The 225000-nt window shown below is 29.8% G+C and carries 182 protein-coding genes, 1 tRNA gene, 1 rRNA gene, 1 other RNA gene, 1 pseudogene, 2 riboswitches and 2 other annotated features (2 of these 190 cut by a window edge); of the genes and pseudogenes, 147 read left to right on the forward strand and 39 right to left on the reverse strand.

The genetic code is table 11. From position 1 onward, the window contains the following. From DR024_RS06075 to DR024_RS06105, 7 genes are all read left to right on the forward strand, one after another. Positions 1-1309: ribosomal RNA gene (locus tag DR024_RS06075) — 23S ribosomal RNA — on the forward strand; it begins 1599 nt to the left of the window's first position. A gap of 56 nt (positions 1310-1365) precedes the next feature. Continuing rightward, positions 1366-1440, forward strand: a tRNA-Asn gene (locus DR024_RS06080). 258 nt (positions 1441-1698) lie between these two features. Next, positions 1699-2391 (forward strand): response regulator transcription factor, encoded by a 693-nt coding sequence (locus DR024_RS06085; RefSeq protein ID WP_027099820.1) that lies wholly within the window; start codon positions 1699-1701, stop codon positions 2389-2391. Between the two features lie 3 nt (positions 2392-2394). Next, complete coding sequence (locus DR024_RS06090; protein ID WP_027099819.1) at positions 2395-3807, forward strand: sensor histidine kinase; 1413 nt, start codon at positions 2395-2397, stop codon at positions 3805-3807. Further along, positions 3791-5281, forward strand: a complete 1491-nt coding sequence (locus tag DR024_RS06095; RefSeq protein WP_027099818.1) for a hypothetical protein — start codon at positions 3791-3793, stop codon at positions 5279-5281. Before DR024_RS06090 ends, DR024_RS06095 begins: the two co-directional genes overlap by 17 nt. A gap of 10 nt (positions 5282-5291) precedes the next feature. Next, positions 5292-6674, forward strand: a complete 1383-nt coding sequence (locus tag DR024_RS06100; RefSeq protein WP_027099817.1) for a TldD/PmbA family protein — start codon at positions 5292-5294, stop codon at positions 6672-6674. A 9-nt stretch (positions 6675-6683) separates the two neighbouring features. Then, positions 6684-8027: a TldD/PmbA family protein gene (locus DR024_RS06105; protein ID WP_055184034.1), complete on the forward strand. Its 1344-nt coding sequence runs from the start codon at positions 6684-6686 to the stop codon at positions 8025-8027. A 41-nt stretch (positions 8028-8068) separates the two neighbouring features. Here the strand turns inward: DR024_RS06105 and DR024_RS06110 are convergent, their stop codons facing one another. Beyond that, positions 8069-9934, reverse strand: coding sequence for an LTA synthase family protein (locus DR024_RS06110; RefSeq protein WP_111918328.1), 1866 nt, complete (start codon positions 9932-9934; stop codon positions 8069-8071). A 159-nt stretch (positions 9935-10093) separates the two neighbouring features. Here DR024_RS06110 and yedF point away from each other — a divergent pair, with 159 nt between their 5' ends. Continuing rightward, positions 10094-10666 (forward strand): sulfurtransferase-like selenium metabolism protein YedF, encoded by a 573-nt coding sequence (gene yedF, locus DR024_RS06115; RefSeq protein ID WP_027099814.1) that lies wholly within the window; start codon positions 10094-10096, stop codon positions 10664-10666. Positions 10667-10678: 12 nt separating this feature from the next. On the opposite strand, the gene DR024_RS06120 is transcribed toward yedF, so the two are convergent. Next, positions 10679-11479 (reverse strand): hypothetical protein, encoded by an 801-nt coding sequence (locus tag DR024_RS06120; RefSeq protein WP_111918330.1) that lies wholly within the window; start codon positions 11477-11479, stop codon positions 10679-10681. Between the two features lie 112 nt (positions 11480-11591). On the opposite strand from DR024_RS06120, the gene DR024_RS06125 reads away from it, so the two are divergent. Next, entirely contained in the window at positions 11592-12551 is a 960-nt protein-coding gene (locus tag DR024_RS06125; RefSeq protein ID WP_027099812.1) for an NAD(P)/FAD-dependent oxidoreductase, read from the forward strand. On the opposite strand, the gene DR024_RS06130 is transcribed toward DR024_RS06125, so the two are convergent. After that, positions 12532-13110: a GDSL-type esterase/lipase family protein gene (locus tag DR024_RS06130; protein WP_111918332.1), complete on the reverse strand. Its 579-nt coding sequence runs from the start codon at positions 13108-13110 to the stop codon at positions 12532-12534. The genes DR024_RS06125 and DR024_RS06130 overlap by 20 nt on opposite strands. Before the next feature lie 16 nt (positions 13111-13126). Next, complete coding sequence (locus tag DR024_RS06135) at positions 13127-13747, reverse strand: RusA family crossover junction endodeoxyribonuclease (protein ID WP_027099810.1); 621 nt, start codon at positions 13745-13747, stop codon at positions 13127-13129. A 219-nt stretch (positions 13748-13966) separates the two neighbouring features. On the opposite strand from DR024_RS06135, the gene tsaD reads away from it, so the two are divergent. The 12 genes and pseudogenes from tsaD to DR024_RS06195 all read left to right on the forward strand — a co-directional run bounded on the left by tsaD (position 13967) and on the right by DR024_RS06195 (position 28063). Then, entirely contained in the window at positions 13967-14986 is a 1020-nt protein-coding gene (gene tsaD, locus DR024_RS06140) for a tRNA (adenosine(37)-N6)-threonylcarbamoyltransferase complex transferase subunit TsaD (RefSeq protein ID WP_055184033.1), read from the forward strand. 9 nt (positions 14987-14995) lie between these two features. Then, a complete protein-coding gene (locus tag DR024_RS06145; RefSeq protein WP_111918334.1) occupies positions 14996-16015 on the forward strand; it encodes an alpha/beta fold hydrolase in 1020 nt (339 codons plus the stop codon). Positions 16016-16324: 309 nt separating this feature from the next. Then, a complete protein-coding gene (locus DR024_RS06150) occupies positions 16325-17524 on the forward strand; it encodes a S1C family serine protease (protein WP_027099807.1) in 1200 nt (399 codons plus the stop codon). Between the two features lie 66 nt (positions 17525-17590). Further along, the gene (locus DR024_RS06155; RefSeq protein ID WP_027099806.1) at positions 17591-20320 is read left to right on the forward strand and encodes a sigma-54-dependent transcriptional regulator; all 2730 of its coding nucleotides are present in this window, start codon (positions 17591-17593) and stop codon (positions 20318-20320) included. A 234-nt stretch (positions 20321-20554) separates the two neighbouring features. Continuing rightward, a complete protein-coding gene (locus DR024_RS06160) occupies positions 20555-20863 on the forward strand; it encodes a PTS sugar transporter subunit IIB (RefSeq protein WP_027099805.1) in 309 nt (102 codons plus the stop codon). 82 nt (positions 20864-20945) lie between these two features. Continuing rightward, positions 20946-21242 (forward strand): PTS sugar transporter subunit IIA, encoded by a 297-nt coding sequence (locus DR024_RS06165; protein ID WP_027099804.1) that lies wholly within the window; start codon positions 20946-20948, stop codon positions 21240-21242. Between the two features lie 130 nt (positions 21243-21372). Beyond that, the gene (locus tag DR024_RS06170; RefSeq protein ID WP_111918336.1) at positions 21373-22266 is read left to right on the forward strand and encodes an N-acetylglucosamine kinase; all 894 of its coding nucleotides are present in this window, start codon (positions 21373-21375) and stop codon (positions 22264-22266) included. A 19-nt stretch (positions 22267-22285) separates the two neighbouring features. Then, a complete protein-coding gene (locus DR024_RS06175) occupies positions 22286-23374 on the forward strand; it encodes a DUF871 domain-containing protein (protein ID WP_027099802.1) in 1089 nt (362 codons plus the stop codon). Positions 23375-23635: 261 nt separating this feature from the next. Beyond that, entirely contained in the window at positions 23636-24994 is a 1359-nt protein-coding gene (locus tag DR024_RS06180; RefSeq protein ID WP_055184029.1) for an MATE family efflux transporter, read from the forward strand. 85 nt (positions 24995-25079) lie between these two features. Next, positions 25080-25481: a carboxypeptidase-like regulatory domain-containing protein gene (locus tag DR024_RS06185; protein WP_051196090.1), complete on the forward strand. Its 402-nt coding sequence runs from the start codon at positions 25080-25082 to the stop codon at positions 25479-25481. 113 nt (positions 25482-25594) lie between these two features. Then, positions 25595-26601: pseudogene (gene eutH / locus DR024_RS06190) on the forward strand (ethanolamine utilization protein EutH). A gap of 94 nt (positions 26602-26695) precedes the next feature. Next, positions 26696-28063, forward strand: coding sequence for an MATE family efflux transporter (locus tag DR024_RS06195; protein WP_111918338.1), 1368 nt, complete (start codon positions 26696-26698; stop codon positions 28061-28063). A 46-nt stretch (positions 28064-28109) separates the two neighbouring features. On the opposite strand, the gene DR024_RS06200 is transcribed toward DR024_RS06195, so the two are convergent. From DR024_RS06200 to DR024_RS06240, 9 genes are all read right to left on the reverse strand, one after another. Then, entirely contained in the window at positions 28110-28583 is a 474-nt protein-coding gene (locus DR024_RS06200; RefSeq protein ID WP_055184026.1) for a DUF2628 domain-containing protein, read from the reverse strand. 130 nt (positions 28584-28713) lie between these two features. Next, a complete protein-coding gene (gene fba, locus DR024_RS06205) occupies positions 28714-29577 on the reverse strand; it encodes a class II fructose-1,6-bisphosphate aldolase (protein WP_027099797.1) in 864 nt (287 codons plus the stop codon). A gap of 161 nt (positions 29578-29738) precedes the next feature. Further along, positions 29739-30662 (reverse strand): ornithine carbamoyltransferase, encoded by a 924-nt coding sequence (gene argF, locus DR024_RS06210; RefSeq protein ID WP_027099796.1) that lies wholly within the window; start codon positions 30660-30662, stop codon positions 29739-29741. A 52-nt stretch (positions 30663-30714) separates the two neighbouring features. Next, complete coding sequence (locus DR024_RS06215; protein WP_034867266.1) at positions 30715-31863, reverse strand: aspartate aminotransferase family protein; 1149 nt, start codon at positions 31861-31863, stop codon at positions 30715-30717. Between the two features lie 11 nt (positions 31864-31874). Continuing rightward, positions 31875-32729 (reverse strand): acetylglutamate kinase, encoded by an 855-nt coding sequence (gene argB, locus DR024_RS06220; RefSeq protein ID WP_027099794.1) that lies wholly within the window; start codon positions 32727-32729, stop codon positions 31875-31877. Between the two features lie 19 nt (positions 32730-32748). Then, positions 32749-33972 carry a bifunctional ornithine acetyltransferase/N-acetylglutamate synthase gene (gene argJ / locus DR024_RS06225; protein WP_111918340.1) on the reverse strand — a complete coding sequence of 408 codons (1224 nt, stop codon included), beginning with the start codon at positions 33970-33972 and terminating at the stop codon, positions 32749-32751. Between the two features lie 25 nt (positions 33973-33997). Then, positions 33998-35032 (reverse strand): N-acetyl-gamma-glutamyl-phosphate reductase, encoded by a 1035-nt coding sequence (gene argC, locus DR024_RS06230; protein WP_055184024.1) that lies wholly within the window; start codon positions 35030-35032, stop codon positions 33998-34000. Between the two features lies 1 nt (position 35033). Continuing rightward, on the reverse strand, positions 35034-36422 hold the full coding sequence (gene argH / locus DR024_RS06235) for an argininosuccinate lyase (RefSeq protein WP_099328638.1): 1389 nt from the start codon (positions 36420-36422) through the stop codon (positions 35034-35036). Next, the gene (locus DR024_RS06240; protein WP_027099790.1) at positions 36423-37649 is read right to left on the reverse strand and encodes an argininosuccinate synthase; all 1227 of its coding nucleotides are present in this window, start codon (positions 37647-37649) and stop codon (positions 36423-36425) included. A gap of 256 nt (positions 37650-37905) precedes the next feature. Between DR024_RS06240 and DR024_RS06245 the strand changes: the two genes are divergently transcribed. From DR024_RS06245 to DR024_RS06255, 3 genes are all read left to right on the forward strand, one after another. Continuing rightward, on the forward strand, positions 37906-38334 hold the full coding sequence (locus DR024_RS06245; protein WP_111918342.1) for a UDP-N-acetylglucosamine pyrophosphorylase: 429 nt from the start codon (positions 37906-37908) through the stop codon (positions 38332-38334). Positions 38335-38420: 86 nt separating this feature from the next. Then, positions 38421-38945, forward strand: coding sequence for a signal peptidase I (lepB, locus tag DR024_RS06250; RefSeq protein ID WP_034867264.1), 525 nt, complete (start codon positions 38421-38423; stop codon positions 38943-38945). Positions 38946-39015: 70 nt separating this feature from the next. Then, positions 39016-39327, forward strand: coding sequence for a DUF1540 domain-containing protein (locus DR024_RS06255; RefSeq protein WP_027099787.1), 312 nt, complete (start codon positions 39016-39018; stop codon positions 39325-39327). A 180-nt stretch (positions 39328-39507) separates the two neighbouring features. On the opposite strand, the gene DR024_RS06260 is transcribed toward DR024_RS06255, so the two are convergent. Together DR024_RS06260 and DR024_RS06265 are read right to left on the reverse strand one after the other, a co-directional pair. Next, positions 39508-39888 (reverse strand): DUF4363 family protein, encoded by a 381-nt coding sequence (locus DR024_RS06260; protein WP_027099786.1) that lies wholly within the window; start codon positions 39886-39888, stop codon positions 39508-39510. Next, positions 39873-40631: a YetF domain-containing protein gene (locus DR024_RS06265; RefSeq protein ID WP_055254204.1), complete on the reverse strand. Its 759-nt coding sequence runs from the start codon at positions 40629-40631 to the stop codon at positions 39873-39875. The genes DR024_RS06260 and DR024_RS06265 overlap by 16 nt, the downstream gene beginning before the upstream one ends. A 142-nt stretch (positions 40632-40773) precedes the next feature. Between DR024_RS06265 and DR024_RS06270 the strand changes: the two genes are divergently transcribed. Further along, complete coding sequence (locus tag DR024_RS06270; RefSeq protein WP_111918344.1) at positions 40774-42423, forward strand: nucleoside kinase; 1650 nt, start codon at positions 40774-40776, stop codon at positions 42421-42423. 195 nt (positions 42424-42618) lie between these two features. On the opposite strand, the gene DR024_RS06275 is transcribed toward DR024_RS06270, so the two are convergent. Then, positions 42619-43098, reverse strand: a complete 480-nt coding sequence (locus DR024_RS06275; protein ID WP_055254202.1) for a hypothetical protein — start codon at positions 43096-43098, stop codon at positions 42619-42621. A gap of 129 nt (positions 43099-43227) precedes the next feature. On the opposite strand from DR024_RS06275, the gene sdaAB reads away from it, so the two are divergent. The 4 genes from sdaAB (at position 43228) to recQ (ending at position 47485) form a co-directional block, all read left to right on the forward strand. Next, positions 43228-43908 (forward strand): L-serine ammonia-lyase, iron-sulfur-dependent subunit beta, encoded by a 681-nt coding sequence (gene sdaAB, locus DR024_RS06280; RefSeq protein WP_027098783.1) that lies wholly within the window; start codon positions 43228-43230, stop codon positions 43906-43908. Then, positions 43908-44789: an L-serine ammonia-lyase, iron-sulfur-dependent, subunit alpha gene (gene sdaAA, locus DR024_RS06285; RefSeq protein WP_027098782.1), complete on the forward strand. Its 882-nt coding sequence runs from the start codon at positions 43908-43910 to the stop codon at positions 44787-44789. The genes sdaAB and sdaAA overlap by 1 nt, the downstream gene beginning before the upstream one ends. Before the next feature lie 28 nt (positions 44790-44817). Then, positions 44818-44925, forward strand: a riboswitch (TPP riboswitch). A gap of 246 nt (positions 44926-45171) precedes the next feature. Then, a complete protein-coding gene (gene thiW / locus DR024_RS06290; RefSeq protein WP_111918346.1) occupies positions 45172-45675 on the forward strand; it encodes an energy coupling factor transporter S component ThiW in 504 nt (167 codons plus the stop codon). A gap of 49 nt (positions 45676-45724) precedes the next feature. Further along, on the forward strand, positions 45725-47485 hold the full coding sequence (gene recQ, locus DR024_RS06295) for a DNA helicase RecQ (RefSeq protein WP_027098780.1): 1761 nt from the start codon (positions 45725-45727) through the stop codon (positions 47483-47485). 133 nt (positions 47486-47618) lie between these two features. Here recQ and DR024_RS06300 read toward each other — a convergent pair whose 3' ends face one another. Next, positions 47619-47825: an alpha/beta-type small acid-soluble spore protein gene (locus DR024_RS06300; protein ID WP_027098779.1), complete on the reverse strand. Its 207-nt coding sequence runs from the start codon at positions 47823-47825 to the stop codon at positions 47619-47621. Between the two features lie 301 nt (positions 47826-48126). On the opposite strand from DR024_RS06300, the gene DR024_RS06305 reads away from it, so the two are divergent. The 6 genes from DR024_RS06305 (at position 48127) to DR024_RS06330 (ending at position 54109) form a co-directional block, all read left to right on the forward strand. After that, complete coding sequence (locus tag DR024_RS06305) at positions 48127-50049, forward strand: PrkA family serine protein kinase (RefSeq protein WP_111918348.1); 1923 nt, start codon at positions 48127-48129, stop codon at positions 50047-50049. Positions 50050-50055: 6 nt separating this feature from the next. Then, a complete protein-coding gene (gene yhbH / locus DR024_RS06310) occupies positions 50056-51228 on the forward strand; it encodes a sporulation protein YhbH (RefSeq protein WP_027098777.1) in 1173 nt (390 codons plus the stop codon). Positions 51229-51230: 2 nt separating this feature from the next. Further along, a complete protein-coding gene (locus tag DR024_RS06315) occupies positions 51231-52613 on the forward strand; it encodes a SpoVR family protein (RefSeq protein WP_111918350.1) in 1383 nt (460 codons plus the stop codon). A gap of 51 nt (positions 52614-52664) precedes the next feature. Then, positions 52665-53201, forward strand: coding sequence for a rubrerythrin family protein (locus DR024_RS06320; RefSeq protein ID WP_065254842.1), 537 nt, complete (start codon positions 52665-52667; stop codon positions 53199-53201). A gap of 17 nt (positions 53202-53218) precedes the next feature. Further along, positions 53219-53665, forward strand: coding sequence for a hypothetical protein (locus DR024_RS06325; RefSeq protein ID WP_065254841.1), 447 nt, complete (start codon positions 53219-53221; stop codon positions 53663-53665). A 114-nt stretch (positions 53666-53779) separates the two neighbouring features. Beyond that, positions 53780-54109, forward strand: coding sequence for a hypothetical protein (locus DR024_RS06330; RefSeq protein WP_027098773.1), 330 nt, complete (start codon positions 53780-53782; stop codon positions 54107-54109). A gap of 59 nt (positions 54110-54168) precedes the next feature. Here DR024_RS06330 and pssA read toward each other — a convergent pair whose 3' ends face one another. Then, positions 54169-54690 (reverse strand): CDP-diacylglycerol--serine O-phosphatidyltransferase, encoded by a 522-nt coding sequence (gene pssA, locus DR024_RS06335; protein ID WP_027098772.1) that lies wholly within the window; start codon positions 54688-54690, stop codon positions 54169-54171. A gap of 204 nt (positions 54691-54894) precedes the next feature. Between pssA and DR024_RS06340 the strand changes: the two genes are divergently transcribed. Together DR024_RS06340 and DR024_RS06345 are read left to right on the forward strand one after the other, a co-directional pair. Further along, on the forward strand, positions 54895-55773 hold the full coding sequence (locus DR024_RS06340; RefSeq protein WP_027098771.1) for a YegS/Rv2252/BmrU family lipid kinase: 879 nt from the start codon (positions 54895-54897) through the stop codon (positions 55771-55773). Positions 55774-55825: 52 nt separating this feature from the next. Then, positions 55826-56470, forward strand: a complete 645-nt coding sequence (locus tag DR024_RS06345) for a hypothetical protein (RefSeq protein ID WP_027098770.1) — start codon at positions 55826-55828, stop codon at positions 56468-56470. 103 nt (positions 56471-56573) lie between these two features. On the opposite strand, the gene DR024_RS06350 is transcribed toward DR024_RS06345, so the two are convergent. Then, positions 56574-58508 (reverse strand): YgiQ family radical SAM protein, encoded by a 1935-nt coding sequence (locus tag DR024_RS06350; RefSeq protein WP_111918352.1) that lies wholly within the window; start codon positions 58506-58508, stop codon positions 56574-56576. 343 nt (positions 58509-58851) lie between these two features. Here DR024_RS06350 and DR024_RS06355 point away from each other — a divergent pair, with 343 nt between their 5' ends. The 12 genes from DR024_RS06355 to DR024_RS06415 all read left to right on the forward strand — a co-directional run bounded on the left by DR024_RS06355 (position 58852) and on the right by DR024_RS06415 (position 70988). Further along, positions 58852-60114, forward strand: a complete 1263-nt coding sequence (locus tag DR024_RS06355; protein WP_027098768.1) for a magnesium transporter MgtE N-terminal domain-containing protein — start codon at positions 58852-58854, stop codon at positions 60112-60114. 129 nt (positions 60115-60243) lie between these two features. Continuing rightward, positions 60244-60479 (forward strand) — a binding site (T-box leader). A gap of 130 nt (positions 60480-60609) precedes the next feature. After that, positions 60610-61518 carry a cysteine synthase A gene (gene cysK, locus DR024_RS06360; RefSeq protein ID WP_027098767.1) on the forward strand — a complete coding sequence of 303 codons (909 nt, stop codon included), beginning with the start codon at positions 60610-60612 and terminating at the stop codon, positions 61516-61518. A 26-nt stretch (positions 61519-61544) separates the two neighbouring features. Continuing rightward, a complete protein-coding gene (gene epsC, locus DR024_RS06365) occupies positions 61545-62129 on the forward strand; it encodes a serine O-acetyltransferase EpsC (protein WP_027098766.1) in 585 nt (194 codons plus the stop codon). Between the two features lie 3 nt (positions 62130-62132). After that, positions 62133-63122 (forward strand): tRNA epoxyqueuosine(34) reductase QueG, encoded by a 990-nt coding sequence (gene queG / locus DR024_RS06370; RefSeq protein WP_111918354.1) that lies wholly within the window; start codon positions 62133-62135, stop codon positions 63120-63122. 569 nt (positions 63123-63691) lie between these two features. Beyond that, positions 63692-64708 (forward strand): oxidoreductase, encoded by a 1017-nt coding sequence (locus DR024_RS06380; RefSeq protein WP_055184003.1) that lies wholly within the window; start codon positions 63692-63694, stop codon positions 64706-64708. Positions 64709-64733: 25 nt separating this feature from the next. After that, positions 64734-65438: a lysophospholipid acyltransferase family protein gene (locus tag DR024_RS06385; protein ID WP_111918356.1), complete on the forward strand. Its 705-nt coding sequence runs from the start codon at positions 64734-64736 to the stop codon at positions 65436-65438. Then, complete coding sequence (nth, locus tag DR024_RS06390; protein ID WP_055184002.1) at positions 65439-66098, forward strand: endonuclease III; 660 nt, start codon at positions 65439-65441, stop codon at positions 66096-66098. A 152-nt stretch (positions 66099-66250) separates the two neighbouring features. Further along, positions 66251-67540 carry a PTS sugar transporter subunit IIC gene (locus tag DR024_RS06395; protein ID WP_027098761.1) on the forward strand — a complete coding sequence of 430 codons (1290 nt, stop codon included), beginning with the start codon at positions 66251-66253 and terminating at the stop codon, positions 67538-67540. A gap of 30 nt (positions 67541-67570) precedes the next feature. Next, positions 67571-68329 (forward strand): MurR/RpiR family transcriptional regulator, encoded by a 759-nt coding sequence (locus DR024_RS06400; protein WP_055184001.1) that lies wholly within the window; start codon positions 67571-67573, stop codon positions 68327-68329. Then, positions 68329-69501: a MalY/PatB family protein gene (locus DR024_RS06405; protein ID WP_055184000.1), complete on the forward strand. Its 1173-nt coding sequence runs from the start codon at positions 68329-68331 to the stop codon at positions 69499-69501. Before DR024_RS06400 ends, DR024_RS06405 begins: the two co-directional genes overlap by 1 nt. 17 nt (positions 69502-69518) lie before the next feature. Then, positions 69519-69896 (forward strand): RidA family protein, encoded by a 378-nt coding sequence (locus tag DR024_RS06410; protein WP_027098758.1) that lies wholly within the window; start codon positions 69519-69521, stop codon positions 69894-69896. 186 nt (positions 69897-70082) lie between these two features. Beyond that, positions 70083-70988 carry a D-alanine--D-alanine ligase gene (locus DR024_RS06415; RefSeq protein ID WP_055183999.1) on the forward strand — a complete coding sequence of 302 codons (906 nt, stop codon included), beginning with the start codon at positions 70083-70085 and terminating at the stop codon, positions 70986-70988. Positions 70989-71023: 35 nt separating this feature from the next. On the opposite strand, the gene DR024_RS06420 is transcribed toward DR024_RS06415, so the two are convergent. Then, positions 71024-71203 carry a hypothetical protein gene (locus DR024_RS06420; RefSeq protein WP_055183998.1) on the reverse strand — a complete coding sequence of 60 codons (180 nt, stop codon included), beginning with the start codon at positions 71201-71203 and terminating at the stop codon, positions 71024-71026. Positions 71204-71328: 125 nt separating this feature from the next. Between DR024_RS06420 and DR024_RS06425 the strand changes: the two genes are divergently transcribed. The 19 genes from DR024_RS06425 (at position 71329) to DR024_RS06515 (ending at position 93959) form a co-directional block, all read left to right on the forward strand. Then, complete coding sequence (locus DR024_RS06425) at positions 71329-71934, forward strand: NUDIX hydrolase (protein ID WP_027098755.1); 606 nt, start codon at positions 71329-71331, stop codon at positions 71932-71934. Positions 71935-72056: 122 nt separating this feature from the next. Next, a complete protein-coding gene (locus DR024_RS06430) occupies positions 72057-72764 on the forward strand; it encodes a response regulator transcription factor (RefSeq protein WP_027098754.1) in 708 nt (235 codons plus the stop codon). Further along, on the forward strand, positions 72754-74253 hold the full coding sequence (locus tag DR024_RS06435) for a sensor histidine kinase (RefSeq protein WP_027098753.1): 1500 nt from the start codon (positions 72754-72756) through the stop codon (positions 74251-74253). The genes DR024_RS06430 and DR024_RS06435 overlap by 11 nt, the downstream gene beginning before the upstream one ends. Before the next feature lie 66 nt (positions 74254-74319). Beyond that, positions 74320-75261, forward strand: coding sequence for a glycoside hydrolase family 25 protein (locus DR024_RS06440; protein WP_027098752.1), 942 nt, complete (start codon positions 74320-74322; stop codon positions 75259-75261). Positions 75262-75450: 189 nt separating this feature from the next. Then, complete coding sequence (locus DR024_RS06445; RefSeq protein ID WP_099314086.1) at positions 75451-76890, forward strand: VanW family protein; 1440 nt, start codon at positions 75451-75453, stop codon at positions 76888-76890. Positions 76891-76909: 19 nt separating this feature from the next. After that, entirely contained in the window at positions 76910-77752 is an 843-nt protein-coding gene (locus DR024_RS06450) for a Cof-type HAD-IIB family hydrolase (protein WP_055183997.1), read from the forward strand. Positions 77753-77813: 61 nt separating this feature from the next. Then, the gene (gene splB, locus DR024_RS06455; RefSeq protein ID WP_055183996.1) at positions 77814-78821 is read left to right on the forward strand and encodes a spore photoproduct lyase; all 1008 of its coding nucleotides are present in this window, start codon (positions 77814-77816) and stop codon (positions 78819-78821) included. A gap of 107 nt (positions 78822-78928) precedes the next feature. Further along, positions 78929-79390 carry a tRNA (uridine(34)/cytosine(34)/5-carboxymethylaminomethyluridine(34)-2'-O)-methyltransferase TrmL gene (gene trmL, locus DR024_RS06460; RefSeq protein ID WP_027098749.1) on the forward strand — a complete coding sequence of 154 codons (462 nt, stop codon included), beginning with the start codon at positions 78929-78931 and terminating at the stop codon, positions 79388-79390. A gap of 20 nt (positions 79391-79410) precedes the next feature. Next, positions 79411-80259 (forward strand): DegV family protein, encoded by an 849-nt coding sequence (locus tag DR024_RS06465; RefSeq protein ID WP_111918358.1) that lies wholly within the window; start codon positions 79411-79413, stop codon positions 80257-80259. Between the two features lie 138 nt (positions 80260-80397). After that, a complete protein-coding gene (gene rpoN, locus DR024_RS06470; RefSeq protein ID WP_027098747.1) occupies positions 80398-81780 on the forward strand; it encodes an RNA polymerase factor sigma-54 in 1383 nt (460 codons plus the stop codon). Positions 81781-82105: 325 nt separating this feature from the next. Then, positions 82106-83143 (forward strand): sugar-binding transcriptional regulator, encoded by a 1038-nt coding sequence (locus tag DR024_RS06475; protein ID WP_027098746.1) that lies wholly within the window; start codon positions 82106-82108, stop codon positions 83141-83143. A 63-nt stretch (positions 83144-83206) separates the two neighbouring features. Next, entirely contained in the window at positions 83207-84217 is a 1011-nt protein-coding gene (gene gap, locus DR024_RS06480; RefSeq protein ID WP_027098745.1) for a type I glyceraldehyde-3-phosphate dehydrogenase, read from the forward strand. A 109-nt stretch (positions 84218-84326) separates the two neighbouring features. Further along, positions 84327-85505 (forward strand): phosphoglycerate kinase, encoded by a 1179-nt coding sequence (locus DR024_RS06485; RefSeq protein ID WP_027098744.1) that lies wholly within the window; start codon positions 84327-84329, stop codon positions 85503-85505. 233 nt (positions 85506-85738) lie between these two features. After that, positions 85739-86485: a triose-phosphate isomerase gene (gene tpiA / locus DR024_RS06490; RefSeq protein ID WP_027098743.1), complete on the forward strand. Its 747-nt coding sequence runs from the start codon at positions 85739-85741 to the stop codon at positions 86483-86485. Between the two features lie 211 nt (positions 86486-86696). Beyond that, positions 86697-88232 carry a 2,3-bisphosphoglycerate-independent phosphoglycerate mutase gene (gpmI, locus tag DR024_RS06495; protein WP_049178914.1) on the forward strand — a complete coding sequence of 512 codons (1536 nt, stop codon included), beginning with the start codon at positions 86697-86699 and terminating at the stop codon, positions 88230-88232. A gap of 149 nt (positions 88233-88381) precedes the next feature. After that, positions 88382-89047 carry an ABC transporter ATP-binding protein gene (locus tag DR024_RS06500; protein WP_099328976.1) on the forward strand — a complete coding sequence of 222 codons (666 nt, stop codon included), beginning with the start codon at positions 88382-88384 and terminating at the stop codon, positions 89045-89047. Positions 89048-89058: 11 nt separating this feature from the next. After that, positions 89059-91587, forward strand: coding sequence for an ABC transporter permease (locus DR024_RS06505; RefSeq protein WP_099328977.1), 2529 nt, complete (start codon positions 89059-89061; stop codon positions 91585-91587). A 438-nt stretch (positions 91588-92025) separates the two neighbouring features. Continuing rightward, positions 92026-92712, forward strand: a complete 687-nt coding sequence (locus tag DR024_RS06510) for a response regulator transcription factor (RefSeq protein ID WP_049178911.1) — start codon at positions 92026-92028, stop codon at positions 92710-92712. Next, positions 92712-93959, forward strand: coding sequence for a sensor histidine kinase (locus tag DR024_RS06515; RefSeq protein WP_111918360.1), 1248 nt, complete (start codon positions 92712-92714; stop codon positions 93957-93959). The genes DR024_RS06510 and DR024_RS06515 overlap by 1 nt, the downstream gene beginning before the upstream one ends. On the opposite strand, the gene DR024_RS06520 is transcribed toward DR024_RS06515, so the two are convergent. Further along, the gene (locus DR024_RS06520; protein ID WP_049178909.1) at positions 93943-94161 is read right to left on the reverse strand and encodes a hypothetical protein; all 219 of its coding nucleotides are present in this window, start codon (positions 94159-94161) and stop codon (positions 93943-93945) included. The genes DR024_RS06515 and DR024_RS06520 overlap by 17 nt on opposite strands. Positions 94162-94337: 176 nt before the next feature. Here DR024_RS06520 and DR024_RS06525 point away from each other — a divergent pair, with 176 nt between their 5' ends. The 4 genes from DR024_RS06525 (at position 94338) to DR024_RS06540 (ending at position 98988) form a co-directional block, all read left to right on the forward strand. Beyond that, positions 94338-94964, forward strand: a complete 627-nt coding sequence (locus tag DR024_RS06525) for a hypothetical protein (protein ID WP_049178908.1) — start codon at positions 94338-94340, stop codon at positions 94962-94964. A gap of 151 nt (positions 94965-95115) precedes the next feature. After that, the gene (eno, locus tag DR024_RS06530; RefSeq protein ID WP_099328980.1) at positions 95116-96408 is read left to right on the forward strand and encodes a phosphopyruvate hydratase; all 1293 of its coding nucleotides are present in this window, start codon (positions 95116-95118) and stop codon (positions 96406-96408) included. A 173-nt stretch (positions 96409-96581) separates the two neighbouring features. Next, positions 96582-96812: a preprotein translocase subunit SecG gene (gene secG / locus DR024_RS06535; protein WP_049178285.1), complete on the forward strand. Its 231-nt coding sequence runs from the start codon at positions 96582-96584 to the stop codon at positions 96810-96812. 151 nt (positions 96813-96963) lie between these two features. Continuing rightward, entirely contained in the window at positions 96964-98988 is a 2025-nt protein-coding gene (locus tag DR024_RS06540; RefSeq protein WP_111918362.1) for a sodium-translocating pyrophosphatase, read from the forward strand. A gap of 97 nt (positions 98989-99085) precedes the next feature. Here DR024_RS06540 and DR024_RS06545 read toward each other — a convergent pair whose 3' ends face one another. Continuing rightward, positions 99086-100909 (reverse strand): COG1361 family protein, encoded by a 1824-nt coding sequence (locus tag DR024_RS06545; RefSeq protein ID WP_111918364.1) that lies wholly within the window; start codon positions 100907-100909, stop codon positions 99086-99088. 298 nt (positions 100910-101207) lie between these two features. Between DR024_RS06545 and rnr the strand changes: the two genes are divergently transcribed. Then, positions 101208-103436, forward strand: a complete 2229-nt coding sequence (gene rnr / locus DR024_RS06550) for a ribonuclease R (RefSeq protein WP_111918366.1) — start codon at positions 101208-101210, stop codon at positions 103434-103436. 36 nt (positions 103437-103472) lie between these two features. Then, positions 103473-103943, forward strand: coding sequence for an SsrA-binding protein SmpB (smpB, locus tag DR024_RS06555; protein WP_027098730.1), 471 nt, complete (start codon positions 103473-103475; stop codon positions 103941-103943). A gap of 1909 nt (positions 103944-105852) precedes the next feature. Here the strand turns inward: smpB and DR024_RS06560 are convergent. Beyond that, entirely contained in the window at positions 105853-106032 is a 180-nt protein-coding gene (locus tag DR024_RS06560; RefSeq protein ID WP_027098729.1) for a hypothetical protein, read from the reverse strand. A gap of 205 nt (positions 106033-106237) precedes the next feature. On the opposite strand from DR024_RS06560, the gene ssrA reads away from it, so the two are divergent. Continuing rightward, positions 106238-106590, forward strand: a transfer-messenger RNA (tmRNA) gene (ssrA, locus tag DR024_RS06565). An 87-nt stretch (positions 106591-106677) separates the two neighbouring features. Here ssrA and DR024_RS06570 read toward each other — a convergent pair. Next, entirely contained in the window at positions 106678-107478 is an 801-nt protein-coding gene (locus tag DR024_RS06570; RefSeq protein ID WP_049179292.1) for a MerR family transcriptional regulator, read from the reverse strand. A gap of 107 nt (positions 107479-107585) precedes the next feature. On the opposite strand from DR024_RS06570, the gene DR024_RS06575 reads away from it, so the two are divergent. From DR024_RS06575 to DR024_RS06615, 9 genes are all read left to right on the forward strand, one after another. Continuing rightward, the gene (locus DR024_RS06575; protein WP_049179293.1) at positions 107586-109313 is read left to right on the forward strand and encodes an ABC transporter ATP-binding protein; all 1728 of its coding nucleotides are present in this window, start codon (positions 107586-107588) and stop codon (positions 109311-109313) included. 4 nt (positions 109314-109317) lie between these two features. Further along, positions 109318-111153 carry an ABC transporter ATP-binding protein gene (locus DR024_RS06580; RefSeq protein WP_049179294.1) on the forward strand — a complete coding sequence of 612 codons (1836 nt, stop codon included), beginning with the start codon at positions 109318-109320 and terminating at the stop codon, positions 111151-111153. Positions 111154-111379: 226 nt separating this feature from the next. Then, the gene (bsh, locus tag DR024_RS06585) at positions 111380-112366 is read left to right on the forward strand and encodes a choloylglycine hydrolase (RefSeq protein ID WP_049179295.1); all 987 of its coding nucleotides are present in this window, start codon (positions 111380-111382) and stop codon (positions 112364-112366) included. 119 nt (positions 112367-112485) lie between these two features. Further along, positions 112486-113214: a MurR/RpiR family transcriptional regulator gene (locus tag DR024_RS06590; RefSeq protein WP_049179296.1), complete on the forward strand. Its 729-nt coding sequence runs from the start codon at positions 112486-112488 to the stop codon at positions 113212-113214. 187 nt (positions 113215-113401) lie between these two features. Further along, a complete protein-coding gene (gtfA, locus tag DR024_RS06595; protein WP_099328982.1) occupies positions 113402-114823 on the forward strand; it encodes a sucrose phosphorylase in 1422 nt (473 codons plus the stop codon). Between the two features lie 17 nt (positions 114824-114840). Next, positions 114841-116145: a PTS sugar transporter subunit IIC gene (locus tag DR024_RS06600; RefSeq protein ID WP_049179298.1), complete on the forward strand. Its 1305-nt coding sequence runs from the start codon at positions 114841-114843 to the stop codon at positions 116143-116145. An 11-nt stretch (positions 116146-116156) separates the two neighbouring features. Continuing rightward, positions 116157-117569: a glycoside hydrolase family 1 protein gene (locus DR024_RS06605; RefSeq protein ID WP_049179299.1), complete on the forward strand. Its 1413-nt coding sequence runs from the start codon at positions 116157-116159 to the stop codon at positions 117567-117569. Between the two features lie 115 nt (positions 117570-117684). Beyond that, positions 117685-118641, forward strand: coding sequence for a carbohydrate kinase family protein (locus tag DR024_RS06610; protein ID WP_049179300.1), 957 nt, complete (start codon positions 117685-117687; stop codon positions 118639-118641). 82 nt (positions 118642-118723) lie between these two features. Continuing rightward, entirely contained in the window at positions 118724-119254 is a 531-nt protein-coding gene (locus DR024_RS06615; RefSeq protein ID WP_027098721.1) for a 2'-5' RNA ligase family protein, read from the forward strand. Positions 119255-119295: 41 nt separating this feature from the next. Here the strand turns inward: DR024_RS06615 and DR024_RS06620 are convergent, their stop codons facing one another. Then, positions 119296-119973, reverse strand: a complete 678-nt coding sequence (locus DR024_RS06620) for a Crp/Fnr family transcriptional regulator (RefSeq protein WP_027098720.1) — start codon at positions 119971-119973, stop codon at positions 119296-119298. Between the two features lie 116 nt (positions 119974-120089). Between DR024_RS06620 and DR024_RS06625 the strand changes: the two genes are divergently transcribed. From DR024_RS06625 to DR024_RS06635, 3 genes are all read left to right on the forward strand, one after another. After that, on the forward strand, positions 120090-121274 hold the full coding sequence (locus tag DR024_RS06625; protein WP_111918368.1) for an MFS transporter: 1185 nt from the start codon (positions 120090-120092) through the stop codon (positions 121272-121274). A 129-nt stretch (positions 121275-121403) separates the two neighbouring features. Continuing rightward, a complete protein-coding gene (locus DR024_RS06630; RefSeq protein WP_027098718.1) occupies positions 121404-122120 on the forward strand; it encodes a YczE/YyaS/YitT family protein in 717 nt (238 codons plus the stop codon). Positions 122121-122201: 81 nt separating this feature from the next. Beyond that, entirely contained in the window at positions 122202-122915 is a 714-nt protein-coding gene (locus tag DR024_RS06635) for a DUF434 domain-containing protein (protein WP_111918370.1), read from the forward strand. 34 nt (positions 122916-122949) lie between these two features. Here DR024_RS06635 and DR024_RS06640 read toward each other — a convergent pair whose 3' ends face one another. Next, positions 122950-123690 carry a 3'-5' exonuclease gene (locus DR024_RS06640; RefSeq protein WP_049179302.1) on the reverse strand — a complete coding sequence of 247 codons (741 nt, stop codon included), beginning with the start codon at positions 123688-123690 and terminating at the stop codon, positions 122950-122952. A 128-nt stretch (positions 123691-123818) separates the two neighbouring features. Between DR024_RS06640 and trhA the strand changes: the two genes are divergently transcribed. The 8 genes from trhA to DR024_RS06685 all read left to right on the forward strand — a co-directional run bounded on the left by trhA (position 123819) and on the right by DR024_RS06685 (position 131991). Further along, positions 123819-124499 carry a PAQR family membrane homeostasis protein TrhA gene (trhA, locus tag DR024_RS06645; RefSeq protein WP_051195991.1) on the forward strand — a complete coding sequence of 227 codons (681 nt, stop codon included), beginning with the start codon at positions 123819-123821 and terminating at the stop codon, positions 124497-124499. A 103-nt stretch (positions 124500-124602) separates the two neighbouring features. Further along, the gene (locus DR024_RS06650) at positions 124603-126090 is read left to right on the forward strand and encodes an aryl-sulfate sulfotransferase (protein WP_049179304.1); all 1488 of its coding nucleotides are present in this window, start codon (positions 124603-124605) and stop codon (positions 126088-126090) included. A 12-nt stretch (positions 126091-126102) separates the two neighbouring features. Further along, a complete protein-coding gene (locus DR024_RS06655) occupies positions 126103-127023 on the forward strand; it encodes an ABC transporter substrate-binding protein (protein WP_027098713.1) in 921 nt (306 codons plus the stop codon). Beyond that, entirely contained in the window at positions 127023-127742 is a 720-nt protein-coding gene (locus tag DR024_RS06660) for an ABC transporter ATP-binding protein (protein WP_049179306.1), read from the forward strand. Before DR024_RS06655 ends, DR024_RS06660 begins: the two co-directional genes overlap by 1 nt. Beyond that, a complete protein-coding gene (locus tag DR024_RS06665; protein ID WP_027098711.1) occupies positions 127729-128475 on the forward strand; it encodes an ABC transporter permease in 747 nt (248 codons plus the stop codon). The genes DR024_RS06660 and DR024_RS06665 overlap by 14 nt, the downstream gene beginning before the upstream one ends. Before the next feature lie 92 nt (positions 128476-128567). Continuing rightward, positions 128568-129473 carry a helix-turn-helix transcriptional regulator gene (locus DR024_RS06670; protein WP_111918372.1) on the forward strand — a complete coding sequence of 302 codons (906 nt, stop codon included), beginning with the start codon at positions 128568-128570 and terminating at the stop codon, positions 129471-129473. 72 nt (positions 129474-129545) lie between these two features. Then, positions 129546-130157 carry a GyrI-like domain-containing protein gene (locus DR024_RS06675; RefSeq protein ID WP_034866524.1) on the forward strand — a complete coding sequence of 204 codons (612 nt, stop codon included), beginning with the start codon at positions 129546-129548 and terminating at the stop codon, positions 130155-130157. Positions 130158-131382: 1225 nt separating this feature from the next. Continuing rightward, positions 131383-131991 (forward strand): hypothetical protein, encoded by a 609-nt coding sequence (locus DR024_RS06685; protein WP_027098707.1) that lies wholly within the window; start codon positions 131383-131385, stop codon positions 131989-131991. A gap of 56 nt (positions 131992-132047) precedes the next feature. On the opposite strand, the gene DR024_RS06690 is transcribed toward DR024_RS06685, so the two are convergent. Further along, positions 132048-132284 (reverse strand): hypothetical protein, encoded by a 237-nt coding sequence (locus DR024_RS06690; protein ID WP_027098706.1) that lies wholly within the window; start codon positions 132282-132284, stop codon positions 132048-132050. Between the two features lie 144 nt (positions 132285-132428). Between DR024_RS06690 and DR024_RS06695 the strand changes: the two genes are divergently transcribed. Beyond that, positions 132429-133034, forward strand: a complete 606-nt coding sequence (locus tag DR024_RS06695; protein WP_055183993.1) for a hypothetical protein — start codon at positions 132429-132431, stop codon at positions 133032-133034. Between the two features lie 452 nt (positions 133035-133486). On the opposite strand, the gene DR024_RS06705 is transcribed toward DR024_RS06695, so the two are convergent. After that, positions 133487-134221 carry a hypothetical protein gene (locus DR024_RS06705; protein WP_111918378.1) on the reverse strand — a complete coding sequence of 245 codons (735 nt, stop codon included), beginning with the start codon at positions 134219-134221 and terminating at the stop codon, positions 133487-133489. 110 nt (positions 134222-134331) lie between these two features. On the opposite strand from DR024_RS06705, the gene DR024_RS06710 reads away from it, so the two are divergent. From DR024_RS06710 to DR024_RS06785, 16 genes are all read left to right on the forward strand, one after another. Then, positions 134332-134610, forward strand: coding sequence for a hypothetical protein (locus DR024_RS06710; RefSeq protein WP_051195990.1), 279 nt, complete (start codon positions 134332-134334; stop codon positions 134608-134610). 158 nt (positions 134611-134768) lie between these two features. Further along, entirely contained in the window at positions 134769-135641 is an 873-nt protein-coding gene (locus tag DR024_RS06715; RefSeq protein ID WP_027098702.1) for a class I SAM-dependent DNA methyltransferase, read from the forward strand. A gap of 11 nt (positions 135642-135652) precedes the next feature. Further along, positions 135653-136864, forward strand: coding sequence for a BaiN/RdsA family NAD(P)/FAD-dependent oxidoreductase (locus DR024_RS06720; protein WP_027098701.1), 1212 nt, complete (start codon positions 135653-135655; stop codon positions 136862-136864). Positions 136865-136945: 81 nt separating this feature from the next. Continuing rightward, on the forward strand, positions 136946-137536 hold the full coding sequence (locus tag DR024_RS06725) for an ECF transporter S component (protein ID WP_027098700.1): 591 nt from the start codon (positions 136946-136948) through the stop codon (positions 137534-137536). Between the two features lie 475 nt (positions 137537-138011). Continuing rightward, entirely contained in the window at positions 138012-142643 is a 4632-nt protein-coding gene (locus DR024_RS06730; RefSeq protein ID WP_111918826.1) for a discoidin domain-containing protein, read from the forward strand. Between the two features lie 138 nt (positions 142644-142781). Next, positions 142782-143411 carry an OB-fold-containig protein gene (locus DR024_RS06735; protein ID WP_027098699.1) on the forward strand — a complete coding sequence of 210 codons (630 nt, stop codon included), beginning with the start codon at positions 142782-142784 and terminating at the stop codon, positions 143409-143411. A gap of 5 nt (positions 143412-143416) precedes the next feature. Beyond that, on the forward strand, positions 143417-145471 hold the full coding sequence (locus tag DR024_RS06740) for a flotillin family protein (protein WP_034866520.1): 2055 nt from the start codon (positions 143417-143419) through the stop codon (positions 145469-145471). Between the two features lie 11 nt (positions 145472-145482). Beyond that, complete coding sequence (locus tag DR024_RS06745) at positions 145483-150441, forward strand: DNA repair ATPase (RefSeq protein ID WP_055254178.1); 4959 nt, start codon at positions 145483-145485, stop codon at positions 150439-150441. Between the two features lie 141 nt (positions 150442-150582). Beyond that, positions 150583-151548, forward strand: coding sequence for a tRNA dihydrouridine synthase (locus DR024_RS06750; protein ID WP_055254176.1), 966 nt, complete (start codon positions 150583-150585; stop codon positions 151546-151548). Positions 151549-151804: 256 nt separating this feature from the next. Continuing rightward, a complete protein-coding gene (locus tag DR024_RS06755; RefSeq protein ID WP_051195986.1) occupies positions 151805-153856 on the forward strand; it encodes a glycosyl hydrolase family 18 protein in 2052 nt (683 codons plus the stop codon). A 162-nt stretch (positions 153857-154018) separates the two neighbouring features. Then, positions 154019-155773: a 1-deoxy-D-xylulose-5-phosphate synthase gene (locus DR024_RS06760; RefSeq protein ID WP_055254175.1), complete on the forward strand. Its 1755-nt coding sequence runs from the start codon at positions 154019-154021 to the stop codon at positions 155771-155773. A 51-nt stretch (positions 155774-155824) separates the two neighbouring features. Beyond that, positions 155825-156148, forward strand: a complete 324-nt coding sequence (locus DR024_RS06765; RefSeq protein ID WP_055254173.1) for a GNAT family N-acetyltransferase — start codon at positions 155825-155827, stop codon at positions 156146-156148. Between the two features lie 169 nt (positions 156149-156317). Then, complete coding sequence (locus tag DR024_RS06770) at positions 156318-158288, forward strand: fructose-specific PTS transporter subunit EIIC (RefSeq protein WP_055254171.1); 1971 nt, start codon at positions 156318-156320, stop codon at positions 158286-158288. An 82-nt stretch (positions 158289-158370) separates the two neighbouring features. Beyond that, complete coding sequence (locus tag DR024_RS06775; RefSeq protein WP_207657404.1) at positions 158371-160992, forward strand: glycoside hydrolase family 38 N-terminal domain-containing protein; 2622 nt, start codon at positions 158371-158373, stop codon at positions 160990-160992. A 62-nt stretch (positions 160993-161054) separates the two neighbouring features. Beyond that, entirely contained in the window at positions 161055-161852 is a 798-nt protein-coding gene (locus tag DR024_RS06780) for a MurR/RpiR family transcriptional regulator (RefSeq protein ID WP_049178201.1), read from the forward strand. 3 nt (positions 161853-161855) lie between these two features. After that, positions 161856-162758 carry an ROK family protein gene (locus tag DR024_RS06785; RefSeq protein ID WP_242983090.1) on the forward strand — a complete coding sequence of 301 codons (903 nt, stop codon included), beginning with the start codon at positions 161856-161858 and terminating at the stop codon, positions 162756-162758. Positions 162759-162799: 41 nt separating this feature from the next. On the opposite strand, the gene DR024_RS06790 is transcribed toward DR024_RS06785, so the two are convergent. Continuing rightward, positions 162800-163267 (reverse strand): GreA/GreB family elongation factor, encoded by a 468-nt coding sequence (locus DR024_RS06790; protein ID WP_027098689.1) that lies wholly within the window; start codon positions 163265-163267, stop codon positions 162800-162802. A gap of 229 nt (positions 163268-163496) precedes the next feature. On the opposite strand from DR024_RS06790, the gene DR024_RS06795 reads away from it, so the two are divergent. From DR024_RS06795 to ade (DR024_RS06805), 3 genes are all read left to right on the forward strand, one after another. Next, positions 163497-164102 (forward strand): hypothetical protein, encoded by a 606-nt coding sequence (locus DR024_RS06795; protein ID WP_055254167.1) that lies wholly within the window; start codon positions 163497-163499, stop codon positions 164100-164102. Positions 164103-164207: 105 nt separating this feature from the next. Continuing rightward, positions 164208-165539: an MATE family efflux transporter gene (locus tag DR024_RS06800; RefSeq protein ID WP_111918382.1), complete on the forward strand. Its 1332-nt coding sequence runs from the start codon at positions 164208-164210 to the stop codon at positions 165537-165539. A 106-nt stretch (positions 165540-165645) separates the two neighbouring features. Continuing rightward, positions 165646-167445 (forward strand): adenine deaminase, encoded by a 1800-nt coding sequence (gene ade, locus DR024_RS06805; RefSeq protein WP_027098686.1) that lies wholly within the window; start codon positions 165646-165648, stop codon positions 167443-167445. Between the two features lie 242 nt (positions 167446-167687). Here the strand turns inward: ade (DR024_RS06805) and DR024_RS06810 are convergent, their stop codons facing one another. Continuing rightward, on the reverse strand, positions 167688-168920 hold the full coding sequence (locus DR024_RS06810) for a helix-turn-helix transcriptional regulator (protein ID WP_027098685.1): 1233 nt from the start codon (positions 168918-168920) through the stop codon (positions 167688-167690). 280 nt (positions 168921-169200) lie between these two features. Here DR024_RS06810 and DR024_RS06815 point away from each other — a divergent pair, with 280 nt between their 5' ends. Both DR024_RS06815 and pulA read left to right on the forward strand, forming a co-directional pair. After that, positions 169201-171351 carry a TIM-barrel domain-containing protein gene (locus DR024_RS06815; protein WP_111918384.1) on the forward strand — a complete coding sequence of 717 codons (2151 nt, stop codon included), beginning with the start codon at positions 169201-169203 and terminating at the stop codon, positions 171349-171351. 19 nt (positions 171352-171370) lie between these two features. Then, a complete protein-coding gene (pulA, locus tag DR024_RS06820; RefSeq protein WP_172458924.1) occupies positions 171371-173263 on the forward strand; it encodes a type I pullulanase in 1893 nt (630 codons plus the stop codon). 148 nt (positions 173264-173411) lie between these two features. Here the strand turns inward: pulA and DR024_RS06825 are convergent, their stop codons facing one another. Continuing rightward, positions 173412-175361: an amylo-alpha-1,6-glucosidase gene (locus DR024_RS06825; protein WP_111918388.1), complete on the reverse strand. Its 1950-nt coding sequence runs from the start codon at positions 175359-175361 to the stop codon at positions 173412-173414. Between the two features lie 426 nt (positions 175362-175787). On the opposite strand from DR024_RS06825, the gene malQ reads away from it, so the two are divergent. From malQ to DR024_RS06860, 7 genes are all read left to right on the forward strand, one after another. Beyond that, positions 175788-177260 (forward strand): 4-alpha-glucanotransferase, encoded by a 1473-nt coding sequence (gene malQ, locus DR024_RS06830; RefSeq protein ID WP_027098682.1) that lies wholly within the window; start codon positions 175788-175790, stop codon positions 177258-177260. A gap of 17 nt (positions 177261-177277) precedes the next feature. Beyond that, positions 177278-179653 (forward strand): glycogen/starch/alpha-glucan phosphorylase, encoded by a 2376-nt coding sequence (locus DR024_RS06835; RefSeq protein ID WP_027098681.1) that lies wholly within the window; start codon positions 177278-177280, stop codon positions 179651-179653. Between the two features lie 60 nt (positions 179654-179713). Continuing rightward, positions 179714-181009 carry a sugar ABC transporter substrate-binding protein gene (locus tag DR024_RS17975; RefSeq protein ID WP_111918390.1) on the forward strand — a complete coding sequence of 432 codons (1296 nt, stop codon included), beginning with the start codon at positions 179714-179716 and terminating at the stop codon, positions 181007-181009. A 63-nt stretch (positions 181010-181072) separates the two neighbouring features. Continuing rightward, positions 181073-181558 carry a hypothetical protein gene (locus DR024_RS06845; protein ID WP_027098679.1) on the forward strand — a complete coding sequence of 162 codons (486 nt, stop codon included), beginning with the start codon at positions 181073-181075 and terminating at the stop codon, positions 181556-181558. 15 nt (positions 181559-181573) lie between these two features. Continuing rightward, complete coding sequence (locus tag DR024_RS06850; protein WP_027098678.1) at positions 181574-183661, forward strand: ABC transporter permease subunit; 2088 nt, start codon at positions 181574-181576, stop codon at positions 183659-183661. A gap of 2 nt (positions 183662-183663) precedes the next feature. Next, positions 183664-184560, forward strand: coding sequence for a sugar ABC transporter permease (locus tag DR024_RS06855; protein ID WP_172458925.1), 897 nt, complete (start codon positions 183664-183666; stop codon positions 184558-184560). Positions 184561-184572: 12 nt separating this feature from the next. Continuing rightward, positions 184573-185655 (forward strand): ABC transporter ATP-binding protein, encoded by a 1083-nt coding sequence (locus DR024_RS06860; RefSeq protein WP_027098676.1) that lies wholly within the window; start codon positions 184573-184575, stop codon positions 185653-185655. Between the two features lie 31 nt (positions 185656-185686). Here the strand turns inward: DR024_RS06860 and DR024_RS17980 are convergent, their stop codons facing one another. Both DR024_RS17980 and DR024_RS17985 read right to left on the reverse strand, forming a co-directional pair. After that, on the reverse strand, positions 185687-186172 hold the full coding sequence (locus tag DR024_RS17980) for a putative ABC transporter permease (RefSeq protein ID WP_341456884.1): 486 nt from the start codon (positions 186170-186172) through the stop codon (positions 185687-185689). Further along, a complete protein-coding gene (locus DR024_RS17985; RefSeq protein WP_242983091.1) occupies positions 186133-186354 on the reverse strand; it encodes a putative ABC transporter permease in 222 nt (73 codons plus the stop codon). Before DR024_RS17985 ends, DR024_RS17980 begins: the two co-directional genes overlap by 40 nt. A gap of 185 nt (positions 186355-186539) precedes the next feature. Next, positions 186540-186804: a binding site (T-box leader), on the forward strand. Between the two features lie 129 nt (positions 186805-186933). Between DR024_RS17985 and tyrS the strand changes: the two genes are divergently transcribed. Then, positions 186934-188139: a tyrosine--tRNA ligase gene (gene tyrS / locus DR024_RS06870; RefSeq protein ID WP_027098674.1), complete on the forward strand. Its 1206-nt coding sequence runs from the start codon at positions 186934-186936 to the stop codon at positions 188137-188139. Positions 188140-188164: 25 nt separating this feature from the next. Here tyrS and DR024_RS06875 read toward each other — a convergent pair whose 3' ends face one another. Next, positions 188165-188674 carry a superoxide dismutase family protein gene (locus DR024_RS06875; protein ID WP_207734688.1) on the reverse strand — a complete coding sequence of 170 codons (510 nt, stop codon included), beginning with the start codon at positions 188672-188674 and terminating at the stop codon, positions 188165-188167. Between the two features lie 95 nt (positions 188675-188769). Here DR024_RS06875 and DR024_RS06880 point away from each other — a divergent pair, with 95 nt between their 5' ends. From DR024_RS06880 to DR024_RS06905, 6 genes are all read left to right on the forward strand, one after another. Next, the gene (locus DR024_RS06880) at positions 188770-189234 is read left to right on the forward strand and encodes a YdeI/OmpD-associated family protein (protein WP_027098672.1); all 465 of its coding nucleotides are present in this window, start codon (positions 188770-188772) and stop codon (positions 189232-189234) included. 11 nt (positions 189235-189245) lie between these two features. After that, positions 189246-189569: a thioredoxin family protein gene (locus DR024_RS06885; protein ID WP_099328438.1), complete on the forward strand. Its 324-nt coding sequence runs from the start codon at positions 189246-189248 to the stop codon at positions 189567-189569. A gap of 341 nt (positions 189570-189910) precedes the next feature. Continuing rightward, positions 189911-191470, forward strand: coding sequence for a helix-turn-helix domain-containing protein (locus tag DR024_RS06890; RefSeq protein WP_055254161.1), 1560 nt, complete (start codon positions 189911-189913; stop codon positions 191468-191470). A gap of 27 nt (positions 191471-191497) precedes the next feature. Further along, on the forward strand, positions 191498-192568 hold the full coding sequence (locus DR024_RS06895; protein WP_055183984.1) for a metalloregulator ArsR/SmtB family transcription factor: 1071 nt from the start codon (positions 191498-191500) through the stop codon (positions 192566-192568). 510 nt (positions 192569-193078) lie between these two features. Continuing rightward, complete coding sequence (locus DR024_RS06900; RefSeq protein WP_081663688.1) at positions 193079-193897, forward strand: ABC transporter ATP-binding protein; 819 nt, start codon at positions 193079-193081, stop codon at positions 193895-193897. Between the two features lie 9 nt (positions 193898-193906). Further along, a complete protein-coding gene (locus DR024_RS06905; RefSeq protein ID WP_111918392.1) occupies positions 193907-195193 on the forward strand; it encodes an FtsX-like permease family protein in 1287 nt (428 codons plus the stop codon). A 35-nt stretch (positions 195194-195228) separates the two neighbouring features. Here the strand turns inward: DR024_RS06905 and DR024_RS06910 are convergent, their stop codons facing one another. Together DR024_RS06910 and DR024_RS06915 are read right to left on the reverse strand one after the other, a co-directional pair. Next, a complete protein-coding gene (locus tag DR024_RS06910; protein ID WP_027098667.1) occupies positions 195229-196320 on the reverse strand; it encodes an amidase domain-containing protein in 1092 nt (363 codons plus the stop codon). Continuing rightward, entirely contained in the window at positions 196317-197240 is a 924-nt protein-coding gene (locus DR024_RS06915) for a M15 family metallopeptidase (RefSeq protein ID WP_111918394.1), read from the reverse strand. Before DR024_RS06915 ends, DR024_RS06910 begins: the two co-directional genes overlap by 4 nt. A 186-nt stretch (positions 197241-197426) precedes the next feature. Between DR024_RS06915 and DR024_RS06920 the strand changes: the two genes are divergently transcribed. The 9 genes from DR024_RS06920 (at position 197427) to DR024_RS06960 (ending at position 208085) form a co-directional block, all read left to right on the forward strand. Continuing rightward, entirely contained in the window at positions 197427-198824 is a 1398-nt protein-coding gene (locus DR024_RS06920; RefSeq protein WP_111918396.1) for a L,D-transpeptidase family protein, read from the forward strand. Between the two features lie 140 nt (positions 198825-198964). Beyond that, positions 198965-199492 carry a DUF5662 family protein gene (locus tag DR024_RS06925; protein WP_027098664.1) on the forward strand — a complete coding sequence of 176 codons (528 nt, stop codon included), beginning with the start codon at positions 198965-198967 and terminating at the stop codon, positions 199490-199492. Positions 199493-199568: 76 nt separating this feature from the next. After that, on the forward strand, positions 199569-200801 hold the full coding sequence (locus DR024_RS06930; RefSeq protein WP_083072839.1) for a peptidase U32 family protein: 1233 nt from the start codon (positions 199569-199571) through the stop codon (positions 200799-200801). Positions 200802-200997: 196 nt separating this feature from the next. Beyond that, positions 200998-201552 (forward strand): DUF5317 family protein, encoded by a 555-nt coding sequence (locus tag DR024_RS06935; protein ID WP_055183982.1) that lies wholly within the window; start codon positions 200998-201000, stop codon positions 201550-201552. Next, entirely contained in the window at positions 201552-202019 is a 468-nt protein-coding gene (locus DR024_RS06940) for a hypothetical protein (RefSeq protein ID WP_027098661.1), read from the forward strand. Before DR024_RS06935 ends, DR024_RS06940 begins: the two co-directional genes overlap by 1 nt. Next, positions 202007-202624, forward strand: a complete 618-nt coding sequence (locus tag DR024_RS06945; RefSeq protein ID WP_065254477.1) for an accessory gene regulator ArgB-like protein — start codon at positions 202007-202009, stop codon at positions 202622-202624. Before DR024_RS06940 ends, DR024_RS06945 begins: the two co-directional genes overlap by 13 nt. Positions 202625-202657: 33 nt before the next feature. Continuing rightward, positions 202658-202783 carry a cyclic lactone autoinducer peptide gene (locus DR024_RS06950; protein ID WP_034866511.1) on the forward strand — a complete coding sequence of 42 codons (126 nt, stop codon included), beginning with the start codon at positions 202658-202660 and terminating at the stop codon, positions 202781-202783. Between the two features lie 59 nt (positions 202784-202842). Then, positions 202843-204525 (forward strand): bifunctional diguanylate cyclase/phosphohydrolase, encoded by a 1683-nt coding sequence (locus DR024_RS06955; RefSeq protein ID WP_027098659.1) that lies wholly within the window; start codon positions 202843-202845, stop codon positions 204523-204525. 113 nt (positions 204526-204638) lie between these two features. Next, positions 204639-208085 (forward strand): pyruvate carboxylase, encoded by a 3447-nt coding sequence (locus tag DR024_RS06960; RefSeq protein WP_065254478.1) that lies wholly within the window; start codon positions 204639-204641, stop codon positions 208083-208085. Between the two features lie 38 nt (positions 208086-208123). Here the strand turns inward: DR024_RS06960 and DR024_RS06965 are convergent, their stop codons facing one another. Further along, positions 208124-211216, reverse strand: a complete 3093-nt coding sequence (locus tag DR024_RS06965) for a hypothetical protein (RefSeq protein ID WP_111918398.1) — start codon at positions 211214-211216, stop codon at positions 208124-208126. Positions 211217-211379: 163 nt separating this feature from the next. Here DR024_RS06965 and DR024_RS06970 point away from each other — a divergent pair, with 163 nt between their 5' ends. Further along, entirely contained in the window at positions 211380-211796 is a 417-nt protein-coding gene (locus tag DR024_RS06970; RefSeq protein ID WP_027098656.1) for a hypothetical protein, read from the forward strand. A gap of 43 nt (positions 211797-211839) precedes the next feature. Here DR024_RS06970 and DR024_RS06975 read toward each other — a convergent pair whose 3' ends face one another. Then, complete coding sequence (locus DR024_RS06975; RefSeq protein ID WP_027098655.1) at positions 211840-212850, reverse strand: PLP-dependent cysteine synthase family protein; 1011 nt, start codon at positions 212848-212850, stop codon at positions 211840-211842. 328 nt (positions 212851-213178) lie between these two features. Here DR024_RS06975 and DR024_RS06980 point away from each other — a divergent pair, with 328 nt between their 5' ends. The 3 genes from DR024_RS06980 to adhE all read left to right on the forward strand — a co-directional run bounded on the left by DR024_RS06980 (position 213179) and on the right by adhE (position 218607). After that, complete coding sequence (locus DR024_RS06980; protein ID WP_055183976.1) at positions 213179-214342, forward strand: AI-2E family transporter; 1164 nt, start codon at positions 213179-213181, stop codon at positions 214340-214342. A gap of 21 nt (positions 214343-214363) precedes the next feature. Beyond that, the gene (gene pepT / locus DR024_RS06985; protein WP_055183975.1) at positions 214364-215575 is read left to right on the forward strand and encodes a peptidase T; all 1212 of its coding nucleotides are present in this window, start codon (positions 214364-214366) and stop codon (positions 215573-215575) included. Positions 215576-215979: 404 nt separating this feature from the next. Then, positions 215980-218607 carry a bifunctional acetaldehyde-CoA/alcohol dehydrogenase gene (gene adhE / locus DR024_RS06990; protein ID WP_027098652.1) on the forward strand — a complete coding sequence of 876 codons (2628 nt, stop codon included), beginning with the start codon at positions 215980-215982 and terminating at the stop codon, positions 218605-218607. A 107-nt stretch (positions 218608-218714) separates the two neighbouring features. On the opposite strand, the gene DR024_RS06995 is transcribed toward adhE, so the two are convergent. Further along, on the reverse strand, positions 218715-220064 hold the full coding sequence (locus tag DR024_RS06995) for an aminotransferase-like domain-containing protein (RefSeq protein ID WP_051195983.1): 1350 nt from the start codon (positions 220062-220064) through the stop codon (positions 218715-218717). A 237-nt stretch (positions 220065-220301) separates the two neighbouring features. Here DR024_RS06995 and DR024_RS07000 point away from each other — a divergent pair, with 237 nt between their 5' ends. The 3 genes from DR024_RS07000 to ade (DR024_RS07010) all read left to right on the forward strand — a co-directional run bounded on the left by DR024_RS07000 (position 220302) and on the right by ade (DR024_RS07010) (position 224885). Next, positions 220302-221534 carry a M20 family metallo-hydrolase gene (locus DR024_RS07000; protein ID WP_027098650.1) on the forward strand — a complete coding sequence of 411 codons (1233 nt, stop codon included), beginning with the start codon at positions 220302-220304 and terminating at the stop codon, positions 221532-221534. 16 nt (positions 221535-221550) lie between these two features. Then, a complete protein-coding gene (locus DR024_RS07005) occupies positions 221551-222834 on the forward strand; it encodes an NCS2 family permease (RefSeq protein ID WP_111918400.1) in 1284 nt (427 codons plus the stop codon). Between the two features lie 269 nt (positions 222835-223103). Beyond that, positions 223104-224885 (forward strand): adenine deaminase, encoded by a 1782-nt coding sequence (ade, locus tag DR024_RS07010; RefSeq protein ID WP_027098648.1) that lies wholly within the window; start codon positions 223104-223106, stop codon positions 224883-224885. Positions 224886-224935: 50 nt separating this feature from the next. Next, a riboswitch (TPP riboswitch) is annotated at positions 224936-225000 on the forward strand (it continues 32 nt past the right edge of the window).

The following is a 225000-nucleotide window of genomic DNA, read 5'->3' on the forward strand; positions in this document are numbered from 1 at the left end:
GCTTCCAAGAAAAGCATCTAGAGAGAGATGTAGTGCCCGTACCGCAAACCGACACAGGTAGATGAGGAGAGAATCCTAAGGCCGGCGGAAGAATCACAGTTAAGGAACTAGGCAAATTGACCCCGTAACTTAGGGAGAAGGGGTGCCTGTGAGAGCAGGCCGCAGAGAATAGGCCCAAGCAACTGTTTAGCAAAAACACAGGTCTCTGCTAAAGCGAAAGCTGATGTATAGGGGCTGACGCCTGCCCGGTGCTGGAAGGTTAAGGGGAACACTTAGCGCAAGCGAAGGTGTGAACTTAAGCCCCAGTAAACGGCGGCCGTAACTATAACGGTCCTAAGGTAGCGAAATTCCTTGTCAGGTAAGTTCTGACCCGCACGAATGGCGTAATGACTTGGGCACTGTCTCAACTGTGAATCCGGCGAAGTTGTAGTGCGAGTGAAGATGCTCGCTACCCGCGATTGGACGGAAAGACCCCGTAGAGCTTTACTGTAGCTTAGCATTGAATTTCGGTATTGTCTGTACAGGATAGGTGGGAGACTGGGAAATCAGGGCGTCAGCCTTGATGGAGTCGTCCTTGGGATACCACCCTGACAGTACTGAGGTTCTAACTGGATGCCATGAATCTGGTGACAGGACATTGTTAGGTGGGCAGTTTGACTGGGGCGGTCGCCTCCTAAAAAGTAACGGAGGCGCCCAAAGGTTCCCTCAGAACGGTCGGAAATCGTTCGAAGAGTGCAAAGGCAGAAGGGAGCCTGACTGCGACACCCACAAGTGGAGCAGGGACGAAAGTCGGGCTTAGTGATCCGGTGGTACCTCGTGGGAGGGCCATCGCTCAACGGATAAAAGCTACCTCGGGGATAACAGGCTGATCTCCCCCAAGAGTCCACATCGACGGGGAGGTTTGGCACCTCGATGTCGGCTCGTCGCATCCTGGGGCTGAAGTAGGTCCCAAGGGTTGGGCTGTTCGCCCATTAAAGCGGCACGCGAGCTGGGTTCAGAACGTCGTGAGACAGTTCGGTCCCTATCCGTCGCGGGCGTAGGAAATTTGAGAGGAGCTGTCCTTAGTACGAGAGGACCGGGATGGACTGACCTCTGGTGCACCAGTTGTTCCGCCAGGAGCACAGCTGGGTAGCTAAGTCGGGAAGGGATAAACGCTGAAAGCATCTAAGCGTGAAGCCCACCTCAAGATGAGATTTCCCATAGCATAAGCTAGTAAGACCCCTTGAAGAACACGAGGTTGATAGGTCAGAGGTGTAAGTGCAGTAATGTATGTAGCTGACTGATACTAATAGGTCGAGGGCTTGACCAAGTTAAAGATATTTCAATGATTATGTGCAATTTTCAGAGAACAGCTCTGATTAATATTCCGCGGTAGCTCAATGGTGGAGCACTCGGCTGTTAACCGATAGGTTGGAGGTTCGAGCCCTCTCCGCGGAGCCATTTAGAATTTTAAGCGATGGATTACCATCGCTTTTTTTGACGTGTAAAAAAATATAAAATTTTAATTTATTATAAATAATTGGAGCTTTGTGACGGAACAAGCAAAATAAATATCCCCACCCATTTTTGCACATATAAATATGTTAATTAAATTGTAACTACCTTGAATAATATTTATATTATAATAAAAATTAATAGTATGATATAAAATGAGGTAATTATTAATAATATAAGAGAAAATAGTATTGAGGTGTTATTATGACAAAGATTTTATTAGTAGAAGATGAAGAAAGTATAAGAGGGTTTTTAAAGATAAATTTAGAACGAAACTCATTTGAAGTTATAGAGGCGGAAACTGGAGAAGAAGGAATTGAAAAAGCTTTAAGGGAAAAACCCGAAATAATAATCTTAGATGTTATGCTTCCTGGAATTGATGGATTCCAAGTTTGCAGTAGACTAAGAAAAGAGTTCCCTAATGTAGGTATAATTATGCTAACAGCAAAAGGGCAAGATATGGATAAAATTATGGGATTAGAGTTTGGTGCTGATGATTATATAATAAAGCCATTCAATCCTTTAGAAGTTGTGCTAAGGGTAAAAGCTATTTTAAGACGTATAGGGATAAGTGAAGATGAAAGTAGTAATAATAAAAATAAGTTAATGGGTGGTCCATTTATAATTGATTTGTACTCTCAAAAATTATTAAAGAATAATAAAGAGATTGATGTAACTCCTAAGGAATACATGTTAATGAAGCTATTCATTGAAAATCCTAATAAAGCATTTACTAGAGATGAATTATTAAATTTAATATGGGGATATAACTTTTTTGGAGACCCTAAAATAATAGATGTTAATATAAGAAGGTTAAGATCAAAGATAGAGGATGATTCATCAAATCCACAGTATATAGAAACTGTATGGGGAATAGGTTATAGATGGAAGGGATAAATTATGAGAACAATAAAAAGTAGGTTAGTTAAGAGTTTCTCTATAGTAATATTTATAACTATTTTAGTACTAGATATATTGCTTATTACTTTTGTAAGAAAGTACTATTATGATAATATGAATGATTTATTAAAAAATCAGTTACAAGTAACAACTAACTTTTATAAAAAATACTTTAATTTATATTCTTTAGAGGAAAACATTTATGATAGTTTAGATTCATTTTGGGAACAAACTGATGCACAAATACAGATATATGATAATACTGGTTCAATGTTAATGGATTCTATAGGAGTGGTAGAAGATAATGTTAAATATATAGATGTGCAAAAGTCACTACAAGGAGAAAAAAATAATAGGTGGATTGGAAATGTAAGTTATTATGACTATAAAGTAATGGCATTATCAACACCAATAGAGTCTGATGGAAAAGTTATAGGAGTAATGAGATTAGTTGTTTCTCTTGAAGCTGTAGATAAAGGAATAAGTAATATAATAGTATTTTTCTTAATTATATCTATAACTGTTCTGATTTTTTCAATTTTAGTTAGTACAATTTTAGCAAAAAATATAGTAGTGCCAATAAAGAAACTTACTATAGTAGCAGAGGAAATGGCTGGGGGAGATTTAGGAGTAAGAAGTGATACTAATTCAAGGGATGAGATAGGTAAATTAGCTAAAACCTTGGATTACATGGCAGAAGAAATACAAAAGAGAGAACAATTAAAAAATGAATTTATTTCATCCATTTCACATGAATTAAGAACTCCATTAACTGCTATAAAGGGATGGGTAATAACATTAGATGATTCGCAAACAGATAAAGATACTTTAAAAATGGGATTGAATATAATTGAAAAAGAAACTGATAGATTAGTTAATATGGTAGAGGAACTTTTGGATTTTTCTAGATTATCAAGTGGTAAAATGACTTTAAATAAGAAAGAAGTCTCAATAAAAGCTATATCTGATTATATTGATGTATATATGTCAGCTAGAGCTAGGCGTGAAAATAAAAGGCTTAATATAAATTTAGATTCTGAGAATAAAAAAATATATGTAGATATTGATAGAATAAAGCAAGTATTAATAAATCTTTTAGATAATGCTTTCAAGTTTACAGAAGCAGAAGGTACTATAAGCATAAGTTTTACCGCTGTTGAAGGTTCTTTAAAAATAGTTGTCCAGGATGATGGGTCTGGAATAACAAAGGAAGATTTGCCAAGGGTAAAAGAAAAATTTTATAAGGGTAAGAATGCAAAATCTAAAAATGGTATAGGTTTGTCTATATGTGATGAAATAGTTAAATTACATAATGGAGAGATTTTTATTGAAAGTGAAGAGGGCAAAGGGACATCAGTAACCGTAATTTTGCCAGTAATTAAGGAGGAAGAAGCTAATGAAAAGACTTTTTAGTAGTGTTATATGTATTTTTTTATGTATCTTTCTTCTAATGGGGTGTTCTTTTGTTCAACAAGAAAGTAGCTCAGTAATAGTACCTCCACGTAATATGAACTTAAAAATAAAAGGAGGATGGAATGCAGAGGTATATAAGATATTAGAACCTAATGTACTATCTGATGAGGATATAAAAAATATAACCTCAAATCCTATAAAAATAAGAAGCAATGGAATTAGCCTATCTGGAGAAGATATTAAGAAAATAAAATATACAGTAAAGGTTGTAAAGCCTAATTATACAATTTCTTATGAGAATAAATATAAAATGTCAAACTTATTAGGAAATGAGATAGAGAGTATAGATGTATATTCTATAATATATCAGAACAAAGTATTAGCAGAATTTTTTTATAATACAGAAGAGGAATCCTATTTATATTACCAAGGTATAATTTTTAAACTTAAGTTAAATAAAGATATAGATATAAGTGAAGAGCAAAAGTATGCTGATTATGAAGGTTCAGTTGTTAAAGATGAATCAGGGATTTCAGAAGGACTATATATAACTTTGAAGAAGCCTTCTGAAGCAGAAGGAATGCCAGAAACATATAGAACCTTATGGATTAGTACAAAAGATGGAAGCCTTCAAGATGTTAAAGAAAGAGAGAACATTATATTTCCAAGACTTAAAGGTATATGGTACTTAGAGCCAAAGTTGTATGAGGATAAGGAAAGAAAGATAAGGTACGAGTATTTTGAATCAGCTCCAATTGATATAGCTACAGTTGAGTATAATAACAAGTTGGTTGAAGAAATAAAAGGTAATATTGAAGATGGAACAACCTTATTAAGGAATATAAATTTTATAAGTAATGATTATATAGCAACAGAAGTAGTAAGTAATAATAGCAAATATGAATCTGATTATTATGAAGTACTACCAATAGATAATATGAATACATCAACTGGAATATCTATAAGCGATTTATATACAACTAAAGATTCCTATACTGATTATACGGATGCCTATAATGAAACTTATAATACACTTAATAATGAAATTAAATCATCATTATCACAATATATAGATTATAGTAATTTTACTTTAGTAAGGGATAATGGAAAATGGGTTATTCAGGGGAGGATGTCGTCTTTAAAAAATGATAAATATATTAACTTTCCAACAAGATTAAAGCCTATTAAAAAGTTATTAAATTATGATACACTATTAATATCATGGAAACTTTTAAAAGGAGTTAACCCATATATGATAGATGCGTATACATCGCCATATAAATCTCTAGCAGTTATAATTCTTAAGGATGAGATGCTTATTTACAGAATTGTAGATGGTACCTTATCAGACGAACCTCTAAAAAGGATACAGCTTGAAGAGGGAGAAACTGTTATAATGGCTGAATGGTGTAGTTCAAATTATATTGACAAGTGGGCAAGTGCTTTTAAAGAAAACAGTAGAACAATAAAATAGGAGGATTGAAATGATTTCAAGAGAGGTAGCATCAAAGGTTTTATCTAAGTGTCTAATTACCGGTGGTGATTTTGCAGAAATATTTGAAGAAGATAGTATAAATAATTCTATTGGTATTTTAGACAATAAAGTTGAAAACGCCTTAGGGGGTAGAAGTTATGGCGTTGGTATTCGAATCTTTAAAGGATTAAAAAGCGTTTATGCATATACAAATGATAGCAGTAAGGAAGGTCTTTTAGATACTGCATATAAAGCAGCCTTAGCCTTAGGGGATTTAAGGGAAGAAAGAACTATTGTAATAAATAATAGAACTATAATAAATGATAGACATAACATTGAAGTATTTCCTAATGTTGTTGATTATAATAAAAAAGTTGGTGTAATGAAAATAGCATATAAAAGTGCCAAGGAATATCATTCAGATATAGCTCAAGTAAGTGTATCATATATAGATAAAGATCAAAAAGTACTTATAGCAAATACAGAAGGGCTTTACGTTGAAGATAGAAGAATTAGAACAAGATTAGCAATAAATGCTGTAGCATCTAAGGATGGTGAAAATCAAACAGGATTTGAGGGGCCAGGAAGATATAAAGGCTTTGAAATGTTTAATGAGATTGATCCAGAATATTACGGTAAGGAAGCAGCACGTTCTGCATATGTAATGTTAAATGCACGCAACTGTCCAGCAGGTAGAATGATGGCTGCTATTGACAACGGATTTGGAGGAGTTATATTCCATGAAGCTTGTGGACATTCATTAGAAGCTACATCAGTAGCAAAGGGTAACTCTGTATTCTCTGATTGTTTAGGTAAACAAATAGCATCTTCAAAAGTAACTGCAATTGATGATGGTACATTACCAAACCATTGGGGTTCAATTAATGTTGATGATGAGGGGACACCTGGAAGAAAAAATGTTCTTATAGAAAATGGAATATTAAAGTCATATATGATAGATAAGCTAAATGGTAGAAGGATGGGAATGGATCCAACAGGAAATGCTCGTAGACAGAGCTATAAGTTTGCTCCAACATCTAGAATGACTAACACTTATATTGCAGCAGGAGAAGATGATCCAAAGGATATAATTGCATCAATTCCAGAGGGGTTATACGCTAAGAAACTTGGTGGAGGTTCTGTTAATCCTGTAACTGGTGAGTTCAATTTTGCTGTAGCAGAGGGGTATCTTGTTAAGAATGGTGAAATTCAAGAGCCTGTTAGAGGAGCAAGTTTAATAGGTAAGGGTAGCGAAGTATTGATGAATATTGATATGGTTGGAACTAATTTAGCACAAGCTCAAGGAATGTGTGGTTCTTCATCTGGTAGCGTTCCTGTTAATGTTGGGCAACCTATGATTAGAGTAAAAGAAATTACTGTAGGTGGAAGATAGGAGGTTAACATGGAATTTAGAGAATTTAAGGAAAAATTATTTAATAGAGCTAAAAATGAAGGCTTTCAAGAGTGTGAGATATACTTTACAAATAGAGAAAGCTTAAATATAACGGTTTACGAAGAAGAGGTTGAAAAATATAATTTAAATAAAACTTTTGGTTTATCTTTTAGAGGAAAAATTCAAGAGAAAATGGGATATTCATACACAGAAATTATGGATGAAGAAGCAATTGAAATGTTAGTAAAGAATGCTAAAGATGGAGCTAAAACTGTTGAGAGCGAAGATATACAGTTTATTTATGAAGGGGATAAAGAATATGAGGAAGTGAAGACTTATTCTGAAGACCTAGAATCAGTAAAACCTAGCGAATTAATAGATATTGCTTTAAATATGGAAAAGGAAGCTAAACAGTTATCTGATAAAGTAGTTAATCTTGGAGGATGTAGTGTAGGATATGGAACATCTAGTTATGGAATATATAATACAAAAGGGCTAGAGCTTAGTAATAAGACTAATCTGCTAACAGCATATGTAGTACCTATAGTTGAAGAATCAGGGGAAAAATATGATGGAACTGGTTATGTAACAGCAAACTCATTAAAAGAAGTAAATCCAAGAAAGATAGCTAAACAAGGTATTGAAGAGGCGTTATCAAGAATAAATGGTAAAAGCATTAAGTCAGGTAAGTATAAGACATTAATATATAATGAAGCTATGGTTTCTTTATTATCAACATTTGCCGGAGTATTTAGTGGAGATGCAGCACAAAAAGGTCTTTCTTTATTAAAGGACAGAGAAGGAGAAATAATTGCATCATCAATAGTAACTTTGGTTGATAATCCACTATTAGAAGATGGGTTAGCTTCTACTCCATTTGATGATGAAGGGGTAGCAACATATAAAAAAGAAATTATATCTAAAGGAAAGTTAGAAACTTTACTTCATAATTTAAAGACTGCAAATAAAGCAGGTATAAAAACTACAGGAAATGGATTTAAAGCTTCATATGCATCTACAGTTGGAATATCTCCAACTAACTTCTATATAGAGAAGGGAAGTAAATCTATAGATGAATTATATGAAGAAGTAGGGGAAGGGCTAATGATAACTGAGCTTGCAGGAATGCATTCAGGAGCAAATTCTATTACTGGAGATTTCTCATTAGCAGCAAAAGGATTCTATATAGAGAATGGAAAGAAATCATTTCCTGTTGAACAAATAACTATAGCTGGTAACTTCTTTGACTTATTGAAAGAAATTAAAGTTATAGGGGAAGACTTAAAGTTCCCAATGAGTAGTGTGGGATCACCATCTGTTATTATTAATGAATTATCTGTTGCAGGAAAATAGTAAAATAATAAGACACGCTGTAAATAGCGTGTCTTATTGCTTTAATTAACTTTTTTGAAATAATTAGCTCTTATCATTTTATCTGAAAGGTCTAAAGAAGATTTTATTATTTCCTCATCTTCTGCTGATAAGTTTTCTCCCTTAATTGTTCCATTAGTTAATATAGCATAGCTCCTATTAGTATTTAATAAATTTCTCCCTAGTGCTGTATTTTCATATAATGATTTATCTATTCCAAGTAAATACAACATAGTAGGCATTATATCAATTTGACCGCCAATAGTTTCTAAAGTCTTTGGTTCTTTAATATCTTTATCATAGATTATTAAAGGAACAATAGGATTACCATCGTCTAAATACCAAGCTTCTTTTTGAGAAAGTTGGTTTATTCCATGATTATAGTATTTATGAACTCCAGTATGATCCCCAACTATAAAAACTAATGAGTTATCAAGAATTCCTTCTTTATCAAGTAACTCTAAGAAGTATCCAATTTGTTCATCTGTATAATGAACACTTTCAAAGTAACCCCCAAGCTCACTTTTATCTAACTCTTCATCTAATCCTAGTTTTCTATATTCTTGAGGAATATCGAAAGGACCATGATTAGTTAAAGTTATAGTATGAGCAAAGAATGGCGAATTTAAATTCTTTAGCATTGGTACAACTTGTTCGAAGTAGCTTCTATCACTTATACCCATACCTATTTGTTCATCATCATTAAATGAAAAGTAATCTATAAAGTTATCAAAATCAATACCACCCTTTAATGCATTTGCATAGTTCCAGAAAGAACCTTTATCAGGATGAATAGAAGAGGATGTGTATCCTGCATTTCTAAGAATTATAGGTAATGAATTATAGGTAGCATTTGGATATCTGAAGAATGTACTTCCTCTTCGTAATGGCAACATAGACGTATTTACCATTAAGTCAGAATCGGAGCTTGTCCCTTCGTTAACCTGTTCATATATGTTTGGAAAGTACAATCCTTTTTGTATTAGTTCATCCATTACAGGGGTAATTTTCTTACCGTTAATTTCTTTGCCTAAAACAAATGATTCAAGAGATTCTACTTGGATAACAATTAAATTTTTATTTTTTGAAATTCCCGCATATTCATTATCAGGTAGATTTTCATTTTTCCAATTATAATATTGATTAATTTGGTCATTTTCTTCTTCTGTTAGTTCATAAGGCTTGGAATCCTTATATACATTTATTATATCCATTATGTGATAACCAACAGGTGTAAAATATTTTACTGTATTAGTTGGATCATATCCATCAAAAAGATATGCATTCTTAACATTTTCGTTATTTAATACAAAAAGATTAAAAGGAACATATAATATAAAAGCTAAAGGAATAATAAATGTAGCTAAAAATGTTTTTATAGCTCTTTTAGGATTAATTGAGTAAGTTTTCCTAGTAAAGAAAACATAAACTCCTAAAATGATAAAGTCTAAGAAGAATATGAAATCATATGAGCTAAGCATGGACATTACTGATCCACCAAGATTATCTAAATTAGCAGTTTGAGTTAATATAAGGATTGAAGGTACTGTTAAAAATCCTCTAAAATACATAACATCTAATAATGTTAATGCAGTAATTAGGGAATCTATAACAAATAGATATATTATTCTACCTTTACCTTTGAATAATAAGCTAAAACTTAAAAATACTAAGGTATAAGCAAAATAATAATTTATACAAGGAGATGCATTGGAAAATCCAAGAGATATATTAAAGTCATATGGATTTTGATTTTGTATAAATCCTTGTAGAAATATAGATTTTAAAACTATTCCTAAAAGAGGAATAAGGAATAATCCTATTTTTATTAATTTATTTTTATCAAAATTTTTTAGATAGTTCTTAATTTGTTCTAATAAGTTACTCATTTCTTCACCTCTCAACAGTAATCATAATCAATTATAGTATAATATGATATGGCAAATCAAATTAAAGAAAGAGTATTTATTAAATCTTAATAAATGATATAATTTAAATATAACCATTTTTATAAATAAATAGCTTTAATTACAGTATGAGGTGATGGTATGAAGAGGATTGACTGTAGAGGTATAGAAGGTCCAAAGGTGATAAAGAAAGTTAAAAAATATTTTGATTCTATTGGTGAAGGTGAAGCAACTGTACGTGTAGATAATGATATTGCAAATAGTAATATAACAAAATATGCAATGACTCAAGGATATCATGTTGATTCACAAGAGGTTGGTGATGAGTTTAATCTAACTATTGAAAAAAGAGGATGCTTAGAGGTATTAGAAGAAGATAAAAATTATGTTGTTATAATTTCAACTGATATGTTAGGAAAAGGTGATGAGGAATTAGGAAAGAAATTAATGATTTCTTATTTGGATACAATAAGTGAAGAATTTAGATTACCTAAGAAGATTATCTTTTTAAATAGTGGTGTAAAGTTGCTATCTGAAGAGTCTAAAGTTATTGAAGGAATAAAACTACTAATTGAAAAAGGTGTTAAAATATACTCATCATCAATGTGCATAGATCATTATGATCTAAGAAATAAAGTTTTAGTTGGCATAAAGATAGATATGAATGAAATTGTTGATATTATGAATGAAGCAGACCAATTAATAAAGATATAAAGTAGATTAAATTTAATCTACTTTATATCTTTTATTATTTTCAAATAGAGTAAGAGTGTATAAGTTCTTTTCATTATCACCGAAGAAATCAGCATAGGCATCATTAAAACTATTAGACTTATTATCTATAAAATATACTAAAAAGCCTTTACAGTATTTGTAGGTATAGGTTTCTTTTAACTCTCTACAAATATTATTTAAAGTATCCCGATCTGAAGAGTTTGCAATAACTTCAATTCTTAAGTAATTTCCACCATAGGCTAAGGTTTTTATTTTATATGAACTTTCACTATTTGAAGATACTGTTTCAAACTTTCCATTAAAAGAATATTCAATATTTGATACACTCTTATCAATTTGAATATTTGATTTAGTAGATGTATTTGGCATCAAGTTTTTAACTGTTAGATTTAAGGTTGAAACAGTAGAATTATTTTGGTCTAAAAACTTCAAGTGTACTATCCCTGTAAATTGCAGAGATGAATTATTATCAATTGATATATATGCATTTTTATTATTAGATAAATTAGGGTTACTAAACCTATATATAAATGATAAATCTTTATAAGAAGCTATGGATAATTCTGAGGTATTTATTTTAGTTTTATTTACAGAATTAAAACTATTATTTTTTAGGTTTATAAGACCTAATATTGTTCCTGAACTTAAAAGCACAAACGATACTGCTATTAGAATCAAAGTTATAGAGTTATAGATTTTTCGTTTTTTATGTATTTTAAGTCCTAAAATCACTATAGAAGAGCTAATGCCTAATAAACCTAAAATATATAAAACTATAAAAAAAGAATTCATATTAAATCACCTTATTTATTTTCGAAATTTAATAGTAAAAGTTAATATGTTATAATCAACTTATATTAAGAAATTTGAGCGATGTAAGGCAGTCTAAGGAGGAAGTTTCTTTATGATTCAATATGATTTGATAGTTGTTGGTGGTGGGATTAGTGGCATGACAGCTGCCCTAAGTGCCTTAGAAAATGGAGTGAAAAATGTAATTATTATAGAAAGAGAAGATTCATTAGGAGGAGTAGTGAATCAGTGTATTCATAGTGGATTTGGTAGCAGCATTTTAAATGTGGAAGTTACAGGTCCTGAATATGTTAATTTTATTAGAAACAGATTACTTAATCATGAAGTCTATATAAAGTTAGAAACAGAAGTAATAGATTTATCTAAAGATAAAGTTATAACATATGTAAATTCTTTAGAGGGAGTTACAGAAATAAAAGGAAGCTCAATAATTTTTGCTACGGGATGTAGAGAAAAGTTTACTGGAAGTATAAATATAGCAACTAATACTTATACAGGAATTAATAGTATAGGAAATGCTCATAGAGTAGTAAATTTAGAGGGATACTTATTAGGAAAAGAACCTGTTATAGTAGCAAGTAATAAGTGGGCTTTAATAGTAGCACGAAGATTATACATAGAAGGTGCTGATATAAAAGGTATTTTAATAAAGGAAAATGAAAACTTCATATTTGATGATGAAAACAAAGATATAATAGAAGGATTTAATATACCTGTATACATTGATTCAAAGGTAATAGAGATATTTGGAGATGAAAGAGTTACAGGAGTGAAAATTGGTTCTCTTATGGATAAAAAAGAGATTATTTTAGGCTGTGATTCATTGTTATTATCTGTAGAATATTTTCCTGAGAATAGTTTGTTAAAGAATGTAAAAGTCGAAATGGACAAAGAAACACTTGCACCAATTGTTAATGAGTATGAGACTGGAATTAAAGGGGTTTTTGCTTGTGGAAATTTAATATATGGTACAAAAGCATTAACTCAAAAGGATATTAATGGAGGAGAAGCAGGAAAAAGGGCAGCAGAATATATTAGAAATTATTATTATTAATTGTTCTTAATGCCTCATCCTTCATAAGCTCATTACCAAGAGAATTAAGATGAATACCATCAATAAAAATATTTTTATCTATATTCTTAAGTGATAGATTATAAAAATCTACATATTCTATATTGTGTTTTTTGCAAACTTTTATTAAGGAAGTACGTAGATTTGGAAGAGATGAAAAACAATAATCATATAATTGAGATGGCATAAATAATTCTTCTGCCATCTCCTTTATTATAATAGGTGGAATTCCAATTACTACATTAGAGTTATTAGATAAAGTTTCTAAAATCATTTCTTCAATATTGTCTACTATATTAAAAAGTTTTCTGCCACATAGAAGATCATTTGTCCCACCCATTATAAAAGTTATGTCAGGTTTGTGTTTTATAAGATTTTCATATAATCTATTTAACATTGATGGAGTTGTATCTCCATTTATTCCTTTATTAATAATTTTTATATCTAAACAGTTTCCTAATAGATTAGCCCAAGTTTTATCCTTAGCCAATCCATATCCGTATGTTAGACTATCACCAATACATAATATCTTGTTTATCATAATTAGGTTATCCTCTCTAGAAAAGTTTTTTAAAACAGTTTTTACAAATCAATGTTTTTCCTTTATCCGCAGTAATAAAATCATTACAAGTAATTGATTTCTTACACATACTACATATCTTATCAGATTTAATAGTCTTTTCATTTAAATTAGCAACACTTTTTTCATGGAAGTTCTTTCGTAGAGGCTTATATTCATTTTTTTGTGTTGAAGTTTCCTTAGGGATAACTGAATAGGTAAGAGAGTATTCACTTTCTCCAAATAATTCAAGTTCAAACCTAGGGTTTTCCTTATCGTAAAATTCTTCTATTACTATTCTTCTTACTTGAGCATCATTAACTATTAATCCACTTTTTTCTACACCGTCAAAAATACTTTTACAAATATTTATAGTATCTGGATGTCTTTTTTCGCTTTTATAGTATACCTTAAGAATTGCTATTAAACTTTCAGTTAAAACAATTTCTGGATTTTGAGAACGAGCAATATATGCTATTTCTTGTTCATATAGTGCATATCTATCGTGATATTGTCCAGAATTATAAGGTAATATAGCACGCCCATTAACATTATGTAGTTTAAAGTTAGATTTAGTTATAGGAGATCCATTTACTATAACTTTTGCATAAGATGACATAATATTTACTCCTTTATTTTAAGTAAAACTTAATTTTCCATAAATTCTATAACAAAATAGCTGAAATATTGACCATTAACGATTATAATTAAAATAGAATTTCAATTTTAAATTTACAGTATTATTCTTATTAATACAAGATATAAAAAATATACATAATGTTTAATGAAGTATTATACAATATAGTTTTAATAAATATAAAGTACGAGGGATAACGAAATGGAAAAGAAATTAATATTATCTATTGAATCTAGCTGTGACGAGACATCTGCTGCAGTTATTGAAAATGGAAGAATAGTATTATCAAATATAATAGCTACACAAATAGATACACATAAAAAATTTGGAGGAGTAGTGCCAGAAGTAGCATCAAGAATGCATATAGAGGTAATAGATAAAGTTGTAAAGGAAGCTTTGGATGAGGCAAATGTAACCTTAGAAGATATTGATGCAATTGGAGTTACTTATGGACCAGGACTAGTTGGAGCATTATTAGTTGGTCTTCAGTATGCTAAAGGCTTAGCATATGCAGCTAATAAACCTTTAATTGGAGTAAATCATATAGAAGGACATATATGTGCTAATTTTATTCAACATAAGGATTTAAAGCCACCTTTTGTATCTTTAGTAGTATCAGGAGGTCATACTTTTATTGTTCATGTTAAGGATTATGGCAAATATGAAGTATTAGGTCAAACAAGAGATGATGCTGCTGGAGAAGCTTACGACAAAGTGGCAAGAGCTTTAGGGTTAGGATATCCAGGTGGTCCAAAGATAGATAAGCTTGCAAAGGAAGGAAACCCAAATGCAATAGAGTTTCCTAGAGCTAGGTTCCATGAAGAAACTTTAGACTTTTCTTTTAGTGGTTTAAAATCTGCAGTATTAAACTACTTAAATAAATGTAGTATGCAAAATATTGAAGTTAATAAAGCTGATGTTGCAGCATCTTTCCAAAAAGCTGTGGTAGAAGTTTTGAGAGATAATGTATTTTTAACAATTAAAAATAAGGAATTAGATAAAATTGCTATAGCTGGAGGTGTAGCAGCTAACTCAGCTTTAAGAGATGCATTAATTAGTGAAGGTGAGAAAGTTGGCGTTCAAATATTATTCCCAGAGCTAAAGTTATGTACAGATAATGCAGCTATGATAGGTTCAGCAGCATATTTTAGATTTATAAATAATAAATCGTCTTCCCTAGATTTAAATGCAAAACCAAATTTAAAATTAAATGAAGGATAGGTGAAAAGTTTGAATCTTATACCTGAATCGAATGGACTTCATAGAGTTAATATGAGAGAAAAATTATCTATATTGCAATGGGTAAAAAAAATTAGTATTGTCTTAGCAGTGATTTTGCTATGTGGATTTATATTTCAAAGCTTAAGTAATTTTGTAGGAAATGAGCAAGTAAGGCAAAGATTAAACTATGTAAAGATTGATGATAATAAGATAGAATATAAAAGTAGTGGAAGCGGAAGCTACACAATTGTTTTTGATGGAGCTTTAGGAACTAATCTTTATGCTTGGAATGATGTGTGTAAAAGTGTTGAAAAAGAATTAGGTGTTAGAACACTAGTATATAATAGAGATGGATATGGCTTTAATACTATTAGGGATAAAAAAGATATAGCATCTCAAACAGAAGAACTTAGAGAGTTAATAAAAAAATTAGGTCTAACTGATAACTTAATTCTTGTAGGCGAAGAGTATGGTAGTTTAATTATGACTAATTTTGCAAAAGAGTATCCAGAGTTGGTATCTGGTATGGTATTAATAAGGCCATTATCAGAAGAAGTTTTAAAAAGTAAAGAGTTTAAGAAGAGTATAAGATGGAAGTATTATAAAAGTAAAGTTGAAGCAGTAGGAGCCTCTTTTGGATTAACTACATTAATGGACAAGTTAGGCCTTACTTATTCTATAGATGGGTTTGAAGAAAACCTTCCAAAAGGAGCAGATGAAGAATTTGCAGTACATAAAACTAAAAAGAACTATAGAAAAGCAGTGAGTAATGAATTAGAAAACTTATATAAATATAACGGAGAAATACAAATAGACAATATGTTTGTAGACAAGCCTTTATATATAATAACCGATAATGAAAATGACCCTGTTGCAAAAATTGGTACAAGCAAATTGACAACTATATATCATACAGAATCTGAAGCAGGTATAATTTCAAGTACAAATAATACTTCTATTGAATCTGGAATATCAATTGTATTAAAGGAAGCCAAAAAAATAGAAAAACTAGCAAGTAAGAGTAAATAGGGATTTGTTGGTGCAGAATATAAATATATTCTGCACTAATTTTTTCGATCTAGGAAAATATAAAATTTTAATTAGTTATAAATAAAAGGTATTATTATTAAATATAAAATCAAGAATAATAATTTTATAATTTCCTTACCTTTAGTGCTAGTGGAGGAGATATTTGTTTCCATGTAACTTGTAGTTTGCGATGGAACGATCAAAATAGATATTTATCCATCCTTTTTTGAAATTTTATGCCATATAGTTGTCACAAATAAAATATATACTCAAATTAAAGAAAATAAAGTGCATATAGGAGGTTTTAACATGGATAACGAAAACAATAATGAACAAGGATTTGTTTTTTATCATGAGCCTGATAAATTTGAAGAACATAATAATTTTGAAGATAATAAGAAACCAAAGAATAAAAAGGGATTAAAAATATTTGGTACAATAGCAATAACACTTGCAATAGCATTGTCTGGAGGACTAATAGGTGGCTTAGTAACTTATAAGACAATAACAAGTAAGTTAGAAGGCAAGACAGTAAACTTGGCTCCAGTTAATTTTACTCAAAGTGATGAAAAGGCTCTTTCAGCACAGGAAGTATATCAAAAGGTAAGTCCAGCAGTTGTTACTATCTCAACTAAAGGAACTGAGTATAAAGGATTTTTTGCTCAAAATGTTGAGGGGATAGGATCTGGATTTATAATAAATGAGGATGGCTACATCTTAACAAACTATCATGTTGTTGAATTAGCTATTTCTAATAATACAAAGGATGTAACAGTAATATTAAGTAATGGAGAAGAGGTGGCTGCAAAGGTTGTTAACTATGATCAAAATAGAGATATTGCAATGGTTAAGTTAGCAGATGGAACTAAGGTGCCAGCTGTAGCAGAGTTGGGAGATTCTGATGGATTATATGTAGGGCAAGAAGTTGTTGCTATAGGCACACCACTTGGAAAGAATTTTGCACAGACTTTAACAAAAGGAATTGTTAGTGGAGTAAATAGAAATCTAACAACTGAAGGTGGAAATACTGGTGATTATATTCAAACTGATGCAGCAATAAATTCAGGTAATAGTGGAGGACCTTTAATAAATACTAAAGGTGAAGTAATTGGAATTAATACAGCAAAATTATCAGGTCAATCAGAAACAACTATAGAAGGTATGGGATTTGCAATTCCAATTAATGATGCAAAAGATAGAATAGAAAGCCTATCTAAGCCAATCCTAAATTTAGGAATAACTGTTAGAGAAGTGAATTCAGAATTAGCAAAACAAAATAATCTTCCTAAAGAAGGCTTATGGGTAGTTGGAGTTACTGAAAATTCACCAGCAGCAAAAGCTGGAATACAGCCATCTGATTTAATTATAAAGTTTGATGGAAAAGAAGTAAAAACTTTTGATGAGTTAAGTAAATTAAAGAGTAATAAAAATGCAGGAGATAAGGTGGAAGTAGTTGTATATAGAAATGGAAAAAATGTATCTTTAAGTATGCAATTAGCTGAAAGTTAGTTATTAATATAGTATAATTAAAGTTAGGTACTTAATAGTACCTAACTATTTTTTTAGGGGGCAAATATGAGTAAATTAGATGAAGTTTATAACTCATTATTACAACTAGAAAATAAAGGCCGTAAAGGTATATCAGCAATAGAATTAAGTAATTTTATGGATTTAGATAGAGCTAATATTTCTAGATATTTAAACACTTTATATAAAGAAGGAAAGCTGGAAAAAATAGAAGGTAGACCTGTATTATATTCTGTTATAAAAAAGAATAGCCTTTATAAAAGTAAAGGTTCAACTATAGATTTAAATAACAAAAATAGCTTAGATAAAATGGTTGGGGCAGAACAAAGTCTGCAGATACCTATACAGCAGGCAAAAGCAGCTATGCTTTACCCCCCAAGAGGCTTACATACATTAATATTAGGAGAAACAGGTGTAGGTAAATCAATGTTTGCTGAATTAATGTATGAATTTGCAAGAGAGTCAGGTGTTATCTCTGAAAATGCTCCATTCATAAGATTTAATTGCGCTGACTATGTAGATAACCCTCAATTAGTCATGGCACAAATTTTTGGAGTGAAAAAAGGAGCATATACTGGTGCTGACTGCGATAAAGATGGACTTTTAAAAAAGGCTGATGGTGGAATTATATTTTTAGATGAAATACATAGGTTATCACCTCAAGGTCAAGAAATGTTATTTACATATATAGATAAAGGTTATTTTAGACCATTAGGTGATACTGAAAATCCTATTAATGTAGAAGCTCAAATAATTACGGCTACTACTGAAGAACCCCAATCATTCATGTTAAAGACATTTACTAGGAGAATACCTATGACTATAACATTACCATCATTAAAAGAGCGTAGTGTTCAAGAGAGGTATTACCTATTAGAAGAATTTATAAAAGAAGAGTCTGTAAGACTAGGAAAGAGTATATATTTTAATAAAAATGCGTTAATTTCATTTTTATTATATGATTGTCCTAATAATATAGGTCAATTAAAAAGTGATATACAATTAGCTTGTGCTAAAGCATTTCTTAATTATAAGGCAAATGGAAGAGATTATATTCTTGTAGAACAAAGTGATCTACATCAAAGAGTTAATAAGGGATTAATGAAGTTACAAGAATTTAGAGGTGAAGTAGATGAGCTTTTAAGAAATATGGGGGATGTTCTTAGATTCTCCTATAAAGATAATGAAAATACATTTAATATGGTGGATTTTAAAGAGGAAAGTAAAATAACAGGTGAGTATTTTTATGATATTATAGAAAATAAATTAGAGGATCTTAAAAAAAAAGGATTAGAAGAAAAAGAAATAAATGATATTTTAAATATAGATATAGAAAGATATTTTCAAAAGTATATAAGAGACTTACCTAAAGAATTTAGAAGAGATGAAATAACTAAAATAGTAGATAGTGAAATAGTAGATATTGTTGCAGAGATTTTAGATATAGCTTCATCTAAATTAGGCAGACAGTATGATGAAAAAGTATATTTTGGATTAGCGTTACATCTTCAAGGGAGTTTAGAAAGAATAAAGCAAGGGAATAAAATATATCATCCTAAATTAAATTTCATACGTTCACACTATTCTAAAGAATTTCTCATAGCTATGGAAGTTGCGCAGAAGATAGATAATAAGTTTGATGTTGAAGTTCCACTAGATGAAATAGGATATCTTACTATGTTTATAGCAGCTAGACCTTACGAAATAGATGAGAAGAAAGATGGTAAGGTTGGTGTACTTGTTATAATGCATGGGCATTCAACAGCTAGTAGCATGGTGGAAGTGGCTAATTCCTTGATAGGAGAAAATTATTCTAGAGCATTAGATATGCCTTTAACCATGAAGGCAGAACAAATGTATGAAATAGCTAAACGAAAAGTAATTGAAATGAATAGTGGTAAAGGTGTTCTATTACTAGTTGATATGGGATCTTTGACCAACTTCGGAAGTATGATTAAAGAGGAAACAGGAATTGATGTAAGAGCAATTGATATGGTAAGTACATTATTAGTAATAGAAGCTGGAAGGAAGGCTATTAACGGAAGAGATATAAATGAAATATACAAATCTTGTTTAGAAATAAGCAGATACGGTATACAAGGAGTAAGGAATAATACTGAATTAAAAGAAAATCTAATCATTACTGCTTGCTTTACAGGAGAAGGATCTGCGGAAAAGTTAAGACAAATACTATTGCAAAGACTATCTAATAGGGATAAAGTAAAGATTATTTCACTAAATATATTAGATAAATCTGATTTTATCGATAAGATAGATAGTTTGAAGTTAGAGTATGGAATATTAGCTGTTGTAGGCACAGTATCATTAAATATAGAAGGAATTCCGTTCATTCCTGCACCTGATATATTAGCGGAAGATGGTATAGATAGAATTGATGAGTTTATTAGTAGGGAAGAAGACTTTAAGAGAATTACAAAGTCTATAGATGCTCAAATTGAAAATATAGATGGTATTGAATTAGTTCAACTTGTAAGAGAAGCTATGGAACGAACAGAAGAAAACTTGGGTATAATGATATCTCATGAAGTTAAAGTTGGAATAATAATACATCTATGTTTTCTAATTGAGAAGACTATTAGTGGTGGTAAAGGAAAGAGTTTTGATAAACTTAATGAATATAGAGATAAGCACAGTAAGGAGTTTATTTTAGTTAAGCAAAGCTTAAGAAGAATTGAGTTGACTTATAATATTAATATATCTGATAATGAACTTGCATTTATAGTTAGAATGGTAACAGAAAATGATATATCTGTGTAATAGTTAAAGAGAGTGTGTAAAAAAAGTAGTGTGTAAAATTGTGTGTAAGATAACTGTGTATTTAAAATACATAGTTATCTTTTGTTTTACCTTTAGAAAACTTAGGTATAGAGTCATTTGAAAAAAAGTAAAAAAAGATAAATAGTTGGCATACAAATTGCTTATAATATATAGTGCAAAAGTAAATAATTTAAAATTAAAAAATTATAAATATAATTTGAGGGGGAATCAACCATGTTAAAAATTTTATTATGTTGTTCAGCTGGTATGTCAACTAGCTTATTAGTAACTAAGATGCAAGCTGCTGCTAAAGAGCAAGGAATTGAATGTTCAATCCAAGCTATGGCAGAAGGTGAAGTTAAGAATCACGAAGACGAAATGGACGTATTATTATTAGGACCACAAGTTAGATTCTTATTAAAGAAGATGAAGGAAAAATATGAACCAAAGGGAATTCCAGTAGACATAATCCCAACAGTTGATTATGGAACAATGAATGGTGCAAAAGTTTTAGCTTTAGCATTAAAGATGGCTGGAAAGTAATTTAGCTTATAAAAAGGGGAGAATACTGGGGGGTATTTATATCGGCATATAAGCTAAAGTCAAATGAAAGGATGTATAAGTAATGGAAGAAATCATAATGAATTTAATTATGCACAGTGGAGAAGCTAGAAGCTACTCTATGGAGGCTATTCAAGCAGCAAAAGAAAATAACATAGAAGAAGCTAAAAGTTTAATAGAAAAAGCTGATGAAGAATTAGGACATGCACATAATGCACAAACAAGCTTAATTCAAGCAGAAGCAGGTGGAGATAAGGCAGAGTTTTCATTATTACTTTGTCACGCACAAGACCACTTCATGACTACAATGACATTAAAAGATGTAGCTATAGAAATAATTGATATATACACAAGATTATAGTATCAATTTAATATGAACTCTAATGTTTTACATTAGAGTTCATTAACTATAATTCTATTGTTTCAACGCTGATGAACGGATTATTTTAATACAGAATTAGATGAGAAATAATTAATAAAGGGGAATAGTTATGGATTATATAATTGGAGTAGATGGAGGAGGCACTAAAACTGAAGCTGTTGCTTATGACTTAAGTGGGGAAGTTTTAGCAAGAGCGCTAACTGGTTTTGGTAACCTTGTTAATGGAAAAGAAGAAGCTTTAAATAACATAACTACTTCAATAGAAGAGTTAATTATAAAGCTTGGACAAGATGGGTTAAAGGGAATATACTTGGGGATTGCAGGAAGTGAAGTTGGGGAAAACGCTAAATTAATTTATAATGAAGTAAAGAATAAGTTTTCTTTAGAACCAGTGGTTATGAATGATGGTGACTTGGCTTTAAAGGCATTATTAGAAGGTGAAGATGGAATTCTAGTAATAGCAGGAACGGGGTCAACAGCATTTGGTGTTAAAGAAGATAAACAGGCACGTTGTGGTGGATGGGGCCACCTACTTGGAGACGAAGGAAGTGCCTATAATATTTCTATAGAAGCTTTCAAAAGAATGATTCATGAAGAGGATTATGGAATTGATAGAAGTGAACTTTCACAGGCTATTTTAGATAAATTGAACATGACTACTGTAGATGAAATTGTTGGGTTTATCTATTCTGCAACAAAAGATGAGATTGCTGCGATGGCCAGCTTAGTATCTATTTATGCTGAAAAAGGTGATGACTATGCTAAAAATATATTAATAAATGAAGGTATAGAAATTGCAAAGTCAGCAGAGAGGGTATTTAAGAAATTAAACTTTGATAAATGTAGAATAGGATTAGTAGGGGGCGTTATTAGAAAATCTAAAGATTTAAGAAAAGCCTTCGAAAATTATCTGAAAGAAAATATTAATGTAGTTGCTTATGTTGATAACGATGTTTCAGCTGCAAAAGGAGCATACTATATTTACCAAAAAACAAACAACTGATTTTATTGGAGGGCACATAATGAAAAGATTAGGGATTTCAGTTTATCCAAGTCATAGTTCTATGGATGAAATAATTGAGTATGTAGAGTTAGCTGCAAAATATGGCTTTAAGAGAATTTTTACTTGTCTACTTTCTGTAGAAGGAAAAACTACTGAAGAAGTAGTTGCAGAATTCAAAAGAATGTTAGATGTAGCAAACAAGCATGGAATGGAAGTAATAGCAGATTTAGATCCAACAGTATTTAAGAACTTAGGAGCATCTATAACAGATTTATCTGTATTTAAAGAAATGGGATTAAGCGGAATTAGATTTGATGAAGGTTTTGCTGGAAATGAAGAATCTATAATGTCATTTAATCCATATGATTTAAAAGTTGAATTAAATATGAGTAATGGTACAAAGTATGTAGACAACATATTATCATTTAGACCAAATGTAAACAACATATATGGATGCCATAACTTCTATCCACATGTTTATACTGGACTTTCATTAGAACATTATATGAAATGTACAGAACAATTTAAGGAATTAGGAATTAATACAGCTGCCTTTGTAAATTCTCCAACAGCTAAGTTTGGACCATGGCCTGTATCAGAAGGGTTATGTACTTTAGAAATGCATAGAGATATGCCAATAGATGTTCAAGCGAAACATTTATTTGCAACAGGTATTGATGATGTTATAATAGCTAACTGTTATGCATCTGAAGAAGAATTAAAGGCTTTAAGTGAAATTAATAAAGAAATGCTTGAGTTCACAGTTGAATTAGTTGATGGAATTCCTGAAATAGAAAGAAAAATCGTTCTTGAAGAATTCCACTTCAACAGAGGAGATAATTCAGAATACATGGCTAGATCAACTCAATCTAGAGTTAAGTATAAAGGTGAGAAGTTCCCACCATTTAACACTCCAGATATAAAAAGAGGAGATATAATTGTAGAATCTGATTTATATACTAGATATGCTGGAGAGCTACAAGTAGCACTTAAGGATATGAAGAACAGTGGAAAGAGTAATGTAGTTGCTAGAATAGTAGAAGAAGAATTATTCTTATTAGATTACATTGAGCCATGGACTAAGTTCTCATTCAAATTAAAGAAATAGTTAGTTACGCCGTAGATATTTATCTACGGCTTTTTTCTTTATATTTAGTAGGCGTGGGTGAGATATTTGTTTCCATTTGACTTGGAGCTTAGCCGCGGAACAATCAAAATAAATATCCATGCTACTTTTTTTATGTTAATAATTGACATTGTAAATTTTCCTTGATAGAATATCTAAAGATAATTAACCAACAAATAGTGAGAAGCAACCACTTTAACTCTTCTAAAGTGCTTGCTTCATTTTTATTATTAAGGGGGACATATGAAAGCAATTTTAGAAAGAGACAAAACATTTTATAAAAAAATATTTGTAATAGCATTACCAATTATAATTCAAAACTTTATTACCTCATCATTAAATATAGTGGATACAATTATGATTGGAAAATTAGGTGAAGTAGAAATAGCCTCAGTAGGAATAGGAAATCAGTATTTTTTCTTATTTAATATTTTAATTATGGGAATGTTTAGTGGGATGGCCGTATATACTTCGCAGTATTGGGGAAGAAAAGATATAGCAAGTATAAAAAAAGTAGTAGGTTTAGGAAGTTTATTAGCAGTAATTATAGGATTAATATTTACAGTGGTTGCACTAATATCTCCTAGTTTTATTGTTTCTATATTTAATAAAAGTACAGATGTTATACGATTAGGCTCAGAATATCTAGGAGTTGTATGTTTAAGCTATGTATTTACTGCATTAACATTTAATTTTGCAACTGCATTAAGGTGTATTGAAAAAACATCTATTCCAATGTTAGTAAGTGCAGTAGCATTATTAACTAATACATTTTTAAACTGGGTATTTATATTTGGAAATTTAGGGGCTCCTGCTATGGGAGTAAAAGGAGCTGCTATAGCAACATTAATAGCAAGGGTATTAGAAACGACTATATTGATAGCATATATTTATATTTCTAAGAGTGTATTGGCTGGTAATATGAAAGAATTATTTTCATTTTCTAGAGATTTTGTAAAGATGATATTTATAACTATGATTCCTGTTTTATTAAATGAAGGATGCTGGGGGCTAGGATCAGTAATGTATAATGTTATTTATGGAAGAATAGGTACCCAAGCTATAGCCTCAGTTCAGATTGCAACTACAGTATATAACCTGTTTATGGTAGTCATTTTTGGAATAGGATCAGCATCTCTTGTTATAGTTGGAAATGAAATTGGTAGGGGAGATAAGGACAAGGGATATAAATATGGCAAGAAGTGTGTGATGTTAGGGTGTATAGTAGGAATAATTTTATCTTTAGGGCTAATATTATTATCTAATCAAATAGTAACTTTATATGATGTATCTGAGCAAGTGAGGATATGGGCAAGAAATATTTTATATGTAATAGCATTTATAATGGTAATTAGAGTTTATAACATTATAATAATTGTGGGTGTTTTAAGAGGTGGAGGAGATGCAAAGGTATCATTAGCTATTGAAGCATCAACAATGTGGCTTATAGGAGTTCCTGTAGCCTTTATAGGTGCTTTTATACTTAAGCTACCTGTATATCAAGTTTATGCTTTATGTACTTTAGAAGAGATTGTAAAAGGGGTATTTTGCTTAAGAAGATTTAAATCTAAAAAGTGGATTAATAACTTAGTAGAGCAATAATGATAAATTTTAACAGAATAATAGCACATTTCTTTTTCTCAAACATATTTTATAAGTATAAAGAACAACTACGGAGGTAAAAGTTATGAGCGGGAAATGTGCTGTATGTTCAGTATGTCCAAGAGAAAATCAACAAATAGAGGCTGTTATTAAATTACCAGTTGAGAAGAGATCAGTTATTCATGGTACAGTTTTAGATGCTAATGGATGCCCAGTAGCAGATGCTGTTGTTAAACTACTTCAAGTAGTAGATGGTTGCAAATTACCATGTCCATTGACTCACACATTTACAGATCAATATGGACAATTCTTACTAGGACCTTTATGCCCAAATAGAAAATATATGTTAAAGGTTTATAAAGATAATATCCAAGTTAAGTATATGCCATTAGATGTTTCTTGCTACGATGGTAAATGCATTGGTGTTAATCCAGCAAGTGGTTGTGGATGCAAAGGTAATTCAGACAATAATAGCTGCGGTTGCTAGAAATAACTAAAGTAATTTACAAAAAGCCCTTTTTAAGGGCTTTTTATTCTTTTATAGATATTATATACTAATAAGGTTAAAATATTTAAGATTTTGTATAGTGGGAGAAAAGGATGGAAAGTATAGTGCTTTATATTATAACTTTATTTTTTATATTGGGAGCTATAGATTATGTGCTAGGAAATAAGTTTTCTATTGGAGAAGAATTTGAGAGTGGTATAAAAACTATGGGACCTCTAGCTATATCTATGGTTGGAATACTATCAATAACACCATTACTATCATCTATAATAGAAATAGTTGTAGGTCCAATTGCAAAGAACTTTAATATAGACCCATCTATATTTTCTTCAAGCTTTATTGCTATTGATATGGGAGGGTATAATATTGCTTCTAATATTGCAAATTCAAGTGAATTTGTTATTTTTTCAGGTATATTAATGGCATCAATTTTAGGGTGCACTTTAAGTTTTACATTACCTTTAGCATTAGGGCTAGTGAAAGAAAAGTATATGGATTCTCTTACAAAAGGATTTTTATGTGGAATAATAACAGTACCTATTGGATTGTTTATAGGTGGACTAGCATTGAAAATAGATTTAAGAAGCTTATTTATAAATCTTTTTCCTATAATACTTTTATCCGTAATTCTTTCTATAGGAATTATTTTTAAGCCAAAGTTATGTATATTTATATTTAATTTTATTGGCAAAGTTATAGTATGTATAAGCGTATTAGGATTAGTAATACAAGGAATATATTCAATAATAGGAATAAAAATAGTAGAAAATATAATGCCATTACAAGATACTCTTTGCATAGTAGGAAAAATATCTATTTTTCTTGGTGGAGCATATGTAATGCTTAAATTTATTAAAAAATATTTGGTAAGCAATTTAATAAGCTGGAGAGAATATTTGGTGTAAATAGTAATACACTTTCTGCTTTTATTGGTTCATTTGCATCTGCAATAATTGTTTTTGATAATTTTCATAAGTTAGATGAAAAGGGAAGAGTTATATGTTCTGCATTTTCAGTGTCAGGGGCTTATGTTCTTGGTGGACAGTTAGGTTATGTAGCAAGTGTAGAAAAGGAATATATGATACTATATATTTTGTAAAGATATTATCAGGAATATTAGCAATTATATTTGCATTGTTTATTTTGAGAAGAGAAGATAAAAATAGAAAAGTTATAAATACTGAGGAGGCATCATGAAGAAACAAGTTGATTTAGTATCAGGAAAAATATTAGAACCATTAATTAAGTTATCTTTACCTATTTTGGGAACGTCATTTATTCAAATGGCATATAACATGACAGATATGATTTGGATAGGTAGAGTAGGAAGTTCGGCAGTTGCAGCAGTAGGTACAGCAGGATTTTTTCCATGGCTTGGTATGGCACTAGTTTACATATCAAAAGTAGGTGTCGAAGTTGGAGTATCTCAGGCCATAGGTAAGAGGGATAACGTAGAAAGAGACAAATACATAGCAAATAGTATATTTATTAATATAGCTCTTGCAATTATATATACATTAATAATTTTAATGTTTAGAACATCCCTTGTTAACTTCTTTAATTTAGGGGATAGTGAAGTAATTAGAATGGCTCATGAGTATTTAATAATAGTTATTCTAGGTACTGTATTTACTTTTATTAATCCTATTTTCACAAGTATATTTACTGCATCAGGTAATAGTAAAACACCATTTATTATCAATACTATAGGATTAATATTTAACATGGTATTTGATCCAGTATTAATATTTGGTGTAGGATTTATTCCTCCATTAGGAGTTGTAGGGGCGGCATTAGCAACAGTGTGTGCACAAGTTGTAGTAACATTAATATTTATACTAGCTTATATAAAAAATCATTATGTAACAGGAAGAAAAGCAATTAAGTATTTAGATAAAAAGGTAATGTTAAATATAACTAAACTTGGGATGCCAGCTTGCTTAGAAAATGGATTATTCACAATTTTTTCTATGATTATTGGTAGAATAATTGCACAGTGGGGAGCAACAGCTATAGCAGTTCAAAAAGTCGGTTCTCAGATAGAAGCTATATCTTGGATGACTGCTGGTGGATTTGCAACTGCTCTTACAACATTTATTGGACAAAATTATGGCGCAAAAAAGCCTGAAAGAATAAAAAAGGGATTTAAATCAACATTAGGAGTTTCTGTATTTGTTGGACTTATAGCATCTATAATATTAATAGGCTTTTGTAGAGCTGTATTTAGTTTATTTATACCAGAAGAAGAGGCAATTGTAGGTGGGATAGAATATTTAAGAATACTTGGTTATTCTCAAATATTTATGTGTATAGAAATAACTACTGCAGGTGCATTTAGAGGATTAGGCGAAACTATTTTGCCATCATTTGTTAGTATAGTATTTTCTGGCATTAGAATACCTATGGCTATATTTTTAGCATCTACTTTGGGACTAGGAGTTAATGGAGTTTGGTGGAGTATAACAATATCCTCTATAATAAAAGGAATATTAATGATATCATCATACTATTATAAGTTTGGAAGACAAAATAAGCTTGAAGCAAAGGTATTACCAGAATAATAATAAGGGAAAGTATCAAAATTAATGATACTTTCCCTTTAATTTTTTATTTAAGCATAAATTCATATAAGCAGAATTGTAATAGGTAGAATATGATAGCATATTTTATATCGCTTCCCCCAGCTTTTGAAATTAGGTCTAATATTTCATGCTCTGATTTTGATGGATTATTAGCCTTAATTTTAGAGATTTCTCTTTCTGCATTAAGTAAATATATATTCGTGCCAAAAAAGCCTAAGAAAAGCAATAGAGCAGTTGATAATATACCACTGAATGGAATAGGAATAATTAAAATCAATGCTAAGTTGGCAATAAAAATAGCTAGGGCAGGAATGATAGATTTTCTAAACATTAGCCAATACATGTTAAGGAAAAAGCATGGCCAATTCCAATTTAATGATGAAGGATTATCTATAAACCTGTCTAGTGTTTTGCTATAAAAAGGTGAGTAAGCATTACTACCTATATATGCTTCTAATTGGTTTCTAGTTATAGAATCGTTTCGTTTAAATATTTTCATAAGTATTCCTCCTAATCTTCATTATAATTATGATTATACGAAATGAATATTCATAGGTCAACGTTTGTGAATTATTATTCATATGGAAATAAAAAGAAACTCAAAGGAATACTTTGAGTTTCTTGAAATATTAAGCTTGGTTTACTGAACCGAAAAGTTCCATCTTTTCTTTAACAGTAGCCTTTATAGCTTCGAATCCTGGTGCAAGAAGTTTTCTTGGGTCAAATCCCTTACCTTCTAAGTCCTTACCAGCTTCGATATATTTTCTTGTAGCTTCTGCGAAAGCTAATTGACATTCAGTGTTAACGTTGATCTTAGCAACTCCTAATGATATAGCTTTCTTTATCATATCTTCAGGGATACCAGTACCACCGTGAAGAACTAATGGCATATCTCCAACAGCTTCCTTAATTTTAGCTAGAGCATTAAAATCTAACCCAGCCCAGTTTGCAGGATACTTTCCGTGGATGTTACCAATACCAGCAGCTAACATAGTAGTTCCTAAATCAGCTATTTGCTTACATTCTGCAGGGTCAGCGATTTCACCAGCACCTACAACACCGTCTTCTTCTCCACCAATTGATCCAACTTCACATTCTACAGAAATTCCCTTAGCATTAGCGTCTGCTATTAATTTAGTAGACTTTTCTATGTTTTCTTCAATTGCATAGTGAGAACCATCGAACATTACTGAAGAGAATCCAGCTTCGATGCACTTATAAGCACCTTCAAAGCTACCGTGGTCTAAGTGTAATGCAACAGGAACAGTTATGTTTAAACCTTTGATTAAACCGTTAACCATACCAACGATTGCATCGTATCCACCCATATATTTACCAGCACCTTCAGAAACACCTAAGATTACAGGTGAGTTGTTTTCTTGTGCAGTTAATAGAATAGCTTTTGTCCATTCTAAGTTATTGATGTTAAATTGACCAACAGCATATTTACCGTCTCTAGCCTTATTTAACATTTCTTTAGCTGAAACTAACATAATGTGACCTCCAAATATTTTGTAAATTTTTTTGAATTTTGAGTAATAAATATACAAATATATTTTACCCTACTAAGGGTTATTATAACTTTTATTTGTCAAAAAGGAAACAATTTATCTTAAAAATTTATGTTATAAGTGTAAATTTAGAAGGTATAGTATTAATTTTTCATTAATTTAACAAGCACTGCTTTTTGTGCATGCATTCTATTTTCAGATTCATCAAATATTTCTGAAGCATGAGCTTCTAATACCTCCTCAGTAATTTCTTCTTCTCTATGAGCTGGTAAGCAGTGTAAAACAATAGCATTAGGTTTTGCTAAATCCATAAGTTCGCTATTAACTTGGTAATCTTTAAATGCTTTAATTCTATTTTTAGCTTCAGTTTCATGTCCCATACTTGCCCAAACATCAGTAATTACAACATCAGCATTTTTTATAGCTTCAGAAGGAGAGTGAGTTATAGTAAACTTTGTACATTCTAGTTTAGATAACTCTTTTCCTCTAAGTAGATAATTTTCATCAGGCATGTATTCTTTAGGGGAAGCTAAAGAAAAATTCATACCAGTTTTTAGGCATCCTACTATTAAAGAATTTGCCATGTTATTTCCATCACCTATATAAGCTACATTTAATCCTTCAAGAGTATTTTTATATTCTCTGATTGTCATTAAGTCAGCAAGCACTTGACAAGGATGTTCAGAGTCCGTTAAACCATTTATTATAGGAATAGAAGAATACTTTGCTAAAGTTTCTACTTCTTCCTGAGAGAAAGTCCTAATCATGATTCCTTGAAGAAACCTGGATATAACTCTAGCAGTATCTTTAATTGGTTCTCCACGGCCAATTTGTAAATCTCTGCTGCTTAAAAACAAAGCATTACCTCCAAGCTGATACATACCGGCTTCAAAGGATACTCTTGTTCTTGTTGAACTTTTTTCAAAAATCATACCTAAGCTTTTTCCTTTTAAGTGTTCATGTGGAATGGCATGTTTAAATTCATATTTTAATTGATCTGCAAGGTTTAATATATCCAAAATCTCTTCTTTTGATAGATCGTCCATTTTTAATAGATGCTTTTTCATAGAAATCCCCCTTTTTAATAAATAACGGGGACTAAATCCCCGTTGAATAAATTTATAGGCAGCTAATTAAAGTATTAATTCCATCACTTAGTTCATCTTCACTAATTATAAGTGGAGGAAGTAATCTGATAACATTAGGTCCAGCTGTAAGAACTAGCAATCCTTTTTCAACAGCTTTCTTTTGAACCTCAGAAGAACTTCCTTCAATTTCTATTCCTAAGATTAAACCTTTGCCCCTTATTTCTTTAATCTTAGATGATGAAGAATTATTTAATAGTGTTTTAACTAATTCTCCTTTTTTTTCAACAGATGCATATGTCTTGCTATTACATATTTCATCAAGAACAACAATTGCACCAGCACAAGAAACTGGATTTCCTCCAAAGGTTGAACCATGGTCTCCAGGATTAAATACTGATGAAGTTTTTTTGTTACACAATATTGCACCTATAGGTAGCCCAGCACCAAGCCCTTTAGCAAGGGTTACTATATCTGGATTAACATCAAAATGATTATATCCAAATAACTTTCCAGTTCTAGCAATGCCACATTGTACTTCATCAAATATTACTAATACATCTTTTTCCTCACATAATGATGTTACAGTTTGAACAAATTCTTTAGTAAGAGGGTGAACTCCACCTTCACCTTGAATTGATTCCATAATAATTGCACATACATCATTAGATAATTTTGATTTGAAATCTTCTATATTATTAGCTTCTACATAATCAAAGCCTTCTGGGAAAGGGAAGAAGTACTTATGAAATTTTTCTTGACCAGTTGCTTTTAATGTAGTTATAGTCCTTCCATGAAAAGATTGCTTTAAGGTTAATATTTTATTTCTTCCCTCGCCATATTTGTCAAAACTATATTTTCTTGCAAGTTTTATAGCTCCCTCATTAGCTTCTGCTCCTGAATTAGCAAAGAATACTTTTGACATAGAAGCAAGTTTTGTAAGCTTATTACTAAGTTCTATAGTAGTAGGATTTAAGAAAATATTTGAACAGTGTTGTAAATTATGAATTTGTTTTTCTATAGCACTTGTCCATTTAGAGTTATTATAGCCTAGAGAATTTACACCAATTCCACTAGTTAAATCTAAATACTTTTTTCCATTTGTATCGTAAAGATAAACACCTTCTCCTTTTTCCAAAACTGGAGATAGGGGAGAGTAGGTATTCATAAGAGAATGTTCCATATTTATACCTCCTAATAAATCATAGTTCCTATACCATCGTTAGAGAAAAGTTCAAGGAGTAATGAATGAGGGACTCTGCCATCAATTATATGTGCTCTTTCTACACCCATACGAACAGATTCAACACAACATTGAATTTTTGGTATCATACCTCCCTTTATAACTCCTTGAAGAGTAAGTTTTGGTATTTCGTGTAATCTTAAAACGGAAAGTAGGGAAGTTGGGTCTTTAGGATCCTTAAGAACTCCAGCAACATCAGTTAATAAGATTAGTTTTTCTGCCTTTAAGGCTGATGCAATTTTTGCAGCACATGTATCAGCGTTAATGTTATATAAGTCATTACCATCTTCACCAATAGCCATGCTGCCTATAACTGGAATGTAACCAGCATCAAGAGCCATCGTAATAGCTTCTGTATTTACTGAAGTTACTTCTCCTACATAACCTAAATCAACTTCACTTTCTAGTTTTTTAGCCTTTAGTAGAGAACCATCAAGACCACATAGCCCTATTGATTTTCCACCAGCTTTTTCAATAAGAGTAACAAGGTCTTTATTTACCTTACCACCTAATACCATTTGAACTACTTCCATAGTTTTTTTATCTGTATAACGTAATCCATTAATGAATTCGCTTTTTTCTCCTAGTTTATCTAGAAATGATGAAATATAAGGACCACCACCATGTACAACTATAGGCTTAAAGCCTATACATTTCATTAGAACAATATCATTAATTACTGTTTCTCTTAGTTCGTCGCTAATCATTGCATTGCCACCATATTTAACTACAATTATTTTTCCATTATAGTGTTGGATGTAAGGTAGTGATTGAACCAATATTTCAGCACGTTCATTAAGATCCATTTTTTATTCCTCCTAATAATTAGCTTCTGTAATCTCCATTTATTTTTACATAGTCATAAGTTAAATCACATCCATAAGCAGAAGCAGCTATATCTCCTATATTAAGATTTACTTCAATCAGTATTTCATCTTGTAATAAGATGTCTTTGGCTTTATTTTCATCAAACTCAATGGAGGATCCCTGTCCACATACCTTAATTGAGTCAGATGAACTTGTAAAATAAACATCTACCTTATATGGATCAAAATCAACATCAGAATATCCTAGGGCACATAAAATTCTACCCCAGTTGGCATCTGATCCAAATAAAGCAGTTTTTACAAGACTTGATTTAATAACACTTTTAGCTAACTTTACAGCATTAGATTCAGAGGTAGCACCAGTTACTTTACATTCTATAAGTTTCGTGGCACCCTCGCCATCCTTTGCAATTTTTTTTGCTAATACTACATTTAAGTAGTTAAGTGCTTCAATAAATTTATAATAATCCTCACCCTTTTCAGAGATTGTTGGATTTTCAGCTAATCCATTTGCTAGTATTAATACCATGTCATTAGTGCTTGTATCTCCATCAACACTTACTCTGTTATAACTTATATTTACACTAGACTTTAAGGCTTCATCTAATAATTCTGGTGATATTGAAACATCAGTTGTAATAAATGAAAGCATAGTGCCCATATTTGGTTCAATCATTCCAGAACCTTTACAAGTAGCTCCAATTCTTACAGTTTTAGAGCCTATTTCAAGCTCTAATGCAATTTGTTTTTGAGAAGTGTCTGTTGTCATTATTGCTTCAGTTGCATCTTCATATCCTTCTATAGATAATTTTTTTGTAATTAGTGGAATTCCACCCTTTATTGCATCAATATTTAATGGAACACCAATAACTCCAGTAGAAGCTACTAATACTTCATCAGTTTTAATATTTAATGCTTTTGCTTGCAGTTGAGCCATCTTTTTAGCTTTTAATAAACCATCTTGTCCATTGCAGGTGTTGGCATTACCACTATTGCAAATTATAGCTCTAGCTTTTTTGTTAGAAAGATGCTCCTTTGTGATATATATTGGCGCTCCTTTTACCTTGTTTTTAGTATATACACCAGCACCGATACTAGGAACTTCTGAGTAGATTAATGCTAAATCTTTTTTTAAAGAATTTTTCTTTATTCCACAATGTATACCAGCAGCTAAAAAACCTTTTGGAGCGGTAACACTGCCATTTATTATTTTAAAATTCATTATAATAGCCCCCAATCATAAATTTTTAAAAGGCTGGTGAAATGAAGTTTAAGCCTTCTGTTTCATCAAAGCCTAAAATTATATTCATATTTTGTATAGCTTGTCCTGCAGCACCTTTAACCATATTATCAATAGCACTTACCACAATTAGTTGATCTTTACGATGATTTAAATGAAGTGATATATTACAGTAATTAGAGAAACGTACATTTTTAGTACAAGCTATTTCTCCAAGAGGAAGTATATTTACAAAAGGTTTATCTAAGAAGAAACTTTCATATAGTTTATGAATTTCTTCTAGATTAACATTTCCTTTTGGAGTGCAATAAATTGTTGATATTATGCCCCTATTAATAGGAAGTAGGTGAGGAGTAAAGGTTACAGAAACCTTTTCCTTAGCCATAACCCCTAGGGTTTCTTCTATTTCAGGGGTATGCCTATGTGCACCAACTTTGTATGGAGCAAAGTTCTCATTTAATTCTGGGAAGTGGCTAGATATTGTTAATCCACGGCCAGCCCCTGTAGCTCCTGATTTAGAATCACATATTATTCCTTTGGTTTCAATAAGTGAATTCAATAGGAGAGGCATAAGTCCTAATTCTATTGAAGTAGGATAGCAGCCAGGATTAGCTATAAGCTTTGAGTCTTTAATTTTTTCCTTATTTAATTCAGGTAATCCATATACACTTTTTTTATGTAATTCTGGATGTGAAAAACTTCTTTCATACCAGAACTTGTAATCTTCTTCATTAGAAAGTCTAAAATCTGCCCCAAGATCTATACAAATTTTATTACTGTCGATACAGTTAGCTGCAATATCCTCACTAAGACCATGAGGTAAAGCAGTGAAAATCACATCAGCTTTAGCTATAACTTCATCCATTGAACTACATACTAATGAAGTGTGATTGAAAAAGTTTTTGTATATGGACTCAAATTCTTGTCCTTCAAAAGAAACTGAGCTAATAGCTGAAATTTCAATTTTCTTATGATTTAACAAAATCCTCATAAGTTCTGCACCTACATACCCTGTAGCACCTATTATTCCTACCTTTATCATTTTAAAGTCCCCCTTTTATTTCTTTGATGAACTTAGCTAGTCTGTCTAATTGAATTTTTACTGACTTAGTAGAAGGTCCCCCAATCACTTGTCTTTCTTCCACACAAGTTAGCAAATCAATGGAATTATATATGTCCTCTTCAAAGATAGGAGAGAAGCTTTTTAGTTCATTTAATGATAGTTCATCAATTGCTTTGTTTTTATTTATACAGTAAATTACTATTTCACCCACTATTTCATGAGCATTTCTAAAAGCTATTCCATGCTTTACAAGGTAATCAGCAACATCTGTTGCATTTGTGAATCCGCCTGCAGCACCTTTTCTCATTACTTCCTTTTTAATCTTCATAGTATCTAACATTCCAGTAAAAGTTTTAAGAGAAAGAGTAACTGTATCTAAAGCATCAAATAAGGCTTCTTTATCCTCCTGCATATCTTTGTTGTATGCAAGAGGAATACCTTTCATTACTGTTAATAATGTAATTAAGTCCCCATAAACTCTTCCAGTCTTACCACGAACTAATTCGGCAACATCTGGATTTTTCTTTTGTGGCATAATTGAACTACCAGTAGAGTAGCCATCATCAAGCTCTATAAAATTAAACTCATTTGTGCACCAAAGAATTATTTCTTCAGAAAATCTTGAAAGGTGCATCATTATAATTGAAAGAGCAGATAAAGTTTCTATTACATAATCTCTGTCTGACACAGAATCTAAGCTGTTCCATGTTACATCTGAAAATTCAAGTTCCTTAGCTACAAATTCTCTATCTATTGGATAGGTAGATGTAGCTAATGCACCGGAACCTAATGGCATTTGATCAGTTCTTTTATAAGTATCTTGAAGCCTACCAATATCACGCCTTAACATTTCGCCATAAGCTAGTAGGTGATGAGCAAGAGTTATTGGCTGAGCTTTTTGCATATGAGTATATCCTGGCATTATGGTTTCTATATTTTCTGAAGCTTTTTTATGAATAACTTCTTCAAGTTCAATAATACAAGATACTATATTATCTAAAGCTTTCTTTAAATATAATCTTAAATCTAGGGTTACTTGATCATTTCTACTTCTGCCAGTGTGAAGCATTTTTCCACAAGCCCCTATATAATAGGTGAGAGTTCCTTCAACAAAACTGTGGATATCTTCAGAAGTAGGATCAACTTCAATAACTCCGTTATCTAGTCTTTTTAATATTTCATTTAATCCATCTTCAATTTTTTTACTTGATTTATTTGGTATGATTCCTTGTTTTCCTAGCATTTTTACGTGAGCAAGGCTTCCTTCTATATCTTCTTTGTACAATCTAGAGTCAACATTTATTGAAGAATTAAAATCATTTACTAAAGTATCAGTTCCTTTTTTGAACCTTCCACCCCAAAGTTTCATTTATTTTTCCTCACTTTTAATTTTTGCAGCCATTTTAGCTTGTACTGTAATTGGAAGACCAAATAAATTAATAAATCCAGCAGAATCTTTTTGATTATAAACTGCATCTTCACCAAATGTTGCATATTCTTCGCTATATAATGAATAAGGAGATGTCATACCTGCATTAACAATATTACCTTTATATAGTTTAAGTTTTACTTCACCAGTTACTGTTTCTTGAGTTTTATCTACAAAAGCAGAAAGTGCTTCTCTTAGTGGAGTAAACCATTGTCCGTTATATACTATATCTGCAAACTTTAAAGCAATTTGTTCTTTATAATGAGAAGTTTCTTTATCTAAACATAATTCTTCTAAATCCTTATGGGCTTTATATAAAATAGATCCACCAGGAGTTTCATAAACACCTCTTGATTTCATACCAACAAGTCTGTTTTCTACCATATCAGTGATACCAATAGCATTTTCTCCACCAATTTTATTTAATTCTTCAATTAATTTAACACCACTAACTTTTTTCCCATTTAATGCAACTGCAACGCCTTTTTCAAATGTAAGAGTTATATAAGTTGGAACATCAGGCGCTTGTTCAAGTGTTTTAGATAATTCAAGAATTTTTTCATAATTAGGTTCATTAGCTGGATCTTCAAGATCAAGCCCCTCATGGCTTAAATGCCATAAGTTCATATCTTTACTATAGTTAGTTTCATAAGTGATTTTTATAGGAATTTCTCTTTTTAGAGCATATTCAATTTCTTCTTCTCTAGATTTTATATTCCATATTCTCCAAGGAGCTATTATTGGCATTTCTGGTGCAAAGGCTTTAACAGCAAGTTCGAATCTAACTTGGTCATTACCCTTTCCAGTACAACCATGACATATAGCATCTGCCCCCTCAGCTTTTGCTATTTCAACTAGTCTTTTACCTATTAGAGGTCTTGCAAAAGAAGTACCAAGTAGATATTTTCCTTCATAAACTGCCCCAGCCTTTATTGTTGGAAATATATAATCATTTACGAATTCCTCTGTTAAGTCTTCTATATATATTTTTGAAGCACCTGTTTTAAGTGCTTTTTCTTCTAAACCTTCCAATTCTGATTTTTGCCCCACATTTCCTACAACTGCTATAACTTCACATCCATATGTTTCTTTCAACCATGGAATAATTATTGAAGTGTCTAGTCCTCCTGAATAAGCTAGTACAACCTTGTTAAATGTTTTTTTCATAAATAATAGCCCCCTTAATTTATAATAATTTCTATATTTTACTAAGTGTTTATAATTATACACTTATATATACTATTATGCAATATTTATTCAAGAAGATATTAAAAATATTCATTTTAAGTGCATAAATAATAAAAAACAATGCATAAAGCTAAAGTAAATGTTTACAAAAATAGTGTTTAAATAAACCTTTAAAATATAAAATAGGAATGTATAATATAATTAAATAAAAGTTACTACAAGGAAGGTGTTAATAATGAAATATGAATTAACAATATATGAATTAGGTAAAGCATTAAAAAAGATAGAAGATAAATATAATTTATCAGTTATGATAAAAAAAGAGCTAAGTGGCGGATGGATGACTATAATGGGATCAGCTAAGATGGAAGTGTTACCTTGCATAGGTGGAGGATGCCATGGAAAGAACATAAATATTTTAGAGATAAGAGTAAGTTCTGACGAGAATTCTGGAAGCCTAGTTAAATTGACAGGTGCTAAGAATAAAAAGTTTAATGTAGATGTAGCTTCAGCTAGATATAAAGAGATATCTACAAATTCTTTAACATTAGATCAAATTAAAGTTAATGAGAATGAAACTAAACTTAGAGTTGATGAAGATATTATATTTACAATTAAGTGTAGAGCAGAAAATATTGATAAAATAATTAAATCTGCTTTATAGGAAAAAAGGTATGATGGTAAAAATCACATCATACCTTTTTATTTTATTTAGTAAGTGGTAAAATATTGAAAAGGAGATTAGTGATTATGAGCGATAAGGTAAAAGAGAAAAGTAATTTTTTTAAAGATTGGATTATGCCAATTATTGTAGCTATTATAATATGTTTTTTTATAACTAAATATCTATTATTTTGTTCAGTAATAAGTTCTGGCTCTATGATGCCTACACTAAATAAGAATGATAGAGTCTTAGTTACTAGAGTATACAATACTGATAAGATAAGAGATGGAGATATAATTGTTTTCTCAAGAGAAGATGAGGAAGATCCAGTGGTTAAAAGAGTAATTGGTGTTGGCGGAGATAAAATTTCTATAAAGAATGGTGATGTTTATAGGAATGGAGAGTTAATTGATGAACCTTATGTGGAATATAAAGATGATTATACAGGAGATTTTGAAGTTCCTAAAGATAAATTTTTCTTTCTTGGAGATAATAGAAACAATTCAAAAGATTCAACTGTTTGGGATTATCCGTATATAGATAAGGATGATATTATAGGAAAAATGCAAATAAAGCTATATCCATTTAAAGATTTTGGAAGTGTTAAATAAGTAGTAAAAAGAATAATAAAGCTTAAGTAAACAAATACTATTTCTGTTAATAAAAATTAGGAGGGATAGTATGACAAAATTAAATTGTTGTGTTGAATCATGTGCTTTTAACAAAAGTGAATGTTGTTGTCTTAATAACATAGAAGTAGGGGGGCATAAAGCTGAAGCACCTACTAATACATGTTGCCAAAGCTTTGAAGAAAAATCAGAAGCTTTTACAAATGATGCAATGGAACCTGAAATGCATTTAGAAGTTGCATGTGAAGCTAAGAATTGCGTATATAATAGTCAAGGAATGTGTGATGCTGAACATATAGATATAGCAGGAATTTCTGCAAGTGCTATTGGAGAAACACTTTGTGCAACATTTCATTGTGAATAATAAAAAGAAGCTATCTTACAAAATTAGATAGCTTCTTTTTATTATTTAAGAAAGCATAGAAATTTAATTGTCTGTAAATAAAAGGAGTTATTACGATTTCATAACCTTAAGTAAGAAGGGGATAGATATTTTGGAGCTTGCGACGGAACAAGCAAAATAAATATCCATCCCATTTTTTTATTAAAATATATTTTGTATATTAGGAATATTAATATCTATAATATTTTCAGCTAAATTTTCCACAATTTCATTTGAGACTAAGCTTTCAGTTATATCTTGAGATTTTATGTAAGTACATAATCTTGTAGCTTCACTTAGAATATTGTCTACCTCGCAATGATTAACATATACAGCAGCTATCTTCTTACTTTCTTCTATTTCTTCAATGACATTTAATGCAGTAAGATATGCAGTATCCCAGTCCTTATTTTCTATGCACACTCTTATTTCATCATTAGATTCTATAATATCATAACATAATTCATTTAAGGAATTATTAGCATAAAATACAAAGCCGAATAAACCTAAGAAAGCAATAACAGATATTATTGTATTTCGCATTTACTACACTCCTTTTCATAATCATCATATAGTTGATATTGAAATTTCCCCTTTGTATCATATAGGGCTAGTAGAACATCTTTAATTGAATGAATGTTATGATTTCTAAGCACTTTTTTTACCCATTCTTCATCTTTCCCCAATGTAGTAAGGGCGTTTTTATTTACCTTACCATCCATAACTAATATTTTAGGTAACATTGGTTCTTGATTTGATGAAGAACTACTGCTATCTTTTTTTGCAGGCGTTGATACAGAAGCATCACTATCACTTTTTTGAGTGCCACCACCGCTAGATGATTGGCTAGTAGGTAATATAGAAAGTTGACCGTTATTTTCTAATATAGCGTATTGAATTTCATTTAAATCAAAGTATCCTGATAAACGAATTTCTTCCATTAGTTCATCAATATTAATTTGCTGCTTTTTAATACCTAAAAAATTAATCTTACCTTTAAATATAAGTATTGTTGGTTCACCATCTATTATCTTTCTAGCAAATTGGCTTTTTAGCTGAAGTTGAGATAATAAAGTTTTCATAAGTAGTAATGTAATTATTGGAATTATTCCAAGAAGTAAAGGGAATTTAGTATCCTGCATTGGAAGAGCAGCTAAATCTGAAATCATAATAGTAATAACAAATTCATAAGGTTGAAGTTCTCCAATTTGTCTTTTGCCCATAAGCCTCATCACAATTACTACTAGTGAATAAAGAATTGCGGTTCTTATAAATACTATGAACATAATAAACACCTCTCGCACATACTATTTGTAAAAACAATATTAAATATTCACGAAAATAATGACTTTTTTGAACAATATGTAGAGAGGTGTATAATAATACTAATGAAAAAATCAAAGGATTTGTAAGAAGGGAGAGAATTATATGAATTACTTAAATCTTACTATTGGGAATAAAAAAATTAAGGTGAAAAAAGGTACTACTTTTAAAGATGTTGTAAAAGAATATGCTATAGATAGCTTAGTAGTTTTATGTGAGTTAAATGGAGATTATTATGAATTAGCTATGGAAATACCAGCTGATGGAGATATAAAGTTAATTGATGCAAATAGTGAAATAGGATGGAAGATATATTCAAGAACTCTTCAATATATCTTTATAAAGGCTACTCTAGATATTTTTAAAGATGCAATTATTAAAATAGAGCATTCTATTTCAAAAGGAACATTTGGTGAGATTTATAAAACTCAACCTTTAAATAAAGAAGATATAAATAAAATAAGAAAACATATGGAAGATTTAATTGAGAGAGATATTCCAATAAATAAAGTTCAAGTATCTAAGGAAGAAGCAATAAAGATATTTGAAGACTATGGAATGATGGATAAGGTTAAATTATTAAAGCAAGTTGATTTAAAGACGGTTAAGTTATATGAATTAGATGGAAGATATGATTATTTTTACGGACAAATGGCATATTCAACTGGAATAATAAAGGCCTTTGACCTTATACCATATGCTCATGGTTTTGTTTTAAGAAATCCTACAGAAGAGGATGTTACAGTATTACCTGAGTTTAAGGAGCAAAAGTCATTAGCTAATATTTTTTATGAGACAGAAAGATGGTTGGATATACTTGGAGTAGGGGAAGTTGGAAGTCTAAATGAAAAGATTATAAGTAAAGGACTTACCAATTTAATTTTAGTTTCTGAAGCACTACATGAAAAGAAAATAGCTTATTTAGCAGATAGTATTTCAGCAAAGAAGAATGTAAAGGTAGTTTTAATTGCTGGCCCATCTTCTTCTGGAAAAACTACTTTTGCGAATAGGCTTGGAATACAACTAAGAGTTAATGGGCTAAATCCAATACCAATATCTTTAGATGATTATTTTGTAGATAGAGTTCATACTCCAAGGGATGAAAACGGAGAATATGATTTTGAATCAATTGAATCTATTGACTTAAAGTTGTTTAATAAAAATCTAAAATATCTTTTAGATGGTAAGGAAGTAGAGATCCCAAGTTATAATTTTAAGACAGGAAGTCGTGAATGGAATGGTCATAAACTAAAATTACCTGGAAATGGTGTAATTATCGTTGAAGGAATTCATGGATTAAATCCATCATTAACAGATGCTATAGAAGATGATAAAAAATATAAAATATATATATCTGCCTTAACTCAATTAAATCTTGATAACCATAATAGAATTGCAACAACAGATGTAAGAAAAGTTAGAAGAATAGTTAGAGACTATTTATCAAGAGGTTATGGAGCAGAAGAAACTTTAATGATGTGGCCTTCAATTAAAAGAGGAGAAAGAAAAAACATTTTTGTATATCAAGAGGAAGCTGATGCAATGTTTAACTCAACATTAGTATATGAATTATGTGTATTAAAACCATATGCTATAAAAGAACTTGAGAAAATAAAGCCAGGTAGTCCGGTGTATAATGAAGCTGTGAGGTTAAGATCATTTTTAAACTTCTTTAAAGAAATTGAATTCAGTGATGTGCCAGAGAATTCCATCTTAAGAGAATTCATTGGAGGAAGTTGTTTTTATAAATATTGAAGAGAGGTTGCTAAGTAACTTCTCTTTTTAAATAGCTTAATCTTAATAATAAAAATAATATTATTTTTATTATTAAGAAAAGAAATTTTCTTATAATAATTCCCCAAAATATATATTTATATAAATATGTAAATATACAACAATAAAAAAGAGAATCCTTGCTATAGATTCTCTTTTATCAGTATTAATATTAAACTATCTACTTAACTTTTTAACTGCAACATTTTTATTTTCTAATTTCTCTATTAGATAATCAATATCTCCAGCTTTAAGAATATAAGATAACTTTTTCGCTTTATCATTAAATTCAAAGGAGATAATTTTTTGGGGAGAACCTTTGTCCCATTTAACAGTTACGCACCTTATGCTCTCATATTTAAATTTATTATTAAATAGAACCATGCTATCTCTAGAAAACATTACTAGATTAAAGACAAAAGAAACAAAAAGCAAAACAAAAAATAAAATTATTCCTATAGTTGTAGTTTCAACAACAGACATATATAAAAGTAGTAAAGCAGCACAGAAAAAGTTCATTTTATCTTTGAAAAATATTTTAAGATGTAACTCTCTTTGATTTCCATAAAAATCACATATGTTTAATAAGAAATATAAAGCAAATAATATTCCTAGGAAGATTGCAAAACCAAAAATTATATTAAGAATAATGTTCATAAAAAAATCCCTTTCATTGTTGTGGGGGGAATAAATTCCATAAATTAAGTATAGCAAAATAAAGATTGATAATACAGATAAAATTACTTAAACTAAAAGTAAAATAACTAATGATTAAGGAGAGGTTTTATGAAGAGCGTAGGCGTTTTTGATATTTTAGGTCCTATAATGGTTGGTCCATCAAGTTCTCACACTGCAGGAGCTGCAAGACTTGGAAAAGTAGCAAGATCTGTAGCTAATGGTCCCTTAAAAAGCGTAAAGTTTTTATTGCATGGTTCTTTTGGGAAAACCTATAAGGGACATGGAACAGATAGAGCATTAGTTGCTGGAATACTTGGAATGGAGCCTAGTGATATAAGATTAAGAGAGTCTCTAGAAATTGCTAAGAGAGAAGGGTTAGAATTTGAATTTATAGAAACAGATTTAGGAGATGCTCACCCAAATACTGTTAAGTTTATTATGGAAACTAAGAAAGGAAATTACTGTGAAGTTATAGGTTCTTCCATTGGTGGAGGAAGTATACAGATAACAGAAGTAAATGGCAATAAGGTGGAATTTACTGGAGATTATCCAACATTAATAATATCTCACCAAGATGTACCTGGAGCAGTTTCTAATGTTACCTCGATACTTTATAAAGAACACATAAATATTGCTTTTATGAAGGTTTTTAGAAAGCAAAGAGGTAAGGGTGCTACAATGGTATTTGAAGTAGATAATAGATTAAACGATGATGTAATAGATGAAATTAAAGGGATAGATTCTATAAGTAGAGTTATTAGAATAAATCCAGTTAAGGAGGAGGAATAATGGATATAGCAAGAAGTGGAGAAGAACTTTTGAAAATTTGCCAAGAGGAGAATATATCTCTTAGCGAATATGCTATAAGATATGAAATAGAAGATAAGGGAATATCAAGAGAAGAACTTTTTGAAAAGATGAGAAAAAATCTACATGTTATGATAACATCTGCTAACGAGGGAATGGAAAAAGAAGTTTATTCAGTTAGTGGTCTTATAGGTGGAGATGCATATAAATTAAAAAAGTATCTTGAAAAAGGAGAAACATTAACAGGGGATACTATGGTATTAGCCATGGCTATGGCATTATCCTCATCAGAAGTAAATGCAGCTATGGGGAAAATTGTAGCATGTCCTACTGCAGGTTCTTGTGGAATATTACCGGCAGTTATTTTAGCAGCAGGAAAAAGATTAAATAAAACAGAAGATGAAATGATAGAAGGATTATTTGCATCAGCAGCTGTGGGAATGATAATAGGTATGAATGCAACACTAGCTGGAGCAGAAGGTGGATGCCAAGCAGAATGTGGTTCAGCTTCAGCAATGGGAGCAGCAGCTGTAGTAGAAATGATGGGTGGTACTCCTAAGATGAGTTTAGATGCAGGTGCAATAGTACTAAAGAATGTACTTGGACTAGTATGTGACCCAGTTGCTGGATTAGTTGAAATACCATGCGCAAAAAGAAATTCTTCGGGAGCTATTAGTGCTTTATGTACAGCTGATTTGGTTATGGCAGGTGTAGAATCAAAAATACCTTTTGATGATGCAGTTTCTGCAATGTATAAGGTAGGTAAATCTCTTCCAGCATCATTAAGAGAAACTGCTTTAGGTGGAGTTGCTATAACTAAAGCAGGATTAATGCTAAAAAAGAAAGTTTACGGAGAAGAGTAAAACTGGTAAGATAAAAGTGAAAATTACATAAATTTACTAGGGGAGCTAGTGCTCTGGCTGAGAATGGAAAGAAAGTTCCTAAACCCTTGAACCTGATATGGTTAGAACCATCGTAGGGAAGTGATAAATTAAAAATATAAAAGTTTATTTGCGTGGCCCTATTAGGCTACGCTTTTTTATTCTTTAGGAAAGTAGATTTATTATTAATTGAGGATAACTTCAACAATTTGGCTATATATTCGCTAATTTATGCCTAAAGAATTAAAAAAATTATATGAGATTGGTCTTTTGCTCACATGCTTTTCTTAAAGCAGAGTGTGATGAAAAAATCGAAGACTCGGTAAGTTTATATTGACGATTTTTTTACGAATTGGAGGTAAATATGGAGAAAAAGGGATCATCAAAAAAATTAGCATTAAGTGGTGTGCTTATAGCAATAGCAACTATATTGGGAACTTTTTCAATTCCTATATTTGGAGCAAGAATGTCCCTAGTACAACATTTTGTAAATGTGGTTACAGCTGTTACATTAGGTCCAGGATATGCTTTAGGAAATGCATTTATAGCTTCTACCCTTAGAAATATTTTAGGTACTGGCAGTCTTTTAGCCTTTCCAGGGAGTATGATAGGAGCATTTTTATCAGGTGTTTTATATAAAAAGTTTAATAATATAAAAGCAGGATTATTAGGAGAAATAATTGGGACAGGCTTTATAGGGGCCTTAGTTGCATATCCCATTTCAACTTTAATCTTAGGTAAAGAAGTTGCACTGTTTGCTTATGTTATACCATTTTGTATTAGCTGTATAGGTGGAGGAATAATAGCTTATACATTTTTAAAGATATCAACAGTTAGAAAAGTTTTGTTCTCTTTTTTTATTGATTAAAATATTGTAAAATGGACAATAGTAAAGAAATATAGAAAGAGGTGAGTATTTGAATATCAAAGATACAGCTTTATATGCATTAAAAAAATTTTATGGATATAATAGCTTTAGACCAGGGCAAATGAACATAATTTTTAATATTCTATCTAAGAAGGATGTTTTTTGTATAATGCCAACAGGCGCTGGTAAGTCAATTTGCTATCAAATACCAGCCTTAATAATGAATGGTGTTACCTTAGTAATATCTCCTTTAATATCCTTAATGAAGGATCAAGTAGACTCCCTTAAGGAGAATGGTATTACTGCTACATATATAAATAGCACTCAAAGTATGGAGGAAATAAAGGATATACTTAAGGATGCATCTTTAGGTTTATATAAATTAATATATATTGCACCAGAGAGATTAGAGTCTAAAGTTTTTGTTCAAATGATAAGAAATTTACATATTTCGCAGGTGGCGGTAGATGAAGCACACTGTGTTTCAGAATGGGGACATGATTTTAGAATTAGTTATAGATATATAAAACCTTTTGTGGATTTGTTACCTAATAGGCCAGTTATATCTGCATTTACAGGTACTGCTACAGATGAAGTTAAAGAGGATTCTATGAATCTTTTAGGACTAAGAAATCCAATAAAATATGTAGGTGATATAAATAGAGAAAATCTTTCTATTAATATTTTCAAAGAAGAGGATAAGTTAGAAGGAATTAAGGATATTATAAGAGAGCATGAAGATGAATCTGGAATAATATACTGTTTGTCTAGAAAAGAAGTGGAAAATTTATATACTTATTTAAGGGAGTATGGGTATAATGTATCAATGTATCATGGAGGGCTAGAAGATTATGATAAGGAAAAAGCTCAAGATGATTTTTTATTTGAAAGAACAAATATTATGGTAGCTACTAATGCATTTGGTATGGGAATAGATAAATCAAATGTAAGATACATAGTTCATTGTACAATTCCTAAAAATCTTGAATCTTATTATCAAGAAATTGGTAGAGGGGGAAGAGATGGGGAAGCTTGTAAGTGTTATCTTTTTTATAATAGAGATGATATACGAAGAGTAGAGTTTATATTAAATAAAAGTAGTGGGTTTAAACGTAAGGAAATTGCCTTAAGAAAACTTCAGTCTATGATAGACTTTTGTGAAGAAGATGGTTGTTATAGAGCATTTTTATTAAAGTATTTTAATAAGGAATGGTCTAGAAATTATTGTGGAAATTGTAGTAATTGCCTGGGAAATGATGAAGTAAGGGACTTTACTAGGGAAGGACAAATTATTTTGTCAACTGTATATAGAACCCGTGAAAATTACGGTATATCAGTATTAATTGATATTTTAAGAGGTATAAAAGGACCTAAAATAATAGAGAAAAACTTAGACAAAATAACAACTTTTTCGTTAATGAAGGACTATAGTTCATCATTTATAAAAGCTATAATTAATGAAATGCTTACACAGGGATATGTTAGCTTAAAGGAGGGAACATATTCTATGTTAAAGTTAAATAATAAATCTATGGATATACTTTTAGGTAAAGCAGACATGTACTTATTAGTAAAAGAAGATGAAAAGCCTATAGATGAAGAATTATTCCATAAATTAAAGCTTTGGAGAAAAAGTAAGGCTATTAAAGAAAATATTAAACCATACATTATTTTTTCAGACTCATCACTTATATCAATTGTAAATCGATTACCAAAGAGTATTGAAGAATTACTCCAAGTTAGAGGTGTTGGTGAGAAGAAAGTAGAGAAGTATGGAGATGAAATTCTGAAATTACTATCTAATGAATAAATAGGAGAGAAGTTGGTAAACAACTTCTCTTTTTGCTTACCTATAGTAGGAGTGGGGGATATTTGTTTCCATGTGACTTGGAACTTTCCACGGAACAAACAAAATAAATATCCTCCCTACCTTTTTTGTTATATTATTTAAGTGAATTTTCGTATTGTTGAACCATTCTCTTAACCATTTCTCCACCGACACTTCCATTTTGTTTAGAAGTTAGGTTACCCTTGTCAGTATTTTCATAGTCTTGTAATCCAAAACTTGAAGCTACTTCATTTCTAAAAGTATTTAATCCTTTTTTAGCTTCTGGAACTAAATTTCTGTTACCACTATTGTTTGAAGACATACCTGTCTACCTCCTTATATTTAAAAAGATTGTACAAATATTGTACAATCTTATGTTGTCCATGTAGCGAAAGAATAAACTATGAATATGTATCCTTTTACGGTTTTAGTATACTAATTTACATATTTAATGAAGTATAGGTGTTTACTGTAAGTTTATAAAGGTAAATTAGTTTTCATTTAGGAATAAATTATTTGTGAAAAAAGTTATATTAATAGTCTTATTATTCATTAAAAATTCTTTGATAGGAATACTCTATAACTTTTGGTGAATATATTTTAAGTAAAAGGAGGGAGTGCATATGAACTTCAAAGAATTTATAGAAAGCGATAGAGAGGCTAGAAACAAGCAGAAATTTGAAGGGAATTTTTTGGATTATCTTGAAATTATAAAGTCAAATCCTGATATTGCTAAACTAGCGCATAAAAGAATGTATGACATTATAGTAGGCAAAGGGGTTGAATTACTAAAAGCTGAAGAGAATCCCAGGGTTAAAAAGATATATGGTAATGAAACTATAAGAAAATATGATTTTTTTAAGAATGATTTTTATGGAATAGACAAGGTTATTATGAAACTTGTTAATTACTTCAATTCTGCATCTATGAAGGGAGAAGAATCTAGGCAAGTTCTTTATTTAGTTGGGCCTGTTGGAGCTGGAAAGTCATCTTTAGTTGAAAGCTTAAAGAAGGCATTGGAAGAAGCTAATCCTATATATGCTCTTAAGGGTTGTCCGATGCATGAAGAACCACTACATCTAATTCCTAAACATTTAAGACCAAAATTTGAAGAACTATTAGGAGTACAAATAGAAGGAGATTTATGTCCTGTATGTAGATATAGGTTAATGCATGATTACAATGGGAAGTATGAAGAGTTTCCTGTGGAAACAAAGACTTTCTCAATAAGATCAAGAAAGGGTATTGGAGTAGTACCACCAGTAGATCCTAACAATCAAGATACATCTATATTAACAGGTTCAATAGATATTTCTAAAATGGACATGTATGCTGAGGATGATCCAAGAATTTTTTCTCTAAATGGTGCCTTTAATGTTGGTAATAGGGGGCTTGTTGAGTTTATAGAGGTATTTAAAAATGATGTTGAATATCTTCATACAATAATTACAGCTACTCAAGAAAAGTCTGTGCCATCTCCAGGAAAAGGATCGATGATTTATTTTGATGGACTTATAATTGCTCATTCAAATGAAGCAGAATGGAATAAATTTAAATCAGATCATACCAACGAAGCTATTTTAGATAGAATAGTAAAAATAGAGGTTCCATATTGCTTAGAGTTAGATGAGGAAATGAAGATTTATCAAAAAATAATTAAAAAGAGTAACTTTAAAGCACATATAGCTCCACATACAATTGAGGTTGCTGCTATGTTTGCAATTCTTTCAAGACTTTCTCCATCAACTAAAGTTGATCCTATGACAAAGTTAAAAATTTATAATGGTGAAGAAATTGTAGAAAAGGGAACAACTAAGAGAATAGATATTATGGAGCTTAGAGAAGAATCAGGAACTTATGAGGGTATGAAGGGGATATCAACTAGATTTATTATAAAAGCAATAGATAATGCATTATCAAACTCAGAGTGTGACTGTATCAATCCATTAAGCATAATGGAGAGCATAATAAAATCAATTAAGGAGATGGATATTGGAGCTGATGATAAGAAGAAGTATCTAGGATTTATACAAGACACTATTAGGAAAGAATATAACAAGATGTTAGAGAAGGAAATTACAAAGGCCTTTATTCATTCATTTAGAGAACAGGCTGAAAGTCTTTTTAATAATTATATAGATAATGCAGAAGCTTTTGTTAATAAGAGTAAAATAAAAGATACTTCTACTGGTGAAGAATTAAATCCAGATGAAGAGTTTATGAGAAATATTGAAGAGCAAATAGGAGTTTCTGAATCTTCTAGTAAGGGATTTAGGGCAGATGTAACCTCATATATGTTCTATCTAGTAAGAAGCGGGGCAAAGATAGATTATACATCCTATGAACCATTAAAAGAGGCTATAGAAAAGAAACTTATAGCATCAGTAAAGGACCTTTCAAGAATAATAACTAAATCTAGGGTAAGAGATAAAGAACAGGCAGAAAAGTACAATGCAATGGTAGAGGAAATGAAGAATAATGGATATTGTATGCATTGTTGTGACGTTATCTTAAAGTATGCTGCAAATAATTTGTGGAAGGATTGAAACTAGATGGCAATCTTTAGAGATAATAGTGAGAATGCAGTAGAACACGATAGGTCCATAGAAGATAGAAGAAGACATAGGCAGCTAGTAGAAAAGTCTATAAAAGAAAACTTAGGAGATATTTTATCAGAAGAAAGTATTATAGGGGAAGGTAAAAATAAAAAGTTTAAAATTCCAATTAGAGGAATAAAGGAATATCAATTTGTTTACGGAAAAAATTCAAAAGGAGTAGCTTCTGGTACGGGGGAAGAAAAAAGAGGGGATAAAATAGGTAGTGGCAAGCCACAAGGAGCAAATGGAAAAGGTGGAGCAGGAAATAGAGAAGGAGAAGACATATATGAAACGGAAATAACATTAGAGGAACTTCTAGATTATATTACTGAAGACCTAGATTTGCCAAATTTAGATAAGAAAAAGTACTCTGAGATTGTTACTGAAAGTTCAGGTAAAAAGAAGGGGTATCAGAGATATGGAATTAATCCCCGTTTAGCAAAAAAGAAGACTGTTATGTCTAAAATTGCTAGAAAGCAGGGTAAAAAGAGAGCGTTAGCAGAAGAGGGGGTAGAAATAGAGATAGAAAGGTTCCCTTTTAGAGAAGAGGATTTAAGGTATTATAGAGTAAAGAAAAAGCCTAAAAGAGAAAGTAATGCAGTTATGATATTTATCATGGATGTATCAGGCTCTATGGATAGTACTAAAAAATATTTAGCTAGATCTTTTTTCTTTGTATTATCTAAATTTTTAAGACGTAAATATAATAATATTGCTTTTGAATTTATCTCTCATACAACTGTAGCAAAGAGGGTAGATGAATATGAGTTTTTCCACAAAGCAGAATCTGGTGGAACCTATATATCTAGTGGGGTAAGACTAGCTTTAGATTTAATAAAAGAAAAGTATCCACCAGAAGTGTGGAATATTTACCCTGTTTATGCTTCAGATGGGGATAACTGGACAGAAGATAATGAAAGAGCAATGAAAGCAGTAAAAGAATTATGTTCAGTAAGTAACATGTTTGGATATGCAGAGCTATTACCTTCTACTTACTCTACAACTATGTATTATAGGTTTTTAAAACAAATAAATGAAGAAAACTTTATACCTGTAATAGTTAAAGAAAAAAAGGACTTATGGGAGGCGTTAAAGTTAATGCTTAGTAAGGAACTAAAGGAGGAGTAGGCTTGGAATATGTTTTAAAAGATTTAATTGAATGGAATGAGGTTATAGAAAGTAAGGCTAAGGAGCTTGGCTTAAATTTCTATCCTCAAGAATTTGAAATTATAGGGTTTAACGAAATGTTAGGATATGAGGCATACGTAGGTATGCCTTCTAGGTATCCTCATTGGAGCTTTGGTAAGTCTTATGAAAAAAATAAAACACTGTATTCCTTTAATTTAACAGGTTTACCATATGAAATGGTAATTAACTCTAATCCTTGCTTAGCATACTTAATGAGAGAGAATACTCTTCCCTTACAAATACTAACTATGGCACATGTATATGGTCATAATGACTTTTTTAAAAATAATAGACTTTTTAAAGAGGGAACTAGAGCTAAATTAGCATTAGAGGTGTTTAAGCTTGATGGAGAAATTATTAGAGAATATATTAATGCTCCAGGAATAGGGTATGAAAAAGTAGAAAGAATTTTAGATGCTGCTCATGCAATAAGATATAACATAGGTAGAGTAATTGGAAGAAAAGAAATTACAGATGAGGAAATACGAAAGAATAGAATAGATGATTATAAAAAGGCTATTGAAAATAAAAGTATACTTGATATGGATATGGTAATAGAAGAACCTATTTTAGATAAGATTCCTTTAGAGCCTTATGATGATGTTGTAGGGTTTATTATTAAATATGGAAAGTTAGAAGAGTGGGAAAAGGATATTGTTAGAATAGTTAAAAGGGAAACTGAATATTTTATGCCACAAATAGAAACTAAGACTATGAATGAAGGTTGGGCAAGCTATTGGCATTATAATATTTTAAAGAGCTTAGATTTACCAGAGGGATTACATTTTGAGTTTTTGAAAAGGCATAATGATGTGGTTGCTCCTATATTAGGGGGATTAAATCCATACTATGTAGGCTTTAAAATGTTTGAAGATATAGAAAGAAGGTATGGAAAAGATAAGATATTTGAAGTTAGGGACATGGAAAGAGATGCTTCATTTATAAGAAGATATCTAACACAAGAATTATGTGAGGAGTTAAATTTGTTCCAATATGGTAAAAAAAGTTTTGATTATGTAATAGAAGAAGTATCAGATGAAGGTGGTTGGAAAGAAATTAGAGATAATTTAGCTTTTACTGCTGGATTAGGATCAATCCCATATATAAGAGTGACAGATTTAAATACAAGAGACCTTACCTTAACGTTAGAACATGTATATGATGGAAGAGAGCTAGAGGCAACTTATGCAAAAGAAACATTAAAGTATGTTCAACAGTTATGGGGATATAAGGTTAGATTGTTAACTAAAAATAAAGACAATAAGGAATTCTATATTAACTGTGATGTAGATAAAAAGATAACAGTAACAGAGAGTAACAAATAGATAGAGAAATGAATAATTTATAGATGAGTAAGAAATACTTAGGAGAATAAAATGAATCTTAAAGGTAGTGAAACTGAAAAAAACCTTTATAAAACATTTGCAGGAGAATCAAGAGCAAATACAAAATACTCACTGTATGCTGAACAGGCAAGAAAAGAAGGATATAGATGGGTAGCAGAGATATTTGAAGAAACTGCAGGAAATGAAAAGGCTCATGCTAGAGAAGTGTTAAAAAAGTATCTTTGTAAAATAAATAATACAGAAGCTAACCTTAGGGATGCTGCAAAAGGTGAAGCACAAGAAGCAAATAGAACTTATAAAGATTTTGAAAATGTAGCTAGAAAAGAAGGCTTTTATGATATCGCAGATTTTTATAAAGAGCTCCAAGAGACTGAAGAAGCCCATGAAGAAAGATTTATAAAGTTAGCAGATAAGATAAAAGAAGATGAGATATTTAAGAGTATAGGTCCTTCATTATGGCAATGTATGAACTGCGGTTATATACATGAAGGAACAGAAGCACCTAAAAATTGTCCTTTATGTAATTATCCAAAGTCTTACTTCAAACCTTATTGTAAAGTTAAGTAATTCCTAGGAGGAGAATGATGTATTATAATTTACCAGATAAATATTTTTATCCAGTAGTAGAAAAAGATGATTTAGAATTTGAAGATAACTTATTTAGGTCTATGGATGTAGAAGCAGGTGAAGAGAAAGAAAAAAGAGAAGTATTGGATTCAACTGAAGGTAATGAAGTAGTTGAAGACAATGAAGTAAATGTAGTAAGTGAAAGAGAAGAAAATGGTTCTAATATAGACATAAAAGAGGAAGGAGTTATAGAAGAACCTGTAGGGGAAATGAGAGGAGAAGAAGAAACAGAAGATAGTACTGAGGATAGTATTTTGGAAGAGGCGGATGAAGAATATTCTTCAAGTGAACAAGAAGAAACAAGAAGTAAAGACATAATTGAAGATGTAGAAATAGTAGAAGATAATGAAGCAGAAGTAATAGAAATTTCTGAAGAAGAAGAAGAAAAAGTTGTAGAAAGTTAATAGTTAAATTTAGAGAGGTGTTTCAAATATATAAATTTGAGGCACCTTTTTATATATACATTAAAATGAATTCGTAGAATATATTTTAATATATAAATGTTTAGGAGTTAAGGAATGGGATATGATAGTTTAATAAGAAGTCACTATGAAGATTTAAATAATATGAGTACTATGTTAAGAAATTATATAGAAATATATAGGTTACTAATAAGTAGTACAGTAGATTTACATGCTACATCAGTAATAAAAAAGAGTGAAATAAAGCATGCTTTAGAAAGAATAGATGATGTTGGAGAGCTTATAGATGATTTATTAAAGACAATAAAAAAGTGTGAAGGTTCTTATGTAAAATATTGTTCACTAAAAAATGAGGTTATAGTCGCTAATACACAAAAAGAGAGTATATTAACAGAAATACATGATGATATAGATTACCACAATTAGATATAAATAAAGAATTCTGTAGAACAGAATTCTTTATTTATATAAATTAAAAACTTAAGTTAAATCTTTTTAAGATGTATTTTGCTAACCATTAAGTAAGCACCTAAAATCATAAAAATAATAGCTAAAAATACTGGTGCTTGTGCATAGTTCGCAATTAAAGCGAATGCAGCAAGGAAGCAACCTGTAATTGTTATAGGAACACCTGTAAAAACACCATCAAAGGAAGATGTATTATATCTTGCTAATCTATATGCACCACAGATTGGGAAAGCAATTAAAAGTATTATTCCTAAAATTCCCTTTGGTCCAAAAGTATTTAAATTAAATAATATATATATTAATACAGATGGAGCTACACCAAAAGATACTAAATCAGCTAATGAGTCTAGTTCTTTTCCTAAGTCGCTTGATACTTGTAGAAATCTAGCAACTCTTCCATCGTACCTATCAACTAAACCAGCTATAAGTATGAAAATACTTGCTAAAACATATTGTTTTTCAAAAGTTGAAAGTAGTGAAAATACACCACATGACAAGTTAATGAAAGTAAATATGTTAGGAATACAGCTTTTTCTCATATAATCACTCCTAAAATTACTTTTGTTTACAATGAATAATTATATCATATAAATTAATATAATATAAGAGGAAATATACATTTAAGATAATCTTAATGTAGTTATAGTAATCTTAAATTTTTATTAACTTAAAGAGGAGTTTCTCGACAATATTTGGTATTGGTGATATAATCCTCTGTAGTATTATTAGAGCGGAGGTATATTATGAAAAAGGTTAGGTTCATATATAACCCATACTCAGGTGAAAATATTATATTACATGAATTAGATAAAGTAATGAAGTTGCATCAAGAAAAAGGATATCAAGTAGTTCCATATAGAATACAAAAAGATAAGGATATTGATGAAGCTTTTGACATTATAGATAAAGATTATAATTATGTATTAGTTGCTGGTGGTGACGGTACAGTAGACTCAGTGGTTAATGCAATGATGAACAGAGGAATTGATTTACCAATAGGAATACTACCAGTTGGTACGGCAAATGATTTTGGTAAGTTTATAGGTATTCCTTCAGATGTTACAAAGGCATGTAATCAAATACTTGAATCTGAGCCGAAAGCGGTTGATATAGGAAAAATAAATGATAAGTACTTTATAAATGTAGCAAGTTCAGGATTGTTTACAGATGTATCTCAAAAAACTGACTTGAACTTAAAAAATACAATAGGGAAACTTGCATATTATCTTAAGGGTATAGAGGAAATTCCTAATTTTAGAAGATTAAAGGTTCACTTAAAATCTAAGGAAGTAGATTTTGATGGTGAAATGTATTTAATACTTGTTTTTAATGGACAGACAGCAGGAAACTTTAAGTTAGCAACTAGAGCTGATGTTAATGATGGATATCTTGATGTTATTATGATAAAGGCAGTACCAATAATAGAGATATTACCTTTATTTATAAAGATACTTAAGGGAGAGCATTTAGATTCAGATAAAGTAATATATTTTAAAACTGATGATATTTTAATTGAGTCAGAGGAAGATATTGTTGTTGATATTGATGGAGAAAAGGGACCAGATTTTCCACTAAGAATTAGATGTATAAAAGGTGGAATAAAAGTTTTAGGAATAAAATAGTATATTTTTTAATAATTATAAGTAACAGTAGAGTAAGTTAGGAGTGTTCAGAGTGAATTTAGCCTATTATATTTTCTTGTTACTTATAATTTTTTTGCTTATTTTCTTAATGAAAAAGAATTTGAAGGTTTCTCCAAAGAAGATAAAAGCATATATGATGGTGGTAATGAGTCTTTTTGTTTTAAGATACATAGGGTTATTTTTGTTATGCATAATGAAAGATGGTAGATTTGTATATATGTTAAAGCCATTACTATTTTTAAATCATCTTGCAATACCATTAATGATTTTAGCTTTGGCGTATGTATATTTAAGATGGGATAAGTTGAGTTTTAACATCAACTACATTATTGCAGTAGTATTAGTTATATTATATGTGGCAACAATGTTTACTATGAAGGGGAAGGTTGTCTTTAATCCTATTTATGGATATGTAATAAAGATATATAACGAAACAGCATTATTTTTAGGTTCATTAGTAATCATTGGGAGTCTTTTAATTTATTGTGTATATTTTTTAGATAAACCCCATAACAATAAAAAAGGTATGATATATTTAATAATTGCATCATTAGTGGTAATATTAGAGAATATATTGTATTTGGGAGGGCTAAGATTATTTCCATATCCCATTTTTGGTGATGGAATATTTCTTATGATAATGGGATTTGCAATAAACACCTTTAAAAAGTTATGAATTAATTAATAACTTTGGTTAAAACTTTGCTTTTGCAAAGTTTTTTATTTTTATAGAATTAAAGAGAAATTGCAAAGCAATTTCTCTCCTTATTAATTATTTATTACCTGTTTCTTTTCTTTCTAGAAGATTTACTATGATTTGATTTTCTTTTAGGAGCATCTTCATTACTTCTAGTATTATTTTGTATTTTTTTAGAAATGTTAGATTTTACTTTTTTTCCACTATTATTTCTTGGTGGTTTTGCAGGTATTAAGCAATCTTTTCCACTACCAATTAAATCTTCTCTACCAGCTTTAATTAAAGCTTTTTTAACTATTTCATAGTTCTTAGGAACTCCAAATTGAATTAGAGCTCTTTGCATATTTTTTTCTTCTTGAGTTTTTGGAGTATATACCTTTTCTCCTGTTAATGGATTATATCCTATATAGTATATTGTTGTAGATAAGCTACCTGGTGTAGGGTAGAAATCTTGAACTTGTTCAGGTGTATATCCCATGCTTTTAACATATTGAGCTAACTCAATTGCAGCATTTAAATCTGATCCAGGGTGAGAAGACATTAAATAAGGAACTAAATATTGCTTTTTACCTAGTTTCTTGTTTATATCAAAATATTTATTAACAAATCTATCATACACTTCTCTTGTTGGTTTACCCATTTGAGCTAAAACTCTAGGAGTAACATGCTCAGGAGCAACCTTTAGTTGTCCGCTTATATGATGCTCACATAATTCTTTAAAAAATGTATCATCTTTATCATGAATCATATAATCATATCTTAAACCTGAACGAACAAATACCTTTTTAATTCCTTTTATAGATCTAACCCTTCTTAAAACAGATAAGTATTCATTATGATCTATAATAAGATTTTTACATGGTTTTGGGAACATACATTGTTTATGTTTGCAAGCACCATGCTCTTTTTGAACATTACAAGCTCTGTGTCTAAAGTCAGCTGTTGGTCCACCAACATCATGAATATATCCCTTAAAATCAGGTAAAGTTGTAAGAAGTTTTGCTTCTTCAACAATTGAATCCCCATCTCTAGTTTGGATTATTCTACCTTGGTGGAAAGTTAAGGCACAGAATGAACATGAACCATAACACCCTCTATGACTTGTAATAGAAAACTTAACTTCTTGTATAGCTGGGATTCCCCCTAGTTTTTCATAACAAGGGTGATAGGTTCTCATAAAAGGTAAATCATATGTAAAGTTCATTTCCTCATTAGTTAAAGGAACTTGAGGTGGATTTTGAACTAAATATCTATCACCATGTTTTTGTATTATTCCATTTCCTCTAATAGGGTCTTGTTCATAGTATTCAACTTTAAATGCATCACCATAAGCAGTTGTATCTGTAGATACTTCCTCAAAAGAAGGTACAGTTATATATTTATCTAAGCCTAAGGTATCCTTTGTTAAATAACAAGTCCCTCTAATGCCTGTTAAACTATTTGCACTCGCACCATATTTAAACATTTCAGCTATTTGAACAATAGTCTTTTCACCCATACCATATATTAAAAGGTCTGCTTTAGAATCAACTAAAATACTTCTTCTAACTTTATTGTCCCAGTAGTCATAATGAGCAAATCTTCTTAAGCTTGCTTCTATACCTCCAATAACTATTGGTACATCTTTATAGGCTTCTCTTACTCTATTACAATAAACTATTACAGCTCTATCTGGTCTGTATCCACTTTTACCACCTGGAGAGTAAAAATCGTCATGTCTTTTCTTCTTAGCAGCAGTATAATGGTTAACCATAGAATCTATATTTCCAGAGTTAACAAGGAAGGCATACTTAGGCTTACCAAGTTTTTTAAAGTCGTCTGCATTGTTCCAATTTGGTTGAGCAATAACGCCAACTTTAAATCCTTGTGCCTCTAAAGTACGTCCAATAATTGCTGTACCAAAGGATGGATGGTCTACATATGCATCTCCTGTAACTATAATAAAGTCTAATTGTTCTATATTTCTTTTTAATAAATCTTCTTTACAAATAGGTAAAAAATCTTTAGCTAATTTCATTTTAAAAACTCCAATTCAGATAAATTATTCCAAGAGGTTTCCACTAATTCTTGTCTACTTATATTAACATAGAGATTTTTCATTTACAAATGGGAAAAAGTTGTTTACTTTTAGAAGTCATATAATATAATAAATATTGAAGGATAAGTGCTGACAACTATTGTCAGCTATTTTTGAGTATAACTATATTTGGAATTTTTAAACATAAAAGGTGGTGTAAATAATGGAGGGTGGGCCTCAGCATAGGTCATTGCCAAAACTGAATAAAAGTAAACCTAGAGGAAGCTCTACATTATTTATAAATTTATAATGTTCTTCCTCTAGATAATAAGGAGGAAGCGTTATGAAGAGACTATCAGTTTTTCTATATTCACAGATACTAGGAAAAAATATCTATGATGAGTTTAATGATGTTTTAGGTTCCCTAAAAGATATTTATGTAACTACTGATGAAGGATATCCAAGAGTAATCGGATATAAGGTGAAAAAAGATGGTTCCACATTTAACTATGAGTTTAAGAGCATAGGTGTTTACGATGATAATGGAAGAATTGTTATAAAGACAGTAGGTAGTAGGGAAATATTAGCTAGAACTTATACTTATTTATTATCTAGGAATTTATTAGATAAGAATATAGTAGATATTAACGGTAAACAGGTTGTTAGAGTTAATGATATGAGAATGGCTGAAATTGCTGGAGAGTATAGAGTTGTAGCTGTAGAAACAGGACCATTGGCTAAATTCAGAAGAATGGGCATGAGTGGTGTTGGTAAGGTGTTATATAAGTTCCTAAAGAAAGATTATGAAGATAAGATATTAATGTGGGATGATGTTGAGTCTATAGAAATGGTTAATAATAACCTGCAGTTATCAAAGTCTTATAAGAAATTAACAGCCTTACATCCAGCTGATTTAGCTGATATATTAGAAGATCTAGATGAAAGTTCAAGAAGAGCATTATTTGAATCCTTAGATGAGGATTTAGCTGCTGAAACTTTCGAAGAAATTGAAGACGAATATAAAGGGAGCATAATTAAGGATTTATCAGAAGTTAAAACGGCTGAATTGCTAGAAAATATGGGTAATGATGAAATCGCTGATTTATTAGATGAATTAGATGAAGAAGAAAAAGAAAAGGTCTTAGTAAACTTGGAGCATGAGGATGCAGAAGAAGTACAAGAACTTTTAAGATATGAAGATGAAACAGCAGGTAGTATAATGACAAAAGAATTTATTTCTTTTGGGCTAAATGTTACTGTAGAAGAAACAGTTGAAATACTTAAGGAAATGCAGCCTGATGAAGAAGTTATGTATTATATTTATGTAACTGATGAAGAAGATAAAATTAAAGGGTTAGTAATATTAAGAGATCTATTATTAAGTGATGGTAAGAAAAAGCTTTCAGAACTTATGGAAGAAAATATTACCACAGTTAAGCATACCGAATCTATAGAAGAAGTAATAGATAAGGCTGCTAAGTACGATTTATTATCAACAGCTGTTGTAGATGAAGATAATAGGTTAATTGGTATAGTATTAATTCATGATATAATAGATGAAGAATTTTATCCATTATGGAAAAAGAAGAACAAATCAATTAAATAAGGAGTAATTTAGAAGAGAAATTGTTTTACAGTTTCTCTTTGTTATTGTATAAAGAAAAAACAAAAAACTGTTGACAATTTCAGGATAAAGCATATAATAAGATTATAAAGCATAGCAAAATACTCTGAATTAAAAACAGTGAAGAAGGAAAGTAACTTTTATGAGGTTTACAGAGAGAAAAGGTAGTTGAGAACTTTTCATCCATATTAATTGTGAAGTGCCCTTTGGAGTTGAGGTCTGAAATAGTAGTAAGATTTTCCGGGTTCACCCGTTATAGTGATAAGGTATGTGCACGTACCTGATAAAAGAGTGGGATTTTTAAAATCCAATTAGAGTGGAACCGCGAATTTTACTTCGTCTCTATAATTAATAGAGCCGGGGTTTTTTTATTTATAAAAAAGTTAGGATGAAAGTTTTAGCTAAACATTCCGGGATGGCTTTCACCCTAGGCAAAATAAAGATATTAATACAATAAATTTTAGGAGGTTTTTAAACATGATCTATAATGGAATATTAGAATTAGTAGGAAAAACACCAGTGCTTAAGGTGAATAGTTTAGTTGAAGAAAATAGTGCAGAGGTATATGTAAAGCTAGAAAAATTTAATCCAGGTGGTAGCGTTAAGGATAGGGCTGCTTTAGGAATGATTGAAAAGGCTGAAAAAGAAGGATTATTAAAACCAGGAGTAACAATAGTTGAGCCAACAAGTGGGAATACTGGAATAGGTTTAGCTATGATAGGAAAATTAAAGGGATATAAGGTTATAATAATTATGCCTGAAACAATGAGTAAAGAAAGAAGAGATTTAATCAAGGCATATGGAGCAGAGCTTGTATTAACAGAAGGTAGCAAGGGAATGAAAGGTGCTATAGAAAAAGCCCTAGAATATGAAAAACAAGGTGGATACTTTATTCCACAACAATTCGAAAATATAGCAAATCCAGAAAAGCACTATGCTACAACAGCAGAAGAAATATTTGAAGATATAAATGATTTAGATTACTTTATTTCAGGAGTTGGAACAGGTGGAACTGTAACAGGTGTTGGAAAAAATTTAAAGGAAAAAATAAGTGGATTAAAGGTAGTTGCAGTTGAACCATCTAAATCACCAGTTTTAAGTGGAGGAAATCCAGGAGCACATAAGATACAAGGTATAGGGGCAGGATTTGTTCCGGGAAATTACGATAGTTCAATTATAGATGAAGTAGTACAAGTGACAGATGAAGATGCATTTAAAACTGCAAAAGACTTTGCTGCACAAGAAGGTGTATTAATAGGAATATCATCAGGAGCAGCAGTGTTTGCAGCAATAGAGTTAGCTAAGAAGGTAGGAAAGGGCAAGAAGATTCTTGCTATTGCTCCAGATGGAGGAGAAAAATATATATCAATGGGTTTATATGACTAGAAAATAGAAACAAAGGAGTTGTGGCAATGTTCAAAACTTTAAATTATAACTTAAGCAGAATTGTAGAAAATGATCCAGCAGCAAGAAGCAAATTAGAAGTATTACTATTGTATCCATGTATTCATGTACAGATTGCTCATAAATTATCACATTTTTTATATAAGCATAAATGGTTTTTCTTAGCTAGATTAATATCGCAAATAGCTAGATTCTTTACTGGAATAGAGATTCATCCAGGTGCTACCATAGGTAAAGGCTTATGTATAGATCACGGAATGGGTGTTGTTATTGGAGAAACAGCAGAGATTGGTGACGATGTTTTAATTTATCATGGTGTAACACTTGGAGGAACAGGAAAAGATAAAGGGAAAAGGCATCCTACTATAGGTAATGGAGTGGTAATAGGTGCAGGGGCTAAAGTATTAGGACCTATAAAAGTTGGAAATAATGCAAAGATAGGAGCTAATGCTGTAGTTGTTAAAGATGTTCCAGAAGGAGCAACAGCAGTAGGAATTCCAGCAAAAAATATTATTAGAACTAGTGCTACTATTATTGAAATAAGTGACTTTAGGGGAGCAAAGAAAAAAATATTTAATGATATGGTGATATAAAAAATGAGTTTAAAGGAAGAAGTTTTGTCATACTGCAACAGTTTAGGATTAACAAACATTGGTTTTGTAAAGTGCAGAAAATTTAGTGAGCTTGAAGAGTTCTATGAAAATAGAAAAAAATTAAATATACAAAATGAGTTTGAAGAGGAAGATATTCAAAAAAGGATAAATCCAAATCATTATATGGAAGAGGGAAAGACTATAATTTCTATAGCTTTCCCTTATCTTCATGACCAGGAACATTTTGATAATGGATTTTCATTATATACTAGAGGTAATGATTATCACATGGTACTAAAGGATTACCTAGATAAAATTTGTGAATTTATAAGAGTAAAGGGTGGAAAGGCTATATCCTTTGTAGATAGCAACACCTTACCTGAAAGGTATATAGCTTATTTAGCCGGTGTAGGTTTTATAGGAAAGAACAATATGTTAATTACTAAAGAATATGGTTCCTATGTATTTTTAGGAGAAGTAATTACAGATTTAGAAATGTATGATGATGATAATGGTAACTTTGAAGAACTTATGAAACATAAAGAATGTGGAGAATGTTCTATTTGTTTTGGAGAGTGTCCTACAAAGTCAATTAATCCTAATAGAAAAAATTCTAATATATGTTTATCATATATTACTCAAAAAAAGGATTTAGAAGAGTGGGAAATTAAGGCATTGAAGGGAAGAACTTTTGGGTGTGATAGTTGTCAACTAAGATGTCCATATAATGAAGAAATAAAGTTTTCTCATATAGAAGGGTTTAAACCACTAGAATTTATGGAGAAAGATTACAGCGATAATATAGTTAATATGGGGAATGGAGAATTTAAATCCACATTAAAGAATACATCTTGTGGGTGGAGAGGCAAGAATGTACTAAAAAGAAATGTTCTAATTAGGATGAAAATGTATAATGGAAAAGATGTTAGTGCAATAAAAACAGATTCCCCATATATACAAGCGTATATTAATAGAATAAGAGATATTAAATAAAGAGTATAATTTAAGTCTTAGTATTTGATGAATAAAAAATGCATCTATACTAAGGCTTTTTATAAATATTATTTCACATACAAAGTTTTGAAACTTCCGAATTAATTTTATTCCAAGATATTCTAAAGTTTTCCATTTCTTCTACTCCTTCTGAGGTAAGAGAGTAGTATTTTCTACATGGTCATAAAGGGGAGGGTCTCTTAGTGCCCTTAATTAACTTTTTCTTTTCTAGTCTTAATAATAGTTGATAAAATGAGCTTTCAGCAAGCTCTGTGAAACCTAACTATTGTAATGTTTCGTATATTTCATATCCGTAGGTCGTTTTATTATTTATAATTTTAAGAATTACACCATCCATTAAATCCTTTAATAATTGGGAATTAATTCTACTCTAGCAGATAAAGGGGTCAAAGAACAATTTGTTTTACTTTTAATAATCCCAAATCTAGTGTAATAATCTCCTTTTAATTTACTGATATCTAATTGAATATCTAGAAGTTTTTCAAGAAATTCATATGTGATATAATATATTTCGGTGGATAAAAGTTACAGTTACTTAGGAGGATTTTATGTTTAATATAGGTTATATAGGTAATGGAAAGAGTACTAATAGATATCATATTCCATTCGTATTAGAAAGAGATAATATAAAAATTAAAACTATATATAGGAGAAATCCAGAACATGATACTTGGAGCAAGATTCCAGGAGTTAAATACACATCAGATATATATGAATTATTAAATGATGATGAAATTAATTTAGTAGTAGTATGCACCCATCAAGATAGTCATTATGAGTATGCAAAAATGGTTTTGGAAAGCAATAAACATTGCTTAGTTGAAAAACCATTTATGAAGACATCAGAGGAAGCAAAAGAAATATTTAAATTGGCAAAAGAAAAAGGACTTATAGTTCAAACTTATCAGAATAGACGTTTTGATAGTGATTTTTTAACAGTTCAAAAAGTAATAGGGGAAGGAAAACTTGGAGAATTATTTGAAATTGAAATGAATTTTGATTATTATCGCCAAGAGGTACCAGAACATAGTAAGTATGAGGGTGCTAATAACTCTTTTCTATATGGACATGGCTGTCATACTATAGATCAAGTAATTAGTTATTTTGGAAAGCCAGATAAGGTTAATTATGATGTGAGACAATTACTAGGGAAAGGAAAAATGAATGATTACTTCCAAGTGGATATGTTTTATGGTAATTTAAAGATATCTGTTAGATCAAGTTATTTTAGAATAAAGGAAAGACCTAGCTTTATAGTGTATGGAAAGAAAGGGTGCTTTATAAAGCAAACTAAAGACCGTCAAGAGGAACATTTAAAGTTATTCTATATGCCAAATAACAAAGACTTCGGAGTTGATACATTAATGCATTATGGGGATATAACTTATATTGATAATAATGGTGAGATTCATGAGGAAAAGGTTAAATCTGTTCAAGGGGATTATGGTAGAGTATATGATGATTTATATGAAGCTATAATAAATGGAACTCCTAAAAAGATTAAAGACGAAGAAACCTTATTGTTAATGGAAATATTAGAAGAAGGTATAAAGGATTTAAAGTAGTATAGAAGGTAGGTGTAAGTTAAGTATGTTGTCACCATTTACAGTTAAAGTGTTGAAAATATTACCAGAAGGGGTATTAGTTGAAGTAGCAAAGAAAATAACTAATAATTATTTAAAAAAGTTTGCAAGGTTACATATAGAGGGATTTGAAAAACTAGAAAAATATGAGGGACCATTTATCTTTATCTGTAATCACTTAAGTAATTCAGATGGTATTGTTTTAAATAAATTGTTAAAGGAAAAGTATGATCCATATTTTGTTGCAGGAGTTAAATTAACAAATGACCCTATTACAAATGCAGGAACAAAAATGGTAAAAAATATATCTGTTAAACCTAATACTGCAGATAAAGAAGCAATAACAACAATGGTTAAGACAGTTAAGAATGGAGAAAATTTATTGATTTTTCCAGAAGGAACAAGAAGTAGAACAGGTGCAATGATTGAAGGAAAAAAGGGTATATTATTATTAGCAAGAATGACTAAAGCTAAGATTATACCTATCGGAATGAGTGGAACAGATAAGCTTCTTCCAATTGATGAAGGGGGGAATATGGGTAGCGAAACTTGGCATGAAGCAGATGTTACTGTTAAGTTTGGTAAGCCAGTAGAATTACCCAAGAGAATTAAGGAAGAAGATAAGCATGAATATGATAATAAGTGCATGTATATTCTCATGAGGTCAATAGCTGAATTATTACCTGAAGAGTATAGAGGAGTTTATAAATAGATGAAGAAAAAAACGAAAGAAATTTTAGAAATTTTAAAAGAAACTTATCCAGATGCAAAATGTGAACTTAATCATGGGACTCCGTTTCAATTATTAGTAGCAACAATTTTATCTGCTCAAACTACAGATAAAAAAGTTAATGAAGTAACAGAAACATTATTTAGGGATTATCCTGATTTAGATGCTTTTTTGACACTTTCTAATGAAGAACTTGAAGAAAGAATAAAGCAAATAGGTCTTTATAGAAGTAAGGCTAAAAATTTAATAATGATGTGCCATCAGCTTAAAGAAAAATATAATGGAGAAGTACCTAATACTATGGAGGGAATAACTTCTCTTGCTGGAGCTGGAAGAAAAACTGCTAATGTAGTGTTATCAAATGCTTTTGGTGTACCTTCAATAGCTGTAGATACTCATGTTTTTAGAGTATCTAATCTTTTAGGCTTAGTTGATTCTGATAATGTTCTAGAAGTTGAAAAACAATTACAAAAGGAATTACCAAAAAAAGAATGGTCATTAGCACATCACTTATTAATATTTCATGGTAGAAGGTGTTGTATAGCTAGAAGACCACAATGTGAAGTGTGTCCATTATCACATTTATGTAAATATAAGAAGCAGAAGGATAAAGAGGAAAAGAAGGTAAAAAGGAAAAAATAAAGAAACTGTTTAGCAGTTTCTTTTTTTGTTTATAAAAGTTCTATGTAAGTAGCAGTGTGGAAAATTTTCCGAAGTTAGGAATGGATTTGTGTAAAAAAATCCATATAATAAGTATTGTAAACGTTATTAAAAATAGCAAGGAGGAATTTTAAATGAATTTTATATCTAATTTTATTGAAGAAAAAATGGTTCCTGTTGTATCAAAATTTGCATCTCTTAGATATATGAGAGCATTAAAATCAGGTTTTATGGTTATAATGCCTCTTACAATAATAGCATCAGTATTTTTATTAATTACTGATTTTCCTATTACTGGATATCCGGAGTTTATGGCAAAGATATTTGGGCCAGAGTGGGATAGTTTCCTTTCTCCAGCATATAGAGCAACTTTTGATATGATGGGTATATTATTAGCTGGTACAATAGCATACAAGCTAGCAGAAAGCGATGAAGTTGACCCATTACCTGTTATGATAATTTCAATAGTTGCATATGTAATTGTTACACCAAAATTCGTAACAGCTGAATCAGGTGAAGTCATAAATAAAGTTTTACCAATGGCATGGCTTGGAACAAAAGGTGTTATAACAGCGATAATAATGAGTATTACGTCCACAGAGATATATAGATTTATTGTTAAAAAGAATTTAGTAATAAAGTTACCAGAAAATGTACCTCCAATGGTATATAAGTCATTCTTTTCATTAGTTCCAGGTGTAATTGTAGTTGCATTTGCATTACTGGTTAATGGTATATTCCTTACAATGGGCAAATCAATGCATGAATTTATCTATGATATTTTACAAGTACCATTACAAGGATTAACAGCATCTCCTATAGCAATAACAATAGTAGCAGGTTTAAATGGATTCTTATGGTGGTTTGGTATTCATCCAACAGTTGTTAACTCAATTGTAAATCCATTATTAAATGCAAACTCAGTAGAAAATCTTGAGTTATTTAAGCAAGGAGCTTTAACTTTAGAAAATGCTAATATAGGTACAATTCAAATGATTGACCAATTTGCAACTATAGGTGGGGCAGGTATGACAATAGGTCTTGTGCTAGCAATGCTTGTAGTAGCTAAATCTCAAAGAATGAAGATGCTAAGCAAATTAAGCACAGTACCAGCAGTATTTAACATAAATGAACCAATAGTATTTGGATTACCAATAATTATGAATCCGTTAATGTTAATTCCAATTACTTTAGCACCAATAGTGTCAGTACTTATAGCATATGGAGCAATAGTAATAGGATTTATGAATCCTTTCAATGGAGTAGTAGCACCATGGCCAACACCGCCAATATTTAGTGGTTTCTTAGTAAGTGGATGGCAAGGAGCAGTTGTTCAAGTAGTTGCAATTATAGCAGCCTTTGCAATATATTATCCATTTGTGTTAGCCTTAGATAAGCAATATAGAGCAGAAGAAGTGGCATAATAATATAAAAATGTTTTAGGAGGCGCACACATGAAACTACATAAAAGAATTTCAGTAAATGCAAAATATTTAACAAAATTAGAGAAAGAGCTTTTGCAGTTATTATTAGAGAATAAGAGTAAATTTACTTATGATACTTTTACGATTATGAATATTTCAGAGGAATTTAATATAAGTAGTACAAGTGTGCACCGACTTTCTAAAAAGTTAGGTTATAAAAGTTTTATACAATTTAAAGATGAATATTTTGAAAAAGATAAACAAGAAGATGAAAGCATATTTATGCCAGATGACAAAGAGTTTATAGAAAATATGCTTGATACCTATAAACTTGTAAAACAAGCTAATATAGGCGAGATTATTGATAAAATGTTGAAATGTAAAAGAATAACTATATATGGAATGGGAATGAGTAATTACTTAGGGAAAATATTCCAAATTAAATTACAGCTTCTAGGCATTCCAGCAGAACAACATGATGATTCAAGATTTATGAGGCTATCAAGTAAAATTCTAAAAAAGGATGAGGACTTAGTATTTGTTCTATCAAGGGGAGGGGAAACTCCAGAGTTGTTAGAAGTATTAGTAGAAACTAATATGAGAGGCATAGATGTTGTATTGATAACTGAATCTACAAATTCTACTAGTGAAAAGTTATCAAAGTATGTGGTTTATACTGCATATACACATGACTTTGACAATAATATTGATACTAGATTAAATTTTCATATAGCAATGGATTATATAATAAAGGAATTTATTAAAAGGTATGAAGAAAAGAGGGAATGATGTACAGCTTTGAAGATATACTAGATAGAAAAGATAATGGTTCTAAGAAATGGAGTAAAGAGTACATTAATAAAAGATTTAAAATAAGTGATGAAGAAAACTATCCCTTGTTTATTGCTGATATGGATTATAAATTACCAGATGAAATTATAAATCCTATAAATGAATTGATTACAAAAGGTGATTTTGGTTATTTTGATGTAAGAGATTCATTTTATGATAGTGTAGTTCAATGGTATAAAAAGAATTATTCATGTAGTATAAAAAAGGAATGGATAGTACCATCTATAGGAGCATTATCATCAATGCATCTTATTGTAGAAAAGGTATTTAATAAAAAAGATAACTTGTTAATCTTTACCCCAGTATATGGACCTTTTAAAGACGTAGTAATAAATAATAATATGAATTTATATAAATATAAATTAAAAATTAATAAAGATAGATATTATATAGACTTTAAAGAGTTAAGTGAATTCGTTGAAAGAAATAATATAAAAGGTATTATTTTTTGCAATCCACATAATCCATCTGGAAGGTGTTGGAGTAAAGATGAATTAGATAAATTAGTAAGTTTATGTAAACAAAATAATATAAAAATTATAAGTGATGAAGTACATGGTGATTTAGTCTTAGGTGAAAATAAGTTTAATTCCCTTTCAGACTATTTAGAAGAAAATGATAATATAATTGTTATTTCATCACCTAATAAAACTTTTAATATAGCAGGTCTAAATATATCTACATTTTTATGCAGTAACTTAGAATTAAAGTTAGCTTTAGAAAATGAGTTTAACAATAGAAAACTTCATGTAAATAGATTTGGAGTAGAATTGTTAACTATATGTTATAATAATGGATTTCAGTGGGTTCAAGCATTAAGAAAAAACATAAAAGAGAATATGAATCTAGTAATTAATAAAATTAATATAGATGATATTAAGATAATGGAACCTGAATCAGGATATCTATTATGGATTAAGCTAGAAAAGGTTAAAGATGTAGATAAGTTCATAATAGAATTGGCAGAAGAAAAGAAAGTTTTATTAGAGACAGGAAGTAGATTTATTAATGATTATGAAGGCTTTGTAAGAATAAATGTTGCAACTAGCAAAAGAATTTTGGAAGAAGCTATTGATAGATTTGTAGATTTTTATAAAGAATATAAATAGAGTAGGAGAAGATGATAATGAATAGAGAAATAATTAATACAATAAAAGCACCAGCAGCAATTGGACCATATTCTCATGGAAATAAAATAGGAGATTTAATATTTACATCTGGACAACTTCCAATAAATCCAGAAACAAAAGAATTAATAACAGAAATAAAAGCTGCCACAAGACAAAGCTTAGAGAATGTTAAAGGAATTTTAGAAGAAGTAGGATCATCTATGGATAAAGTTGTTAAGGCAACAGTATTTGTAAAAGACTTAGGACAATTTGGAGAAGTTAATGAAGTATATAGTGAATATTTTGGGAAAAATTCACCTGCTAGAAGCTGTGTGCAGGTAGCAAAGCTTCCAATGGATGCTGTTATCGAGATTGAAGTTATAGCACATGTTTAAAAAACTGCCTTAGGGCAGTTTTTTATTTGAAATAAATAGATAATATACTGAACGAATATTTAATAAAAATATGCTTATTCCACATTAAACAGATTTTTCTATATAAGTGGTACTTAACTTGGCAAGCAGTATAGAATATAATATTATAGAAAAGTAAAAGAACTTTTAATGGAGGATAGGATTGTAATGAAGGTTGGAGTAATTATGGGAGGAATCTCGTCAGAAAGAGAGATTTCTTTAAAAAGTGGTAATTCAGTAGTTGAAAATATAGATAAGAATAAGTATGAAGTGATTCCTATAGTTATAGACAAGAAGGAAGACATAATAAATAAAGTAAAGGGAATTGATTTTGCGTTACTTGCTTTACATGGTCAATTTGGAGAAGATGGTACAGTTCAAGCAGTTCTACAAACACTTGGAATACCATATTCAGGATGTGGTCCATTAAGTAGTGCTGCATGTATGGATAAGGATATGACAAAGAGCCTACTTCAAGCAGAAGGAATTAGAACAGCACCTTGGATCAATTTAAGATCTTGGGATGAAATTAACTATGAGGATATAAAAAAGTTAGGATACCCTGTTGTAGTAAAGCCTACTCATGGTGGGTCAAGTGTTGCTACTTTTATAATTAAAGAAGAAAAAGAGATTGAAAATGCTGTTAAAGAAGCTTTTAAGTGGGATAACGAAGTTATGATTGAAAAGTTTATAAAGGGAGATGAAATAACATGTCCTGTAATGGGAAGAGAAATGTTCCCTGTTGTAGCTATTAAGCCGCATGCAGAATTCTTTGATTATACTGCTAAGTATGCAGACGGTGGGTCAGATGAATTTGTAATTGAGCTTGAAAAATCTTTACACAAAGAAGTGGAAAAGATGGCATTAGACACATATAGAGCACTTAAGTGTTCAGTGTATGCAAGAATAGATATGATTATTACTGAAGGAGGTATTCCATATATTCTTGAGGTAAATACTCTACCAGGAATGACAAAGGCAAGTTTATTTCCTAAGAGTGCAGCAGGAAGAGGAATAGACTTTAGTGGATTAATTGATTTAATAATTGAAAATTCTATAAAAGAAAAAAGATAAATAGAAGTAGGAAAGTATTTTCTATAAGTGCTTTCCTACTTTTTTATTGTAGAGTAAATAAGTGATATTATAATCCCTAGCACTCCTCCTAGAGCAAAGAATAATTTGATATATCCAATTATTGCTCCTAGTATTGTTCCTATAGCTATCCCCAGAGCAATTCCTTTAGCTAAGTATTCACATTGTTTATCTGATAAATAAATTCTCTTAAACATAAAAGCCCCCTCTTATATATTCTATTTATTAGAGTATTTAAACCTATTAAGTGTTTCAAAATATATAAAAAATTTAGATTATAATATAATAAATGTACAATTGAATAATTTTAGGAGTGATAGTAATGAAAATTAATGATATAAAAGAAAAGTTAAACTCTAAAGAAAGTTATATAAATGGATGGGAAAGGATGAAAAGGGCATCCATAATAATTCCTCTCATAGATATAAACGAAGAAGTACATATTTTATTTCAAGTGAGGGCAAAAAAATTAAAAAGTCAGCCAGGAGATGTTTGTTTTCCTGGAGGCAAAATAGATAAATTCGAAACTCCAAAGGAAGCTGCTTTAAGAGAAATAGATGAGGAACTTGGATTAAAAGATGTTGAAATAATAAAAGAAATGGATATTTTAATTAGACATGATGGTCTGATAATACATCCTTTTGTAGCGATGGTTAAAAATATAGATAAATTAGATATAAACGAGGATGAGGTTGAGGAAATATTTTATATCCCATTATCTTATCTTTTAGAGTATACCCCTATGGAAGTGAAAAATAAGCTGATAATTGAAAGAGGAGAGAACTTTCCTTATGATTTAATTGAAGGTGGGAAAAACTATCAGTTTAAAACAGGTGAGTATATATCCACATTTTATCAATATAAAGATTACGTTATATGGGGGATAACAGCATCCATGTTAAAGGATTTTATAAATAATATAAAGTAGTTTCACCGTTAAGAAAATATTAAGAAGTTATCTACTTTTATATTAAGAAGTAAGAAGTAGAATAAAAGCATAAACTCTGATAATATCTATGGTGAAAAAGGAATTTAGAGGAGGAAATTAAAATGGAAAAAATATTAATAGTTGATGATGAGAAAGAAATAAGAGATTTAGTTGAAATATATTTAAAAGGTGAAGGCTATAAGACTGTAAAAGCAGGAGATGGAGAAGAAGCATTATATGCATTGAGAAATGATCCGGAGATAGATTTAATAATTTTAGATGTAATGATGCCAAAGTTAAATGGTATAGAGGCATGTTTGAAGATAAGAGAAGAAAGAGAATTACCAATAATAATGCTTTCTGCTAAGTCAGAAGATATGGATAAAATATTAGGATTAAATATGGGAGCAGATGATTATTTAACAAAACCTTTTAATCCATTAGAGCTAGTAGCTAGAGTAAAATCACAGTTAAGAAGATATTATAGACTTAATCCTAAAGTTAAGGCACAGGTAATTGAGGAAATAAGCAATATTGTAACAATAGAAGATCTAGAAGTTAATTTAGATACACATGAGATATTTATTGATGGTAAAGAAGTAAAGCTTACTCCAACAGAGTTTGATATATTAGTTTTGCTTGCAAAAAACAGGGGCAAGGTGTTCTCTATTTCTAATATTTATGAAAGTGTATGGAACCAAGAATTTATGGAGTCCGATAATACTGTTATGGTCCATATAAGAAAGATAAGAGAAAAAATAGAATCTGATCCAAGGAAGCCTAGATTTATAAAAACCGTATGGGGAGTTGGATATAAAATTGAAAAATAATGATAATTTTATAAAAAGATTAGGAAAAAAGATATATAAATTAAAAATATTTAATCCTTTAAGAAAGTATATAGATATACTTATGATTAAAATAGAAAAATCTATACGATTTGAATTAATGGTTGTTGTGGGGATATGTTTTGCTGTTTCATTTATCTTTTACGGAATGGCCAATAATGTAATGAGAAAGGAACATACTAATTCAAACATAGCATATAACTATCAAGAAATAGAGTATAGTGCTAGAAATTACGTTAACTCAATTAATGGTCAGGAAGGATTAAAATTAGACGATAACAATTACTTTATTAATTTATTTGCACATGAAAGTGGAAAAGCTTATATTACAGACTTAGATGGAAATGTACTTCAAAAGTCTTCTAATGTTGTTGAAGATAAGATTGATATATTCTCCGTACTTTCTAGTGCAAATAGTAGCGAGTATGATGGTTACAGACCAATGGAAAGAAAGGTGATATATCCTCTTAACATATCAGGGCAAAGATGTTATTTTATATATTCAAATACACCATCTGCACATATTGAAGAAGATACATATATTGTGAGCAATTCCTTTTTAGCCTTAATTCTTTCTTGTCTTGTTTTTATAGTTATATTTATTATAGTTACAAATAAGAAGATGAAATATCTAGATGAAATTGCTTCTGGATTAAAAATTATTGCAAATGGAGATTTAAGTCATCATATAGAAGAAAGAGGCAGTGATGAGATAAGAAATCTTGCATCTAATATAAATTATATGGCTGAAGAGGTTAATAGAAAGATTGAAGCAGAAAGAAAGGCGGAAAAGACAAAGGCTGACTTAATTACCAATGTGTCCCATGACTTGAGAACTCCTTTAACATCTATAATGGGGTATATAGGATTAATTAAAGAGGGAAGATATGAGAATGAAGAAACAATGAAAGAGTATCTTGGTATAGCCTTTAATAAAGCTGAAAAGCTTAAGGGGTTAATAGAGGATTTATTTGAGTATACAAAGCTTGATAATGGGGGAATAAAATTAAATAAGAGCAAGGTTAATTTAACAGAGTTTTTATTTCAATTAACAGAAGAATTAACACCATTATTTGAAGAAAGTGGATTAAGTATAATAAAGAGTGCAACAGAAGATAGAATAATGGTTGATTTAGATGCAGACAAAATGTTAAGAGTATTTGAAAATCTATTAACTAACTCAATAAAATATTCTTTTAAGCCTGGAAATATTGTGATTGGAGTTTATGAAAGTAATGGATATGCAACTGTTGCAGTAAGAAATAAGGGTGAGACAATACCAAAAGAAAAACTAGAAAAGTTGTTTGAAAGATTTTATAGAGTTGAGGAATCTAGAAATACTCAAACTGGTGGGACAGGATTAGGTCTTGCCATAGCTAAAAATATTGTAGATTTGCATGAAGGGCAAATTTGGGCCGAGTGTTATGGCGAAGATATTAGTTTCTATGTAAAATTAAAAATATCAGAATAAAAGTAACTTTCTCTCTATATATGGAATAACATGTTAGAGAGAAAGTATTTTTATTTTGGAGGAAATATGCAAAATAAAAGTCCAAATAGTAGATTTGGAATTGATATTAATGAGTATACTCAAGGCGTGAATTTTCAAGTATTAGCAACAAAGATTGACTTTTTATACTTAAGAGCATCAGGGTCTGCTACAGGTAGGTTTAGGGTAGATAGAAAGTTTATAGGATTTGCAAGAGAGGCTAGAAATTATGGTATTCCTGTAGGTGCATATCATTTTGGAGTACCATCATACGATCTGACTGATGCAGATAGACAGTGTGATGACTTTATAGATGTACTTCAACAGGGATTTGGTGCAAAAGATTACGGTGATTTGTTTCCAGTATTGGATGTAGAAACTCCTGTTGAAAATAAACTTCCAACAGCAACTTTAATTGATTGGATAGACAGATTTAGGAAGAGATTTGAAAAGAAAACTAGAAGAAGATTAATGTTATATACAGGTGCATTCTTTATTGATGAATACAATAACTTTTATGTTCCTGGTAGAGGATACCCACTTAAAAATATGTTATTATGGATTGCAATGTATACGAAGATACCTGGAAATCCTCCATATCCTAAGGATCAAGGTGGTTGGAGTAAATGGAGAATATGGCAATTTAGCGAAGATTTAGTTGTAGAAGGTGTAGGAAACCCAGTGGACGCTAATTGGGGACCTGATAATGTGGATCTATTAACTCAACCTAGTATAGTAACTGGATTAAAAGCTATAGAAAGCGGAGGACAAGTAATTGTTTCTTGGAGTAGAGTTCCCGATGTCGATTTATTAGGATATAATATTTTTGCCAATGGAAATTGGCTTGGAACTGTAGATGCAGAAGACACAGAATTTAGAATTGCAAGAAGTAAAATACCTGTTAAGACAGGAACAGCAGTAAAAATTGCAGTCGAAGCTTTTGACTATGATGGAGAAGTGTCAAAGAGAAGAGCCACAGTTACATTATAATAAAAAGCTAAGAAAAGATTATATCAAGAATAGTGATATTCTTGATATAATTTTTTTATTCTTTAGGGAGCCCATATTAATAAAAATTTAAGGTGAAATACTAGATTCTTCATCTTATATTTTTATTGCATTTATTATATAATTAATGTGAAAAGTTTTTTATCACTTTATAGGAAAGGAGTTGACATAATGAAGGATAAAAAAGATATTATTAAAGTTTTAAAGTCAAAATATTTTATTATTTCGGGAATTATAGTTTTAATAATTGGTGCTTATTTAGCTTATACAGCATCGTTAAGTAAGCAGGTAAAGGCTTGGGATAACAAAACATATCCGGGAGTGACTGTTAAGGGAGTAGACCTTGGCGGAAAGACAAAAGAAGAGGTGGCACAAATTCTTAATGAAAAGTTTTCATCACAGTTAAGCGAAAAGGCAATTAATATAACTGTTGAGAACAAGAAACTTTCATACAAGTATGGTGACTTAAATGCTAAGTATAATATAGATGAAGTGGCAGAAGAGGCAGTCTTATACGGTAAAGATACAAGTGCATATAATAAAAATAAACTAATAAAGAATAAAAGTAAAGAGACTCATGAAATACAAATGCGCTTAGTTTATGATGAAACACAAATAGCAAATATCGAGAAAGACATAAAGAAAGCTGTAGATATATCACCAGTTAATGCAACAATTTCTAAATCGGGAGATAGTTTTAATATTTCTAGTGATAAAGTTGGGTATACTCTTGATTCAACGGATTTAGATGCAAAGATGAAAGAAGCATTAAATGGAAATTTAGGTGAATCTACTGATTTAACATTTAACTTAAAAGAAGTACAAGCTAAAGTTAAAAAATCAGATTTAGCTAAGATTAATGGGAAAATGTCAACATTTTCTACTCAATACAAGTCATCTACAGAAGATAGAAGCTATAACATAGAGTTTGTAACATCATTATTAAATGGTACTGTACTTATGCCAGGTGAAGAATTTAGTTATGGTGAACTATCACAAAGAGGTAAAGGTAAGTATAAAATAGGTACTATGTATGTAAATAATAAGGTTGTTCCTGCAGAGGCTGGTGGAGTGTGTCAAGTATCAAGTACATTATATAATGCAGCTATGCAAGCTAATATAAGATCTACTGAGAGAAGGAATCATTCATTACCAGTTGGATATGTAGCTCCAGGTTTAGATGCAACAATGGCTTGGGGAGGAGTAGACTATAAGTTTAAGAACCCATACGATTTCCCAATTTATATTGAAGGATATACACAAAATAAGGTTGTGACTATAAATATATATGGAAGGCCAAGTGCTCTTGATGGGAAAACTTATAAACTAGTCAGCGAAGATTTAGGAACTATACCTCAAACAATTAAGTATAAGGATGATGCAAGTTTACCTAAGGGCACAGAAGTTGTAGAGGTAAAAGGTGCAGCAGGGCGTAAAGCAAGAGCTTATTTAGTTACTTATAAGGATGGAAAACAAATTAATAAGGAACTAATATCTACAGATACTTATGCACCACAACAAACAGTTATTAGAAGGGGGACAGGCCCTGTAGCTGAACCAAATACACCTGAATCAACAGATAAAGAAGCTACAGGAACACCAACAGCATAAATATTTTAGTGAGGATGTTATGAGCTATAAAGTAATATGTATAGACGTAGATGGAACGTTGCTAGGTGAAAGTGGAATAATTCCAGAAGAGAATATTCTAGCAATAGAACAAGCTTACAAAAAAGGTGTACAAGTAGTAATATCTACAGGAAGAATATATAGTAATGCTGTACAAATTGCTAAGAGAATACAGGTGAAGTCACCTGTTATAGCTGCAAATGGTGCAGTAGTTAAGGATTGGTATAATGGTAAAACAATATTCCACGCATCATTTACAAGAGATGAGTATGAAAAGTTATTAGAGCTATTATCAAAATATAAACTAGTAGCACATTTCTATACAATGGATAGGGTAATAGCTTATAGTGCTATTGGGAGTATTGCTGCTTTAGTATATAAGATGAAGAATTATAGTAAAAGTAATAAGATATATGTTGATTCTTATCTTACATTAAAATCCTTAAGAAAAAAGCTTATAGATTTAGAAGGTCATATTGTTAAATGCGTACTATATTCCATAGATAAAGAAAATTTACGTGGATTTAGAAAAGAAATAGAAGATAACTCAGACATGTCCGTATTTGGCGCTGGAAGCTACTCAATAGAGATTGGTCCAAAGGGAGTGTCTAAAGGTAATTCTGTTAAGATATTATCTAATTATTTAAGTATAAATATAGATGATGTTATATGTATTGGAGATAATGAAAATGATATTGAAATGGTAAAGTATGCAGGCTTAGGAGTGGCTATGGGTAATGGAGTTGATAGCCTAAAAGAAGTGGCTGATTACGTTACTGATACCAATATAAACAGTGGCGTTGCAAATGTCATAAATAAATTTATTTTAGCAAAAAATCCATGATGAAATTCATGGATTTTTTTGTTTTATTAATACAATACTATTAATAAAAGAGGTGATAGTATTGTTTATACCTAATAAAGCAGTAATAGAAGAAAAGGCATTAGAATATGAAAAGGGAAGAGAAATATTAGAAAAGTTTAAAAAGTTTAATATAAGTACTACCATAGTAAAAAGTAATAGGTATCCATCCACAAGAAACACAACACCGGCTGAAAAATTTATGGATAGTAAAAGAACTTTAATTGTTGGTGTAAGAAAAAAGATACCATTTCAAAGTTGTAAGCCATCAGCGCACTATCAGTTACCATTAATAAGTGGATGTAGTGGAATGTGTGAATATTGTTATTTAAATACACAACTTGGAAAAAGACCTTATACTAAAATAAATGTAAATATAGAGGAAATATTAAATCAAGCAATGGAGTATGTTGAAGAAAGAAAGCCTGATATAACAATTTTTGAAGGTGCAGCAACCTCAGATCCAATATCAGTTGAATATTATTCAGGAGCTTTAGCAAAAGCTATTGAAGTGTTTGGAGAAAACGAACTTACTAGGTTTAGATTTGTAAGTAAGTTTTCCGATGTTGATTCTCTTCTAAAGCTTAAGCACAATGGACATACAACAATAAGATTTAGTATAAATACGCAAAAGATAATAAGGGAATTTGAGCATGGTACAGATAATATAGATAGAAGATTAGAAGCAGCAAAAAAAGTTAAAGAGGCAGGATATAATTTAGGATTTATTATTGCTCCAGTGTTTATATATCCCAATTGGAAAGAGGAGTATTTGGATTTATTAGATAAAATAAAAAAGGATATAACTACAGATGATCTAATGTTTGAAGTAATATCTCATAGATTTACAGGGAGAGCAAAAGAGAGAATATTAGAAGTGTATCCAAATAGCAAATTACCTATGAATGAAGAGGAAAGGAAATACAAATATGGACAATTTGGTTATGGAAAGTTTGTGTATCCTAAGGAAGAATTAAATGAAATGAAAGAGTTTTTTAAATCTAGCTTAGAAGAAAGATTTGGAGGTAGCAGTATAAATTATATAATATAGTTATATACTTATAATACCTTATATGGATAAAAAGTTTTGACTAAATGTATACCCTGTAGTATCATTTTTATGATAGCATTAAAGTGCTTGAATTGGAGGTCAAAGCAGTGAATTTGAATATAGTTTTATATCAACCTGAGATACCACAAAATACAGGGAATATTGCAAGAACCTGCGTTTTAACAGATTCAAAGTTACATTTGATAAAACCACTTGGATTTGATTTGGATGAAAAACATCTAAGAAGAGCAGGTTTAGATTATTGGAAAGATTTGGATTTAGAGGTTCATGAAAGCTATGAAGCTTTTATTGAAAAGTATGGAGATAGAAAAATATTTTTAGCATCAACTCATGGTGGTGAACATTATGATGAGGTAAAATTCCAAGAAGGCGATTTTATAATGTTTGGTAGAGAATCTTCTGGGGTTCCACAAGAGGTTCATGAAGCACATGAAAATATTAGAATTCCAATGATACAAAGTAGTACTAGAAGTTTAAATCTATCAAATACAGTTGCTATAATTGTATATGAAGCATTAAGGCAAATAGGATTTCCTAATATGAAATAGAATAGAGGGGAATGAGGGAAATGGATAAAATTAAAATAATAACAGATAGTTCAGCAGATTTACCAAAAGAGGTATTCCAAAAGCTTAATATTGATGTCTTACCTCTATTAATTAACTTTGGTGAAGAGAGTCATCTAGATGGTGTAGATATAAATATTGAAGAGTTATTTGAAAAAATAGAAACAAGTGATGTTTTCCCTAACACAGCACAAGTAACGCCACCAAGATTTGCAGAAGCATATGAAAAGTATTTAAAAGAAGGATATAAAATAATATCTATACATTTATCATCATGTATGAGTGGTACATATCAGTCAGCATGTCTTGCAAATCAAATGTTAGAAAGTGATGATATTTATGTTGTTGATTCTCAAAATGTTACCTCTGGGTTAGGATTGTTAGCTTATAGAGCAGCAATACTTAGAGATAGAGGGTTAAGCGCTGAAGAAATAGTAGCGGATTTAGAAGAATCAAAAGAATTTATTAGTTCTTCTTTATGCTTTGAATCGTTAGATAACTTAGTTAGAGGAGGAAGAATTACTAAGACTGTAAGTGTTGTTACTGGAGTTTTAGGAATAAAGCTAATCCTTGAAGTTAAAGATGGTTTAATGGCTGTTAAAGACAAGGTAAGAGGAAGTAAAAAAGCTGTAAAGAGAATTATAAAGGATATAGAACATTATGGCTTAAAAGAAGATATGCCTATAGTTTTATTAAATGTAAATAATGAGGATGTTTATAAGCCTATAAAAGAATATTTGGATGAACATAATTTAAATTACATTGATGCAGTTGTTGGCTGTACTGTTGGTATACATTCAGGCAATAACGCAACAGGCGTATTCTTTATGTCAAATAAAAAATCTAAATAGAAATAACTAGAGAGTATTTGTATACTCTCTTTTATTTATAAACTTTTTGAAAATGTATACATATACTGTTGATATTTTTAATATAACAATATAAACTAATATAAAAGATATGTACAAGCATATAAGTAGGTGATAAGGATGAAAATGGATTATAGCTATAATCTTACCCAGGAACAAAAGTTAGTATTAACTCATGAAATGCAGTTATCTATTAAAGTGTTACAAATGTCTGCAAATGAGTTGAAAGAGTACATAAATGATGAATTTGCTGAAAATCCTATATTAGAGATACAAGAAAATATAAGTAATTCAGCTGATAGTAAAAATAAAGAATTAGATAAATACGATTATAAAGAAATGATAAAATATCTTGAGTTTGACAATTATGGGGCTCAAAGTTATGGAAGTTATGATGAGGAGGAAATATCGCCTTTTAATTTTATTTCAGAAAAAAAATCATTAAAAGAATACCTTTATGAGCAAATTAATGAGATTGAGGAAAACGATTTAATAATAAGTATAGCAGGTTATATTGTTGAAAGTTTAGACAATAGAGGATATCTTGAAATAAGCATAGAGGAAATAGCAAAGGAAATTAACATTGATAAGGCTTTAGTTGAAGAAGCTTTAGAGGTGGTTCAAGATTTAGAGCCTTACGGAATAGGAGCTAGAAATTTAAAAGAATGTTTAAAGATACAACTTATAAATTTGGGATTAATAGATGATATATTAGAGAAAATAGTAGATGATCATCTAGAAGACATAGCTAATAGTAAGTATGGAAACATAGCTAAGTCATTAAATATTTCTCCTAGAGAGGCTCAAAGATATGGTGATATTATAAGGAAGCTTGAACCGAAACCTTCAAGAGGATTTTTTACAGGAGATGATGTGAAATTTATAATTCCTGATGCTGAAATAAGAAATATTCAAGGTGAGTTTTATATAATTATGAATGATGGAATTCTACCAAAACTATCAGTAAATAATGCTTATAAAGAGGTTTTAAATACTAATACAGATGATGGAACTACTGAATATGTAAAAGAAAAGTTAAATAAAGCCATATCTATAGTAAAAAGTATAGAGCAGAGAAGATCAACTTTATATAAAGTACTTGAAAAGATAGTAGAAAAACAAAAAGATTTTCTATTAAAGGGAGTTAACTCTATAAAACCAATGACTTTAAAAGAGATTTCGGAAGATATAAAAATGCATGAATCAACAGTAAGCAGAGCTATAAAAGATAAATATATATTAACTAGTTTTGGAACAATAAAAATTAAAGATTTATTTGTATCTAAGTTATCTGTTGGAAAAAATGATGAAGATGTTGCTGTTACAATAATAAAGAAAAAAATAAAAAACATGATAGATAAAGAGAATAAAAAGAAACCACTATCAGATCAAGTTATTTGCGATAATTTAAATAGTGAAAAGATAAATATATCTAGAAGGACAGTAGCTAAATATAGAGAGGAATTGGGAATACAATCCTCAAGTAAAAGAAAAAGAATTTAAAAAATAAAGCCTTGGATAAACTAAGGCTTTATTTTTATTAAAAGGATAAAAAATATATAATAAGGTTGAATCTTTTACAAAATCCATATTATCCTTCTTATTTATTGTTATCTTAAAAAGTGATGTACTAAATTATAATTTTATAAGATTAACATATACTAAATACTGATTTATGAAAAATAGATTATACAAAATGGAAAGCTTTAATAAATTACAAAAAAACTTTCCAATACCTCTTTAAAAATTCCAATTAGTGATTTATAATAATACATGTGGGACGTAAAAATGGCGAGTGGGACATACTTCGCCCAAAGGAGTGTTAAAGGTGCAGGAAATATTGCGATTACAGAAGAAAATAGTTCCTGAACTTGTAGAAGTACTCGAAAAAAGGTACAATGTACTAAGAACTATTTACTATAATCAGCCAATTGGTAGAAGAATTTTAGCTAATCAGTTGAATTTAGGGGAAAGAATAGTTCGAACCGAGATAAACTTTCTTAAGTCACAGGGATTGATAGAAATAAATACTCCTGGCATGACAGTAACAAGCAGTGGCGAAGAAATTGTTAATAACCTTAAAGATTTTATACATGAAATAAAAGGATTATCTGATATAGAAAATCAGATAAAATCACTTTTACATCTTAGAAAGGTTATAATAGTTCCAGGAGATGTAGAGGAGAATCCTACAATCTTAAAAGACCTTGGTAAAGCATGTGCAGGATATGTAAAAGATATTATCAATGATAATTGCATAATTGCTTTAACCGGAGGAAGTACTATCAAAGAAGTTGTTGAAGCCTTTCCAAGGCAGAATACAGGTTTATCAAATGCATTAGTTGTTCCAGCTAGAGGTGGAATGGGAAGAAAAGTTGAAACCCAAGCCAATACATTAGCAGCATCATTAGCTCAAAAACTAAATGGAACATATAAATTACTTCATATACCAGAAAATCTATCATCAGATATTCTTGATACTTTGTTAAAAGAAAAAGAAATTAAAGATGTTATAGATTCCATACATCAAGCAGACATATTAATGTACGGTGTAGGTAATGCTAAGGAAATGGCAGTGAAGAGAGGTGCATCTGAAGAAGAGATAGAAAGACTTGAAAGCTTAGAAGCAATTGGTGAAGCGTTTGGTTGTTATTTTAATAAAAATTCGGAAGTAGTGTCTCAAACAACTGCTATTGGAATTAATATTAAAGAATCCAGAAAAATTAACACGCATATTGCTGTTGCAGGTGGAAAAAATAAGGTAGAGTCAATTATTTCTACTCAGCGTAATAATACAAATGGAATTTTAGTTACTGATGAAGCAGCTGGAAGAGAGATTCTTGAAAGGTTGAAGCACAGTAATTAGAATATATAAAAAAGTTTATAAAAATTAATTTTTATAAAAACCAAATTTTAGGAGGTAATTTTAATGGCAAATGTTAAAGTAGCGATTAATGGTTTTGGACGTATTGGACGTCTTGCATTCAGACAAATGTTCGGAGCAGAAGGATATGAAGTTGTTGCAATCAACGACTTAACAGATCCTAAGATGTTAGCTCACTTATTAAAATATGACTCATCTCAAGGTAGATATAACGGAACTGTAGAAGTTAAAGAAGATTCTATCGTTGTTAACGGAAAAGAAATCAAAATTTATGCTGAAGCTGATGCTTCAAAACTTCCTTGGGGAGAAATCGGAGTAGACGTAGTTCTTGAATGTACTGGATTCTACGTATCAAAGGCTAAATCTCAAGCACACATCAATGCAGGTGCTAAGAAAGTTGTTATCTCAGCTCCAGCTGGAAATGACCTTCCAACAGTTGTATTCAACGTAAACCAAGATATCTTAACTGCTGAAGATAACATAATCTCAGCTGCATCTTGTACTACAAACTGCTTAGCTCCAATGGCTAATGCATTAAACAACTTCGCACCAATTCAATCTGGTATAATGTCAACAATCCACGCTTACACTGGAGACCAAATGGTACTTGATGGACCACACAGAAAGGGTGACTTCAGAAGAGCTAGAGCTGCAGCTGTTAACATAGTTCCAAACTCAACAGGAGCTGCTAAGGCTATCGGATTAGTTATTCCAGAATTAAACGGAAAATTAATCGGTTCTGCACAAAGAGTTCCAGTTCCAACTGGATCAACTACTATCTTAACTGCAGTAGTTAAAGGAAAGGACGTTACTAAGGAAGCTATAAACGCTGCTATGAAGGCTGCTTCTAACGAATCTTTCGGATACACTGAAGAAGAATTAGTATCTTCAGATATAATCGGAATCACTTATGGTTCATTATTCGATGCAACTCAAACTATGGTTGCTCCAATCGGAGAAGATTTATACCAAGTTCAAGTTGTTGCATGGTATGACAACGAAAACTCATACACTAGCCAAATGGTTAGAACAATCAAATACTTCGCTAGCCTATAAGATTTAGAATTAGCATAAAGTATAAAAAGTAAAATAAGTCTGGTTTTGTAGTATAAGGCTATAAAGCCAGACTATTTTAAAATATAGAATAAATTAAGAGGTGAAAAGAATGAACTTTAACAAGAAGACTATTGAAGATATCGATGTTAAGGGTAAAAAGGTTTTAGTTAGATGTGACTTTAACGTGCCTTTAAAAGATGGTGTAATAACTGATGAAAATAGATTAAATGGAGCACTTCCAACTATTAAGTACTTAATGGAAAATGGAGCTAAAGTAATCCTTTGCTCACACTTAGGAAAAGATGCTTCTAAATCATTAGCTCCAGTAGCTAAGAGATTAAGCGAAATGTTAGGAAAAGAAGTAGTATTCGCTAGAGATGAAGAAGTTGTAGGGGCAAATGCTAAAGCTGCAGTTGCTGCTATGAATGATGGAGATGTTGTATTATTAGAAAATACAAGATGCAGAAAAGAAGAAACTAAGAACGTTGAAGAATTCTCTAAAGAATTAGCTTCTTTAGCTGATATATTCGTTAACGATGCATTTGGTACTGCTCACAGAGCTCACTGTTCAACAGTTGGTGTTACTGAATTCTTAGATACAGCTGTATGTGGATACTTAATTCAAAAGGAATTAAAGTTCTTAGGAGAAGCTGTAAACGCACCAGTTAGACCATTTGTTGCTATTTTAGGTGGATCAAAGGTTTCTGATAAGATTGCTGTTATCAACAACTTATTAGAAAAAGTTGATACAATCATTATTGGTGGAGGAATGGCTTACACATTCTTAAAGGCTCAAGGATATGAAATCGGAACTTCTTTATGTGAAGACGATAGAATGGACTACGCTAAAGAAATGATAGCTAAAGCTGAAGCTAATGGAGTTAAATTCTTATTACCAGTAGATCACAGAATTGCTGATGGATTTAAGGATGTTGAAGCTACAGTAACTGAAGATCAAAACATTCCAGCAGGATTCATGGGATTAGATATTGGACCTAAGACAGAAGCTTTATATGCTGATGCTATTAAAGATGCTAAGACTGTTATCTGGAACGGACCAATGGGAGTATTCGAATTTGAAAACTTCAACAAGGGTACAATTGCAGTAGCTAAGGCTATGGCTGATGCTGATGCAACAACAGTTATTGGTGGAGGAGATTCTGCTGCTGCTGTTAACATTTTAGGTTTTGGAGATAAGATGACTCACATCTCTACAGGTGGTGGAGCTTCATTAGAATTCTTAGAAGGAAAAGTTCTTCCAGGAATAGCTGCTCTAAACGATAAGTAATCATCTAAATCTTTGATTTAGATATGATTACTTACACACAGTGAAAGTAATTAAAATAAAAAAGATAAAAGAGAAAATAAAGATAATAGAAATAAGAAAGATAATAAAGATAAGGATGGAGCTCCTTAAGGGAGCTTCTAAAGAGTACATCATTAGAAAATCCAAAGGATTTTCATTCTTATCCTAATTAACTATATTATCTTTATTATCCAAAATATGATGAGGTGATTTTAATGAGAAAAGCTGTTATAGCTGGTAACTGGAAGATGCATTATACTCCAGATGAAGCAGTTAAAGTTATAGAAGAATTAAAGCCATTAGTAAAGGATGCAACATGTGAAGTTGTTATTTGTGCTCCATTTGTTGATCTTGATGCTGTTATAAAGGCTGCTAAGGGATCAAACATAAAGATAGGTGCTCAAAACATGCACTTTGAAGAAAAGGGTGCTTTCACAGGAGAAGTTGCTCCAGGAATGTTAGAAGCAATGGGAGTTGACTATGTTGTTTTAGGACATAGTGAAAGAAGAGAATACTTCAACGAAACTGATGAAGCTTTAAACAAGAAGGTTAAGGTTGCTTTCGCTCACAACTTAATTCCAATTCTTTGCTGCGGTGAAACACTAGAACAAAGAGAAGGTGGAGTTACTAATGAAGTAGTTGGAGCTCAAATTAAAGCTGATTTAGCTGGATTAGATAAAGAATTAGCAGAAAAAGTTATCATAGCTTATGAACCAATCTGGGCTATTGGAACTGGTAAAACTGCTACTAACGAACAAGCTAACGAAACAATAGCTGCAATCAGAGGAATCGTTGCAGAAATGTTTGGTCAAGAAGTTGCTGACAAGGTAAGAATCCAATACGGTGGATCAGTTAAGCCTAACACAATAAAAGACCAAATGGCTATGTCTGACATAGATGGTGCTTTAGTTGGTGGAGCTAGCTTAGTTGCTACTGATTTTGCTCAAATCGTAAATTACTAATATCAAAAGCTGTTGTACATTGTACAACAGCTTTTTAAATTGAGTGAAGAAATAATTAACTTAATTTATCAGATAAAACAGAAATTTTAAAAATATAAAGGTTTACATAGTTAGGAGTTTTAAATCTTTTGTAGTATAATAATATTGATTAAAAGAAAAATAATACTAATGAAGTATTACGAATAAATTAAATGTAAACTTGGAGGGAATTATGGCAAAGAAACCTGTAATGTTAATGATACTTGACGGATTTGGAATTGCTCCAAAGTCTGAAGGAAATGCTGTAGCATTAGCTAATAAACCAAATTATGATAAGTTAGTAAGTGAATATCCAACTACAGAATTACAAGCAAGTGGAATGGCTGTTGGTCTTCCAGAAGGTCAAATGGGAAATTCAGAAGTTGGTCACTTAAATATTGGTGCTGGTAGAATAGTATACCAAGAGTTAACTAGAATAACTAAGGCTATCCAAGATGGTGATTTCTTTGAAAATGAAGCATTATTAAAGGCTATGAAGAATGCTAAAGAAAATAATGCTGCATTACACTTAATGGGATTATTATCAGACGGTGGAGTTCACTCTCACATAGAACACTTAAGAGGTCTTTTAGAGTTTGCTAAGAAAGAAGGACTTCAAAAAGTTTATGTTCATGCATTTATGGACGGAAGAGACGTACCACCATCATCAGGTAAAGATTTTATAATTAAAACAGAAGAAATGATGAAAGAAGTTGGTGTAGGTCAAATTGCTACAGTAAGTGGTAGATATTATGCAATGGATAGAGATAACAGATGGGAAAGAGTTGAACTTGCTTATAATGCTTTAGTATTAGGTAAGGGTGAAACTGCAACTTCTGCTGTTGAAGCTATAGAAAAATCATACCATGACAATAAGACAGATGAGTTCGTATTACCATGTGTAGTTTTAGAAGATGGACATCCAACTGCTACAATTAAGAATGGTGATTCAGTTGTATTCTTCAACTTTAGACCAGATAGAGCTAGAGAAATAACAAGAGCAATTAACGATAAAGTATTTGATGGATTTAAGAGAGAAACATTAAACTTAACTTTCGTTACTATGACTCAATACGATAAAACTTTAGAAGGCGTTGAAATAGCATTTAAGCCTCAAACATTAGTTAACACATTAGGAGAATATGTTTCAGGTAAGGGATTACAACAATTAAGAATTGCTGAAACTGAAAAATATGCTCACGTAACATTCTTCTTCAATGGTGGAGTTGAAAAGGAAAATCCAGGAGAAGAAAGAAAGGTTATACCTTCTCCAAAGGTTGCTACTTACGACTTAAAACCAGAAATGTCTGCTTTTGAAGTAACAGATGAATTAATAGCTAGATTAGATGAAGATAAGTACGATATGATCATACTTAACTATGCTAACCCAGATATGGTTGGTCATACTGGAGTTGTTGATGCTGCTATTAAGGCTGTAGAAACTGTAGATACTTGTCTTGGAAAAGTTGCTGAAAAGGTACTTGAAAAAGATGGTACATTATTCATAACTGCTGACCACGGAAATGCAGAAACTGAAATAGACTTCTCAACAGGAAATCCATTTACAGCACATACTACAAACCCAGTTCCATTTGTATGGGTATCAAACCATGTTGATGGAAGAAAGCTTAAAGAAGGAAAGCTTGCTGATATAGCTCCTACTATGTTAGGTGTTATGGGAGTTGAAGTACCAGCTGAAATGACTGGAGAAAATTTAATAGTTGAATAATTTTATTAATAATTATGATAGAGACTCGCTTAGGTGAGTCTCTTTTTTGCTAAAATTACAAAACTGTAATTTTTCATTTAATATTATAGTAATATTTAGATTTTATTATATAGGTATAGAATGAAAAGAGAGAAAGTGAGGAAATAAAAATGGTAGTTATTAAAACAGATAGTTTAAGTAAGGTTTATGGAAAAGACGGAAATAAGGTTATTGCATTAGATAATGTGAATATAGAAATTGAAAAAGGTGAATTTGTTGCAATTGTTGGAGCAAGCGGTTCTGGTAAGAGTACATTACTTCATCAAGTTGGTGGTGTAGATAGACCAACAAGTGGAAAAGTAATTATTGATAATGAAGATATATATAAACTTAAAGAAGAAAAGCTAGCTATATTTAGAAGAAGGAAAATAGGATTTGTATTTCAATCATTTAATTTAATACCAGTTTTATCTGTAGAAGAAAATATAAAAATGCCTGCTCTACTTGATCATCAAAAAGTAGATAAAGAATACTTTAAAGATTTGGTTAAGACTTTAGGAATAAGTGATAGATTAAATCATCTTCCATCTGAGCTTTCAGGTGGCCAACAACAAAGAGTTGCTATAGCAAGAGCTTTAATAAATAAGCCAGCTATTATACTAGCTGATGAACCAACAGGAAATCTTGATAGTGAAACATCAAAAGAAATAATGGAAATGTTAAAGCTATCTGTAAGAAAGTATAATCAAACAGCTATCGTAATCACTCATGATTTAAGCATTGCAGAAAATGCTGATAGAGTAATAAAGATTAAAGATGGAAAAGTAATCGAATAGGGGGGTAAGAAGTGAAAAATTATAGTGAAATATCTAATAGATATATGAAGCAAAATAAAAAGCGTACTTCCCTAACAATACTTGGAATAACATTAGCTACAATATTAATATTTGCAGTTGGTACTTTTCTTTTAAGCTTTAGAGATTCTATGTTAGTAGAGCAAAGAAGAACTGGTGGGGATTATGAGTTTATATTGAGAAATATAACAAGTGAGCAAGTAGATAAAATTAAAAATAATGCAGAAGTAAAAGATACATCTTTATTACTATCAAGTGATGATGAATATACAATGGAAGGAAAAGATGAAATATTAACTTTTGATTATGGTAATAAAGATTATTATGAAAAGATGCAGACATCACCAATTAAAGAAGGTAGAGTACCTACTAAGGAGAACGAAATTCTAATTAATCAATCTGTAAAGTCCTTATTAAAAGTTAATGTTGGAGATAAGATTGACTTAAAAGATGCAAATGGAAATGAAAAAGTGGTTGAAGTCGTTGGAATAGAGGAAGGGACACTTTATTCAGGTAATAATGTATTTTATGTAAAAGACTATTTAAATGATAAAAACTTAGATCAAAATGCTGAGTATAATTTATATTTAAATCTAAAGTCAGGTAAAAATAAACAAGAGATTATTGCAAAGATAACAGAGCAAAACAATATAAATAAGGAATCTATAAACAATAATTCTAATGTACTATATTTAACAGGTAATGGTGGAAATGAATATGTATCAGGAGCTTTAAGAAATATGGCTATATTTGTAATAGCTACAATAATAGTTTGTACCATAGTTGTTATTTATAATTCCTTTAATATTTCAGTAATAGAGAGAATAAGGTATTTTGGAATATTAAAAGCTATAGGGGCAACCCCTAAACAAATAAAAAGAATCATATACAAAGAGGGCTTTTTAATGGGGCTTATAGCTTTACCATTAGGCTGTATAGTAGGATTCTTGGCATTAAAGTATGGTATTAAAATATTTATTGGAGATACCTTAATGTTTATTGAGAGCTTTAAAGTTGGATTTTATCCTGTAATCATTTTAGTTACAGCCATATTGGTTGCTATTACTATATTTTTATCAATTCTAATGCCAGCTAGGAAGGCAAATAAGATATCGGCAGTTGATGCAATAAGGAATAAAAATGAAATAAAGTTAGGGAAGCTTAAGAGAAGAAAAGGAAGAATAGTTGGAAAAATATTTGGTGTTGAAGGTAGTATTGCTTATAAGAATATAAGGAGAACACCATTTAGATTCATTATTACTTGTTTAGCATTAACAGTATCAATTATTATGTTTAATGTATTCTATGGATTTGTTGATTTTGCTAAACAATCTGTAATGCAACAATTTATGTATTCACCTTTTGATGCTCAGCTTTCTAATGAAGTTACAGATAGTGGATTAAAAAGTGAAGATATTAAAGAAATAGAAGGTAAAGACTTTATAAGAAAAGAATATAAATTTTATATTGATTATGCTAATTTAGCTATACCAAAAGATAGTGTGAACCCAGATTATGCTAACAAAGTAGGAAGAAATCCATTTTACGATAATTTCCCTTCGTCAGATATGATAGATGCTAGTGGAACACAAATATATGTTGGGGGAAATGATGAATTAAATATTATAGACAGATATATAGTTGATGGAAAAGTAGATTTAGATAAGCTTAAGAAAAATGGAGTAATTCTTTTAGATGGCTACCAAATACGTAATGAAGATGGAGATATAGAATCAGTACAGGCTACTAAATATAAGGTTGGAGACAAGATCAGAATACCTAAATTAGATAATTATAGTAGAAATGTAGAAAATGCTAGTAGAAATATAGAAGAAGCAATAAAGAATAAGGATTACTATGAATTGGAGGTTGTTGCTATAGCTAATAGAGAACCATTAATGGGAAATACACTTTATAGTGCACCACAATTAATGTTCCATGAAGATTTGTTTAAGACTATGGTTAAGGATTTTAATTATAATGGTCTGTTCTTTGACTTTGAGGGAGACGAGGAAGCAAGAGAAAAAGCACTTGAGTATTTTAATAATGTAGCAGATGAAAAGGAACTTGTTTATCAAGATTTAGGAGATTTACTAAAAGAAGTAGACAGCATATATGGACAAATTGAATTCTTTGTTTATTGCTTTATAGCAATTGTTACAATAATTTCAGTAGTTAATATTTTTAATACAATATCAACCAATTTATTGTTAAGAAGAAAAGAGTTTTCTACCTTAAAAGCTATAGGTATGACCGAAAAGCAACTTAAGAAGAGCGTATTGCTTGAAGGTACCCTTTATGGAATCTTATCAGCTATAATTGGTGGAGGAGTATCAGCAGTGCTTCTAGGATTATTAGTTAAACTTGGAGCAGGTTTTGCAGAAGTTCAATATAACTTTGACTTTATTGCATTCGCTATTTCAATAATATGCGCAATAGGAGTAACTTATATTGCAACTGTTATTCCAATGAATAAACTTAAGAAGCTTACTATAGTTGAGGGAATAAGTGAAGAAGAGTAGGCAGGTAAGAAGGTAAGAGATAATAGAGATAAAAAGATTAAAAAGGATAATAGGGATTAGGAGGAGAAATTGCCCTTGGCAATTTCTCTCCTTAAATAAAAAAACTTTGCAGGTGCAAAGTTTTTTTATTATCTTTATTATCTCATTTATCTCAGGCATCTTTCTTATCTTATAAAGGTTTTTTATTTGGAATATCAGAACTATTCCTACAATTCACCACGAATAAATTATGAATTTATATATATCACTATGACTGTCTGGAAATTCATAATCATAAAATTATAATAAGTATCAACCTGGTTTTAGTTTTCATGATAGGCCTCCTGAAGTAATCATAGGCACTCTCTACCACAAAATGTAAAATAAGAGAAGGGGTTTTTGTAATTTCCGGGGAAATATATTAGAATAAAATGGAATAATAATTTTAAGGAGAGGTAAATGAATATTTTATTAGTTGAAGATGATATTACTTTAGCAATGGGAATCGAATATTCTCTAAAAAATGAAGGATTTAATGTCCATACAGTAGGAAAAATAAAAGATGCAAAAGAAAAGATAAGTAATTCACATATAGATATTATTTTATTAGACGTAAATTTACCAGATGGAAATGGATATGAGTTATGTAAAGAGGTTAGGGTAGATAGTGAGGTTCCAATAATTTTTCTAACTGCCTGTGACGAAGAGGTTAACATAGTTATGGGATTAGATTTAGGTGCTGATGATTATATAACTAAACCAGTTAGAGTTAGAGAATTAGTAGCTAGGATAAATGCAGTTGCTAGAAGAAAAGGTGTAGTATCTAAAGATAAAGAAGATAATAAAATTATTGTTAGAGATATTAAAGTGTTGCCTTTAAAATATGAAGTTTATAAGGGAGAAGAAAAACTTCAATTAACTTCAGTAGAATATAAATTACTTTTACTTTTAATAGAGAATTCTGGAAATGTATTAACTAGAAAGACATTGTTAGAAAAGCTTTGGGATATAGAAGGAGATTTTATTGAAGAGAGCACATTAACAGTATATATAAAAAGATTAAGAGAAAAACTTAAAGAGGATAAGGAAAATCCTTATATTGAAACTGTTAGAGGAATAGGTTATAAGTGGATAGGTGAAAAATAATGAATTTAAAAAGGTTATATAATAATCCAGAAGCTAAGAAAATAACATCAAAATTTCTTATTATTTTTTTAGTTGGAGTTATATCAATATTTGGAGCAACTTACTATGTTGTTGAGAATATAAACAAAACTTTACTTGATCAAAATATTTCTGTTATTAGTAGTGTTATAGAAAATAAGGAAATATCAGAAGTTATTAAAGGATTTTATGAGATAAAGGATGGAAATGAGTTAGTAGAAGCTAAGGAGATACTTGAAAGTTATGGATATGATGATGACTTATCTATAATGGTTAATGAGGTTACAAATAAATTTTATACAGAGATACTAGTTATATTCATACCAATAATTATTCTATTTACTATAATGCTTTACTTAATATTTATTAAAGAATTGAAGGATATATATGTCCAAGTTGATAATATAGTAAAAAATATTTCAGACACTTCAAATGGTAAATTTAAGAAGATTGAACCTAAGTATAAAGAGGGAGATGTAGCTATACTTACAACTTCTCTTAATTATATGGGAGAAAGAGTTAATAATTCTATTCAAAAATTAAATGAAGATAAAGATAATTTAAAAGATTTCTTATCGGATATTTCTCATCAATTAAAGACTCCATTAGCATCTTTGGTTATGTTTACAGATTTAATGAAGGAAAATGAGGATATGCCTAAGGAGGATAGGGCAAAGTTTTTAGATAAGTGTGATGAGCAAGAAGTAAGAATGGAATGGCTTATAATGAATCTTTTAAAAGTTGGAAGGTTAGAGGCAGGAGCAGTAAACTTTAAAAGAGAAAGACAACCTTTAAGGGAAACTATAGAGCTAGCAGTTTCTTCTTTAATTGGAGAAGCTGAAAGAAAAAATCAAAAGCTTATAGTAACTGGAGATTTAGACTGTGAGGTTGTGCATGATAGAGAGTGGTTAGGTGAAGCCATATCTAATATTACCAAGAATGCTATAGAACATACTCAGGATAGCGGAGAAATAGAAATTCGAGTTTCTGAGGGGAAAATTATAAAGAATATTTATATTAAAGATAATGGACCTGGAATACCTAAGGATATTAGAAAAAAGGTATTTAAGAGATTTTATAAGGGTGAAAGTAGTACAGATCCAAAGAGTATAGGGATTGGTTTATCCTTATCTAAAAGTATAGTTGAAGAATTAGGTGGAGAAATAAGGCTTATTAGTGAAGAGGGAGAAGGAACTACATTTATTATTAGTTTTATAGAAATGGATTAAAATCAAACTTTTTTAATATAATCATAACTATGGTAAACGGAATAATTGCTGATAAAGCTGAGATTAATCCTATCATAATACTTTCCATTGAAAAGTTTCCTCTTAAATATGCAAGTGTATTACCTACACCAGTCATAATACCAAAAGCCATGCTTCCTAATAAAATAGTTTTAATATCATCTTTATTTAGTAAATTTTTCATTTTTATTACCACCTTTTTTATTTGATTCTATGTTTTAATAATAAGCGATCAATATTACTAGGAGATTAATACAAGAATTACAAATTAGTAATAATTAAGTTAATGGTATTTTGTTTTTTCATATTATGTGATTATTAAACATATAAATATATCAAAATAATATAAAGGTAGATTCTATGAAAAAATATCATTGTTATTCAGCAAGCTTTGATGATAAAACAGAAGAGTTATTTAGAGAAGCTATATTCTTAGGACAAGGAAATAATGGGGTTGTGTATAAGTTGCCTGAGAATAAGGTAATAAAAATTTTTGTTGAAGAAAAGGTCTGTAGTGACGAATCATATACTCTTTCAAGGACTAACGGGTCTAAATACTTTCCTAGAATATATAAGATAGGCAAATTATATATTGTAAGAGAAATGGTAGAGGGGATTCAGCTTGATAAATACATAAAGAAAAACGGGCTAAACTTAGAACTAACAAGAAATATCTATAAGCTAATAAAAGAATTTAAAAGGTTAGACTTCTCTAAAATAGACACAAGATGCAAAGATGTATATGTAAAAGATGATTGTACAATAATGCTTATTGACCCTAAAAAGTGTTATAAAAGAAAAGTGAATTTTCCAAGACATTTAATGAAAGGTTTTTTAAAGCTTGAAGTTTTAGATGATTTCATAAAGTATATGGAAAAGATTGATAAGAAGAAAGCTAAGGAATGGAAGAATAAGTTTGATAAGTATTGGCAAAAAGAAAGTCAAAAAGAGAAATACCAAAGAGATGATGAAGATTTATACTTATAGTTTTTACAAGAGGGAGTCAAAGTAAAAGTGAGTTATTTTGAGGCCCTCTTAATTAATTTTATGAATATAAGAATAATATTTAGTAAATACTATTCTTGTTACTTGAACTAACAAATATTAGAAATATATAAGTTTTTAAGGAGGAAGAGTTATGAAAAGTTATGTTGAGATCGTTGATATTGTTGGAAGACAAATTCTAGATTCTAGATGTTTCCCAACAGTTGAAGTTGAAGTTTATTTAGACGATGGTACTGTAGGAAGAGCAGCTGTACCTTCAGGGGCTTCAACTGGTATATATGAGGCTGTAGAACTAAGAGATGGCGATAAAGACAACTATCTAGGAAAGAGCGTTGAAAAGGCTGTAAGAAATGTAAATGAAACTATCGCTGAAGAATTAATAGGTTGTAATGTATTTGACCAAACATATATTGATAAAACAATGATTGAATTAGATGGTACTCCAAACAAAGGAAAACTTGGAGCTAATGCTATTTTAGGTGTATCTTTAGCATGTGCACAAGCAGCTGCTAATTCTTTAGGATTACCTTTATATCAATATATCGGTGGAGTTAACGCTAAGGTATTACCAGTTCCAATGATGAACATTATAAATGGTGGTTCTCATGCAGATAACTCAGTTGATTTACAAGAATTTATGGTTATGCCAGTAGGGGCTAAGACTTTCTCAGATGCTATGAGAATGTGTGCTACAGTATATCATACTCTTAAAAAGACTTTACATGAAAAAGGATATTCAACTGCAATTGGTGATGAAGGTGGGTTCGCTCCTAACCTAAAATCAAATGCAGAGGCTATAGATGTTATAATAGAAGCTATAACTAAAGCAGGTTATAAGCCTGGAGAAGATATGTTCATTGCAATTGATGCAGCTTCTTCTGAATACTACAAAGATGGAAAGTACGTTTTAGAAAACGAAGGAAAGACTTTAACTGCTGAAGAAATGGTAGACTTCTTAGAAGATTGGGTTAACAAGTATCCAATAATCTCAATTGAAGATGGTATGGCAGAAGAAGATTGGGAAGGATGGAAGTTACTTACTGAAAGATTAGGTAAGAAGGTTCAATTAGTTGGAGATGACTTATTTGTAACTAACACTGAAAGATTAGAAATGGGAATTGAAAAGGGAGTAGCTAACTCAATTCTTATTAAATTAAATCAAATAGGTACATTAACTGAAACTTTAAATGCTATTGAAATGGCTAATAGAGCAGGAATGACTGCAGTAGTTTCTCATAGATCTGGTGAAACTGAAGATACAACAATAGCTGATTTAGTTGTAGGAGTTAATGCAGGTCAAATTAAGACTGGGGCACCAGCAAGATCTGAAAGAGTTGCTAAGTACAATCAATTAATTAGAATTGAAGAAGAATTAGAAGATGTAGCTGAATTTAGAGGAAGAAAAGCCTTCTTTAATATTAAATAGTTTAAAAAGATTAAAATCAGTAATAGAAGTGGTTAATTATTACTTCTATTACTTTTTTTATGCTATTATTTAAGAAAACTTCTTTAAAAATATTTGTAAAAAAATGCATAGTGTGATATGATAATTTTATTGTAATATGTATTTATTAGGCTTACTAAGCAGGAGGTGTTCCTATGAAAACTGCATTATTAGTTGTAGAAGTTATATTAGGATTAATAGTTATTGTATCTATATTAATGCAACCAAGTAAATCAGATGCTTTAAGTGGATTAGTACAAGGAAGCAAAAATGAAACTTTCTATGCTAAAAATAAAGTAAGAACAAAGGAAGTAATGTTAGAAAGATTAACAGTTATTTCAATGGTTCTTTTTGCAGCTACTACTTTAGTATTAAACATAATATAAATAAGATAAATTAACAGCTATTTATGTAGCTGTTTATTTTTTTGCTTTAAAATAAAATTTCCTAATCTTCTTGTGACTCTTTTATGGAGAAGATGAATAGCATATAGTGAGATAATAATGGACTGCTAATTTTTATTAAGGAGATGATAAAGTGAACTTATTAATAATATCTGCACTTTGTGGTATAGCAGCTCTACTAGGAAATATTTTCATTATAAAAGGAATTGTTAAAAAGGATCCAGGGGACAATGAAATGCAGGAAATAGCTGGACATATTGAAGAGGGAGCTATGGCTTTTTTAAAGAAAGAGTATAGATATTTAGCTGTTTTCATAGTAGTGGTTGGCCTTACTATAGCAATATTCCTTAAAGTGCAAACTGCAGTGGCGTTTTTAATAGGAGCAGTATTCTCTATTTTAGCAGGTTATGTTGGAATGAGAGTTGCAGTAAAAGCTAATGTTAGAACAGCACAAGCAGCAAAAACAGGAATTAAAGATGCTTTGTCTGTAGCTTTTTCAGGTGGAACAGTTATGGGCTTATCTGTTGTTGGACTAGGACTTTTTGGATTAGGATTACTTACAATTATTTTTGATTTAAATACAGAATATATAACGGGTTTTGGACTTGGAGCATCCTCAATAGCTTTATTTGCAAGAGTAGGGGGAGGCATTTATACTAAGGCTGCTGATGTTGGAGCTGACTTAGTGGGAAAAGTTGAAGCTGGTATACCGGAAGATGACCCAAGAAATCCTGCTGTTATAGCCGATAATGTAGGAGATAATGTAGGGGATGTTGCTGGTATGGGAGCAGATCTTTTTGAATCATATGTAGGTTCTATAATATCTGCAATTACCTTAGGGTCATTATTAACCAATGTATCAGGAAGAGATGGAGCAATATATCCTATGATATTATCAGGGCTTGGAATTATAGCTTCTATTATAGGAATATTATTTGTTAAAAATATAAAGGGTAATAACCCTCAGAAAATATTAAATACAGGTAGTACAATATCAGGAATACTAGTGGTTATATTTGGAGCAATAGCTTGTTATTCTATGTTTAACTCACTAAAACTATTTATTCCGGTAATAGCTGGACTGGCTGTTGGAATGATAATAGGTAAGATAACTGAAGTTTATACATCCTCAGATTATAAGTCAGTAAAACTTATTGCTGATGAATCAGAAACAGGAGCAGCAACTAACATTATTTCAGGATTATCAGTAGGAATGAAATCAACAGTTATTCCAATAATATTAATTGCAATTGGAATCCTAGTAGCTTACTTTGGTGTAGGAGGAGCGTCAGATGCTAAAGTAGGCCTTTATGGTATTGCCCTTTCAGCAGTAGGTATGCTATCAACAACAGCTATTACAGTAGCAGTTGATGCATATGGACCAATTTCTGATAACGCTGGAGGAATTGCTGAAATGGCAAATCTAGATCCAGAGGTAAGAGAGATTACTGATAAATTGGACTCTGTAGGAAATACAACAGCAGCAATTGGCAAGGGGTTTGCTATTGGTTCAGCAGCACTTACAGCCCTAGCTCTATTTGCATCATATGCTCAAGCTGTTAACTTAGAAAAAATTAATCTTTTAGAACCAACAACATTAGTAGGAGTATTTATTGGTGGAATGCTACCTTTCTTATTTGGGGCATTAACAATGTCTTCTGTAGGAAAAGCAGCAACTCAAATGGTTGAAGAGGTAAGAAGACAGTTTAAGGAAAAGAGAGGCATATTAGAAGGAACAGAAAAGCCAGATTATTCAAGATGTGTTGAGATATCAACTCAAGCTGCATTAAGGGAAATGGTTTTACCTGGAATATTAGCAATAGTAATTCCAATAGGTGTTGGTCTTCTTCTTGGAGCAGAAGCATTAGCTGGGCTTATTGCTGGGGGAGTAGTTACAGGTGTTCTAATGGCTATTATGATGTCAAATGCAGGTGGAGCTTGGGATAATGCAAAGAAATATATAGAGGGTGGAGCTCATGGAGGTAAGGGAAGTGAAGCTCATAAAGCAGGTGTAGTAGGAGATACGGTTGGAGACCCATTTAAGGATACATCAGGTCCATCCATGAATATATTAATTAAGCTTATGACAATAGTTTCATTAGTATTTGCACCACTTATCATTAAGTATGGAGGAATACTTCTTAATCTAATTAAATAATTATATTGGTTAAAAAATAGAAAAAGATAATAAGGATTTAGTAATTAAACTACATCCTTATTATCTTTATTATTTAAATTTTTTTTCTTATTTTAAACTAATGTTTTGGTCTATATTTCTTTCTTAATGCTACTACGCCACCTAATGAAGTCATAGATGCTATTAAAAGCCCTGCAATGTTTGAAGGGTCTCCAGTTTTAACTGGTTCAGATGGTTTAACTTCAGGTGTAACAGGAGTTTCTGGAACTTCTGGTGTTGGTAGAGGAGTTAATCCTTTAATAGTTAATGTTTGAGTTAATACTATTGGAGCTTCATCACCATAAGTAACCTTAACATTATAGGTTATAACTCTATCTTCATAGCTAGGTTTTATAGCTAAGTTCCATCCATCTCCAGCACCATAACCTGGAGCTACTGGAATAAAGTGATTTAATGAGTCTTCTTCACTTTCACCTTCTTCACCCATAACTGGAAGTGGTAATAAAGTTAAGTCATCCTTAAATTCTTCTGGGATTTCTAAGTCAACATGAACGTTTGGTTCATTATTAAAATCAGGATCTTCTTCAGCATTATTATTTATTGTTACATCAACTTTATATGGGTTATATTCATTATCTTCATTTGGATTAATAGATACATTTTCTCCGCCAGCTAAAGAAGCTGAAATACTACGTTCAGCATTAGCCTTTATAGTAAGGTTTTGTTTTACAATCTTAGTTTCTGTAGAATCAGATTTAACAATTACATTAAAATAAGCATTTATATCATCATAATAGTTGCCTTCAGCGACTTTTAATTGGATATCTGAATTAGCACTTTGCTCAGGTGCTAAAGTTCCTATATTATGTGTAGCATCTCCTACAATAGATAATAAATCTCTATATTCTTCTGGAATTTCAACGGTTGAAACAACATTATTTAATGGAATATCACCACTATTTTTTACAGTTGCAGTTGTTTCGTAAGTTGGATAAGTTCCATCTTCATTTGCTTCTATAGTATTATTATTTAAAACAGATACAGATATATCACTATTAACTTGAGAATTTAAAGAAGATGCTCCATAGTTACTTGTAATAGTTTTAGTTTCGCCAGGTTGAATAGTTATATCTTCCCAATACATAACTACACAACTATCCCCATTGTGGTAATCTTCGTTTATTTCATTATTCCATATATTGCTTGCATCATCAGCTAACCAATTAGTAAATTGAACTTTAGTTGGTTTTGAATCTCTTGAAAAAGTATATTTAGCTACAGCTGAAGGATTTTCTAAATTATCATAAGCAAACCAATAATTTGGAACTTGAGTACCAGTAAGTTCTTTTCCTGTATCAAAGCTTCCTACACCAGGAACATTAAAAGGTGCACGATCATTTGTACCAACATAAGTATCAAGCATTGTTTTAAATGAGAAAGTTTTAGCTTCATTACTAGTATTAGTGAAAGTATAAGTCATAGCAGTAGAGTCTTCATAAGAAGATCCTGGACTCTTAGCTAAGCCTAAATTACGATCTACTTTAATGCCTTTATCAGATTGATATGAAGATTTTATAGAATTTCCGCTTTTTGAAGTATTTTGCCAGCTTCCAGTATATTCACCTAAGTCACCTGTGGTTAATACCTCTAAATCATCACCTACTTTTAGAACTTCAGCATTTGTATATCCAAACAATAATCTGACGTCATTATCATTATCATTTGTTGGGTCTCCTCCAGTGGTCATAATAGTAAATTGACCACCACGAATTGCATTAACTAATAAAGAATCATTAGAAATTTTGTAATCTTCAGTATCGCTGTATAAAGTCAAAATTGAATTGGATTTTTCTTCAGCAGCACTTGTAGAAACAACAGGCATTATTACTAATGAGGTTGTAAGAGCTGCTGCAAGAATTAATGATAAAAATTTTCTTTTCATAAATTTACCTCCCACAAAATGTAAATACAAATACAATTATATCCATTTAATGGGAATGCTATCAATAAGAAAAGTTACAAATCGTTCACAAAAAGTTGACAAAAACTTTTAAAATATGATTGTAAAATATTACTCATGAATAATATTTAGAAAGCAAATGTCACAAAATAAAGAATGTAGTAGAATATATGAAAGTATCCTAAAGTAGTGCAATATGGTAATATAATAAATAGATTAGTTATTTTTAGAATGGGAAATATAATTAATGAAATATTATTCAAATATATAGGAGGTAATAATGGGAATAAAAGATACATTATTAGAATTCATGCGTGAAGAAGCATATAGACCGATGGATATTCAAGAACTAGTTTCAGTTTTTGACATTAATCCTGATGAATATAGAGCATTTAAAAAGACATTAAAAACAATGGAGAAGGAAGGGCTTATTTTTAGAACTAAAAAAGATAAGTTTGCGCTTCCAGAAAGATTAGGACTTATTACAGGTAAACTACAAGCTCATGCTAAAGGATTTGGTTTCTTAATTCCAGAAGTAGAGGGAGAAAAGGATGTTTTTATTCCAAGTTCTTTTATAAATGGAGCTATGAATGGAGATAGAATACTTGTACAAATTACTAGGGAAGATAAGAACGGAAAGAAGAGAGAAGGAGAAGTAATTCAAATTCTAGAAAGAGGTAATACAAAGATTATTGGTGTATATGAAGACAGCAAAAACTTTGGATTTGTAATTGCAGAAGATACAAGGATTAGCCAAGATATATTTATATCTAAAAAGGACAGAAATGGTGCTAAAGACGGAGATGTTGTAGTTGTAGAAATTACTAAGTGGCCAGAGAAGAGAAGAAGTCCTGAAGGTGTAGTTAAAGAAGTGCTTGGACAAAAGGGTGATAAGGGGTTAGATATTCTAACTATAATTAAAAAGTATGGTCTTCCAGAAGAGTTCCCACCTAAGGTTCAAGCTTTTACAGCAGGTATTGACGAGGAAATACCTTTAAAAGAATATAAGAGAAGAAAAGATCTTAGAGATGTTAGAATGGTAACTATTGATGGAGAAGATGCTAAGGATTTAGACGATGCAGTTTCTATAGAAAGACTTGATAATGGAAGATACAGATTAGGGGTTCATATAGCAGACGTATCTCATTATGTTAGAGAAAAGAATCCTTTAGATAAGGAAGCTTTAAAGAGAGGTACATCAGTATACTTAATAGATAGAGTTATACCTATGCTTCCTAAGAAGTTATCTAATGGTATTTGTTCATTAAATCCTAAGGTAGATAGATTAACACTTTCTTGTATCATGGTCATAGATGGTAGTGGTAAGGTTTTAGACCATGAAATTGTTGAATCTGTAATAAGAACAAATGAAAGAATGACTTATACAGATGTAACTAAGATACTTAAGGATAATGATCCAGAGCTAAGTAAGAGATATGACTATCTTTTAGATGATTTTAAAGCAATGGAAGAACTTTGTAATATTTTATATAAGAAGAGAACAAAAAGAGGGGCTATAGATTTTGAGTTTGAGGAATCTAAAATTATATTAAATGAATTTGGTAAGCCTATTGATATTAAGCCTTATGAAAGAGAAATAGCAAATAGAATAATAGAAGAATTTATGCTTGTGTGTAATGAAACAGTGGCTGAGCATATGTTCTGGAGTCACTTACCATTTGTTTATAGAATTCATGAAGATCCAGATGAAGAAAAGCTTGAAAAGTTTAGAGAATTTATATATAACCTAGGCTATATTGTTAAATGGAATGGAGAGGTTAAACCTAGAAATCTTCAAGAAATTTTAGAAAAGGTAAGGGGTAAGAAAGAAGAAACAGTTGTAAGTACTTTACTTTTAAGAAGCATGATGAGAGCAAAATATTCTCCTGAATGTGTAGGGCACTTTGGTCTTGCAGCTAAGTATTATTGCCACTTTACTTCGCCAATTAGAAGATATCCAGATTTACAAATTCATAGAATAATTAAGGAATTTATAAATGGTAAGATAGATGATGATAGAAGTAAGAAGTTAACAGCTCTTGTTGATTATGCAGCAAGACAATCTAGTGAAACAGAAAATATTGCAACAGAGGCAGAAAGAGAAGTTGACGACCTTAAGAAGGCTGAATATATGTTAGATAGAATTGGAGAAGAGTTTGAAGGTATTGTATCTTCAGTTACTTCTTTTGGTATGTTTGTAGAATTACCTAACACAATTGAAGGACTAATTCATATAACAGCTTTAGATGATGATTACTATATTTATGATGAAAATCATTTATGCTTAATGGGTGAAAGAACTAAGAAGATTTATAGATTAGGTGATTTTGTTAAGGTTAGATGTAGCAAGGTAGATATTCCAAACCGTGAAATATATTTTGATATGGTAGAAGATGAATATATTAGGGAAGAAATTAAGGCTAGCAAAGAATTAGCTGAAAAAATATCTGAAGTTAAGCAAGAACTTAAAGAGGAAGACGTTGAAGAAACAGATGATAATATATTATAATTTATAAAAAAAATAAAAGCTAAGTAGGTGAGAAATTTGGTAAGAAAAAAGAATAGTAATTCCTTAGCTGAAAATAGAAAAGCACGTCATGACTACTTTATTGAAGAAACTATGGAGGCAGGATTAGCTCTAGTTGGTACAGAAGTTAAATCAATTAGAGGAGGTAAGTGTAATTTAAAGGATAGCTATGCAGATATAGAGAATGGTGAAATTCTTATAAAGCAAATGCATGTAAGCCCATATGAACAAGGAAACATTTTTAATGTTGATCCTATGAGAAATAGAAAGTTATTACTTCATAAGGAAGAAATTTTTAGACTTCAAGGATTAGTTCAAAGGGATGGATATACTTTAATTCCATTATCACTTTATCTAAAGAATGGTAGAGTTAAGGTTGCTCTTGGGGTTTGTAAAGGTAAGAAGAATTATGATAAGAGAGATTCTATGCTAGAAAAAGCTGCTAAGAGAGATATGGATAGAGCTATTAAAAATAGTGGCAGATATTAGTTAGGATAAAAGAAGAGAATAAAGATGCCTGAATATCTAAATCTATGATTTAGTAATATGAGGGTACTCTGTGAGTAAGAGAGATAAGGTGGAGAAATTGCTTGGTAATTTCTCTGCCTTTTTTTGTAGTAAAGTAAGGAGGTAAAAAGGTAAAAAGGATAATCAGGATAAAAGAGATAATAAAGTTGAAGAGGAAACTCTGCTATCGCTAGAGTTTCTGGAATATATAGATCGGCAGTGGTAATTATGAAAGTTTTATTTGTGGGAATAGGATTTTGATTTTAAGTTGAGTTTGTGAGAGCTAAGGTACGAGGTAAGATAAAAAAGATAGCCAGGATAAAAGAGATAATAAAGTTGAAGAGGAAACTCTGCTGTCGTTAGAGTTTTTGAAATATATAGATCGGCAGTGGTAATTATGAAAGTTTTATTTGTGGGAATAGGATTTTGATTTTAAGTTGAGTTTGTGAGAGCGAAGGTACGAGGTAAGATAAAAAAGATAATCGGGATAAAAGAGATAATAAAGTTGAAGAGGAAACTCTGCTGTCGCTAGAGTTTCTGGAATATATAGATTGGAAGTGGTAATATGAAAGTTTTATTTGTGGAAATAGGGTTTTGATTTTAAGTTGAGTTTGTGAGAGCGAAGGTACGAGGTAAGATAAAAAAGATAATCAGGATAAAAGAGATAATAAAGTTGAAGAGGAAACTCTGCTATCGCTAGAGTTTCTGGAATATATAGATCGGAAGTGGTAATTATGAAAGTTTTATTTGTGGGAATAGGATTTTGATTTTAAGTTGAGTTTGTGAGAGCTAAGGTACGAGGTAAGATAAAAAAGATAGCCAGGATAAAAGAGATAATAAAGTTGAAGAGGAAACTCTGCTGTCGTTAGAGTTTTTGAAATATATAGATCGGCAGTGGTAATTATGAAAGTTTTATTTGTGGGAATAGGATTTTGATTTTAAGTTGAGTTTGTGAGAGCGAAGGTACGAGGTAAGATAAAAAAGATAATCGGGATAAAAGAGATAATAAAGTTGAAGAGGAAACTCTGCTGTCGCTAGAGTTTCTGGAATATATAGATTGGAAGTGGTAATATGAAAGTTTTATTTGTGGAAATAGGGTTTTGATTTTAAGTTGAGTTTGTGAGAGCGAAGGTACGAGGTAAGATAAAAAAGATAATCAGGATAAAAGAGATAATAAAGTTGAAGAGGAAACTCTGCTATCGCTAGAGTTTCTGGAATATATAGATCGGAAGTGGTAATTATGAAAGTTTTATTTGTGGGAATAGGATTTTGATTTTAAGTTGAGTTTGTGAGAGCTAAGGTACGAGGTAAGATAAAAAAGATAGCCAGGATAAAAGAGATAATAAAGTTGAAGAGGAAACTCTGCTGTCGTTAGAGTTTTTGAAATATATAGATCGGCAGTGGTAATATGAAAGTTTTATTTGTAAGAGAGAAGTTTTGATTTTAACTTAAGTTTATGAGAGAAGAGTGAGAGTGATTAATTTAAAATTTTTATTTGGATTTTATTTACTGTTATGATATAAGAGCAGAAAGTTAAGAAGTTAAAAAGATAAGAAGTTAAAAAGTTATAGGAAAAATGCGGGGTTAGGAAGATAATAAGGATGAAAATGATAATAAAGATGAGGATGAAACTTTGCTTCGTTAGCGTTTCTTTTTTTAGTTAAATTAAAAATAAAAATAATATTATTAATATAAATAATAAATCTTAGAAAAATTCTTTTATAATAAAAATTCTAATAAATATAACAATATATAAATATAACAATATATAAATACATAGCAAAAATGCAGATTGAGGGAGGAGTTGGTGGAGCTATGAATTATTTTATAAAATAAAAAAATAGCTTCAAAAAAATTTTGGAAGCTATAGAGAGAGTTTTTAAATAAATTTTTATATATTTTCTATAGTGAAGTTATAAAATGGTTGGTATTCTACTGAAGTTGATTCTCCTGTGATTAAAAATAAAGCAGATGCTAAGATGTACATGAGAATTAAAACTAGAAGAACAGTTCGTAAGGTTAATCTTTTTTCTTTTATTACCGATAACACATCGCTGATCCAAATCTCCATAAATTTTTCTCCTTTGTTTAATAAGTTCAGTAGTAGTATTCTCTTTTATTTATAGAATTATTTTCAAAAAATCATATTTATACGTGGCAATTATTTCAGAGGGCCGTCACATTGACAGTGAATTTTTTATATTATATAATGAATTCACTGAAGAAATTAAAAACTAAATATTGCAATTTGTTTTGAAAGTTCTTCTTATCAACATGGGGGCGTTTTGGCTTCGACGGGGGTAAGATGGGTTTGATAAGCGAGCCGAGGTAAGCATGTTCCCTCGTTAATCAAGTATGCATTAAAGATAAACGCAGAAGATAATTTTGCATTAGCAGCTTAATATAGCCGCTCATCAGTCCAGGATGCCTACGTCTTGGGTAGCTGGTGTCATAAAGTAGGAAACGAAGTCTAGCAAAGCTTTGAGCTAGAGGGGTATTTATGAAGCTAGGGAGTGAGGAGTTTGTTTGTGAGCTAACTCATGACCGAAATTTTAATCACAAACTACGCTCGTAGAAAGTCAGGCTGGTCTGCTTTCGGACACGGGTTCGACACCCGTCGCCTCCACCATAGAAAAAAACTGTACTTTTAGTAGTACAGTTTTTTATTTTCACAAATTTAATTTTCCTTTTTATTAGAACTCCTTAAGTATTTAAATTAAGTATCTTCTACCATTATTTCTATCTTAACACAGTATTGATTTTCATCTTTTGTTGAAAGTTCATTTAGGGGATATTCCTCATAGGCATCACTACATATGCGTAAATTATTTTCTTTTATAAACTCATATAATTTTTCATAAAGATCATCAGATTCTCCATAAGCACATCTTCCATAGAAAACTGCATACTTACCTTCAGGCTTATATGAATTTTGTTCATTTATAGCTTTAAAGTAATATTGAGTTACATATAAAGGAGTTCCTGCTTCAATGTCTTCCTTACTAATAATAGCACCAAGGGGATAACCTATATCAATTCCATTTTCATAAGCGAAATTATAAAATGAAATAGCAGACCCATTAGAGGAGTCTTTAGAAGCTATAGGGCCTAAGAAAATAGGTTCTTTCTTTTTGTATTCAATATTTATACTATTTTCTTTATATTTAATAGCTTCCTCTGCCATATCAACATAAAGTTGCATAACTTCTAATATACGCTTAAGCTTTTTTATTTCAGTTAATATATGTTTTTTCTGTGAGCTAAATAAGGAGAACATTTCTTCAGGAGTACGTATATCAATATATCTTCTTATTTCTTCAATTCCGATTCCAATTTCCCTAAGAGAGGTAATTAAATATGCTGTGGTTAATTGATTTCTAGTATAATAGCGGTAGCCATTTTTACCACGGAATTCTGGTGACAACAGTCCAATTTGATCATAATATCTTAAATTTTCACGTTTAATACCTGTAAGAGCAGAGAACTCCTTAATTTGCATATTAGACCCATCTTTCATAATAACCTCCAAATTTTAAATTACTATTGACATTAAAGTTACTTTAAGCTTTATAATACCACTGAAAATAAATTTTATCAAAATTACTTACATAATGGAGGTAAACTATGAAGTATTTAAAACTATTCCTAAAAGAAAGAAAAGGCAAAGTAGGAATAACATTAATCATGCTTTTAGGACAAGCAGTAGGGACATTATTAATTCCATTTCTAATAGCAGGGATTGTAGATAATGGAATTTTAAAAGGTGATATGAATGAGATTCTTAATATAGGTGGCCAAATGCTATTAGTTCTTTTAATAACAACAGTGGCAGCTGTACTAGGAAGTTATTATTCTGCTGACCTTGCTGCAGTGTTTGGATATTACATGAGAGATAAGATTTTCCGTAAGAGTCAGGAGTTATCTATTCATGACTTTGACACTATTGGAGTTTCTTCTATGATTACACGTACAACTTCAGATATTTCTAATCTGCAACAGACTTTTGGGTTGGTCTTACAGCTTATAGTTCCAGCCCCACTTATTATTGTTGCATCTATAGCTATGACAACATATACTAGTTTAACTTTAGCATTGGTACTTATTTTATCTGTAGTAATATTTATAGTTTTTGCTAGGTTAGTACTTAAGAAATCAATATTTATTTCTAAAAGGGTTCAGGATAAATTGGATTATATTAATCAAGTAATAAGAGAATCTATTACTGGAATCCGTGTTATTCGTGCTTTTGGAAATGAAGAATACGAGGAAGATAGAGCAGGTAAAGCCTTTAAGAATTATGCTACAGATATGATAAAGCTAAATAAGATATTTGCTGTATTAAATCCTACAATATGGCTTATGATTGGCGTGTCCGTAGCTATTATAGTTTGGGTAGGTGGAGTATTTTCTATGAAGGGGTCAATGGAAATTGGCCAGATAACTGCTGTAACTGAATATTCTATTATTACATTAAGCTATTTAATATTGGCTACAACAACAAGTGTTACTCTTCCTAAAATGAAATCATGCCTTGATCGTATAGAGGAAGTTTTGGAAATCAATCCAGAGATTCAGGATTTTAATATAGAAAAGAAATGTGCAAAGGACGATTGTGCAGTGGTTGAATTTGAAAATGTGTCTTTCTTTTATAAGGGGGCAGAGGAACCTGTTATAAGAGATATATCATTTTCATGTAATAAAGGTGAGACAACAGCTATTATTGGAAGTACAGGCTCTGGTAAGAGTACTATTGCTAACCTTATTTTAAGGTTACATGACATAGATCAAGGAGAAATTCGAATAAATGGTGTGGATATAAGATGTCTTTCTCAAAAGGAATTAAGAGATACAATTGGTTACGTTCCTCAAAAAGCCTTTTTATTTAGTGGGACAATTGAGGATAATTTAAGGATGGGATATAAAGAGGCAACTAAAGAAGATATGGAGAGAGCATTAAGTATTTCTCAATCAAAATCTTTTGTAGATAAATTACCTATTGGGCTAAAGTCTGAGGTCTCCCAAGGTGGATCAAATTTCTCAGGTGGGCAGAAGCAACGTTTGTCTATTGCAAGAGCTCTAATTAGGAAGGTCCCAATTTATATTTTTGATGATAGTTTTTCTGCTTTGGATTTAAAGACAGATTCAGCACTTCGTAAATCACTTAAAGAAAATATGAGAGATGCAGCTAAGATAATAATTGCACAGAGAGTAAGTACAATTATGGATGCAGATCAAATCCTTGTGTTAGATGAAGGAAAATTAGTTGGCATTGGAAAACATATTGACTTAATGAAAAACTGCTCTGTATATCAAGCAATTGCTAAAAGTCAGATGAGTATAGAGGAGGTTTGATTTTATGAAGAAGGATAAAAAGAAAGAAACAGTAGTTTTTAGTGAGGATATTCCTAAAAATACAAAGAAAACTATTAGAAGATTAATGGAAACATTAAAAACTCAAAATAAGAAGTTAATAATTGTAGGTGTATTAGCACTACTTAGCAGTATATTTTATGCAGTTATTCCACTTATGGTTGGGGTAGCTATAAATAATCTAGTAAATGCAATTAATAGCTTTGATAAATCTGTAAGTGTTTTATCAATGGTGGCGCAGGCACTAGCTATGCCAGTTTTAATGCTGGTACTAATATCTATTGTTAATAGTTTTCTTACTTATATCCAGCAATATATAATATCTAGTGTTGGAGAGAATTTAACTTTATCATTACGTAAAGATATTAGTAAGAAAATAAATAAGCTTCCATTGAAATATTTTGACTCACATAAAAAAGGGGATGTTATGAGTAGAGTAACAACTGACCTTGAAAAAGTATCCCTAGTAATGCAGGTCGGTTTTATGCAGTTTATATCTTCTTGTTTTACAATTATCTTTACAATTATCTCAATGCTTATATTAAATTTAAAGTTATCCTTATTAATTTTTATATTCATTGGAATTAGTGCTATTGCAACAAATTATGTATCAAGTTTAAGTCAACGTTATTATGCATATAATTTTGATGCTATGGGTGAATTAAGTGGAAAAATTGAAGAAGTGTACTCTGGAAATCCTATTGTAAAAATATTTAATCAACAAGAGAATGTAATTCAAGAAGTGACTGAGCTTAATAAAAAGCAGTTTGAAGCTAATAGAAAGGCTCAGTTTATAGATTTTGCTATATATCCAACTATTCGTCTTTTAAATCAATTAGGATTTATAGCAACAGCTATTGTAGGCGGAATAATGACACTTAATGGACAGATTTCATTAGGTGGAATTCAAGCGTTTTTACAATACGTAAATCAAGTATCTGAGCCTGTAACTCAAGCTTCTTATGTTATTATGTCTCTACAATCTGCTATTGCTGGGGCTGAGAGAGTTTTTGAGTTATTAGATGAAGAAGAAGAGGTTGCAGATAATAAGTTAAATGAATTCTCATTTGATAAGAATCTTATATCTAAGGGAAAGGTAGATTTCAAAAATGTAAAGTTTGGATATACAGATGAGAAAACTTTAATTAAGAATTTAAATCTTGAAGTAAAACCAAATGAAATGGTAGCTATTGTTGGGCCAACAGGTGGAGGAAAAACTACATTAATTAACTTGATAATGCGTTTTTATGAATTAAATGGAGGAGCTATATCAATTGATGGAGTTAATATTAATGAGATTCCTAGAAATATATTGCGTAGACAAATTGGGATGGTTCTTCAAGATACATGGCTATTTGAAGGGACAATAGCTGAAAATATTGCTTATGGTAAGATGGATGCTACTCGTGAAGAAATAATAGCTGCTGCAAAAGCTGCTTGCTGTGACCATTTTATTCGTACACTAGAGCATGGATATGATACAGTAATATCTAGTGAAACATCTAATGTTTCTCAAGGACAAATGCAGCTCTTAACTATTGCTCGTGCTATGTTAACAAATCCTACAGTTATGATATTAGATGAAGCTACATCAAGTGTAGATACAAGGACAGAAGTAGAAATTCAAAAGGCTTTATCAAGACTTATGAAGGATAAAACGAGTTTTGTCATAGCACATAGATTGTCAACTATTCAAAATGCAGATATGATTTTGGTTGTTAAAGATGGAGATATTATAGAAAGAGGAACTCATCAAAGTCTTCTAGAACAAAATGGTTTCTATGCATCTCTTTATTACAGTCAATTTGAAGTGGCAAATTAGATGATTTAATAAAATTTATAGGTAGAAATGTATGAAAAAGAACTAGATTACAAATATATAATCTAGTTCTTCTAAGTTTTAATTTAGTATTCTTTTAATTATGTTATTCAGCTATTTGAGGAACAAAAAAATAATCCTATAAGCTAGTAATTATGTGGATTAGTATAATATTATCTAAATTAGGTTAATGTAATTTTAATAAAAGCTTTATTAGGAGGCATTAAAAATGTGTACAGCATTAACTTTAAAAACAAAAGATGGATATAGTTTATTTGGAAGAAATATGGATTTATCATACTCTTTTAATCAAGCAGTTACATTAGTACCTAGAAATTATGAATATAGAGATAGAGTTACTGGAAATATGAAAAAAACTAAATATGCAATATTAGGTATGGCAAGTGTTATAGGAGATTATCCAGCATTTGCAGATGCATTTAATGAGAAAGGGCTAGGATGTGCAGGCCTTAATTTTCCTGGATATTCTTACATAGAAGAAAAGACAGTTCCAGGAAAAAATAATTTAGCTCCATACGATTTGATTATATGGATACTATCAAATTTTGAAACTGTAGATGAGGTTTTTAGAGAATTGAGAAATGTAGAATTAGTTGCAGTTCCAATTGATGAAAAAACGCCACTTCCAACTCTTCATTGGATTGTTGCAGATAAAAGTGGAAAATCTATAGTTATAGAAAAGACAAAAGAAGGTTTAAAAGCTTATGAAAATCCAATTGGAGTTATGACTAATTCCCCAACATTTGATTGGCATTTGACTAATTTGAATGAGTATATGAAAACTACTCCAATTCAACCAGAACCTATAAAGTGGGGAGATAAAGAATTAAAACCATTAGGAGTAGGTCTTGGAAGCAATGGATTACCAGGAGGCTTTTCAGGAGTAGATAGATTTGTAAGAATAGCATATTTAAAATCAACTTTTTCAGAAGCAGAAGATTTAATGACTGGGATAAGTCAATTTTTTCATATGTTAAATAATGTAGCAATGCCAAAGGGTGCTGTTATAAGTGATAATTTAGATGATATAACCTTATATACTTCATGTATGTGCCAACAAAAAGGTATATATTATTATACAACATATAACAATAATGGAATAAGTGCTATAGATATGAATAAAGAAGATTTAGATGCTGGGGAAATTAAGAGATTTGAGTATTTAGATAAATTACATATTACGTATCAAAATTAAAGTTCATTTATTTTATTGTTCTAAATAATTGATATAAGAAATAACTAGCCTTTTATATTACCATAACTCTTTTAATTTAAAATATTTTATATTATCATAAATATTAAGGAGATGGTTGTATGTTTAGTTATGAAGTAATTCAAAGCTTAAATGACCTAGAGCTTTCTGTATATAACTATATAGTAGAAAATTCACATAAAATAATAAAGATGAAAATAAAAGATGTTGCTAATGAGGCCCATGTATCAACTACAACTATTTTGAGGTTTTGTAAAAAACTTGGATGTGATGGTTATTCAGAATTTAAGGTTAAGTTTAAGCTATATTTAGATAAGAAGGTTGAAAATGGTCAAAAAGATGATTTGGATGAAATCGTAGACAGCCTGAAAAAATACAAAAATAAGGAGTTTCAGGATAAGTTACATAATATAGTAGATGTTATAAGAGAGTCTAAAGGGATAATTTGGATTGGATTGGGCAATTCGGGGGCTTTGGGAAAGTATGGAGCTAGGTACTTTTCAGGAGCAGGAAAATTTAGTTTAGCAATTGATGATCCATATTTTCAAATAGAAGGAAATGTATTTGAGGGATGTTCTGTTATTGTTTTATCTGTGTCAGGCGAAATAGATCAAACTATTAGATTAGTCAATACTTTAAAATCTTTAAATTGTAATATAATTAGTATCACAAATAGAGAAAATTGTACTTTAGCTAAAATATCAAACCATAATATTTCATATTATGTACCGTATACTAAACATAATATGAATGATATGACAACTCAAATTCCTGTTATGTATATAATAGAAACATTAGCAAGAAGACTATTTAGTGAAAAATTAAGTTAATATAAAAGACCTACAAGAAAAATGTCAAGTGTTTGTAGGTCTTTTTTTGTGTAAAAAAATATATTTTTTACTTTGTAATAAAATTCTTTGAAACCAATTACATTTTTTATGGTCCTAATCTTACTGACAAATTAAGTTTTACCATTATATAATGACATTGTGAAATTTATACAGGAGAGGAGAAGCTATGAAAAAGGTAGAGAATAAAATAATGCTAATTACATATTCTGATTCTCTAGGAAAGAATCTTTCAGAATTAAAAGAGATTTTAGATAAGCATATTAAAGATGCTATCGGCGGAATTCATATACTACCTTTCTTTCCTTCATCAGGGGATAGAGGATTTGCTCCAATGACTTATAAAAAAGTAGATCCAGCCTTTGGAACATGGAAAGATATAGAGGAGTTAAGCAAAAAATATTTTCTAATGTATGACTATATGATTAATCATATTTCAGCGCAAAGTGAATATTATCAAGATTTTCTAGGCAAAAAAGATGAATCAGAATATAAGGACTTATTTATAAGATATAAGAATTTTTTTGAGAATGGTGGTCCTTCTGAAGAACAAGTAGATATGATTTATAAAAGAAAGCCAAGAGCACCATATGTAATGGCAAATTTCAAAGATGGTACAGAAGAAAAAGTATGGTGTACCTTTGATGAAGAACAAATTGATATCCATTGTGATTCGCAAAAAGGAAAAGAATTTGCTAAAGAAAACCTTGAGTTTTTAGCGAAGAATGGAGCTGCAATGATAAGGTTAGATGCCTTTGCATATGCGACTAAAAAAATAGATACAAACTGTTTCTTTGTCGAACCGGAGGTATGGAACTTACTAAAGGAGTGCGATGAAATATTAAAGCAATATGATGTAAAGCTTTTACCAGAAATTCATGAACATTACTCAATGCAATTAAAGATTGCAGAAAAAGGATATTATGTTTATGATTTTGCCCTACCAATGCTTTTATTAAATGCATTATATTATGGAAATGGTACTTATTTAAAGAACTGGCTTGATATATGTCCTAAAAATCAATTTACAACATTAGATACTCATGATGGTATAGGAGTAGTTGATGTAAAGGACTTAATGCCAGATGAAGAGATAATGAGAACTAAGGAGGATGTATTTAAGTTTGGAGCAAATGTAAAGAAGATATATAATACTTCTGCTTATAATAATTTAGATATATACCAGCTTAATTGCACATATTATTCGGCATTAGGTGATAATGATAAGGCTTATCTTTTAGCAAGAGCAATTCAATTTTTTGCACCGGGGATACCTCAAGTTTATTATGTTGGTATGCTTGCAGGTAAAAATGATCTAGAGCTTTTAGAAGAAACAAAAGTAGGTAGAAATATTAATCGTCACTACTATACTAAGGAAGAAGTAGCTGAAGAAGTTAATAGAAATGTAGTTGGCGATTTGTTAGAGCTTATGAGATTTAGAAACACTCATAAAGCGTTTAATTTAGATGGTGATATAAACGTAGATTTAGATGGAGAAAGTATCATTACAATAACAAGAAAATATGAAGAAAATTATGCTACATTAAAAGCTAATTTAAAAACATATGATTTTAAAATTATACATTCATGATAAAAGGAGAGAATAACATGAAAGAAAAAATAAATAATTTTATGAATGATACAATAATACCAAATATACTTAAGTTCGTTAATCTTAAAGGGATTGTAGCTTTAAAGGATGGAATATTATTTACATTACCATTATTAATGATAGGGTCTATATTTCTATTAATAGCTAATTTTCCATATCAACCATTTACAGATTTTATTAATAGCCATGGTTGGGCAGATCCATTAGCACAAATTAATGGTGCTACATTTAATATAATAGCATTAATAGCTGTTGTTGGTGTTGCATATTCTTATGTTAAGAATGAAGGATATGAGGCTTTATCAGCAGGGGTTATTGCATTTGCAGTTTTTCTAATTGTAACTAATTCATATGCTGTAAATGGAGATGGTGCAAAGGTTACTAATGTAATATCAAAGGATTGGACTAATGGACAAGGTATGATAACAGCTATAATCATTGGTTTAGTAGTTGGTGCTGTTTATTCTTGGTTTATGAAAAAAGGTATAAAGATAAAGATGCCTGAAGGAGTTCCAAGTGGTGTTGCTAACTCATTTGCGTCATTAATTCCAGGAGCTGTTTTAATTACAGGTGCAATGTTTGTTTATGTATTCTTTAAATTTGTGTTAGATACAACAATGGTAGAATTTATATATAAAATAATTCAAACACCATTACAAGGTATGACTGACTCAATAGGTGGAGTAATAGTGTATTGTTTAATTGCTACTATTTTATGGTGGTTCGGTGTTCATGGAGGAACTATAGTTACAGGAATTATGTTACCAATATTACTTTCAAATATTTCTGCAAACCAAGCAATTATAGATGGTGGTAATGCATTAACTATTGCTAATGGAGCTCATATTGTTACAGATCAATTTACATCTGCTTACATAAATCTTACAGGTACAGGTATTACTCTAGGTCTTGTATTATATATGGCATTCTTTGCAAAGTCAACACAATGTAAACAACTAGGTAAATTATCATTAGTACCAGGTTTATTCAATATAAATGAGCCAGTTATTTTTGGTACTCCAATAGTAATGAATCCATTCCTACTAGTACCATTCGTATTAACTCCAACTGTTGTAGGTATACTTTTATATTGTGCAGTTAGCTTTGGTTTAGTTCCACCATTTAGTGGTGTTGTTGTTCCTTGGACATGCCCTCCAATTATATCAGGATTCTTACTTGGTGGATGGAAAATGGCAGTAGCTCAAGTTGTAATATTATGTATCTCATTTGGAATCTACTTCCCATTCATAAGAAAAGTAGATTTAATGAATTTAGAAAACGAAAAATTAGCTAATAGATAGGGAGTAATTATATGTACTATAGTAAGACGAAAAACTTCCCAGAAAACTTCTTGTGGGGTGCTTCAACATCTGCTTATCAAGTAGAGGGAGCATATAATGAAGATGGAAAGGGATTATCAGTTCAAGATACAAAAGATGTTGTACCAGGTACTACAGACTTTAAAGTAGCAAGTGATCATTATCATAGATATAAGGAAGATATTAAGCTTTTTGCAGAAATGGGATTTAAGGCATATAGATTTTCTATAGCTTGGACTAGAATCATACCAGATGGTGATGGAGAAGTAAATCCATTAGGAGTTAAGCATTATAGTGATCTTATAGATGAATGTTTAAAATATAATATAGAACCAATAGTAACAATGTATCATTTTGATTTACCGGATGCTCTAGATAAAATTGGTGGATGGGGTAATAAGAGAACAATAGCTGCTTTTTGTAAATATGCAAAAGTTCTATTTGAAAACTATGGAAATAAGGTTAAGTATTGGCTTACTATAAATGAACAAAATATGATGGTTCTTCATGGCGCTGCTATAGGAACTGTTAAAGGAAAGGTAAGCGATGTTCAAAAGGAGTTATATCAACAAAATCACTATATGTTACTTGCGCAAGCAAAAGTAATGAAAATGTGTCATGATATGTGTCCTAATGGAAAGATTGGTCCTGCACCCAATATTAGTGAGGTATATCCATTAACATCAAGACCAGAAGATTTTCTTGCAGCTCAGAACTTAAATGCTATTAGAAATTGGCTTTACTTAGATATAGCTGTTTATGGTAAATATAATCCTCTTGCATGGAGCTACATGGAAGAGAAGGGGATTATACCTGAAATTGAAGAGGGAGACTTTGAAATATTTAAAGCTGCTAAACCAGACTTCATAGCTTTTAATTACTATAATACTTCTACTGTTTCTGAAAGTTTAATTACAGATGAAAAAGTAGGTCCTGATGATGGTGATCAACAAATTGAATTAGGAGAAAGAGGAGTTTATAAAGCTGAATATAATCCTAATTTAAGAAGAACTCCATTTAACTGGGAAATTGACCCTGTTGGATTTAGAGCAACATTAAGAAGTGTATACGAAAGATATCATTTACCTGTAATAATTACAGAGAATGGTTTGGGTGAATATGATGATCTTAATGATGATGAAACTGTAAATGATGATTATAGAATAGATTATTTAAGAGAACAAATTGAGCAAGCTAAACTTGCAATTACAGATGGTGTTGAATTATTTGGATTTTGTCCTTGGTCGGCATTGGATTTAGTAAGTACACATTCTGGCTTTAAAAAGCGTTATGGATTCATATATATAGATAGAGATGAATTTGATTTAAAAGATTTAAAGCGTATAAGAAAAAAGAGTTTCTATTGGTATAAAGATGTTATAAATAGTAATGGTGAAATACTATAGAATTATAAGAGTGTAGAGAGTAGCTTACATTAGTAGATTAATAATCTGCTGATGTAAGCTTATTTTAGAGCTTAATAAAATTAATTGCAAATTTAGAAACTAAGGAGAATTAGTTATGGGAAATAGAGTTTTTTGCATAGGTGAATTATTAATAGATATGATTTGTGTTGATAACAAAGGACTAAAGGATGGAGAAAAGTTTGAAAAAAAAGCTGGCGGGGCACCTGCTAATGTTGCTGCAAGTATTAGCAAATTAGGTGGAAAGTCATATTTTTTAGGTCAAGTAGGTAATGATTTCTTTGGAACATACTTAGTTGAAATGTTAAAAAGTTTAAATATAAACACAGATATGACAGTGAAAGATGGAAATACTACTTTAGCTTTAGTTGGAATTGATGTTAGTGGAGAACGTAATTTTGATTTTATTAGAGGAAGTGATGGAGATTATTCGTTTGATAAAATTGATACATCTAAAATAACATCTTCAGATATAATTCATTTTGGATCAGCGACAGGTTTTTTAGATGGAGAATTAAAGAAAACATATTTCAGTTTATTAAAATATGCTAAAGAGAACGGTATATATATATCATTTGATCCTAACTATAGAGATACATTAATAAAAGATTATATGTTAGACCAATTTGTAAGTGAGTGTATTGAGTTTTTGAAGGTATGCAATTTTGCGAAGTTAAGTGATGAAGAATTAACATTAATAACTAAAGAAAAAGATTTAGATATTGGAGTTAAGAAGTTGCATGAATTAGGAGTTAAGGTTGTTACTATAACAATAGGTTCTAAGGGAACATATTTAAGTGTTCAAGGAGAAAATAGTATAATTCCATCAATAAATATCAAACAAGTAGATTCAACAGGTGCTGGAGATGCGTTCGTTGGAGCTGTATTAAAGAAAGTGGCTGAAATAAAAGATAAAAAGAGTATTACAGTTGAAGAATGGAAGAATATAATTAGTTTTGCTAATAAAGTTGGAGCAATAACTTGTACTAATTATGGTGCGATACCGTCAATTCCAACATTAGATGAAATAGAAGTATATTTTGATGGAGTTTAAAGTTTATTATTAGATTTTTGTTAATCTATTTTATATAATCATCTTAGAGTTATTTATAAATATAAATTTAGTGGAGGAAAATATGTATTTAGTATCTTTATATTTTGATGATAAAGCAGCAGTAAGAATAGAAAGCTTTATAAATAAAGTATCAGAGAAAAGTGGCAATACTTTTATGACTGATAATAATGTTCCACCACATATAACTATTGCATCATTCCAAACTAATGAGGAAGAAAAAGTTATAAAAATATTAGATGAAAGAATTAGAGAGATTAACAGAGGAATAATAACTTGGGCATCAATAGGAATATTTAAATCATCTGTTATATTTTTGGCACCAATTTTAAATGAATATTTGCATAATCTATCAGTTAATATATATGAAGGTATATCTCTTATAGAAAATATATCTATTAGTAAATATTATCTGCCATTTCAGTGGATGCCACATACAACTATTGCAAAAAAGTTAGCTAAGGAAGAGTTGATCTTAGCATTTGAAGAGTTAGAAAAGAATTTTAATATTTTTAGTGGAGAAATAACTAAAATCGCATTATCTAAGACAAATCCTTATGAAGACATTATTGTATGGAATTTAGATAATAAGTAATACGTATAAAAAAACTGTACTTGTTTTAGTACAGTTTTTTGTTATGAAAAAGCAAATAATCTAAGTTTCTTTTCGTTTATCACTTCTACCTTTTTATATCCAAGGGATACTAGTCCTTCTTTTTCAAACTTATTTAAAAACTTAGTTACAGTTACTCTACAGCTACCAATAAGTTGAGCAATTTCCTCATGGGAATAATCAATAATATATGTAGAGTCATTTTGATTTTTCTTAAAATATACCCCAAGGCGTAATAGTAGTTGAGCAAGCTTTTTATCAGAACTTAAAAATGCCATACTATTAACCTGAATGGATAAATTTTGTATGGATAGGGACATAAGATGGAACATTTGAATCATTAATTCAGGATATTTAGTAAGATAGGGATACAGCTCATTTAAATTTATTGAAATTAATTCAACATCTGTAGCAGCACTAACAGAGGTTAATCTAGAGCCATAACAAAAATATGAAGACTCACCTAACAGCTTTCCCTGTCTTAATATTTCAATTGTAAGTTCAGTTCCTTGATCTGATATTAAAAATATTCTAACGCGACCAGATTTTATTAAGTAAAAATTATCAGCTCTATCGTCTTGAAAATATATAATCTCATCTTTTTTGTATCTTTGTATTGTACCTGCGCTTTCAAAGACTTCATAAAATTCAGGTGTAATATCTATTGAAGAGCCAGGAAGAAATTTATAGCTTGTACCCATTGTAATCACCATTAATATAAAAAATTTATTTATTAAATTGTAGTATAGACTACAATCTATTTTCAAGTATGTTATTAAAATAAATAATGTTAAAAATAAAGAATGGAGATATAGCGGTGGAAATGAAGGAAAGATTATGGACAAGAAATTTTATTTTAGCTTTAGTTATTACAATAGGAGTGAATCTTGCATGTAACTTGTTATTATCTACAATCTCAATTTATGCAAAGCAAATTACTAGTACTGATGCATATGCAGGTGTTATGACTGGGGCATTTACTTTAGCGGCATTATTTATAAGAATAGTAGCGGGAAAAATGTTAGATAAGATTGGTAGAAGAAAAGTATTGATGTTTGGTGTTGGAATTACAGTATTATCAACTGTTGCATATTTACTTACAAATAATATTTATATAATTATTTTTTTAAGAGTGATGCAAGGAGTTGGTTTTGGTATATCGTCAACAGCAATTGCTACAATTGTAACAGATGTTACTCCAGAGTCTAGAATGCTTGAAGGTATTGGTTATTCAGGAGTAGGAATAACTATTACAACAGCAATTGGACCATCTATCGCCTTAGCCTTAGTTGGGGAGAATTATGATAAATTTAATGTATTATTTATAGTAACAGCAGCTGTAGCTTTATTTACTATTTTACTTTCGTTTAAATTATCTTATAAAGAAGTTGTTTCTAAGAAAGAAGAAGGAACTTGTGATGGTGAAGGAATTTCTATTAGTAAAATAATTATTCCATCAATAGTATTATTTATAGCAGCAGTTGCAGAAAGTACAATTTTAGCCTTTGCTGCATTATATGGAATTGAGCTTGGCTTTAGCAATATTGGATTATTTTTCACTATTAATGCTATGGGGATACTTGCATCAAGATTATTTATAAATCAAATAGTTAATAAACTAGGAACTAATGTTGTAGTATCTAGTGGGGTACTTATATTTGCAGCTTCTATATTTGGAATTGCTGTAACTAAAACTTATATAATGTTAATAATCATGGGATTTTTATGTGGTGTTATGGTTGGTTCATTGTTACCTATAGTTAACCTTTTAATTTTAGACTCTGCAAGTAAAAGTAGTAGAGGTATGGCAAATGCTATATATTATGCATTAATAGATGGGGGATACGGTATAGGTTCTATAATGTGGGGGCAAGTTGTTGTAGCTTGTGGATATAGATGGATTTATGCATATTCATCCATTTCTCTAGTTGTGGCATTTTTAATATTTGTAACAAGTATAGTTAAGAGTAAAAGAAAAAGTAGCGAAGCTTTAGGGTGTTGATAAAATTTTGACAAAGTTGCAAGCTTAATATAGAATATTTGATAGAATTTAAAATATTACAAAAAAGATATTAAAATGGGAAAGTTGTAGCACGAAATTCAGCAAAAAATAAAGCAAAGGGTGAAAAAATTGAATAAAGCAATTAATTTAACCAAAAGACTAATATTATTTTTTATAGGAATGAGCATTATACAGTTAGGAGTAGCATTATTTCTTAAAACAAATATTGGTTCAGACCCATTTACAGTTTTTACTCAAGGCTTAGCAACTATTTTAAATAGGACAAGCTTAAAGGAACTTTCAATAGTACAGTTAATAGCTGGAAAGACTGAGGTGACTCCAGGAGTTGCTAATATGATAATATTAATAGTTTTATTTACTATTATAATTTTAGTAGATAGAAAGAAAATAAAAATAGGTACTTTAATATGTGTTGTTGGAGTTGGTCCTATAATAGATTTTGGGGTAAGGATAGTTTCTTACTTTCCAGTAGAATCCTATAATTACTTAATAAGGGCTCTATTAGTATTGTTAGGATGTCTTATTATTGCAGTAGGATTTTCAATAATGTCTGAAAGCGATCTAGGAGTAGCACCAAATGATATTGTTCCCTTTATTATTCAAGATAAAACTAAAATAGAATATAGGTGGATAAGAATTATTTTTGATGGAGTATTCCTTTTATTGGGGTTTGTTTTAGGTGGAAAAGTAGGAATAGGGACTATAATTTCAATGTTAAGTACAGGACCTTTTATACAATTCTGTTTACCTTATGGAAGTAAGTTAGTTAAATTCATATTAAATACAAAGAATCATTTAGATAATGAAACAGTTATTGCTGATTAAAAGAAAATAGAATATTTATATGTATTTTTATAGTATTTAGCCTAATAATATTAATAAATAAAATATTTAAGGAAATTTATTATGAGTAAAATAACAAGACGAGGCTATGTACCTACAGATGAGAAAGAATTTAAAAATCAAAACTTATATAAGTTATATAAAGCATCAGATGATTTATTGTATTTATTAAATAGAGGATACAAGATTAAGGGAGCTTCAACTTTCGTAGGCAATCATTATCTTTTATCTGAAAGACAAAGGCTTGCATTAGTAAGAGGAATATCTAAATATGATGATGTTATAAAAAGAAAAGCTAAGGAAATTACTAACCTTTCAAATATAGAAGTGGTACATATAGATGGATTTAATACAATAATAACATTAGAAGTTGCTTTATCTAATTCTTTAATTATTAAGTCTATGGATGAATCTATAAGGGATTTAGCAGGACTTAGAGGGACTTATTCAGTTATAGATAAAACTGAGGTTGCAATTAAGTTAATAGGTGAATTTTTATTAGAACATAAAATTAAAAAAGCTATATTTTATTTAGATAGGCCAGTTTCCAATTCTGGTAGGTTAAAAATGAAGATTCTAGAGATGTTTGAAGGTTTAGAACTTCAAATAGAAGTAGAGAATATTGATAATGTAGATAGTGTTTTGAAATCAAAGGAAAATGTAGTATCTAGTGATGCAATAATTCTTGATAATTGCATTAGTTGGGTTAATTTAAATAGAAATATTATAGAAGAAAAGCTATCAAATGAAAATTGTATAGACTTTAGTAAAAAATAGTAGCTTTCACATAATAGGTGAGGCTACTATCTTTTTATTCATTTAAAGGTTTAAGAAATTGATTAGTTTTACCCATATTGTAAGCTAATTTTATCATGCTTATTTCTTCAGAAGTTAGTTTTCTATTATACATTTTTTCAATTTGTATAATTAGACCATCATAATCAATTATTTTTTTAGGCTCCGATTTTATTCTAATAGTGTTATGAGAATAAGTTTTTGCTTCTATTGAATCATTATATAATTTTTTGAAAATCTCAGTTGTATAATAGGCATCATTAAAAGCATCATGAAGTTCATCACTTATAGAGATGTTTAAAAAATCCAGAGCATTTTTTAGTCCAATCCTTTTTCCACTTGGAAGTTTAAAATATTTACTTGCATAGTCTTGAATATCTATATAAAGTTTAGGAAGATTTTCAATTGGAAGCTCAAAGTAAAGAATGTTTTTATACAATTCCTTTAGGTCTACAGTTCCCCAAATAATAAATGTAATATCTTCTTTTCCTATAAAATTCATAAAGTCATAATAAACCTCTATAAAGTTCTGAGAAGTAGAAACCATTTTATCAGTAATCTTTGTTAATTCTTGAATGTAAGGAAGAATATATTTATAAACAGTAGGTTTAATTAATTTATTAAATGTTGAAATAGTTTTAAAGTTTTCATCAAGTTTTAAAGCTCCAATTTGTATTATTTCAAAGGGTAATTGAAGAACTTTATCTTCTTTATTACAACTTTGATTAAACTCCAAATCAAATATAATATATTTCAAATCTACCACCTCGCTTAAGAATAGTATACACAAATTTAAAGGGATAAGTAATTTTTAAGTATTTTATAAAGCTATAGGTATTATAATTATAGGTAGGTATATGCATTAAGTAAAGGAGTAATGTCATTATGAAAAGGAAAGTTAATAATAAGGAAGAAAGAAAGCAAGAACTTCAAAAACTAAATGAACCACCAGTTTTGACTATTCTAGAGGAAGTAGGAAATGCTATAACACATGGTGTTGGAGCAGTATTAGCATTAGTTGGTTTCATATTGCTATTACTAAAATCAGATACTGGGATGAAGGTAATGGCATCTTGTTTTTATGGAATTAGTTTATTTATTTTAATGTTGATGAGTTGTTTATATCATTCATTTAAAAGTGGCTCTAAGGTAAAACGAATATGGAGAAGGTTTGATTATGCATCTATTTATCTTCTTATTGGTGGTACTTTTGCTCCACTATATCTAGTTTATTGGGGGAATACCTTAGGAATTGTACTTTTCTGTATACAATGGTCATTAATTGTTTTTGGAATTATAATGCTTGCTATCTTTGGTCCAGGAAAGTGGAAATGGATACATTTTACTTTATACTTCACTATAGGATGGAGTGGTCTTATAATGTTACCTGACTTCTTCCATAATAATATACCATTATTATTTATGATTTTAATTGGTGGAATTGTTTATACAGTTGGAATGGTTCCATTTGCAAGAGATAAAAAGTATGATCATTTTATTTGGCACTTTTTTGTGTTAATAGGGGCACTATTGCATTGGTTTGGAATTTATTTATTTGTATATTAATATAAAATGGCATATCTATCTAATTATGATAGTATGCTTTTTTTTAATATATTTTGATGATATAATATTATGCGCTAATAGTTAGATTATAGGAGGTGAATATATGGAAGAATTACTAAAAAAACAAAATGAAATAATAAAAGGTATAGAGTCTAGATATGCAGAAGAAAATTATACAGAATCTAATCCACTTATAGTATTGAATCCATTTGACACTTGTCCATTATCAGCTTTAATGAAATTTCAAACTGAAGAAGAATGCTCAGTAACTATATTTATTGAAGAAGATATTGAGAAAGAGTTTAAAGAATTGAAAAAGGATCATGAAATACCTATATTAGGTTTAATTGAGGATAAGGATAATTGTATAAGATTTATATGTAATTATGAGGGGAATAGAAAAGAAGAGTTTGTGTATTACATAAAAACTTCAAAGTTACCTGAAGGATATCCTAATATAGAGTTAATTACATGTGATGAAAGTAATATGTATGATGGTATGATGGCTATGTCTTTAGGAAGAGCAGAAGGTGTAAGAACTGTAGAGCATTTATATTCTATCATAGATAATAAAGCACAAGTGAGATGGCTTTATACTGGAGTATCTTGTCACGTGTTTATGAAGCTAAAGAATGGGAATTTAATAGTAGATGCGCCAATATCAAGTGGTATTTGTGGAGCCTATACTGCAGCTGGTTTTATAGAGATTGATATGCTTGGAAGAATTATAAATTTCTTTCCTATAAAATATGGATTACATCATGATGTAATTGAATTACCAAATGGAAACTTCTTAGCTATTACTCAAAGAGAAAATACTAAACAAGATTTATTGGTAGAGATAGATAGAAATACTAAAGAAGTAATAAATGAATGGGATTTTAGAAAGATATTAGATTTTAATAGAGAAACTGTTATTGATAAAATATCTGTAAATCATCTATTGGATTGGTTACATCTAAATTCATTAGTATATGATGAAGAAAGTAATTCTATAATTGCGTCATCAAGAAATCAAAGTACTGTAGTTAAATTTGATAAAGATACATCTGAAATAAAGTGGATATTAGCTCCTCATTATGGATGGAATGATGAACTTAAAAAATATTTACTTAAACCAATAGGGAATGATTTTGAGTGGAGCTATGCTCAACATACACCTTCATTAACTAAAGATGGGAATCTTGTTATATTTGATAACGGAAATTTTAGGAGTTATGAATTAGAAAAGGCAGTTTTAGCACATAATAACTATAGTCGTGCAGTTGAATATGAAATTGATGAAGAGAATATGACTGTTAATCAAGTGTGGCAATATGGTAAGGAAAGAGGAAATGAGCTATATTGTGCATATTTAGGAGCTGTAAGAATTCTTGAAAATAATAATAGATTAATATGCTTTGGGGGGATAACTAAGGATATATTCGGTAACCCAATAGATGATATGAAAAGTAATAGAATGAAAAATCAAATTACTATAGTAGAAATATCAAAGGGCAAAGTGGTTTTTGAAGTTAAATTAAGAGATACTGATATAACTAAGCCAATAGGTTATAAATGTTATAGAGCAGAAAAAATAAATTTATATTAAAGGAGAAACGTTATGAAGAAGATTAGAAAAAGCTTGTTATTAGTAGCAATGTCATTAGTTATGATCATTTCATTAATAGGGTGTACTTCTAATAAAGGAACACAAGATGAAAACACTACAATTAGATTAGGAGTAATGTCTGCAGCTGATTCAGCACCAATTTTATTAGCACAGGAAAAAGGATACTTTGAAGAAGAAGGGGTAAATCTAGAACTAGAAATTTTTACAAATGGAGCTACAAAGCAAAGTTCAATTCAAGCTGGAGAGCTTGATGCTGCAATGCTTAGTATGATTCAATTTTTAAATAATGTTAAAGGTGGATTACAAGCTAAGATAACTACAACTACTGATGGAATGTTCCCAATTGTATTATCAAAGAACTTCCAAGAAAAGAAGGATGTTAAAGTTGGATTAATGGAAGTTAGTGTAATAAACTTCTTAGCTGATCAATATTTAACTGATTACAATGTAGAAAAAGTATTCATTAATGAAATGCCTTTAAGAATGCAAGCATTAATGGAAAACAAGATAGATATGGCAGTTTTACCAGAACCACTAGCTTCAAATGCTCAACTTAAAGGATTAGAGAAGAGAGTATATGGTAAACCTGATGACTATACTCCAAATGGAATAATCTTTACAGATGAGTTTATAAAGAATAACCCTAACACTGTTAAGGGATTCCATAAAGCTTATAACAGAGCTGTTGAAGATATAATAAATAATCCAGAAGAAGCTAAGGATATATTAGTTTCAAAGTTAGAGTTAAATTCAAAGGTAAAAGATTTAATGGTATTACCAACATATCACAAAACAAGAGTTCCTGATGAAAGCTACTTAAAGGAAATCGAAGATTGGACTGAAAAACTACAAGGAAATGAATTAAACTTAGAATATAAAGATGTAGTAACGAAGGATTTTGTATCTAAATAATGTTAGAAGTAAAAGATCTATATGTTAGTTATGGGGAAAGAGAGATATTGAAGAACATCTCTTTTTCCTTATATAAAGGGGAAACACTTTCAATAATAGGTCCATCAGGATGTGGGAAAAGTACATTGTTATTATCTCTTGCAAATCAAAAGGAAATAAAAACGGGAAATATTTCAAATGAATTTAAGGATACTAATCTCATATTACAAAGCAATGGTCTTTTTCCTTGGAAGACTGTAAAGGAGAATATAAAGTTAGGTCTTATAGTAAAGGGTTCATCAAAAGAAGATATGGAAAAATACATAGATAAAATAGCTTTAGATTTAAACATAAAACATGTTTTAGATAAATATCCTGCTGAAATAAGTGGAGGAGAAAAGCAGAGAACGGCTTTGGCCAGGGCGTTAGTTTTAAATTCAGATCTTTTATTAATGGATGAGCCTTCATCAGCTTTAGATTCAATAAACAAAGAAAATTTTCAAAATATACTATGTAAAATACAAGAACAATATAATATGTCATACATCATAGTTACTCATAATATAGAAGAGGCTGTGGTGTTAGGTAAAAAGATAGCTGTTGTCATAGATGGTGAGATAAAGAAGGTTATAGATAATGAATTTTATGGACAAGGGAATATAAGAAAAAGTTATAAGTTTTTTGATAAGTGTAATGAAATAAGAGATGTTTTAGAGGGATTTAGCAATGAAAAAGTTTAATAATGTGTACAAATATATTTATGCAATAACAGTAGTATTTATATTTTGGTATCTGCTTCACATTATATTAAATTCTTTTGTAATTCCTAATCCAATAGACGTTATATCAAGGCTTTTTAAAGTAGGATATGGTATTATTTCAACTCACCTTATAGCAAGTCTTTTAAGATTACTTATAGCATTATTAATTACAACTATACTAGGATATTCTATAGGAATACTAATTGGGGTTAATGATAAACTGGATAATTTAATAAGCCCTATAGTATATTTGTTTTTTCCAGTTCCAAGAATAGCATTTTTACCAGTATTTATGATCTTATTTGGTCTTGGAAATACTTCTAAAATAGTATTAATTGTAGCAATAGCAATATTTCAAATAATAATATCAGTTAGAGACGGAGCAAAGGAAATACCTAATGAGCTTATATTATCTGCTAAGTCTTTGAAGCTTTCAAAATCTCAAATGATGAAGCATATTTATATTCCAGCAACCTTACCCAGATTATTTACAGCTATGAGAATAGCTTTAGGTTCAAGCATGGCAGCACTATTTTTTGCAGAAAATTATGCCACAAAGTATGGGATAGGATATTATATTATGAATTCTTGGATTAAGGTTGATTATGAAGGAATGTATTGTGGAATAATTATAATAAGCCTTTTAGGTATAGTTATGTTTAAGGTAATAGATATTTTACAAAGTAGAATTTGTAAGTGGCAAATTAAGTAGTTATAAATAGCACAACTATTTTTATGAAAGTAGTTGTGCTTTAATATTTGTTATATAATATTTATATAGTTTTATAGGGGATAGTGGGAGTTATGAAGATAGATAGATTAATTTCTATAATAATGATTTTAAATAATAAGGAACGAGTTACAGCCAAGGAGCTAAGTGAGAAATTTGATGTTTCTATAAAAACAATTCAAAGAGATATCGAAACTATAGAGATGGCAGGTATACCAATAGTTTCTTATAAAGGTCATGAAGGTGGCTATGAAATAATAGAAGGTTATAGAGTAAATAAAGCTTCTATGACAAAAAATGAAGTGGCTTTATTAAAGAATTTATTAGATGGAATAAATGAAACTTATAGAAATAAAGATGTTTTATCATTAATTAATAAGCTTGAAGTTATAGATAGTAATTCAACTGAAGGTAATAGATTTATTATAGATTTTTCTAGGTGGGGAAATAGTAGTGAATTAACAGATAAAATAAATATTATAGATAATGCTATAAGCCAAAATAGGTGCATTGGATTTAAATATAACAATAGTAATGGCGAAAGTAGTAATAGAAAAATAGAGCCATACAAAATAATTTTTAAGGCTCTTAATTGGTATGTTTATGGGTATTGTACCTTAAAGGGTGATATGAGAGTATTTAAATTAAAAAGAGTTAAGAATTTGGAAATGTTAGAAGAGAAATTTGAATTTAAAGATATAGATATAGGTAATTTATTTAAAGAGTCAGAGTTAGAAACAATAGATGTTATTTTAAGAGTGGCTAAAGAAATAAAAGTAATATTAGAAGACAGCTTACCAACTTATGAAACAATTGAGGAAGGAAATAGTTTTGTTATTATAAAAACAAGTTTGCCATATAACAATTGGGTTGATAGTATGATTTTAGGATTTGGGGACAAAGTAGAGGTTTTAGAACCAAAGTTTCTAAGGGAAAAGATTATAGGAAAAATAAAAGGTATATATGAAATATATAAGTAATAAGACACAGAGATGTCTTATTACTTTTTCTATACTAAAGGTGAAATAATAATTATAAGGAGTGAATTAATTATGGCTACAAAAGTAGATTTAAAAAAGATAAAAAAAGAGTTGTTTAATGTGAAAGTGGGGCAATTTAAGAAGGTGTATTGTGATAAATCATATTATATTGCATTAGATGGAGAAGGAGATCCCAATAATAATGAAGATTATAGTAATAAAGTAGGGGCTTTATATAAGTTAGCTTATGGAGTTAAAATGGTTTATAAAAAAGAAGAAAAAGATTTTGTTGTTATGCCTTTAAATGGTTTATGGTGGTCTGATAACTATGATGATTTTATAGATAATTATAAAGAAGGCTGGAAATGGACTATGATGATTGAGCTTCCAGACTTTGTGAAGCAAGAGAATATAGAAAAGAAAAAGGAAGAGTTATTAAAAGATGAGTTGGGTAAATATATAAAAGAAATAAGGTATATGGAATATACTGAAGGAGATGCCTATGAGACATTATATGTTGGACCATATAGTGAAGAGGGAGAGGTAGTAAAAATGCTTCATAATACTATAAAGGAGAATGGATATAAGTTATCCGGAAAGCACAATGAAATATATTTAAGTGATCCAAGAAAAACAGAACCTTCAAAATTGAAAACAATAATAAGGCAACCTTTTTCTAAATAAATTAATAGCTAAGTAAAAATTTCTATATTTCAATAAATTTATATATTTGTTTTTTATAGATTTGGAGGGGTAAGTGTATTTGGCAAGCATTGACTATTGTCGGACTGGCCGACCATAGTCATCTTGTTTAGGAAAGTTTCCTAAGACCTTTTTAAATAAAATTAATAGGTATAGTGTATTAATTTTTGTTATTTATCGTTAAATTTTATTATATAAGATTAATAAAGTAAAGTATTTTAAATAGATAAATTATAATGTTCATTATAATTCGTTATAAGTAATTATTTATCATTAAAAATACTAAACTAAATTCTTTAATTTTATAAAATTTCATGCCTTACAAATGTCATAAAACCGTTAGGATCTTTGACTTCGCAAAAATTCCATTTAACGAAATAGTTTAACAATTAAAAAAGTGAAAATACCTCTTTTATTTAGAACTGCTATAAAGCAAATATTTAAGAAGTATTTAAGTTAAGTATAACATATCATTGAATAGTGAATAGAATATCCCTCCAAGTAGAGGAAAAGCAGTTAAGGAAAGAATTAAGTAAGTTTTATTAAGATCAAAAGTGAAATAAGAAAGAATTCCACAAAGTAATGTTAATATAAATCCTTTCATAAATTTTTTGAAAGAAATTTTTTCTTTTAATTTTTTTAGAATCATAAAAATCACCTCAATAAATATTATAATTTCACATATTTTTATTATAATATTTAGTTTTAATTTTCACTAAAGATACTTTTAACGAAGTTGTTAGGGGATAATATAATATTAATTACGCTTTTGTTAAAAGCAGGATGTAAGACAAATATAAAGAATACTACATAGATTATAACAGAGACTATATATTCTACTTCTACTAAAAGAAACTAAATAAAATTAAGGTGGAGATTAAAAAAATTATAAGTGCTACAGAGCAGATCAGAAATAATTTTTTTAAAAAAAGAATATGAGGATATTAGATGTATTGAATTAACTTATTTAGAATTATGTGTGTATTTAACTCTAACTTATAGAAATATATAATAAAAAAGTATATATAAATTTAGCAATAACACCTATTTTAGTAATAATTTTAAGTTACTTATTATTTGTAAGTGAATAATAGAAAATATATAAAAAGTTAAAAAATATCCATATATACAAAAGAATGAAATAATTGTATTATTATGTATTTTGAGTTGAAATAATCATAAAATTTATTTTTGTAGGAGGTATTTTATGAAATTAAAAAAAATTATTTGTGTTCTAATGAGTGCATTAATATTAAATACTTGTACAATTCCTACAGTAACTCATGCAACAGAAGTTTATAATAATGAGGAAAATGTAGAAGTATTAGATGATGCTAAAGTAGAAGAGGTTGCAGAGATGATTAGATTTTTAGTTCAGGATGCATCAATCTATACAGAAGAAGGAGATTGGAAAAACTATAATTTTGAATTAATTAGAGAAGTTTATGGGAATGATCCATTATTAGATGATTTGGAATCAGCATTAGCACTTAGTGAATATCTAACATCTAAAAATTCTAGTAATATAGAAGAAAGAACGTTAGTAATTGATAGTACATGTGTATTTAATTATTTAACAAGTAAATGGGGAGAAGCTACACTAGATTCAGTTGCATCTAGTAGTCTCATCGCTTTTTTAAAGCAACAATCTTTTAAAGAAGCAGCTAAACTTTTAGTGAAAAATCTTCCTTATACATCAGTAGGAGTTATAGCAGTAGACTTAGCTCGTGCTACAAATAAATGTGGAACTAAGACTACTGAAAAACCTAATTACTGTTCTACTAATCCAATGCATTCACAAGGTGGATGTCATTAAAAAGTAAATAAAAAAAGCCATTAAAACTTGGTTTTAATGGCTTTTTTTATTTACTTTTATTTTGAAGATTCAATAAATTTATCTCTAAGCTTTAAATATAAATAGTATAAGAAAATAAATATAACTGCTAGCTTAATATATCTAATCAGAAAAAATATTATATCAGGATAAAAATTTTTAAATTTTAAATCATCAGGTAAATTTAGCCACTTATTAGTTAAGTCATTAAATACTTTTGATAATATTGTTAATATAATGATGATAGCAGGTTTTATTTTTGTTTTTATTTTCATTTCTCCCCCTTCATACAAAAACATTTTTATCTATTTAATATATAAATTACCATAAATGTCCATCAAAAATAAAGACTATTGTTTGAAAAAAATCCTAATATGGTAAAATATTCAATTATAGAATGTATTATAGGAGGCTTATTTATGAAAAAAGTTATTTGTATGCTAATTAGTGTATTATTATTAAATACTTTTGCCATTTCTACAGTAGTTCATGCAACAGAAGCTTCAAATAATACTGAAAGTGTAAGTGAGGTTGATGAGGCAAAAGTAAAGGAAGTTGAGGAAATACTTAGATTTTTGATTGAGGATGCAGGAATTTATGATGAAGAAGGATATCTAGTTAGCTATGACTTTGATTTAATAAGAGAAGTTTATGGAAATGATCCTTTATTAGATGAGTTAGAAGCTACAGTAGCATTAAATGAGTATTTATCTGGAAAAAATTCTTCTAATAGAATAGAAGACAGAGGTTTTATTCTCGATAGGACATGTGTATTTAATGAATTAACGTCTAAATGGGGAGAAGGGGTTAAAAAAGCTTTTGTTACAGGTGGAGTTATGGCTTTATTACAAAAAGCATCTTTTAATGAAGCGGCTAAAATTATTGCAAGCAAACTTCCATTTGCTACAGCTATTCCAGTAGCGTATGATTTATTAGTTGTTGCTAATACATGTGGAACTAGAGTGCCTTTGGAACCAAATTATTGTTTAACTAATCCAATGCACTCACAAGGTGGATGTCATTAGAAAATAAATATAATATAAGAAAGGAGTATCCTTCTGGAATACTCTTTTCTTATATTATAAAACTAATTATTCTTTGATTTTTTTCTTATTTTTAATATTATAGTATTTAAAATAAAATATATTACTAGTAATTTTATTGTGCTAATTATTAAATATATATAATAAATTGGAAAGGTTTTGGGAATAGGATATATATTTAACCAACAATCAGTTATCCCATTAATTATTACAGCTATAAAAAAAATTAAATAAAAGTATTTAGATGAATCAATCTTTTTCGGATTAACTTTATTCATATATTTTTACACCTCTCAATATAGTATATAAATTTTACATTATAGAATTAACACAAAAAAGAATAAAAGTAAATAAATTACTATTCAACTCTAAAACCTTCGTATTTATTTCTTCGCAAAAATTCGATTTAGCGAAATTATAATTATTTAATAATTTTATATTTTAGGACTATATATAAGTTTATAATATGCCACATTATTTTCAATTCTAAATGATTCAAAATAGTTTTCATCTATTTTATTAAAAAATATAAATGAATCTGATGGAAGAGTATTATTAAAATAATTTCTCACATATTCGTTTATTACATTATAATCGATAGTTTCTTTTATAAATGAATTTCTAAATTCATTTAGTTTAGAATCTTTAAAATTAAAGGTTTGATCTATTTGTTGAATTGAAGCTTTATACGAAATGTTTTTAAATAAACTACTAATATTTTCATGTGATGTTAAAGGTATTTCTATATCTACATTAAGAGAATCGCTTTCAGTATAGTAGTGGTTTGATTTTACAGATGATAATGAATTTAATAAGGCAGAATCAGTTTTATTATTTAATAAATCATTCTTGTAGTCATCTATTGAATATTGAAATGTCAAGTTTAGAGAGTTACTATTTGAAAATTTGATTGCTGTTGAAAGATCTTTTTTATATTTAGATGAAAGTTCTGCATTTCTTAAATTAAAATTATTAACTTCTATTTGTGTAACATCTGCAAGTTTATAATTTGATATAATAACATTTTTAAAGTCTGGATTTATAAAATTACTTTCAATAAATGCAGATTCTGTTTTTGTATTAGTCTCCTCATTAGATGATGTATCAGTACATGAAACTAAAAAAAAAGAAACTAAAATAGCAATAAGTGTTAAATTAAATTTTTTCATAAATAAGTACTCCTTATTTTCTAATATATATTTATTTTATACTATAAAGTTTACAATAAACAACTTTTAAGGCTTTAAATATATGAATAAATGAATAAGGAGTGATTTTTATGGGAAATCAACTTGGTGAAAGTTATTTTGCAATTAATATGTCAGGAGCAATAATACCTGTTTATTCTCCAGACAAATGGCCAAGTAAAGTACAGATAGGTGTATTAAATAAAAAAGAAAGGTGCGTAGTTATTCAAGATGGACCTATAGTTAGAAAGATTAAATTTCTTAATTCTGCAGGAAGCTTTGTTGATGGTATACTTGATATGAATGCTCCAATAAAGGATTGGAACGATTATGTGTTTCATGATATTAGTCCACCGTATGTTTTGTTATGAAGCCAAAAAAATCCTATTACAAGACTTGAAAAGAAGAAGATTTTTAAGTCTTGTAATAGGATTTGTAGAAATGTTATGCAGTTTTTATTTTCTATTATATAAAATAGCAGTATAATATCTAAAAGTATTTTTGAGAAAATATATTAGGGGGAAAGATAATGTATAGTAATTATGAGGAGTTTTGGGATAAGGTTTCTACAGTTGAAGAAAATGATTATGATGACGAGAAAGTAAATAGACTATTAAGATGGAAAGCTATTAACGAAAATTTAGGTGGAGTAAGAACGATACTAGATATAGGGGCTGCAACAGGAGCTTTTTCTATCCCACTTTCAAAAATGGGATATGAAGTAACACATTTTGATTTGTCACAAGATATGATAAATAAAGCGATACTTAAATCAAAAGATATGGATAATATTAAATTTGTTAAAGGAAATGCTGTGGATCTTAGTCTTTTCGAAGAAGATGAATTTGATTTAGTTCTATGTTTTGATGGTGCAATATCTTTTTCTGGTAAGAATTCTAATAAAGTAATAAAAGAGAGTTGTAGAGTTGGAAAAAAAGTAATGTTAACTGTATCAAGTAAGAGCTGTATGGTGGCAACTTGGTTAAATTACAGTCTAAGTAAGTTTGGAAGAATTCACCCTTCAGTAAAAGATATGATGGTAACAGGGTATTTCAATAAAGCTAATTATGATGATGTTAGTGAGTTAACAAGTATAGATGAAATTAAGGCATATGATATAAAAGAATTATCTGATATTTTGATATCAAATAATATGAGAGTTATTGAATGCAGGAGTTTAGGTAGTTTGACACACTTATATTTATTACACCTATATAGGCAATATAATTATCAAGAAGTGAACAAAAAGATTAATGAAATTAGTATAGATAATGATTTTATAGAACTATGCGATTATTATGATAAAGAAGTAATGAATTGTGGAATGGGAAGTTTTAGAAGAGCGGGAATAATTGCAATTGCAGATAAAATAAATGATAATAGTATAGAAAAAAGCAAGTAAGGAGTAATGTTATGGCAAAGGTTATTGTTGTTGGAGGAGGTCCAGCTGGTATTATGGCTGCACTGACTGCATCAAAAACAAATGAAGTAATATTAGTAGAAAGAAATAATGAAATTGGTAAGAAATTAAGACTTACAGGTGGTGGTAGATGTAATATCACTAATAATAGAAGTATAGATGAATTCTTTGATAAGGTAGTAACAAATAAAAAGTTTTTATATAGTGCTTTTTATACTTTTAGTAATGATTCTTTACTAGAGTATCTTAAAGAAAATGATTTCGAATATAAAATAGAATATGATAATGATAATAAGGTTTATACAAAGAGTGATAAAGCTGATGACATTATTAGATTATTTATAGATAATTTAGAAAAAAGTAACGTAAAGGTTATGTATGATACTAAAGTTGAAGATTTAATTGTTGAAGATAATATAATAAGAGGTATAGTTACATCTAATGGGAATAAGATTTTGGGTGATAAAGTAATTATATCAACAGGTGGTAAGAGTGTGCCAGCAACAGGATCTGATGGAAGTATGTATGATATTTTAAGTAAATATGGTCATAAAATAGATGCACTTTATCCAGGGTTAGTGCCTTTAGTAATAAAAGAAGGCTTTGTAAAAAATCTTCAAGGGGTATCAATGAAGAATGTTGTATTAAGTGCCAAGGTAAAAAAGAAAAAGTATGAGATTATAGGAGATATGATATTTACTCACTTTGGAATATCAGGCCCTGGAGTTTTAAAATTATCTTCATATATAAATAGAGCTTTAGAAAATGGAGAAGTGGAAGTTACTTTAGATTTCGTACAAGATAAAAGTAAAGATGAAATTTCAAAGTTAATAAAGGAAAATACAAATAAAACAGTTTTAAATAATTTAAAAGGCTTATTGCCAGGTAATTTCTTGAAGGAAATAGTTGGATTACTTAACCTAACAGAAACTAAGCCAAGTGAACTTAAAAAAGAAGATGAAATAAAACTTGTAAATTATATAAAAGAAATGAAACTAACAGCAATAGAAACATTAAGCATTAAGGCAGCTATGGTTACTAGCGGTGGAGTAGCAGTAAAAGAAATAAATGCCTCAACAATGGAATCTAAACTTATAAAAAATCTTTATTTTGCTGGAGAAGTAATTAATGTTGATGCTGAAACTGGTGGATATAATCTTCAAATAGCATTTTCAACTGGATATTTAGCAGGAAGTGATTTTTAAAATGTATGGGTACAATTGACTGATTTTCCTTAAATTTATAAAATGAATTATAAGTTTTATAATTTAAAGGGGGCAATTATTTTGAAAAATGAAATCAGATTTAAAAAGCTAATACAAACAGCATTATTAGCAGCATTATGTTTTGTATCATTTACTTACTTACAAATTAAAATTCCAGTACCAGGCGGAGATGCTACTTCTCTTCATATTGGAAATGCATTTTGTGTTTTAGCAGCATTGTTACTTGGAGGATGGTATGGAGGTATTGCAGGTGCAATAGGAATGACAATTGCAGATTTATTAGATCCTGTATATATATTAGTAGCACCTAAAACATTTATTCTAAAATTATGTATTGGACTAATTACAGGATTAATAGCACATAGAATTGCGAAAATTGGGGATAGCAATGATAAAAAATATATTTTTAAGTGGAGTCTTCTTGCATCAGTTGGAGGGTTAGCCTTTAATGTGGTTGCAGATCCTGTTGTAGGATTCTTTTATAAGCAATATATATTGGGACAACCTCAGGATGCAGCTACTATTTTGGCTAAATTAAGTGCAGTTACTACATTTGTAAATGCAGTTGTTTCTGTGATATTAGTAGTAATTATCTATAATGCAATAAGACCAATATTAAAGAAATCAGGTTTATTACTACCAGTGGCATAAGAATTTTCGAGTGGGTATATTAAAGTGAAAAACTTTAATATACCCACTTTTTCTTATAACGAGAAGTGGAATATAAAATATATTATTAAAAAATATCAATGGTAAAGTTTATATAGAGAGAGGAAATAGATTATGGAGTGGATATAGGATCATTTCATGTATTTCTGGTATTTCTAAATTTTGTAGAGTTAACTTTTTTAATTGTTTTCAGTGTAATAGGGTTAATTTTTATATTATAGCAATGTTATGTTTTAATATTTTTCACTTTTATGCAAAGTTTTTATCATTATTAGTAAAAGGGTTTTAGAGATACAAAAATTAATATAACATATAAATATGGTTTATACAAAATATGTATATTTATTTATATTTTGTTAATTAAATTGGTGGGTGGAAAATGAATATAGAGGAGGGGATAGAGAATAGAGTTATGAATTTAAATTTTAAGGGGAAATTAAATAATGGAGGTTATATAATGAAATCAAAAAAAATTTTGAAGATGTATATTTCATTAGCTTTAAGCTGTAGTATAGTATTCTCTAATACATCAGTTTTGGTAAATGCTATAGAAAGCAGAGACAGAAAAGTTTTTGCTAATATAGGGAAAGATAAAATAAGTATAGGTAATGATTATATCAAAAGAGAATTTTCTATAGATAATGGTAAAGTATTAACTAATCTAATAGAAAATAATAGAGCTAATACTACATTGATTCCTGGTAAGGGATCGGAAGATTTCATAATAAATACTATACAACCCGAAGAAGACACTGATGTAGAAGTTCCAATTGAAGTTATTGATCGTACATCATGGAATGCAACTCTTACAACTAGTTCTAATACTGAATTTTTGCAAGAAAATGTAAAGCTTTTATTTGATGGAGATGCTAATACTTACATTGATCAATATACTATTACAGGATATCCAATTTCTTTAAAAGTTGATTTGGGTGAAGAGAAGAAAGTATCATCTTTTTCATATTTAAAACGTCCAGGGTACGAGGATGCCGCATATGGAATAAATGGAACAATGGGTAAGTACAAGCTATATGTAAGTGATGATGGTGTGAACTGGAAGGAAGCTGGTGAAGGCGAATTTAAAAGGGAAGACTATAATCTACATCAAGAGGGTAAGCTACAAAATGTAGGAGATGTAGTTTATGGAAATTTTAATAAGGAGTATACAACTAGATATATTAGAATTGATCAATTATCTGATTCACTAGGAAACACTCAAGAGTTTTCAGCTTCAGAGATAAATTTATATTCAGACAAATATATGGAAGAAGAAAGTACAGTAGATGATAGCAAGATTGAGTCTAGTGAGTTAACAATAGATAATGAAACAACAAAGATTGAAAATATTGAAAGTGGTAAAAAGCTTACTATTTCATATTTACCTTATAAACTTAATGGAATCGAATACAATATTGATATGGTAACAGTTCTTAAAAGTAATGAGAATTATATGAGATCTTTTCTAGAAATTAAAGCTGATAATAGTAAAGCACAAATTGATTATATTGATTTAGATAAATTTGTTTTAGAAGATGAAATTAGTGATACAGTTTGGTCTCATCCAGATTTAAAAGATGTTTCATCAATGTGGATTGGTAAGAATGAATTAATGCTTGGACAACCTATATATGCAAATGGTATGTTTTTTGGTTCTGAATTCCCAGCAGCTGATACAGATGTAGTAGATGATGAAATACAAATAAGATATTACTCTGGTAAAACATTTGAAAAGTTAGCCGAAGATAATCAATTGACAACTGATGGGAAGTTCGTATCTTGGCAGAATGTTGTAGGAGCAGCTAAAGGTACAGATACGGACGTAGTGCAAACTGATTTTTACGAATATATTTCTGATATTGCTACACCAACTGAGTTTAGAAAGCAATATAATTCTTGGTATGATAATATGCTTGAAATAACTGATGAAAGTATTGCAAAATCTTTCTATGGCTCAGAAAAAGGATTAACTGAGAATGGTGTAGAGCCAGTTGATTCTTATGTTGTAGATGATGGATGGAACAACTATAGAGATGAAAAGTATAATCCAAACATTTCGAGTTCTCAGTCAGGAGAAGGCATGAATCGTACTGGATTTTGGGAGTTTAATAGTAAGTTCCCTAATGAATTGTATACATCTACAGAGCTTACAAATAAGTTCCAATCAAAATTTGGAATTTGGCTTGGACCTCAAGGAGGATATAATTATTTTTCAGGATTTGCAAAGTATATGGAGGAAAGTGGAACAGCTTATGCTCAAAATGATTACTGGACTAATATTTGTGTAGGTTCGGATAAATATGTAAAGAATTTAACATCTATGTTTATTGATAATCAAAAGAGATTTGATGTTGATTACTGGAAGATAGATGGTTTTGCTGTTAGACCTTGTACGAATCAAAAACATGATCATATGACTGGTGGTACTAACAATATGTACTATACAACTGATCTTTGGGAAAAATGGACTGATGCTTGGGAAGAAATGCGTGCAAGTCGTGCAGAAGAAGGTAAAGGATTATTTATTAATGCAACTTGTTATGTAAACTTAAGCCCATGGCTATTACAATGGGTTAACACAATTTGGGTTCAAGACTCTGGAGATACAGGACAAGCTGGAACTGGTGAAAGACATCAACAAAAAATAACTTATAGAGACAATGTGTATTATAACTTATTTAAAGTAAATCAAGTTCAATTTCCATTAAAGAATATTTACAATCATGATCCTATTTATGGGGTATCTGATGGAAGTTCAGCAACTACAGAAGATTTTAGAGATTTTTTATTTTCAAATTCAGTTCGTGGTACAGCATTCTGGGAGTTATATTATTCTCCGTCTATAATGGATGATGAAAAGTGGAAAGTAAATGCAGATGCATTAGAATTTGCTGAAACTAATTCTCATATATTGGAGAAGGCAAAGCTATTTGGTGAACGTCCAACACAAGGTGTATATGGATACTCGTGCTGGGATGGAGATGAAGGAATAGTTTCATTTAGAAATCCAACAGAAGAAGAAAAAGAATATACTTTAGAGTTAACTGATATGGTAGGTGTTCCAAAGTCTGTAAAGGATATTAAAGGAAATCAAGTACTACCATATGTTGTTGGAGATTCTAGCACTGTGTCTTATGGGGATACATTAACTGTTAAATTAGCACCTTACGAAACAAGAATATTCCAATATGGCAAGAATGATAGTACAGGAGCAGAGATTATATCTGCAAAAGTAACTGGAAATAATGAAATCACAGTAAAATATAATGAAAGAGTTGAGAATGGTAAAGAGGTTTACTCCGTAGAGGGTAATAATATAACAGAAACTAAGCTATTAGATGACTATAGAACAGTTGTTATAACTACTAAAAATAGAATTGTAGATAAAGCTAAACTAAATATCACTGGTGAAAGAGATGCTGTAGGAAATAAAATAACAAAGAGTTTAGAAATTCCAGCATATAGCAATGGTAAAGTTGCCAATGTAACTAGTGGGAATAATCTAGTAGATGGAGAAAATATAGAAAAGTCATATAATGGAGATTTGGATATGTTCTTATTAAACTTAGATAAAGATTATACACTAGAAGATAATAAGAGTTTTACTGGAACAAATGATTTTGCAATTTCCATGGCAGTAAAAACTACATCAAATAATGTAAACTTATTATCTCAAGGAGATGATATATCATTATCAATTGATGAAGAAGGATATGTATCATTTAAAGTAAAAGATTTAAAGGTAAATTCTAAATCTGAAGTTACTACAGTAATTGAGAAGGCTCATGGAATTTTTGGCACTGATAAATATGTTCCAACATCTACAAGCAGTAGTTTTGTAGGTAAGGTTAATGATGGTGATTTGCATCAAGTTGTAGCGGTTCGTGAAGTAAATGGAATGCTTAAGATTTATATTGATGGTGAATTATCAAACTCAGTTTATGATGAGAATAGAATTAATCAGTCAATTGAATCAGGTAAGATTGTTGTAGCAGATAATAGCTTTAAAGGAATTTTAGGTGGTATTGAACTTAGAAATAGTTCTATTTATTATGATGAGGCTAAGTCTATGTACGAACCATTTAAAGGATCTGAAATTATTGAAATAGATAGAAGTAATTGGAAGGCAAGTGCATGTTCAGAAATGCCAGCAACATCTGGAGATGGGCAAGCATCTACAGCTATTGATGGTAATGAATCAAGCTGGTGGCATACAAATTATGTTGGGGGAGATAGTCATGAAGGTAACCACTGGATTCAAGTAGATTTTGGAGATGAAACAAGTTTTGATACTATAAATGTATTATCACGTGGAAAAAATTCTAATGGTACAATTAAAGATTACAAGCTAGATGTAAAAGTAAATGGTCAATGGAAAGAAATAAAAACTGGAACATTTGAAAGTGGAATTAATGATTCAATTATTTTTGAAGAAGCTATAACAGCATCTGCTATTAGGATAACAGCACTTTCTACATTTAATGGAAAAGATTTTGCTGCTATAAAAGAAATAACACTTACTAATAAGGACAGATTAGCAACTAAAGAGGAAATAGATGATGCTAAAGAATTAGTAAAGGATATTGACGAAAATAATTATACCATTGTAACAGCAGAGAGATATAATGAAATAGCATTAAAGCTTAACTTAGTATCTGAAATAAATACAATTCCATTAAAGAAATTAATAGCTCAATTAGAAGAAGCATATTCTTCATTATTAGATGCTAAGGAGTTAAATGCTTTGTTAAAAGAAATAAATTCTTTAAATAAAGAAGAGTATACTTTAGAGTCATGGTATAACTTAGAAAATGAAGTGTTAAAAGCAAATGCTGTAGTTAGAGACATTTATTCTACTGAAAAAGATGTAAGCAATTCTTATAAAACTTTAAAAGAAACATATAACAATCTTAAATTAGTAGGTACGGGGAACAATTCTAATCAAGGAAATGATACAAATAATGGTAGTGGATCTGAAGGTAATAATACTAGTAAACCAACTCAAACTGGAGATTCATCAAAGGGAAGTTTAGCTTTACTTGGTGCATTATTATCGGTAATATCAATATTTATTTTCGGTAAAAAGAGATAAACATTATAAAAAATAAAATGTAGTAGAAATTTTCTGCTACATTTTATTTTATTATATGAATGTAATATATTCAATAAAATGGATTGTTTGGAATAAATATCAATGGTAAAATTTATATATGGGTAAAGGAGGGGGAAAATGAGTGAATTATTAGATAATGCTTTTAGAGGGGCAAATATTATACCTACTTTTTTATTAGGATTTGTCTTATTTTATTGGTTAACTGTAATAATAGGGGTTATAGATTTTGATTTGTTTGACTTTGATATTGATGGGGATTTTGATATTGATGGTGGAGCAGATATAGGCCCATTTCATGCATTTCTAGCATTTCTAAATCTTTCAGAACTACCTTTTATGTTAGTTTTCAGTGTAATAGTTTTAGTTTTTTGGATTTTAGCAATGTTTATGTTTTTACTACCAATAACGCCAGGAGGTTTAACAAATGGTTTATTGCTAATTCCTGCATTTATAGTTAGTTCATTAATTGCAAAGATAATAACCAATCCTCTTAAAAAAATATTTAAGAAAGTATACCAAGAAGAGTTGAATCAAGGTGAACCTATTATTGGACAAATAGTTACCTTAATGTGTGACCTTAAAGATGGTAGATTAGGACAAGGAGAAATAAAAAGGGAGGGGGCTTCAATATTAATAAATGTTAAGCAATATGATGAAGATGAAACCTTTATAAAAGGTGAAGAGGCTTATGTAACAAAGAAAAATGATGAAAAAAATGTTTATTATATTATAAAGATTAAGGAGTGAATAATATGGCGTATTCAACACAAGTTTTATTGTTTAGCGTAGGGGCGGCTTTAGTTATTATTATAGGTTTACTTGCGTTATTTTCAAGATTTTATCACAAAGTAGACCAAGGTAAAGTAATAGTTAGAAATGGTGTAGGTGGACCGGTTGTATGTTTTGGAGGTATTTTTGTAGTTCCTATTATTCATAAACATGAAGTTATGGATATTTCAGTCAAGAGAGTTGAAATAGCTAGAGAAGGAAAAGACGGATTAATATGTAAGGATAATTTAAGAGCTGATATAAGAGTTGCATTCTTCGTTAGAGTTAATCAAACAAAGGAAGATGTACTTAAGGTTGCTCAATTATTAGGTTGTAAAAAGGCATCTGATCCTGCAACTTTAATGGAATTTTTTGATGCTAAATTTTCTGAAGCATTAAAGACAGTTGGTAAAAAGTTTGATTTTGTACAGCTTTATACTGAAAGAGAAACCTTTAAGGATGAAATTCTTCAAATAATAGGAACAGATTTAAATGGTTATGTTCTTGATGATGCAGCTATTGATTATCTTGAACAGACTGATATTAATTTATTAAACAGTAAGAATATTTTAGATTCAGAAGGTATTAAAAAAATTACAGAGCTTACTTCTCAACAACTTATTTTAGCAAATCAAATTGAACAAGATAAGGAAAAGACAATAAAGAAGCAAAATGTATCTGCTAGAGAAGCTATATTAGAGCTTGAAAAACAAAATGCAGAAGCAGAAGCAAAGCAGAAGAGAGAAATTGCTATTATTCATGCAAGGGAAGAGGCAGAAGCAGAAAAAGTTAGACAAGAAGAAAGATATAAGGCTGAAATGGCTAGGGTTAAAGCAGATGAAGAAATTGAAGTTGCAGAACAAAATAAGGAAAGACAAGTTATAATTGCATTGAAATCTAAGGAAAGCACAGAAGCTATTGAATCAGAAAGAGTAGATAAGAAGAGATTACTTGAAAAGACAGATAAAGAAAAGCTTGTAGAGCTTGCTAGTATTGCTAAGGAAAAGGAAGTTGAGGTAGAAAAGAAAAATATTCAACTAATTATAAGAGAGAGAGTAGCTGTAGAGAAAGATACTGTTATTGAAGAAGAAAAGATTAAGGATACTAGAGCTATTGCAGAAGCAGAAAGATTAAAGGCTGTAGCTATTAAGAAGGCAGAAGAAGAGTCTGAAAAGAATCTTATTATTGAAGTTAAAACAGCAGAAGCTTCTAAACAAGCAGCAGAAAAAATTGCAGAGAAAACTATTATTGATGCAGATGCTAAATATAAAGCATCACAAAAAGAAGCAGAAGCAATTAAGATTCTTGTTGATGCTAATGTATTAGAGGAGTCTACTTCAGGTATTGCAGAAGCTAAGGTTATTGAAGCTAAAGCAAGTGCAGAGGCTAAGGCAATTGAGGCTAAGGCTATAGCACAAGTTAAGGGTGACACTGCAATGGTTGATGTTAAGGAGAAAGAAGGTACAGTTGAAGCTGATATCTTAAAGAAAAAATACATGGCAGAAGCTGAAGGAATTAGAGAAAAAGCTAATAGCATGAAGGCTCTTGACGAAGTTGGTAGAGGACATGAAGAATTTAAACTTAAACTTGAAAAAGATAAGGAAATTCAACTTGCTAATATTAATATACAAAAGGAAATTGCAGAATCACAAGCTTCAGTTATTAGAGAAGCTCTTAAGACAGCTAAAATTGATATTGTCGGTGGAGAGACTATGTTCTTTGACCAAATAATTGGTTCTATTTCAAAGGGTAAATCTTATGATAGATTAGTTGAAAATAGTGATGTTCTTACAGATATTAAGGAGACATTTATAACTGGTGACCCTGAATATTTTAAGAAGCAATTACAAGAATTTGTTGGTAGATTCAATTTAACTTCGGAAGATATTAAGAATCTTTCAATAGCAGGTGCTATTAATAAGATGATGGGGAATGCAGATAAAGAAGATAAAGTTGCATTAAGTAAATTATTAGATACAGTAAATAAAGCAGGGGTAGCTAATTTACCAGCAAAAACTATAGAAATTATAAACGAATAAGGAGAATAATTTTGAATAGTATCGATGAAAAAGGCGTAAATAAAAGTTTCCATGATAATAGTAAAGAAGATATGGAGAATGGAACATATGAAGTTATTAAAAATCGTCTTTTAAAAAAAGGTTCTGATTTAAAAGAGAGGGTTGAAAAGCTTAATAAAGAAAGAAAAAGTGTTTTTGGTTCTATTGAAACAAAAGTTCTTGGTAGTGAAAGAATAATTACTGATAATAATTGTATTCCAAGAGATATGGCTCCAGTAGAAGATTACTTTATTTTTGGATATAACGTTCATATTGGACTTAAATCTAAAGTGGAACTAAGTGATGTTTTTTCAATTTATAAATATGAAAATAGGAGTTTTGTAAAACAATCCTTTGATTTGATTAGTGATAAAGACTTTATTAATGACTTTGATGAACTATATAAATATTATAAAAATACTTTTTTTGCTAAGTTTACTATAACAGAGCCTTATTTCTATATGATTTTTCAAACAGGAAAAGATCCTACAGATATTAAAGTATTTAAGTGGGTAATTGAAGGAAATAAGTTAGTTTATGTTGATAGTAGAAGTGAGCATGAAATTAGATTTAAAAATAAAAGTGAATTTAGATTTATTAAGGCCACTAGAGATGATCAAAGAAGTGGTATTCATCCCCATGTTTCAATATTGGACAAGGTTTTTGTTGAAACATTAGAAGGAGATTTAACTATTAAAATAGAGGATAATACCACAACAGGTAAAGGTATATATTCTGAGCCTGTTGAGTATATGGATCAAACCCTTGATGATGCAGAAATATACTATGCAGATTTAGAGCAAATTATAATTTTGAAAATTAAACCATATAAGGAAGAAGAGTATAGATATTTTATTTTCAATAATAAGTTGAAAAATGTTGTTAGAATAGATTCTATAAAAGATACTTGTATTCTATTACCAGGAAACCATGGGATTATATTTCCAGAGGGATATTATCTTCAAAATGGTGAGTATAAGATTTTTGATGTAGAAGCAGAGAATTCTATTTTTGATAAAAGAGTTTCGTCTACTAATGGAGAGGATTATCAATATATTTTTTATAATACTTATAGCGGGTTGTACTTAATTTATTCATATAATATTATTGAACAGAAAATTGATACACCAATTGTTTGCAGTGGATATTCTCATTTTAATAATGGCGAGATGATTATTTTCAAAAATGAAAGTGAGCCAAGAAAAAATCATATTATACAAATATGGCAAACACCTTATGTTGGAAAGAACTATGTAACTGAAGGAAACAAAGATTCTTTGTTATTTAAGATTGGAAACAAGGATATAGTTAATGCAATGGCTGACTGCAAAGGGGTATGTAAGCTTATCCAAAAGGGTGAAGGATACCAAAGTATATATGTTGATATTGTAAAAGAAAGTGAAAGAATAATAGATTCTTATTTCTGGTTAGATAAAGAAGAGATATTTAATTTAAAAGAGGTACTTATAAATATCAAGGAATCTGCTACTTTTGCCATAGGCGAGTTTGAAAAAGTAACGAGAATAAAAACTTCTACCAAAAAACAGGTTGAAGAAGTTAGCACAAGAGCAGAGGAACTATTGAATAATCTAAAGTATGGTTCCTTTGACTCAATTAATGAATATGTTAAGGCATTAGCAGATATAAGAAACTTAAGGGGAGGGATTTCTTCTCTTAAGGACTTAAGATATGCAGATCTCAATATAGTTAATTCTCTTGATGTAAATGTTAAGGAAAAGTATGAAGAGTTCTCAAAAAAATGTGTTGAATTTTTAGTTGCTCCAGAGGGGTTAAAGCCATATGAAACAAATGTTAATAAGTTAGCTTTGGAAATAAATAAAGTTAATAAATCTAAAGAGGGTAGAGAGCTTGAAAAAAGGATGGACGAAACATCCAGTGAATTAGAGCTTCTTATAGATATAATATCTAACTTCAAAATTGAAGATCCCACTATGACTACACAAATAATAGAGAAAATTTCCTCATTATTTTCTTTAATTAATAATGGTAAAGCTAGGCTAAGCAATAGAGTTGGAGATCTTACTAAAAGTGAAATGACAACTCAGTTTAATGCTCAGTTAAAGTTACTTAGTCAATCAGTTGTAAACTATCTAGATATATCAGATACAGTAGATAAATGTGATGAATATTTAAATAAAATTATGATTATGATTCAAGAACTTGAAGGAAAGTTTGCTGAATTTGATGATTATGTTATTCAATTAAGTGAAAAAAGAGAAGAAGTATATAATGCCTTTGAAAGTAAAAAGCAGACAATTTTAGATAAGTTAAATAAAAGAATACTCTCTTTATTTGGTTCTTCAGAACGTATACTTAATGGAATAAGTAATAGGTTAAAAAGTTTTAATACTGTAGATGAGATTAATGGATATCTGGCTACAGATATAATGGTAGAAAAGGTTAGGGATATTATTTCTAGCTTGAAAGATCTTGGGGATAATGTAAAAGGTGATGAGATTACTTCAAGATTAAGGAAAGTAAAAGAGGAAGCTATCCGACAACTTAAGGATAGACAAGAACTTTATATAAATGGAAAAGATATTATTAAATTAGGGAAACATTATTTCTCTGTTAATAACAAACCTATTGATTTATCTATAGTGCAAAAGGAAGATGGACTAAATTATCATATTACAGGAACTGATTTTTGGGAGAAGGTAGATATTAAAGGAATTAACAAATATAATCATGTATTCTCTCAAAGTGTAGTATCTGAGAATAATGAAGTGTATAAGGGGGAGTACCTAGCTTATTTAGTTTTTGATGCAGCAAAAAGAGGTGAAAATGAGTCTTTAGATAAATTACATTCTATGTCTGAAGGACAACTTATTAAAGTGGTGCAAAAATTTATGGAACCAAGATATCAAGAAGGATACACTAAAGGTGTACATGATATTGATGGGGCAAAAATTTTAAAGGCATTATTAGAGTTGCATTATAAAATAGATTTACTTATATATAGTAGTGAAAGTAGGGCATTAGCAAGGTTATTCTGGAGTTCTTTAGCTAAAAAAGATACAAAGGATTTGTTAAGAAAGAGGTTAAAAGAATTATCAAAAGTTAGTTTGTATTTTAATTCTTCTCCTAATTTAGATAGTTATATTCCATATGTGTCTGAAAAGATTGAAGAAGAAAATAATAAGTTTAATCTATTCCATAAGAGATGTGTAAAAGAAGCATCTGAATACCTCTGCTTGGAAATTATGAGAGGAGAAGACTTTGTAGTTAGTAAAGAGGGTAAGAGTATATATGATGGATTTATTAACTACCTAAAAGGAAAGGGATTGTTAAGTGAATTTTTAGCATCCATAGAAGAGAGTAAAGTAGATATAGAAGGGCTTTACTATTTCATAAAGGAATGTATTAATGCTTATAAAGAAAGTGTTATAGATGATAATAAAGAACTAAGAGACATTAATGCTACTATATTTGAAAACTTAGATGACTATGAAATAGAAGGATTGCTTAAGGAAGTAATTATTTTATTAATGAATGGTGATAGAAGTTTTGGAAGGGTTATATATGTTGATTCAAAAGTAAATATAGAAGGCCTTATAGGAAGTCATTCTGTAATAGAAAGTGGTAAATATATTCTATCTTATACAAAATTTATGAATAAGTTAAAGTATTTTGGTGAGATTTGTGTTAAAGAGTTTATTGAGTTCCAAGATATAAAGAAGGGTCTTATTAAAAACTTTAAGGATAAAATTCATTTAGATGAATATAAGCCACAAGTACTTACTTCTTTTGTAAGAAATCAATTGATAGATAAGGTGTACTTGCCTTTAATTGGTGATAATCTAGCAAAACAAATTGGTGTTGTTGGAGAGAATAAAAGAACAGATTCAATGGGATTATTATTACTTCTTTCTCCACCTGGATATGGTAAAACAACCTTAATGGAATATATAGCAAGTAGGCTTGGAATTATATTGGTTAAGGTAAATGGACCATCATTAGGTTATGATGTAACTTCATTAGATCCAGATAAAACTAATAATACAGGATCTAGAGAAGAACTTAAAAAGTTGAATATAGCCTTAAAAATGGGTAACAATGTAATGATATACTTAGATGATATACAACACTGTAATCCTGAGTTTTTACAAAAGTTTATTTCTTTATGTGATGGACAAAGAAAAATTGAAGGTGTATATAATGGAATTGGTGAAACTTATGATTTAAGAGGTAAAAAGGTAGCTGTTGTTATGGCTGGAAATCCTTATACTGAAAGTGGAGAAAAATTTAAGATTCCAGATATGCTTGCTAATAGAGCAGATGTATATAACCTAGGGGATATGCTTATGGAAAATGAAGAAGCATTTAAACTTAGTTATATTGAAAACTGTTTAACTTCAAATCCTATATTATCTAAGCTATCTAATACTAATCAGAAGGATTTATATGGACTTGTTGAAATGGCTAATGGAGTGGAAAGGGAAAATGTAACCCTTGAATATGATTACTCAGTAGATGAACTAAATGAATATATAAGTGTTCTTAATAAGTTAATGAAAGTAAGAGATATAGTAATAAAGGTCAATATGGAGTATATCCATTCAGCAGCTCAAAGCGATGAATATAGAAAAGAGCCACGATTTAAGCTTCAAGGGTCATATAGAAATATGAATAAGATAGCTGAGAAAGTAGTAGCTATAATGAATGATGAGGAATTATTCCAAAGAGTTCTAATTAACTATGAAAATGATGCTCAAACATTAACTTCAGGAGCAGAAGCTAATATGCTTAAATGGAAAGAGTTAGTTGGGTGCATAACTGAAGAAGAAAAGAAAAGATTTGAGGAAATAAAAAATACTTTTATTAAAAATAAGTTAGTTAAAGGTGAAGACAAATTAGGACAAGCAATTCTAGTTTTAAGTAATCTTACAGAAAATATAGAAATGATTAAAGAAATATTAGAAAAAAGATAATTTTAAAATCCATAGCAAAAATGCTATGGATTTTTTGATATGAAATTAAAGTAAATATATTATTCACTTTGTTATTTAAGTAGATAAGAGGATAGAAGGCTGATATAATAACTTTTAGAATGTTTAAGAAGGAGTTATTATATGAGATTTTATTTAGCCCCAATGGAGGGGATTACTGGATATATATATAGAAATGCTTATGAGAAGTTCTTTCACAATATTGATAAATACTTTACGCCATTTATTGTACCCAATAAAAGCAGAAGTCTTAAAACAAAAGAGTTAAGAGATATTTTACCTGAAAATAATGAAGGAATGAACATAGTTCCTCAAATACTTACAAATGATTTTGAGGGATTCATTGTTACTGCTAGAAAGTTACAGCAATTAGGATATAATGAGGTGAATTTAAATTTAGGATGTCCAGCAGGGACAGTTGTTTCAAAAAATAGAGGCTCAGGTTTTCTTGCATTAAGAGAGGAACTAGACAAATTTTTAGAAGAAATATACAAGATTGAAGATATGAAAATTTCAATAAAGACTAGAATTGGAAAGGATACTCCAGAGGAGTTTTATAAACTGATAGAGATATATAACAAATATCCTTTAGAAGAATTAATAATCCATCCAAGAACTAGGCAAGATTTTTATGGAAATAAGCCTAACTTAGAGATTTTTAAGGATGCACTATCATTAAGTAAAAGCCCTGTGTGTTATAATGGAGATATTTTTATAGTTGAAGATTATAATAAATTAGTTAATAGTTTTCCAGAAGTAGACAAAGTTATGCTTGGTAGAGGTGTTTTAGCTAATCCAGGTTTAATTGGAGATATTAAAGGTAATGATTTTATTACTAAAGATACATTAAAAGCCTTCCATGATGAAATTTTTAATAACTATATAGAACTTTTTAATGATGATAAAAATGCAATGTTTAGAATGAAAGAACTTTGGGGGTATATGATATATATGTTTACTGATAATAAGAAGTATGCAAAAAAGATAAAGAAAGCTCAAAAAGTTATAGATTATAAACAAGCTGTTTCAAGTTTATTTATGGAACAAGAGATTGTTAAAGGGGCTGGCTTGTTTAATAGTATATTTTAAAAGAATAATTATTTATAAAAAAACCTTTAGTTACTTATTTAAACAAAATGAACTAAGGTTTTTTTTTTATTATAGTTAAAAGATTGTTGTAAATGTTTACTAAAGGGGGAGAGTTGTCTGAATTTACTTATTATATATCATTGATGCTGTAAAAATATGGAATTATAATTAAATTAAGGAGTTCAAGGAAGCTTTAATAAGTAATGTCTAATACATATTTTCTTTAAAGAAAATAAAATAATTGGAGGGAGTTAAAATGAAAAAACGACTAAGTCTATTATTATCACTATTTTTAGTTGTTGGAAGTGTAGGTTTAACATCAGGAACAGTAACAACTTCTGCAAAGGAGAATACTGACCAAGCAGTTGTTGCTAGTACAACTTCAGCAGCTACAAACAAAAGAGTTATCACATATTTCCCAAGTTGGGGAATGTATGAGGCGGGACAACAAAATATAACTGTAGATGACATTCCTTGGGATAAAGTATCTCAGGTAAATCATGCTTTCTTTGAAATAACAAATGATTTTAAAATTCAAACTACAGATTCCTATGCAGATTTTGAATGTGCAGATTTTAAACATTCTCCAGAGTGGGGAGAGGGGTTAGCAGGACATTTTGGAGAATATCAGTATTACAAATCAAAATACCCAGATGTAAAAATAGTAATTGCAGTTGGTGGCTGGACTAGGAGTGATAAATTCCATGCAGCAGCTTCTACAGAGCAAAATAGAAAGACATTAGCACAAAGCATGGTTGATACCATGAAAAAGTATCCGTTCATTGATGGTATTGACATAGATTGGGAGTACCCAACAGAAACTAGAGCTCCAGAAGATCAATATGATAGAGGTAGCGTTGGTGGACCAGAGGACAAGCATAATTTTACCTTGCTATTAAAAACAATTAGAGAAACATTTGATCAAAATGGTATGAAGGATAAACTTTTAACAGTTGCAGTATCAGCAGGAGAGTCAAAAATTCACAATACAGAGCCAGATCAATATGCTCAATATGTAGATGCTATTGGAGTTATGACATATGATTTTGCTGGAGATTGGGATGATGTAACTGGTCATTTAGCTGGTTTATATCATAACCCTGAAGATACAACAAGACCTAAATTTGACACAGATGATGCAATGAAGATTTATTCAGAAGAATATAATGTTCCTAAGAGTAAATTGTACGCAGGTTCACCACTATATAGTAGAGGGTGGGGAAATGTAGCTCCAGGTCCAAATGGAGATGGATTATTCCAACCAGGAAATAAGAATTTCACAGGTAACTTAGGTACTGGAGGTCAATACTCTTGGTATGATATTAAAAATATTGAAAAAACAGCTGGATGGGTTAAATATAGAGATCCAATAGCTAAAGTACCTTATTTATATAACTCTTCAACCAAGCAATTCTTGACTTATGAGGATGAAACTTCTCTACAAGATAGAATAAATTATATAAATGACAATGGCTATGGCGGTCTTATTGTTTGGGATTGCAGTGGTGATGATGTTAAGGGTGGATGGCCAATGCACACAATAATGTTTAATGGATTAATAAAAGATGGTTCAGAAACTCCTCCTACACAAAATACACTTAAAGCTGCTAGTTTAACAGCTGGACCAGTTTCTAATGGAAAGTATACTTTAACAGCTATTGTGCCAGCATATAATACAGCAACAAGTTATCAAATATTAGAAGGAAATACTGTGATATCAAGTGGTACATTGAATTCAGGAAGTCAAACACCAATTACTATAAACTATGATATAACAGGTAAAGAGAGTGGAACTTATAATTATACTGTAGTTTTAAGTGATGGTAGTAGTAAAGTTACATCCACAGAAGTAAAGGTTACAGTATCAGCTCCAGTAGAAAACACTTTACAAGCAGCCTCTTTAACTGCAGGACAAGTTAGCGGTGGATCATTTACCCTAAATATTCAAATACCAGCAAATAATACAGCAACAAGTTATCAGATATTAGAAGGAAATACTGTAATATCTACTGGTAGTTTAACTGTAGGTAGTGCATTAAGAAATATAAGCTACAATGTAACAGGAAAAGGAGAAGGAAATTATAATTATACTGTAGTTTTAAGTGATGGTAGTAAAACAGTAACTTCTAATATAGTTTCAGTTTCTGTACAAAAACCATCAAGTTATCCAGCATGGGAAGCATGGGTAAGCTATAAAACAGGTGATATAGTAAGTTATAATGGAAAAAATTATACATGTAGACAAGGACATACATCATTAGTAGGATGGGAACCATCTAATGTACAAGCATTATGGAGCTTAATATAGTAATTTAAATAGAAGGAGTGTTTATTTTATATGAACACTCCTATTTATTTAAGTTTATTTTTATAGAATGTACACATGTAAGAAAAAAATATATTGACTTAGAGTTTACTCCAAGAAGTATACTGATTAATATACTAGTGGAAAGCATAGGAGGAATTTAATATGGTCTTAAATAAAATTAATGAACCTAAAGATTTAAAATCTCTTAGTAAGGATGAATTATCATCTTTAGCTAATGAGATAAGGGAGATTTTAATAAGAAAGGTAAGCACAACTGGCGGTCATTTTGGCCCTAACCTAGGAATGGTGGAAGCGACAATAGCAATGCACTATGTATTTAATTCACCAATAGATAAAATAGTATATGATGTATCTCATCAATCATATACTCATAAAATTTTGACAGGAAGAAAAAATGCATTCATTAATCCAGATGAATATAAAACTGTTACAGGCTATACTGAGCCTAGTGAAAGTGAACATGATTTCTTTATAGTAGGTCATACATCTACTTCTGTTAGTTTAGCATGTGGATTAGCAAAAGCAAGAGATATAAAGGGTGGAAAAGAAAATATTATTGCTGTTATAGGGGATGGTTCTCTAAGTGGTGGTGAAGCATATGAAGGATTAAATAATGCAGCTGCATCAAGGAAAAATATTATAATTTTAGTTAATGATAATGATATGTCTATAGCAGAAAACTATGGTGGGCTTTACAAGAATTTAGAATTGCTACGTGAATCTAATGGAAAGGCTGAAAATAATTTCTTTAAGGCATTAGGATTTGAGTATCATTATATTGATAATGGAAATGATATAGAATCATTAATTGATACATTCTCGAAGGTAAAGGATATAGATCATCCAGTAGTTATTCATATGCATACAATTAAGGGAAAAGGATATAAGGATGCTGAAGAAAACAAGGAGGCATTTCATTGGGTTAGTCCCTTTAATTTAGAAACAAAAGAGCCAGTAAATAAACCAAGTTTTGGAGAATCTTATAGGAACATTACTGAAGAGTTTTTAATGAAAAAAGCAAGTGAAGATCCTAAAGTGGTAGCAATAACAGCTGGGACCCCATCATCAGTTAGCTTGGGGAACTTTAGAAATAAATTTAAAAGTCAATTTATAGATGTTGGAATAGCAGAGGAGCACGCAGTTGCTCTTGCATCAGGAATAGCATCACAAGGAGGTAAACCTGTAGTTGGATTTTTAAGCTCATTTATCCAAAGAACTTATGATCAGTTATCTCAAGATCTTGCCATAAATAATAATCCAGCATTAATAATGGTTTATGGTGGCGGAATAACAGGGGGAGATGTTACTCACCTTGGAATATTTGATATACCTTTAATAAGTAATATTCCTAATATAGTCTATCTTGCACCAACTAATAAAGAAGAATATATAGCTATGATGGAATGGGGAATTGAGCAAGAGAAATATCCAGTTGCAATACGTGTTCCAAATATAAATGTAGTATCTACTGGGATTTCTATAGAGTCTGATTTTCATAATATAAATACTTATAAAAAAGTTGAAAGTGGGAAAGATATAGCAATAATTGGGCTAGGAGATTTTTATCATCTTGGAAAAAAAGTAAAAGAAAAATTAAAGTCTGAAATAGGGGTTAATGCTACCTTAATAAATCCTAGATTTATAAGTGGTATAGATAAGAAGTTATTATATGAACTTCTGGAAGAACATAAATTAGTAATTACTTTAGAAGATGGAGTTATTAATGGTGGATTTGGTGAAAAGATTTCAAGATTCTATGGTGACAAAAATATTAAGGTATTGAATTTTGGAGCTGATAAGGAATTTACTAATGGGGTTTCTAAAGATGAACTATATGAGCGTTATCATTTAAAAGAGGAGCTAATAGTAGAGGATATAAAAAAAGCATTAGAATAGATAAAACTGTATATAATAGTATTAATTAAATTATAAACAAAGGAGAAAAAAATGAATTGGAAGTATGAAAAAGAGCGTATATATAGTGAGAATGATAAAGGGGAGCTAATGGCTGAAGTAACTTTTAAACGTGAAAAAGGTGAAGAGGTAAATATAGATCATGTTTATGTTAACCCAGTTTTAAGGGGGCAAGGAGTTGCTTCAAAAACAATGCTTATCATGGTAGAGTATTTAAGAAAAGAAAAGCTTAAAGCAACAGCTACATGTTCATATGCTAATGATTGGTTTAAGAAAAATGAAAAACAATATTTAGATGTAATTTCTGATAATAATATAGATGCTGTTGTTGCCTGTAAAATAGGTGGTAAACATTAGCCCAAAGAGGGTTATGTACTGATAAGTACATAACCTTTTTTTTATAAAAGTATGAAAATAATTTCATAAAAACATAAAAAAAAGAAAGATAATACTAAAGATAGTAAAAATGTTTACATAAACCTTTACAGGTGTAATAATATGAACTGTAAAGAGGAGGTAGAGAGTAATGAATAAAAAAATAGTAGCAGTTACAGCTTGTGCTGCAGGTATAGCACATACTTATATGGCGGCTGAAAGTTTAGAAAAAGCAGCAAAGAAAGCTGGATATAAAATTAAAGTTGAAACTCAAGGTTCTATTGGAGCAGAAAATGTTTTGACAGAAAAAGATATTGAAACAGCAGACGTAGTAATAATAGCAGCAGATATAAATATAGATTTAATGAGATTTTCAGGTAAGAGAGTATTATCAGTAAAATCAATAGATGCAATAAAAGCACCAGAAGCATTAATTAAAAGAGCTTATGACGAAGCTAAAGTCTTTGGAGCAAAGGGAACTAAGGTTGGTAAAGTGACTTTAGGAAAGACAGAAAATAATTTTGTTAAACATATAATGAGTGGAATATCATATATGACTCCAATGGTTATAGCATCAGGTATATTATTAGCAATTGCTAATATATTTGCATTCCAAGCAAATGAACTTGGTCAAATAGTAAATTGGGGATTTGATACATCAACTCAAATGGGATTCTTCATGTCTAAGCTTTTTGAAGTTGGACAAGTTGGATTTAAATTAATGATTCCTTTATTTGCAGCTTTTGTTGCTAACTCAATAGCAGACAAGCCTGCAATAGCACCAGCAATGATAGGTGCATACTTAGTAAATGATGCAACATATTTAGGAACTCAAACAGGTGGTGGTTTCTTAGGAGCAATCTTAGTTGCATTCATAGTTGGATATTTAGTAAAAGGACTAAAGAAGATAAAATGGCCTAAGATATTACAACCATTACTTGCTATTATGATTATTCCTTTAATAGCTACTTTTGCAATAATGGTTATAGTAACATACTTAATTGGTAATCCCATAGCAGGATTAATGGATAGTTTATATAGTGGATTAACAACTTTAAATGAAACATTCGCTGGAGCACCATTTATAATTGGAGCAATTATTGGTGGTATGATTGGATTTGACTTTGGAGGTCCAGTTAATAAGACAGCACTTATATTTGGTACAGCTGTTTATACAGATACAGTAGCTAAGTTTGGTATAGCAAATGCTAACTTTGTACCTCAAACAGCAACACAAGCTGCTATTTCAGTTGCACCATTAGGAATATGGCTTGCATCAGTATTATTTAAGAATAAATTTACAAAGAATGAAAAGATATCAGCTAGTTCAGCATTTGGTATGGGTATGGTTGGAGTTACAGAAGGAGCAATTCCATTTGCAGCATCTAATCCAGTTCAAATGATTACTGCATCTGTTGCTGGTTCAGCATTAGCAGGTGGACTTGCTTCTATAACTGGATGTAAGTTCTACGGTGGTATTGGATCTCCACTTGGAGCAGTTATAGGATACATTGAACAACCAGTTCCATTTATAACTTGGATATTATGTATATTTGCAGGTATTTTAGTAACAGCATTAATCATTGGGTTCTGGAGAAAGCCAGTATCTGAAGAAGAGGAAGAATATATAGAAGTAGAGTCTAACGAAATTGTTGAGGAATCTATAGTAGAAGCTAAGGAATTATTTAGTGAAGATCACATATACATTGATGAAAGTTCAACTACTCAAGATGAAGCATTTAAGTTTATAGCATCAATAGCTAAGAAGCATGGATATGTAAAGAGTGAAGAAGATTTTTATCACGGGTTACAAAAAAGAGAAAAAGAAGCTACAACTGGATTTAATGATGGTATAGCAATACCACATAGTAAAAATTCAACAGTTATTTCACCAGGTGTATTCTTAATTAAATTTAAAAATCCAATAGAATGGGACTCATTAGATGGAAAGAAGATAACTACAGCTTTTGCGCTAACTATTCCTGAGGATGGAGCAGAAAATCACTTAAAGATATTAAGCACAATAGCAAAAGAGTTAATAGATGATGATTTTAGAAATACAGTTATCAAAGAAACAGACTCCCAAAAACTATACAATTTAGTTAAGGGGATACAACTATAATTTAAAAATCCACTGGTGATTGTAATAAGAGCCAGTGGATTTTTACTATAGAAAAGATTTAATTCATAAAAGGAGATATATAATGAAAAAAATACATGTTTATCCCCACACACACTGGGATTATGAATGGTATTTTACTTCAAATGAATCAATTATACAGCTAGTATATCACATGGATGAAGTAATAAATGCACTAGAAGATGGAGATTTAGAAACATATTTATTAGATGGACAATTAAGTATTTTAGATGAATATATAAAGTTTGCGCCAAGTAACTTTGAAAGAGTAAAAAAACTTGTTGAAGAAGGAAAATTAATAATAGGACCTTGGTATACACAAACTGATGAACTTATTATAGATGGAGAATCAATAGCTAGAAATCTTTTTTATGGTATAAAAAGTGCATCAAAGTATGGAGATTATTTAAAGGTTGGTTATTTACCGGATTCTTTTGGACAAAGTAAGGATATGCCTAAAATATTAAATGGTTTTGATATTAAAAGAAGTATTTTCTGGAGAGGGGTATCTAAGGATGTCTGTCCCAATAGAGAGTTTATTTGGAAGGGTGAAGATGATAGTTCACTTTTAGTTTACAACATAAAAAATGGATACTTCTATGGTGGGAATTTAATTTATACTGATGATGTAGAAAAAGTGGAAAAGACAATTTTAGATGGATCACAAACTGATAATATTCTTCTACCAGTAGGAGGAGACCAGAGATTTGTAGATTTCAATTTAAAAGAGAGAATAAAATACTATAATGATAGAACTAAAAATGATTTTGAATATGTTGAAAGCAGTTGCGATAAGTTCTTTGATGAATTAGAAAAGTCAGAAGGGTTAAAAGAAGTAAAAGGTGAATTTGTAAACCCATCTAACTCTAAAATTCATAGATCAATATATTCTTCTAGATATGACCATAAGTATTTAAATGATAAGATTGAAAGAAGATTAATTTATCAATTAGAACCATTAATGGTTATAGCTCAAAATCTTGGATTAGATCCAAAGGTTGAAATGATAGAAGAAATTTGGAAGAAGTTACTTATGAACCACGCTCATGATAGTGCTTGTGGATGTAATAGTGATAAGACAAATAGAAGTATAATTTCAAGGTTAACAGAAGCAGATCAACTATCTTACTCAGCTTGTGATTATATTATAAGAAAGATAAGTGAATCTATTGAAGGTAAAGAGGAAAATGACATAATTTTATTTAATACTCTTCCTCATAGAAGAGAAGAAGTAGCAAAAGTAGTTGTTACAACTAAACTTAAGAACTTTAAAATTACAGATAAAAACGGAAATATAATTGAGCATGAAGTATTAGATGTTGTTAAAGAGTATGCAGGTAGCATTAAGAAGGATGAGTCTCAATACGATGAGAATCTATACTATTATGTTTCAAAGGTGGCATTAAAATGCAACTTAGAGCCATTAAGCATAGAAGTATTAAAGTTAGTTGAAATTGGTGAAGAAGTATACGCATTAGAAAATAAAAAAGGCAATTATATAGAAGATAATTTCTATAAGGTTGAATTCATTGATGGAAAGATTAATATCTTAGATAAGGTTAATAATAGAAAGTTAGAGGATTGCTTATACATTGAAGAAAGTGGAGATGATGGAGATACATATGACTACTCCCCTCCAGAAGAAAAGTATGATTTTAGATATAACTTAAGCTTTGAGAATGGAAATGTAGAAGTAAATAATAGAAATCTTCATAAAGATATTAAAATATGTGGAGAATTTATTGTACCAGAAAATCTTAAAGAGAGAGAATTAAATAAGAGAAGTACAAGTATACCATATAAATTAAGCTTATCATTATCCAATAAGGGTGTTATAGAATGTCATTTAGAGTTGGATAATAATGCAGACGATCATAGAATGAGAATAGTTTTAAAAACAGATGTTTTTTCAACAGAAAGCATTTCAGATACTGCTTTTGGGGTAATAAAAAGAGACAATGTTCCTGAACATATTAATGATTGGAGAGAATTAGGATGGAAAGAAGAGCCATCACCAATATATCCAATGCTTCATTTTGCAGGAATTGAAGATGAAAACTCATCAGCTACATTGTTAGCAAAAGGAATAAAAGAATATGAAATCTTAGATAACTCTAAGATTGCATTAACTTTATTTAGAGGGGTTGGATTCTTAGGAAAGCCTGATTTAATTAGAAGGCCTGGTATAGCATCTGGAAATGAATTTAGATATATAGAAACACCTGATAGTCAATTAAGGGGAAAAATGAAATTTAAATTTGCTATATATCTTAGCAATAAAATAGATGCTACATTAGTGAATAAGCTTTGGAAGAACTATAGTATAACTATTCCAAGTTATCAAATACAAGAAATAAACAGGTTTACAAATACCCTTAAATATTTTGTTATGCATCCTTTAAAGAATAGTGTGGAAGCAATAAAGAATGTAGTAGATTGTAGCGAATTAAAAGATATTGTAGTTACTTCTATAACACCTGTAGATAAGAATTCATTTACTATTAGATTTGTAAATTATAATGATAAATTAGTTGATGGAGGCAAGCTTAAGACTAATAAAGGGACTAGTTATGAGTGGGTTAATATGAATAATAGGGCTATAGTTAGTGAAGAAAAAATTAATGGCCATATAAATCTAGGAAAATTTAAAAATGGTGAAATTAAGACATTAAAAATCAATATATAGTTGAAAAAGATGGAAGAAATATATAGTATTAAATCATAGTAAGCTTTGGGAGAGATAGGAATATGAATAAAGAGATTATATTGAGGATAACTCATGCAAAGTTCAAGTTTACCTATGTTGAAGAACAGATTGCTGAGTATTTTCTAGGAAATAATAAACCAATGTCAATAAATGATTTGGCTGAGTTACTATGTGTTTCACCTGCATCAATCACAAGATTTTGTAAAAAGATAGGGCTTAATAACTATAAGGAACTTATATATTTATATAAAGAGCATCTTAAAGAAAATGATAAAATTAATATGAATAATATTTCTGTAGACTTACAAAAATCATACTTTAAAATCTTTAATCAAATTGATGGAAGCTTTAATAGGGAGAAGATTGAGGAGATTTGCGATTTAATACATAGCTATAGATTTATGCATATTTTTGCATTAGGTTTAAGTGCAACAGCAGCTCAAGATTTTAAGTTTAGATTTTCTAGAATGGGGAAATTTATAGAAGTAATTTATGATAAAGATGCTATAGATATGGCTACGGCAGTAATAGAAGAAGGAGACTTGGTATTTATATTTACTTTAAGAGGGAATAAATACCTACAAAAATGTGCAAAAGCCTTAAAGGAAAAGGGAGCTAAACTTGTAGTTATTACAGGAAATGAACATACTAAATTAAATGAATATGCAGATATAATTATAGTTACTGCTAATCTTTCTGGGGAAGAATCAACAGGAATGATATCTGCTCAAATTCCTATTTTAATACAAATAGATTTAATTCACTATTATTATGTAAGGAAATATAAAGAAGTTTTAGAAGCATGGGTTTCAACGGAAAAGGTATTTAATAAAGAGTAATATATGGGGAGGATTTTAGAGATGTATGCATGTTTAGATATAGGAGGTACTTCTATAAAAGTAGGTATTTCTGATAAGAATGGTAATTTAACTAATAAAGATAATTTAAAGGTTTCTGATGAGTTTAGTGTTATTATAGATGGAATTGTAAATTGGATAGAAGAAATAAGAAAAAGCTATGATATAGAAGGTATAGCAATTAGTGCTCCAGGAGCTGTAAATAGTAAAACTGGGGTGATTGGGGGAGCAAGTGCACTTCCATGTATTCACGGACCAAATTGGAAGGAAGTTTTATGTGAAAAAACAGGATTACCTATAAGTATTGAAAATGATGCAAACTGTGCAGCTTTAGCAGAGGCTTTTTCAGGTAAGGGAAAAGATTTAAATGATATATTATTTGTGGTATGTGGTACTGGAATTGGTGGCGCAATAATAAAAGATGGGAAAATTCATCATGGCAAACATCTTCATGGGGGAGAAGTTGGATATATGCTTATGGAAGAATCTAATGGTGAATATTTAAACTTTAGTGAAGTTGCATCTACAATGTCTTTTGTTAGAAAGGTAAGAAAGCACTATAATGATGATTCATGGAACGGAGAAAGTGTTTTTGAAGCAGCAGAAAAAGGCGACGAAGTATGTAGGGGGGCTATAGATACTTTCTATAAGAATCTAGCAAAAGGAATATTTAATTTACAACATATTTATGATCCAGAGATAATTTTGTTAGGTGGGGCAATTAGTAATAGGGAAGATTTTATTGATAGAATAAATGAAAAGTTATTGATCATAAGAGAAAAGATAAATATAGATACCCTTATGCCAAATATAGATACATGTACTCATAAAAAGGACGCTAATTTAGTTGGAGCTTTAGCTAACTTTTTAATGGAGCATGGAGAATAATAATAAAGCTTCTATGATATAAACTCATAGAAGCTTTATTATTATTCTAATATTTCAAGTATTTCTACAGTATAATTTGTACCAGGAGCATTAACTTCAACTATATCACCAGCTTTTTTACCAGCTAGTGCTTTTCCTAAATCTGATTCTATACTTATCATCATATTTTCAGGATCTAGATCCATTGTAGTAACTAATGTAATTACATCTTCATCATTATCTTCAACAAACTTTATTCTAGCTTTACTGTTAATTCCTAATACAGTTTTATCTACATTTTCATCATCAATAACTGTAGCAGTTGAAATCATAGATAATAAATATTGTATTCTGTTATCATTTTCTCTATAGTTAGCACAAGCTTCTTTATACTCAGCATTTTCAGATCTATCACCATGAGCTGCTGCAATTAACTTTTCTTTTGCTATTTCAGCCCTTTTAACAGTCATTCTATAATCTAATTCTTCTTGTAATTTTTTCATATTTTCGTGAGTAAGTATATTATTCATAGATATAAACCTCCCCTAAATCTATTACCTTAATATTATATAAATATATATAAGAAAATGAAAGGTATTTCTAAATAAGTGTGGTTGAATTAATAGTATATAATTTACAAAGGGTGCTTAAAACCCTTGTGTTAACTTAATATTTTAGGAACTGATATGTTTTTATGTATAGAGAGGAATTTATAGTTTATAATTATAAAAGAATTATTATGTATTGAAGGAGAAATAAATGATTAATTTAGATGAACTAAAGCTGATAACTTCCCAAGAATTATTAGAACAGTTATATGGTAAAAATTTAGAAACAAAGAAGGATGTTTTAGAATATATTGAGAGAACAAAAATACTTAAGGGGGAAGGAGTACCTCAAGAGCTTATTGATGATACTTATAAATTAATTGATGAAAGTATAGATAATATGAAGTCTAAGGTTAAGCCTAATACAATAATGTTCTTAAAGAATACTCTAAAGTCTTCTCTAGGAAAGCTAGTGAAAGAAAAGAAAGAAAATAAACCTGAAAGTGGGTTTATTAAATTCTTTAAAAAAGCATATCCAGAAGGGAAGAGAAATAGGAATTTTACTTATGTATTAATGGATAATAGTAAAATTTCTGCTGAACAAATTTGGACTACTTTAACTTATATAAATAGACAGTATTTAAAAGATAATCTAACTATTTCTAGTGAAGAGAAAAAAGAAATTATAGATATGATTCAAAGAATGTTAGATAAGAGGGATATTAAATATGTAAATCAAATAAAGAGTATGGATAAACTTCTAAAAATGCTTAATATTAAAATAAAAGAAGAAAAAGGAAGTTTTAAAGTAAAGTAGCAAAGGCCGTCAATACTTATTGACGGCTTTTATAATGTTACTAATTAGGAAAAGTATGGTATATTTATAAGAGATATCTTGGAAGTTAGTGGCAGGGGGATTATTATGTTAGACATGACAAAAGGGAATAGTAATAAGCTTATAATTAAGTTTGCATTACCTATGATTTTGGGAAATATATTCCAGCAATTATATAACCTTGTAGATACTATTGTAGTTGGAAGGTTCGTTGGACCAGAGGCATTAGCTGCTGTTGGTTCTTCTTTTGCAATAGTAACTTTTATAACATCAATAATAATTGGCTTATCTATGGGGGTAGGAGTTATACTGGCTCAAAGCTATGGTTCTAAAGAAAATGATAAATTTAAAGAAATATCTATTACCTCTTTTATATTTATTGGGGGTATTACTTTAATATTGATGGTAATTTCTCTAATATCCATAAACTTATTGTTGGATTTATTTAATATGCCATCAGAATTATTAGGGGTAGCTAAAGAATATTTAATAATAATTTTATTAGGACTTGGATTTACTTTTATATATAATTTAGCAACTGCTATTTTAAGAGCAATAGGGGACTCTAAAAGACCTTTATATTTTTTAATTATTGCTTCAGTAATTAACGTAGTGATAGATTTAGTTTTTGTAATAAATTTTAATTTAGGTGTAAAAGGAGTTGCACTTGCAACAATAATTGCTCAAGGGGTTTCAGCAATTCTGAGTATTATATATGTATTTAAGAATATATCCTTTATAAAATTTGAGAGAAAAGATATTAGAATTAAAAAGGATACTTTGAAGCTAGTAGCTAATTATTCTATTCTAACTTCAGTTCAACAATCAATAATGAATTTTGGAATACTTATAGTTCAAGGGCTAGTTAATACATTTGGAGTAACTGTAATGGCAGCTTTTGCAGCAGGAGTAAAAATAGATTCTATAGCTTATATGCCAGTTCAGGATTTTGGAAATGCTTTTTCAACTTATGTGGCACAAAACAAAGGGGCTGGAAAGCCTGAAAGAATAAAAGAAGGTGTTAAAGGAGCAATTAAAATAATAATAGCTTTTTGCTTCTTTGTATCAACTTTGATTTTAGTCTTTTCTAAGAATATAATGCTTCTATTTGTAGATAAAGGTGAGGAAGAAGTTATAAGGCTTGGAGTTGAATATATATCAGTAGTTGCAATTTTTTATGTTCTTATAGGATTTTTATTTATGTTCTATGGTCTTTATAGAGGACTTGGTATGTTAAAAATGTCTATTATTTTAACTATAATCTCTTTAGGAAGTAGGGTTATACTTTCATATATTCTATCTGCAACTACTTTAGGCGCAAATGGAATATGGTGGTCAATACCTATTGGATGGGCATTAGCAGATGGAGTTGGTTTTTATATTTACAGAAAATCACGAACGATATTAAATAAAAAATAAAAATAATTTGTGTATTTGCAGTTGTATATGGTAAAATTGGGGTGAGATTTAAAATAATGTGTTGAAATATAAAGAATATTATAATAAGTAATTAGGGAGAGGTTATATGTTTAATAAATTTAATGTGAAACCATTATGGGAAGTAAGTAAGAAAATTGTTGCTGTATCTCAAGGATATCAATCAGCAGATATAGTAATTACAAATGCAAAGCTTATAAATGTATGCACTAGAGAAGTAATTGATAATACTGATGTTGCAATTAGTGAAGGAAGAATTGCTTTAGTTGGAGATGCAAAGCATTGTGTAGGGGAAGGAACAGAAGTAATTGATGCAAAGGGACAGTATATAGCTCCTGGATTTTTAGATGGTCATATCCATGTTGAATCATCAATGCTTAGTGTTAGTGAATATGCACGTTCAGTAGTACCTCATGGTACTGTAGGAATATATATGGATCCACATGAAATTTGTAATGTACTTGGGTTAAATGGTGTACGTTATATGATAGAAGATGGTAAGGGAACACCACTTAAGAATATGGTAACTACTCCATCATGCGTGCCAGCAGTTCCAGGATTCGAGGATACAGGGGCAGCAGTAGGACCTGAAGATGTTGCAGAAACTATGAAGTGGGATGAAGTTGTTGGTCTTGGAGAAATGATGAATTTCCCAGGAATATTATATTCTACAGATCATGCACATGGAGTAGTAGGAGAAACATTAAAAGCTAACAAGATAGTAACAGGACATTATTCTCTTCCTGAAACAGGGAAGGGGTTAAATGGATATATAGCATCAGGAGTAAGATGTTGTCATGAATCTACAAGAGCAGAAGATGCATTAGCAAAGATGAGACTTGGAATGTATTCAATGTTTAGAGAAGGTTCTGCATGGCATGATTTAAAGGAAGTTAGTAAGTCAATTACTGCAAATGAGGTGGATAGTAGATTTGCAATATTAATATCTGATGATACACATCCACATACTTTACTTAAGGATGGACACTTAGATCATATTATAAGAAGAGCTATTGAAGAAGGAATAGATCCACTAGTAGCAATACAAATGGTTACTATAAATTGTGCTCAATGTTTCCAAATGGATCATGAATTAGGGTCAATAACTCCAGGAAAATGTGCAGATATAGTTTTTATAGATGATTTAAATAAGATTAATATAACAAAGGTTATTATAGATGGTAACGTAGTTGCTGAAAATGGAGTTTTAACAACTGAAATAGCAGAGTACCATTATCCAGAAGATGCAATGAATTCAATGCATATAAAGGAAGAAATAACTCCAAAATCATTTGATATATTAGCTGAAGGTAAAGATAAGGTTAATGCAAGAGTTATAGAAATTATTCCAGCAAGGGTTGGAACATATGAAAGACATATTGAATTAGAAGTTAAAGATGGAAAAGTTCAATGTGATGTAAGTAAAGATGTTCTAAAGGCAGCTGTATTTGAAAGACACCATGAAACAGGTAAAGTTGGATACGGATTTGTAAAAGGCTTTGGAATTAAAGGGGGAGCAATGGCTGCGACAGTTGCTCACGATGCTCATAATTTATTGGTTGTAGGAACAAATGATGAAGATATGGCTTTAGCTGCTAACACATTAGTTGAATGTGGTGGTGGTATGGTAGCTGTTAAAGATGGTAAGGTATTAGGATTAGTTCCACTTCCAATAGCAGGACTTATGAGTGATAGGCCGTTAGCTGAGATGGCTGAAAAGGTTGAAGGTTTAGATAAGGCATGGAAAGAAATTGGATGTGATATTGTATCTCCATTTATGACAATGGCTTTAATTCCACTTGCTTGTTTACCAGAATTAAGACTAACTAACAGAGGATTAGTTGATTGCACAAAGTTTGAACTTGTTCCACTATTCGTAGAAGAATAATAAAAAGTAAGACCAAATAAGAGTGAATAATATTCTTATTTGGTCTTAAATTTTTATATAATTATAATTTTATAAAAAATAGCAAAAAAAGAAAGATGATGGGTACTCATCTTTCAACTATGGTATAAAAGGGTATTGAGAATTTATGAGAGGTTATATGGTCAATAACCAATTACTATGATACGACATTTTGTCGAAAAAGCCAATACCTTTTTTAAAAAAATATGTAGAAATTTTATCCATTACTTAAGGAATAAAGCATCTTTGTACCTTCTGTTATGAATATAGTACTCTTTTAGATAGGAAATAAATACTTTTCTCAATTCTACAAGTTGAGTAATGTCATCAACAATATATATTAATAATCCTTCCCAAATAGGACTTTTAATATAATTTTCATTTTCAATATAAAAATTAAATAACTTAAATAATATATTAGCTAAATCCTTACTTATATGCTCTAAAGATTGAGGAGTATCTAGCTTAGTTATTGAATTCTTTAAATTCTCTTTATCTTCTAAAGTAAAATATATTAAACACTCTATAACTGAATCAGGAATAATCATTCTGTGATCTATTAATCCAGAGTTCTTTTTTAAGTATTTCAAAGAAGTATTATAGTCTTGTATTTTAAAATATGACCAAGCAAGCATTGAATTAATATACTCAATATAATAGGAATTATTAATCTTTTCAGCCATTCTAAGAGACATTTTTAAGTAATTTATGGCATCTGCATGATTATCTAGCATGAAATATACTTCAGCTGTTTTTTCATAACTTTCCATTATACTAATAAAGTTTCCTTCCTCTACATATAAAGCTAATGCCCTTTTTATTGAATCATATGCTTTAATTGGGTTATTTTCCACTCTATAAACATAGGAAAGCCAGTAATAACCATGACCATTTTCTTTATAGTTTAGCGCTTTTTCAATATATCTTTTTCCTTCGGATATATCTCCTGTAATATTTAAGATATCAACACCAATATAGAAGTTATATAATGACTCTTGCTTGGGAGATAATAAATCAAAAGCTGAAAGTATTGATTCTTTGGCACCTTCAAATTTATCTCTCTCTGGAGTACTACAATATCTAGCTAGTTTGACCAAATAATAGTCAAGTATAAGAGGAGATGTAATAAAGTCATCTTCATGCTTTTCTATATCACTGAATATTTTATTTGTATAATCAAATTCATTAAAATTAAGATCATTAAGAAATCTCTCAAATGATTTTAAGCCTTTTTCTATAAATTCAGGACTATCGTTGAATTTTAGGCCAAGTCTTTCAAAAAGAATAGATATAACATCATCACTTGGAAGTAATTCACCATTCTCGATACGGCTTAAGTAGGATGGTACACAGATTCCTTTTGCAAGAGCTTTTTGACTCATATTCTTCTTAATTCTATTTAATCTAACTATTGATCCAATAACTTTCTGATTATTTTTGTATAAAACATCATTCATTTATTAAACCTCTCATTTGTAAAATTTTGTTCATTTCCTTAAGGTTAACATAGCAAAAATATTTAAGTCAATGTTTACATGCTATTTTTAACATAATAAGACTATAAATTGTATGAGAATTTCATAGTAAAATTATATGCTTAAAAAATGATTTTTATATCATATTTCACAAGGGATTATATTTCATAAATCGTTGAAATAGGTGAAGTCACTTTGTTACTATAAAATTAAAATATAGGTAGTTAATAGTTATAAATGATTGTAATTTAAGGAGGAGTTTATGAAGAGTTATATTGTAAATAAAAACGTAGTTAGATATGAGTTTGGAAAGCCTATTGAAACATATTCTGTAATAGAAAAAGGAGTAAGTGAAAGTGACATAGAATTTAAATATTTTCAGTTAAATTTAGGTGAGGAAATTAAACTAAAATATAATATGGGAAAAAAAGATATAGTATATGGATTAGGTGAAAATATAAGGGGAATAAATAAAAGAGGATGGATATATGAAAGTTTTTGTACTGATGATCCAAATCATGCCCCAGATAAAAAATCCTTATATGGGGCGCATAATTTCTTTATTGTTGATGGAGAAAAGAAATTTGGAGTTTATATAGATTTCCCAAGTAAAATTATTTACGATGTAGGATATGAAAAAAAGGACAAGCTAGAGATAACAATTGAGGGCAAGGATGCTGATATTTATATAATTAATGGAGAGACAGTAAAAGAGATAGTGCAAAATTTCTTAAAGATAATAGGAAAAGGATATGTACCTCCAAAGTGGGCTTTTGGTTATATACAAAGTAGATGGAGTTATCCAACAGAAGAGGCAGTAGAAAGTCTAGTTAATGAGTTTATAGAAAGGGATATTCCTTGTGATGGTATATGTCTAGATTTAGATTATATGGATAATTATAAGGATTTTTCTTTAAGTGATGAAAGATTCCCTAATTTTGAAGAAGTAACTAGAAGACTAAAGAGTAAGGGTGTTAAGATAATTCCAATAATAGATGCTGGTGTAAAGATAGAAGATGAATATGATATTTATGAAGAAGGTATAGAGAATGATTATTTTGTCATAGATAAGGATAGAAAACCTTTTGTAGCAGCAGTTTGGCCTGGAAAAGTACATTTTCCAGATTTTTTAAATAAAGATGCAAGAAAATGGTTTGGCAAAAAGTATAAGTGCTTGATTGATAAGGGGATTGAAGGTTTTTGGAATGATATGAATGAACCAGCAATCTTTTATAGTGAAAATGGAATAAATGATGCTTATAGAAATATTGACGAATTAAGAACTAAAGAACTTAATATAGATTCATTCTTCAAATTTAAAGATGTTGTATTAGGTTTAAGCAATAGTATGAATGATTATAAAGGTTTTTATCATAAGACAGAGAATGGAATAGTTAACCATTATGATATTCATAATTTATATGGATTTAATATGACTAAAGCTGCTGCAGAAGGTTTTGAAGAAATAGATAGTAATAAGAGATTCTTGTTGTTTTCAAGGGCATCATTTATTGGAGCACATAGATATGGTGGTATTTGGACTGGAGATAATTGCTCATGGTGGGAGCATCTAAATTTAAACATGAAGATGTTACCTTCTATAAATATGTGTGGATTTATATATAGTGGAGCAGATACTTGTGGTTTTGGAAGCAATGTAGATCCAGAATTAGCTATAAGGTGGAACCAGTTAAGTATATTTGCCCCTTTATATAGAAATCATTCTTCTATGGGGACAAGAAATCAAGAGCCATTTGCATTTGATGAGTATACAGAAAAGACTATAAAAAATATTATTAAGTTTAGATATGCAATGATTCCTTATCTTTATTCAGAATATATGAAGGCTATAAATTCAAGTGATATGCTAATAAAGCCTTTAAGTTTTGAATATAATGATGAATTTGTATCGCAAATAGAAGATCAATTGCTAGTAGGAGATTCTATTATGATTGCCCCAGTTTATGAACCCAATAAGAGTGGAAGATATGTGTATCTACCAGAGGATATGCTTTTATGGAAGGTTAAGAAATATACTAGTAAAGACTTTGATGTAATTAATAAAGGCCATAATTACATTAATTTAGATTTAAATGAATTTGCAGTATTTATAAGAAAGAATAGAATGTTTGTTTATGGTGAGCCTGCACAAAATACAGAATTATTAAATAATGAAACATTAAATGTATTAGCATTTGTAGCAGATAGGGCAGAGTATGATTTATATGATGATGATGGAATAAGTAAGGAATATCTATTAGGAGAGCATTCAAACTTAAATATAACAATTACATTAGAAGAAGATAAGCATACAATAGTAGTAAAGAATAGTGGAAATAATAAGGTGAAAGAACTTTTAGTAACTATTATAACAGCAAAAGGAAAAATAATCACTGAAAAAGTAAATGTATAATTTCTTAAGAGAGGTGCTTATGAAAAAACTAGATATAAAGAAAATAGACAGTCTTCATTATTATGAAAATAATGATTTAGGCTATGAACTTAAAGGGAAACAAAATGTTTTTAAGGTTTGGTCACCTATAGCTGATGAAATGTACCTATGTATATATGATGGGTATGATGATATAGAAGGAAAAGAATATCCTATGGAAAAAGGGCATAAAGGGGTATGGCAAATCACTTTAGATGGAAACTTAGAGAATAAGTTTTATACTTTCATTGCTTTAATAGATGGAGTTAAAAGTGAGGGGGTAGACCCTTATGCAAAAGCTATATCTGTAAATGGAGAAAAAGGTGCAATTATAGATATGAATAAAAGTAATCCAGAAGGATGGAGTACTCATGTCATACCCAATAGGTTATATGGTACAGATTCAATTATATATGAGGTAAGTGTAAGAGATTTATCATCTGATAATGAGTCGGGAATAAGGAATAAGGGTAAGTTTCTAGCCTTAGCAGAGAAAAGTACAAAAGGGCCTAAAGGAATTAAAACAGGAATATCACATATAAAAGATTTAGGAGTAACCCATGTACAACTTTTACCTATATTTGATTTTTCCACTATAAATGAAAGAGAGCCTTATAGTGAAGAAAAGTATAATTGGGGGTATGATCCTGCTAATTATAATGTACCAGAAGGTAGTTATTCAACAGATCCATATAATCCAGTTACAAGGATAAGAGAGTTGAAAGAGGCTATTAAGTCTGTACATGAAAGTGGTATGTCTGTAATAATGGATGTAGTTTATAATCATATGTATGATGTAGAAAAATCAGGTTTTAACAAATTAATGCCTGGATATTATTTTAGATATAACAGTGATGGGAAGCTATCTAATGAAAGTATGTGTGGCAATGGAATAGCATCTGAAAATGCTATGGTTAGAAAATTTATAGTAGACTCTATAGTTTACTGGGCTAATGAATATAAAATTGATGGATTTAGATTTGATCTTATGGGATTGCTTGATGTAGAAACTATGAATAAAGTTAGGGAAGAGTTAGATAAGATAGATCCTAATATAATTATTTTAGGTGAAGGTTGGAATATGCCAAGTCTCTTAAGATATGAAGAAAAAGCCGTACAAGGAAATGCTTATAAGTTAAATAACATTGCTTTCTTTAATGATGGAATTAGAGATGGATTAAGAGGCAATCCATTTTCTCATGAAGTTAGAGGATTTCTAAGTGGAGAATATAATAAGGAATGTGATGTAAAGAGAGGAATAGTAGGAGGAATTAAATATTCGGATTATATTCAATCCTGGGGCGATGTATCTCCTAATCAAGTAATAAATTATATTGAATGTCACGATAATCATACTTTATATGATAAATTAAATCTTACAGTAAAAGATGATAATGATTTGAAATATATGAGCAGATTGGGAACTAGTATAATTTTATTATCTCAAGGAATTCCATTTTTACATGCAGGACAAGAATTTTTAAGAACTAAGTATGGTGTTGAGAATTCATATAATTCCTCAGATTCAGTTAATAAGATCGATTGGAGAAGAAAGCTAAAAAATATAGATACATTTAATTATGTTAAAGGATTAATAAGACTAAGAAAAGCTTATCCAGCTTTTAGAATGAGGACTGTAGAAGAAATAAGAAATAAACTCACATTTATAAATACTCCAATGAATTCAGTGGGGTATAAGCTGTTAGATAATATTAATGGAGATATAATAGTTATTCATAATGCAAATAAGAATAGGATACAAGTAGATTTTGATCATTATTATAGATTTAATATTATTGTTAACAAAGAAAAGTCTGGAGTAGAAGTAATAGAAGTAGTAGAAGATAATAAATTATTTGTTGATGGATTATCAACTTTAGTTGTAAAAGTATAAAAGAAATCGCAAAAGCGATTTCTTTTTTGAATATAGAAAAGCAATAATATAACAATATATAAATATAAAAACATATGAATATAAGAATAAATAAATATGTAAATATATATTTATATAAATATGCTGAGATATTTTAAAAATAAAAAATTTAAATTGTTAAATGATAAAATACTCTTAAGATTTCTGATACGCTCCAAGCTTGTGCAAAGCATCCTCTAGATTCATTAGGATTTAATCCATCATATATTTCAGCAATTTGTCCAACGCATCCTTCTCTTAAGCAAGACTCAAAGTATTCTAGTTGTTCACGTACTTTTTCTTTGGCCTTAACAGAATAATCATTTACTTTAAGATAAGATATGAAATATCCTCCAAGAGGAAATGGCCAAACTGTGCCTTGATGATATGACATGTCACGTTTAAAGTGGCTACCGCCATATTCCTTTACAAATTCTTTATCATATTTACTTAATGTTCTAAGTCCATAAGGAGTATATAGTTCTTGATATACTTTATCTACAACTAATTTTGCTTTATCATTGCATAATGGAGAGAAGGGAACCATTACAGCCCAAATCTGATTAGATCTAACTTGATTGTCATAGTTATTTCCGGATACAACATCCTTAAGACATTTTTTTTCTTCATTCCAGAATTTTTCTTCAAATGATTTTTTAACTTTATGGCTTAAGGAATCAAATTCACTTACATTAAAATTTAGTTTAGTGCCAAAAAAAGAAGCTACTTTTAATGCATTATACCAAAATGCATTAACTTCAACAGGTTTTCCATGTCTTGCAGTAGGTAATATATCATTGAATCTTACATCCATCCAAGTTACTTGGTGGAAGCCCTCTCCAGCATTAATTAGATAATCATCATCCATATATATATTAAAATCAGTGCCATGCTTGTACCAATTTATAATATCTAATATAGGTTGAAAAGCTTCTTCTTTGATAAATTTTAAATCATTACTAGCTAAATAATATTCATAAAGTGCATAAATGTATAAAAGGGAGGCATCTACTGTGTTATACATTGGCTCAATTCCGCCTTCTGGAAAAAGGTTAGGCATTAGTCCTTTATTAATATGTTTTATAAATGTTCTAAAGATATCTTTAGCATCATCAAATCTTTTTGTACTTATGCAACTACCAAGTACAGCAAACATAGTATCGCGTCCCCAATCCTCAAACCATGGATATCCAGCCAATATAGTTTTTGCGTTAGTAGAGTCTCTATGACTAATGAATTGGTCACTAGCTCTTACTAAGGTTTTTGCTAAATCATCCTCAAAGCCAGCATTATTTATTAATTTTTTTTGTCTATCTATTTCATTACTTATTAAAGTATCAATATCTTTAATATCTTCATTTTCTAGAGTGAAAATAAGTTGGTATTCAGATTGGCTTTTTCCATTACATTCAAAATAATAAGAAACTAGTGTTGTTCCTGAACCAACGGCATTTCTACCATCTACTGCATCATATGCAAAGTAATAATCATTAATAAATGTTGGTGTAGATAATTCTTTGCTAGAATAGTTCGAATGGATATTAAGTTCTATATCATTAGCAATAAATGTATCATTTTTAATTGTATAATTATGAGGTGATGATAATATTTCCCCTCTTTTGGCAAATACAAAAACAGGAATAACTTCAAGTTTCACATCTTTATCATTTCTATTATTTATAGAGTATTTTATACCTAAGGTATTTTTACCTTGCTCATATACAATAGTTTTTATAATTTCTACCCCATCATAGAAATATGTCCATTTAGGAAGATATTCTTGGGAAAAAGAATGTATATTGTGAAAACCAGCTATATTTTTGGTATAGCATACATATTCCTGAGAACTTAAATGAACTTCTTTATTATCAATTCTAAGTATCTCTTCAACTTTGCTGATTATATTTTTTCGATTATTTGGAGCTTTAGTACAAGCCATAAATAATGAATGATCATTTCTAGCTAGAGAGTTAATAAGGGTTGTACTAGAAAAGCCCCCTAGTCCATTAGTTAGTAAATAGCAATGTTCATTACCAGACTTAAATGATTTAAAGTCGTTTTTACCATAGTTAAATTTCATTTGAATCCTCTCCCTTAAATAGATATTTGTATAATTTTGTAGAAAATGCTTTACTATACATTTCATATGGATAAATTTGAGTTGAGTTTAACAAAGAGGTATTCCAAAGTCAATATGATTATTACTAGAGATTAAAAAGTGTGAAACTTTTAGGAATTAAATCAAGTTTAAGGAAATGAGCAATAGCAATGCTTACAGCATATATAACCATAAAAAAAGCGACAAAATATCTAAAAAATGAAAAATTTCAAGCTTTAAATAGCTGCTTAAAGGAGATTTTGTAGGGGGACTTTTACACACGTGAAATGGCTCTATTTCATTGACTGTGGGGGTTTTAGATTGATATACTTTAGGTACAAGGAAGAAATCTTTTCGAAAAGAAATAGAATTGTATTTTACATTTCTAAAAACTAATGAGGTTGTAGTATGAGAAAGAGTGGAATAATATTACCTATATTTTCATTACCTTCAAACTATGGAATAGGAACCTTTGGAAAGGAAGCATATAGGTTTGTGGATTTTCTTGAGAAAGCTCAAGTAAACTATTGGCAGATATTACCTGTGGGACCTACTAGTTATGGAGATTCACCATATCAATCTTTTTCAACCTTTGCTGGAAATCCTTACTTTATTGATTTGGATATGTTAGTAGAAGATAAACTATTAAAGCAAGAAGAAATCAATGAGTATGATTTTGGTAATGATGAAAATGATATAGATTATGGAACAATGTACAAGAATAGATATAAGGTTTTAAAATTAGCTCATGAAAGAGCTAAGGTTGATCTTAAAAAAGAATTGGAAGATTTTAATGAAATTAATAAAGGTTGGATTTATGATTATGCCTTATTTATGGCAATTAAAGATTATAAAGATGGAGCACCATGGAAAGAGTGGGACAAGGATATAAGATTTAGAAAGCCACAAGCTATAGTAAAATATTCAAGCTTATTAAAAGATGAAATTGATTTTTATATGTTTTTACAATATATGTTTAGTTCTCAATGGAAAGAGCTAAAGAAGTATGCAAATGATAAAGGCATTAAGATAATAGGAGATATTCCCATATATGTAGCAGAGGATAGTGCAGATATATGGTCTAATCCAGAAATTTTTATGCTAAATGAAGAGTTAATACCTAAAGAGGTTTCAGGATGTCCGCCAGATGCTTTTTCTGATACAGGGCAACTTTGGGGAAATCCAATTTACAATTGGCAGGAACTAAAGAACCAAAATTATAATTGGTGGATTGAAAGAATAAAGTCTTCATTAGAAATATTTGATGTAATAAGAATAGATCATTTTAGGGGATTTGAAAGTTATTGGTCAATTCCTTATGGAGATGAAACTGCTATAAATGGTAAGTGGGAAAAGGGCCCTGGAAAAGATCTTTTTGATGCTATAAAAAATGAGCTTGGAGAGATAGATGTTATCGCAGAGGATTTAGGATATATAACTCCAGAGGTAAGAGAACTATTAGATTATTGTGGTTATCCAGGAATGAAGGTACTTCAATTTGCATTTGACCCAAAAGGAGATAGTGAATATCTCCCACATAATTATGAAAAGAATGTTGTAGTTTATACTGGTACTCATGATAACGATACAATAAAAGGGTGGTTTAATTCACTTAGTAAAGAGGAAAGAGAGTTTTGCAAAAGCTATACAGGAATGAAAGATGAGAATGATAACTGGAAGTTTATAAAGCTTGCAATATCAAGCGTAGCCAATATAGCAATATTACAAATGCAAGATCTTTTAAATCTAGGTGAAGAAGCAAGAATAAATATTCCATCAACATTAGGTACTAACTGGAGATGGAGAATGAGCAAAAGAGACCTTACTGATGAACTGGCAGAGAAGTTAAAAGAACTAAACAAGCTATATAGAAGAATTTAATAAAGGAGTAAGTTTAGATGCAAGTAAATACATTAGTAGATAAAATAAAGAATAATCTTATGAGGGATTATGGGAAAGAAGCTAAAGATGCTTCTATTCATGAAATGCATAACGTTGTAGCACAAGTGGTAATTTCTCAAATAACAGATAGATGGAATGAAGCAAATAAAAACTTTTATAAAAACAGACATGCTTACTATTTATCAGCAGAATTTTTAATGGGGAGAGCAGTCCAAAATAACTTAATATGCATTGGAATTTTTGATGAAGTTAAAGATGCACTAAATGAAATTGGTTTTGATATAAATCAGTTTGAAGAGATTGAAGATATGGCATTAGGAAATGGTGGTCTTGGAAGATTAGCAGCATGTTTCTTAGATAGCGCAGCAACTTGTGATATACCTTTAAATGGATATGGAATTAGGTATAAATTTGGTTTGTTTAAACAAGCTATAGAGGATGGTTTCCAAAAAGAATATGCAGACAATTGGACTGCTTTTGGTGACGAATGGAGCTTAAGAAGATTTGAGGACAGCGTTAAAGTTAAATTTGATGATATGGAAGTTGTAGCTGTGCCATATGATATGCCTATTATAGGATATGGCACAGAGAATATAGGTACATTAAGACTTTGGCAAAGTGAGGCGGTAAACGAATTCAATTTTGAACTATTTAATAATTGTGAATATGATGAGGCTATAAAAGAAAAGACAGAAGCCGAAAATATATCAGCAGGATTATATCCAAATGATAATACAGAAGCAGGAAAAGTATTACGTTATAGACAGCAATATTTCTTTACTAGTGCATCAATTCAAGATTTATTAAAGAAGTATAAAGCAGAGTATGGCAATGATTTTTCAAAGTTGGTTGAACTAAATTCTATTCAATTAAATGATACACATCCAGTAGTTGCTATACCTGAATTTATAAGAATTATGACTACTGAAAATAATGTTAGTTTCGATGAAGCTTTTATAATGGCTAAGGAAGTATTTAATTATACAAATCATACAGTAATGGCTGAAGCTTTAGAGAAATGGAATATTGAATTAGTAGAAAAATATACGCCAGAAGTTTTTGCAGTAATTGAAGAAATTAATAAGAGATTAATAAAAGAGCTTAAAAAGCTAAAGGTTAAGAAAAAAGATATAGCAAAATATGAAATTATATCAGACGGACAAGTTCATATGGCTAGAATGGCTACTTATATAGGAAAGTATGTTAATGGAGTAGCAGAAATACACAGTGAAATACTAAAAAAGGATACTTTAAAAGAATGGTATGATATATATCCAGATAAGTTCCAAAATAAAACTAATGGGATTACTCAAAGAAGATGGTTAGCATGCTGTAATCCAGAATTAACTGAACTATTAACAAGACTTGTAGGAGATGATAGTTTCTTAAAAGACTTGGATAAGTTGAAAAATATAGAAAGATATGCTGATGATGATAGTGTAATTAAAGAGTACATCGAAATAAAGAAGAAGAAAAAACGTCAACTTATTGAGTATATAGAGAAGCATGAAGGTATTAGATTAGAAGAGCATTTCATATTTGATATTCAAATAAAGAGACTACATGAATATAAGAGACAGTTTATGAATGCACTATCAATTTTAGATATTTATTATAGGTTAAAGGCTGGAGAAATAAAAGATTTCACGCCAACAGCATTTATATTTGGTGCAAAGGCAGCTCCTGGGTATGCAAGAGCAAAAGCTATTATTAAGCTAATAAATGAAATATCTAACCTTGTAAATAATGACCCTGAAACAAATGATAGATTAAAAGTTGTTTTTGTTCAAAATTATAATGTGTCTTATGCAGAAAAGTTAATACCAGGTGCAAATGTTTCAGAGCAAATATCAACAGCAGGTACAGAAGCATCAGGTACAGGTAACATGAAGTTCATGCTAAATGGAGCCGTTACTTTAGGTACTTATGATGGAGCTAATATTGAAATTGTTAGAGAAGCAGGAGAGGAAAATAACTATATATTTGGAGCAAGAGAAGAAGAAATCTTAGCAATTAAAGAGGGGTATAACCCAAAAGAAATCTATGAGAATGATGAACACATTAAGAAGGTTATTGATTCTTTAGTGGATGGAACTTTTGATGATGGAATGGAAGATGAAGAAGGAACTATAGAGGGTAGCTTCTTTGAATTATACAATTCATTATTAGAAGGGACAAGCTGGCACAAGCCAGATCACTACTTCATACTTCAAGATTTTAATAGATATTTTGAAGCTAGAATGAAGTTGAATAAAGATTTTAAAGATGAAATGAGCTTTGCTAGAAAATGTTTTATAAATACTGCTAATGCTGGATTCTTTAGTTCAGATAGAACTATAAGAGAATATGCAAAAGATATTTGGAGAATTTAAATTAAAGAGGTAAGTTATTAAAATTTATATAACTTAAAAAAGGGATGGAGGAGATTAATTATGAAGAAAAAGAAACTTATATCAGCTTTATTACTAGGTTGTATGGCATTTAGCCTTACTGCATGTGGTGGATCTGGAGATGATTCTAAGAAAGATGAAGCAGCAACTATTTCAGTTCAAGTAGAAGAAGCATGGCTTCCTTATTATGAACAAGTTAAAGAAAGAGTAATGAAAGAACATCCAAATGCTACTATTAATTTTATTAAAGTAGGTGCATTCGATCATTTAGATGTTATAGATAAGACTGATATAACTAATAAAGATGTAGCTGATGTTTTTGCATTATCAGCTGATAGACTTTATGACCTAGCTAATAAAAACGTTTTAGCTCCAATGGATGCTAAGGCTATGGCTGAAGAAGTTGGAGGATTTAAAGATTATGACGCAGGTTTAGGCGGAAATCTTAAAATAGGTGATGAATATTTAGCTTTCCCTTATAATATAGAAACATTAGTGGCTTATGTAAATAAGGGAAATGCAGAAAAAGCAGGAATAGATTTAACTAAGAATATAGAATTTAATGATTTAGCATTTGGTAAGATGGTAGTTCCAGTTCATGATGCTTGGTATGGAGTAGGATTTACAAATTCAGCATCATTTGAATTATTATCAAAGAATGGAGATAAATTAACTACAGATGCTACTAAGGAATGGAAGGACTTAACTGCAGACCAACAAAAGTTATTTGAATCTTTATACAATTACTGGAAGCCTAATTATGATAATAAAACAGACCTTTGGGATAAAGATGCAGCTTCTGGTTACTTAGATGCTCAATTCTCAGCTGATAGTGGAGCAGCTATCAGAATAGATGGTCCTTGGGCAACTACAGGATTATCTGATAAGGTTGGAGCAGATAACCTAGAAGTATTACCACTTTCTCAAATTACTGTAAATGGCAAGGCACTTAGCCACTGGAAAGGTGGATGGGGTCTTGGAATAAATGCTAGATGTGAAGAAAACAAAGCTCAAATGGCTCTAGCTGAAGACTTTATTAAAGAAATTGTTAACCCAGAATATGCTAAAGATTTATTTAATGCTACTGGTAAGATATTAGAAAACGTTGAACCATCAGCTTATGATGGAATTGGTGGAATGAATGAAAAAGTTATAAAAGCAACTTATACTTCATATGAAGCATCTATTAATAGACCATTATTCTTAGAATATGGTAAGGTTTGGGATTCATGGCAAAATGCATTATTATCTTGGTCAGCTCAAAAGCCAGCTAATGCAGAAGAAGCTTACAAGCAAGTTAAGGCTTCATTCGATGCTATGATGGGAACTATAAAATAAATAGTAACTAGTGAATAGAAAAGGAGACTGGTTCTCCTTTTCTAACAATTAAGGAGGGAGCAGATGAAAACGACAGTTGAGATGAGCAAAAAGACATTTTATTTGATAGTAGGATTGTGTGCAGTGATTATTATGATGAATTCAATTGAGAGTTTTATTAAAGCAAAAGATACAGGTTTATTTGAAGCATGGCTACAAAATCCAAATTTAAATATAGATAAAAGTCAGACGATAAATGAAATGTATTCAATATATTTGACATCATGTTTATCTGTTTTCTTTATAAGAATAATAACCCCGATAGCACTAAGTTTAAATAGTTATTTCTCTCTTGTAAAAACAGGAGTTAATAAGCTATTTGTAGCTATATGGATGGTACTAACTATAGGATTGTTTTTCTTTACAACTCTTGGAGAAACATACTTTTCAATATTTTTTATAATAAGTATAATTTGCCATATAGGATTACTATGTGTACTAATTTATTTATGGAAAGATATAAACAAACAAAAGATTATACATATTACACAAAAAACGCAGCAAGCATAAAGGGGGAAGAGAAATTTGAAAAGGTTCAATAAATTTGTATATGATAATTTAGATCGTGAATATAAAAGAAAGAATCTTTATTTATATGAAGTAGCTGATCTTCAAGAAAAGATTAAAAATGCAAATGAATCAGAAAAGGTAGAATTAAAAAATAAATTAAAAGAATTACAAAAAAATAAAAAAGATCATCAATACAATAAAGCCCTTGCTGAATTTAAAAATAGGGAAAAGTTATTTTTAAAAGAACTTGATGAAAAAGCAAAATCCTATAAATCAGATAATGGTACAAACAATAAAAAAGTAAATGCACTTGAAATAAGACTTTTTAAAGCAAAAGAAAAATTAGGATTTTATGAAAAATATATTAATCTAACATATGATGCTGAGTTGATTTATGAACAAAGCAAGGTGGAAATAATACAAATACCACCAGTAATTGAATTTGCTAAAGATAGCAAAGAAGAGTTAGATAAGGCACAAAAGGCTTTATCAGAGCTATCAGATGATGATAATAAGAAGTTCCAAGAGGAATATAATAAATTTAAAGAAGAAGAAAATAGAATTTTAAAAGAAGATATTAAAATAGTTAAATCTAGACATAGTGAAGGCCTAATTTCAGAAAAAGCTGAAGGTGAGGCTATTAGAAGATTAAAGAGAAGTAAAAAAGATAGAATTTTAGTTAAATCTTTTGAATCTAAAAAAACTTACTACAATGAAATTGTTAAAAATAAGAAGCATGAGTTAAGTAAGACTCTTAAGCAAAAAATTAATACTGTAAATATAAATGTTGCAGATATTAGAAGAACAGTTCCTGTAGAAGTTGATAAAACTATACCAATAGTTTCTTATCTTACTGTTTTAATACCAGGACTTGGACAATTAATTAATAAACAATATATAAAATCGATAATAATGTTCTTAGCAACAATATATATATATTTAATTGCAATTCCTTATTCACTTGGATTTGGTAATTATAAGGGTGATGGGGTAGCAGGGCTGATAACACTTGCTAAAGGTGCAGGAAAACTTGATAGATCAATTATATTTATGGTTGAGGGGATAGTTGCAATTGCATTCTTAGTCATTGCTTTGGTTCTTTTAGTTCTTTCATTCAAAGATGTAAATAAGGTTGAAAAGGAAGAAATTAAAGGTACTAGAGTAAGGTCATGGTGTGAAACTAGACAAAGTGTTTCAGAAGATGGACTACCTTATCTAGTGTCAATGCCTGCATTAGTTATAATTATTTTTATAGTATTTATACCAATAGTAACAACAATTTTGCTTTCAATAACTGGTATGGACCCAGAACATCAAGCAAAATTTGGTTGGGATATAATTAGTAATTACAAGATGATTGCTCTTGGTGAAGGAATGGCGGGATCAATATTCTGGAAGATCCTTGGATGGACAATTATATGGACCCTAGGAGCAACTACTCTTGCTATATTTATTGGATTTGCATTAGCATTACTTTTAAATAATGAAAGAATAAAAGGTAAGACGTTCTTTAGGTCAGTATATTTATTACCATGGGCTGTACCAGCATTTATTACTATATTATTCTTTAGTATATTGTCTTCTCCAAATGGAGCTTTAACTGAAATATTAAGAGGTGTCTTTGGAGAGGGACTGCAAATTAAGAATGATCCATTTGTATCAAAGGTAGTTCTTATTTGTATACAAGGTTGGCTTGGAAGTTCATATATTTTCTTACTTGCAACTGGGGTACTTCAATCTATAAATAAAGATTTATATGAAGCAGCTGATATCGATGGAGCCTCTTCATTTAAGAAGTTAATAAAAATAACAATTCCATTAGTTTTATTCCAAACAGCTCCACTTTTAGTTGGACAATATACATTTAACTTTAATAACTTCTCTAATATATATCTATTTAATAGTGGTGGACCGTTTAATCCAGTAGTTTACGGAAACTTGGCTGGTGAAACAGATATCTTAATATCTTATATATATAAACTAACTATAGAAAACCAATATCAAGCGTTAGGTGCTGCAATTACTGTAATAATTTCAATTGCATTAATGGTTATAGCTTATATAGGATATAGAAACACCGATGCATTTAGAAAGGAGAAGTAATTATGAAGATATTTAAAAGTAAAAAGAATGATTTGTATTTGTCAGATAGACCACCTCTTACTCCTTTAGGTAAATTAGGATTAGGAATAACTTATGCAATATTAATTACGTGGGCATGTATAGTTTTATGGCCAATAGCACAAATAATTATTTCATCCTTTAATGGTAAACAAGGAAAGTATTTGATATTAAATGATGGATTTGAATTTAGTTTAAAGCACTTTGATTATTTATTTAATAATACTTTATATTTGAAATGGATGGGCAATACACTTTTCATAGGAATAGCCACTGCAATATTAACAGTCGTAGTAATTTCATTTACAGGATATGCATATTCAAGATATAGATTTAAAGGTAAAAAGGCTTCTCTTATGTCAATAATGCTTATTCAAACAATACCAACATTTGTAGGTATAACAGCATATTTTACTATGTACTCTATAATTTCTGATATTACTCCTGTATTTACGCGTCAAATGATGTTAGTTTTAATATACACAGGTGGTGGAATTGCAAGTAATACATTTATTTTAAAAGGATATTTGGATTCAATTTCAACAGAGCTTGATGATGCGGCAAAGATTGATGGATGTTCAGGAATGCAGATATATAGACTTATAATTATGCCAATAGCAAAGCCTATGCTTGCAATAACAGCTTTATGGTCATTTATTGGACCATTCATGGACTTCTTATTACCTAAGGTATTATTAACAACACCAGCAGATTATACATTAGCAGCAGGGTTATTCACTCTAGTTAATGATATTAGAAATATGAATGAACCAGCATTTGCAGCTGGAGGATTACTTACAGCAATTCCAATTGTAATATTATTCTTAGTACTTCAAAAACAATTGGTAGCAGGTCTTTCAAATGGTGCAACAAAAGGATAGGAGAGGTGAACGATGAAGGTAACATTAAACAATATAGGTAAAAAGTATGAAAGTAGGGAAGATTTTACATTAAGAAATATAAATTTAGAGATTGAAGATAAAGATTTTTGTGTAATACTTGGGCCTTCAGGTTGTGGTAAAACTACATTACTACGTATGATAGCTGGATTAAACTCTGTTACAGAGGGAGATTTAGTATTTGATGATAAAAGAGTAAATAAGGTAGCTTCAAAGGATAGGGATATTGCGATGGTATTCCAAAGTTACGCCCTTTATCCACATATGACTGTTTATGATAATATGGCATTTTCTTTAAGTATGAGAAAAGAAAGAAAAAATATTATAAATGATCGTGTAACAGAAGCAGCAAGATTACTACAAATCGAAGAATATTTACATTGCAAACCATCTGATATATCAGGAGGACAAAGACAACGTGTTGCCTTAGGTAGAGCTATTGTTAGAAAGCCAAAGGTATTCTTAATGGATGAACCACTTTCTAACCTAGATGCAAAGCTAAGAGAGCATATGAGAGTAGAGCTTGTTAGAATTCATAAGCAAATGGAAACGACAACTATTTACGTTACTCATGACCAAGTAGAAGCTATGACAATGGCAACAAAAATTGTTCTTATGAATGATGGTAAAATACAACAAGTAGGTAAGCCAACTGAATTCTATGAAAAGCCTCAAAATATGTTTGTTGCAAGATTTATAGGATCACCTACTATTAATATGGTAAAAGGAAAAGTGGTAAAAGGACAGTTTGTTTCTGAAGACAATATAATAAAAATTACACCAAATGAAGCAGATGGAAAAGCTTTAAAAGCTTATGAAGGAAAAGAGGTATTCCTTGGAATTCGTTCTGAAAGATTCTTAAGTGGAGAATGTGAGGAGCAGTTTGAAGGTATAATAGATGTTATTGAAGTCCTTGGTAAAGAAAAAACTTTATTTGTAAAACTTAATAGTGGAAAAGATCTAGTGATAACAGTACCAGGACATTATAAATATGAAGTTGGAGAAAAGCACGTATTTGGATTAGATTCAGAAGCTCTTCATTTCTTTGACGCTGAAACTCAAAATAGAATTAATTAAAGTAGAAGGTTATGGTAATTACCATAACCTTCTACTTCTTTTTTATAACAATCATATTAGGATATATCTTTTTTAAACGTTCATCAGGGTAATGCTTGTCCAAAAAGATATCAATATGATTCCTAGTTTTTTTACCATGTGCACGACTACTTTGTCTTCTGACTGCAAGAGCAGATATTATTAAATCAATAGTTATAAATATTCCAAAAGTAAATGCTATTAATATAGCAAGTTCAGTTGGAATTTCATCTATTTTTATTTCTATGTATGGAAGAGTATGTCTTAAAAAAATTAATCCAAGTACTCCCCAATATAAAGCATATAAACCACTTGTTCTACCACCTAAGTTTAAAGGAGTTTTATTATACTGCCAAGAAATTGTTCCTATAGTTTTTTCTTGTACAAAGGAGCAAATGTATTCAAATATAGCCCCTACAACAGCACTTACTACAAAAATGATAAAAGCGTTAAAATGTTCTAGTCTATATAAAAGTATTGTAAAACAATTGCACCAAATCCATAAACAGGGCTAAAGGGACCATATATAACTCCTTTTCTACTTTCAAAACGACCATTCTTAAGATAACAATATAACATCTCAACAATATATCCTATAAAGGAGCCAATCATAAATATCAAAACTAATTTATATAAATCTGTCAAATAAAAAAATGACAACACTTTTTCAAGCATATTCATAATGTAATATCACCACCTAACTTTAAAAAAAACTATAGCACTAATTTTAAAAGATATCAATAATTGGGGTGTATAATGTATTGTTCTAGTAGTTGACAAAAAGAGCAGTGAGGAATACAATATTTATAATTTAATATTTGCATAACGAAGATTTACATTTTATATGTATTTCGGAGTATAAGATATGAAAAGCTAAGATAAGAAGAAGTAGTAATTAGGAACTCTAACAGAAAGTAACCGGATGATGAGAGGTGCAAGAAAAACTAATTATGAATACATCTTTGAGCTTCACACCGAATGATATTTAATCTAGTAGGCTGTTGACGGATCCCTGCACACGTTATAGTGCTAGAGTATTACCAATTATATGGAGTACTTGAAGAGGTAGGCAATGTAAGTTGTCTATAAACTTAAGGTGGTAACACGAAGATTTAATCTCTCGTCCTTTTGATATAAAGGATGGGAGTTTTTTTATTTTCTTTTAATTTATTATCTTAATTTGAAAGTTATCTTTAAAGAGCATTTCAAAGTCTTATAGATTTTGCTTATATTAAAATTTTAATATAAGGAGAGTTTAAAATGGTTAAAACAGTCGAGGAGCAAATGAAGATTATAAAGAAGGGGGTAGACAAGATAGTTAATGAGGAAGAGCTTATGAATAAATTAGAGAGAGCTAGCAGGAATAATGAATCGTTAACTATAAAATTAGGATTGGATCCTAGTGCACCAGATATACACTTAGGTCATGCTGTTGTTCTTAGAAAGATAAAACAAATGCAAGATTTAGGGCATAATGCTGTAATTGTAATTGGTGACTTTACTGGAAAGATTGGAGATCCAACAGGAAAAGCTAAGGGAAGAAAAGCTTTATCAGAAGAGGAAGTTCAAAGAAATGCACAAACTTATAAGGAACAGATTTTTAAGATTTTAGATGTAGATAAAACCGAAGTAAGATTTAATAGTGAATGGTTAGGCAAAATAACTTTTGATAAGGTTATTGAACTAGCATCTACAATAACAGTTGCACGTATGTTAGAGAGAGATGATTTTCAAAATAGATACAAAAATAATATTCCAATAGGTGTTCATGAATTCTTTTACCCTTTAATGCAAGCATATGATTCAGTAGAATTAAAAGCTGATATAGAGTTAGGAGGAACTGACCAAACATTTAATATTTTAATGGGAAGAACATTACAAAAATATATGGGGCAAGAATCTCAGATTGCTATGTTTATGCCTATATTAGAAGGATTAGATGGAGTTGAAAAAATGAGTAAAAGTCTGGGAAATTACATTGGAGTGAATGAACCTGCTAATATAATGTTTAAAAAAGTTATGGAAATTCCAGATAGTTTAATTATAAAGTATTTTGAACTAGCAACTGATGTTCATCCAGATGAAATAGATAGAATAAAAAAAGATTTAGATAGAGGTAAAAATCCAAGAGATATAAAATTTGAATTATCTAAGATAATAACAGCCCTATATCATTCAGAATTAGAGGTTAAAGAGGCTATTGAGTTTTATGACTTAGCATTTAGAAAAAAGGATATACCAGATAATATACCTGAGATAGAATCAGAAAGTAATATATTAATGGATTTGATTCCTATATTAGTGCAGAATAATATTATATCTAGCAAGAGTGAATTTAAACGACTTATTGCACAAGGTGGAGTAAGAGTAAATCAAGAGAAATTAAATGATATAGATTTTAAGTTAAGTGATAATGATGTAATTAAAATAGGGAAGAAAAAGTTCATTAGAGTGAAGATAAAATAGAGTATATGCCTAAATGGCATATCCCTTATTTATAGGGTCTTATTATTCCACAGGCTAACTTTTTACCAGAATTACCTGCAGGTTGACTTTTTAGGTCATCTGGATTTTCATGTAATATAAAAGATTTTCCAAGAACATCATTAACTGAAAAATAACTTGTATAAACAGATAATATACCGATTCCATTAGATGATAATATAGGGGGAAGGTCTCCTGCATGGAAAGGGTGAGGAGAGTTAGTTGGGTTATCATGGCCACCTGTGCAAGGGAAAGGATTATCAGTTGCACCAAGGCAACAATCACCTTTTTCATGAATGTGAAATCCGTGAAATCTTACTTCTTTTCCTTCAGAATTTTTCATAGGTATACCTGTAATATAAGCTTGAATATAGACTCCATTTTCTACTTGAAATAAGAAAATCTTACCCCGTATATTTGGAGCTAAAACTCCTCCTTCTAAATTAGCAAAAGCATTAGGTTTAGTAGGATTATAAGATTTGAAAATTGAATTTATAGACAAAGTTAAATTGTCCAATATTAATACTCCTTAAAAATCGATATATAAATAACTTATGATAATAAAGAAATTTAGGTGATATAATATCATTGTTAAAAAGTAAGGAGAAAATTATGAAAATATATAAGTTTAATGTTGAAATAAAAAAACATGAAGGAAAAGATGCAACATATATAGAGGTTCCAATAGATGTAGAAAAAGAGTTTGGGGCTAAAAGAGTAAAGGTTAAAGCAAAATTTAATGGTGAAGAATATAGTGGATCAATAGTGAAGATGGGATTACCGTGCTATATCATTGGTATAACCAAAGAAATAAGAAATAAAATAGAAAGAACTTATGGTGATATAATAGAAGTAGAAATTAAGAAGGATAAAGAAGAGAGAGTGGTAGAACTTCCTAAGGAGTTTGCTAATTTATTAGATAATAATATGGAGGCAAAAGAATTTTATGAGAGTTTATCTTACTCTAATAAGAGAAAATACATTCAGTGGATAACATCTGCAAAGAAAGAAGAGACACAAATAAAAAGAATGGATGAGGCAATAATAAAACTTAAAGATAAAATTAAAATTAAATAGAGGTGTTTGAGTTGTATATATTTAATTCAGCAGATGAGATTAAGAAATTAATTGATTCTAATAGAATGGTGGCTATTTATTTTTCTGGAAATTCATGTGGAGCTTGCAAAGTAATAAAAGTTAAAATAGAACATATATTAAAAAAGTATCCTAATATAAAAGCTTGTGAAATAAATGGAGAAGAACATTTAGATATAGCTACATCATATGGGATATTTTCTGTACCTGTATTCTTATTATTTATAGATGGTAAAGAATATATAAGAGTTGGTAGAAATTTAGATTTATTAAAATTAGAGAGAGATATGAATCGATATTACAATATGATTTTTTAATTTTAGAAAACAAAAAAATAGGTAGGAATAATGGGGAGCCTACCTATTTTTGGGGGTACTTATAACCGCATATAAAACTATATTAAGTTATAAAATATTTCGGCACAAATATTAAGTATGTAGAGTTGATAATATAATAGGGTATTTATAATAAACAATCAACTCTTAACTATATTTAAATTATATAATGGATACATCATTTGTTAAAGTACTCAAAATTATACAAAAAGGTATTCATTTTTAATGAAGTATATATGATATTACTCAAAAGTAAGGTATAATAAGAATTAAAATCAATATTTTGTAATTGATGGTTTGTACTTAAGATAGAGGGGATAAAAATGTATAAAGTACTTATAGTAGATGAAGGCTTTAAAAGACAAGAGGATAACTATATACATTTAGAGTGGAAAAAGTATGATCTAAGTGTATGTGATAAAGTAGTAACTAAAGATGCATATAAAGCTATAAAATTTCATAATCCTGACATTATTATATTGAATAATAATTCTTATGAAGAAATTTTAGATGTATTAAATGAAACAGGAAATAGTTCAATAAATGCAGAATTTATTATTGTAAGCTCCTATGATAATATCCAGGTTATAAATGAAAGATATAGTGGTAAGAAATTATATTTTTTATTTAATCCATGTAATAGTCTTAATATTATTAAAGAAGTATTAATAGTGAAAAAAGACTTAGAGGATAAAAATAATGAAGATAATATAAGTGTATTTAGAAAGAATATACCTATAGTTAAAGAAAGTATTTTAAGAGAAATGCTTCATGGAAACATTGATGATTTCAATGGAATAATGGAGATTATAAAATTATATACCATTAATATTATAAAGTCCCCAATAGTAACTACAATTATAGATATTGATGATGAGTTTGAAGCAAATAAACTAAATGAGACGTTAGATACCTTAAAGGATTATATATATAGACAGTTTTCAAGCTATAAGCATTATGAAGTAGTAAAAGATAAGAATGTTCTTTTGTTAGTTGTGTGTGTTGAAGAGGGGATAACCTATGATGAAATACTAAATGATTGTAAATTAATAAAAGATAAGATTAAGATATACTTTGATACTTCTGTAACTATGGCTGTAGGAAAAATATTCAATTCATTAAGCGAATTATCCAAATCATATAAATCAGCAAAATCAGTTTTGGAATTTAAAATGATTTATGGAGATGGACAAGTAATAAGTACAAAAAACGTAAGAACTTATTTGGCTGAATTAGATTTTTATCCTGTAGATGAAACTAAGGACATAATAGATTCATTTAAAGCTAATGATGAGGAAGGAATTTATAAGAATGTAGATAGATTTTATTCCTCTCTTATAAATAATGGAGCTTTAAGTAAAATTCATATACAAGAGGCTACAAATAGATTATTAGGAACTATATGCAAGAAGTGCCTTGGTAATAGTAGTATAAAGTCAAAATACTATAATAAGATAATAGTATATGAGAGAATATTGAAGTGTAATACTATAGATAAAATAAAGTGTGAAGTTAATGGATTTTTAAAAGAAATTAAAAGGCAGACAAGTTTCCATACTGATAATGAACTGATTAAGTCAGTAATTTTATATATAGATAAAAACTATAGTGATACTGAATTATCTTTAGCTAAGGTAGCAGATGAAATATTTATAACACCAGTTTATTTAAGTAAGTTATTTAAGCAGGAAACTGGGGTTAACTTCTTAGACTTCATACATAAAGTTAGAATCGATAAGGCTAAAAATTATTTATTAGACAGTAATATAAAAGTTTATGAAGTAAGTTTATTAGTTGGATATTCTAATGAAAAGCATTTTTCAAAGAAATTTAAAAAGTATGTTGGGAAAAGCCCTTCTGAATATAGACAAGATAATGTATAAGTAAGGAATAAATTGGAATGGTGTGAGATGGATAGTGTTCAATTATTTAAAGCATTAGGTGATAAGTCTAGATTAAGAATAGTAAATACATTAAGGATTGAGGGACCTATGTATGTGGAGTTATTATCTCAAAGGTTAGAGTTAGCTCAGTCTACAGTGTCTTTTCATCTTAAGAAACTTGAAGAGTGTGGCATAGTTAAATCAAATAAAGAACAGTATTATGTAGTATTTTCATTAAATACAGAGTTGTTAGAAAGTAAAGTAATAGATTTAATTAGTAGTACTAATAGTGATTTAGACGAACAAAAAGAAAGAGAAATAAAATATAGGAATGAAGTTTTAAAAACCTATTTTAAAAATGAAAGGTTAACTTCTATTCCAGTTCAGAAGGAAAAGAAAAAGATTATATTAGAATATATAGTACGAGGTTTGAATGCAGAAGAATCATATACTATAGGAGCCTTAAATTACATTTTATATAAATATACCATGGATATAGAAAAGCTAAGAGAGGAATTAATTCAAAATTCTTATCTATATAGTAGGGAAGGAATATTTTTTCTAACTAATACTGCTAGAGAAAAGGTAAGAGAATTTTCTATACCTAGCTTATTATCTAAGTATATTTTTAAAAGTGAAGAAGCAGTATTTTATATAAAGGAACAAGTGAGTGTCGATATAAAGAATATTAATGATACTAGCAATATATTAAACTCAGAACTTGTTTTCACAGATAAGGGTAGGATATTGATCCATTTAGTTTTGAAAAATAAGGTGTTTGGGAAATTAGATTATATTTATGCATATACTTATTTTGATAAAAATGATAATGTTATAGATTTCAAATCATATGAGAAAATATTTGGAATAGATATATACGAGAAAGTAAATGGATATGATATTGTTGATAATAAAAAGATAAAATGTTTGAAGAAGGATAACAAGACAATTTGTACTGGTGAAAAATTGAAGGTTGTAGGTGAAAATGGAATTGGTGGTATTCCAACCTATGCAGATATAAGATTTGAGCTATTAAATAGTGAGTTTGAAGATATAGTAAATAGAATAAAGGTAAAACTTTTTGAGATGGATGATTAGTAAAAAACTAATCATCTTTTTTATTTATTAGCATAGAATACAGTGAAAAATTTATTTCGATAAATATAAAAATAGATTGTATTACCCATAAAAAGGAAGTACAATAATAATATGGAATATGGTGAGGTGATTAATATGTCAAATGAAATTAAAAGTGTATTAGAGAAAGAAGAAAAGGTAATTTATAAAGTGATAAGCTCTATAATTGTAAATTCACTTATGAATCATTTAACTAACGATGATGACAAAAGGGAATATAATAATATATGCATCCTGTTGACTAATAAAGGAAGCGTAATATTTACTAATGAAGAAGATGAATTATTATTTTATTTTAAGCAAGGTAAAGATATAAAAAGATTTACCTATTATAAAGATAATGAAAAAGTGATTATTAATATTAATAGGTTACCATGTAAGGTGAAAAAAACAGGTGTTTTTACTCCAATGTCCTTTATAACTTTAAAGTTGTCATTAAGTATTGAAGAATTTAAGTTTATAGAAAATAAGATGGATATAAAAATATTTGATGAGGATGTAACGATAGAAGAGGGTGAAGAATTAGTAGAAAATTTGTTAGTTGGTAAGAACTTATACAAGATATACGGAGAAGGAAAAGAAGAATGTATTGCTTTAAATGGTATTGATATTACTGTGAAAGAAGGCGATTTTACATGTATTATGGGACCATCTGGATCAGGAAAATCTACACTTATAAATGTTATTTCTACTATAGATGAAGTATCAAGAGGGAAAATATTCTTTAAGGGAAAAAATTTGCAATCCATGAAGGAAAGGGAATTAAGTAAATTTAGATATGAGAATCTAGGATTTATTTTTCAGGATTTTAATCTTTTAGATAATTTAACTGTAAAAGAAAATATAGCTATTCCATTAATTTTAGCTTCAAAGCCCAAAAAAGAAATTATAGAACGAGTTAATGAAATTTCAAGTAAATTAGGAATAACCCAGTTGTTAAATAAATATCCAGCACAGTGTTCAGGTGGACAAAGTCAAAGAATTGCATGTGCAAGAGCTTTAGTTAGTAATCCTAGAATAATAATAGCTGATGAGCCAACAGGTAGTTTAGATACTAAAAATTCTCATGAGTTATTGAAAATGTTAAAAGAATTAAATGATGAAGGAATAACCATTATTATGGTTACCCATGATAATATTATTGCAAGCTACTCGAAAAAATTGATTTTCATTAGAGATGGTAAAGTGGAAGCGGTTTTAAATAGAGGAGAAGAAAGTCAAAAAGAATATTTCTATAAGATTGTCGATATTACTTCAAAAGATTCTCAAAATTTAATAGATATGTTATAGGGGGAGCTTATGGGCGTATTTAAGTATATCTTTTTAACAATAAAAAATGATTTAAAAGAAAACTATTTTTATATGATAACAATGACTATGTCTATAGCCATAATATTTGTAAGCTTCAATATAATATATAATGAAGAGATTGTTCCGCAAAGATCATATGAATATACAATTTTATCGATATTAGGAGTTGTAGTTTTAAGTGTATTAATACTATTTATGATATTTGCAAACTCATATTACTTAGAAGATAAGTATAAAGAATATGGAGTTATAACACTATCAGGAAAATCTACATTTGAGATATTTATAATAATTTCAGTGAGAAATCTTATAATGAGTTTAGTTGCTATTTTACTTGGGTGTATTCTAGGATATATTATTAATCCAATTATTATGAGAAAAGTTTTTCAAATGATTAATATAGAAAATCCAACATCCTATGTATGTACACAATCTTTAGCAATAACTATAATAATGACAATTGTAGAATGTTTAGTGGTATTTCTAATAAATTCAGGACAAATATACAAAAAGAAAATTAAGGAATTAATAATAAAAAAGAAAAGTAGCTTTATTCCTAACGTTAAAAGGTCAAAAATGAAGATGTATATATATATAATCTTTTATTCTATTCCTTTGATTTCACTTTTATTGCCTGTATCAAGGAAAGATATAGCATTTGTAATGTTAGCAGCTATAGTAACATCTATTTTTGGTATTCAAGGAGTAGTAAGATATGTAATTCCAAACGCTTTAGCTGATTATAAAAATAAAAATTTTATAACTGATAAGATAAAGTTAATTATTATAAGTAACTTATATACATCAATAAAAAGGTCTACATCCTTAGTATTAATGTATATAATAACTGCAGTAGTTACAATTGTAGTCATAGGTCAGTATCAAGAATATAGTGTAATAAATATCTTTGCTTTAGCGAGTTTTATATTTGTTGTTGTAATATTAAATTTTACAATAATGTATAAGTTCTTTATTGAAGCTTATAGAAGAAAAGAAAATTTTGAACAATTAAGACTTTTAGGATATTCATATAAAGAAATAAGTAAAATAATATTAACTGAAGTAATAGCGTACTATTTTATAGTAAATATCCTTGTATTGATTCAAATAACATTAGTTTTCTTGGCAAGTAACTTAGCTGGTTTTATCAGCATAATGTTTGTGCTAAAGGTTTTAGTACAGTATATATCTATAACAGTATTTTTTGGAATTATATCCTTAGTTGGATATAAGAAGATAGCCTGCAAGAAGACAAGTGTAAGAAGAATAAGTTAAAAAATGAGCTGTATCAAAAACTGATACAGCTCATTTTAAAAATGTACTCTAATTAGCCAGAATTTCATTTTTTTATCACTCCAACCTAAGTCCCAAGGAACGTCACATCTATCTGTATTGTGACATGTTACTAAAGTATATCCTTTAGAATCTGCGCCACTTACAACAGAAATATGTGTAATATCTCCTTTTTTTTCATAGGCTACAAAGTCACCAGGAAGAAGTTTATAAGAATCTTTGTAGACTTTTTCGTAGTTTCCTTTAGCAATTAGAGAAGCTCTTCCGCTGTAAAGCCAATAAGAGGTAAATTTATCTGCATTGACCCAAGAGGCACTAGGACTTCCTTTATCATAATTCCAGGAGGCGTTTTTCTTAAACTTTCCACCCTCATGAAGTATTTGGGAAGCAAAGTTAGCACAGTCTCCGCCTTCGGGATTAAAGTCTCTATAATCTTTATTATATTTAAATTTTGTATCTTCTGTAGAAGCAGCACCACAGTACTTCTTTGCATATTCTATGGCTGATATTCTTCTCTTATCTAAATTAGAAAAGTCTCTAGCCGGCTGAGATTTTATATATTCCTTGATTGAATCAACTTTTATATTTTCTAATTGTAGTGAATCAGCAAAGGGGTCTGTATACCATTCCTTTGTAATTATCCATTCACCATCCTTTTTAGTAAGCTGGAAGGAATGATATGTTCCAATTTTACATCTATTTACCTTAAGGGGTTCATCAGGATATATATAATTATATTCAGTATTACATAGTATATAGAAGGAACACACCTTTTCTCCAACATTTGTTTTTCTAAATACTATTTTAGGTATAATACTTGTTAATTTTATGCCTTGTTTTTGGGCCCAATTATTAATATATTTTACTTTTCTTTCTTCGTATTCATATGCCCATTGTCCATTTCTAGTACTGGTATCATAAAGAGAATGAATAGAATCTAAATCTTCAGTTAATATAGATTTACTTTTTATTAAAAATATATTTTCTACATATTTTTTCATTTCATCTTTAATTGACTCTGTATCTGCACTAATAGTTTTGGGAAAGTATGTGATTATTGTTGAGCATAGTAATATAAAAATAATAAGTTTTGTTACAAAGTGCTTCATGAATATTCCCCCTCTTTAAGTGTATTATCTATTAGTTCAATACATTTTTTTATATGTTCATCATTAGAAGGAACACCATGAAACCAGGGTTTATCTAAATCACTATTACTAAAATATTTAGCTTTTATTATTATTTCAGGTCTATATTCAAAATGTAAGATGTCAAAGTGGCCCCATTTACCGCCCCACACAAAATTATTATTTTCAAATGCCTCAATAAGCTCCCTTGGATACTCTAATAATCTGGATCTACCTTTTTCAGGTGAGGTCCACTTCCAATAATCCCTAGGATCACTTTTTAAATCTATTGCTATTCCGTAAGAGTGAGCACTTAATCTACCAGTTCCAGATATTATTCTATAATTATAAGTACCACTAGCAGGATATAATATTGCTCCAATATCATTTCTACTCTGTGCTAATGGAATAACTTCTTTCAAAGCCTTTTCTAAAGAAATATTTGCATTGTTTTTAGAATTAAATTGATAGTTGGTATACCCATATTTTAAGGGTTTTAAGTTTTTTTCTATAGCAATTTTTGAAGAGCCATATACCTCATTCAATAATTCATAATTTCTTATTCTTCCAGGTTCAAAATTTTTCTCCATAATATTCTCTATTATGTTTAATGGATAGATTTGTTCTAAGGTATCTTGTAAATCAGCATTTGCTAACTTTTCATCATGTGTTTTTTCTTTTTTATCATCATATAAGATTTTCTTCCCAGAGGTCATAACACAATATACCTTATCATTTTCTTTAACAACGCCTTGCACTGACTCTGGATATGCAATCATAAGAGTTAATATATCTTGTTTCATAGTTCGTTCATAATTATTAGTTTCATTAGCTTTAGGAATTATATATATATTAGAAAATATTAATAAAAAGCTTAGAATACCTACTAATATCTTTTTCATACGCATAACCACCTTATTAATTTATATAGGTATAGGTTATCCAAAGAATTATACCAATATGTACTTAGTTTAATATGAAAAAATAAGCAAAAATGTTTTAAAATCTACTAATAAAACATAGTATAAAGTAGCATAAAATAAATGTTTTTATATGATATTTATATAACAATTTAAGGAGTCTTGTACATGGAGGGGCATGGTAAGAAAAAGAGGCAAAATAAAAGGAAGTTGGTGATTTTTACAATACTAGGTACTGCTGTAATATTATATTTAGCTTTTGCAATCTATTTTAAAGATAGATTTTATTTTGGAGCTTCTATTAATAGTATTAGTATATCTGGAAAAACTGTAAATGAAGTAAAAGGGGACCTTTCATTAGATGGTGAAAATTATTATTTAACAATTAAAGAAAGAGGAGGAATTGAGGAAACAATAAGTGGGAAAGATATTGGGCTATATTTTGATATAAATGAAGAAAAAATTGAAGATATAAAAGATAAGCAAAATCCATTAGGGTGGATAAGCTCTTTGTTTTCTAAAGAAGAATATAAAGTAGAAAAATTATTGAAATATGATGAAGAATTATTAGAAAAAAAGATAAATGAATTAAAATGCTTTAAGGAAGAAAATATGATAAAACCTAAAAATCCTAATTTAGTATATAGTAATTATAAGTATGATATTATTCCAGAGGACAACGGTAAATATATAAATAAAGAAATCCTTGTAAAAAGTATAAGTGATGCTCTAAATAATCACAAAAAAGAAATAGATTTAGAGAAAGCAGGTTGCTATACAAAGCCTAATTACAATTCCAATTCTAAAGAGGTAATAGATGCTAAAGCTATAATGGATAAGTATGTATCTTCAAAGATAACATTGAAGATTCTAGATAAAAGCCAATATATAGATGGAAACACAATAAGTCAGTGGCTAACATTAGATGAAAGTTATAATGTTGGATTAGACAAGACTAAAATAACATCCTATATAAACAATTTAACTTCTAGTTATAATACAGTAGGTAAAACTAGAAGTTTTAAGGCATCTTTAGGAAATATAGTTAATGTTTCTGGAGGCGATTATGGTAGAAAAATTAATAATACTGGATATGTAGACGAGGTGGTTTCTGCAATAAAGAATGGACAGACTGTTACAAAGGAATATAGTATCACCCAAAGTACAGTAAATGGAACAAGCTCCGATATTGGAAATACCTATGTAGAGGTTAATTTAACAAAACAGTATATATGGTGTTATAAAGATGGAGATCTAGTTGCTGAAGGGGATATTGTAACAGGTAATGTGAGCAGTGGATGTGCAACTCCACAAGGTGTGTACACGCTAAAATCTAAAGAAAGAGATAGAATTTTAAGAGGTCCTGGTTATGCATCACCAGTAGCATACTGGATGCCATTCAATGGTGGTATAGGTCTTCATGATGCGACCTGGAGAAATAGTTTTGGAGGAAGTATATATAAAAATAATGGATCTCATGGGTGTATAAACTTACCCTATAATGTAGCAAGTAAAATATATAATAGTATAAAGGTTGGAGATCCAATAGTATGCTATTTTGAATAATTTTTTTAGAAAGCTCTTACCTTGTTAAGAGTTTTCTTTTTTTATATGACTTAGAGCTTTGTAATGGAACAACCAAAATAAATATTCACTCCACTTTTTTATTTAATAGTGATATATTTTTATTGTTAGGGGGGACGGAGATGAATTTTATAAATCATTTTAAAACAATAACAGCACATAAGTTATTAGTAATGAAATATTGCTTTAAACTAGGTTTGTATAAACAAGGGCTATTACATGATTTATCAAAGTATTCTTGGATAGAGTTTTCAGCAGGAATAAAGTACTATAAGGGATATGTAAGTCCTAATGGTATTCAAAAACTAAAAGAAGGGTGTTCACCAGCATGGCTTCATCATAAAGGTAGAAATAAACATCATTTTGAATATTGGATAGACTATGGAATAAGGGAAGAAGATGGATTAATGGGAATGAAGATGCCAACAAAGTATGTAGTGGAAATGTTTGTGGATAGAATGTGTGCATCTAAAAATTACTTGAAGGAAAAATATGAGGACAGTAGTTCATTAGAATATTATGAAGAAAGAAAAGATAATTATTTAATTCACCCTGAAAGTAGAAGATTATTAGAAAATTTGTTGAAAATGTTAGCTGAAAATGGAGAGGAAAAAACTATTCAGCATATAAAGAAAAAAATACTAGTATAATTATTATTTTATATTGATAAAAAATAATAATTTTGATAAGGTCATATATAGTGATATTAGATGTAAGGTGGTAAACATGATTATGAAATATAAAAAACCTGAACTACTTGCACCAGCAGGCAATTTAGAAAAGTTAAAGATAGCATTTCAATATGGAGCAGATGCAGTTTACTTTGGAGGTAGGGCGTTTTCTTTAAGAGCAGCAGCACAAAATTTTTCTTTTGATGATATGAGAGAAGGAGTTAAAATAGCTCGTGAATTAGGGAAAAAGATGTATTGTACAATTAATGTAATGCCTAGAAATGAAGAGATAAAAGAGATGATTCCTTATTTAAAAACTCTTGAAGAAATAGGAATTGATGCAGTTTTAGTATCTGATTTAGGTGTTTTATCAGTAGTAAAAAAGCATACAAATCTTCCTATACACATAAGTACACAAGCTAATACGATAAATTATGAAGCTTGTAACATGTGGGAAACACTTGGAGCAGAACGTGTTGTACTAGCAAGAGAGTGTTCCTTAGAGGAAATAGAGAATATAAGAGGAAATATATCTGAGAAATTAGAATTAGAAGTGTTTGTTCATGGAGCTATGTGTATATCTTATTCTGGAAGATGTCTACTTTCAAGCTATATGACTGGAAGAGATTCTAATAGGGGATCTTGTGCACAATCTTGTAGATGGAAATATTCATTAGTAGAAGAAAAGAGACCAAATGAGTACTTCCCTATAGAAGAAGATTCTAAGGGAACATATATAATGAACTCAAAGGATTTGTGTATGATAGATCATATACCTGAATTAATGAATGCTGGAATTTCATCTCTTAAAATAGAAGGAAGAAATAAAAGTGAATATTATGTAGCTTTAGTTGTAAATGCATATAGGAAAGCCATAGATTTATATTATGAAAATCCAGAAGAATATAAGCTTCCAAAAGAAATTAAAGAAGAATTATATAAAGTAAGCCATAGGGAATATTATACAGGATTCTTTTTTAATGAACCAAAGAGTGAAGGATTAATATATAATACAAATTTCCATGTTAGAGATTATGATGTGGTAGCAATTGTTTTAGATTATGATGAAGAAACAGGAATAGCTACATGTAGACAAAGAAATAAATTCGTACAGGGTGATAAGGTTGAAGTTTTATCTCCTACAGAAATGGGAAAAGAATTTATTGTAAGTGAATTATATAATGAAGATGGAGAAAAAGTAGAAGGATGTCCACATCCAGGAATGATATGTAAGGTAAAGGTTCCATTTAAGGTGGAAAAAAATACGTTTATTAGAAAAGAATTATAGATTTAGTTTTTCTAAAAAGACAATTATATGTAATATAGTTGTCTTTTTTTAACGTCTAGAAAATTATAAATAGTATATATTCCAAGGTATTAAGAATTTTATAGATACAATTGTAGAAAAAAAAAACATAAAGTGATAAAATGAAAGTGGTAAAATAGAAAATTAAGTTAGATGTACATTAGAAAGTAGGAGAAGCATGTTAGAAACTATATTGCTAGCTTTTTTGTTTGCAAAAATTAAAAAGCTTGATATAAAACCTATTTTTAAAACATGGCATATATATCCCATAGTTGTTTTAGAAATTATAAGTATAATTGGACAAGTTATGATTTTTAATGAGAACTATCAAATGTTAAGAATAGTATCCTTTTTAAAAACTATATATCTTACATCATATTTATTTTTAGTATTTAAATATGAGATATACAATATAGCATTGATAGGAGTTGCTTGCGTATTTGGTGGGGGAATTTTGAATGATTTAGCAATTAAAGCAAATGGTGGGTTCATGCCGGTATTTCCTTCTATCTCATATATAACTGGATATGTAAAGCCAGAAAGTTTTAATGTTGTAAAGGATATCCATGTTTTAGGTAGTAGTGCTTCTAAATTTAAAATTTTAACTGACTATATAGACTTAGGATATAGCATCTTAAGTGTAGGAGATGTATTTATAAGAGTATTCGTTTTCTTGGTAATTTTTTATTCCATAAAAAAATCTAATGATAAGTATCTGGAGGTGAATATATAATGTTGAGAATAACTTTATTTGAATTCGTTTTTAGAGGAATTCCAGAGTTAGTACTATTTATTCTAGCAGCGTATATTTTTTCAAGAACAAAAATACATAAAAGAGATTTTATAATAGCAATTTTAGTATCCAATGTAGGTGTATTTTTAATAAGAAACCTTCCTATTGGTTATGGGGTACATACTATTTTAAATATAATTTTTCAAAGTGTTGTAGTAATAAGAGTTTGCAAAATTGATCCTATTAAAACTGTAAAAGCATCAATTTTATCAACTATAATATTATTTGGATCAGAATTTTTGAATGTAGGTTTACTTAATATTATCTTTAAAAATGATATTACCATTATGTTTGAGAATATTAAAATAAAGACTATATGTGGATTACCGTCTTTGTTAATTTTTGCTATATGTATATATTTGTATAATTTATATATGAAAAAGAGGGAATATAAATGCTTGGCGTAGAGAAATTATGCAAGAGGTTATCTAGTTTTATTTCAAAAGAATTAGACTTGGAGAAAGATAAAGAAGCTGTAGTTAATTACGGGATTTTTTCATTAATCCAGATATTTATGTCAATAGGGTTAGTGATAGTGTTCGGATTAATCTTTGGAGTGCTAATAGAAGCACTTATAGCTTCCTTTACTGGAAGTTTATTAAGGAAAAGCTCTGGCGGGGTACATGCAGATTCACCTGGAAAGTGTACAGCAATAGGAACAGTAATGTGTGTAGGAATAGGGCTAATAAGTAAAAAAATAGATATTTCTATAAGCCTTATGATACTTATAGAAATATGTATATTTATTTGGTCTTACATAATTATATTTAAATATGCACCAATAGACAGTTTGGCCAAGCCTATAAAAAAAGAAGAAAAGAGAATGAAATTAAAAAAAGCTTCAATAGTGATATTAACTATCTATTTAATAATTATCACTTTAAATACTATATTATTCCACTTAAGTGGGGAAGAGAAATACATAGTATACAGTTTGTGTATGTGTTTTTCTATAATTTGGCAGGTATTCTCGCTAACTAAAAGTGCTCATTATTTATTTGGTAAGAATTAGCTATTGGAAATAAAATTAAAGGCAGGTGATAAAATGAAAAAGAAAATTTTAATGTCTTTAGCAGCAATATCAACTTTCATAGCTTCAATAGTTGCTACTTCTGCTTGTACATGGTATTTCTATCAACCAGAAGAACCAGAATGCTTAAGAGACAAATAGCAAGACTAAGCGTAATGAGACCTTAATAGGTCTCATTACAAGTTTAGAGGTATGAGAAGATGAATAAAGTTAAAAATACAAAAGAAACTCAATTAAGAAACATAATAGATATGATAAAGATAATATCATTATTATCTTTAGGAATTATATTATGTAAGTATTTATATGATAGAAATACAATTTCGCAAGAAAATCCATATGAAGTATTTAGCTTAAATATAGTTATTTTACCATTACTATTTTTGCTTATTATTTATGTAATATGGATTAGTTCAATCTCTACAAATTCTAATAAGTGGTACATAAATATATTAAAGAAATATGAAATGGAGATATATATAATTTTATTTTCAGCTATAATTATATTTTTTGGAGGATATGAGAGCGAATATAAGTTCTTGTATTTATTCCTGATTATATCCGCAACTATACAAGATGGTATGAAAAAAGGCCTAGGTGTAGCTGGAATTTCATCCGCTATAATCTTGGTTATAGATTTAATTATTGGATTTAGCGATAAGGTAAATAACAACTTTGAAAAAGATTTGATTTTATCAGCTATTTTTATTGTAACTGCTTGGATATTAGGGATATATGTAAGGATAGAACAGGAGTATATAGAGCATCTAGAAGAGGTAGTAAATAAAGATGGTTTAACAGAAGTGTATAATCATAGATTTTTTTATGATAGTTTAAAGAAAATGATAAGTGAATGTAAGGAAGAAAAGATATCTTTAATATTCTTAGATATTGATTATTTTAAGCATTATAATGATTTGTATGGACATCAAAAGGGAGATGAAATATTAAGAGGTATAGCTAAGCTTATATCTGATAAGGTAAGAGAAGGTGATATAGTAGCAAGGTATGGGGGAGAAGAGTTTGCTGTTATATTACCCAATACAACAGAAGAAGAAGGCTTAAAAGTTGCAGAGAAATTGCGTGAAGAAATTGAGCTTACGTATTTTTATGGAGAAGAGAATCAACCGAATGGGAGAATAACAGTGTCTATAGGTGTATCTGTATATCCTGATAAAGCTAAGGATGATTTAGAACTAATAAAAAGTGCAGATGATGCATTGTACAGAGCAAAGTTTTTTTCTAAGAATAGGGTTGAATCCTATTCTTCAGTTTTAGATGAAATAACTAAAAATATTGAGGGGAAAGATATAGAGCTTGTAACATCAATAAAGACTTTTATTAGTATCATAAATGCTAAAGATAGATATACATATGGACATGTTGAAAGAGTAGTTATATATTGTAGGGCTATTGCGGAGGAATTGAATTTATCTAAAAGTGATAGAGATACTTTAATATATGGTGCTTATATGCATGATATAGGGAAGATTAATATAGATGAAGATATACTTTGTAAGAAAATGAAACTTTCAGATGATGAATGGATGCAGCTTAAAAAGCATCCTGAAAATGGTATCAAGATAATAAAGCCAGTTAAAGCACTTAGAAATGTTATACCATTGATTTTATATCATCATGAAAGGTATGATGGAAAAGGGTATCCTAATAATTTAAAAGGAGAAGAAATTCCATATCTAGCAAGAATACTTACTATAGCTGACAGTTTTGATGCTATGACAACTAATAGACCATATAATGTACGAAAGAGTTTTAAGGAAGCAGTGGAAGAGTTAAGAAGGTGTAGTGGTACTCAATTTGATAAGGAAATAGTAGAGGTATTTATAAAAGCATTAAGTAAAAGTAATACTTTAATAAAATAAAAAGAACTTTGAAATTTCAAAGTTCTTTTTATTTTATGCACAAAGCTCATTGTAGTATATTACATATTTGTATAAAATAGTAATATAGGTCAGAAAGAAGGAGTTGTGTTAACTTGGGGCGAATAATAAAAAAAGTTTTAGTGGCTAACAGAGGGGAAATAGCAATAAGAATTTTTAGGGCATGTCATGAATTAGGCATAAGAACTGTAGCTGTATATTCAGAGGAGGATAAATGCTCATTATTTAGGACTAAGGCAAATGAGTCATACTTAATCGGAAAAAATAAAGGACCTGTTGAGGCTTACCTAGATATTGATGGTATTATTTCCTTAGCATTAAAAAAGCATGTAGATGCTATACATCCAGGTTACGGTTTTTTATCTGAAAACCCTGAATTTGCAAGAAAGTGTGAAGAAGCAGGTATTAGATTTATAGGACCTAAGCCAGAAATGATGGATAAACTAGGAGATAAGATAAAATCCAAGGTGGTAGCAAAAAGTGTAGGAGTTCCAGTGATTCCAGGGGTAGAAAAAGCTATATCATCTGAAGAAGAGGCTTTGGGTTTTGCTAGAAAGTGTGAATATCCAGTAATACTAAAAGCTGCTGCAGGTGGTGGCGGAAGAGGCATGAGGATAGTTAAAAAGGAAGAGGATTTAATATCATCATATATTAGTGCAAGAAGTGAGGCTAAAAAGGCCTTTGGTATAGATGATATATTTATTGAAAAGTATATAGAGGGCCCTAAGCATATAGAAATACAAATACTAGGAGATGATTATGGCAATATAGTACATTTATATGAGAGGGATTGTTCAATACAAAGAAGACATCAAAAGGTTGTAGAATTTAGTCCCGCTTTATCTTTATCAGTAGAAAAAAGAAAAGAGATATGTAATGATGCAATTAAAATAGCTAAAGTAGTTAATTATAGAAGTGCAGGAACTATTGAATTCTTGGTAGATAAACATGGGAATCACTACTTTATAGAGATGAATCCAAGAATTCAAGTAGAGCATACCGTAACGGAAATAACAACTGGTATTGATATAGTACAAAGTCAAATACTTATAGCAGAAGGATTTAAATTATCATCAGATGAAATTGGAATTAAGAGTCAGGATGATATTAAGCCAAGAGGATATGCAATTCAATGTAGAATAACCACAGAGGATCCTGCAAATAACTTTTCTCCTGATAATGGTAAGATGGATGTTTATAGGACAGGATCTGGATTTGGTATAAGACTTGATGGTGGTAACGGATTTGAGGGGGCAGTGGTAAGTCCTTATTATGATAGCTTGTTAGTGAAGATAACATCATTTTCTAGAACTTTTGAAGATGCAGTAAGAAAGTCTATTAGATCTATAAAAGAATTAAACATAACAGGAATAAAAACAAATGTAGATTTCCTTATTAATGTTCTTAATAATGATATATTTCAACATGGAGAGTGTGACACAAATTTTATTTCATCTAATCCTCAATTATTTAATATAGAACCTACAACTAATGAAGAGCAAAGGGTTCTTAGAATGATTGGTGAGAAAGTGGTAAATGAAACAAAGGGAGAAAAGAAGGATTATGATTTTCCTATAATTCCTCAACCTAAAATAGATATAAAAACTCTTATAGGGACAAAACAAATACTTGATGAACAGGGAGCTGAAGGTGTTATAAAGTGGATAAAAGATCAAAAGAAGCTTTTATTAACTGATACTACAATGAGAGATGCCCAGCAATCATTGGTTGCAACTAGAGTTAGAAGTAGAGATATGATAAGTATAGCAAAAGCTACAGCAGATTATGGGAAAGACCTATTTTCTCTTGAAATGTGGGGAGGAGCAACATTTGATACAGCATATAGATTTTTAAAGGAAGATCCATGGGAGAGGTTAGATGAGTTAAGAAAAAGAATTCCTAATGTTATGTTTCAAATGCTTATAAGAGGGGCTAACTGTGTAGGTTATAAGAATTATCCTGATAATGTAATAAGGGAATTTATTAGGGAATCATCTAAAAGTGGTATAGATATATTTAGAATATTTGACTCTTTAAATTGGTTGAAAGGTATAGAGGTTTCTTTAGATGAGGTTTTAAGTTGCGGAAAAATAGCAGAAGTAGCATTATGTTATACAGGAGATATTTTAGATACTAATAGAGATAAGTATTCATTACAATACTATGTAAATAAGGCAAAAGAAATAGAGAAAATGGGAGCACATATTCTTGCTATTAAAGATATGTCTGCTCTACTTAAACCATATTCAGCTAGAAAATTGATAAAGGCATTGAAGAATGAAATATCAATACCAATACATCTTCATACACATGATACAACAGGAACAGGTGTGGCTACAGTTCTAATGGCTGCAGAGGCTGGGGTTGATATTGTTGATACTACTTTCAATGGTATGTCAGGGCTAACAAGTCAACCAGCATTAAATTCCATAGTTGCAGCTTTAGAAAATACAGATAGAGATACTGGAATTGATTTGAATGATATTCAAAAGCTTTCAGATTATTGGGATGGTATAAGACCTATATATAGCAAGTTTGAATCAGGTTTAAAATCTGGAAGTGCTGAAATATATAAATATGAAATACCTGGAGGACAGTATTCTAATTTAAGACCTCAAGTAGAGAGCTTTGGATTAGGTCATAGATTTAAAGAAGTTAAGCTTATGTACAAGAGAGTCAATGAAATGGTTGGGGATATAATTAAGGTTACACCATCTTCTAAGATGGTTGGAGATATGGCTATATTTATGGTTCAAAATGATCTCACTCCTGAAAATGTATATAATAAAGCTAAAAATATGGCTTTTCCAGATTCTGTGGTATCTTATTTTAAAGGTATGATGGGACAACCAGAAGGTGGATTTCCAAAGGATCTTCAAAAGCTAGTTTTAAAAGGAGAGAAACCTATTGATGTAAGACCGGGAGAGTTATTAAAAGATGAAGATTTCCAAGGAATAAAAGGGCATATAAATAAGAGATTCAGTATTAAAGCTACTAATAGGGATGCAATAAGTTATGCATTATATCCAGATGTATATGAAGAATATTTAAAGTTCCTTCAAGAGTTTGGTAATGTAAGCAGGATTAGAAGTGATGTGTTTTTACATGGATTAGCAGAGGGAGAAGTAAGCGAAATAGATTTAGGAGAAGGAAAAACTATAATAGTTAAGCTTGTACAAATAGGAAATATAGATTTAGATGGATATAGAAATGTTGATTTCGAAATAAATGGATATAGAAGGTCTATAAGAATTAAGGATAGAACTCAAACTGTAAGAAGTGTTCTTGGAGAAGACAGTAAATTTAGAATGGCTGATTCAAATAATAAGTCTGATGTTGGTGCAAGTATACCAGGTAATATTATTAAAATTTTAGTGAAAAAAGGAGAAAGAGTTGAAGAGGGTCAAAGCTTAGCTGTAATTGAAGCTATGAAGATGGAAACTAATATAGTAGCAACAATAGAAGGCATAATAGAAGCAGTATATGTTTCAGAAGGACAACAAGTTAAAACTGGAGAATTATTAATGAAAATTTCAAATTAAAGTAGAGAAGCTCGTATTGAATACGAGTTTCTCTTTTTTTATAATGTTAATCTCATTATACTGTTAGCATTAAAGTCTAAGCTACTATTAGCGTAGTATTCTCCTTCATCTCCTGTATTTTTAATAGTAAGAGGTTCAGGGGAGAATAACATGAAAACTAGATTGTCCATATTCCACTTAATACTGTTAGAAGTATCACTAGGAACGTTGAATAATAATTCTAATGTTCTGTTATCTAATAAAGTTCCCTTTAAGGTTATAGCTACATCCGCTGTTGCTTTTTCAGCATCATTTTCTAAGAATAATTTATTTTCTGATGGAGCTTCTTCACGAACATACAATTTTCCGAAGTTGTCTATATTCATATATGGTTTATCTAATGGTGTAGTATTATCCATATCTATGAACTTTAGATTTGTAATTCCTGTATCACTTAATAAATCGCTTGGTAAGGAATTACTATCTATATCATAATTGAATGTCATAGTGAACTTACTATCAGTTACAAGTCCATTAGATACAAATGTTGTATTTAAAATATAGAAATTAGATACAGGAGTATAATCAAAGCTTTCTATTCTATTAGAATTTATATCTACTGTACCGAGTGTAGGATTCATAGCATTTGTTCTAACAAAAAGAGAATGAGAGGTTATTGCTGCACCTCCAGATGCAGGTATATATCCTTTGATTAATAAGGTGTCTTTATTATTTGTTATTGATACAGATTTAATTGGAGTAACTACATAAGGTGAATTTTCTTGAGTATTCTTAAAGGATACTACGAAGTCATTGTTTTGAGTTGCTTTAATATCGTTAGAGAATTTAACAGCTATTTCATAAGGATATCCTATAGCTATAATAGTATCATCACCAATACCTAAAGTATATTTAGTAGGTTCAGTACTTAAGTTACTTAAGCTAATTCCTACTAGATTTGAAGGGATACTATTTAGTATTTCTCTATTAAAGACGTCTTCTGTAATATTTTTTCCGAATATATCTACTATTCCATTTGGAGTTGTTGCGCCTACATATGCATATTTATATCCAGAGTTTAGAGAATTTTCTTCTAATGAGAATATTATACTAGTATTATCCTCAGAAAGTTCAGTATCTAATATTGTTAAAGTTTTTAGTTTATTAAACTCATCTAAATTAGAAGGATCAATTACATTTTCACTAACCTTTATTATAAAATCGCTAGGAGATACTGATAAAAATTCATTTGTATAGGACTTTCCACCAACTGTTACCTTATCTGTATAGTTGTAAGTCATTTTATTGTGAGCCTGCATTTCAACATTACCTTTAGACAAATTAATCAAAGGTACTGCAGCATCTATTTTTTCACCCTCACATAATGGATATACATTTCCAGATGCATTACATACATATTTATAATCTGAGAATTTTAATCCTGTATATCCGATATGAATAGAGTAATTGTTGTTAGGTGTTCCATCAGTTGCTCCAAAAGTAGGATATTGAGAATCTAATGGTAAAGTAAATCTTACCCATTTGTTATTTTCCATAACATAAGTTGTAGTATTTTCAGGTAAAGGATTCTTAGTAGATTCATTAGTTGACTCAATGAACTTATAGTTAATTGGAAGGTTTGCAGCACATTGAGAACCACTTGAAGATATAGTCATTGGAGTAGAATATTTTATTATTATAGAATTACTAGTATCATCAATTATATCCTCAGTAGAATTAAGTGCTATAATCTCTACTACTTCAGGTAATGATAAATCACTAATATTAACTATCCTATTTGTTGATTGTATTCCTTCACCATTTTCATCAACAATAGAATTTTCATTAATAACTAGGCTGTAGTCACCAGTTGGAAGTAATTCTTTTGTTGTAAGGACTACTGTTGTTTTATCAGACCCAAACTCAGCTGATAGAATTTCTTGAGGCAAGTTTTCTGAATTTAATAAAGTATAGTTTGTTTTATTATTAGCGCCAACCCCAGAAACATCATCTTTCATTACTGTTGAGAAAGATAGATTAATAATTGTATTCTTTGGATTTATAATATTCATGTCTTGGCTAGCACTTTTTAGTGTAGGCTTTATACTTTCAATAGTTGCTTGTAATGGAGTAAGAGGTATAGAGTAACCATTGGCATCAAATAAAATAGGTGTATCAGATGGTAAATTACCAACCTTTAAAGTTTGTGTTCCTATATTTAATGGACTATCTAAACCTAGCAATAAGGTGTTAAAAGTATTATCAACTCTAGAAACTCTATCTACAGATATAGGGTTATTATTTTCATCGAATAGTATATTACCAGTTAACCCTGTTGAAGGTTTTGGAAGTAATACGTTGTTATCAAACTTAACTATTAATTCATTTCTTGAAATTGCATCTAAGTTAGTTGCTTTTGCTGGAGTATTTGTTACTTGAACAGAAAATGGAACTTCCATTGGAGGTACTATTCTTTGTTCTACTGTTTGATCAACTATTACGGTGGATTTATCTAATGGATTTGTGTGGTAAACTCCATTATTTATTTGTAATATATGATTTTGTATAGTTGTAACAGGAAGTATCTTACTATCTTCTTCGAAAAAGATACTTCTCATGTCTGGGCTAATACTTGCTATATCCTTTTTTAAAGCACCATCCCATTTGGCTATAGAGGTATTTGTGGAGGTATTAGCAAGCCTATTATAGAAAATACCATAAAAATTTGTAAGAATATCATCTGAATTTGCAGATAATAAATTATCTACAGGATATCTAAAAGAAACCTTTAAAATTCTATTGCCTAGAGCTTCAACTTTTACGTCATTAGTTGGGTCTGCTATTGCTGAAATTGAGTCAAAAGAAAAATTGTATGCTTCACTAGTTTCATTATTATCATTAGTTACAGTAATAGAGTATTGTTTATTAGGAATTAGGTTTTCACCTATTAATAAAAAGGTCTTTGTATTTTTGTTGGTAGAATCAAAAGAGTTTGGAACTAATGTTCCATTATACACTTTTGATGGATTATCAGAATCAAACAACTTAATATTATAATTGTTATTAAAATTAGTATTTAGATATATATCTAAACTTTTGTTATTGGGATTTAGAACGCTTTCTATTTGGAAAGCTGCTGAGTTCTCAGCCATAATAAAGCCTCCTTTATTTTTTAAAACGAAAGTTAATATAAATAAAATATATATTCTTCTTATTTATTTTATGTAAAGTAAGTGAATTGTGTTCTATATTTAAGCACTAAAATGATTAAAGTATCATATTGTGTGAATATAGAAATGCTTAAAGAGGATATTAATGAAAGAAAATAACAATAATCAAAAAGAAGTAAACAATGAATCTTCAGTTTCTGAGGAAGAACTTTTTAAGCAATTAAATATATTAAATATTTCATATGATTCTTTATTACTTATTTTACTTGCAATTATTTTGAATATAGAGTTTGTTAGTGGAGAGAGAATTAAGATATTAGATAAACTAAATAATACTAATATGGCTGATTCTTTGCCAGATTTAAGTAAGATACCTAGGATATCTAATGAAATATTTCTTTTAACTACATCAATTTTTTTATTTATAAATTATGATGCTTTTGAAACAGCAATAGAAAATGATGCTTCTAGAAGAGATGAGATTAGGGCATTTAGAGCTTTTATATCAAGTTTTCTTATATTAGTTGCAACATCAATTACTAGCGGTAATCTAGAAGTATAAGAAGGTATTAAAAACGTATTTGTTTTATAATACCTTTTTTTAGTTATAAAGTTTTAAACTTTATTAATTCTATATTTTTAGATATATAACAATCTTTTTCGGGTTCAATATTACATAAGTCTGTTGATAAATATTTCTTATTATCATCAGCGAAAACTGTCACTATAACAGGATTCTTTTTTTGTGATAGTTCATAGGCCTTTATTGCGCCTAGGAAGTTAGCACCAGAAGATATCCCAACTCCTAGCCCTAAAGTTTTAGATAACTTTTGTGCCATAAGTATTGCGTCTCCATCATTAACTCCAATAACATCATTGACTTTAGAAAAATCTAAAATAGGAGGGATAAACTCATCTACAATTCCTTGGATTCTATGGTCATTTACTTGAGTTCCTGTAGATAGAGTGGGTGAATTAGATGGTTCGAGAGGATATATTTTTATATTAGGATTATGTTTTTTTAAATATGTCCCAATTCCCATAACAGTTCCTCCTGTACCTACACCAGCAATAAATGCAGAAGGAGTTAGATTGTGCTTTTTTAATATGTTCAATATTTCTGGTCCAGTAGAGCAGTAGTGTGCTTCTGTGTTATATTTATTAGAAAATTGCTTTGGTAAAAATACATTCTTATTATTTTTAGCAATTTCTTCTGTGATGGATATACATTTTAAGAATCCACCATCCTCCTTGGATACTAAGTTTATTTCTGAACCAAAGCCTCTTAATAATTTCTTTCGTTCATCACTCATCCAGTCAGGCATGTATATTACCACATTATGACCTAAATAAGTACCAATTGAACTGAAAGAAATCCCAGTATTTCCACTTGTAGCTTCGATTATAGTATCATTAGGGTTTAATTCTTTGTTTTCATATGATTTCTTTATGATATGAAGTGCCATTCTATCTTTTATACTTCCTGTATAATTATAGTATTCTAGTTTTGAATAAATTTTTATTTCCTTACCATTATAAACACAGGTTATTTCTACTAGAGGTGTGTTACCAATTAGCTTTTCTAATGATTTTAGTTTTGAATGTATATTTAACATTGTACAACTCCTATATATTGTTTATTTTATTGAAAATGAAGTCTCACATTAATTCTAATGCAAAGACTTTATTTTTTAGAACTAATTAATATTTACATTATGCTATTATAGCCAAGTATTTATTTAGATTACATTATTATTGATAAATCTAACAATACTGCACCTTTTAAGCCCTACAAATCATAAATATGTTTTTTATTTTTATTAGTTACAAATAAAAAACTTAATATTTTATTATAAATAGCTAATTCTATTGCTGTAGGATAATAAAAAAATTATAATAAAAGTGTCATAAATGTTAAAAAAATAATAATTAAGAGAGGTAAATATGAAAGTAAATTGGAATACTAAATATAATACAATATGCGTATATACATTTATTTTAGTGTGTTCTATTATATTATTTTATTTGTCAATATCACAATTAGGAGTGTTGTGGGGGAAGATAGGGAAAGTATTAAGTTTATTACAACCATTTATATTTGGATTTGCTATTGCGTATCTATTAGATTTTTTATTGAGATTTTATGAAAGTAGAATGGAAAATATTAAATGCTTTAAAAAAGTGAGTTTTAGAAGAAAAAGAACTGTAGGGCTAATATTAACTTATATAACTACATTTTTAGTTATAGTTTTATTTATGCAATTTGTTTTACCACAAGTAATAGACAGTCTGGTTGGGTTAATAAATGATATTCCTACATATATAAACAATACAACAAAGTTATTTGAGGAGATTGTTCATAAATTTGATTTAAATGAAGAGGTATTTAATTTTATAAATACGAATTTTAATGATGTAACTAATTATATAATAAAGCAAGTAACAAATATGTTACCTGTATTGGGTGGGGTAGTAACTTCTACAGCTGCAGGATTATGGAATGTAGTGCTTGGAATAATAATTTCAATATACATTTTAATTGATAAGGAAAAGTTCTGTGCATTAGCTAAGAAAGTTAGCTATGCTATTTTACCACAAAGAGCTGCAAATAAGACTATAGAAATAACTCATAGAAGTAGTGATACTTTTGGAAAGTTTTTAAGTGGAAAGATACTTGATTCGTTAATAATTGGTATATTAACATTTGTTGTTTTAACAATATTTAAAATGCCATATACCTTATTAGTATCTGTAATAGTTGGTATAACTAATATAATTCCATTCTTCGGACCGTTTATTGGTGCTATACCTTCAGTAATAATAATATTATTTGTATCTCCAGTTAAAGCTTTATGGTTTTTACTTATAATTCTTGTGATACAACAAATTGATGGTAATATAATAGGGCCTAAGATTTTAGGAGACTCTATAGGTATATCAGCATTTTGGATATTGTTTTCTATATTAGTGGCTGGTAAATTCTTAGGGTTAGTAGGAATGGTAATAGGTGTACCTTTATTTGCAGTAATATACTCTATAATAAAAGAGGTAGTAGAAAGTCAATTAGATAAGAAAGGTATGAAGACAAAAACAGAAGATTATATGTAATATATTAAAGGAGGAGTATTGATGATTAGAGAAGAATTATTAGAAAGATTTTTAAGGTATGTTAAGGTGAATACAAAATCTGATGAAAGAAGTGAAACTACTCCAAGTACAGCTTGTCAATTAGATTTAGCCAGAATCTTAAAGGATGAATGTGAAAAGATGGGGTTAAAAGAAGTAACTCTTGATGATAAAGGATATGTAATGGCAACTTTACCTAGCAATATTAAGGAAAACGTTCCGGTTATAGGTTTTATAGCTCACATGGATACATCTCCAGATTTTAAAGGAGAAGGTGTAAATCCTCAAATAGTAGAATACAATGGTGGAAATATATATTTAAATAAAGATATACATTTAAGTGAATCTAGTTATCCTGTTTTAAAGAAGTTAATTGGAGAAACTATAATTACAACTGATGGAACAACTCTTCTTGGAGCTGATGATAAAAATGGTATTGCAGAAATAATGACTGCAATGAGCTATTTAATAAAACATCCAGAGATTTCTCATGGAAAGATAAGAATAGCATTTACCCCTGATGAAGAGGTAGGTAGAGGTGCAGATTTCTTCGATGTAGAAAAGTTTGGAGCAGATTTTGCTTATACAATAGATGGTGGAGCGTTAGGAGAATTAGAGTGTGAAAACTTTAATGCCTCTTCTGCTATAGTTAAGGTAAATGGCAGCAACATTCATCCAGGATATGCTAAGGACAAAATGAAAAATAGTATTCTTATAGCATATGAATTCCATAATGAGTTACCACAAAATGAATCACCACAACATACAAGTGGATATGAAGGATTCTATCATTTAAATGATATTGAAGGTTCAGTAGAAAGTACAACTTTAACTTATATATTGAGAGATTTTGAAACTGATGGAATAGATAATAGAAAGAATAAATTAAATGATATTAAAGAGAAGCTAAATTCAAAATATGGAGATGGAACAGTAGAAATTATTCTAAAAGATCAATATAAAAATATGAAGGAAATAATTGATGAGTATCCAGAAGTAATGGAGAGAGCGAAAAAAGCTATGGAAGCTTTAGATATAGTTCCTAAATTAGTTCCAATTAGAGGAGGAACAGACGGATCAAGGTTATCTTTTATGGGGTTACCTTGTCCTAATATATTTACTGGTGGATATAATTTTCATGGTAAATATGAATTTACTGTAGTTTCATATATGGAATTAGCTTGCAAAACAATAATCGAAATATGTAAATGTTAAAAGAAGTCCAATATTGGACTTCTTTTTATTTGTAAATATTTTGATTGGTGAAAGACGTAATTATATTTGTTTAGTTAGGAAGTTATCAATTATATAGAAAAATAAGTTTAAATATAAATGAATGATATAAAGTGTAAATGCACAAAATAAATATAGTTATAACAAGAATATTGTTAAAAAAACTACATACATAGCTATATAAATGTTTTTGTGGAACCTAAAAATATATAAGTTTGACAAAATATTTACAAAAAATCAATTATTTGATGGGTAAGTTAGATAAAAATTAAAAAAGTTAACAAAAAACATTGACAAAAAATAAACAATAAAATAAAATAAAAGTGTGGAAAGAATGATAAAAAAATCACAAATGATTATTATATAAATTTTAGGAGGAACTAAAGATGGCAGTTACTAATGCACAAGAATTAACTAAAAGAATTCAAGAATTAAAAGAGGCGCAAAAGATATTCGCAACTTATACTCAAGAACAAGTAGATGAAATTTTCAGACAAGCAGCTTTGGCAGCAAATAATGCAAGAATTAAGCTTGCAAAGATGGCTGTTGAAGAAACAGGAATGGGTATTGTTGAAGATAAAGTTATAAAGAATCATTTTGCAGCTGAATATATATATAATCAATATAAAGATATGAAAACTTGTGGAGTTTTAGAAGAAGATAAAACTTTTGGGGTTACAAAAATTGCAGAACCAATAGGAGTTATAGCTGCTATAGTTCCAACTACAAATCCAACATCAACAGCTATATTTAAAACATTAATAGCTTTAAAAACTAGAAATGCAATAATAATAAGTCCGCATCCAAGAGCTAAGAAAGCTACAATAGCAGCAGCAAAGGTCGTTTTAGATGCAGCAGTTAAAGCTGGTGCTCCAGAAGGAATTATCGGATGGATAGATGAACCTTCAGTTGAACTATCAGGAAATGTTATGAGAGAATCAGATATAATACTAGCTACAGGTGGCCCAGCGATGGTTAAGGCTGCTTACTCATCAGGAAGACCAGCTTTAGGAGTTGGTGCAGGAAATACTCCAGCCATTATAGATGAAACAGCTCACATAAAAATGGCTGTAAACTCGATTTTATTATCTAAGACATTTGATAATGGGGTTATATGCGCATCAGAACAATCAATAGTTGTTTTAGAAGAAGTTTATGATGAAGTTAAGAGAGAATTAGCAGATAGAGGAGCTTACATCCTTAAGGGTGAAGAAATAGATAAGGTTAGAAAAGTAATCTTAAATGATAGAGGTGGCCTAAATGCAGATATTGTTGGTCAATCAGCATATAAGATTGCACAAATGGCAGGAGTGAATGTTCCAGAATCAGCTAAGGTTTTAGTTGGAGAAGTAACTTCAGTTGAATTAGAAGAACCATTCTCGCATGAAAAGTTATCACCAGTATTAGCTATGTATAAAGCTAAATCATTCGAAGAAGCTTTAGATAAGGCTGATAGATTAATTGAATTAGGTGGTATGGGACACACTTCAATACTATATACAGATCAAATAAAGTCAAAAGATAGAATATTAACATTTGGTGAAAGAATGAAGACTGCTAGAACTCTAATTAATATGCCAGCAGCACAAGGAGCTATCGGAGATTTATTTAACTTTAAGTTAGCACCATCATTAACACTAGGATGTGGATCATGGGGTGGAAACTCAGTTTCAGAAAACGTTGGTCCTAAGCACTTAATTAACATTAAGAGCATTGCTGAGAGGAGAGAAAATATGCTTTGGTTTAGAGTTCCAGAAAAGACTTATTTCAAATATGGTTGTTTACCAGTAGCTCTTGAAGAATTACACGATATGGGCAAAAAGAAAGCCTTCATCGTAACAGATAAAGTATTATTCCAAATGGGATACACAAATAAAGTAACAGAAGTACTAGAAAAGAACGGAATACAATATAAAATATTCTCAGATGTTGAACCAGATCCAACATTAAGATGTGCAAGAGCTGGTGCTAAGGAAATGCTAGATTTCAATCCAGATGTAATTATCTCTCTTGGTGGTGGATCAGCTATGGATGCTGCTAAGATTATGTGGGTTATGTATGAACATCCAGAAGTTAACTTCCATGATTTAGCTATGACATTTATGGATATTAGAAAAAGAATTTACAAGTTCCCAACAATGGGTCAAAAGGCTATGATGGTTTCAATAGCTACATCAGCAGGAACAGGATCAGAAGTTACTCCGTTCGCAGTTATAACTGATGAAACTACAGGGGTTAAATATCCATTAGCTGACTATGAATTAACTCCAGATATGGCTATAGTTGATGCTGAGTTAATGATGACTTCACCTAAAGGGTTAACAGCTTGTGCAGGTATAGACGTATTGGTTCACTCTATAGAAGCATATGTTTCAATTATGGCGTCTGAATACACTAATGGATTAGCTTTAGAAGCTATTAGATTAGTATTTAAATATTTACCAGATGCTTATAATGAAGGAACAACAAATGTTAAAGCTAGAGAAAAAATGGCTCATGCTTCATGTATGGCTGGTATGGCATTCTCAAATGCTTTCTTAGGAATAAACCACTCATTAGCTCATAAGCTAGGTGCATTCCACCACTTACCACATGGTATGGCAAACTCTCTAGTAATGAACGAAGTTATAAGATTCAATGCTACAGATGCACCAACTAAGCAAGCAGCATTTGCTCAATATAAATATCCAAATGCATCATGGAGATATGCTAGAATTGCAGATCATCTAGGATTAGGAGGATCTACTAATGAGGAAAAAGTAGAATTATTAATCAAAGCTATAGAGGAATTACAAGCTAAGGTTAATATGCCAAAGACAATTAAAGAAGCTGGTATAAGTGAAGATGCATTCTATGCAACACTTGATGAAATGGTAGAGCAAGCATTTGATGACCAATGTACAGGTGCTAATCCAAGATACCCATTAATGAGTGAATTAAAGGAAATTTATATAAAATCTTATGAAGTTAAGAAAGAAGCTTCAAAAGAAGTAAAAAAGCCTAAGAAAAAATAACATTTATATAAAACTACAAAAGTTGATTTCGCAAAAAAGGATCGTATCAAATAAGATACGGTCCTTTTTGTAATGATTAAAATTTATTTTTACTAATTATTTAAGTTTTAGCTATTAATCAAACATTTTTTTATTATATTTAAACCATTAATAATATCCTTTGTACTGACGCTAGATATACTAAGCCTTATTCCTTTTTTGTAAAATGAATTATCTATAAAACAGCGTTTACCAGGTCCTACAATAACTTTGTTATTTCTTAATTCTTTAATTAATATGTCTTCGTTTATATGGTCGGGAAGAAATATATAACTATAAAAACCTGATATGTCAATAAAATAATTTATACCTAGATTTTTCAAAATTAGAAGTTTATTTAAAAGAATTTCATGTTTCCTTTTTAAATCATTAGTTATAACATCGCTATGTTTTTTTAAAATATTACTTCTTATATATATTTCAAGAGTAGCTTGAGATAATAATGATGGTGATATGTAATATCTTATATCTAATTTTTTTATATGATTTTTAAAGGAGTTAATTAAGTTGTTAGGTATAACTGAAACTCCAACTCTCATCCAAGGCATAATTTTTGAAAAACTTTTGAGATATATGACGTGAGTGAAGTCTGAATATGAATAAATAGGGTCGTATTTTTCGTCTAAATAAATATCTGAAAAATAATCATCTTCTACAACATAAACGTCATATTTGGCTGCTAATTTAGCAATTGCTTTCCTTTGAGATTTTTTTAAAGTAGTTCCTAAAGGGTTGTGGTGACGCGGGATTGTATAGAAGAATTTAATAGGCTCTTCTTTAAAAATTTTTTCTAGTTTATCTAAATTAATACCATCTTCGTTTCTCTCAATTCCCATTATATCTATGTTTAGCATTTTTAGGTTATCTAAAAAGTGTCCATAACTTGGCTGTTCTAATAATATCTTTGTTTTATTATTCGGAAAGTTCATATCTATTAATAGGTTAAGAGTTTGAACTGTTCCCATAGTAATAAATAAGTTTTCTTTTTTAGTGAAAACTTGAAAGTTTGATAAATACCTAAGTGAGGCATCTTTTAAAGAATCTACTCCAGTATGATTCGAGTCTAGAGAATTATTTTTGTAAAGGTCTCCTGCCCAATTTAGACAGTGTTTTAAATCAGGTATATTCATATCTCCAATTAAAGTGTTACCGCTATAAAAGTTAATTGTATCTGATGTGCAGATGTTAATTTTATTTATGTTTTCTACAATATAATATCCGCTTTTAGGATTAGCGTATATAACATGATTATTTTTTAAAGTATCATAAGCTTTTATTACTGTGTTTATTGAACAGTTATACATTTTACTAAGCTCACGGACAGAAGGTATTTTTTTACCTACTGTATATATTCCTTTTTCTATTCCTTCTTCTATATCCTTGATTATTTTTTCGTATAATTTACTAATGATAAACACCTTCTTAACTGTTATGGTACAGTTTTAGAATATCATAAGTAAATTTTATTTTCTAGAAGTGAGATAAGCATTAATTAGTATTGCAAGAAATTTATTATAATAATATCAATCGATACGAAAAATAAATTGTTTGACAAAATAAAGGTTCGGAAAAAGTAGAAAAAAGTCTTGACCTGACGAATAATATTATATATATTATAAATATAGTTCGTTATTAGTTCGAAGGAAGGATAGGACATGAAGGTTAATATACATAGAGTAATGAAGGGGATTGAGAGGCTTAGCGAATTTAACTCTACCCCTGAAAAAGGTTGTACAAGATATTCTTACAGCAAAGAGGACCTGCTTGCTAGGAAATATTTAATTAATCAAATGAAAGAGGCAGGGTTTGAGGTACGCGTTGATAATATAGGTAATATAAAAGGGGTATTAAAAGGAACAGAGGAAAAGTTACCAGTGGTTATAAGCGGCTCACATATTGATACTGTTAAACACGGTGGTAATTATGATGGGATACTTGGTGTTGTTGCGGCTATAGAAGTTGGAAGAGTTATAAAAGAGAATAATCTAAAGCATAGAAGAGGATATCAAGTAGTGATTTTTACTGAAGAAGAAGGGTCTAATTTTTCTGTTAATCTTCTTGGAAGCAAAGCCATTGCTGGTAAGATTGAATTTGAAGATATAAAGGATCTTAAAGATAATATGGGTATTTCTATGGTGGATATGATAGAGAAATTAGGAGTTAATTCTAGAAGAGTATCTGAATGTAGGATTCCAAAGGAAGAAATCTATTCTATGATAGAGCTTCATATAGAACAAGGAAGAGTTTTAGATGAAGAAAATATTTCAGTGGGAATAGTTAAAGGAATAAACGCTTTAAATTGGTATGAGGTAAGGATAGAAGGGGAAGCTAATCATGCAGGTGCAACTCCTATGAAGTATAGGAAGGATGCCTTGATTGAAGCTTCAAAATTAATTTCTAAAATACCAACTATAGTTGAAAAGTTTGGAGATGAATCAAATGTAGCAACTGTAGGTGTTATAGAGTGTAAACCTAATTTGCCAAATGTAATTCCAAAAGAAGTAAAGTTCACAATAGATTTAAGAGGTATCGAACCTGATACAAATAGAAGGATTTTAGAAGAAATAAAAAATGAACTTAAAAAGATAGAGAATGGTGGAGTTAAGACTTCTATAAAAGAACTGACTAAGGCTAAGGAAACTAAGTCGAAGGAAGAAATATTAAAAATTATAGAAGAAAAGGCTTTAAAAAGAAAAATAAGTTATAAGTTTATGTATAGTGGTTCAAACCATGATACAAGCATTATTAGTGAAATATGTGATGTGGCTATGATATTTGTACCTAGTGTAAATGGAAGTAGTCATTGCCCAGAAGAGTATACAAAAGAAATAGATATTCAAAATGGATGTCAGTTGTTATTAGATACAGTAGAAGAATTAATTAAGTAAACATTAGGGGGACAAAATGTTAGAAAAACTATTCAAATTAAAGGAACACAATACAAATCCAAAAACTGAAATATCAGCAGGTATAGTTACGTTTATGACTATGGCTTACATTTTAGTTGTACAACCATCCTTTATGGGAGCAGCAGGAATGGATGTTGGAGCAGTAACAGTGGTTACAGCAATTCTTTCAGCGATATTCTCATTATTTATGGGATTATACACTAACTTACCTTTTGCTTTAGCTCCAGCTATGGGAAGTAATGCTTTCTTTGCATTCACACTTGTTGCTGGGGGAGTTGTTTCTTGGCAAACAGGATTAGGAATGGTATTTATTTCAGGAGTTATTTTCTTACTACTTTCTGTTTTAGGATTAAGAGAAGTTATAGTTAAGTTAATTCCTAAGAATGTAAAGCTTGCTATAGGGGCAGCAGTTGGATTCTATATAGTTTCACTTGGATTCAAGAATGGTGGAATTATGCAAGTAGATGGCTCTATTTCTATGGGGGATATTAAAACACCAGCAGTATTACTTACAATTATGGGGTTATGTTTACTGGTTTTCTTAATGTCAAGAAAAGTTAAGGGAGCTGTATTTATAGGAATTATAGCTACTACAATTATAGGGATTCCAATGGGAATTACACAAGTTCCAGAAACTGTAGTATCAATGCCGCCATCAATTGAGCCAATATTTATGAAGCTTGATATTATGGGTGCGTTAAAGTGGAGTTTCTTCCCATTAATATTCACATTCTTTGTTGGAGATTTCTTCTCAACTTTAGGTACATTAATAGGGGTTTCTGCTAAGGCGGATCTTTTGGACGAAGAAGGGAACTTACCAAATATTGAAAAGCCATTCTTAGTAGACTCAATTGCAACAATAGTAGGAGCATTATTTGGTTCAACAGTAGTAACAACTTATATTGAATCAGCTTCAGGTGTTGAAGAAGGTGGAAGAACTGGTTTAACAGCTGTATCAACAGCGGTATGTTTTGCTCTTGCAATATTCATAACACCAATAGTTGGGATGATACCAAATCAAGCTACAGCACCAGCATTAATAATTATAGGATTAATGATGTTATCAGGACTTAAGGATATAGATTTTAGTGATTTCACAGAATCATTCCCAGCGTTCGCTACAATTGCATTTACAATCTTCACAAACAGTATTTCAAATGGTATAAGTATGGGGATTATAGCTTATACATTTACAAAATTAGTTTCGGGTAGATATAAAGAATTAAATTGGGGAATTTATATCTTATCAATACCGTTGATTTTATACTTCTTAATATAGAAATAATAGAGCTGTGGTAATAGAGAAGAAAACTTATTCTCTATTGCCACGGCAACTTTTTATTAAAGTAAAAAGGATGTATCATAATTTTAAATTTTATATGCAGTTCTTAAATGTTTAAAAAGTTTAAAAGTTATAGTAAAAGTGCGTTGTTGAATGGATTTTTGTGAGGTGAACTTTAATTGAAAATAATTTACTTTAAGAATAAAAAATAATAATTATAGTTCCACCACAGAACACCTAAATTATATAGTGAAAGGATGAGTTTTATGTGGATTTTACCTAATGATAAAAAAGGATTAATAGAAGCAGCAAATGGAAAAAGAGAATATGATTTAGTTATTAAGAACGGAAAAATAGTTAATGTATTCACTGGAGAAATATATGAAGGTGAAGTTGGTATATATGAAAAGCATATTGGAGACGTTACATGTAGCATAGATGAGGAAAGAGAGCCTCTTAAAGGGAAAAAATATTATGATGCAGAAGGAAAGTATGTAATTCCAGGATTAATAGATGCACATATTCATATTGAAAGTACTTTACTTACTCCAAGAAATTTTGCAAAGGCAGTTACTGCACACGGGACAACTACGGTTGTTACAGACCCTCATGAAATAGGAAATGTCCATGGAATTAGAGGCGTTAAGTATATGCATGATTCTAGTGAAGGGCTTCCAATGAGACAATACATATTAGCACCATCATGTGTTCCAGCAGTACAAGGTTTAGAAAATGCAGGGGCTGAGTTTGATGAAAAAGATATAGAAGAAATGTTAGATTTAGAAAGAGTTATTGGTATTGGGGAAGTGATGGACTTCATCGGAGTAATTGATAATGATGAAAGGATGGTAAAGATTGTTGAAGCAGCTGAAAAGAGAAATATGTTTATTCAAGGGCATGCTCCATCTTTGACAGGAAAACAATTATCTTCTTATCTTTGTGCAGGAATATTAAGTTGCCATGAAAGTAGAAATGAAATTGAAGCTAGAGATAAGATGAGAAAAGGCATGTATGTTGATGCTAGAGAAAGTTCTATTTCTAAGGATGTAACCAAAATAGTAAAGGGAGTTAAGGATTTTAGATATTTAACAAATCTTACCTTATGTACTGATGATAGAGAAGTGGATGAAATATTAACTAGTGGTCATATGAATGATGTTGTAAAAACAGCAGTTAAGGCAGGATTAAATCCAATTGATGCTATAAGATGTGCAACATTAAATAATGCAAGAGAGTTAGGAATAAGAAATTTAGGTGCATTAGCTCCAGGATATTTAGCAGATATAGTTGTATTGGAGGATTTTGAGAGTTTTAAGGTTAATGCTGTAGTCTTCGAAGGAGAAATAGTGGCTGAAGAGGGAAAACTATTAAAGGAAATAGAAGATATAAAATATGATATTGAAGAAGAAAACTCAGTTCATGTAAAAGAGTTAAAAATTGAAGATTTTATGTTAAAAGCTCCTATAGAAGAAGGTAAGATAAAAACAAAGATAATTCAATATAGAAGTCAAATATCATCAGTTACAGATTTTATAGAAAAAGAATTAAGTGTTAAAGATGGATATATAGATTTATCAGGGGAAGAGGATTTAAAGTTTGTAATTGTTATTAATAGACATGGTAAAGATGAGAACAAATCAATAGCAGTGGTAAAGAATTTTGGGTTAACTAAGGGTGCGTTAGGAAGTACTATATCACATGATAGTCATAATCTAACAATAGTATATGAGGATCCTAAAGAAGCTTTACTAGTAGCAAATGACTTGATTCAAATGGGTGGTGGATTAAGCTGTGTGGAAAATGGTGAATTAAAAGAGCATTTACAACTAAAAGTTGCAGGGCTGATGTCAAATAAAGAAGCAGAAGAGTTATCTAAGGCTGCTAACAAGATGAAGAAAGCTATAAGAGAATTAGGTATTACTGAGATGCCCAACCCATTATTGAGAGTTGTAACGCTTGCACTTCCTGTAATTCCTTGTGCTAAGATGTCTGACTGTGGTGTTGTAGATGTATTGAACAAAAAGTTAGTAAATATATTTGAATGCTAAAAGCTTGATAAAAATATCAATAAATGGTATATTAGTGTAAAAGAATATAGTGAATTAGCTAGGGGTGCCGTAAGGCTGAGAAGGATTTTCCTAACTCTTGTACCTGATATGGATA

The sequence above is a fragment of the Clostridium paraputrificum genome (genome assembly GCF_900447045.1).
GTDB lineage: Bacteria > Bacillota > Clostridia > Clostridiales > Clostridiaceae > Clostridium > Clostridium paraputrificum.

What these genes read in the sequence shown, in the direction of transcription:
- DR024_RS06085 (WP_027099820.1), top strand. Translation starts at nt 1,699, where the DNA reads ATGACAAAGATTTTATTAGTAGAAGATGAAGAAAGTATAAGAGGGTTT.
- DR024_RS06090 (WP_027099819.1), top strand. Translation starts at nt 2,395, where the DNA reads ATGAGAACAATAAAAAGTAGGTTAGTTAAGAGTTTCTCTATAGTAATA.
- DR024_RS06095 (WP_027099818.1), top strand. Translation starts at nt 3,791, where the DNA reads ATGAAAAGACTTTTTAGTAGTGTTATATGTATTTTTTTATGTATCTTT.
- DR024_RS06100 (WP_027099817.1), top strand. Translation starts at nt 5,292, where the DNA reads ATGATTTCAAGAGAGGTAGCATCAAAGGTTTTATCTAAGTGTCTAATT.
- DR024_RS06105 (WP_055184034.1), top strand. Translation starts at nt 6,684, where the DNA reads ATGGAATTTAGAGAATTTAAGGAAAAATTATTTAATAGAGCTAAAAAT.
- DR024_RS06110 (WP_111918328.1), bottom strand. Translation starts at nt 9,934, where the DNA reads ATGAGTAACTTATTAGAACAAATTAAGAACTATCTAAAAAATTTTGAT.
- yedF (WP_027099814.1), top strand. Translation starts at nt 10,094, where the DNA reads ATGAAGAGGATTGACTGTAGAGGTATAGAAGGTCCAAAGGTGATAAAG.
- DR024_RS06120 (WP_111918330.1), bottom strand. Translation starts at nt 11,479, where the DNA reads ATGAATTCTTTTTTTATAGTTTTATATATTTTAGGTTTATTAGGCATT.
- DR024_RS06125 (WP_027099812.1), top strand. Translation starts at nt 11,592, where the DNA reads ATGATTCAATATGATTTGATAGTTGTTGGTGGTGGGATTAGTGGCATG.
- DR024_RS06130 (WP_111918332.1), bottom strand. Translation starts at nt 13,110, where the DNA reads ATGATAAACAAGATATTATGTATTGGTGATAGTCTAACATACGGATAT.
- DR024_RS06135 (WP_027099810.1), bottom strand. Translation starts at nt 13,747, where the DNA reads ATGTCATCTTATGCAAAAGTTATAGTAAATGGATCTCCTATAACTAAA.
- tsaD (WP_055184033.1), top strand. Translation starts at nt 13,967, where the DNA reads ATGGAAAAGAAATTAATATTATCTATTGAATCTAGCTGTGACGAGACA.
- DR024_RS06150 (WP_027099807.1), top strand. Translation starts at nt 16,325, where the DNA reads ATGGATAACGAAAACAATAATGAACAAGGATTTGTTTTTTATCATGAG.
- DR024_RS06155 (WP_027099806.1), top strand. Translation starts at nt 17,591, where the DNA reads ATGAGTAAATTAGATGAAGTTTATAACTCATTATTACAACTAGAAAAT.
- DR024_RS06160 (WP_027099805.1), top strand. Translation starts at nt 20,555, where the DNA reads ATGTTAAAAATTTTATTATGTTGTTCAGCTGGTATGTCAACTAGCTTA.
- DR024_RS06165 (WP_027099804.1), top strand. Translation starts at nt 20,946, where the DNA reads ATGGAAGAAATCATAATGAATTTAATTATGCACAGTGGAGAAGCTAGA.
- DR024_RS06170 (WP_111918336.1), top strand. Translation starts at nt 21,373, where the DNA reads ATGGATTATATAATTGGAGTAGATGGAGGAGGCACTAAAACTGAAGCT.
- DR024_RS06175 (WP_027099802.1), top strand. Translation starts at nt 22,286, where the DNA reads ATGAAAAGATTAGGGATTTCAGTTTATCCAAGTCATAGTTCTATGGAT.
- DR024_RS06180 (WP_055184029.1), top strand. Translation starts at nt 23,636, where the DNA reads ATGAAAGCAATTTTAGAAAGAGACAAAACATTTTATAAAAAAATATTT.
- DR024_RS06185 (WP_051196090.1), top strand. Translation starts at nt 25,080, where the DNA reads ATGAGCGGGAAATGTGCTGTATGTTCAGTATGTCCAAGAGAAAATCAA.
- DR024_RS06195 (WP_111918338.1), top strand. Translation starts at nt 26,696, where the DNA reads ATGAAGAAACAAGTTGATTTAGTATCAGGAAAAATATTAGAACCATTA.
- DR024_RS06200 (WP_055184026.1), bottom strand. Translation starts at nt 28,583, where the DNA reads ATGAAAATATTTAAACGAAACGATTCTATAACTAGAAACCAATTAGAA.
- fba (WP_027099797.1), bottom strand. Translation starts at nt 29,577, where the DNA reads ATGTTAGTTTCAGCTAAAGAAATGTTAAATAAGGCTAGAGACGGTAAA.
- argF (WP_027099796.1), bottom strand. Translation starts at nt 30,662, where the DNA reads ATGAAAAAGCATCTATTAAAAATGGACGATCTATCAAAAGAAGAGATT.
- DR024_RS06215 (WP_034867266.1), bottom strand. Translation starts at nt 31,863, where the DNA reads ATGGAACATTCTCTTATGAATACCTACTCTCCCCTATCTCCAGTTTTG.
- argB (WP_027099794.1), bottom strand. Translation starts at nt 32,729, where the DNA reads ATGGATCTTAATGAACGTGCTGAAATATTGGTTCAATCACTACCTTAC.
- argJ (WP_111918340.1), bottom strand. Translation starts at nt 33,972, where the DNA reads ATGAATTTTAAAATAATAAATGGCAGTGTTACCGCTCCAAAAGGTTTT.
- argC (WP_055184024.1), bottom strand. Translation starts at nt 35,032, where the DNA reads ATGATAAAGGTAGGAATAATAGGTGCTACAGGGTATGTAGGTGCAGAA.
- argH (WP_099328638.1), bottom strand. Translation starts at nt 36,422, where the DNA reads ATGAAACTTTGGGGTGGAAGGTTCAAAAAAGGAACTGATACTTTAGTA.
- DR024_RS06240 (WP_027099790.1), bottom strand. Translation starts at nt 37,649, where the DNA reads ATGAAAAAAACATTTAACAAGGTTGTACTAGCTTATTCAGGAGGACTA.
- DR024_RS06245 (WP_111918342.1), top strand. Translation starts at nt 37,906, where the DNA reads ATGAAATATGAATTAACAATATATGAATTAGGTAAAGCATTAAAAAAG.
- lepB (WP_034867264.1), top strand. Translation starts at nt 38,421, where the DNA reads ATGAGCGATAAGGTAAAAGAGAAAAGTAATTTTTTTAAAGATTGGATT.
- DR024_RS06255 (WP_027099787.1), top strand. Translation starts at nt 39,016, where the DNA reads ATGACAAAATTAAATTGTTGTGTTGAATCATGTGCTTTTAACAAAAGT.
- DR024_RS06260 (WP_027099786.1), bottom strand. Translation starts at nt 39,888, where the DNA reads ATGCGAAATACAATAATATCTGTTATTGCTTTCTTAGGTTTATTCGGC.
- DR024_RS06265 (WP_055254204.1), bottom strand. Translation starts at nt 40,631, where the DNA reads ATGTTCATAGTATTTATAAGAACCGCAATTCTTTATTCACTAGTAGTA.
- DR024_RS06270 (WP_111918344.1), top strand. Translation starts at nt 40,774, where the DNA reads ATGAATTACTTAAATCTTACTATTGGGAATAAAAAAATTAAGGTGAAA.
- DR024_RS06275 (WP_055254202.1), bottom strand. Translation starts at nt 43,098, where the DNA reads ATGAACATTATTCTTAATATAATTTTTGGTTTTGCAATCTTCCTAGGA.
- sdaAB (WP_027098783.1), top strand. Translation starts at nt 43,228, where the DNA reads ATGAAGAGCGTAGGCGTTTTTGATATTTTAGGTCCTATAATGGTTGGT.
- sdaAA (WP_027098782.1), top strand. Translation starts at nt 43,908, where the DNA reads ATGGATATAGCAAGAAGTGGAGAAGAACTTTTGAAAATTTGCCAAGAG.
- thiW (WP_111918346.1), top strand. Translation starts at nt 45,172, where the DNA reads ATGGAGAAAAAGGGATCATCAAAAAAATTAGCATTAAGTGGTGTGCTT.
- DR024_RS06300 (WP_027098779.1), bottom strand. Translation starts at nt 47,825, where the DNA reads ATGTCTTCAAACAATAGTGGTAACAGAAATTTAGTTCCAGAAGCTAAA.
- DR024_RS06305 (WP_111918348.1), top strand. Translation starts at nt 48,127, where the DNA reads ATGAACTTCAAAGAATTTATAGAAAGCGATAGAGAGGCTAGAAACAAG.
- yhbH (WP_027098777.1), top strand. Translation starts at nt 50,056, where the DNA reads ATGGCAATCTTTAGAGATAATAGTGAGAATGCAGTAGAACACGATAGG.
- DR024_RS06320 (WP_065254842.1), top strand. Translation starts at nt 52,665, where the DNA reads ATGAATCTTAAAGGTAGTGAAACTGAAAAAAACCTTTATAAAACATTT.
- DR024_RS06325 (WP_065254841.1), top strand. Translation starts at nt 53,219, where the DNA reads ATGTATTATAATTTACCAGATAAATATTTTTATCCAGTAGTAGAAAAA.
- DR024_RS06330 (WP_027098773.1), top strand. Translation starts at nt 53,780, where the DNA reads ATGGGATATGATAGTTTAATAAGAAGTCACTATGAAGATTTAAATAAT.
- pssA (WP_027098772.1), bottom strand. Translation starts at nt 54,690, where the DNA reads ATGAGAAAAAGCTGTATTCCTAACATATTTACTTTCATTAACTTGTCA.
- DR024_RS06340 (WP_027098771.1), top strand. Translation starts at nt 54,895, where the DNA reads ATGAAAAAGGTTAGGTTCATATATAACCCATACTCAGGTGAAAATATT.
- DR024_RS06350 (WP_111918352.1), bottom strand. Translation starts at nt 58,508, where the DNA reads ATGAAATTAGCTAAAGATTTTTTACCTATTTGTAAAGAAGATTTATTA.
- DR024_RS06355 (WP_027098768.1), top strand. Translation starts at nt 58,852, where the DNA reads ATGAAGAGACTATCAGTTTTTCTATATTCACAGATACTAGGAAAAAAT.
- cysK (WP_027098767.1), top strand. Translation starts at nt 60,610, where the DNA reads ATGATCTATAATGGAATATTAGAATTAGTAGGAAAAACACCAGTGCTT.
- epsC (WP_027098766.1), top strand. Translation starts at nt 61,545, where the DNA reads ATGTTCAAAACTTTAAATTATAACTTAAGCAGAATTGTAGAAAATGAT.
- queG (WP_111918354.1), top strand. Translation starts at nt 62,133, where the DNA reads ATGAGTTTAAAGGAAGAAGTTTTGTCATACTGCAACAGTTTAGGATTA.
- DR024_RS06380 (WP_055184003.1), top strand. Translation starts at nt 63,692, where the DNA reads ATGTTTAATATAGGTTATATAGGTAATGGAAAGAGTACTAATAGATAT.
- DR024_RS06385 (WP_111918356.1), top strand. Translation starts at nt 64,734, where the DNA reads ATGTTGTCACCATTTACAGTTAAAGTGTTGAAAATATTACCAGAAGGG.
- nth (WP_055184002.1), top strand. Translation starts at nt 65,439, where the DNA reads ATGAAGAAAAAAACGAAAGAAATTTTAGAAATTTTAAAAGAAACTTAT.
- DR024_RS06395 (WP_027098761.1), top strand. Translation starts at nt 66,251, where the DNA reads ATGAATTTTATATCTAATTTTATTGAAGAAAAAATGGTTCCTGTTGTA.
- DR024_RS06400 (WP_055184001.1), top strand. Translation starts at nt 67,571, where the DNA reads ATGAAACTACATAAAAGAATTTCAGTAAATGCAAAATATTTAACAAAA.
- DR024_RS06405 (WP_055184000.1), top strand. Translation starts at nt 68,329, where the DNA reads ATGTACAGCTTTGAAGATATACTAGATAGAAAAGATAATGGTTCTAAG.
- DR024_RS06410 (WP_027098758.1), top strand. Translation starts at nt 69,519, where the DNA reads ATGAATAGAGAAATAATTAATACAATAAAAGCACCAGCAGCAATTGGA.
- DR024_RS06415 (WP_055183999.1), top strand. Translation starts at nt 70,083, where the DNA reads ATGAAGGTTGGAGTAATTATGGGAGGAATCTCGTCAGAAAGAGAGATT.
- DR024_RS06420 (WP_055183998.1), bottom strand. Translation starts at nt 71,203, where the DNA reads ATGTTTAAGAGAATTTATTTATCAGATAAACAATGTGAATACTTAGCT.
- DR024_RS06425 (WP_027098755.1), top strand. Translation starts at nt 71,329, where the DNA reads ATGAAAATTAATGATATAAAAGAAAAGTTAAACTCTAAAGAAAGTTAT.
- DR024_RS06430 (WP_027098754.1), top strand. Translation starts at nt 72,057, where the DNA reads ATGGAAAAAATATTAATAGTTGATGATGAGAAAGAAATAAGAGATTTA.
- DR024_RS06440 (WP_027098752.1), top strand. Translation starts at nt 74,320, where the DNA reads ATGCAAAATAAAAGTCCAAATAGTAGATTTGGAATTGATATTAATGAG.
- DR024_RS06445 (WP_099314086.1), top strand. Translation starts at nt 75,451, where the DNA reads ATGAAGGATAAAAAAGATATTATTAAAGTTTTAAAGTCAAAATATTTT.
- DR024_RS06450 (WP_055183997.1), top strand. Translation starts at nt 76,910, where the DNA reads ATGAGCTATAAAGTAATATGTATAGACGTAGATGGAACGTTGCTAGGT.
- DR024_RS06465 (WP_111918358.1), top strand. Translation starts at nt 79,411, where the DNA reads ATGGATAAAATTAAAATAATAACAGATAGTTCAGCAGATTTACCAAAA.
- rpoN (WP_027098747.1), top strand. Translation starts at nt 80,398, where the DNA reads ATGAAAATGGATTATAGCTATAATCTTACCCAGGAACAAAAGTTAGTA.
- gap (WP_027098745.1), top strand. Translation starts at nt 83,207, where the DNA reads ATGGCAAATGTTAAAGTAGCGATTAATGGTTTTGGACGTATTGGACGT.
- DR024_RS06485 (WP_027098744.1), top strand. Translation starts at nt 84,327, where the DNA reads ATGAACTTTAACAAGAAGACTATTGAAGATATCGATGTTAAGGGTAAA.
- tpiA (WP_027098743.1), top strand. Translation starts at nt 85,739, where the DNA reads ATGAGAAAAGCTGTTATAGCTGGTAACTGGAAGATGCATTATACTCCA.
- gpmI (WP_049178914.1), top strand. Translation starts at nt 86,697, where the DNA reads ATGGCAAAGAAACCTGTAATGTTAATGATACTTGACGGATTTGGAATT.
- DR024_RS06500 (WP_099328976.1), top strand. Translation starts at nt 88,382, where the DNA reads ATGGTAGTTATTAAAACAGATAGTTTAAGTAAGGTTTATGGAAAAGAC.
- DR024_RS06510 (WP_049178911.1), top strand. Translation starts at nt 92,026, where the DNA reads ATGAATATTTTATTAGTTGAAGATGATATTACTTTAGCAATGGGAATC.
- DR024_RS06515 (WP_111918360.1), top strand. Translation starts at nt 92,712, where the DNA reads ATGAATTTAAAAAGGTTATATAATAATCCAGAAGCTAAGAAAATAACA.
- DR024_RS06520 (WP_049178909.1), bottom strand. Translation starts at nt 94,161, where the DNA reads ATGAAAAATTTACTAAATAAAGATGATATTAAAACTATTTTATTAGGA.
- DR024_RS06525 (WP_049178908.1), top strand. Translation starts at nt 94,338, where the DNA reads ATGAAAAAATATCATTGTTATTCAGCAAGCTTTGATGATAAAACAGAA.
- eno (WP_099328980.1), top strand. Translation starts at nt 95,116, where the DNA reads ATGAAAAGTTATGTTGAGATCGTTGATATTGTTGGAAGACAAATTCTA.
- secG (WP_049178285.1), top strand. Translation starts at nt 96,582, where the DNA reads ATGAAAACTGCATTATTAGTTGTAGAAGTTATATTAGGATTAATAGTT.
- DR024_RS06545 (WP_111918364.1), bottom strand. Translation starts at nt 100,909, where the DNA reads ATGAAAAGAAAATTTTTATCATTAATTCTTGCAGCAGCTCTTACAACC.
- rnr (WP_111918366.1), top strand. Translation starts at nt 101,208, where the DNA reads ATGGGAATAAAAGATACATTATTAGAATTCATGCGTGAAGAAGCATAT.
- DR024_RS06560 (WP_027098729.1), bottom strand. Translation starts at nt 106,032, where the DNA reads ATGGAGATTTGGATCAGCGATGTGTTATCGGTAATAAAAGAAAAAAGA.
- DR024_RS06570 (WP_049179292.1), bottom strand. Translation starts at nt 107,478, where the DNA reads ATGAAAGATGGGTCTAATATGCAAATTAAGGAGTTCTCTGCTCTTACA.
- DR024_RS06575 (WP_049179293.1), top strand. Translation starts at nt 107,586, where the DNA reads ATGAAGTATTTAAAACTATTCCTAAAAGAAAGAAAAGGCAAAGTAGGA.
- DR024_RS06580 (WP_049179294.1), top strand. Translation starts at nt 109,318, where the DNA reads ATGAAGAAGGATAAAAAGAAAGAAACAGTAGTTTTTAGTGAGGATATT.
- bsh (WP_049179295.1), top strand. Translation starts at nt 111,380, where the DNA reads ATGTGTACAGCATTAACTTTAAAAACAAAAGATGGATATAGTTTATTT.
- DR024_RS06590 (WP_049179296.1), top strand. Translation starts at nt 112,486, where the DNA reads ATGTTTAGTTATGAAGTAATTCAAAGCTTAAATGACCTAGAGCTTTCT.
- gtfA (WP_099328982.1), top strand. Translation starts at nt 113,402, where the DNA reads ATGAAAAAGGTAGAGAATAAAATAATGCTAATTACATATTCTGATTCT.
- DR024_RS06600 (WP_049179298.1), top strand. Translation starts at nt 114,841, where the DNA reads ATGAAAGAAAAAATAAATAATTTTATGAATGATACAATAATACCAAAT.
- DR024_RS06605 (WP_049179299.1), top strand. Translation starts at nt 116,157, where the DNA reads ATGTACTATAGTAAGACGAAAAACTTCCCAGAAAACTTCTTGTGGGGT.
- DR024_RS06610 (WP_049179300.1), top strand. Translation starts at nt 117,685, where the DNA reads ATGGGAAATAGAGTTTTTTGCATAGGTGAATTATTAATAGATATGATT.
- DR024_RS06615 (WP_027098721.1), top strand. Translation starts at nt 118,724, where the DNA reads ATGTATTTAGTATCTTTATATTTTGATGATAAAGCAGCAGTAAGAATA.
- DR024_RS06620 (WP_027098720.1), bottom strand. Translation starts at nt 119,973, where the DNA reads ATGGGTACAAGCTATAAATTTCTTCCTGGCTCTTCAATAGATATTACA.
- DR024_RS06635 (WP_111918370.1), top strand. Translation starts at nt 122,202, where the DNA reads ATGAGTAAAATAACAAGACGAGGCTATGTACCTACAGATGAGAAAGAA.
- trhA (WP_051195991.1), top strand. Translation starts at nt 123,819, where the DNA reads ATGAAAAGGAAAGTTAATAATAAGGAAGAAAGAAAGCAAGAACTTCAA.
- DR024_RS06650 (WP_049179304.1), top strand. Translation starts at nt 124,603, where the DNA reads ATGGAAGAATTACTAAAAAAACAAAATGAAATAATAAAAGGTATAGAG.
- DR024_RS06655 (WP_027098713.1), top strand. Translation starts at nt 126,103, where the DNA reads ATGAAGAAGATTAGAAAAAGCTTGTTATTAGTAGCAATGTCATTAGTT.
- DR024_RS06660 (WP_049179306.1), top strand. Translation starts at nt 127,023, where the DNA reads ATGTTAGAAGTAAAAGATCTATATGTTAGTTATGGGGAAAGAGAGATA.
- DR024_RS06665 (WP_027098711.1), top strand. Translation starts at nt 127,729, where the DNA reads ATGAAAAAGTTTAATAATGTGTACAAATATATTTATGCAATAACAGTA.
- DR024_RS06670 (WP_111918372.1), top strand. Translation starts at nt 128,568, where the DNA reads ATGAAGATAGATAGATTAATTTCTATAATAATGATTTTAAATAATAAG.
- DR024_RS06675 (WP_034866524.1), top strand. Translation starts at nt 129,546, where the DNA reads ATGGCTACAAAAGTAGATTTAAAAAAGATAAAAAAAGAGTTGTTTAAT.
- DR024_RS06685 (WP_027098707.1), top strand. Translation starts at nt 131,383, where the DNA reads ATGAAATTAAAAAAAATTATTTGTGTTCTAATGAGTGCATTAATATTA.
- DR024_RS06690 (WP_027098706.1), bottom strand. Translation starts at nt 132,284, where the DNA reads ATGAAAATAAAAACAAAAATAAAACCTGCTATCATCATTATATTAACA.
- DR024_RS06695 (WP_055183993.1), top strand. Translation starts at nt 132,429, where the DNA reads ATGAAAAAAGTTATTTGTATGCTAATTAGTGTATTATTATTAAATACT.
- DR024_RS06705 (WP_111918378.1), bottom strand. Translation starts at nt 134,221, where the DNA reads ATGAAAAAATTTAATTTAACACTTATTGCTATTTTAGTTTCTTTTTTT.
- DR024_RS06710 (WP_051195990.1), top strand. Translation starts at nt 134,332, where the DNA reads ATGGGAAATCAACTTGGTGAAAGTTATTTTGCAATTAATATGTCAGGA.
- DR024_RS06715 (WP_027098702.1), top strand. Translation starts at nt 134,769, where the DNA reads ATGTATAGTAATTATGAGGAGTTTTGGGATAAGGTTTCTACAGTTGAA.
- DR024_RS06720 (WP_027098701.1), top strand. Translation starts at nt 135,653, where the DNA reads ATGGCAAAGGTTATTGTTGTTGGAGGAGGTCCAGCTGGTATTATGGCT.
- DR024_RS06730 (WP_111918826.1), top strand. Translation starts at nt 138,012, where the DNA reads ATGAAATCAAAAAAAATTTTGAAGATGTATATTTCATTAGCTTTAAGC.
- DR024_RS06735 (WP_027098699.1), top strand. Translation starts at nt 142,782, where the DNA reads ATGAGTGAATTATTAGATAATGCTTTTAGAGGGGCAAATATTATACCT.
- DR024_RS06740 (WP_034866520.1), top strand. Translation starts at nt 143,417, where the DNA reads ATGGCGTATTCAACACAAGTTTTATTGTTTAGCGTAGGGGCGGCTTTA.
- DR024_RS06750 (WP_055254176.1), top strand. Translation starts at nt 150,583, where the DNA reads ATGAGATTTTATTTAGCCCCAATGGAGGGGATTACTGGATATATATAT.
- DR024_RS06755 (WP_051195986.1), top strand. Translation starts at nt 151,805, where the DNA reads ATGAAAAAACGACTAAGTCTATTATTATCACTATTTTTAGTTGTTGGA.
- DR024_RS06760 (WP_055254175.1), top strand. Translation starts at nt 154,019, where the DNA reads ATGGTCTTAAATAAAATTAATGAACCTAAAGATTTAAAATCTCTTAGT.
- DR024_RS06765 (WP_055254173.1), top strand. Translation starts at nt 155,825, where the DNA reads ATGAATTGGAAGTATGAAAAAGAGCGTATATATAGTGAGAATGATAAA.
- DR024_RS06770 (WP_055254171.1), top strand. Translation starts at nt 156,318, where the DNA reads ATGAATAAAAAAATAGTAGCAGTTACAGCTTGTGCTGCAGGTATAGCA.
- DR024_RS06775 (WP_207657404.1), top strand. Translation starts at nt 158,371, where the DNA reads ATGAAAAAAATACATGTTTATCCCCACACACACTGGGATTATGAATGG.
- DR024_RS06780 (WP_049178201.1), top strand. Translation starts at nt 161,055, where the DNA reads ATGAATAAAGAGATTATATTGAGGATAACTCATGCAAAGTTCAAGTTT.
- DR024_RS06785 (WP_242983090.1), top strand. Translation starts at nt 161,856, where the DNA reads ATGGGGAGGATTTTAGAGATGTATGCATGTTTAGATATAGGAGGTACT.
- DR024_RS06790 (WP_027098689.1), bottom strand. Translation starts at nt 163,267, where the DNA reads ATGAATAATATACTTACTCACGAAAATATGAAAAAATTACAAGAAGAA.
- DR024_RS06795 (WP_055254167.1), top strand. Translation starts at nt 163,497, where the DNA reads ATGATTAATTTAGATGAACTAAAGCTGATAACTTCCCAAGAATTATTA.
- DR024_RS06800 (WP_111918382.1), top strand. Translation starts at nt 164,208, where the DNA reads ATGTTAGACATGACAAAAGGGAATAGTAATAAGCTTATAATTAAGTTT.
- ade (WP_027098686.1), top strand. Translation starts at nt 165,646, where the DNA reads ATGTTTAATAAATTTAATGTGAAACCATTATGGGAAGTAAGTAAGAAA.
- DR024_RS06810 (WP_027098685.1), bottom strand. Translation starts at nt 168,920, where the DNA reads ATGAATGATGTTTTATACAAAAATAATCAGAAAGTTATTGGATCAATA.
- DR024_RS06815 (WP_111918384.1), top strand. Translation starts at nt 169,201, where the DNA reads ATGAAGAGTTATATTGTAAATAAAAACGTAGTTAGATATGAGTTTGGA.
- pulA (WP_172458924.1), top strand. Translation starts at nt 171,371, where the DNA reads ATGAAAAAACTAGATATAAAGAAAATAGACAGTCTTCATTATTATGAA.
- DR024_RS06825 (WP_111918388.1), bottom strand. Translation starts at nt 175,361, where the DNA reads ATGAAATTTAACTATGGTAAAAACGACTTTAAATCATTTAAGTCTGGT.
- malQ (WP_027098682.1), top strand. Translation starts at nt 175,788, where the DNA reads ATGAGAAAGAGTGGAATAATATTACCTATATTTTCATTACCTTCAAAC.
- DR024_RS06835 (WP_027098681.1), top strand. Translation starts at nt 177,278, where the DNA reads ATGCAAGTAAATACATTAGTAGATAAAATAAAGAATAATCTTATGAGG.
- DR024_RS17975 (WP_111918390.1), top strand. Translation starts at nt 179,714, where the DNA reads ATGAAGAAAAAGAAACTTATATCAGCTTTATTACTAGGTTGTATGGCA.
- DR024_RS06845 (WP_027098679.1), top strand. Translation starts at nt 181,073, where the DNA reads ATGAAAACGACAGTTGAGATGAGCAAAAAGACATTTTATTTGATAGTA.
- DR024_RS06855 (WP_172458925.1), top strand. Translation starts at nt 183,664, where the DNA reads ATGAAGATATTTAAAAGTAAAAAGAATGATTTGTATTTGTCAGATAGA.
- DR024_RS06860 (WP_027098676.1), top strand. Translation starts at nt 184,573, where the DNA reads ATGAAGGTAACATTAAACAATATAGGTAAAAAGTATGAAAGTAGGGAA.
- DR024_RS17985 (WP_242983091.1), bottom strand. Translation starts at nt 186,354, where the DNA reads ATGAATATGCTTGAAAAAGTGTTGTCATTTTTTTATTTGACAGATTTA.
- tyrS (WP_027098674.1), top strand. Translation starts at nt 186,934, where the DNA reads ATGGTTAAAACAGTCGAGGAGCAAATGAAGATTATAAAGAAGGGGGTA.
- DR024_RS06880 (WP_027098672.1), top strand. Translation starts at nt 188,770, where the DNA reads ATGAAAATATATAAGTTTAATGTTGAAATAAAAAAACATGAAGGAAAA.
- DR024_RS06890 (WP_055254161.1), top strand. Translation starts at nt 189,911, where the DNA reads ATGTATAAAGTACTTATAGTAGATGAAGGCTTTAAAAGACAAGAGGAT.
- DR024_RS06895 (WP_055183984.1), top strand. Translation starts at nt 191,498, where the DNA reads ATGGATAGTGTTCAATTATTTAAAGCATTAGGTGATAAGTCTAGATTA.
- DR024_RS06900 (WP_081663688.1), top strand. Translation starts at nt 193,079, where the DNA reads ATGGATATAAAAATATTTGATGAGGATGTAACGATAGAAGAGGGTGAA.
- DR024_RS06905 (WP_111918392.1), top strand. Translation starts at nt 193,907, where the DNA reads ATGGGCGTATTTAAGTATATCTTTTTAACAATAAAAAATGATTTAAAA.
- DR024_RS06910 (WP_027098667.1), bottom strand. Translation starts at nt 196,320, where the DNA reads ATGAAGCACTTTGTAACAAAACTTATTATTTTTATATTACTATGCTCA.
- DR024_RS06915 (WP_111918394.1), bottom strand. Translation starts at nt 197,240, where the DNA reads ATGAAAAAGATATTAGTAGGTATTCTAAGCTTTTTATTAATATTTTCT.
- DR024_RS06920 (WP_111918396.1), top strand. Translation starts at nt 197,427, where the DNA reads ATGGAGGGGCATGGTAAGAAAAAGAGGCAAAATAAAAGGAAGTTGGTG.
- DR024_RS06925 (WP_027098664.1), top strand. Translation starts at nt 198,965, where the DNA reads ATGAATTTTATAAATCATTTTAAAACAATAACAGCACATAAGTTATTA.
- DR024_RS06930 (WP_083072839.1), top strand. Translation starts at nt 199,569, where the DNA reads ATGATTATGAAATATAAAAAACCTGAACTACTTGCACCAGCAGGCAAT.
- DR024_RS06935 (WP_055183982.1), top strand. Translation starts at nt 200,998, where the DNA reads ATGTTAGAAACTATATTGCTAGCTTTTTTGTTTGCAAAAATTAAAAAG.
- DR024_RS06940 (WP_027098661.1), top strand. Translation starts at nt 201,552, where the DNA reads ATGTTGAGAATAACTTTATTTGAATTCGTTTTTAGAGGAATTCCAGAG.
- DR024_RS06945 (WP_065254477.1), top strand. Translation starts at nt 202,007, where the DNA reads ATGCTTGGCGTAGAGAAATTATGCAAGAGGTTATCTAGTTTTATTTCA.
- DR024_RS06950 (WP_034866511.1), top strand. Translation starts at nt 202,658, where the DNA reads ATGAAAAAGAAAATTTTAATGTCTTTAGCAGCAATATCAACTTTCATA.
- DR024_RS06955 (WP_027098659.1), top strand. Translation starts at nt 202,843, where the DNA reads ATGAATAAAGTTAAAAATACAAAAGAAACTCAATTAAGAAACATAATA.
- DR024_RS06965 (WP_111918398.1), bottom strand. Translation starts at nt 211,216, where the DNA reads ATGGCTGAGAACTCAGCAGCTTTCCAAATAGAAAGCGTTCTAAATCCC.
- DR024_RS06970 (WP_027098656.1), top strand. Translation starts at nt 211,380, where the DNA reads ATGAAAGAAAATAACAATAATCAAAAAGAAGTAAACAATGAATCTTCA.
- DR024_RS06975 (WP_027098655.1), bottom strand. Translation starts at nt 212,850, where the DNA reads ATGTTAAATATACATTCAAAACTAAAATCATTAGAAAAGCTAATTGGT.
- DR024_RS06980 (WP_055183976.1), top strand. Translation starts at nt 213,179, where the DNA reads ATGAAAGTAAATTGGAATACTAAATATAATACAATATGCGTATATACA.
- pepT (WP_055183975.1), top strand. Translation starts at nt 214,364, where the DNA reads ATGATTAGAGAAGAATTATTAGAAAGATTTTTAAGGTATGTTAAGGTG.
- adhE (WP_027098652.1), top strand. Translation starts at nt 215,980, where the DNA reads ATGGCAGTTACTAATGCACAAGAATTAACTAAAAGAATTCAAGAATTA.
- DR024_RS07000 (WP_027098650.1), top strand. Translation starts at nt 220,302, where the DNA reads ATGAAGGTTAATATACATAGAGTAATGAAGGGGATTGAGAGGCTTAGC.
- DR024_RS07005 (WP_111918400.1), top strand. Translation starts at nt 221,551, where the DNA reads ATGTTAGAAAAACTATTCAAATTAAAGGAACACAATACAAATCCAAAA.
- ade (WP_027098648.1), top strand. Translation starts at nt 223,104, where the DNA reads ATGTGGATTTTACCTAATGATAAAAAAGGATTAATAGAAGCAGCAAAT.